Source organism: Agrobacterium sp. 22094 (assembly GCF_052046015.1).
Lineage (GTDB): Bacteria > Pseudomonadota > Alphaproteobacteria > Rhizobiales > Rhizobiaceae > Agrobacterium > Agrobacterium cavarae.
The window spans coordinates 1,824,640-2,050,571 of the sequence record NZ_JBQEPX010000001.1; the positions used below are offsets into that span (position 1 = coordinate 1,824,640).

Here is a 225,932-nt window from a genome sequence, read left to right on the forward strand (position 1 = left end):
CGCTGATGGCCTTGACTTCATCGCTGGAGAAGGTGTTGAGCGCATCAGACGACAGAGCGTTCAGCTGAGAGGTAGACATGACGGCAATCTGCGCCTTGTTCAGTGCTGCTGCGTTCGTGCTGCTCAAGTTGGTCAAAGCCGCTGCAGAAAGGCCGGAAATTGCCTTGGCGTTGATTGACGCAACCTCTCCGGTGGAGAAGAGAGCGAGTTCGGCGCTATCAAGCGTTGCCAGTTGGGCAGAGCTCAAGCTGGCGATCTGAGCCGAGTTCAGCGCTTCGACCTGGTTGGTCGTCATCGCTGCAAACTGCGTCGTGGTCAGGGCTGCTGCCTGTGTCGCGCTGAGGTTTGCGATGTTGCCCGTGGTCAACTTGCCGACCGTGATGCCTGCAAGCGCCTTGGCGCTGATAGCCTTGACTTCATCGCTGGAGAAGGTGTTGAGCGCGTCGGATGACAGAGCGTTCAGCTGTGTCGAAGACATGACTGCGATCTGTGCCTTGGTCAGTGCGGCTGCACTTGTGCTGCTCAGGTTGGTCAGAGCCGCGGCAGAAAGGCCGGCGATCGCCTGGGTGCTGATAGCAGCGATCTCATCGGTGCTGAAGAGAGCCAGCTCTGCGCTGTTGATTGTCGCGACCTGAGCCGAACTCATGCTGGCGATCTGGGTGGCGTTCAGCGCCTGGATCTGGCTGGTCGATAATCCTTCGATCTGGGTGGTGCTCAGTGCAACGACCTGTGCCGCGCTAAAGCCGGTGACTTGAGCGGTGCTCAGCGCTCCCAGCTGGCTCAGCGTGAGGCCCTTGACGGCGGGAGCCGAAATGGCGCGGACGTCATCGGAGCTCAGAAGGGCGACATTGGCAGTCGTGAGCGATCCGACTTGAGCGGAGCTCAGCGCCTTGATCTTGGTGGCGTCGAGCGCATTCACGTCTTCCGAGGTCAAGCTCGCGATCGTCGATGTGGAAAGCTTTGAGATCTGCGTAGCAGACAAGGATGAGATAATGGAGGTCATGAACGTGTCCCTTACCGAATGGCGACTGGTCGCGCCTATCTGCCGCCTGACACTGTCCCCACCGACAGCAATCCGACACGCGCAAATAAAGCGAAATTGTTGAGAACATGGCTCATGTGAACCTGCGTAGGAACCGCATCATGCAATTCGAGCTGGAGAAGCTCGGATTTTCCACGCTAGCTATTGCGAATGCCGCTAATAAACGATGCCGCTTGAATAACTGACTATGGCTATTTCGTAGCAGGCAAACCTTTAAAACCGGGTTAACGCCCGGCCTCCTCGCGGACACTTATTCTTCAATTTCATGTATTTTTGAGAGAAATTAGGAGGATATAATGTACCATTTTTTTTGAAGATTCGACTCAACTACAGGTTAAAAACATATATATGCGATTTATCTAAAAGGTATTGGTCGCCTTCACCCACTATATTTCACATCAAGAAGCGAAAAAATCCAGTAACATTTGCATCCCAATAAAAGAAAGGTAATTTTAATCTGATGTTTTTTGATCAGAGCAGCGTCGACGTCTTGGATGGATGGGATAGTGAATAGCGACAGAAACTGGTCGTTTTTTTCTTCTTCCTCGAAGATATCGAATGAATAGGTCCCGCTAGCGCCGCAAGTTATAAGTTTAACCATGTGACAAAGCGCAAATTACGGGCTATCTTTATAGCGCTACTCTGCGTTTTCGGCATGAGAGCATCATACAGCCCGTATTTCGAACATCGTGGAGAGTATCGTTTTTAACTCGCCGTCTAGTAATTGTTCGCGCACCGGCTCAATAGAGCAATTGCTCCACGACAACGATGATCCTCTTCACTCTGCAAGACAGTCCGGACACACGTAGCGACCACTCGCTGTCACTGAGTGCGCAATTCTCCGACGTGCAAGCACTGCCGAGCGCAAGACGACTGAAGGCTCGGACGCTATTTGCCTGAGAGGCGGCGGCACCCTTGCTCCGTCACAAAGACGCAAACAGGAGAGGCTTGGAAAGACATGCCGCAGAGACTGCGGATAGTATCGTCTTGAGCAGCATGGAAGACGGCTTTTGGGGGAACTGTTCTTTGAGACCTTGATCGGTCATTTCAGCAGGGCTTAGACGGACTTGTACCATCAAGCCTTGCGACAAGTGAGGGGGCGGAACCGTGTCCGCCCCTAGATAGACGATTTGGATAGCCGGTTTCGGGTGCAAGAACCACTCGCCCTCACATCCAAGTCAGCCTAAAGCGTAGGCCCGAAAATCGGAATCGATTTTCAGAAAGCACGATGCGTAGATCAGAGAAGACAGAGCGCCACTCGTTACTTAGGAGTAGCGCGCCCTATTCTTAAAACTCTTCCCAGTTCTGTTCGCTTGCCTTCAAGGCAGGTGTCTCAGCTGGCGCCCCAAATGCTTTTGCAAGCGTGTTACCAAGTGCGCGTGCAGGCGACGCGACCGGGCGGGCCGTTGGCTTGACTGCCGCTGGTGTAAAGCTTGGCTTCGTCGAATAGACGGGTTTTGCTGCAGCCGCGGGCGCTGCGCGTGGCGCAGTCGGAGCCGGACTTGATGTAAAGGACGCAACGCGTGTAGCCGCACCTGCGCCCAGATTGAACTGGCCGATCAGGCTTGTGAGGGCTTCGGCCTCGCGGGCGAGCGAGTGGCTTGCGGCCGTCTGCTGTTCGACCATGGCTGCGTTTTGCTGCGTCCCCTGATCCATGGTGTTGACGGCGGTGTTGATTTCCTGCAGGCCGGTCGACTGTTCGCGCGAGGCGGTGACGATCGCGCTCACATGGGTGTTGATCTCTTCCACCTCGGCGACGATCATCTGCAGCGCCTTGCCGGTTTCGCCGACGAGGCCCACGCCATTTTCAACATGCTTGCTGGAGTTGCTGATCAGCGACTTGATTTCCTTCGCTGCATTGGCGGAGCGCTGGGCCAATTCACGCACTTCCTGAGCGACGACGGCAAAGCCCTTGCCTGCCTCGCCCGCACGCGCTGCTTCCACACCCGCATTCAGTGCGAGCAGGTTCGTCTGGAAGGCGATGTCATCAATGACGCCGATGATGTTGGTGATTTCGCCGGAGGATTTTTCGATCTCCTGCATGGCGGCCACGGCGCGGCGCACGACTGCACCGGATTGTTCGGCACCGGCACGGGCGCGCTGCACGAGAGCGCCGGCCTCTTCGGCACCCTTGGCGCTGTCGCGAACCGTCGTGGTCACTTCTTCCAGCGCCGCAGCGGTCTCTTCAACGGAGGCAGCCTGCTGTTCGGTGCGGCGCGACAGGTCGTCGGCTGCAGACAGCATTTCAGCGGCACCGGCATGGATTGCGGCAGCATTCTCGCCGACCTTGCGCAATGTCTGCTGCAGGCTGTCGAGCGACGTGTTGAAGTTCAAACGAAGCGGCTCGATAAACGGTGTGAATGGCTTTTCTATACGATAGTCGAGATTACCGTCGGCCAGTGCCTGGAGACCCTTGGCAAGTTCTTCACGAGCAAAAACCTGTTCCGCTTCGGCGCGCTCTTTCTCAGCCTCGTTACGCAGACGATCGGCTTCAGTCGCGGAGCGCATGCGATCTGTTTCACCCGCCAGGCGCTGCTTTTCGATAGCGGCATCCTTGAAGACCAGAACAGCCTTTGCCATTTTCCCGACTTCGTCACCGCGATCCAGGGCGGGAACATCGACATTGTTATCGCCGTTTGCCAGACGGCCCATGGCATCCGTCATGCCGACGATGGGCGTGACGATGGCGCGTGATAGCGCCCAGATCAGCAGCACTGAAACGAGGCCCGCCCCAGCGCCACCGCCGAGCAGTGCATATTGCAGATTGGCCTGGGCGCTTTGCTGAGCCGCGATCTCCGACTTGGTCAGCGCGTTGAGCTGTTCCTTGATCTTTTCGGCTGCAGCGCGGAAGCCATCGACCTGACCCTTGGCCTGGTTGCGGCCGATTTCGATGATTTCGGAAACCGGTGCTTCCGTCGTCTTGCGGGCTGCCATCTGCGGCTCTGCCAGCTGCTTGTAAAAGACGGTGGCGGTCGCTTCCATCTCATCGATGGATTTCAGAATCTCGGGTTGGTCGGCAGCGTATCCGCGTGCCTCCTTCAATTTTGCGAGCATCACGTCGCGCTGGGCAAACACATCCTTGTAGGTGCTGTCGCTACGGAACAGAAGAAAGCCGCGCTGATTGACGACCTGCTCGAGCATGGCTGCCTTCGCCTCGTCCACCGTCTGCATGAGTTGCGCTGTACGGGTTTGCGTTTCGGACAGCTGCTGTGCGTCCAGAGTCTGAAAAAAGACAACTGCCGAGGCCACAAGGCACACACCCATCAAGGCGACGAAGGTCATGATCAGCTTGATATTGATAGGCAAATTTTTGAGAAACATCGACAACTCTTTTTCGACACGGGACCGCGCATCAATCATCAGAGCGCGAACCAGAAATTTTCCGGCCTAACCTTCATGTCAGCGACGGGATTTTCAGCTTCGCAAATTGCTGCAAAGCGGTTGATTTTTACTTAAATACGATGGTTCTAAAAAAACAAACCCAGGCAGTATTGCGTAGGGTAAACGAAGTCTTCCTCAGCAGCGGGCCACAAACCGCTTGCGCTGCGCCCGATTGGCCGTCATTGACACTCTCCATGACCAAAACATCCGAAAATCAACGCCTGGACCAGCTACTGGTCGCCAAGGGCCTGTTTGCCAGTCGCTCCCGCGCGCGCGATGCCGTATCGCGCGGCACCGTCAGCGTGAATGGCAAGATCGTCACCAAGCCGAGCCTCTGCTTTGCCGAGAGCGCGGTTATCGCGATCGACGATCCGGCGCAGGATTATGTATCACGCGCCGCCCTAAAGCTCGTCGCAGCACTCGATCACTTCACGTTGGATCCGAAGGGCCATGAATGCCTGGATGTGGGCGCCTCTACCGGCGGCTTTACGGAGGTGCTGCTGGAACGCGGTGCGGACCATGTGACTGCAATCGATGTGGGTCATGGACAGATCCATCCGCGGGTGGAGAACAATCCGCGCGTGACCAGCATCGAAGGGCTGAATGCGCGGTTTTTGACGCAAGACGATATTGACGGCCGCGAGATCAGCTTCATCGTCTCGGATGTCTCCTTCATTTCATTGAAACTTGCACTTGCGCCGGCGCTCGATCTGGCGACGAGCGGCGCGTTCGCCGTTCTTCTCGTCAAGCCGCAGTTCGAAGCCGGCCGGGATGCGATCAGCAAGGCAGGCCTGTTGAAAGAGCCGGACACTGCTCCGCAGGTTGCCGCAGAGCTCGAGCGCTGGCTCGCCGAAGACATTGGCTGGGAAAGCCTTGGCCTCATCCCCTCCCCCATCGCAGGTGGGGATGGCAATGTAGAATTCCTTCTCGGAGGCAGAAAGCCATGAGCACGCAGACCGTCAAGATCCAGAGCCTCGGCGCGCAGGGCGATGGCATCGCGCACTGTCCAGAGGGCACGGTCTATGTGCCTTTTACGCTTCCAGGAGAAACGGTCGCGATTGCCCGGGTGAAGGACCAGGGCACCATCATGTCGATTACGGAAGCATCGCCGGATCGGCGCGAGCCTGCCTGTCGCCATTTCGGACCGGATGGCAAGAACGGCACGTGCGGCGGCTGTTCGTTGCAACATGTGCAAGACGAGCCCTACCACGACTTCAAACGGAATCTCGTCGTTGCTGCCCTCCGATCGAAGGGTCTGGATGTGGAGGTCGATCCGCTGGTGATCTGCCGGCCAGGTGAGCGACGTCGCGTTGTCTTCACCGCGCGCAAAACCGAAAAGGGACTTCTTCTCGGCTTCAGCCAGGCCAACAGTCACCACATCGTTGCGATTGAGGAATGTCCCATCGCAGCCCCGGCCATCGTGTCGAGGCTCGACGCGATCCGTGCGATCGGCTTGCCACTGGCATCCAACGCTGAGCCATTCCGCATCACAGTGATGGAGACGCTTTCGGGGCTCGATATTGCGGTGGACGGCATCAAGTCCGTCAATGACAAACAGCGCCGTGCGCTAACGGAAACGGTTCTTTCCATGCGCGGCATCGCCCGCGTATCGCTCTCCGGCGAAATTCTCATCGAACCGCAAAAGCCGGTGATCGAATTCGGCAGCGTCAAGGTCGCCCCTCCCGCCGGCAGCTTTGTCCAGGCCACGAAGGTGGCGGAAGAGGCCATGGCCGATCGCGTCGTGGCGCATGTGGGCAAATCGAAGCGGATCGCCGATCTGTTCTGCGGCACCGGCACCTTCACGTTGAGACTGGCGCGTGTCGGCAAGGTGCATGGCGTGGAAGCGGAAGACAAGCCGTTGAAGTCGCTCGATTTTGCCGCGCGCAACACACCCGGCTTGAAGCCGGTCACCATCGAGCGGCGCGACCTGTTCCGTCATCCCCTGATCGCCAAGGAACTGAAGCTTTACGACGCCGTCGTCTTCGATCCGCCACGAGCGGGTGCGGAAGCGCAATGCAAGGAACTTGCCCGCAGCACGGTCAAGAAGATCGTTGCCGTCAGCTGCAATCCGCTGTCCTTCGCGCGCGACCTCTCCATCCTGGTCGAAGGCGGCTATCGCATCACAAGCGTGACGCCGATCGACCAGTTCCTCTGGTCGCCGCATGTCGAGGCGGTCGCGACGCTGGAAAAGTAACGCGCTTTACCACGCCGTATCGATACTGCCGCTGCCGACGACGCCGGAGCAGCGGCAACGGCCACCGACACGGCCCTGCTGAACCGGGCAGACATAGGGGCGTGAACGCTCGGCACTGTCCGGCGGCGTGATGACGCAGACGAAACGCGGCTGGCGGCGATCCCACCCGTTATTCTGATTCTGATTGCTGCGTGGCGAGCTGCTATTTAAATCCTGCACCTGCACGACATCACTGTCTCTTGGGGACGACATCATCGGCGAGGACAGCATCCCGGCATCCGCGACGCCGGACAGCGACAGTATAGCAATCATTGCAAGAGCGGTTTTGCGCATCATGGCGGCCTTCTCCCAAGTAAAGATGTCGATCGAGTAAGCGGAAACACTTCCCGTTCCGTAAAGACCGACACCTTCTTCTCAAGAGACTTAACGGCGCATGAATGCCTCAAAGGCAGCGCGTGCCTCACTACTCTGAAGCTGAGCGGCGAAGTGAACGATCTCCTCGTCGATCCGGGCTCGGATCGCATCGACATCGCCACGCACCAGATCACGCGCAATCTTCAGCGCCTGCGGTGGCTTCGACGCCAGGTTGGCGGCAATCTTCAAGGTTTCCGCCTCGACATCCGCCTCGGGAACGACCTTCCAGATCAGGCCCGCCGCCATAGCCTGCTCGGCCGAGACGCCTTCACCTGCCGCCAAAAGCGCGAATGCCCGCTGGTGGCCGGCAATGCGCGGCACGAGAAGGCTGGAGGCGGCCTCCGGCACAAGTGCCAGATCGACGAAGGGCGTCTTGAACAGGCTTCGGCTGGAGGCGACCGTCAGATCGCAATGCAGGTTCAGCGTCGTGCCGATACCGATGGCCAGGCCATCGACGCCAGAGACGATGGGCTTTTCCACGCTGACCAGCGTGTGCAGGAAATCGGCTGCGGCGAGCCGTCCCTTGCCACCAGACATGGCGAATCCAAGGAAATCAGCCATGTCATTGCCGGCGGAGAAGCATCCCGGCGTGCCGAGAAAGACGATTGCGCGGATGTCTTCATCCGCATCGGCGGCCTTCAACGCCTCGATCATGCTGCGATACATCGCATCGGTGATGGCGTTCTTCTTGTCCGGCCGATTGAAGCGGATGACCTGCACGCCAGCTGCGACCTGAGGCCGCTCGAGAAGGATATGATCTTCGGACATCGATACTTCCTTCACCCAAGAACGACGCGTGCGGCTTCGAGGCTCGCGGCACCCGAGACAACGCGATCCTTTAACGCAGCCGTTTCTGCCAAAAGATTTTCCGCAGCGAAACGGCAAAGCGAGGTACGCTTGGTACCCTGCCCGTCTTCAACGGCTGCAAGCGCGCCCTTGGCCAGATAGACGCCCGTCAATGCAAGACCGAACAGCCTTTGGTAGGGTGTCGCACCTGCCAGCACGGCGCCTGCCTCTCCCTTGGCCTGGGCGTCCAGCAGCCAGTCGGTGGCAGCCTCAAGATCGGCGATGCTCTGGTCGAGGTAGCGTGCGGTTTCGCCCAGTTCCGGCTTGTTCGATGCACGAACGTCTTCGGCAATGGCCTTCAACTCTTCGATAAAGCCGCGAACGTGGTGGCCTTCGGAGAGTGGAAGCTTGCGCATGACGAGGTCGATGGCCTGAATGCCGTTGGTGCCCTCATAAATCGGTGCAATGCGGGCGTCACGCAGATAGCGGGCCGCGCCCGTTTCCTCAATGAAGCCCATGCCGCCATGGACCTGGATGCCGAGCGAGGCAACGTCCACACCGGCATCGGTGGAGAAGGACTTTGCAATTGGCGTCAAAAGCGCCGCACGCTCCTGCCAGAACTTCTGAGTGCCTGCATCGCTTTCCGCATGGCTCATGTCGATCGCGTGGGCGCAGGCGAAGCTGATGGCGCGCGAGCCTTGCGTCAGTGCCTTCATGGTCAGCAGCGTTCTGGCAATATCCGGATGCTCGATAATCGGGCTCATGCCCGTTGCCGTCGTTCCGGGCGCCTTACCCTGGGTCCGCTCTTTGGCGTATTGGATCGCCTTCTGGGTTGCGGCTTCGCAAATCGCCACGCCCTGCATGCCGACGGCCAGGCGGGCATTATTCATCATGGTGAACATGCAGGCGAGACCCTTGTTCTCTTCGCCCACGAGCCAGCCGATCGCCCCTTTCTCCTGACCGTAGCGGCCATCGCCGAAGATCATCGTGCAGGTCGGCGAACCATGAATGCCAAGCTTGTGCTCCAGCGCATGGCAGAACAAATCGTTGCGCTCACCCGGATTGCCGGCAGCGTCGGGCAAGAACTTCGGCACGAGGAAGAGCGAAATGCCCCTCGTTCCAGCTGGCGCATCCGGCAGACGGGCCAACACAAGGTGGATGATGTTTTCGGCGGCGTCGTGTTCGCCCCAGGTGATGTAGATCTTCTGGCCGAAAATGCGGTAGGTACCGTCGTCGGCCCGTTCGGCCCTGGTCTTGAGTGCGGCGAGATCGGAGCCCGCCTGTGGCTCGGTCAGGTTCATGGTACCTGTCCATTTGCCGCTGACGAGATTTTCGAGGTAGACGGCCTTCAGCGCGTCGCTGCCATGGGCGGTGATGGCTTCGATCGCACCCATCGTCAGCGTCGGGCAGAGCGCAAACGCCATGGAGCCGGAGTTCCACATTTCGAGCGCCGCAACGTTGAGCATATGGGGCAGACCCTGCCCGCCAAATTCCTCTGGCGCCGTCAGGCCGTTCCAGCCGCCTTCGGCCCAGCGATGATAGAGACCGGCCCATCCATCGGGCGTACGAACCTCACCGTCCACCATGCGCGAGCCCTGGCGGTCGCCGATTTCGGCCAGCGGGGCAACCTCTTCAGTGGCGAAACGCCCTGCCTCATGGAGAATGGCATCGACGAGATCTTCATCGAGATCACCGAGCGCACCGCTCTGAAGAGCATCACCCAGCCCTGCAACGTGTTTCAACGTAAAAGCGATATCGTCTACCGGCGCGGTATACATCCTGCCTCCTCCCGAAGCGTCTGCCTACAATGCAATGTCCTTACGGGCTAATTGATTTTTACGTAAACGTCAATTTGAAATTTCGCGGGGATGACGTGTTCTTCAGAGCCTGCGAAGGACGTTCCATCTCTTCGACTCACGCCTAACGCGTGTCGCGATCTTTCAGAATCGCTCATACACTTCAGGTCCTTGTTGTCGCATCTCGTCACCGCAAAACCGGCGCGCACTTTTGCTTGAACCAAGCTGTAGGCCCGAGAAACGAGTCCGATTTTCAGGCCTATCGGTCGGCAAGATCACCCTTGTTATGAAACTGTCATAAAACTCTGATCTGCATGTCCGACCCTTCGAGCAGCATGGCCTCTGGCGTACTCAGGCCCGCCTTTCAGGAACGCGACATGGATATACAGTACCCAGCCATTCCCGGCCTCGTCTGGGCCTATCGCTTCGAGCCAGGGAGCCAGCTCTGTACACGCCTCGCACCAACCACCCAGTGGAGCGACATGGAAAGCAGCGAAGGCTTCTTCTGGCTGCATCTCAACCTGGCGGACACGCGGGTGGTTGCGTTTTTGGACTCTATTCCCGGTTTCGACGAGAACATTCGCGCGATCCTGACGACACATGAGACGCACCCCTCCATCACCGTCGATGAGGGCGCGCTCTACGGTACGCTGGTGGATTTTCAGCGCGAGTTCGATCAGGAAACCCGCGATCTGGGCTGGCTGCATTTTGCTCTGACGGATCGCTTCGTCATCACCACACGGCTTCAGCCGCTGCGGTCGGTGGATCGGCTGCGTGCTGCCATCGACAAGAACCCGAAGCGCTTCAGCACGCCGTCGCACATCTTCGAGGGACTGGTGGCCGAGTTTCAGCGCAGCCTGATCAACCTGGTGATGGAGACGACGGAAGAACTCAACGCCATCGAGGATTACGTCTACGCCGCTGCCCCGCGCGACGAGCGGAGAAGGCTGGCACCCGTCCGTCGCACCGTCGTGCGACTGCATCGTCATCTTCGAACCGTGCTGACATTGATGCGGCGCGCCTCAGCCGCGGATGAGGATGAAATGCCGGCTGGCTTCGAGGAGATTGCCGGACGGCTGACGAGCCGGCTGGAGTCTGTCGACTACGATGTCTATGCGCTTCAGGAGCGAGCCCGTCTGCTGCATGAAGAAATCGACTCCAAGCTTTCGTCGGAGACGAACCGGCATCTCTACATCCTGTCAATCATGACAGCATTTCTATTGCCGCCAACGCTCGTCACAGGCTTTTTCGGCATGAACACCAGCGCCCTACCTTTCATCGATGGCGGAAACGGAACGCTCTATGCAGCGGGTTTTATCGTCGCCTCCAGTCTTCTTGCCTGGTTCCTGCTGCGACGGGTCGGCATCATCTAAAGCAGGGCTCAAGCAAAACTGTGCAGGGGTTTTGCGATGACGACGCGCGATAGAACAAAGAGCTAAAGCGCAGGGAGCAAATCCGAGAAAATCACGATGCGCTTTCGGCGTGGGCGTCTTGTGTCTCTTCGCATATGTAAAGGGCCGCCTAGCAAGTGCGGGACGGCCCTTATAAATTATATATTTTCGTTCAATCAGCGGTACGGCGAATAGCAGGTCTGGCGTGGGCCGTGATAGGGCTGGAACGTGTTGCTGTAGGCGTCATAAGAGCGATAGCGGCCATAGCACCAGTTCACATGCGCCTGGCTCATGCCACCGCGGACGACCGGACGATATTCACGATAGACCGGGCGCGGACGATACTCCGGAACGGGGCGGTAGACTTCGCGCGGCTGAGATAGCGCACCGCCGATGATGGCGCCCGTGGCGAAGGCCGCAAGCGGGAACCAGTAGCCGTTGTGGCGACGATAGCCAGGACGGTAATCGCGGTAGCCGCGGTGGCCGCGATAGTAGCCCGGGCCGTAGTCGCGATAATAGCCGCGGTCGCGCCAATACTGAACGTTGACGATATTGTTGTCCGCCTGAGGTGCAACCGGCGCAGCAGGCACGATGGGCATAGCCTGAGCTGGAACAATAGATCCAACAGCAACAATAGCAGAGAGGCCAGCGGCCAAAGCAGCTTTCATGTAAGTCTTCATCTTACCTTCTCCATTCACATCCGGATACACAAACGGATGGGGTGAACTACGACGATTATTCTCCTGTTTATCCAGTTTTTAACGGCGTGGACTCGCCTTATATTCAAGTTAAGAAATTCAGCCTGAATGCAGCATTAACGAAACGATCACAGATACTTGAACGGGTTACTGCCCCAAGCGACGGAAGGCCCGGCTGAGCCGGGCCATCCAAATCATGCATCTTAGCTGTAGGGCGACACGCACTGCCTGCGCGGGCCGTTGTTCGGCTGATAGCTGTTGTCGTAGGCACGGTAGGACCGCCAGCGGTTGGCGCACCATTGCTGGTGGTTGCTACCGTAAGACGGACGGGCCTGATTGGTGGCACCACCGATGATCGCGCCAGCCGCGAAGGCTGCAAGCGGGAACCAGTAGCCATTGTGATAACGGTAGCCCGGACGACGGTCGCGATAGCCGCGGTGGCCGTTGTAAAATCCCTGGCGGCGGTATTCGCGATGGTTGCGCCAGTCACGACCGTGACGCTGACGCCATTCACGACGGTCGCGCCAGTCGCGATACTGGATGTCTACGACCTGATTCTGACCGGCAACGGGTGCCGGAATGGGTGTGGGAACTTGAAAGGCCTGCGATGGCGTAAAGCTCGTCAGGACCATGACTAGAGCGGTGGCGAGGCTCGTCTTCCGCAAATTCAGCATGAATTTCCTCCGTTTCTCTGCACATTGATGTTGTGCTGTTTTTATATCTTTCGGCAGAAATGCGGAAACGGCCCGCAGTGACACAGCCTCAGACATTTTAGAAACGGGAAAACTACAAACTCGTTCCATGGATCATGGCAATGACTGCCAACTGCAGGAACGAAAAGGTGGGAGGAGGAGGCTTTACGCCTCCACCTTGACGTCAGTCAGCGGCCTCGAGCAGCAGGCCAGAATATAGCCCTCCGCAATATCTTCATCGAGAATACCGCCATTGTGGTTCATCTCGACCTCGCCGGACAGCTTCAGCACGCGGCAGGTGCCGCAGATGCCGGATTCACAGGCCGCACCGATGCGAACGCCGGCCGCTCTTGCAGTCATCAGGACGGTCTGTCCCGGCTGGCATGGCACGTCCTTGCCGGACAGCGTGAAGCCGACCGTCGTCAGCGCCTCGCCATCCGCCTCGATCGCCGTTTCACCAACGGCAACTGGCGGCGCGGCCGGCGCGAAGCTTTCCTGATGATAGCGTGTCATGTCGAAACCGGAGGCTTCGAGCATGGAACTCACCGCCGCCATGAACGGCTCAGGGCCACAGCAAAATACCGTGCGGTCCATGAAGTCGTGAGACAAGAGCGCAATCTTGGCCTTGTCGACGAAGCCCTTCAGGCCCGACCACAGATCGGTGCGACCGCAGGACTCCACGATGAACCCGAGAGACAGGTTCGGCATATAGCGTGCGAGATATTCGAGTTCATGGCGGAACACGATATCGGCGGGTGTGCGCGAGCAGTTGATAAACGAGATATCGCTGTGCGGCGCGCGATCGCACATGTCGCGCACCATCGACATCATCGGCGTGACGCCAGAGCCTGCGGAGATGAACAGATACTTATCGCCCGGATGCTTCACATAAGAAAAGTCACCCAGGGGACCAAGCGCGCGGATCTTCATCCCCGGCTTGAGGTTATCGAACATCCAGCGGGTGCCGATCGAGTTCTTCTGAGCCTTGACCGTGACGGCCACCGCATAGGGACGAGACGGCGTGGAAGACAGCGTGTAGGTCCGAAACAGCGGCTCGGGGCCTACTGGCAGTTCCAGCGTCACGAACTGGCCCGGAATATAGCGAAACCAGTTGGTGTCAGTGGAGCGGAACAGGAACGTCATCACATCCGGCGTTTCGGGGGTAACCGAAATGCATTCCAGCATGTGAAGCTTGTCGCTCCAGGGCTTCATCTCATCGATATGCTTATAGGTCACGGCCATGGTCATCTGCATCAAGCCACTGCGGAAAGCTTCTTCTTGTCGCCGGACAGCCGGTCGATCATGAAGTCTGCATACCAGTTGACGAACTGCATGACGCCGCCTTCGTCCTCCATGGAGTAAGGACCTGGCTCATAGGCGGGCGAGCGAATGCCGAAGGCGTTTTCCTCGACGATCTGGCGATCCTGATCGTTGGTCTCGTTCCAGACATGCGTCAGGTCTTCGAGATTGTAGTCCACGCCTTCCACGGCATCCTTGTGAACAAGCCACTTGGTCGTGACCATGGTTTCCTGTGGGCCAAGCGGCAGCACGCGGAAGGAAATCATGTGGTCGCCGAGGAAGTGGTTCCAAGTCGTCGGGTAATGGAAGAGCAGCAGCGCGCCGATATGGCTGATGGTGACATCGTCAGACAGCGGGCGACGAACCGCAGGCTTGCCGGACATGGTGTAGCTTTCCGCTTCACCAATCAGCGGCATGCGCGCCACGCGGAACTGACCCTTGGGGTCGATCTTGAAACGGCTTGGCAGACCTGCCGCTTCGCAGCGCGCCCAGTGGCCGCCGATTTCAGGGTCGCTTGCGCCGCCATCGGTGCCCGTCACGCTCGGGTTTTCCGGATAGGTGCGGCAAAGCTCGGGGTGGTTGGCCGCGCAATGGTAGCATTCGCGGTTGTTTTCCCAGACGAGCTTCCAGTTACCCTTTTCGATGATGGTGCTTTCATGCGCCACCTTGGCTTCCCACACCCGGTGCGGCTTCATATAGGCTTCGACTTCCGCACGAACCGGCGCGAAATCCATAGGCTGCTCTGCAAGGCAGATGAAGACATAACCGGCAACCGTTTCGCAGGCGACCGGCTTCAGCCCAAAGTTTTCCTTGTTGAAGTCTTCGCCCATGTGGCGGGCAAAAAGGAGCTTGCCATCCAGATCGTAGGTCCACTGGTGGTAAGGACAGACGAGACGGGCCGACTGGCCTTTCTGGCTGGTGCAGACGCGTGAACCGCGGTGACGGCAGGAATTGTGGAATGCGCGGATCGTGCCATCCTTGCCGCGAACGATCACGACAGCATAATTGCCGACCTGAACGGTGAAATACATGCCGGACTTCGGCACTTCACAGTCGTGACCGACGAACAGCCAATCGCGATACCAGATGGTTTCCATGTCGAGCTGGAAGTAATCCTGATCGGTATAAAATGGCTGCTCAAGGCTGAAGCCTTCGCGGCGATTCTTCAATTGGCGCAATACGGTTTCACGCAGTTCCATGGCCATGTCCTCGAGTAATACTGCAGCCGCCCAACAATCCCGGCCGCATGGTGTGATTTGATCTAATCATTGACGCCTTTTTCCAGCACCACATTGCGCGACATTCTGTCCCGCATTGGCGACAAATTGCGACATCGTCCGCAAAAGTACTGCTTTATTTTTTTTGAATTTAAAACAGTGGCTTAGAGGGTAATTCAAACGATTGGTCGTCGCAATAAGACTTCGGCTTCCAGCGCGCTGCAACACACGCCACCGACAGACCGGAAACGCGATATTAACTCTAGTCGGCTAAAAAGCGTATATCTTTCAAAGAGGATATGGCTGTGGAGAAGGAAACTCGTATCCGCTACGTAGACACAAAGTCCGGCAAGGTCGCCCCCCCGACAAGGTCGAAAACCGCGCATTCCGATTTTTTGCGCACCGGGCGCATCGGTCGCTTTGAAGAGACGTTGCCGCAAGGCGGCAAGCGATATCTTAGCCACGAACAGGTCGCGGAGATCACCGCTCGCCGCTTGCAGGATGCCGGCTCCAAGACGCATTCACGACTGAACGGCTTCCACCCCAGCATCCGTTTCCCCAATATGGTCTCTCACAAGCTGATCGACAGCACTCCTCATCTCGGCTACTGCCATGTGACGGCCTCCACCACCCGTTTCGACAAAAGCAGACCGGTCCTATGGTCCTTTTACCTCGCCAATTTCTTTGCGGAACTGTGCGGCGACGAGCATTTCTTCGAAAAGATCGACCAGACCCGGTCGCGGATGTATTTCGCCGTCGCGATGCAGCCGCAAAGTGGCGGCAAGTCCGTGGCGATCGACACATCCATTCATCGCGGCGGCCTGCTGTTCCAGACACAGGACCCGAAAGAAGCCTTGAAGAACGTATTGATATTGGGCACGCGTTCGGAGGAGTTGCGCAAAATCATCCGTGCATTGTGAGGCCCTTGTCCGATCGTTCGAACTCGCCATTTGCGCTATAATCTTTATCGTTTTCGCCTGTCACTATCGCAAAACCGCTTCACACTTTCACGCGACATGCTTTAAGAGCCTTTCCCAAGGAAAGGGCCTTCAGAGATGGCGCGACAAATCCATATCGAGCAGCAGCCGGAAGAGGCATTGGATGAAGCGGTCCGTGTCATCGAGGCAGGTTTCCCTGTCGCCATACCGACGGAGACCGTCTACGGCCTTGCAGCAGACGCGACCAATCCCGCAGCCATCACCCGGATATACGAGACCAAGGGGCGTCCGCAGTTCAACCCGCTGATCTGCCATATGGCAAACATGGCGATGGCGGAGCAACACGCGATCTTCGATCCGATCTCACGCAAACTGGCGGATGCTTTCTGGCCGGGACCCCTCACGCTGATATTGCCCCTGAGACAAGAGAGCCCGATCCATTCCCTGGCGACAGCCGGTCTCGACACCGTCGGCATTCGTATTCCCAAAGGCTTTGCCAGTGCGCTGATCGAGAGGCTCGGTCGGCCGCTTGCAGCCCCCAGCGCCAACAGCTCCGGCAAGATCAGCTCGACAAGTGCGGCCCATGTCGAGGCGGACCTGGGTCAAAAGATAGAGCTTATTCTGGATGGCGGCTCAGCACCCGTCGGCGTCGAATCCACCATCATCAAGGTCGAGAGCGACGGCTGCGTCCGCCTCCTGCGGCCCGGCGGCTTGGTGGCGGATGAGATTGAACGCGTGGCGGGGGTCGAGATCGTCAGACCGGTAACCGCCTCTGCGGCGATAGAAGCGCCTGGCATGCTGGCCTCACATTATGCACCGGGTGCAGCGGTGCGTCTGAATGCGACTTCGGTTCAGGAAGGCGAAGCTCTGATCCGCTTCGGCGGCAAGCCGCTAACGGGAGAAGCCGATGCGGTTGCCGTGCTCGATCTCAGCCCAAGCGGTGATCTTGCAGAAGCTGCGGCCAATCTTTTCGACCATCTGAAACGTGCCGATGCGAGCGGTGCCACCACCATTGCGGTGGCGTCTATTCCCAATAGGGGCCTTGGCGAAGCCATCAATGACAGGTTGGAGCGCGCGGCTGCGCCGCGATCCTGACCTTGCCTGACACGATACTGGAGGAATTCTCATGACGCCAACAGCCCTGTCCGATGAACTGCTCTCGCGCTTTGCCGCCATCGTCGGCGAGAAAAACGCGCTGCGGGACGCTTCCGATCTTGCACCGCATCTCGTCGAGAACCGCGGTCTTTACCATGGGAATTCGCCGCTTCTGTTACGTCCATCGACGACGGAAGAGGTTGCCGCGATCATGAAACTCGCAAGCGAAACGGGCACAGCGATTGTGCCGCAGACCGGTAATACCGGCCTTGTTGGCGGGCAGACGCCACGCAATGGCGGAAGTGACGTGATCCTGTCGCTGGAACGGATGAACAAGGTTCGCGATATCGACCCCGTCGCCAATGTGATTGTCGTCGATGGAGGCTGCATTCTGGACGAGGTCCACAAGGCGGCGGAGAAGGTCGATCGGATGTTCCCGCTTTCACTCGGCTCGCAAGGTTCGTGCCGCATCGGCGGCAATCTCGCCACCAATGCCGGCGGTACGGCGGTGCTCGCCTATGGCAATATGCGCCAGCTTTGCCTTGGCCTGGAAGTCGTTCTGCCCACCGGCGATATATGGAACGGCCTGCGCCGGTTGAAGAAGGACAATACGGGTTACGATCTGCGTGATCTCTTCATCGGCTCAGAGGGAACGCTCGGCATCATCACCGGCGCGGTCCTGAAGCTCTTCCCAAAACCGCTTGGCCATCAGGTGGCGTTCGCCGGTCTCAATTCTCCGGCGGATGCGCTGAAACTCTTCGAGCGCGCATCCACTCTTTGTGGCTCGGCGCTGACCGGCTTCGAACTCATGCCGCGGATCGGCGTCGAATTTACTGCGAAACATATTCCCGGCGTGCGCGACCCTCTCGAAACGCCGCATGCGTGGTATGCGCTGATCGATATCTCCAGCTCCGACTCGGCTGACACTGCGCAGACCATGGTGGAAACGCTGCTGGAACAGGGTTTTGAAGCGGGGATTGTCCAGGATGCCGTGATCGCGTCCTCGGAGGCCCAGCGTCAGGCGCTGTGGCATATGCGCGAAAGCATGTCGGATGCGCAGAAACCGGAAGGAGGTTCCATCAAGCATGATGTGTCCGTTCCGGTTTCCCATGTTCCGGCCTTCATGGACGAAGCGGAAAGAGCCGTCATGACTGCCATCCCCGGCGCCCGCATCTGCGCCTTCGGGCACCTGGGCGATGGCAACATCCATTACAATATCTCCCAGCCGGTTGGTGCCGACAAGAACGCCTTTCTTGCCCAGTGGAAAGAGATCAACGAGATCGTCCACGGTATCGTGCTGTCCTTCGGTGGGTCCATCTCCGCGGAACACGGCATTGGGCAGTTGAAGCGGGACGAGCTGGCAGCCATCCGCCCGGCAATCGAGATGGACCTGATGCGTCGTATCAAGACAGCCTTCGATCCGGCAGGCATCATGAACCCCGGCAAGGTTGTTGCCTCTTAAATCACAAAGCGCCTCTCCGGGCGCACGAGCACTCTACCGCGTTCCATCTCAGCATCGTGTTTCGATGCTGTAGAGCGGTCGTCCACGCTCATTTTTGGCTCTCGCCGCATTGGCTATTGCCGCTCTCCCTCACACCTGTTGAAGTGCTTGTCAAGACATGCGCTCAGGCCGATCCCTGGCGTTTTTCTCAAGACTTCGTCGAGCCGTGCCACCTGTGGGCCGAACGACGCGCCACCGTCCCAATTCAGGAATCTGAAACCTTAAGCGGCTGGGTTTTGCTAACCATTTGGGAATGCAAAGTTTTCTTAACCTCGATTTTTAAGCTGTTTCGAAGATGCGCTGGCTATCTTCCACCTATCAGAGGACGAAAAGTCCCGGACGAGGCCATGAAACGGCTCTCAGGTAAAACAAGGATAGCATGATATGAACAACACCGTTCTGAAGCCCGAATGGGCAGGCGCAACTCTCCGGCTCGATCCGACGCGGTTCCCGCAGCAGCTGACCTATGGCAACAGCAATGGTTCGTCAGATGTCGATATCACGCTTGACGAGCGCGGTGCCGTTCTGCGCAAGGTTCTTCATTCCAGCGGTCTGCCGCTGTCCTTCGCCCTGCCTGCACGGGCATTCAAGGGTGTTGCAGCCCGCGCCATCGACCATGGCAATGGCGGCGTGACGGTGACGCTTGAACTTCATCACGACGATCCGGATCTCTGCATCCCGCTCTTGGTGGCGCATGACCTGTGCGACATCGCAGCCGATTGGCGCAGCTGGTCGGAAAAGTACAACATTCCCATGCTGATGGTGGAAGCCGACGGCGTCGCCCGCCCTCTCGAAGAGCATATCGGCCACGTCCGGACGAAATCGACGCGCCCGCGTCGCCGCCATTCCTACTTCGCCGATCGCCGTCCTCGCTTCCTCGTGCGCCGCAGCACCGGCTCGCTCGGTCTGACGATGCGGATCGAAGGCAAGGAAATCATCGCCCGCAACTGATCCTCTTGACGCCGTCGTTCAGCCGACGTTTCGAATGCGGACGAACTGAGCCCGGCACGCGCGCCCCGCGTCCGGGCTTTTCGTTATCCAAAAATGAGCCGCAACATCAAGCCTGCGAAAATCAACAGGCCGACGCGGTTGTTGGATTTGAAGAGTGCAAGGCACTTCTCAACATTGCCGATGTCCAGAGCCTTTATCTGATAAAAAAGCATCGCGGTGGCGACGATCAGACCTGCATATCCGAGCGGGTTAATATTCGCGATTGCGAATGCAAGGAAGAGAAACACCGCGGCTGTGCCATAAAGGGCCACCAGCCAGCCATGTGTCCTATCTCCGAACAGAAGGGCAGTCGAACCGATGCCGACGGCCACGTCGTCATCCTTGTCCATATGCGCGTAGATCGTGTCATATCCGACCGTCCAGACAATAGCCGCACCGTAAATCAGCATGGGAGCGACACTCAGTGATCCGAACTGAGCGGCCCAGCCCATCAGTGCGCCCCAGGAAAAGGCAAGCCCCAAGAAAAACTGCGGCCAGTTGGTGAAGCGCTTGGCGAAGGGATAGATCGCCACGAAAATCAGCGATGACAGGCCGAGCAGGATGGCGAAGCTGTTGAAGCACAGCAGCACCACCAAGCCCGCGAGCGCTTGCGCCACGATGAAGATTTTAGCCTGCATGCGTGTGACGCGGCCGGAGGGCAGCGGCCTCGACCGGGTGCGTGCCACCGCCATATCGATCTTGTGATCGACCAGATCATTGTAGGTGCAGCCCGCACCGCGCATGGCGACCGAGCCGGCGAAAAACAGGAAGAGGTGGAAGAGCAAGGTGGACCAGGAAAAGGTACCGAGTTGCTGCGCCGCATTGGCGGCAACCGCCGCCGACCAGAAGCACGGCCACATCAGAAGCTGCCAGCCGATGGGCCGATCCCACCGGGCAAGCTGCGCATAGGGCCAAAGGCCTCTCGGCAAGATCCGATAGACCCAATTGTTGGATGGCGCGTCCGAAACGCGGCCGGAAAGATCGCTGTTATGAACCATGCTGGACTTCTACCGCATTGGCTGGCGGGGCGGTAGCTGGATTCAGCTTTTGTTAGGGTCTGTCCTTATGTTCGTTGAGGCAGCAAAAGCGCCGCTCAAAGAACCACCTTTTCCAGGGGTTCCCGCGTCTTCTCGAACTCCATCAATCTTGCCTCGTTGCGGGCGATGTAATCACGATTATCGGGCACCACCCCACCGCGCTTGGCAAGCTGAATCTGGAAGATGTGGAAGTTCTCATGGGTGAAGGCCATTTCCGAGCCAGCCAGATAGAATTCCCACATGCGGAAGAAGCGATCATCGTAAAGCGCCACAGCTTCTGCCTTCCTTGCCACAAAACGCTCGCGCCAGTGGCGCAGCGTATGCGCGTAATGCATGGGCAGAATTTCGATGTCCTTTACAAGCAGCCCCGTCTTTTCGATGGCTGGCAGAACCTCGGCCAGTGAGGGAATATAGCCGCCCGGGAAAATATATTTTTCGATGAACGGGTTCGTGGCAAGTGCCGGATAGGGTTGGCCGATGGAGTGCAACAGCATGACGCCGTCATCCTCCAACACTTCCGCTGCCTTCTGGAAGTACTCCCTGTAATGCGTCGGTCCAACATGTTCGAACATGCCCACAGAGACGATACGATCATACTTCTTGTCCGGCGGAAGGTAGCGGTAATCCTGTAGCTCGAAGCGGATGATGTCCGTCAAACCCCTTTTTTGCGCCCGATCCCGCGAGACGCGGAGTTGCTCCTCGCTGAGCGTAACGCCGGTGACATCCACGCCGGAGCTTTCAGCCAGATACATGGCCATGCCGCCCCAGCCGGAGCCGATCTCAAGCACGCGTTGCCCCGGCTCGGGCATCAGCTTGGCGACGATGTGGCGCTTCTTCGCCACCTGCGCCTCATCCAGGGAAATGCCTGGAGGATTGAAATAGGCGCAGGAATATTGCCAGTCCTGATCGAGAAAAAGATCAAAGAGCTTGGCGCTTAAATCATAATGGTGCGCGACGTTCTGCTTGTTGTGATTGACGGGCAGATGCATCTTGATGCGCGAGGCGATGATGCGCGCCATGCCGCGCCAGACCATGCCGAAGGTCAAGGCTTCAGAGAGCGTATTGCTTTTGACCAAGGCCAGGAAGTCGTAGATGTCGCCTTCGACGACCGACATTCGGCCTTCCATGTACATTTCGGCAAGCTTCAGTGCCGGGTCGGCGGCGATTTCGTCCATCGCCTGCTCATCACTGAAGCTCAGTGCGACGCGCTTGCCGCGTCCGTCTCCGAAGGACTGAAGACCGCTTGGACCCGTGACGATCAGGTTTCCGGTCTTGACGATTTTATCAAGCAGGGCATGCAGAGACGAGGCCATATTACCCCCAATAAGCTAAGTCTCACTTATCAAGTCCCTGTTACCGTATCTCTTTCTTACAGAGTTGCAAGACGGGGTAGTTTCAAAAATACTGATTGATTTCGTGGAACAAAACGGCCCTTGCGCAGTAAGTAAGAGCCATTTTATGTAAATCAGCGGCGCTTCATGGCCTCCGCCAAAGCCGCTGCCAACGCGCCTCCGGATTGCGCAGGCTCCGCACGGTCTTTCGGCTTTGCGCTGGCGTGGCGCATGGCGTTGGCATTGCCCTTTTCGCGCATCGGCTGAGGCGCTGCCTCGCCACCGTCCTTTCGCATCGTGAGACCGATCCGCTTGCGCTTTACATCGACTTCAACCACGCGAACTTTGACGACGTCTCCGGCCTTCACCACCTCATGCGGATCCTTGATGAAACGATCCGCCAACTGGCTGACATGCACCAGGCCATCCTGGTGAACGCCGATATCGACGAAGGCGCCAAAGGCAGCCACGTTGGTGACAGTGCCTTCCAGCAGCATGCCGGGCTTAAGGTCGGTGATTTCATCCACACCGTCCGCAAAGGTCGCGGTCTTGAAGCTCGGGCGTGGATCGCGGCCAGGCTTTTCCAGCTCGGCGATGATGTCCTTGACGGTCGGCAGGCCGAAGCGATCATCGATGAAACGCTTGGGGTCGAGCGCCTTCAAAGTGGCGCTGTCACCCATGACGGTTCTGAGGTCGCGCCCACAGGCGGCGACGATCTTCTTTGCCACATCATAGGCTTCCGGGTGGACGGAGGATGAATCGAGCGGCTCCTTGCCATTTGGTATGCGCAGGAAGCCGGCGCATTGCTCGAAGGTGCGCTGGCCAAGACGCGGCACCTTCAACAACTCCTTGCGGCTGGCGAATGGCCCGACCTGATCCCGATGCAGCACGATGGCATCGGCAATCGAGGTTCCAAGACCAGAGACCCGCGCGAGCAGCGGTGCGGATGCCGTATTGAGATCGACACCGACGGCGTTCACCGCATCTTCCACCACCGCATCGAGAGAGCGGGACAGCTTGCCCTGATCGACATCGTGCTGATACTGCCCGACGCCGATGGACTTCGGCTCGATCTTCACGAGTTCGGCAAGTGGATCCTGCAGACGACGGGCAATCGAAACGGCACCGCGTAGCGAAACATCGAGATTGGGAAATTCAGCCGCAGCGCGCTCAGACGCGGAGTAAACCGAAGCTCCAGCTTCCGAGACGATGACCTTCGTGGGCTTTGGCCCATTGATGTGGGTCAGCATGTCGGTCACCAGCTTTTCGGTTTCGCGGCTACCGGTGCCGTTGCCGATGGCGATCAGTTCGACGCCGTGCTTGCGGATGAGCGAGGCCAGCTCGGCCTGCGTGCCGCGAATATCGTTCTTCGGCGGAAACGGATAGACCGTCGTGGTTTCCAGCAGCTTGCCGGTGCCATCCACGATGGCAACCTTGACGCCTGTGCGAATACCGGGGTCGAGACCCATTGTCGGGCGCGAGCCAGCGGGTGCTGCGAGCAGCAGGTCTTTCAGATTGCGCGCAAAGACATGGATCGCCTCTTCTTCCGCCCGCTCGCGCAACTCGCGCATCAGGTCGAGCGACAGCGACATGGAGAGCTTGACGCGCCAGGTCCAGCCCGCCACCTCTGTCAGCCACTGGTCGGCGGGACCGGTATTGCGGATGTCGAAAGCAGCGGCGATGGTGCGCTGTGCAGGCTTTACCGGCGACGGATCGTCAGCATCCACATCGATCGTCAGGGTCAGAACTTCCTCGTTCCAGCCGCGCAGCATGGCAAGCGCCCGGTGGCCAGGCACCGTCGCCCATTTTTCCGTGTGGTCGAAGTAATCCGAAAACTTTTCGCCTGCTGCCTGCTTGCCATCCACCACCTTGGCGCGGAGCATGGCGTTCTGGCGCATATAGTCGCGCAGACGCTTCAGGAGGTCTGCATTTTCTGTCATGGTTTCGGCGACGATATCGCGCGCACCCTCAAGTGCCGCCTTCACATCGAGGATTTCGCCCTTCACATAGGCTTCCGCAAGCTTTGCCGGATCGGCTGCACGGGTGTCCCAGATCGCTTCTGCCAGAGGACCGAGGCCACGTTCGCGAGCAATTTCCGCTCTCGTGCGGCGCTTCGGCTTGTAGGGGAGATAAAGATCTTCCAGTTCCGCCTTGGTCACCGCCTGCATGATCTTCAGCATCAACTCATCGGTCATCTTGCCTTGACCATTGATGGATTCGACGATCGATGTGCGGCGGGCATTCAGTTCCCGCAGATAGGACAGCCGCTCGGCGAGAGTTCGCAGTTGCGTATCGTCCAGACCGCCGGTCACCTCCTTACGATAGCGCGCAATGAACGGAACGGTTGCCCCCTCATCCAGAAGCTGGATCGCCGCCTTCACCTGCTCGGCGCGGGCGTTGATTTCGGAGGCAATAAGGGACGGAAGGCGGGCATTGTCTGCGGACATAAGGGTCTCTGACCTGTTCTTGAAAGCTGCCCGAACATAGAGGCTGATTGTGGCATGACAACACAGAGACAAGGCGATTCCACAGAAAAGCGGCGGCCTCGGACTGCCTTTTGCCTTGACCTTTCGCCCCCCTGCCCTTAACGCCGCAAGAAATTGGAAACAGGGGTGTCGAGCATGAAAGTTCTGTTGATCGGTTCCGGTGGACGCGAGCATGCGCTGGCATGGAAAATTGCCCAGTCCCCTCAACTGACCAAGCTCTTTGCCGCCCCCGGCAATCCCGGCATTGCCGAACATGCGGAACTTGTGTCGCTGAACGTCGAAGACCACGCTGCAGTGGTGGCCTTCTGCCGCAAACAGTCCATCGACTTCGTGGTCGTCGGCCCCGAAGCACCGCTGGTTGCCGGTCTGGCGGACGATCTTCGCGCGGCAGGCTTTGCCACCTTCGGTCCGTCGAAAGATGCGGCACAGTTGGAGGGCTCTAAAGGCTTCACCAAGGATCTCTGTGCGCGCTACGACATCCCCACCGGCGCCTATCAGCGCTTCAAATCCGCCGAGCCGGCAAAGGCCTATATTCGCGAGCAGGGCGCGCCGATCGTCATCAAGGCCGACGGGCTCGCTGCAGGCAAAGGCGTGACCGTCGCAATGACCGAAGCGGAAGCGCTCGCCGCCGTCGACGATTGCTTCGACGGCGCCTTCGGCGCTGCCGGTGCGGAAGTGGTGGTCGAAGCTTTTCTGGACGGCGAAGAGGCAAGCTTCTTCTGCCTGTCCGACGGCAAGACGGCGCTGGCACTGGCAACCGCACAGGACCACAAGCGCGTCGGCGACGGCGATACCGGACCCAACACGGGTGGAATGGGCGCTTACTCCCCTGCCCCGGTGATGACCGACGAGATGGTTCAGCGCACGATGCGCGAGATCATACAGCCGACGATCGAGGGCATGGCAAAGGACGGCAATCCGTTCTCAGGCGTTTTCTTCGCAGGCCTGATGATAACCAAGAAGGGCCCGGAACTCATCGAATACAATGTGCGCTTCGGCGATCCGGAATGCCAGGTGCTGATGATGCGCCTCAAGAGCGACCTTCTTCCAATCCTCTACGCAACCGCCACTGGTACACTTGATCAGGTCACGGCCGAATGGCGCGACGACCCCGCCTTGACCGTGGTTCTCGCCTCCAAAGGCTATCCTGCAGCATACGACAAGAACACGCCCATCGCCTTCATCCCGCAGGAGAGCGAGGACGCCAAGGTGTTTCATGCCGGCACCGCCCTCAAGGACGGACAACTCGTCGCCACCGGCGGGCGCGTGCTCAACGTCACGGCCTTCGGGAGCACGGTCAGCGAAGCGCAGGCACGCGCCTATGAGCTGGTCGATGCGGTCAAATGGGAAAACGGCTTCTGCCGCCGCGATATCGGTTGGCAGGCTGTGGCGCGTGAGGCGCGGTAGAAATCGGCCTTTCGTTCAATTTTTACCAAATATCCTGACCGGATGGAAAGGAAGACTTCGTAGGATCGCGGTTGTTTAAAGCGGCGATCAGACCGCGGGCTACGGGGTTGCGTATGTTTAGAATTGTTTTGACGGCGGGCATGATGTTCATCGGCGGCACGGCGATGGCATCCTCAATCGAGGTTCTGCATGGCGGCAAGACATCGAATGGAAGCGTGCTGATCATTACCTGCGACGCATGCTCTTCCGCCCCCGTGGCGAGCAAGGCGCTCACGAAGGCTGTTTTGGAGCGCGGAACGCAAAACATATCGACGCGTGACATTGATGGCCGCAAGGAGACGGTTCGGACCGAAGCGTGGCTCGGCGGCTCGCCCGTAACCTTCGTCAGCAGCAATCCTCTATGGCTGCCTCAAGACCATTCCCAAGCGGTAGTTGCCGAGCACTCGCCTACCCCGGTGGAACATCAGACCGCGCTCGAGGGCAGTCCCGTGCTCACCCAGCACGACCAGCCTGTCTTGGCAGGTGCCGATGGACTGGATAGCATCACTTTGATGTCGATACGTCCCTCTCATTAATCGCGACAGGGTCAACCATCGTGGTCGCGGCTCACGGTTGTGGCATCAACAGATATAGTTGACGTCTGAGCTCCCGAAAAACTGTTTTTCCAACGCATATATTTGAACATTTATCAATTCTAAAGCTGTTTGTGAGACTTCTTTTATATAAGAAGCCGCGAACTTGGATTGCGTGCTTCCATATGACGAAGATTAAGTCTTAGGGCGCCTTGAAGGGGCCGCCCTTCATTTCGAGAGCGTCGATGAAGAACCTCCCAATCTCACGCCAGTTGATCCTGCTTGTCATCGCACTGATGGCGGCGTTTACACTGGCGACCTATTTTCAGATCAAGTCATCGGTCAACGCCATCTATGAAGAGCGTTACAATATGCTGAGGACCCAGGTTCAGTCTTCGATTTCGATCCTGCAATCCTACTATGACAAGGAAAAAGCAGGGACGTTGAGCCGCGAAGAGGCACAACGCCAGGCTTTCGCCATCGTGACATCGATGAAGTTCGTGCCGGACGGCTACATGTTCGGCTATGACTACGATGTGAAGATGCTCTTCCATCCGGATGCGAAGCGTGTCGGTCAAAGCTTCAAGGGCAAGCCGGATTCTCAAGGCTTCAACTATCGCGACGAACTGGTGCGACTTGGCCGTGCAGGCGGCGGTGAGACAAGCTTCTACGGTCCAAAACCCGGCCAGGAAGGCGATACCTTTCTGAAGAGTTCCTATGCCATGGCCTTCGAACCCTGGCAGGTCGTTGTCGTCACCGGCGTTTACGTCGACGATCTTCAGGCGCAGGTTCGTTCGACGGTCATCAAAGCTGTTTCGCTTGGGCTCGTCGTGTTCCTGCTTGGTATTGCTCTCGCCTTCTACGTCATCAAAGGCATTACCGGTCCGCTCGCGAAAATCCATCGCGCCCTGGGAGACGTTGCCAATGAGAACGTGTCGATCGCCATTCCTCATACTGAAATGAAGAACGAAGTCGGCATGATGGCGAAGGCGATCGAGTCTCTTCAGCAGAAGATCCGCGAACGTCACGCGATGCAAAGGCGCCAGGAAGAGCAGCAGTCGCAGCTCGATGCCGAACGCCAGACCAATATCGACATGCAGCGCGACGAAGCAGAGCTTCAGGCCCGCGTGGTCTCCACCATCGGCGAGGCCCTGGAAAAGCTGGCTGCGGGTGACCTGACGGTTCGCTGTGGCGATCTCGGCGCACGCTATGCAGATCTGCGTGCCAACTTCAACGAGGCGATTTCACATCTCGATGCGGCGATGGCGAAGGTCAATGCCAAGAGCATCGATATTGGCGGCTCGAAGGAAGAAATTCGCAAGGCCTCCAACGAACTGTCGCAGCGCACCGAACGGCAGGCCGCAAATCTCGAGGAAACATCCGCGGCTCTGGACGAGTTGACGGTGGCCGTGCGTCAGACCTCCGATGGTGCCAGCGAGGCGGCAAAACGCGTCACCTCCATCAGCAGCGATGCAAACCATAGCGACACCATTGTCGAGCAGGCGATTGGCGCGATGAGCGGCATCGAACAGTCGGCCAACGAGATATCCAAAATCATCGGCGTCATCGACGATATCGCCTTCCAGACAAACCTGCTCGCACTGAACGCAGGGGTCGAAGCGGCGCGTGCTGGCGAGGCAGGCAAGGGCTTTGCTGTGGTTGCGCAGGAAGTGCGCGAGCTGGCACAGAAATCCGCCGCCGCCGCAAAGGAGATCAAGGATCAGATCGCCCGTTCTTCAAACCAGGTGAAAAACGGTGTTCATCTTGTCGGCGAAGCTGGCAACGCGTTGAAGCGGATCTCCGATCAGATCAAGTCGGCGAGCGACATCGTCAGCAAGATTGCGCATTCTGCTGCCGAACAGGACACGACGCTGCGCTCCATCTCTTCGTCGCTCAACCAGCTGGACGCTGCCACGCAGCACAACGCCGCCATGGCCGAAGAGACGACGGCGTCTGCCGAGGCATTGGCGCATGATACCGAGGAATTGCTGACGCTGATCCGTACTTTCCGCGTATCCCAGCATCAGTCCGGCTCGTTACACGGCATGGCGCGCCAGATGCGCATGGCAAGCTGATCGCGATAAATACAGTTGATTTGAAGGACGCCGGGGAGACTTCTCCGGCGTTTTTTATTGGGTGATGGTGTCGAGACGGTCGATGTCCGTATGCGAGAATACCTTGATCCCCGCTCGTGACAGCAGGGCCGCCGTCACGCCATGCCCCGCATGTTTGACGCCTGAAAACGTCCCGTCATAGATGGCGATCGAGCCGCAGGACGGGCTTCCATCAATCAGCAGGGCATAGGCGCAGCCGTGCTGTGTCGCGAAGGCGAGAGCCTTGTTTGCCCCAGCAATAAACTCGTCCGTTACATCCGCACCGGTGATCTCCAGCACGCGCGCCCTGCCCTCCAGGACATCCAATCCGGACGCGCCGTTTTCGATTTCCGCAGGAGGGCGTGGAACGGGCATGCCGCCAGCCATCTCCGGACAGATCGTCACGAGACGGCCCTCACCCTGCCATCGCTCGATGGCCGGGTGATGAAGCGGCTTGCCCTTGCCGTCATATCGGACGGCATGGCCGAGAAGACAGGCGCTGATGAGGATGTTGGACGTCATCAGCGCTGAACCTTCTTATCCCGTGATCTTGGAGAAATCCGCGACTGTACCGGTGGCTTCGCGGATCGCTTTCAGCAGTGCCAGACGGTTGGCACGGATGGCAGCGTCTTCGTCATTGACGAGAACGTCGTTGAAGAAAGTGTCGACGGGCGCACGCAGCGTAGACAACGCCTGCATGGCAGAGCGGAAGTCTTCCGCCGCAACAGCCTTGGCCGCATCGGCAGAAGCCGTCTTGATCGCGGCATGAAGGGCCTTCTCGGCATCGATTTTGAGGAGGTCGTCCGCTACGCCATCGGCAACAACGGTGCCCTTCTTTTCTTCGGCGGCCAGAAGTTGCGTCGCGCGCTTGGTACCGGCCAGCAGGTTCTTGCCATCCTCACCGGTGATGAAGGCGGTCAGAGCCTCCACACGGCGGGCCACCATCAACAGGTCATCGGAGTCCGGCGTCAGCACCGCTTCGATCAGATCGTAGCGGGCGCCAAGATCGCGCAGATATACCTTCAGACGATCATGGAAGAAGGAGAGAAGATCGGCGTCCTTGACGACCGTCAATAGCGGCAATCGAACGCTGCGCTCCAGTATAATGCGCACGACGCCGAGAGCGGCGCGACGTAGCGCAAACGGGTCCTTGGAGCCGGTTGGCTTTTCATCGATCGCCCAGAAGCCAGCAAGTGTATCCAGCTTGTCAGCCAGCGCCACGGTGATTGCCACCTTGTCGGACGGCACGCGATCGGACGGGCCTTGCGGCTTGTAATGATCCTCGATTGCCGCAGCGACGCTTTCGTTTTCGCCCTGCAAGAGCGCATATTTGCGTCCCATCAGACCCTGCAGTTCCGGGAACTCGCCAACGGCTTCGGTGCGCAGATCGGCCTTCGCCAAAACCACGGCGCGGTCGACAAGGGCGGCATCGGCGCCGATGACGGGCGCGAGTTGCTTTGCCAGTTCGCGGATACGCGTGACGCGCTCGCCCTGCGTGCCGATCTTGGCATGGAAAGTGACGTTCAGTGCGTCGAGCTTTGCCATGCGCTGGTCGAGCGGTTTGTTAAGATCGAGGTCGAATTTCTTCGCGGAGTCCGTCAAGGTTTCGAGGTCCGGCAGATCGCCCTGATCGCGCGTCCAGAAGTGCTTGGCGTCCGACAGGCGTGCACGCACGACCTTGCCGTTGCCGTGAACGATTTCCTTGCCGCCATCGCTCGCCTGGATGTTGGACACCAGAATGAAGCGGTTCGACAGGCCTTCTTCGGCGCCTTGCGGACGGGTGACGAAGCATTTCTGGTTGGTCTTGATCGTCAGACGGATGATCTCGGCCGGAATCTGCAGATAGTCTTCTTCGAAGGTGCCGATCAACACCTGCGGCCATTCGACCAGACCGGAGACCTCTTCCAGCAGGCCTTCGTCTTCCACGAGGTCGAGACCGTTGGCGAAAGCCAGGTCTTTTGCATCATGCAGGATGATATCCTTGCGGCGTTCCGCATCGAGAATGACCTTCGCCTTTTCGAGGCTCGCGACATAATCATCGAAGCGGCGCACGGTGATGGCGTCCGGCGCGTGGAAGCGATGGCCATAGGTAACATTACCGGCGACGATGCCATCGATCTCGAAGGCAATAATCTGCGTCTCATCATGTTCTGGTCCGAACAGGCAGACGATGGATTGCAGCGGGCGCACCCAGCGAAGGCTTTCCGAACCCTTGCCTTCGATGCCGCCATAGCGCGAACCCTTGGGCATGGACGCAGCACCGGAGCGCATGGATTTCGGCCAGGGGAAGGTGCGGATAATACCCGGCATCACATCGGCGATGATCTCTTCGGCGGCGCGACCCGGCTTGTTGATGATCGCGACATAGAAGTCGCCCTTCTTCGGATCGGAGACGACCTGCGCCTCAGAAATATCGCTCAGGCCCGCGCCACGCAGAAAGCCTTCGATCGCCTTTTCATTGGCGTCGGTGCGCGGTCCCTTCTTCTCCTCGCGCACATCGACAGAGCGTGCGGTCAGACCACGGATATCCAGCGTCAGGCGGCGCGGCGTCCAGTATTCGCGTGCACCCTCATAGGTCAGGCCCGCTTCCACCAGCGCATCGGTGACGAGCTTCTTCAGATCGCCAGCCGCTTTCCGCTGCATACGGGCAGGGATTTCCTCGGAGCGGAGTTCAAGCAGAAGATCGGGCATATTGGTTTTCCGGTGTCAGAGATATTCGGGTTCGGATTTTTCGGTTGGCCTCTGCTAGCAAAATTTGCGACAGATGCACAATGTAAATATCGGAACGAGCGTCGCGAGACGGTACTCTGCTCTACCGCTACAGCGTGACGGAAGTTCTTGACCCGCAACCCTTGCCATGGCACCTGTCCGCAATCGAAGTAAGTGCTTACTTATCCTCTCTTGACCCAAGATGACCGCAATGACCGACGTTCCAGACCATATGAACCCCAAGCGTTCCTTTCAGGCGCTGATCCTGACGCTGCATAACTACTGGGCGGACAAGGGCTGCGCCGTGTTGCAGCCTTACGATATGGAAGTGGGCGCGGGTACGTTTCATCCGGCAACGACACTGCGTGCGCTTGGTCCGAGGCCATGGAAAGCGGCTTATGTGCAGCCATCCCGCCGTCCGTCTGATGGACGCTATGGCGAGAACCCCAACCGCTTGCAGCATTACTATCAATATCAGGTCATTCTCAAGCCGAACCCTTCCAACCTCCAGGAGCTTTACCTCGGCTCGCTGAAGGCGATCGGTCTTGACCCGCTTCTGCATGACGTGCGCTTCGTCGAGGACGACTGGGAAAGCCCGACGCTGGGTGCCTGGGGTCTTGGCTGGGAATGCTGGTGCGACGGCATGGAAGTGTCGCAGTTCACTTACTTCCAGCAGGTCTGCGGCATTGAATGCTCGCCGGTTGCGGGTGAGTTGACCTATGGCCTCGAGCGCCTCGCCATGTATGTCCAGGGCGTCGACAATGTCTACGACCTGAACTTCAATGGCCGCGAAGGCGAGGAAAAGATTTCCTACGGCGACGTCTTCCTACAGGCTGAGCAGGAATATTCCCGCCACAATTTCGAATATGCCGACACGGCCATGCTGCATCGCCATTTCATCGATGCCGAGAAGGAGTGTCAGGCGCTTCTGGCTGCCGGTGCACCCGGCGACAACGCCAACCAGATGCTGCACAAATGTGTGTTTCCCGCCTATGATCAGTGCATCAAGGCATCGCACGTCTTCAACCTTTTGGATGCGCGCGGCGTAATCTCGGTGACAGAGCGTCAGAGCTATATTCTGAGGGTACGCACCTTGGCAAAGGCCTGCGGTGAAGCCTTCCTGATGACGGATGCCGGTGGTTTGAACTGGAACAAGGCGGCCTGACGCCTTTAAGCGCGACGCGTGATGAAGATCGATCTCGGTCTTCATCTTCTTGCGCTCAACAGTCAGGTGGTGAAGCGGGGCGCGTCTGATGGGTGCGGCTCGCCGGATTTCGTGAGGGGGAAGCTTGCATGTTCACCGCATTGGCCATCGTTGCGCTTGTCGCGCTCTATATCGTCTTTACCTATAACGGCCTCGTCAAAGCGCGGCAGATGAAGGAAGAGGCGTGGTCGGGCATCGACGTGCAGTTGAAGCGCCGCGCCGACCTTATCCCCAATCTCATCGAAACGGTGAAGGGCTATGCCGCCCACGAGAAAAGCACCTTTGAAGAGGTCGTCTCCCTGCGCAACCAGGCGCAGGCTGTGCCAGCGGGGGATGTCGAGGGGCGCGCCAAGGCGGAAGGCCTGCTCGGTCAGGCTCTCGGAAAGCTCTTCGCTCTGGCAGAAGCCTATCCCGACCTCAAGGCCAACCAGAATTTCGTCGAATTGCAGCGCTCGCTCGAAACGCTGGAAAGCGAAATCCAGATGTCTCGCCGCTATTACAACGGTGCTGCGCGTGACCTGAACGTCAAGGTGGAAAGCTTTCCCTCCAACCTGATCGCCGGCCAATTCGGATTTGCGAAAGCGCCCTATTTCGAAATCACCAACGAGGCGGATCGCGCCGTTCCCACCGTGAAATTCTGAGACTTGAAAGCCAGTCTGCTGGCGAGAAGACGATAAAGACATGATCGAACTGACCATCACCCCGCCCGGCCAACCGCTTTCCGGAAAGGTTGAGCCGCCCGGCTCCAAATCCATCACCAATCGTGTGCTGCTTCTGGCGGGCCTTGCCAAAGGTACGAGCAGACTGACAGGCGCGCTGAAAAGCGACGACACGCTGTACATGGCGGAAGCCTTGCGGGCGATGGGTGTGACTGTGACGGAGCCGGACGCGACGAGCTTCGTCGTTGAGAGCTCGGGCATTCTCACCGCACCGGAAAAGCCACTCTTCTTGGGCAATGCCGGCACGGCGACGCGCTTCCTGACAGCGGCGGTCGCATCGGTAAACGGCACGGTCGTCGTCGATGGCGACGAGCATATGCGCAAGCGTCCGATCAAGCCACTGGTGGACGCACTGACAGCCCTGGGGATCGAGGCGGCAGCAGAGACCGGTTGCCCGCCTGTCACGGTCAAGGGCAATGGCCGAGGCTTCACCAGGGACAGTGTCACGATCGACGGCAATCTTTCCAGCCAATATGTCTCGGCGCTTCTGATGGCCGCTCCGTGCAGCGCGCAGCCGCTCGACATCATTCTGGCGGGAGAAGATATCGGCGCGAAAGGATATATCGATCTGACGGTTGCCGCCATGGAAGCCTTCGGCGCCAAGGTTGAGCGCGTCAGCAATGCCATATGGCGCGTATACCCGACCGGCTACAAGGCGACGGATTTTCACATCGAGCCCGACGCATCCGCTGCGACCTATCTCTGGGGGGCGGAGTTGCTGACCGGCGGCAAGATCGATATCGGAACGCCAGCCGAAGCTTTCACCCAGCCGGATGCCAAGGCGCATGCGGTCATGGCGCAATTCCCCAACCTGCCCGCCGAAATCGACGGCAGCCAGATGCAGGACGCCATTCCCACCATCGCGGTGCTGGCCGCCTATAACAGAACACCAGTGCGCTTCGTCGGCATTGCCAATCTGCGCGTCAAGGAATGCGACCGTATCCGCGCGCTGTCTCTTGGTCTTAATCAGATCAGGAACGGTCTTGCGCATGAAGAGGGCGACGACTTGATCGTTCATGCCGATCCGGCGCTGGCGGGACAGGCGGTTCACGCTTCCATCGACACATTCCACGACCACCGCATCGCCATGAGCTTTGCGCTGGCGGGGTTGAAGACGGGCGGCATCGGCATCCAGAATCCCGCCTGCGTGGGCAAGACCTATCCGGGATATTGGAAGGCGCTGGCGTCGCTTGGCGTCACCTATCAGGAAGTGGAAAAGCCGGTTTAAAACGCGCTTGGCGCTACGGATCGGCTCGAGAAGCACACACCATCTGGAGAGATCGCACGTGAAGACCATGTTCGCCAGACTTCTCGGGCTTTGCCTCTTGCTCGCATGGGTGCTGCCCGCCTCCGCCGAAGAATTCATCAGCTCCTATCATTCCATCGTCGATGTCGCCAAAGACGGGACACTGACGGTGACAGAAGCCATCACGGCACGGGCTGAAGGTGACCGTATCAAGCGCGGCATTTTCCGCGACTTCCCGCTTTATGCGCTCGACAAGGGCGGCAACCGGACGAAGGTCGGCTTCAAGATTCTCTCGGTGGAGCGCGACGGCGCGCCGGAAGACTGGCACACGGAAAACATCGACGGCGGCATTCGCATCTTCACCGGAAATGCCGATCGCCTTCTTCCCACCGGCGAACACATCTTTCAGATCACCTACACCACCGATCGGCAGATCCGCTATTTCGATAGCTACGACGAGCTGACCTGGAACGTCACCGGCAATGGCTGGCAGTTTCCGATGCGTGAAATCTCCGCGACAATCTCTTTGCCGGAGGGCGTAAGACCCAGCGATACGGCGGTCTTCACCGGCAAGTTGGGTGCCACGGGCAAGGACGCGCGCATCCTGACCGAAGGCAACGATGTGTTTTTCGCCTCCACCCGCCCCTTCTATCCGGGCGAAGGCATGACGGTGGCCGTGAAGCTGCCGAAGGGTGTGCTGGATGCACCCTCCGCCTCGCAGCAGCGGGAATGGTGGCTGCGCGATCGCCTCGCCCTTATCATCGCCGGTCTCGGTCTGCTGATCGTTCTTGCCTATTACTATAGAGCATGGGTGGCCGTTGGTCGCGACCCGGCAGCGGGCGTGATCGTGCCGCGCTGGCATCCGCCAGAGGGCCTGTCGCCTGCGCTTGTCAATTACGTCGATGGCCGCGGCTTTGCAGACGGTGGCTGGACTGCGCTGTCTGCGACGGCACTCGATCTGGCGGTCAAAGGCTTCGTCACGATCGAAGATCTCAAGAACGGCCTGATCATTCGCCGCACGGAGAAGAAGATCGAGAACAGTTTGCCGGTCGGTCAACGGACACTGCTGTCCTCCATCGGTGCTCCCGGCAATAGCTTGACGATCGACAAGGCGAATGGCGAGACGGTACAGAAAGTCGGGTTGGATTTCCGCTCGTCCATCGAAAAAGAGCATCGCGGGAAATATTACAGGAGCAATAGCGGCTATATCGTCGGCGGACTTGTCCTCAGCTTTGGCGTCATCGTCGCCGCCTTGATCTTTGGCAGTTTCGATGAAGGCGATATCGGTACCATCATTTCGCTGTCGATGGCGGCGGTGTTCTTTGCCGTCAGCGCCACCATCTACGGCAAACAGCGCCGTCGCGGACGCGGCGTCCTCTCACGCCTTGGCGGCATCGTTTTTATGGCCATCTCGGGCTTTCTGATCTTTTCGCTGATCGCCGGCGTCGTTGGCCGCATCTTTTTCGATCACGTCCATGATGCCAACACGTTGGCGGTCGTTGCGCTGGCGCTCATCGTGCTTTTGAATGTGCTCTTCGTTCTCGTGATGGGCGCGCCGACACCGCTTGGCCGGCAGTTGATGGATGCGATCGAGGGCTTACGGCTTTACCTCACCGTGGCTGAGAAAGACCGCATGAACATGCAGGGCGCGCCGCAGATGTCGCCACAGCATTTCGAGACTTTGTTGCCCTATGCAGTGGCGCTTGGTGTGGAGAAGCCCTGGAGCAAAGCGTTCGAGACGTGGCTTGCCGCGGCGTCCGCCGGTGCTGCGGCCTATGCGCCGACCTGGTATAACGGCAACTACAACAGCTTTGGCGACCGGATCGGCGGATTTTCCTCCTCCATGGCCTCCACGATTGCCTCGACCATTCCGGCACCGCCCAGCTCCTCCTCATCGAGCTTTTCAGGCGGCGGCGGTTCTTCCGGCTCTGGCGGTGGCGGCGGTGGTGGTGGCGGCTGGTAAGACGCCCAGGCTTCGATATCTCGGACTTTGCTTCGCAGGGCGGACGTCATGTCAGCAATATCCCGACGGCACCAACCGCTCCCGCTGCTGAGAAAGCCTGGCGCCATCCACCATTTCTATACGACTTGACGACAGCCGGACATCTGGAGACGACTTTACGTGACGACCACTTTTGCCAGATTTCTTGCGCTGTTTTTCTTTCTCGCCATGGTGCTGCCGGCCTCCGCCGAAGAATTCATACTCTCCTACGATTCCACGATCACCATCGCCAAAAATGGCGAGCTGACTGTGACCGAAACCATTAAGGCCAGGGCAGAAGGGGATCGCATCAAGCACGGTATCTATCGGGATTTTCCGCTCTACACTTTGGATGCTGACGGCAAGCTCACCAAAGTCGGCTTCAATATCGTCTCGGTAAAGCGTGACGGTGCGGTGGAATACTGGGATACGAAATGGATTGATGGCGGTATTCGCATCTATGTCGGCGACGCCGATCGCCTACTGACGAAGGGCGATCATGTCTTTCAAATCACCTACACCACGGACAGACAGATCCGCCACTTCGACACCTATGACGAGTTGACCTGGAACGTGACAGGCACTGGCTGGGAATTTCCGATGCGGGATGTTTCTGCCACCATCTTGTTGCCGGAAGGAACAAGCCCGAGCGAGACCGCATTTTTCACCGGCCCACTCGGCGCGGTGGGCAAGGATGCGCACGCCTTCACCAAAGGCAACAGGATCTCGTTCGTATCGACCCGCCCCTTCAGCAAGGGCGAAGGGATGACAGTGGCGGTGAAGCTGCCGAAGGGTGTGCTTGATACACTGTCCACTGTACTACAGCGTGAATGGTGGATGCGCGATCATAAGACGATGATCATCGGATGCGTCGGTCTGCTGGTCGTACTGGCCTATTACTTCAAGGCGTGGCACGCGGTTGGCCGAGATCCTGCCGCGGGGATCGTCGTGCCGCGCTGGGACCCGCCTGAGGGTATCTCACCCGGGCTGATGAACTATATCGACCATCAGGGTTTTGAAGAAGATGGCTGGACGGCCGTTTCCGCCAGCGCGCTCGATCTTGCCGTCAAAGGCTATGTCGAGATCGAGAATCTGGACGACGCCATCATTATGCATCGCACTCACAAGCAAATGGACGACAGCCTGCCTGTCGGCCAGAAAACACTGCTCACGACCATCGGGCCACCCAGTCATAGCTTCACCATTAACGAGGATACCGGCAGGGCCGTTGAGAAAATGGGAAAGCGTTTTTTCGCTGCTGTCGAAAAGGAACATAAAGGCAGGTACTTCAAGAGTAACATCATCTACAGCGCGGTAGGCTTCCTTGTCAGCGCCGCCTTTGTAATTGGAACGGTGTATTTCTCTCAACACAAAGACAACATGTGGGAGTTCATGCTCGTCGCTTACGTATGTGTGCCAGTAATGATCGCGCTATTAACGATTTGGATCGGGGACCTCCTGCACCCTAAGGCATCACTCAAGGACAAGCTCGGCGGGATTGCGCTGTTATCGCTGCTGGCATACGGGATCGTCGCATTCGGTGGCTACATCATCGGCGCCGCCTGGTTCGAGATCACTCACGATCCAAACTCGATTGGCCTTGGCGCCGCCGGCCTTATCGTCCTGATCAACCTACTCTTCTTCTCATTGATGGGTGCTCCGACACCGCTCGGGCGCAAAATCATGGATGAGATTGAAGGCTTGCGTCTTTATCTGCGTGTCGCGGAAAAAGACCGGATGAACATGCAAGGGGCGCCGACAATGTCGCCGCAGCATTTTGAAACACTGCTGCCCTATGCAGTGGCGCTCAATGTCGAGGAACCTTGGACCGAGGCATTCGAGAGGTGGTTTTCAAAAGCGACAGAGGATTCCGAAAACTATGTGCCGGGCTGGTACTACGGTCTCGTGAAAGGCCCCAGCGACTGGATCGGTCCGTTCTCGTCCTCCGTGGCGTCAACCATCTCGGCGACGATTCCACAGTCGTCATCATCGAGTTTCTCAGGAGGCGGCTTTTCCGGATCTGGTGGCGGCGGCGGCGGTGGTGGCGGCTGGTAGCCGCGGTTGCGCCCTCACGCTTGTCGGTTCGTCGTGGAAGTTGTCACGATGAGCAAGTATGGCAATCATCGCGGCCAGCGAACGACGCCTCCTCTTATACCTCGTCTTCTCTCTTGACGCGATATTCGCCCGTCGTCGGGTCCTTGACCAAGGTGCCGGTCGCGCCCGTCTGGCGCTCCTTCTCCTGCCGCTTCGATTTGGCGGACAGCTTCTCGGCATCCGTCACAAATCGCCGGTAGAGGATGATCGCCCCGATCACGAGCAGGGCGAGCGTTATCAATTGGGCCATTTAAATCGCGTCCATCACAATCCGTATCTGGCCCACAATGCCTTTTCTTCGGCAACTTCTGCAAGTCCCGAAGCGGCGGAGGCAGCGATTGCCTGTGCGCAAAGATCGACACCCGGCACCTTTTTACCGAACAGGTTTCTTGCACCGCTGATCAGTTGCAGTTTAACCTTTTCACCATAGCGTCGGCGCAGCACGTCCTTCATGTCGCCGAGGCCATCGACGAGGCCGAGATCGACGCCACGCATGCCTGTCCAGAACAGGCCGGAGAACAGAGCCGGATCGTCTTTCAATTTCGCGCCACGGCGAAGCTTGACCATGTCGATGAAGACGTTGTGGATTTCAGACTGGAGCGACTTCAGGTACTCGATGTCGCCTTCCTTCTCCGGCTGGAAGGGATCGAGGATCGCCTTGTTTTCGCCGGACGTATAGACGCGGCGCTCCACACCGATCTTGCGCAGCATTTCGGGAAAGCCGAAGCCGCCGGAGACAACGCCGATGGAGCCGACGATGGATGTGGGATCGGCGATGATCTCATCACCGGCCAGTGCAATCATGTAGCCGCCGGAGGCTGCGACATCCTCGACGAAGATGAGAACCTTCTTGTCCTTCTCTTCGGCAAGCTGGCGAATGCGGTTGTAGATCATCCGCGACTGGACCGGCGAACCGCCAGGAGAATTCAGTGAGATGGCGACGACCGGCGCATCCTTCATGCCGAAGGCTTTGTCGAGCAGTAGCGCATAGCCTGCGAGGTTGAGAGCCGGGCGAAGCTGGCTGCCACCCGCCATGATCGCGCCATGCATGCGCACCACCGGCACGACCAATTCCTGCTTGCGAAATCGCTTCGGAACAATGCGCTTCAAAAACCCGGCCATCTTCATCCTCTTCGTCGTTTATCTCGAAAAGGGATGTATGTATCGCGCTCGCAAACGCAATGGTGGCCCTGGAAATTCGTTTTGCCGGATAGCGTTTTTCGCCAGCGGTTTCAGCCAGAAGAGCGCACAGTTTTGTGATTGCGGCGATAGGCGGCTCGTCCGTTGTTCAAATCATCGACAGCGGCTGAAAAGGCGTGGCTGTCCTCTTCATGCATGATCAACGGCGCGCGGAAGGTCAGACGCGCGCGGGAGCCCTTGATCGCCGTCACGAGCATTCGCACGGCGTTTTCTCCTTGTCTTGGATGGATAAGGGTAATCTCCATCCCACCAAAGCGGCGCCCGCATGCGGAGATGATATCGGCCACCGATTGGGGGCGGGCGATCAGGGAGAGCTGCCCACCCGGCGCCAAGATGGCACCTGCCGTTCTGATCCAATGCTCGAAGAGATCATCCGTCATGGCATGGGCCTGCGCCTTCAAGGCATCCGGTGTCTTGCGATCTCCCGCATCATTGTAAGGCGGGTTCATGATGACGTGATCGAAATGATCATCGATAAGGCCGGCTTCGGCACGGGCACTGGCGCGCAAGGTTACATCCGCTTGATGGACGGTTAGGCGATCCGTAAGGTGTGCGTTTTCCGGAAGCGCGATGCTGCGCCTGGCGAAATCGACCATCTCGGAGGCATATTCGAAAAGCGTGACTTCGGCATTCTCCAGACGCGCTGCAACGGCAAATCCGGCTGCACCGGCGCCAGCACCAAGGTCGGCCACGCGGCACGGCTGGTCATCTGCCACCAGCGAGGCAAGCAGCATGGCATCCATGCCTGCCCTGTGTCCCCTGCCCTTCGGCTGGACCAGATGAAACCGACCCCGGTGAAATGCGTCGACGGTCTCCGACGTCATCGTTGATCAGGCCTCGTCTCGCAGTTCGTCGGCAAGGCCCGCATCGATGAGGATGCGGCGCGCTTGCTCTGACCTGTAAGCCTCGACGAGGAAACGGCGGGGCAGAAGCCCAAGCGAACCTTCCAGAATGCTCATGCCCTGGTCGGCAATCATGCAATGAATGCCGGCATCCTTCATCAGGCTTTCTGCGAAAGAAAGCAGGACAGCATCGTTTGTTCGGATCAATTCACGCATCAATGAGTTTCCGCATTCCCATATTTTTGAAGGTCATGAGGCGATTCCACACTTGCCGCCACCATCGTCGCTTTCTATTGTCAAACCGAAATCGAATAGGAGTCCGTTCCGTTGGGCGTCGTCATACCGCTTGAAGAAAGCAAAAACAAACTCGCATCCGTCAAGCCGCTTGTCGATCTGACCCGTCCGGACATGGAACGCGTCAACCAACTGATCCTCTCCAAGGCCGGATCGGATGTGCAGATGATCCCGGAAGTGGCGAACCACCTGATCTCTTCCGGTGGCAAGCGGCTGCGCCCGATGCTGACTCTCGCCTCCGCCTCCATGTTCGGTTACGATGGCGACCACCATATCAAGCTCGCTACCAGCGTCGAGTTCATGCACACCGCAACGCTGCTGCATGACGACGTGGTGGACGAAAGCGATCTGCGCCGCGGCAAGTCGACCGCGCGCACCATCTGGGGCAACCAGGCGAGCGTCCTGGTCGGCGACTTTCTGCTCGGTCAGGCCTTCCGCATGATGGTGGATGTCGGCTCGCTGGACGCGCTGGATGTGCTCTCCACTGCCGCTTCCGTGATTGCCGAAGGCGAAGTGCTGCAGCTTTCCGTCGCCAAGAACATGGAAACGACGGAAGACGACTATCTCCAGGTTATCCGCGCCAAGACCGCCGCGCTTTTCGCGGCCGCTGCCGAAGTCGGACCGATCGTTGCCAAGACCGACAAGGCGACGCGCGGCGCGCTGAAATCCTACGGCATGAATCTCGGCCTTGCGTTTCAGCTTGTCGACGACGTTCTGGACTACGGTGGCAAATCGGCAGATCTCGGCAAGAACACGGGTGATGATTTCCGCGAGGGCAAGATCACCCTTCCGGTCATCCTGTCGTATCGTCGTGGCACCACCGACGAGCGGGCCTTCTGGAAACGCGCGATCGAAAATGGCGAGAGCACGGATGAAAATCTCGAGGTCGCGCTCGGTCTCATCAAGAAATATAACGGCCTGACGGACACGATCTCTCGCGCCAACCATTACGGCACGATCGCACGCGATGCGCTCGCACCAATGCCGAAGAGCCCGTGGAAGGATGCGTTGATGGAAGTGATCGACTTCTGCATCGAGCGCGTCAACTGACGGCGCGGCAGAGTTTTCCTCGAAAGAGGAGTGGTCGGCGAAATGGAGAGCGGCAGCAGAATTTGTTGCAGGCCTGCTTCAAAAAAGCCATTCTATCGTGACGTGATGCACCGCTTTCTGAACCGATTCCGGTTTCCGATGGCGTGTCTATCTCAACCTTAACAGTGATCAAAGGCAGATGTGGTGCCCGGCGCTGTCAAGTTTGAAGCTGATTTTTCAGTGCGGAAGCACACAAGCAAGGGTTCCTTCATGCGGCGCAATCCAGCATTTCGTCTTTTCTGCAGCGCGGCCTTCATTGCCGCACTCACGCTTGGCGCAGGCTCTGCCGCGCTGGCAGAGACGAAGCCCGCCGATAAGGCGGAAGAGGCCGTCAAGTTCGATCCTGGTCGGGTCACCACCTTTTCAGGCGCATTTCTGGCTGCCCGCACCGCGGATGTCGACCAGGATTACGCGACCGCCATCACCCTTTACCAGAAGGCTTTGGATTTTGATCCGGCCAACACCGAGATTCGCCAGCGCCTGATGATCGCGCAACTGTTGAGCGGCGACTTCGAGGCCGGCGCCAAGATTGCCGACAGCCTGAAGGACGACAGCTCGGTAGAGCGCGTGACGACGATCGTGCGTGCACTTGCCGCCATCAAGCACAAAGAATTCTCCTCCGCCGAGAAAATCCTGAAATATAGCGGCCCGAACGATCTGGACCGCATGGTCAATACGCTTCTTGCTGCCTGGGCGCGCGCTGGTGCCGGAAAGAGCAAAGAAGCGCTCGCCATGGTCAATGGCATGAAGGGGCCGGGCTGGTTCTCGATCTTCCAGAAATACAACGCGGGCGCCATTGCGCTCGTCACCGGCAACACGGACGCGGCTCGCAAGAGCCTGAGCGAAGCGGTGGCCGACCGTGAAGGCGGCGCGACCGCAACCGATACCTATATGCGCGCCGTCATGGCACTGGCGCGGCTGGAGGCGAAAGCTGGCAACAAGCAAAAGGCGCTGGACACGATTGCCGTCGGCGACGGTTTTGCTCCGAATTACGCGCCCTTGAAGGCGCTGCGCCAGAGCATCGAAAAGGGTGAAAAGCCGGACCAGCAGGTTCAGACCGCCGTTGAAGGCGCTGCCTCCGTGATGTTCTCGATTGCCGGTGCGCTGAACCGCGAAGGTGCGGAGGAGATCGTCACGCTCTATCTTCAGGCGTCGCGCGCACTCGACCCGAAGAGTGCCGATACGCTCATCCTTCTTGGCGGCTTGGCCGAGGCGCAGAAGCAGGCCGAGCGCGCCATCGAATTCTATCGCGAAGTGCCGGCCGACTCGCCGATGCATCGCATTTCCGAGCTGCAGCTTGGCCTGACACTGGCACAGACCGGCAAGGTCGATGAGGCGCGCCAGCATCTGAAGGCGCTGCTCGAATCCGATCCTGACGACATTCGCTCCTACCTCGCCTATGGCGCCGTCCTGTCGGACGCCAAAGACTATGCCGCCATGGCTGCCAATTACGACAAGGCTGTCGAGGTGATCGGCGCGGTCCCGAAGAAGTCCGACTGGACGATCTTCTTCCAGCGCGGCATTGCCTATGAGCGTCTGAAGCAGTGGGACAAGGCAGAGCCGAACTTCAAGCGGGCGCTAGAGCTCAACCCGGAACAGCCCCAGGTTCTGAACTATCTCGGCTATTCCTGGGTCGACAAGAACATGAACCTCGACCAAGGCATCGACATGATCCGCCGCGCGGTGGAGCTTCGCCCCAATGACGGCTATATCGTCGATTCGCTCGGTTGGGCGCATTATCGTCTTGGCGCTTTCGATGAAGCCGTAACCGAACTGGAACGTGCGATCGAGCTTCGCGCCGGGGACCCCACCATCAACGACCACCTTGGTGACGCCTATTGGCGTGTCGGTCGCAAGCTGGAAGCAGTCTACCAGTGGAACCGCGCGCTGATCGGCGATAGCGACGATGTAGACAAGGCGAAGGTGAAGGAAAAGATCGCCAACGGCCTGCCGCCGTTGGAAAAGGACGCGGAGAACACCGCGAAAAAGGATCAGGCTCCCCCGCCACCTGCACCGCCGGCCCCTGCCCCGGACAAAAAATCCTGACCTCGGATGGATCCGACTGATGGGAAGGGAGCGGTCGATACTGTTGATGCCGCTCCGGCAAAGATCAACCTTGCCCTGCATGTGACGGGGCAAAGGGAGGACGGCTACCACCTCCTCGACATGCTGGTGACCTTTACCGAAGCAGGCGATGTCGTCCGCATTCGCGGTGCCGCCGAAGACAGCTTTTCGATCTCCGGGCGATTTGCCTCGGAGCTTCTTCAGTCGGATGCGAGCAACAATCTTGTGCTGAAGGCGCGCGATCTCCTTCGCGGCCATGTGCAGAAAAGCGGGCTCACACCAGCGCCCGTTGCCATTCACCTGGAGAAAAACCTGCCGGTCGCCTCTGGGATTGGCGGCGGTTCGGCCGATGCCGCGGCAGCCTTGCGTGGATTGATCCGCCACTGGCAACTGCATATTGACGACAAGACCTTGAACGACATGGCGTTGATACTCGGTGCGGACGTACCGATGTGTCTTGCCAGCCAGCCACTGATCGCACAGGGGATTGGAGAAGAGATTACGCTTCTTCCGCAGTTTCCTCAATTGTCGCTGGTGCTGGTCAACCCGCTCAAGGGGGTTTCGACACCGCATGTCTTCCGGCTACTGAAGGAGAAGCAGAATGCACCCCTTCCCGCACCGCTTGAGGATCAAGGACACTCCTGGCTTTCGATGATGGACGCGCTCAGAAACGATCTGCAACCTCCAGCCGTGAAGCTTCTGCCGGAGATCGGTGATATGCTGGCAATGCTTCATTCACAGGGCGCGGATGTTGCGCGCATGTCCGGTTCGGGCGCCACATGCTTCGGCATTTTTTCCGACTGGGAGAAAGCGGAGGCCGCAGCAGCATCGCTTCGGGAACAGAAGCCCGGATGGTATGTTCAAGAGACCAGAACGATTGCAGGGAGAGCGTCATGAGTGAGAAGAACACGGGTGGAGAGCGGCAATTCATTCCGGTCGGTATCGCCGTTCTGACCGTCTCTGACACGCGCACTTTGGCGGACGACAAATCCGGCAACACGCTGGCGGCACGGATCGAGGAGGCAGGCCACCGTCTTGTGGATCGTGCGATCGTGCCCGATGACGTAGGCGCCATTCGCGAAAAGGTGCAAGGCTGGACGCTGTCGGATGAAATCGATGTGGTCATTACCACGGGTGGCACGGGCTTTACCGGGCGCGACGTGACGCCGGAAGCCCTGGAGCCCCTGTTCGACAAGCGCATGGACGGCTTCTCAGAGGTGTTCCACCGCATCTCCTATGACAAGATCGGCACATCCACCATCCAGTCACGCGCCACCGCCGGGCTTGTCAACACAACCTTCGTCTTCGTTCTGCCGGGTTCACCAGGCGCCTGCAAGGACGCGTGGGACGGCATTTTGAAAGCGCAGCTTGATTATCGCCACATGCCGTGCAACTTCGTGGAAATCATGCCACGGCTGGACGAGCATCTGCGCCGCACGAAGGGCTGATCCCTATCGCGTTGGACGCAGCGCCCATGCTGGCACCAACTCCGCGGTCAGTCTGCGCGGCTTCTGGGATTTTGAAAATTCCTTCGGCGGAAGGCCGGATTTCGCGAGTTGGAGCGCATCCTGCTTGCGCAGCAACAGGCCGAATTCCAGTGGCGGACCGCGGCGAAGCAGTCGCTTCAGAAAAGGCTTTTTATAATAGCGCGATGGAGAGAATTGCGCGGGCCGCTCGTTTAGCGCCATATATTCGAGAATATCTTCAATCCAGCCGCCCTGCGGACGGCTGCCCGGCTCGATCAGCAACACCCACTCGCCTCGGATCGATTGAATGACATCGCCGATCTCCCAGCGCTGATGGAAGCGGCAACCGGCAGCTTCGGCGACCCGCGCCGAGCCATCGTGTGAGGCGTGGTCGAGAATAATGACGTCGCTGATCAAACCCTTCACGGCGCCCGTCACCAGCGCCGAAAGCGTATGCGCAAGCTCGGGCTCTTGGTTTCGGCATTCCATGATGACTGTCAGCATGTTCTCGTCACTTGTGGTGCGTTCCAGACGATAAAGTTCCTACAGCATCGCCATGGAAACCCAAATGGATTTTCTGTCGTGGCACCCGGCAAAATGATGCAATGCAGCAGGACAGTTCCATTGTTTCTTGCTTTGCAGCGCTCCTCCTCGCGCAGCATACCGCGCGAGAAAGCGCTACCAAGTTCTTTTGTTCTTGTATTGTTCTCATATTTAGCGTAGGAATCGTTTCATCCAATTCGCTGGCGCAGGCCGGTCAGGAGCATCAGATGAGACACCAAGTGCTTTCGGGGCAGGCTGCCTATCAGCCGGGCCATACGCCGGATATTGCCAATGCTCTGGCAGATGACTCTGGCCTGAGGATCGAAATCGATCGTCGTCGCGGCAGAGGTGCGGGCATCAATCCTGGCGGTCGTTTCGAGACGTTGCAGCATGAAGCCTTTAACGATGGCTGGGACATCATCGAAGAACTGCCGGAGTTCAAGACGGATGTGCAGGTGGAAAAGCCGCGCACAATCATTACCCGCAACGAATCGCCTGACATCCCCTTCGACCGATCGATCAATCCCTATCGCGGCTGCGAGCATGGCTGCATCTATTGCTTCGCCCGTCCGACGCACAGCTATATGGGACTTTCGGCCGGCCTCGACTTCGAAGCGAAGCTTTTTGCCAAGCCGGACGCCGCCAAGCTTCTGGAACGCGAGCTTTCCAAGCCGGGCTACAAGGCGCGGGTGATTGCAATCGGCACCAATACCGATCCCTACCAGCCGATCGAAAAGGAATGGCGGATCATGCGCCAGATTCTCGAGGTGTTGGCCAAGGCGGAACATCCGGTCGCCATTGTCACGAAATCGGCGCTGATCACGCGCGACATCGATATTCTGGCGCCCATGGCAAAGAAGGGTCTCGTCAAGGTCGGCATTTCGGTGACAACGCTCGATCGCAAACTTGCCCGCAGCATGGAGCCCCGCGCCTCGACGCCATCGAAACGGTTGGAGGCAGTCAAGACGCTTACGGAGGCTGGCATACCAGTGGCCGTGATGATGGCCCCTGTCATCCCAGCATTGAACGATCATGAGATCGAGCTGGTGCTGGAGGCTGGTAAAGCCGCCGGTGCGACAGAGGCCTCGTATGTGCTGCTGCGTCTACCCCTTGAGGTCAGCCCGCTGTTTCGTGACTGGTTGCTGCGCAACTACCCGGATCGCTACCGCCATGTCATGTCGCTGGTGCGCTCCATGCGCGACGGCAAGGAATATGACTCGGAGTTTGGCAAGCGCATGAAGGGTGCTGGACCCTATGCGTGGCAGATCAGCCGCCGCTTCGAAATGGCGACTAAAAGGCTCGGTCTCATTCGCAGGGGCATCCAGCTGCGTGACGATCTCTTTGCCCCACCCAGCGGTGCCGGCGTGCAGCTCTCCTTGCTTTGAAGGAAGGAGACGCTCGGTCCAGCTACCGCTTACGACATGGGTTCTTGGCGCGTCTCCACAGAGCTGCGCCGAAACCACGGCTGTGAAGCCCCTCTTCGAAGAAATGTTCGGTGCGCGTCCCTGACGTACCGGCATTGCCCCCGGTTCCGCCGCCTCGCGTGCGATTTCTCGTTTTCCGCCGCCCTATAGGAAAACGACCCTGGCCTCTTGAGCCATGGATGACAACCACGCCCTACGGGTTGTCTATCGCCGCACCGGGGGCTTGCGGGAGATCGGGTGTCTGTGCAAGTTTCCGCCGCATGAAGCGACGCACAGCATCCGATTCTCCTGCCCTGTTCGATCTTGCTCCGGCGAGCCCCGACTTCAGCATGGAGCTAGAAGCACGCCAGCGCGGCCTGTGGCCCGTGGCCGGGACCGATGAGGCTGGCCGAGGCCCTTTGGCCGGTCCGGTCGTTGCCGCCGCCGTCATTCTTGATCCCGACAATATTCCTGACGGCCTTGATGATTCCAAGAAGCTCACCAAGGCAAAGCGGGAAGTGCTGTTTACGAAGATCGTGGAAACCTCGATCGTCTCCGTTGCGTCATCCGGTCCGGTGCTGATCGACCGGATCAATATACTGCGCGCAAGCCTCGATGCCATGCGCCGCGCCGTCCTTGGGCTTGAGCTTGCGCCTCGGCTGGTGTTGGCCGATGGGCGCGACAAACCGCCGGGCATGTCTTGCGAAGCAAAGGCCGTGACCAAGGGAGATGCGCGATCCCTGTCGATTGCTGCCGCGTCGATCATCGCCAAGGTTACAAGAGACCGGATGATGGAGCGGGCCGGGACTGTGCATACCGCCTACGGCTTCGAGCTTCATGCGGGTTACGGAACGCCCGTGCACCTTCGGGCCATCGAAGCCCATGGCGCCTGCTCACTTCATCGAATGAGCTTTCGGCCGCTTCGGCAGGATGCTGCCGAAGCCGACGTCGCCTGATAGGCTGGCACTCTCCCCGGTGGTTGAAGAGCGCCTTTCCGTCCATCAACCGGCCATACGCATATAGCCCTCTCGGTTGGCACCTTGCTGCGCGTGATCGGCCAGCTTGAACTGCTCGAGTAGCGCACGCAGCCTCTCGCTTTCTGTCGCCAGTGCAGAGGTTGCGGTGGTGGTTTCCTGCACGAGGGCGGCATTCTGTTGCGTCGTCTGGTCCATCTGGTTGACGGCTGTGTTCACTTCCGAAAGACCCGTCGCCTGTTCCTGGGATGAGGTGGCAATCGCGCCCATGTGCTCATTGACGGCTTCGACGTGGTGACTGATCGTCTTGAGCGCATCGCCGGTCTGCTGAACCAGCTTCACGCCGCTCTCCACCTCATGCGACGACTTGCCAATCAGCTCCTTGATTTCCTTGGCGGCCTGGGCAGAACGCTGCGCCAATTCGCGCACCTCCTGAGCAACGACTGCGAAGCCCTTGCCAGCTTCGCCAGCGCGTGCCGCCTCGACGCCGGCGTTCAGCGCCAGCAAATTGGTCTGGAAGGCGATCTCGTCGATGACCACGATGATATTGGAAATCTGGCCAGAGGAATGTTCAATACGCTGCATCGCGTCGACTGCCGCTGCAACGACATTGCCGGAGACCTTCGCGGCCTGGTTGGCTTCGCTTGCAGCGCCTGTCGCCTCCCGGGCGCGCTTGGTGGAGTTCGCCACGTTGACGGTGATCTCATCCAGTGCCGCAGCGGTTTGTTCGAGGGTCGCAGCCTGCTGCTCTGTACGCCGGGAGAGATCTGCCGAGCCCTCGGCAATCTCACGGGTTCCGCTGTTCATCGTTTCGATCGCGCGCGAAATTTCCGTCAGCGTATTACCGAGCTGCTGAATGGAGTGGTTGAAGTCGGTTCTGAGTGGCTCGAAATCAGGCGCAAAGGTCTCGTTCAGACGGAATGCCAGATCCCCGGAGGCAAGCCGGCGAAGCCCTGCCGCCAGACCCGATGTCGCCACGCGCAGTCGTTCCTCTGCGTCAGCTTCAGCCTTTCGCTGCGCCTCCACCCGTTCTGCTTCGGCGCGCTTGCGGTTTTGCTCCGACTCGGCCTCAAGCCGCTTGTTTTCGATAGCGCCCTGACGGAAGACCTCGACGGCCTCCGCCATGGAGCCGATTTCGTCCTTGCGGTGACGGCCCGGGATATCGATCCGCGTATCGCCGGAGGACAGCCTGCGCATGACTGCCGTCATCTGCACGAGCGGCCTTGCGATGTAACGATTGCCGAAGATCGCGGCACCCAGACCGATGGTCATCGCGACGGCAAGCGCGATGTAGTTGAGTGTGATCGCCGTACCGGCGGTGGCGACGGTCACATCGCCCTCAGCACGCACATCCATCTCGATGTCGTCAACCGCCTCCTGAAGGCTGGTCTTGGCTTGGTCGTAAGCATTCAACGCGCCACCGGAAAACAGCCATCTGGCCTCGTCCATCTTATTGGCCTCGACAAGGGCCAGTACCTGCGCCCACTTGCCCTGGGCCGCGGCCCAGCGCGCGTTGAAGCTTTCGAAGTGCTGCTTATCCGCATCATCGACGAGATATTCCTGGTATTCCTTCAGCTTTGCAGTGAGTGCACTATCTGCCTTGGATAATTCAGCCTGAAAATCGGCCCGCGCGTCCGGATCTGCAATAACGATGGCGCCCTGCGCGTTTCTAATGCTGCCGATATCGGCATTGATAGCGCCAATAACGATGAAACCTGGAACTCGTTGACGGACGATAACGTCGATCCCGTCCTCGATCTGCAACATGGATCTGATTGAGGAGACGCCCTGCACACCCGCCACAAGAATCATGATCCCGGACAGCGCCGCAAGAACCTTGCCAAGCGATAGTTTCATAGTGTCTTCCCCAAATAACTATATGGTCATGATCTTGGACGCGTGTCCGGCTTAAAGCCTCGCTACAAATCATTTGCAGTGAAGGGCGCGAGACTGGTCCAACTGGATTGCCCGCGACGCTTAAGACTAAATATTATCAAATAAGGTTTATATTTAATTAAGTTATATCTTATGTTATTTTTATCTTAAACGTTTCATAAAGTAAGCGACCCTGGCCTCCGAGACTGACGATCAAGAGCAACAATGCCTAGCGCTGAGGAATTTTCTATTATGCCACTCTGTTTCGCGTGACATAAGCAAAGACCAATACTTGGCGGTCGGGCAATATCCGGACGGTCCTGTTGGCGCCAATGCTTGTGCCTGAAGCATGCCGCGCGAAACCGCCGCACACTCTGTGCGGCGTTCTGTGAAAGGTGATGGTGCCTTCGGTTTCGGATCTTAGGAGCATAACAACAAAAAAACCCTTCGGGGGTGACCCGAAGGGGTTTTGAATATTCAATGCGTGCAGATCGCGCCTGGGCTTAGTTCAGCCGAGACTTCACTTCGCCGACGGCAGACTTGAACAGCTTGCCCTTGGCAGCAGCCGTCGTCTTTTCGGCGATCAGCTTTTCAGACGCTGCGATTGCAATGTCGACTGCGGCAGAGCGAACAGCGCCGATCGCATCTGTTTCGGCCTGCTTGATCTTCTGCTCGGAAAGCGCGGTACGGCGAGCGACAAACTCTTCCGTCTTCGCCTTGGCTTCGGCGGTCAGAGCGGCGGCTTCGCGTTCGGCCGCAGCAACGATGGCTGCTGCATCCGCTTCCGCTTCCTTGCGCTTGCGCTGATATTCCGCCAGCAGATGCTGAGCTTCTTCGCGCAGGCGTTTGGCTTCCGCCAGTTCCTCGGTGATGTTCTTGGCGCGCTCGTCGAGCGAGCTTGCCAGCATGCCTGGAACCTTGAGGTAGGCAATCAGCACGAAGAAGAGAATAAGGCCTACGAGTGCGTAGAATGATGCATCAAACGCCATCTTAAGCTCCCTTCACATCGGATACCGCGGCAACAGCTGCCTTGGCATCGGTGTCTTTGACCTTCGTGCCGATCAGTTGATCGACGACAGCGGTCGCGGTTTCTTCAGCAATTGTGCCGACATCGGCCAAGGCCTGCTGCTTGATGGACGCGATACGCGCTTCGGCAGCGGAAAGCTTCTCAGCCAGTTCCGCTTCGACTGCTGCGCGGTCCGCATCGGCTTTTGCCTTTGCAGCGTCGCGGGCAGCGGATGCGATGGATCCGGCCTTGGCGCGTGCTGCGGCAAGTTCTTTTTCATAGGTTTCGATCGCGGCATCAGCCTCGGACTTCAGCCGGGAGGCTTCATCGAGATCCTGTGCGATACGGCCATGACGATCCTCAAGGATGCCACCGACGCGCGGCACGATGAATTTCTTCATGAGCACGTAGAAAAGGCCGAACGAAATCGCCAGCCACAGAAGCTGGGATGCGTAGGTCGACGAATCGAATGGCGGAAATACGCCGGACCCGTGACCGGCGTCATGCGCCACTCCGGTTTCCGTATGCGTTGCTTCCGGGGCCGTCTGGCCGACAGCGGGTGTTTCCGTCGTCGTTCCGGTTGACGGCGCTGCTGACTGGGCAAGAGCCTCGGTCACGAACATGCTCACCTCCAGGGGTACTGCAAATGCGAAGGATCACGGCACGCCGTTTGCGAGCCGTGATCCAAACCTGATGCTGTTATTAGACAGCGAACAGGAGAAGGAGAGCAACGAGCAGCGAGAAGATGCCCAGAGCTTCCGTAACGGCGAAGCCGAATACCAGACGGCCGAACTGGCTGTCAGCGGCAGACGGGTTGCGCAGTGCGCCGGAGAGGAAATCGCCGAAGATACGGCCGAGAGCGAGGGACGTACCAGCCATGCCGAGGCATGCGAGACCTGCGCCGATGTACTTTGCTGCTTCCGCTTCCATATTAAGCTCCTTGAAATGGTTGTTGCGGCTGTTTTTTGACACCCGGTTCCGGGGCCAGCGACTTTACTTCTCAGTGACCACCATGCACGGCGTCGTTCAGGTACATGCACGTCAGTACCGCGAAGACATATGCCTGCAAGAAGGCGACGAGAAATTCGAGAGCGGTCATGGCGACCGTCATGAGGAGAGGCAGGATCGCTCCGCCGACACCGATCGCGCCAAGCGCGCTCATGGAAGCGACAAAACCTGCGAACACCTTCAGCGTGATGTGACCTGCCAGCATGTTCGCGAAAAGACGAACGGAAAGGCTGATCGGACGCGAGAGGAAGGAAATGACCTCGATGGAAGAAACCAGAGGCAGAAGGACTGCCGGAACACCCGACGGTGCGAAGATACCGAGGAAGTGCAGACCGTGCTTATAGAAACCGTAAACGACGACCGTTCCGATGACGAGGCAGGACAGCGCGAAGGTGACGATGATCTGGCTGGTGACCGTAAAGAAATACGGGAACATGCCAAGGAGATTGGCCGTCAGCACGAACATGAAGAGCGAGAAGACAAAGGGAAAGAAGACCATTCCCTTCTTGCCTGCACCTTCACGCAGCATCGAAGCGATGAACTCATAGGACATTTCAGCAACGGACTGCATGCGACCTGGGATCAGACCGCGGTTCGACGTTGCGAAATAAAGGAAGCCCGACGCCGCAGCGACCGTTGCGACCATGAAAAGCGACGCATTGGTGAACGAAAAATCGACGCCACCGATGTTGATCGGGATAATCGGCTGCACCAAGAACTGATGAGTCGGATCGTTTGCCACCGGCTGCCCTCTTTACCTGTTGCCGCAAAACCGCGGCACCTCGCATCTATATTCCATGGAAAGAGCGGCTTTAGCCGTTTTTCTCCCCACCCTGATCTTTCCCCAGCCCGTCCTTGAGAAGCGGCGACTTGGCCACTACCCCTGCGGACCGCAGGACATTCAATACGCCCGCACAGAAACCGAGAAGAAGAAGAACGATCATCCCCCACGGCGACGTGCCGGCAAAATAGTCCAGAAGATAACCCAGCATCGCGCCGACAATAATTGCGGAAATGAACTCCGAAGAGAGCTTGATCGCCATCGCAAAGCCTTTCCGGCTTTCCTCCGCGCTCTGCTCCGTCCGCCTCTCCGCTTCGTCCTCCGCATGAACCTTGGCCAATCCCTCGGCAAGGCGCCTGCGGCGCTCGTCCAGACTATCGTTACGGTTGCCGGTCATTTTCAAATCCTGCCCTTTATCTCCGTTCCAGCGATGCCAGAACCCTTTGGAGTTGTAAACGGCAGGGCTTTTAGCCTGTTCCAGCCCGCTCTGAAGTCGCGCGCAACATAGTTTTAGGGACTTCGCTAGTCAAGGCACCGTCGGCGCTTGTTTCAGCACAAATTTTCCAAGCAAAATCAGTCGCTTGAACGACAAGCACGGATTCTTGGCACGGTTTGCTGATGGAATCGGCATTTTTGACACGAGTTTTGCAGGCAAATCCGCGTGATCGCGACAGCGCGCGCTTGTGAAATGGAAACGTTCTAGCTCCAGCCACCGCCATAGGTACGGTAGAAGACATGCAATCCGATCCTGCCGACCTTCTTCATGGATTTGCCCCAGGCGGGTCGGACATAAATGGCGTGATAATGGGTTGCAGAGCCCACTTCGCTCAGCCAGATCTTGCCGGCTGTCGTCGCCATGGCAACTTCACGCGCCATCTTCCAGTGCCGCTCGGAATTGACGCGGTCTTTGATGTTGTCGCAGGCGAAGGAGAACTGGCAGCGGTTACGCCAGTCCTTGTTCTGATAGACCACGCCGCAGATGGTTTTCGGATAGGCGGGGTTGCGCACACGGTTGAGAATGACCTGGGCGACAGCCGCCTGACCTTTGATCGACTCGCCTCGGGCCTCGAAATAGATGCCGGAGGCCAGGCATTGCTGCTCTGCCGCGGAGAAGGCTTCCGCTGGCAGCGGTGTCGCAGCCCAGGCGTGATCGTCTGGCGTGATCGGCGGGATGAAGCGGCCGGTATCCGGTTTTTTCAGGATGGCGTCGAAGGGCGACTCGCGGGCGAAGTCTGGCTCCGGCGGCGCATAGGCTGTCGCCAATATATCCGGGGTGCGGTTGGTGACCAGATCCGCCAACATCGGTGAGACCGTCCTGTCGGCCTTCTTCTCATCGCGACGGAAATAGAAGGAGGCCAGCTCGATCTCCTTGCTCTTCTTCGGCTTGACGAAGGCGGTGCGATCCTTGCGCTTCAGCGGCTCGATGTCGATCATGCTGGTGCGTTGAAGAACGGAGCCGGCGGTAAAGGCTTTCGGCGGCTGCATGACTTCGGTGGCGATCACCCTGCCCTTCTTGGCGGCGCGATTGACGCGTTCGCTATCGGGCGTCGTCTCATGGCCACCCTTTTTGGTGACGAAAGCAACCTTGCGGCCATCGGGAAGCGTCATGCCTGCGCCGGTGATGGCGGCGGTATCGCTCGCATCATTGAAGGCCAGGGAAGCATTGTGGACGGAACCCGCTGGGGAGTTGGTCAGCACCATGCGCCACTGTTCGCCGCCAGCGTCAAGACCGGCAAGAAGCGAAGCCAGATCGGCACGCGCTGCAAGGGAGGGGAACGCAAGCCAGGCCACAAGGCCAAAGACAATAGGCGAGGTCCACTTCTCATAGGCAATGAGGGGCCCGCGACGCGATACTTTTCTTGAACGCAAAACCATGACTCCGGACACACGCAAACGACTTGCTACACAACCGGATAATCTCTCATTAACCTTGATGCTTGGTTAACGAGGCGCCTCTGAAAGCCACCTCACATTAATGTGTGGCCAGATACTAAAACGCGCCGCTCTCCATCGGAAAGCGACGCGTGCAACGGCTTTTACAACGAGGGCTCAGATGACCACGTGTGAGCCCAGTTCGACGACGCGGTTTGTCGGCAGGCGGAAGTAATCGGATGGGTCAGCAGCATTTTCAGCCAAAGCGATGAATAGCCTGTTCTGCCATCCAGGCATGGCGGACTTCGAATCCGGCACCAGTTTTCGACGTCCCAGATAGAAGGAGGTCGACATGATGTCGAACTTGTAGCCAGTGCGTCGCAGATAGCCGAGTGCCTGGGTGACGTTCTGGGTTTCCATGAAGCCGAAATGCAATTCCACCACGACGAAGCGCTCGCTGACCTTGGTCATGGTGTAGCGTTTGTCCGGGTGAACGCGCGGCGTATCTTCCGTGCGGATCGTCAGGATGACGTTCTTGTCGTGCAGAACGTGGTTGTGCTTGAGGTTGTGCAGCAAGGCGGCGGGTGCCGTCTCGGGATCGCCCGTCAGGAAGATTGCCGTGCCGGGGATGCGCACCGGCGCATGCGCGCTTTCCTTTTCTACGGAGGCGACGAAGGCCTTCAGCGGCACGTCGGTTCTGCGGGTCTTGGCAAAGAGAATTTTGGAGCCGCGCTGCCACGTCATCATGATGACGGTAAAGGCGATAGCCAGCAGGACCGGCACGTAGCCACCGTCGTGGATCTTCAAGAGGTTCGCACCGAGGAAGATCAATTCAAGCGTGATAAAGGGCAGAACCACCAGGAGGGTGAGCGGCAGCGACCATTTCCAGTGGCTGCGGGCAAACTGGAAGAACAACAGGCTGGTCACGACCATCGCGCCGGTAACGGAGATGCCGTAGGCGGTGGCGAGCGCATCGGAACTCTTGAAGGTGAGCACCAGGGCGACGACGCCAAAGAGCAGCACCGTGTTGACGGACGGCAGATAGATTTGCCCGGTGTTGGTCTCGGAGGTGAAGAGGATTTCCATGCGCGGCAGGTAGCCGAGGTTGATCGCCTGGCGCACCATCGAAAAGGCACCCGTGATGACCGCCTGGCTGGCGATGATCGTGGCAGCCGTCGCAAGGATAACCGCCGGCAGCAGCGCCCATTGCGGAAACATCAGATAGAAGGGGTTGGACATGGTCGACTGGTCCTTCAGAACCAGTGCGCCTTGGCCGAGATAATTCAGCGTGAGTGCGGGAAAGACCAGCGCGAACCAGGCCCATTGAATGGGCTTGCGTCCAAAATGACCCAGATCGGCATAAAGCGCTTCTGCACCCGTAATCGTCAGGAAGACTGCACCCAGCACGACGAGGCCGTAAAAGCCCTCATTCATCAAAAACTCGACGGCATGGACCGGATTGAACGAATAGAGGATCCTATAGTCATCGGAGATATGCAGGAGCCCGACAAGGCCCATCACGATGAACCAGACGGCTGTGATCGGGCCGAAGAACTTTGCGACGATTTCTGTGCCATGGGACTGGATGGCAAAGAGACCGACCAGAATGACAAGCGAAATGGGAATAATGAATTCATCCATCTGCGGCGTCACGAGCTTCAGGCCTTCCACGGCGGAAAGGACCGAAAGCGCGGGCGTGATCATCGCGTCGCCCAGGAAGAGGGCAGCACCAATCAGGCCGAGCATGATGAGAAAATTGCGCCGAGCGCCTGCTCTCTTCATCAGGAGAGCAAGAAGCGAGAGCGTGCCGCCTTCGCCATCATTGTCCGCGCGCAGCAGAAAACAGATGTATTTGATCGTGACGATGATCGTCAGAGACCAGATCATCAGTGAGATAAGGCCGATGACTTCAGCCTCCGTCAGCCCGTCCTGGGAGATCGGCTTCAGCGCTTCTCTGAACGCATAGAGAGGGCTCGTGCCGATATCGCCATACACGACGCCGATGGAACCGAGCATGGCCGCAAACAGGCCTTGCTGGTGGCGGTCCTCGACGTCAGGCTTATCGAGCATGTCTTTTTCAAACGCATTAGGCATATGAATCCTGGCCTTTAAAGCCAGCCCTTCCAGCGAAAAACGATAAACGGGATGATCGCCGATATCAGCATAACGAAGATTGCAAGCGGATAGCCATAGGCCCACTGCAATTCCGGCATGCGCGCGAAGTTCATTCCGTAAATGGAGGCCACCAGCGTCGGTGGCAGAAAGACCACCGAAGCGATGGAGAAAATCTTGATGATGGCGTTTTGCTCGACATTGATAATGCCAAGCGATGCATCCAGCAGAAAGGTCAGGTTGCCGGAAATGTAGGACACGTGCTCGGACAGCGAATGGATGTCGCGCGCGATCGACGCTCCCATTTCCTTGGCATCCTTGTCCTCCTGAACGAGGGTCGTCGCGTGCAGGAAAGACTGGACGCGCGCAAGTGACGTCAGACTGTCGCGCACTTTCGAGACCAGGCGATGGAAGGAAGCGATTTCAGCAATCTTGTCTTCCAGATAGCGAGGTTCCTTGCGCTTACTGCGCGCCTCGCCGCCGAAGATTCCCTTCGCAACATGGTCGATACCGACCACAGTGTTCTCGATAATTTCGGCCGTCCGGTCGACGATCGTTTCGAGCAGCTTCAAAAGCAGAACCGCACCGCTGCGGATTTCATGCGGCGTGCGGGTGATGGCGGCGATGAAGATATTGAACGACTTCGGCTCCGCATAGCGGATCGTCACCAGCCGGTTTCCGACGAGAATGAAAGCAACGTCGGTCAATTGGGGATCGGACGAATCTGCCTTCCAGACGAGCGACGCCGTCATGAAGACATTATTGTCTTCCGTATAGAGGCGGCTGGAAGGCTCGATATCCTTCAAATCCTCGCGCGTCGGAAGCTCGGCGCCAAGCAGGGCTTCGACGCGCTTCTCTTCGTCACGGTGAGGGTTGATGAGATCGATCCAGACGATGTCTTCGGATAAATGCGCAAGATCCCCGTCAGCAGACAGGCTGATCGCCTCGCAATTCGAGCGATAGGCTTTTATCAATCAGTTTCTCCGGTCCGCGGCGCCGATTGTCATCGGCTGGTCGATCTAACACATCATCCGTAGCGTCCGCAAACGCATGAGCAAGACTGCGGTTCAAACGGCGCCGGGCTATGCTCCCAACAGGGTAAAGAATCAAGCGGTATTTTCGTCTAAGGCTTTAGGCTGGGTTGCGTCTGCACTCACAACACTTAAGAAAAAATCATTAAATACAAGCTACTAATAGGCTTTTTACTCAGCCTAAATCTTGCGGGCCTGCTTGCCGTGCTCGATAGATATGCAGTCAGTGCATCGATATCGGCCCATTTTCCGTAAGATTTTCAAGGTGTTCTATTCAAATATGATCTTCGGCGCCGTGCGGGCGGTGCCTCTTCCAATCTCTGTCCACACCTTTTGTGCAATCTCCCTGTAGGATTGCGCCTGTGGGCCATCCGGTTCGGAGACGACGATCGGCGTCCCGGCATCAGACGTTTCGCGGATCGACATGGTCAGAGGCACAGCACCCAGGAATGGAACGCCGATACGCTCCGCCTCGGCTTGCGCACCGCCATGGCCAAAAATGTCGTATCGCTTGCCGGTATCCGGCGCGATGAAGTAGCTCATATTCTCGATCACGCCGAGAAGGGGCACCTCGACCTTGCGGAACATGGTGATGCCCTTGCGCGCATCGATGAGTGCCAGATCCTGAGGCGTGGAGACGATGACAGCACCTGCCAGAGGCACCTGCTGGGCGATCGTCAACTGCACGTCACCGGTTCCGGGCGGCATATCGAGAACCAAAACGTCCAGTTCTCCCCAGACGACTTCGCGCAGCATCTGCATCAGGGCCGATTGCACCATAGGCCCGCGCCAGATCATGGCAGCTTCCTCATCCACGAGGAAACCCATGGACATGACTTTCAGGCCGTAATTTTCCATTGGCATGATGGTGCGGCCTTCGCCCTGCTTTGGTCGGCCTGATATGCCGAGAAGCCTCGGGACGGAAGGGCCGTAAATATCGGCGTCGAGAACGCCAACGCGCAAACCCAGCGCCTGCAAACCCAAAGCGAGATTGACGGCGGTGGTGGATTTTCCAACCCCACCCTTGCCGGAGGCGACCGCGATGATCGAGCCGATGCCGGGAACGCCAGCCTTTGCCTGCTGTGGCGCAGGTCTCGGTGCTGCCGGTCGGGCCTTTGGCGCCGGGGTATTTGAGGCGTTGCTCGGCCTGCTATTGGCGGTCAAAGCCACCACGGCTGCCTTGACGCCTGGAACGCCAAGTGTCGCCTTTTCCGCCGCAAGCCGCAGAGGCTCCAGCTCCTTGGCGCGATCTGCGGGCACGGTAAGGGAGAAGTAGGCTTTCGAATCGCTCAGGAAGATTTCCGAGACCATGCCGAGTGCGACGATGCTTTTGTCGCTCCCTGGATAGATGACCTGCTCCAGAGCCTGTTCGATCTGTTTTTTATCCGCTTGTGCCATGCCCAACCCCATCCGCTTCAGCAAGGGTTAGATAAGGGAGCCCACGCTATTCGCCAATATCAGCGCATCGGGTTTAACAGAGAAACGCATCGCCGTGCAAATCGGCATGCGTCATGAGGCACCGGGGGCCGGTCGCTACCAAGACGATCTCGATCGAAAGCGCCATCAGCTTTCGTGATGGGTGGCAAAGCTCTCAGGATCGAAGATCTCGCCATCGAAGAAGGTATCCGGCCCGAGAAGAAGCGGTGCGCGATCGGCGCCAACATAGACCCGCGTGTTGAGCGTTCCTTCCAGCTTCATATTCGCCGCCGGCACCGGCGCGAAGATCGGTCGCACGGCCTTGCGGAATATGTCCGGCCGAAAGACTTCGGCAGCGGCGTCTCGAACGCTCTCGGCAGCGGCGGCCTGTGGCGGGCATTCGTTCCAGCGGATCATCTGGTTGAAGAACCAGAGAGCCTGGCTTTGCCATGGGAAGTTCGCAGCATTCCCACTCACGCAGAAGAAGTCGTGGCATTCCAGCAATCGGGCGGGCGAGTGCGGGATGAAACCGGATAGAGAGGCAAGAACGTGGTCGATCTCACAGTCAAGATAGGTGGGCGAGGCTAGAAGATCGGCCAGCTCCTCCCTGTTTGCGGCGGAGGCACACCATTCGCCTGCGCGATAGAAGGCGCGCAGGACCACGTGCAGCGTCTGCTCATTCGTTTCTGCCCACTGCCTCGAAACGGCGAGCCCCTTTTCGGGCCCATTTTGCCAGATATGCGATTTGGTGGTGACGATCCGCCCCTCCCCTTCCATCGTGACCGCGCTTCCATAGGGCTCACCCACATAGAAGCCGTCGATGCTGCCGTCTCGCAGCAGGCTTGGCATGTTGGCGGGTGCCGCTTCCACGGTCGTCACATCGTCTTTGCCGATCAGGCGGGTGCTGGCAATGAGATAGAGAAGCTCGTAGGTCGATGTCGACGAGGAGTGTTCCGTGGCGAAGATCAGGGGTGGCAGGTCGGCTTTTTGACGCGCCATGGCAACGCGAGAAAGCGCACGGGCAACCGATCCTGGATCCGGGATCTTCATACCCTGCTCGACCAGATCATCGTATAGTAGAGAGCTGACCACGAGCGTAGAGCCGCCGGTCGCGAGAATGAAGGGAACGATGAGATCGGCTTCAACGTCAGCCGATGGTAGAGCGAGAGCAACCGGCAACGAGACGGATAGATGTGCGCCATCGAGTTCGGCTGAAGACCACGCGCCCAGAATATCGCGCGGTCCGTTCATTCTGATCAGTTCAAGGGCGACGCCTTCGTCGGCGGCAAAACCTTTTTCAAACGCTGCGACGAGAATAGCGCAGTCTACGGTAGGAGAAAACGCTGCCCTGAAGCGCCGTGTTCCTGCCAAATCAGTCTCCTCTTTGCCGAGAGATGCAGGATCACCCACACCGCCCCGGATAACAACAGGAAAAAGAAAAAATCCCTATTTTATCAAGCCTACACGCAGTGCCTTGGCGACAGCCTGGGTCCGATTGACGGTATCGAGCTTTTTTGTCGCGCGATTGAGGTAATGATTAACGGTATGCTCGGAAAGCGTGAGAATATCGGCGATCTCGGCACTTGTTTTTCCCGCCGCAGTCCAGTTGAGGCAATCGATTTCGCGGTCGGTTAATGTGTCGCTGATTCGTGAGTCCAGGCTTCGGACATGGGCGAGATGGCCATACACGTGTGCCGCCAGATAGAAGATTTCCGCCACCTCTGAGCGAGAGAAGGATGACTTGGCTCCCGAGAGCGACACCGCACCGCGCATGCCTGTCATATCCTGAACGGGACACCAGACCGAATTCACCATATCGAAACGGGCAAACAGGTCTTTGAACTTGTCTGCGACAACCGGGCGCAGACCGTGACCCCTGAAATCCTGATTGACCACAAAAGGCGCGCTCGCCTTCTTCAGGGCACTGTAGACGTTACTGTCGACGAGAAGCCCGTCATTGTCATACTGCTGCAGCAGGTCCGCCGGCCAACTGGTGATAACTGTGCATTGCGACAGTGTCAGCGACATCTGCATGGGCAGGTTCATCACCATGAAGGCCTTCATGCCCCAGCTTTCCGTCACGCGCTTCATGAAACGGAACACATCGTACTGACTTTCCAGGCACGTCAGTTCGGAGACGCTGTCTGCCCCCATAGGAGAAAATTTTTCTGGTTCGGCGACCGGCATTCGCAAGTTCTTTATAATGGGCTACATTAAGAAAGGGCCAAGAAAAAAAGATGACTGCTATCGTTAGCAAAATACAAGTCTAACGCAAATGAAAGTTGGTACAGGTTCGTACACCGCCTTTGCCGGGTTGTAAGCCGTTATGAAGATGAGCAAAATTCTACCTCAGGGGCTGGGTGCAAGCCGAAGTGCCGCGTCAGCGGAAATACGTCTCGCAATCTCTTTGACGAGCGGAGCCCAGCTTTCCAGTCGTTCCCTCGTCAACCGGTACGCCGGGCCGGTCACGGAGATCGCGGCATAGAGCCCCGGCCTGTTCGTCTCGATTGGGACTGCGATGCACTGGATGCCTTGCTCATGCTCTTCAAGATCGAAGCCATAGCCGTGCTCGCGTATTGTCTCGATCTCCTCCAGCAGCGCCGGTACGCTGATGATCGTGTTTGGCGTGAAAGACCTCAGCGACAGGGCCTCGAAGGTTTTGAGCAACTCGTCCTGCGCAAAGAGTGACAGGGCCGCCTTGCCGACGCCGGTGCAATAGAGCGGCGAGGTGCGGCCGATCTGCGAATACATCCGTACCGCGTGCTTACCGTCGATCTTGTCGAGATAGATGATCTCAGAGCCGCGAATGACGCCAAGATGGACGGATTCGCCGGTCTCTTCATGCAAGGCACGCAAGTGAGGCGCTGCCACCGAGCGCAGATCGCTCCCGCTCCAGGCTTTGGCCGCGAATTTCAGCAGCCTGATACCGGCACTATAGGATTGATCGCCGTTTTGCTCGAGAAGCCCCTCCTCCACCAGATGGGATAATTGCCTGTGCAGTGTCCCACGGGGCTGGCCGGTTTTTTTCAGTATCTCGGTAAAACGGGGCGGCTCTGGCGCCATCACCACCATCTCGAGAACGGAAATGGCTTTGCCGAGCGTACCAGTCGAACTGTCTTTGTTTCCATCGTCACGAGAGGTGGGCACCAGATTTTCTCCGAAGACCGCACGCCTGCGCTTGACATAGCCAGCAACAGAAGGCGATTATTCCATTTAATAAAACTTAGTTCCAAATATTGGAACTTTCAACCTTTATGTTGATATCGTCATGAACAGCCATTTCAGCCCGCCACCAGAATTTTCCAACAGAGGTGTTCTGATCACCGGAGGCGGATCCGGTATTGGTGCGTCCCTGGTGGAGGCATTTGTCCGCATTGGCGCAAAGGTCGCTTTCATCGATATCGATGTGCGGGCAAGCGAAGCGCTTGTCGACAAGCTTTCGCCGGGAGCCAGCACTGCACCACTCTTCCTCAAGGCGGATTTGAGGAACCAGGCTGAACTTTCAGAGGCCGTGAAAGCGGCCGGGGACGCGCTCGGTGGGATCAGAGTTCTGATCAATAACGCCGCCTGGGACGACCGACACGATATTGACACCGTCACCAGCGACTATTGGGATGCGAACCAAGCTGTCAATCTGAAGCAGGTCTTCTTCGTCACGCAAGCCGCACTCCCCTATCTGAGAGAAGAACCGGGCGCCTCCATCATCAATTTCTCGTCGATTTCCTATCTGCTCAATATGGGCGAGCTACCTGCCTATACGGCGGCCAAGGCGGGCATTATCGGATTGACGAAGAGCCTTGCGGGCCGGCTTGGGCCTGAAAACATCCGCGTCAACGCCATCCTGCCCGGGATGATCGTGACCGAGCGGCAGAAGGACCTCTGGCTGACCGACGAGGCCATCACCCATACCGTCAACCGACAGTGCCTCAAGCGGACTTTGACCGGTGAGGACCTCGTTGGTCCCTGCCTCTTTCTGGCTTCGGATGCCTCCGCCGCCATGACCGCACAAACAATGATTATCGATGGAGGTCTTCTATAATGTCAGATGCTGCATTCATTGCCGTAGACTGGGGTACGACGAGCTTTCGCCTGTGGCTTTTGAGCCGATCGGGCGATGTTCTTGCCGAGCGCCGCAGTTCCGAAGGGATGACGACGGCGATGCACACGGGCTTTGCTGAGGTTCTGGCATCGCATCTTGCAGCCATCTCCGCACCAGAAGGCCTGCCCGTGATTGTTTGCGGCATGGCAGGGGCACGGCAGGGCTGGATCGAGGCGGGCTATGTGGACGTTCCCGCCAGTCTCTCCGAAGTCATGGATCGTGCGACCCGCGTTCCGGATCAGAAGAGCGATATCCGCATTCTTCCCGGTCTCGCGCAAAGGGCAGAAGGTATGCCAGATGTGATGCGCGGCGAGGAAACCCAACTTCTCGGAGCGCTATCGACCGATCATCGCACCGGCGCCCAGCTCGTCTGCATGCCCGGCACCCATTCGAAATGGGTTCGCGTCAGGGATCTCAACGTCACGCAATTTTCGACCTTTATGACCGGCGAGATTTTCGATGTCGTCTCGAAGCACACGATCCTGTCCCACGCCATGGCGGACGCAGAGCCCTTCAGCGGCGATCTTCCCGCGTTCAGCAATGCGGTGATCGACATTTACAACAATCCGCAAATGGCGACGAACCGCTTCTTCACCTTGCGTTCCGGGCAATTGCTGCATGGTCTTTCTGCGACGGATGCGAAAGCCAAACTCTCCGGAACGCTGATCGGCTTGGAAATTGCCGGTGCGCATGCCAGTGCACCGCGCGATTCCTCCGTCATCCTGATCGCCTCAGGCGGCCTGGGTGAACTTTACAAGGCCGCGTTCCACGCTCTTTCCATCGACTTTATCACCATTGACGCCGATGATGCGGTTCGCCGGGGGCTGATTGCCGCTGCGACATCCATCTGGCACTGAGGAGTTTCAAACCCGTGTACGTTCCCTTTCCCGAAATGAAATACCCGCTCGTTGCCATTTTGCGCGGCATTCGTCCTGAAGAGACCGAGGGCGTCGTTGTCGCCCTGCTGGAAAGCGGCCTTCGCGCCATCGAAATTCCGTTGAACTCGCCGGATGCTTTCCGCTCCATTGAAATCGCAGCCAAGCTTGCGCCCGCCGATGCACTGATCGGTGCCGGGACTGTTCTGACCGTCGATGACGTGGCACGGCTGGATAGAGCCGGTGGAAAACTGATGGTCAGCCCGAATGTCGATACCGCCGTGATTACGGCGGCGCGCGACAAAGGCATGGTGACGATGCCGGGTGTTCTCACGCCGACCGAGGCCTTGCTCGCATTGAAAGCCGGTGCGACCGGCCTCAAATTCTTCCCCGCAAGTGTGCTAGGGCCGTCGGGCATCAATGCCATTCGCGCTATTTTGCCGAAGGACACGCTGGTCGCAGCGGTCGGCGGCGTATCGGACAAGAACTTCTCCGATTATACGAGTGTCGGTATCAAGGCGTTTGGCCTGGGAACAAGTCTCTACAAGCCTGGTATGAGTGCAAGCGAGGCCCGCGAGCGGGCAGAGATCACCATCAAGGCCTATGACGTGGCAGTGGGAGGATAAGATATATGGCGACCAATCACCCGTTTCAGGGGAAGGTTCTCGACAGCACGCAATTGATGCTGGGCGAAGGGCCAAGCTTCGACCCGATCTCCAAGCGGATCGGCTGGCTGAACATTATCGGCAAGGAGTTGCATGAGCTCGACCCGGCATCGGGCGAGAAGAACGTTACGTCCCTGCCCTTCATGGCAAGCGTGGTCGCCGCCATCGATGCGGAGCGGCAGTTGCTGGGAACGGAAGATGGCCTTTTCATCCGCAACCGCTCCACGGGCGAACTGTCGCTGCATGTCGATTTCGAGCCCAACAAGCCCGGCAACCGGTCGAATGATGGCAGGGTGCATCAAAGCGGCGCGCTCTGGATCGGCACCATGGGCAAAAAGGCCGAGGATGGCGCAGGGGCGATCTACCACGTCGCAAAGGGCGTCGTAACGACGCTTTTCGACGCGATCAGCATTCCGAATGCCATCTGCTTTTCGTCGGATGGCGCGACGGCCTACTTTGTCGACACCAATGTGAACCGGTTGATGACAGTGGCGCTCGATCCCGCAACCGGACTTCCGACCGGCGTTCCAAGCATCTTCCTCGATCGATCCGAGGACGAAGGCGGCATTGACGGGGCGGTCTGCGATGCCGAGGGCAACATCTGGAACGCACGCTGGGGCGAAGGTGCTGTCGATTGCTATGATCCAACCGGCCGGCACACCGACCATTACGAGCTTCCGGCATCTAGAACGACCTGCCCGGCCTTCTTCGCCGCTTCGGCGGACCGCCTGCTGGTGACGTCCGCATGCGAAGGACTGGAAGACAACGAGATCAAGGACAACCCAATGCACGGCGCAACCTTCGATCTCGGCATTACCGTCAAGGGCAGGCTCGACGGGATCTACAAGCTGTAAGATTTGCGAGCTAAAGCATGTCGCGCAAAAGTGTGTAGCGGTTTTGCGGGTGCCGACATGTGACAAGACAGGAACCTAAAGCGTCCGGAGCGATCTGAAAGACCGCGACGCGCTTTAAGAGGGCGCCAGGTGCATTAATGGCGTCCTCAGATTATAAGAAAATGCTTTTAGAAATCGGCTTCGCGCGATACGGCAAAGACGAAGTGGGTGCGAAGGCGGTCGTCAAAGACCCCTCGCCCCTAGAACCATCAGATCAGTTCAGATCTGCGCTGGCTACGCGATAGCTGTCGTTCAGGTAGCGGCGAGTAGAGGCGGCATCTGCCGGGCGTCCGTAGAAATAGCCCTGCCCCATGGCGCAACCAAGCCCGCGCAACTTTTCGGCCTCGCTGCCATCTTCAATCCCCTCGGCGACGACCTCGAGGTCGAGACCATCGCACATGGCGACGATCGCCTTGATGATGTGCTCCGAGGGGCGGTCGGTACTGATGCGGGAAACGAAGGCGCGGTCGATCTTGACCTTGTCGAAGGTGAAGTCACGCAGGCGACCCAGGCTGGATTGTCCGGTTCCGAAATCATCCAGAGAGATGCGCACGCCCGCATGCTGAAGCTCCGAGATAATGCGCTGCGCAGTATCCGCCGAACTCATGACCGCGGTCTCTGTTATTTCGAGTTCCAGGCGGCGGGGGTCTAGGCCGACGCGACGCAGACTGGAAAGAATATTGGCCGCTGTCGATGGGTCCATCAATTGAGCGGAGGAGAGATTGAAGGAGAGAAAAAGTTCGCGCGGCCACGACAACGCGGTTTCCGCGGCCTTTCGCAGCAGGGTCTCAGACAGCGCGTCGATAAAGCCACGCTCCTCCGCCAAAGGCACGAATACATCCGGCGGCACGAAACCGAGATCCGGATCATGCCATCGCGCCAAAGCTTCGAAACCGATCACCGTGCTATCGGCCAGTCTGACGATAGGCTGGAAGTGCACGTCGATGGTGTCGCTGATGATCGCGTTTCGAAGTGCCTGCTCCAGTTGCGTGGCGCGCTTCATCTCCTGGGCGATCTCCCGGGAGTAGACGGTGATCTGGCCGCGTCCGCGACGCTTCGAGCGATAGAGCGCGGTTTCCGCGCTTTTCATCAAGTCCTCGAACTCCTCACCTGCGAAGGGATGGATGGCAAAGCCGAAAGAGGAGGACAGGCGCACGTTTCGATCGCCAAGATCGTAGGGTGCCGACAACACGTCCTTGATCATCTGCCCGATGCGCTCTGCACCGCTGCGCTCGAAAATAAGCGGCAAGATGAAGGCGAACTCATCGCCATCGTGGCGCGTGACGATCGAGCCATCCATCATGCAGGCCTTCAGGCGATGGGCTACCTGGCAGAGAATTTCGTCTCCGGCATGCGCGCCGAACAGGTCGTTGATGGGCTTGAATCCGTCAATATTGACGATGCCGACAGCAAACGGCGCGGGATCGGCGGCCCGTTCAGCCGCAAGCAGTTTTATCTTATCACGCAGGCGATACTTGTTGCCGAGCCCCGTGAGCGGATCGCTATACGCCATCGCCTGCAATTCATGCTGGCTGATGAGCGGAAGAGTCGGCGCGGGCGGGTTCATTCACATATCCTGTGGGCCTGTGGTTGGTCGCTATTATCGGTGGCCCGCAATTAACAAAGAATATCGCCGCGAATACGAGATCCCACCACCACGAACATGTGTGCGGTCATCCATGAAGGCTGTGAGAGAAACGCGGCAGAAAACGCTTCAGCAACATATCGATTATATCTGGACTAATTGGTTTGAGCAACATTTCATCCATGCCGGCATTGAGGCAGGCACGCTGATCTCCCTCGAAAGCCAAAGGAACGACGCCAATCAAAGGTGTTCTTTCGCCCGTCGAGGATTCCAGCCTGCGGATTTGTCGAGCAACCTCAAAGCCATCGATATCCGGTAGCGTGGTATCCAGGAGCACGACCGACGGCTTTTCCGACTGGAAGAGCGCCAGCGCTTCATTGCCGGACGGCGCCAGCCTGTATTCGATCTGCAGACCTTCCAGTATCTGCGAAAAAACGATCTGGTTGATCTTGTTGTCCTCGACGACGAGAACATCGAGCCTTGGTCGGTTGAGCGATTCGTCATCGCTGTTGATAACGACCCAATCGTCGTCCTTGCCCCTGCCCTGCTGCGTGTTTTCAAGCGAACGAAAATGATGCGTCAGCATATTGACCAGCGAACTGCCGATCTCGAACTCATCCGCCATCATCACGCCGATGCCGAATGTCGTCGGCAGGTCCAGACATTCGAGCGGCAATTGCACGTCAACCACAACTAGGTCGATCTTGACACCCATGGATGCGGAGAGGCTCAAAAAGGCTTCCTGCTCCTGGAGGCCGACGGCAACGGCGCAATCCACACCGATCGTCGACAATCGCTTGCAGGCCGCTTGGCCCGCCTCGGCATTCGGCATGACGAGAAGGACGCGACGGCCCTTCATCACCAGTGAAGCCTGATGGTTTTCGTCGTCCATATAGGAACTGCGCAGGAAGGAGAGATGCTCCAGCCCCGGGATAATACGCCTGCCATCCGGCTGGGTCATGGCAAAGGCTGTGACGTCATCCATCGTCGTCACGAGAAAATATTGACCGGGTTTGCCGACCCTGTGCTTTCTGGTGATGACGAGAATCTCGTCGCCCGTCAACAGCGTGACCATTTCCGGCAGGATGGCCGGCACGCCGGTCTCAAGCACTTGCCTGTCCATCGCGTCGATGCGTGTAGCAAGCTCATCCGAATGAATATCGAAGACATTGCGACCGAGGATCAGGTCCGGGGACGTTTCGATCAGAGAACAGCCAGCCTTGTTGACGGCCGAGTAGATGCGGTTTTTGTCCTTCACGAAGATGGACAGCGGCAGATTGTCGAGGATTTCCTCGGTGATCTGGACGCGTTCGATGTCGGCGCGCCAATGTTCCTCGCGTCTTTTCTGCTCGGTGATATCGGCGATGGCGCAAATGCAGAAACCGGAAGGAACGCGCCGCTTGGTGAAACGCAGCCATCTGTCGCCAGGGCGCTGCTCCACCGTTTCGGACCGTTCCGCCCAATGAGCCGCAAGGCTCTTGGCGATCCACTCTTCGCGATCAACACGGTTGCCACGCGAAGACACCTCGCCGAAGCCGGCGCGATCGTAGATTGCGCCTAAAACATCCTTCAGTCTTACGCCTGGTGCCACCTCTGCCTTCTCGAGCGGCAGGAGCGTGAAAAGACGGTGGCTGGCAAAAACAAGGTTGTCGTCACGATCATAGATGAGAATCGCTGCAGACATTGCATCGCTAATAGCGTCTAGCATCGCTGCTTGAATGGCCACGCCGTCTGGCGCTAAATCATTCATGACAATTCCCTACACACGTTTCGAGAACGCGCTCAATTCATCTTGAAAACCTGCAATAGCAATAGGCTTTGGATATAACGGGAACATGCGGGCAAAATGCTCGACAGTCCTTCGGGATCAAACAAGACGGCCCCAGCGCTTCCGTCCTGCCCTTATCAAGCATCCTGAAAAGACAAATAAATCACTCATTCAAGCAGGATCAGTGATATCGTTTCGGGATTAAAGACCTCTTAAATTTGAAAAAAGAACAATCCTGGATTGGCGAGACAGTGAGCGCGCTTTCGGTGGAGAGGTGCGATTTCTCTTTCGTTACGCCCACGAATCCGCGAGAATGGCAGCATGTCCATCAAGCAGCTTTCAGAAACCCTGATCAACCAGATCGCCGCGGGTGAAGTGATCGAGCGCCCATCGAGCGCCGCCAAGGAACTCATCGAAAACGCCATCGATGCCGGAGCGACCAGGATTGAGATCGCCACGGCGGGCGGTGGCAAAGGCCTGGTCCGCATCACGGACAATGGCTGTGGCATGTCCACGCCCGACCTCGAACTCGCGATCCGCAGGCATTGTACCTCGAAGATTTCCTCGACACTCGACGATATCCGCACGCTTGGTTTTCGAGGCGAAGCCCTCCCCTCGATCGGTTCTGTCGCTAAGTTGACCATCACCAGTCGCGCGCAAGGCGCGACCGAAGGCGCGATCATATCGGTTACCGGCGGCAAGGTCTCGACGGTGCGACCCGCGGCAGCCAATACCGGTACGATCGTCGAAGTGCGCGACCTGTTCTTCGCCACCCCGGCCCGGTTGAAATTTCTCAAGACGGAGAAGGCGGAGGCTGCCGCCATCACAGAAATCGTCAAGCGCATGGCGATTGCCTTCCCGCATATCCGTTTCGTGCTTTCAGGCACGGATCGCTCGACGCTGGAATTGCCATCGACCGGGGACGACCATCTCGCCCGCATGGCGCAGATCCTTGGGGCCGAGTTCAAGGATAATGCCATCGAGATCGATGCCGTGCGCGAAGATGTAGAGCTTACCGGCTTTGCCGGCGTTCCCACCTTCAACCGTGGTAACTCCGCGCATCAATATATGTTCGTCAACGGTCGCCCGGTGCAGGACAAGCTGCTGCTCTCGGCCATCAGGGGCGCCTATGCCGAGACGGTGCCGCATGGCCGATACCCGGTTGCGGTACTGTCGCTCCGGCTCGATCCGGCGCTGGTGGATGTCAATGTGCATCCGGCGAAATCAGATGTGCGCTTTCGCGACCCCGGCCTCGTCCGAGGATTGATCGTCGGCGCCATCCGCCAAGCCCTTTCCCGCGAGGGCGACCGCGCCGCGACCACGGGTGCTTCGCAGATGATGAGCGCATTTCGGCCTGGCTATAGCCCGTCGGCAGTCAGACCCTACGCGTCACAGGCCTGGACGCCTGCCAACTCCCCATCCCGGCCGCTGGAAATGTCGGATGGGCTGGCTCTGCGCGAACCGGCGCAGTCGCAATTTATCGACATCACAATGCCGACGGCCCGGTCAGACGTCTTTCACACGGATGAAAAGCCTGTCGCTACTCTCGAGCCGTCGCGCTATCCCTTGGGGGCAGCGCGCGCACAAGTCCATGCCAATTACATCGTTGCCCAAACCGAGGACGGGTTGGTGATCGTCGATCAGCATGCCGCGCATGAGCGGCTCGTCTTCGAGGAGATGCGCAAGGCGCTGCACGCCAAACGGCCCGCTTCGCAGGTGCTGCTTATCCCCGAGATCGTCGATCTTCCCGAAGAGGATTGCGACCGACTGATGGAGCATGCGGAAGGCTTCGACAAGATGGGGTTTGCCATCGAGCGTTTCGGACCAGGCGCGGTCGCGGTTCGCGAAACGCCAGCCATGCTGGGCGAAGTCAATGTTCAGGGGCTCGTTCGGCAACTGGCCGATGAGATCGCCGAATGGGATACGGCAAGCAGCCTGTCCGGCAAGCTGGAATATGTTGCTGCCACCATGGCCTGCCATGGCTCCGTCCGCTCCGGACGGCGGATGCGGCCGGAGGAAATGAATGCGCTTTTGCGGCAGATGGAAAACACGCCAGGCTCCGGCCAGTGTAACCATGGCCGTCCCACCTATATCGAACTGAAACTTGCCGACATCGAAAAGCTCTTCGGCAGAAGCTGAGGCTACTAGAATTACAGGCTGCGTAGGAATAGAGATCGCATCCCAAGATGAGAAGACCGAGGAGACGCACGCGCATGAACAGATTTGACGGTGGACAGAGGGAAGCGAAGATCGAATATCTCGATGGCGACCTGCGTATCGTCCAGACCGGCTCCTACGTGGTTTGCGCCATGACGGGCGTTCAAATTCCGGTTGATGAATTGCGCTATTGGAGCGTTGTACGCCAGGAGCCTTACGCGGATGCCGCGGCCTCCGTGGAGGCGGAAAAACGGGCGGGCGCTCTACCGAACCAGAAGCGCGCTTGAAGCAAAAAACACACAAGCCTTGATGTCCAACTCGTCATTGTGAGAGAGCCGATATGTTCGGATATGTTGCGGGGCTGCCTGCATTTCTTAGCTACTTCGCATTCGGACTGCTTGCCTATGCGGTGTTTGCCGGCATCTACACGCGGCTGACGCCGCATGACGAAATGAGGCTGATACGCTCCGGCAATCTCTCCGCCACGATCGCATTTCTGGGCGCGCTTGCAGGCTTTGGCCTGCCGATGGCATCGGCGGCTGCCAACTCCGTCAACATTATCGACTTCATCATCTGGTCGATCATCGGCATCGTCGTGCAGATCCTGGCCTTCTATGTGGCGCGCGCCAGCCTGCCCGGCATTCATGAGAAGATCGGCAGAGGCGAGGTGTCCGCGGGCGTGTGGGGCGGCGGCATCGCGCTTATCATCGGCATCCTCAACGCTGCCTGCATGACCTACTGAGGAGACTTCGCATGAAAAGACGGATGCGAAGTCACGCAAGGCCGGTTCTTGCACTCGGAACGATCACGGTATCGGGGCTGGCACTCGCAGGCTGCGGCGAACAGCCTCCTGATGCCTTCGTCTTCAAGTCGACGCAGCAATGCGTGATGAGCGGGATCGGTGCGGATGTCTGCGATGTGGCCTTTCGCGACGCGACGACCGACTACAAAGCGAACGCGCCGCGTTTTGCCGATCAGGCGAGTTGCGAAGACAGCTTCGGCAGCGGACTGTGTACTCGATCTCCACGGACAGGGCAGGATATCGCGCCCTTCATTCCGGCACTGACCGGATTTTACTTGGCGCGCAACGTTCGCTCGGTTTCAGATTACTATGCGGATCGCAAGCGGCAGGAAGAAGAAGAGGAAGCCGCAGCCAGCTCCGGCGGTGGCGGTGGCGGAGGCAGCGGCGGCGGCGGTGGCGGCGGTTCATTTCGCTCCGGCAGCGGCTCGGCCGTTTATAAGGATAGGCAAGGCACCGCCATGGTCGCGCGAAGCCAAGGCGACCAAGCTGGCAGCAACTCCTATCGCTTCCTGAAGAATGTCAGCTACGGCGTCCCGGAAACAACCGCACGGAGCGGTTTTGGCCATTGGAGCTCGTCCAGCCATTATGGCAGTTAAATGAAACGCATCGCCCTTCCTGAAAGACCCGACTGGCGCGCACAGGCAAAATCCGTCGGTTTCGGGTTTCATGAAATGTATGGAGAGCCCTACTGGGTCGACAATGCGGCTTACCTCTTCAATTACGAGCAGATCGAAGAGGACATCGAAGCGCCCTCGCAGGAACTCCATGAGATGTGCATGGACCTTGTGGCGGATGTCGTTACCAGCGAGGAGTCGCTTGAGAAGCTTAAAATTCCAGACGAGATGCGAGACGCGGTAAGGCAGTCCTGGCTTCGGGGCGACCGGCATCTCTATGGCCGGTTCGATCTCGCCTATATGGGCAAGGGTCCGGCAAAGCTTCTCGAATATAATGCCGACACGCCGACTTCGATCTTCGAGAGCGCCTATTTCCAATATGACTGGCTGACCGACCAGATTGCTGCAGGCACGCTCCCCGAGGACGCCGATCAGTTCAATTCTCTTCAGGAATGCCTCGTGGAGGCGTTTCGCCAGTTCCCGTCTGAGGGCGTTTTTCACTTTTCCACGCTCCTGGACAATGAAGAGGATCGCGGCACCACGACCTATCTGATGGACTGCGCCATACAGGCCGGTCATCAGGTGCAACTCATCGATATCCGCGATATCGGTGTGGATCGAACCGGACGCTTTACCGACCTTCAGGACCGTCTGATCGAACGCTGTTTCAAGCTCTATCCGTGGGAAGTGATGTTCAAGGAGCCTTTTTCGGCGCACCTTCCAACGGCAGGCGGCGTGTTCGTCGAACCTTTATGGAAGTCCATTCTCTCCAACAAAGGCATCCTTCCGCTTCTGTGGGAGCGCCATCCAGGACACCCCAATCTCTTGCCGAGCTATTTTGCCGACGATCCGCGGGCGCAAAACCTCGCCGATTACGTCAGCAAACCGCTTTTCTCGCGGGAGGGCGAGAGCGTCTCCCTGTTTGAAGACCAGCAGTTGGTTGTTGAAAACCCCGGCATCTACGGCGCTGAAGGTTACGTCGTGCAGGCGCTAGCGCCGCTTTTCGATGTCGACAATGTCCATGCCATTCTCGGAAGCTGGATCGTTGGGGACGTGGCATGCGGCCTCAGCATTCGCGAGGATGAAAGCCGTATCACCACCAACCTCTCGCGCTTCGTGCCTCACCTTGTCGTCGATTGACGCAGAAGGTGTCACTCACCTTTAACTTGCTATCTCCGGAACCATAAAGGTGCGCTGATGTTCGGTGTGCCGTGCGATCATCAGCACCAACACCTGGGAGATAAACATGGCAGAGAAACAGCTCGACGATCTTTTTTATGACACGCTGAAGGATATCTATTTTGCAGAACGCCAGATCTTGAAGGCGCTGCCCAAGATGGCGCGGGCGGCCAGCAGCGACAAGCTGAAGGCAGCATTCGAGAAGCATAAGGAAGAAACCCAGGGCCAGATCGAGCGCCTGCAGGAAATCTTCGAACTTCTCGGCAAGCGCGCTCAGGGAAAGACCTGCGAAGCAATCCAGGGCATTATCGCCGAAGGCGAAGAGATCATGGAAGACTTCAAGGGCAGCCCGGCTCTCGATGCCGGACTCATCTCCTCGGCACAGGCCGTCGAACATTATGAGATGGCCCGCTATGGCACGCTGAAGGCATGGGCAGAGCAGCTTGGTCACAAGCAGGCAGTCCAGTTGCTGGACGCGACGTTGAAGGAAGAGACCAAGACCGACGCAGACCTATCGTCGCTTGCAACAGCGTCTCTCAACGCATCTGGCAAGAAAGCCGCCTGACACCGGTGCAGCCAGGAAAAAAGCCGGGGCATTTGCTCCGGCTTTTTTGTTTGCTGAAGGATGTCCCTCAATCATTTACCGACCTCGACCCTCGTCAAGATTGGCGAGTTGCCTTACGGCGCCTGTGTCGAAGGGTTACGATCAACACCTTCCGTCGGCGGCGTTGCGCCGGATGGCGGGTTGTTATCGAAAGTCTGGCTGCCCTGCGCGCCCGGATTGACCGTCTGGCTCGACGTTGCAGGACCCGGAGGCGGTGGCGTCTCCGTTGTCGCAGGGGCAGTGCTTTCACCCCAGATTTCCGCGGCCAGCCATACTGCCATTGCTAGAAACAGGCTGACGACAAGAATAACCAGGACCGGCTTACCCTTAAAGCCCTGACGGGTTTCGCGCGGGGTGAATGTTTTCTTCTCCACATTCGTATGCTGCATAATCTCTCTCCTCCTCGGATCGGAGCCCAACTCGTGCTTCACTGAGGGGTAAAAGAGTTGCAACGGTCGATTGTTCCTTGCACTCGCTGATGCGCGTGACAGGGAAGCGCTTTATTTCTGCAAAAGACGCCGCGTCCTGCAGTTTTCGACAGCCGCATCGATCATTGTCGACGCTGCCATTGGATCGTCGAAGACCATATCGATCTCGACCACCTGGCCGCTCCAAAGAAGCTCTGCTGCTTGTCCGGGAAGGCCCGCAAGTCGCACGGCATCTTTCGCCGTCGTTACCGGCAGCAGATCAAGATCCTTCGCCTCCTTCACCATATCGGCAAGTTCGTCCTCGCTGAACTGATGATGATCGGGAAACGACCGTTCAATGACGATCTGGCCCCCCAAGGTTTCGACGGTCCGATAGAACTTGCTGGGATCGGCGATACCGGCGAAGGCCAAAACGCGTTTTCCGGCAAAACCTGGGAGCGGGCGAGGCTCGGTCGATGCGACGAAAACCGGCTTTGCCGCGCGGGCTGCCGTTCGGATAATCCCATCCGCGGCACTTCCATCCCCGACTTTCAAAATGGCGTTGGCCTGGCGCATCTGTTCGGCCAAAGGTGCCCGCACCGGACCACCCGGCACGAGATGGCCGTTACCGATTCCGCGCCGGGTATCGATGACAAGCAAGGCGTAGTCGAGCGTCAATCTCGCGCTCTGAAAGCCGTCATCCATGATGATTAGATCGACGCCTTCCTTGACCAGACGCTCGGCGCCCTCGACGCGTTTGCGCGAAATCACCGTCGTCGCCTCGCGCGCAAGCAGGAGTGGTTCATCCCCCACGGCAGCAGAGCGATGATGATCCGGATCGACCAGCGTCGTTACGTCCAGCGTGCCGCCATAACCTCTGCTGAGGAAGCCGGGCTTCAGTCCCTTGTCGAGTGCTGCGCGTGCAATAGCAATCGCCGTTGGCGTCTTGCCCGCACCGCCCACGGTGAAGTTGCCAATGCAGATGACCGGAACAGGAACCGAGGCTCGTCTTGCCGTCTTCATGCGATGGCCCGCCACCCGGCCATAGAGATAGGAAAAGGGGCTGAGAGCCCAGGCTTCCCAGCCAGCTTTTCTCCACCAGAAGGGCGGCGCTTCCGAAACCATTGGCCTATGAATCCCAGTTACATTTTATGGTAGCAAGAGCTAAAGCATGTCGCGCAAAAGTGTCCAGCCCTTTTGTGACAAAGACATGCGACAGGGTGAGGATACCGGCACAGCTGTCCGAAATCAGACGAAAGCGCGGTTTGGCAGCAGGGCTTCGAGCCCCGTAATATCATCGAAACAATAATCGCCATCGGCAGCCAGGCTCTCGCGCGATCCGGTGCCTGTCAGCACACCAATGCGCAACCCCGCCCCCGCATTGCGGCCCATATGCAGATCGTGATTATTGTCGCCGACGACCGCCACCTGCTCAGGCTTCAGGCCGGTCGCCTCGCAGAAGCCCAGCACCATGCCCGGCTGCGGCTTGACGCCATGGCCGCTATCATAGCCCGCAACGAAATCGAGATAGACATCGAAGCCGAAGCGTTTTGCCAGTTCTCGAATGGAGGCCTCATTGTCGCTGGAAGCGACACCGAGCTTGTAACCTCTGTCCTTTAGCCGTCCAAAGAAGGCTTGCAGATCCGTCACGGCAACGGACTTGCCCGCCGCCTCGGTAAACAGCCGATCCAGCCGCTCCGTCAGAGGTTGCAGGGCGCAGGGCGATCCGGCCGCAATCAGGCCGGCTGCAATTTCCGCCGTATTGCCTGCTGCCAGCAAGCTGTCCGGTTTGACATGGCCGGTGACCGGGTCCATGCCGCAGGCGAGAAGAAGACGGTCCGCAAGCTCTGCGTCGCCTTCAGCGGCGATTGCTGCCAACTCGCGATTGACCGGACCCCAACTGGCGTCGTAGCCGATCAGGGTGCCGTCCTTATCGAAAAGAACGGCGGCAATGTCGGCGGCGGACTTCATCGAATTGTTCTGGCCCAAGGCGTCAGCCCACCGCGCTGCGTGGCTGGAGCTTGGCAGACACCGTCAATGGGTTGATATAGGGCTCGAGCGCCTTCAGCGTCAGCGATAGCGCACCGCGCATGTCCTGGATGACCCGGCCTCCGGCATCGATCATCTTGTAGCGCTCGTTATCATTGGCCAGCAAGTAGTGTACCGCCTTTGCCAGCATCTCCACATCGCGGATGATGCGGCCAGCGCCGGAGCGCAGAAGCTTCTGATAGGCTTCGCGGAAGTTCTGCACATGGGCGCCGGACAGAACCGCACAGCCAAGCATGGCGGGCTCCAGCGGGTTCTGACCGCCTTCCGCCATCAGCGATCGTCCAACAAATGCCAACTCCGTCAAACGAAGATAGAGCCCCATTTCTCCGATGCTGTCGCCGAGGAAGATATCGGTTTCCGGCGTGATCACATCGTTGCGGCTTCTGCGGGCCACCTTGAGGTTCATGCCCTTGAGCATGGCCTCGATCTCATCCGCCCGTTCCGGATGGCGCGGAACGATGATCGTCAACTGACCATTGCGGGATTTGATCGCGGCATGAACGGTGGCTGCCGCTTTCTCCTCACCGTCGAAGGTAGAGATCGCTGCCCAGGTCTTCCGGTTGCCGATCTGGCGCTTGTAGATGTCCAACTGCGCCTGATCGCAAGGCGGCGGATCAGTGTCGCCCTTGAGATTGCCCGACGTGATCACCGGCCAGGAGCCGAGGTCTCTGAAACGTTCCGCATCCACATCCGACTGGACGACGACCAGCGCCAGTTTGCTGAACAACGCTTCGGCAAAATCGGAATAGCGCTTCCACCGGTCGAAGGACCGGTCGGAAATGCGGGCATTGACGCGGATTTGCGGAATGTGCCGACGCTCCAGTTCCATCATCGTGACCGGCCAAATCTCAGATTCAGCGGTGATGGCGGCGTCGGGAGCCCAATAGGTGAGAAAGCGATTGATGCAGATCTTGATGTCGAGCGGCACATATTGGTGGATGACATCGTTGCCAAGCCGTGTGCGGCTGATATCGGCCGAGGTTACCGTGCCGGTGGTCAACAGCACATGGATGTCACGCTTGCGGATTTCGCGAATGAGCGGGATCAGCGCCAGGGTTTCGCCGACACTTGCCGCATGAAACCAGACCAGCGGGCCACGTGGGCGTTCGGCACTCGAATAGCCGAACCGTTCAAGACGCCGCTGCTTATCCTCTTTGCCTTTCGCGGCCCGGTAGGACAGGTAGGGCCGGGCGAAAGGATAGGCGGCCATTCCCGCCATTCTGTAACCCGACAGGGCAAAACGTGCGATCCGGCTGTTCATACGATGCTGCCCTCGATCACTCTGCGCAATGCTTTTCCCCCGATTAACGTGGCCGGCTACTTCTGATGAAAATGCGTCTTTTTTGTTATGATCGGGTCTCGGCAAAAAAATTGTCGCTCAATACCCAATATATTGTGCACCCCCGACCGGGGGATGCACTACCAATATGCATGAAGGATTATAGTGGAGAACAAGTGGGTGGAAAGCCGTTATTTGCTCTCGGGGTCGAGAAGACGGTGCATATGCACTATAAAATAGCGCATGTGGGCGTTATCGACAGTCTGCTGTGCCTTTGACTTCCAGGCGCCGAGTGCCGTCGCGTAGTCCGGGAAAATGCCGACAATATCGAGTGCTTTCAGATCGCGAAACTGCACTTCCTGGAGATTGTCGAGTTCGCCGCCAAATACGAGGTGAAGGAGCTGTTTCTTGTTATTCGCTTCGGTCATGTCCTGTCGTCTCTTCTTTCTTCTCAAAGGCGTTCAAGGAAGCCTTCATCTGCTGGATTTTGACGTAAAAATCAACCTCTGGCCGATCGCCCAAGCTGCATCAACAGGGTCGGCAGGATGTGGTTCGCCGCGGCACAGAGAGCGCCGTGTTTGACCTGCGCGCGATTGTAGATCAACGGCTTGCCGTCAAGATCGACAAGCTGACCGCCCGCCTGCTGCAGGATCAAATCGGCGGCGGCAAGATCCCAGTCATGCGAATTCGGCAGGACAAGCGTCCCATCGATCCGCCCGTCGGCTACCATGGCGAGGCGATAAGCCAGCGAGGGTACGTGCGGGATGCGCCGAACCGATGGTTTGAAGTCTGACGGAAGGCGCGCGATCACTTCCTCGGGAGCGGCAAGCTGGATCGGTCCACTGGCGGCTTCAGTGGTCCGAAGCACCCCACCATTTTTTTCAGCACTCGCATCATGAAACGCCGTGAATTCCTCACCCAGCGCCGGCGCCACGAGGGCCGCGACCACGGGTCTGCCCCTATGAACCACGGCGACACTGACGCACCATGTGTCCTTGCCGTTGATGAAGGCGCGGGTGCCATCGATCGGATCGACCACGAAGAGCGTATCGCGCGACAGGCGCTTGTCATCATCGGTGTTTTCTTCCGACAGCCAGCCGTAATCCGGGCGAGCCGAGCGAAGCAGTCTCTCAAGGATCTCATTGGCGGCATAGTCGGCGGCACTCACCGGCGAGCGACCGCCATCTTTCCACCAGACCTCGGGGTCCTTACGGAAATGCCGTAGGGCCTCCTGTCCAGCCTCGCGGGAGGCGTTCAAAACAAGGTCCAGATCGGAGCGCCAATCGGCTCCAGAAGTCTCAACTATCATACCGTCGTTCTGCGCGTGTCGCACATTTCCATTTGTGCTTTCACATGCGCATGAGCAAGACGCGAAAGCAACCGCCGAATGGCGATGTCAGCGTCCCGCAATCGTCATGCCTTCGATGGCAAGCGTGGGTGCTGCCACACCATATTTGCGGTCCACGTCGTTAGCGGGTGTAACACGCATGAACATGTCCTTGAGGTTGGACGCGATCGTCACCTCGGAGACGGCGAAAGAGGTTTCCCCGTTCTCGATCCAGAAACCGCTTGCGCCACAGCTATATTCGCCGGTGATCATATTGGCGCCGTGGCCGATCAGTTCGGTGACATAAAAACCCGTGCCCACCTGACGGATCAGGTCATGCGGCGAGATGTCGCCAGGTTCCAAAGCCAGGTTGGTGGACGCAGGCGATACGGAGGTCCCGCCTCGCACGCCACGACCATTGGTTTCAAAGCCGATTTCCCGCGCGGTCGAGGTGGAGAGGAACCAGTGGTTCAAGACACCATCCTCGATCATCACCAGCTTTTCACCCCGCACGCCCTCGCCATCGAACGGACGCGAGGACGGGCCACGGATGATCTGCGGATCGTCAGTTATGGACAGGCCCTTTTTCAGGATCTGCTGGCCCATCTTGTCGCGCAGGAAACTGGTTTTACGCGCCACCGATGCGCCATTGATCGCGCCCGCAATCGAGCCGACAAAGCCACGCGCAATGCGGGGATCGAAGACGACCGTGATGTTGCTGCCGGTATCGACCTGTCTTGGATTAACACGCCTGACAACCCTTTCGCCCGCCCGGCGTCCGATGTCTTCCGGGGCATCGAGGTCGGCGAAATAAAGACGGCTGTCGTAATCGTAGTCGCGCTCCATCTTCGTACCTTCGCCAGCGATCACGCTGACAGAGCGGCCGAAACGGCTACCCATATAGCTGCCGGAAAAGCCATGAGAGGTGACGAGAACCAAGCCGCCCATGCCGCTCGAGGCACCGGCTCCGGAGGAGTTCGACACGCCCTTCACCGCAAGCGCTGCCTCTTCTGCTGCCAGCGCCGCATCGCGAAGCTGGTCGGTGGAGACCTCCGTGGGATCGAACAATTGAAGGTCGTCATAGGAGGTTGCAAGACGCTCCTTGTCGGCAAGACACGCAAAGGGATCTTCAGGCGAAACCTTGGCCATCGCAACGGCGCGCTCCGCAAGCGTCTTCAGGTCGAAGCCGGGATTGGCCGAAACGCTCGCAACCCGCTTTCCGACGAAGACACGCAAAGAGAAATCGTCGCTCTCGGAGGATTCTGTGCTTTCGACCTTTCCGAGCCTGACGCCCACCGACTGCGAACGGGAGCGCACGATGACGGCATCCGCCTCATCGGCACCGGCGCGCTTGGCCAGAGTGACGAGTTCGCTTGCACGGTCGAGAAGCTTGGAAGAATCGATTTCTGAGGACATGAGGCGGGCCTTTCGTTGACCTTCATTTATGGCCGAGCTTTTGCCGCATCAAGGTCAAAGCGCCATTTCACCTGCATTTGAGCAGAAGCGCTCAGATATCCAGGCCACGCCCCCGATGAAACAGCTCAATCTGCATGTCGATCTGCCGCTTCAGGTCGTCCTTGATGCCATCCGATTCGGCCAGCACCTCATGGGCCTTGAGGAAATCCAGCACACGAAAACGGTTGACCGGCGGGCGCAGGAAAATATGCGGCGGGCGCATGCGCAGCTTCAGGCCGATGGCCGATTGCATCATCAACTGGCTGGCGCCGAAAAGGCTTTCGATTCGGTTTGGCATGGTGGTGCCGTCCCCCTCCGGTCCGCCCACGACATCGACAGCAATAACGATATCGGCATCGTCGAGCAGATGCTCGTAGGGAACGGGGTTGAAGATCCCGCCATCGATCATGATGCGGTCATTCATGCGGATCGGCATGAAGAGGGCTGGAATGGCGGCGGAGGCCGCAAGCGCCTGGCGCAGATCGCCGTCCTGGCAGATGACTTCCATCTGTGCGTAGTAGTCGGTTGCGATCACCTTCAGCGGAACGCCGAGTTCGGCAAAATCGCGCGGCAGTGCAGAGGGTAAAAGCGCATCGAGAATGAGTTCAAGATTGAACTGGCCCAAACGAAAGCCGAAGGCGGCATGGCGCATGGAGGCAGGGCCAAGGCTCCAGAGTTTGTTCGCCACGCTGCCCTTTTTACCCATCAGCGCAAGCGTGTAATCGCGAATGTCCTTGCCGCTCATGCCGGCGGCCATACCGGCGCCCATGATGCCGCCGATGGAGGCTCCAGCAATGGCGCTTGGGCGAATGCCGAGTTCATCCATTGCTTCGATAACATTGATGTGGCAGATGCCACGTGCACCGCCGCCACCGAAAGCGACCGCAAAGGTGGGATCGCTTCTTTCCGTTGCCGTTTCTTTGCGCTTACGCTTTTTGTCGGAGAGTTTCTTTTTCTTCGCAGCCACGAGAACAGCCTCATTTCCTGTCATGCGGTCGCGTCTCAGCAGAGCATCTCGGCAAAGCGTCGCGACGGTCATCCTGAGACTGGCTCTATGACATAAAGACGACAGGACAGTGACGCGGAGGTCTCCTCTCGCGTCCACTGAGGTGCTTCAGGGCTCGTAGCGGTAGAAATGCATTTTGGTATCGCCGAAGGTGCGGCTTTCCAGCGGCTTGAAGACGGGATCGACCATCACGGCCACATCGCCTTGTTCTTCCAGAATTGCGAGCGCACCAGGCACGAGCCAACCGCCGAGATGGGCGGCTTGGAAGGCCTTCTCACCTAACGCCTGACCATAGGGCGGATCGGCGAAGAGAAGGTCGAAGGGCTCGATATTGTTGACCCCACCAAGCTTTGTCGCATCGCGGCGCAGGATCCGGGCGCGGCCGTGCAGACCGAGCGCATCGATGTTCTCCCACAAAAGCCCCCTGCCCTCGACGCCGTTTTCGACAAAAAGGGCAACACGGCAGCCGCGTGAGAGCGCTTCGAGACCAACGGCACCGGTGCCTGCGAAAACATCGAGAATGCGGGTGCCGTCCAGGCTTTCGGGGTAAGCATGGCTCAGAATGTTGAACAGGCTTTCCCGCGTCCGGTCGATCGTGGGTCTGATGGCATTCGACTTGGGCGCGGCCAGACTGCGGCCGCGAAACTCACCGCCAACGATCCGCATTACGCGCCGTTCCCTCGCGAGCCGCCTCTTGGACCGGACGATCTACCGCCCGATGGCTTGCCACCGGGACCACGACCGCCACCGCCTGATGGTTTGCCACCTTGACCCTTGCCGCCGGAACCCCTGCTGCCGCCCTTGCCGCCAAAGCCCTTCGGGCCGCTGCCGCCTTCGGAGCGTTCACCGCGTGGCTTGCCGAAGCCAGGCTTGCCGAAGCCAGGCTTGCCGCCAGAGGGTCTTCCACCGGAGGGCTTGCCGCCAAAAGGCTTTGCGCCGCGGGGCTTGTCTCCAAAGGGACGTTCACTGCGTGCTGGACGATCGCCGTCCTCACGCGGCTTGCGATCACCAAAGGAGCGGTCAGTACGGGCAGGACGATCGTCGAACGAACGGGCTGGCCGATCCGAACGCTCGGTTCTGTCGCCGGAGGACTTTTCGCCGAAGGATCTTTCGCCCCGGGGGCGGTCATTGCGTGGGCGCTCACTGCGCTCGCCATCTTCGCGCGGCTTGCGGTCACCGAAGGGACGATCACCGAACTTGCGCTCGCCACGAGGCTTATCCCCGAACGAACCACGCGCGGGACGATCGCCCGCTTCACGTGGCTTGCGATCGCCGAAGGAGCGATCACCACGGCCACGACCGCGACCTTCATCACGCCCTGCCTCGTTGCTCGAATCGGAACGAATCCATTCGCCCTCATCATCGGCGTGGCGCACGACTGCGCGGCGGGCCTCGGCCTGTGCCGATGGCTGCTTGAAAGCGCTTTCGGCTTCGGCACGCGCGGAGAGCTTGCGGGCCTTGCCATCACGGGTCGGCTTGGCGCCAGGCGCCATCCAGACATTGGCGGTGCGGTTGCTACCAAGCGGCGGACGCTTCGGACCGCGATCATCGGTCTCGGCTTCGTCCCTGCCCTTTCCGGCAAACTTGCCGCCGGGCTTTCCGCCTGCCTTGGGCGCGAACTTGCCAGCAGGCTTATCGGAGCGCTTTCCATCAAACCGACCGGAAGAGCGCTCGTCGCCATCGCGCGGGTTGCGGTCGCCGGCAGCCTGCTTGCCCCACTCGGCTTTGGCCGGCTTGGCGGGCGCCTCTTCCTCGTCCTCTTCGGATTTGTGATCATAGATCGGCGCATCGAAATTGGCGCCGGCAGCCTCGATCAGGCGCGGTCCGAGCTGGTCGCGCAGCATGCGACCGCGAACCTCAATGACATGACCTTCCGGCAGATCGCCCAGCTGGAACGGACCGTAGGACACGCGGATCAGGCGGTTGACCTCTAGACCAAGGGCGCCGAGCACGTTCTTGATTTCGCGGTTTTTGCCTTCACGAAGGCCCATGCTGATCCAGACATTGTGACCTTGCGTGCGGTCAAGCGTCGCGTCGATCGCGCCGTAGAGCACGCCGTCAACAGCGATGCCGTCCTTCAGCTTGTCGAGAGCTGCCTGATCGACCTCGCCATGGGCGCGCACGCGGTAGCGGCGCAGCCAGCCAGTGGTCGGCAGTTCAAGCACACGGGACAGGCCGCCATCATTGGTGAGCAACAGCAGGCCTTCGGTGTTGATGTCCAGACGACCGATCGAGAGAACGCGCGGCAGTTCCTTTGGCAGGTTGTCGAAGACGGTCGGACGGCCTTCCGGATCGGAGTTGGTGGTCACGAGGCCCGCAGGCTTGTGATAGAGCCACAGCCGCGTGCGCTCAGCGCCACGGATCGGGACGCCATCGACTTCGATCTTGTCATCCAGCGTCGCATTGACGACCGGGCTATCCAGCTTCACGCCGTTCAAAGACACGCGACCTTCCATGATCATGCGCTCGACATCGCGGCGCGAGGCCACGCCTGCGCGCGCCATGATCTTGGAAATGCGTTCCGGCTTGGAGGCGACCGTTTCTACCACGGCTGCTGCTTCCGGCTTTTCTTTGAAAGTCTTCTTGTCGCGTCCCGCCGACGCGTCAGATGACGGCTTTGCCGATGATTTCGGCTTCCTGTCACGGTCGAACGTCTTGCCACCGGCGCGCTTCGGCTTGTCTTTGAATGTCATTTGTTGTTTGCCTGTTGTTTGCCGTGTCCTATCAGGTCACGCGGCGACGGTTAAGAGGAAATTGCAAGAAGCATGGCGGAAACGACGCATTTCATGGACATTGCGCTGGAAGAAGCGCAGGCAGCGGGTGCGCGTGGCGAAGTGCCGATCGGTGCCGTCCTCGTTTATGAAGGCCGCGTGCTTGCCCGTTCCGGCAATCGCACGCGTGAATTGAACGACGTTACCGCCCATGCCGAAATCGCCGTGATGCGCATGGCCTGCGAAGAGCTTGGACAGGAGCGGCTGCCCGGTGCCGATCTTTACGTCACGCTGGAGCCCTGCACCATGTGCGCGGCGGCAATCTCGTTTGCCCGCATCCGCCGTCTCTATTATGGCGCAAACGACCCGAAAGGCGGCGGCGTGGAAAGCGGCGTTCGCTTCTACAACCAGTCGACCTGCCATCACGCACCGGAGGTTTATTCCGGCTTTGCCGAGGTGGAGAGCGCCGAAATCCTGCGGGCCTTCTTTCAAAACAAGCGCGACTGAAGGCGCTGACCATCAAGTGCCTGAGGCAAAAGCCTTGAGCGCGTCACCGGAAAGACGGTACCGCACCCATTCGTCCTACGCCTCGGCACCAATGGCCTGATAGACGCGGATCGCCGGCTCGTTCCAATTCAGAACGCTCCACTCGAAGCGACCGCAGCCTTTTTCCACTGCAATGGCAGCCAAACGCTTCAATAGCGCCTTCCCAGCGCCGGAGCCACGCGCATCGGGCGTGACGTAGAGGTCTTCTAGATAAAGGCCGTTCCGGGAAAGCCATGTGGAGTAGCTGAGGAACCAGACCGCGAAGCCGATCGGCTGGCCCTCGCGTTCGCAGATGAGAGCAGAGGTGACGGAGCCCTCACCAAAAATGGAGGCCGTAATGCTTTCGACAGTGGCCTTCACCTCGTGCTCGGCGTTCTCGTAGATGGCCAACCCACGAATGAAGCGCAAAATGGTGGGCGCATCGGCGGCAATCGCGTCCCTGATCAGCAGCGTCACGACAAACTCCGTAGACAAAGATACCGAAAACAAAAACGCGACGTCAGAAGCGTCGCGTTTGTAAGATGGACCTTGGGAGGATTACTGGAAGGGGTTCCACCAGCTTTTGCCGGTTCCGGCCAGAGCAGCGTTCTTCTTGCGCTCTTTTTCCTTCTTCAGCTCAGGCTCGCCGAGATCGGCCAGTTGATCCTGGGAAACATTGCGGTACTCGACCGGAGGATCGGTCAGATATTTGCGCGTGTTGGTGTTGACCACCGTACCGCCCTGCGCATCGGCCTTGGCCTTGCGGAAAGCTTCCCACTTCTGGGTTTCCGTCATCTGGCCGTTGGTGCCATTGCCAGCCAAGAGCGGCGAACGATAATTCGGGTTGTCCTTGTTGGCCTCGGCTTCCGCACGAAGACGCTCACGTGCCTCTTCCGGGGTTTCCGGCCACTGCGGATTGGTCTCGCGGTTGGCAAGGCTCTGTTGTGGCTGGGCCAATTGCTCGGCACGGGCCTGGGCCGGGACGACAAGACCCGGGCGCGGATTGTACTTCACATTCCGCTTGGTCTGATCACCGGTGATCGAGGTGGCGTTACCAAGATCGTCCAGGAGCTGTTCGCTTGCAGACTTGCCCGTACCATAGGTCGGGCTGGTGCACGCGCTCAGCGCCAGGCAGGCAAAGGAAATGCCTGCCACGGTGCGATACATGCGAAAACTCTGCGTCATGCTCATGAAACCCTTCCGCCCAAGAACGCCGCGCGGCACGAATGACGCAAAACAGACGCTCTACATATTAAAACCACGCGATATGCCTGAGGAAAATCACCCTGATCTTCTTATGCGCGCGCGGCTGTCCCGACGACCGGATGCACCCCTTGATGCGTAATTCCGACCATTTTCAGGCAGGTTTACCGGATGAAGCGCAAAAGCGCAATTCATCCGGCAATTTTCTTGAGCAAACGAGGTCTCAGACGCCGACGCCTAGTTCGCGCAGCGCTGCCGCGTCCCGGGCCGAAACGTCCGGGTATTGCGGGTCGGAACCAACATCGGTCGTGATCCGCCAGGAGCGAGCGCATTTCTGCCCTTCCGCCAGCTTCTGCTCAACCGCGACCTTCTGCACCTCGCCCAGACGGAATGCATTCGCCGGACCTTCGCCCGCAACCACGGAGATTGCCGAGGTGATGCAGATCTCTGCGAAGTCCTGACCCTCCAGTGCCGCCATCAGCTCCGGATCGGCAACATGAACCACCGGTGCCGCTTCCAGCGAGGAACCAATGCGCTTTTCCCGCCGCTCGACTTCCAGCGCGCCGGTGACCACCGTGCGAACCTTGCGGATTTTCTCCCACTTGGTATCGACTGCCGGGCTGTGCCATTCGGCCGGGATCGTCGGAAACTGTTCAAGATGAACAGACTCGGCACCCGGATGGCGCGAAAGCCAGGCTTCTTCGGTGGTAAATGGCACCATCGGTGCCAGCCATGACACGAGGCAATCGAAAAGCTTGGCGATCACGTAGAGGGCCGAGCGGCGCTTCAATGAAGACGGCGCATCGCAGTAGAGCGCATCCTTGCGGATATCGAAGTAGAAGGCCGAAAGCTCCACGTTGGAGAAATCCACCAGCGCACGGGCGATCTTCTTGAACTCGAAACTGTCGTAGCCTTCGCGTACCACATTATCGAGTTCGCTCAAGCGGTGCAGAACGAGCTTTTCCAGTTCCGGCAGATCGGCATAGGCGATCTCCTCGCCCTTGTCGTGCGCGAGCGTGCCAAGCATCCAGCGGATGGTGTTGCGCAGTTTGCGATAGGCATCGACATTGGTCTGGATGATCGCCTTGCCGAGACGCTGATCGTCCCAGTAATCGGTGGTCATGACCCAAAGTCGCAGGATATCGGCGCCTGCGTCCTTCATCACATCCTGGGGTGCCACGACGTTGCCCTTGGACTTCGACATCTTCTCGCCCTTCTCATCCATGGTGAAGCCATGGGTGACGACGGCGTTGTAGGGCGCGCGGCCACGCGTCGCGCAGCTTTCCAGCAGCGACGAATGGAACCAGCCGCGATGCTGATCTGAGCCTTCAAGATAGACGTCCGCTGGCCACTTCAGGTCCGGGCGGTCTTCCAGCGTGAAGGTGTGTGTGGAGCCCGAGTCGAACCAGACATCGAGAATGTCCATGACCTGGTGCCACTTGGCGTGGTCATGGTCGTTGCCCAGGAACCGCTCCTTGGCGCCTTCGGCGAACCAGGCATCGGCACCTTCGGCTTCGAAAGCATCGAGGATGCGGGCATTGACGGCTTCGTCCAAAAGCACCTCGCCCTTGTCATCGGCAAAGACGGCGATCGGAACGCCCCAGGCGCGCTGACGCGACAGGACCCAGTCCGGGCGGTTTTCGATCATGGCGCGCAGGCGGTTCTGGCCGCCGGCTGGAACGAAGCGCGTGTCGTCGATTGCAGACAAGGCTCTCGAGCGCAGCGTGGTGCCATCGCCCAGTTCCTTGTCCATATAGACGAACCATTGCGGCGTGTTGCGGAAGATGACGGGCTTCTTGGAGCGCCAGCTATGCGGATAGCTGTGCTTCAGGCGTCCACGGGCAAACAGGTTGTTGGCCGCAATCAGCGCCTTGATGACGCGCTCATTGGCATCGCCCTTCTTGCCGTTATCGTCCATCACCCGGGCAGCACCACCCTCTGCCGAGGGGCCGAAGCCAGGGGCATCTTCCGTGTAGAAGCCATCATCACCGACGGTGAAGGGGATCTTTGCCGAGATGCCGCGGACTTCCAGCTGACGCGCCTGCGCCATCCAGGCGTCAAAGTCTTCGCGACCGTGACCGGGAGCGGTGTGCACGAAGCCCGTACCGGCATCGTCGGTGACGTGATCGCCATCGAGCAGCGGCACCTTGAAATCGTAGCCCAGATGGGCCAGCGGATGGGCGGTGACGAGATTGCCTAGCTCGTCGGAAGAAACGTCCCGGACGCGCTTGAATTCCAGCTTCGCCTTAGCAAAGCATTCGGCTGCCAGCTTATCGGCAAAAACGAGCTTCTCGCCCGGCTGCGGACCAAAATCATTAGCAGCAGCCGTAACTTCATAAAGGCCATACTGGATGCGCGACGAGAAGGAGATCGCACGGTTGCCCGGGATCGTCCATGGCGTCGTGGTCCAGATGACGATCGAGGCGCCTTCAAGCTCAGCCGAACCCTCGACGACCGGGAATTTCACCCAGATCGTGTCGCTTTCGACATCGTGATACTCGACTTCCGCTTCTGCCAGCGCCGTGCGCTCGACGACCGACCACATGACAGGCTTGGACCCGCGATAGAGCTGGCCGCTCTTGGCGATCTTCAAAAGCTCGCCGGCGATGCGCGCTTCGGCGTGGAAGTTCATCGTCGTATAGGGATTGTCGAAATCGCCTTCGATACCGAGACGTTTGAATTCTTCCGACTGAACCTTGATCCAGCCAGCGGCAAAGTCACGGCATTCCTTACGGAATTCGTTGATCGGAACCTCGTCCTTGTTCTTGCCCTTGGCGCGGTAGGCTTCCTCGATCTTCCATTCGATCGGCAGGCCGTGGCAATCCCAACCGGGGACGTAGTTGGAGTCGTAACCACGCATCTGGAAGGAACGGGTGATGACGTCCTTCAGGATCTTGTTCAGCGCGTGGCCGATGTGGATGTTGCCGTTTGCGTAAGGAGGGCCATCATGCAGCACGAACTTCTCGCGGCCGGCGGCGGAGGCGCGCAGCTTCTTGTAGAGGTCCATCTGCTGCCAGCGCTTGACCAGCTCCGGCTCTTTTTGCGGCAGGCCGGCGCGCATCGGGAAGTCCGTCTGCGGCAGGTAAAGCGTTGCGGAGTAATCGATTTTTTCTGCGGTGTCGTTCATGATCGTACCATTATCGCGGCGCCGAATGAGGCTCGCGCCGTCTCACCAAAAAAAGAGGGCTTAGCGAAGGCGCCTGGATCGTCTGACGCATGTCCGGACGACATGCTTGAAACAAGCGCCAAAATCCCGGACCTTCCGGCTCTCAGAGCGGGCGGAAGGCCGGGCCAATAATTCGGGATATGAACGTCGACCGATATTGGTTCATGGCCGGTTGTTTAGGACGTTTCAGCCTGTTTGAAAAGGGAATTGATCACGGGGAGCGATCCGCTTCGTCAAAAAGCGATCTTGGCATCGACGTCGCTGAGCGGCGTGACGCCTGAAAGAAGCGCTCTTGCCTCCTCCTCGTCCCTCTTCATCTGAACGACAAGTGGCTCCAGCCCATCAAATTTCAGCTCATCGCGCAGGTGGCCGAAGAATGAAACCGAGCAAATCTGGCCGTAAAGATCGCCGCTGAAATCGAAGACGAAGGTTTCAAGAAGGGCTGCGCCATTCTCCGTGACCGTCGGGCGATAGCCGAAGCTTGCAACACCGTCATGCAGCGTTCCGTTGGCCTGTCTGAAGCGCACCGCATAGATTCCAGGCTTCAACTCCGTTTCGGGTGGCAGCGCCATATTGGCTGTCGGGTAACCGAGCGTGCGGCCAAGCTGCTGTCCGCGAATAACTTCTGCCTCCGCCGTGAAGCGATAGCCAAGCAAACCCGCGGCACCGACCACATCGCCCTTGGCCAGACAGTCCCGAATACGGCTTGATGAAATCACGTCCGAACCCTCATCACGAAACGAATCGACCAACGTCACATCGAAGCCATGGCGCTTGCCGGCCTGCATCAGAAAGGCCGGACCACCCTCGCGGCCCTTGCCAAAATGGAAGTCGACGCCGGTGACGACACCGCCAGCACCCAGCCAATCGACCAGAATGGACTTGACGAAATCTTCCGCCGAACGCTGCGAGAATGTCTTGTCGAAGGGATATTCAATGACGGATTGAAAGCCCTCAGCCTCTAGAAGGCGGGCTTTCAGCGGCGCCGGCGTCAGACGAAAGACCGGCGTCTCCGGCCGGAAAACGGTGCGCGGATGCGGCTCGAATGTCAGGACAAGGGCTGCAACGCCGCGCGATCTTGCAAGCTCCAGCGCCTGATCCAGCACGGCGCGATGGCCGCGATGCACACCATCGAAATTACCGATCGCGACAACGCCACCCTTCAATGCGTCCGGAAGCGGTTCTTTCTTCTCATTGCGATGGAACACGGTCATCGGAAACTTTCTAAAGCGTGTCGCGCAAAAGTGGCCATCGGTTTTGCGATAACGACATGCGACAAACAAGGACCTAAAGCGTAAAGCGCGGATCTGAAAGATCGCGACTCGCTTTAGGCCAGACGCGGCATCCACCAGCCGGGCGCCGCATTCTGGCTTTTCAGGTAGCTGTTGAGCAACGCTTCATCAATCTCGCCGTTCAACGTGTATTCAGCCGCGTGAATACCGCCGCTAATATAGAGGAGATCGAGACCGGCGGAGATGGCGCCCTTGACATCGGTCGGCATGCCGTCGCCGATTGCCAGAACGCGGTCCTTGCTGAACGCGCCGCGCACTTCCTTTGCCGCGGCAAAGCACGCCTCGTAGATCGGCGCATGCGGCTTGCCGGCAATACGCACTTCGCCGCCCAGCTGTTCGAAGTAGGCCGCCATGGCGCCTGCGCAGGGGATGATGCGCTCGCCACGCTCGACCACCAGATCAGGGTTGGCGCAGATCATCGGCGCGGAGCGGGCGACGAAACCCTTTAGCATCTCGGTGTAATCTTCAGGCGTTTCGGTTTCGTCGTCGAAGAAACCAGTGCAGACAACGGCTTCCGCCTCGCTCTCACCCACCACCGTAACGTCGAGACCATCGAACAGCGGCATATCGCGCTCGGGACCCAGCAGGAAGACCTTCTTCGGTCCCTCGGCAATCAACTCGCGGGTCACGTCGCCCGAGGTGACGATGCGGTCATAGGCCTCATCGGGCACGCCAAGCGCACGCAACTGCGGAATGACGCCGACCGCTGGACGCGGGGAATTGGTGATGAGGACGACAGTCTTGCCGTTCTTCCGCGCTTCGGCCAATGCAACACCGGCCGCGGGAAAAGCGGTCACGCCATTGTGCAGCACGCCCCACACATCGGAGAGGATGACATCGAATTGGGAGGTGATGTCGCCAAGGGTGGCAATGCGGTGGGCCATGAATCTTCCAACTCTTTCCATCATTTTCGAGCTCGTGACATCGCAAAGGCTGCTTGCGATGGCAAGCGAAAAAGACACAGGGTGCCTATGCGAAACTAAGACCTCAGCCGAGCCAAAGCCTGATGAAACCTGCTCCAATACACAGGCCAAGCACCGGCAGCATGCCGAATTTCAGGCGAAACAGCATGGTGGCCGAGACGACGAAGAGTGCAAGCGATGCAAGGTCGAGCGAATGCCAGTCTGGCAGGGACATGCCGAAATTGATCTGAGGCAGAAGCTCAACCCTGTCGACCTTGCCAAAAAGCACATGCAGGCCAAACCAGACCGAAAGATTGAGAATGACGCCCACCACCGCACCGGTAATGGCGGACAGGGCGCTGGATAAAGCCGCATTGTCTCTCAGCCTTTCCACGTAAGGCGCACCGAGAAATATGAAGATGAAACTTGGGACGAATGTTGCCCACGCGGCAACACCTGCCCCCAGAACACCCGCCAGCATGGGGTCAAGCATGCCCGGATGCCGAAATGCCGCGAGAAAGCCGATATAGGAGAGAACCAGAACGAGCGGTCCGGGTGTCGCTTCGGCAAGCGCCAGGCCGTCCAGCATCTCGCTTGCCGTCATCCAGTGATGCGTTTCCACCGCCACCTGCGCCACATAGGCAAGAACCGCATAGGCGCCGCCAAAGGTGACGACTGCCAGCCTTGAGAAGAACTCTTGCAGTTCGATGAGAGCGCTCGGCGCGGCCAGAAGCCAGAACAGCAGAAGCGGCATTTGCCAGATGAGGATGCCGACGAGAACCCCTCGGATCTGCCGCAACAGGTGTGGTACCTTGCTTTCGACATCAGGCTTTGTCGAGCGCCCTCCTCGGGCTTTCAGAAAACCCGAGATACCAGCAGCGAGAATGACGAGCGGAAAGGGAACGCCGAAAAAGAACAGAGCGATGAAGGCTGCGACCGCAACACCGATAAGAAAGCGGCTTTTCAGGGCGCGTTTTGCCACGCGCAGCAAGGCTTCGATGACGATGGCGAGCACGCCTGCCTTCAGACCGAAGAGAAGGGCGGGCAGCCAATGCGTATCCTGATAGAGCGCATAGGCCGCCGCAAGTGCGACGATGACGAGGAAGCCCGGCAGAACGAAGAGCGTGCCAGCGATGATGCCGCCGCGTCTGCCATGCAGGAGCCATCCGGCATAGGTCGCCAGTTGCTGGGCCTCCGGTCCTGGGAGAAGCATGCAGTAATTCAGCGCGTGCAGGAATCGCTCTTCGGAAAGCCAGCGTTTCTCATCGACGAGCACACGGTGCATCATGCCGATCTGACCCGCAGGACCGCCGAAGCTCAACAGGCCGACACGGCCGAAGACGAGAAAGAGGTCCGATAAAGCCGGAGGCGGAGGGGAAGTTTCGGAGCGCAAAAAATCTGTCATGCAATCGCAGTAACCATTTTACATGAAATTTTTCCGACAGGCCGTTCTTGACAGCACCCGACACCCTGCTTATCTCCGTCTCGCTAGCACTCGGCAAATGAGAGTGCTAACATCAATCCAGGCGGGTCGTTTCCGATCCGCGAATGTCATTTGATCGAGGGAATAGACAATGGCAAGCACCAATTTCCGCCCGCTGCACGACCGCGTTGTGGTTCGTCGCGTTGAGTCTGAAGCTAAGACCAAGGGTGGCATCATCATTCCTGATACCGCCAAGGAAAAGCCGCAGGAAGGCGAAATCGTCGCAGTTGGCTCCGGCGCACGCGATGAGTCCGGCAAGATCGTCGCTCTCGACGTCAAGGTCGGCGACCGCATCCTGTTCGGCAAGTGGTCCGGCACGGAAGTAAAGCTCGACGGCGAAGACCTTCTCATCATGAAGGAAGCCGACATCATGGGCATCATCGGCTAATTTAGCCGCCTTCCCCATTTCCGTAATCTGAAGCCGGACACTGTTCCGGCCATTCGAAACCAGGAGTTTTGAAACATGGCAGCCAAAGAAGTAAAATTCGGCCGCTCGGCGCGCGAAAAGATGCTCAAGGGCGTCGACATTCTCGCTGACGCAGTGAAGGTCACGCTCGGCCCGAAGGGTCGTAACGTTGTTATCGACAAGTCCTTCGGCGCACCGCGCATCACCAAGGACGGCGTTTCCGTCGCCAAGGAAATCGAACTGGAAGACAAGTTCGAGAACATGGGCGCACAGATGGTCCGCGAAGTTGCTTCGAAGACCAACGACATCGCCGGTGACGGCACCACGACTGCAACCGTTCTTGCCCAGGCGATCGTTCGCGAAGGCCAGAAGGCTGTTGCAGCCGGCATGAACCCGATGGACCTGAAGCGCGGTATCGACCTCGCTGTTTCAGAAGTCGTCAAGGACCTGCAGGCGAAGGCAAAGAAGATCAACACCTCTGAGGAAGTTGCTCAGGTCGGTACGATCTCCGCTAACGGCGACACGCAGGTTGGCCGCGACATCGCGGAAGCCATGCAGAAGGTTGGCAACGAAGGCGTTATCACCGTCGAAGAAGCCAAGACCGCTGAGACCGAGCTCGAAGTCGTCGAAGGCATGCAGTTCGACCGTGGCTACCTGTCGCCTTACTTCGTGACCAACCCTGAGAAGATGATTGCCGACCTGGAAGACGCTTACATTCTCCTTCACGAGAAGAAGCTCTCCAACCTTCAGGCCATGCTTCCAGTTCTCGAAGCCGTTGTTCAGACCGGCAAGCCGCTCGTCATCATCGCTGAAGACGTCGAAGGCGAAGCTCTTGCAACGCTCGTCGTCAACAAGCTGCGTGGCGGCCTCAAGATCGCTGCCGTCAAGGCTCCTGGCTTCGGCGACCGCCGCAAGGCCATGCTCGAAGACATCGCGATCCTGACCGGTGGTACGGTGATTTCCGAAGACCTCGGCATCAAGCTCGAAAATGTCACTCTCGACATGCTCGGCAAGGCCAAGAAGGTTTCCATCTCCAAGGAAAATACCACGATCGTTGACGGCTCTGGCCAGAAGACCGACATCGAAGGCCGCGTTGCCCAGATCAAGGCTCAGATCGAAGAAACCTCTTCCGATTACGACCGCGAAAAGCTGCAGGAACGCCTTGCTAAGCTCGCTGGTGGCGTTGCCGTCATCCGCGTCGGCGGTGCAACGGAAGTTGAAGTGAAGGAGCGCAAGGACCGTATCGACGACGCTCTGAACGCAACGCGCGCTGCTGTTCAGGAAGGCATCGTTGCCGGCGGTGGTACCGCTCTGCTTCGTTCCGCTCAGAAGATTACCGTCAAGGGTGTGAACGACGACCAGGAAGCTGGTATCAACATCGTTCGCCGCGCTCTGCAGTCTCTGGTTCGCCAGATCGCAGACAACGCCGGTGACGAAGCTTCGATCGTTGTTGGCAAGCTTCTCGACAAGGATGACGATAACTTCGGTTACAACGCTCAGACCGGCGAATATGGCGACATGATCGCCATGGGTATCGTCGACCCGGTCAAGGTTGTCCGTACGGCTCTGCAGAACGCAGCTTCGGTTGCTTCGCTGCTGATCACCACGGAAGCCATGATTGCCGAGCTGCCGAAGAAGGACTCCGCAATGCCTGCAATGCCGGGCGGCGGCATGGGCGGCATGGACTTCTAATCAGTCTATTCCCTCTGGAATACGAAAGGGCGGTCTTCGGATCGCCCTTTTTGTTTGTGCCGTTCCGCCGTCACGATCAAATTCCCCTCAGCTCAGTCCAGCATCGCGAGCCACCCATCAGCAGCAACACTCTAAGCATGCTTGATCTTGGAACGTGCTTACCGCTACACAAACGTCGAATGATGCATCGCCCCCGATGCAAGCATGTGGAACAGGTGTCCCTTGAACAGTGCCGTCGAACTTCCGGTCCAGAAACAGCTCGAGGCCTATAATGCCCTTGATATCGATGAATTCATGCGGTGGTGGGCTGACGACTGTCAGTACTTTGCATTTCCCTCGACGCTCTTGGCGCGCAACGCTCTCGAAATTCGCGAGCGCCACATCGAGCGCTTCAAAGAACCAGATCTTCATGGGCAACTGCTATCGCGCATAATTCTCGAAGACATGGTCATCGACCACGAGACCGTGACGCGCAATTTTCCCGAAGGACGTGGCGAAGTCGATGTTGTCTGTATCTACGAGGTCGCTGGTGGCAAGATCGCAAAGGCATGGTTCAAGATCGGAAAACCGAGAATCTTGGAGTCCTACTCATAAAGCCCAGCCATAAAGGGCCAAGATTGCTCGTTTAATTTTGGCTGCATCAGGCCTCAATATCCTTGCGGAAAAAGACGACGCTTTGTGTCTCCGCAAAATCGAGCGCAGCATGAAACTTTCGGCTCGCCTCATTCTCAAGCGAGGCGTCGGAGGCGAACTCCAGGCATCCTTGAGACTTACCCCAGTCCCCAACTGCATCGCAGAGCCGCCGCGCGATCCCTTGCTGGCGATGCGACGGCAGAACATAGATACCTTCCAGGAAGGCCACGGGTGACGTCTTGCAGCCGTTGACATAATCGTCGCGCAAATTGCCTTCGGCAAAACCGACGATCTCACCCTCCTCGCTTTCACTGAGAAAGGCGACGGCCCTGTCGGCTCTCTGTAAAAAGGTCTTGATGATATCCTCGCGGTGTTGCTCGACGGAGCCATCCGGCCAGAGCGCAGTGCGTAAACGCGTCCATGAATCGACATTGTCGATGGTGCCTCTAACGATTTTCATCCTCTCTCCCCCTCGTCATCTGCCTTCTCTTGCAGCGCCTCAACCATAAGCAGAGGTCTGTCACCATGTTCGAGCGGCACAACGCGACCAGTTGATTGTTCACTTTTTGAAGACGAAGAGTCTCCGTGCGTTTATCTTTCGTCAATTTAAAAAATCCGTCAGAACTGTCTCCAGAGTTCACGCAACGGCTTGAACAAAAGCCCATAACGGAGACACCTCGATGTCCAGCAGCCAGAACGCTCTCGTGCTCGTCGCACGCATTCTTCTTTCCTTCATTTTCGTCTATTCCGGTTTCGGTAAGCTGATGGACCCTGCCGGCACGGCCGGTATGATCACCGGCGCCGGCTTGCCTGCGGCAACCGCTCTTGCTTACCTTGCCGGTTTGTTTGAGCTCGTCACCGGCCTTGCCGTTCTCGTTGGCTTCCAGACCAAGATTGCCGCCTTCGCATTGGCTGCATTCTGCGTCTTCACCGGTCTTGTCTTCCACAGCGGCACCGTTGCCGTTCCGGGCTGGCCGGATGCGGCTCTCGGCTGGATCAACACGCTGAACGGCATCATGCTGATGAAAAACATCACGCTGGCTGGCGCCTATATCCTTCTCGGAGCTTTCGGTGCTGGTGCCTATTCGGTCGACGCGATGCGCGGCCCGAAGCTTGCCCACGCGTAAGTTAAAACTGATACAAAGAAGCCGCTGGAGCGATCCGGCGGCTTCTTCTTTATGTTCGTTCTTTGGGAAAAGCGGGGATCGCGTCGAGATGGTCGACCCACGCGGCCTTGGAGCGCGCCCAGATCTGCACACGCGGTTCCAACTCCGCCCGTTCATTGATCGAACCCCACCGTATGCCCCAAGTGCCGTTGTCCTGTTCGGCGCTGCTGAACAGCGGCGCGCCGCAGTCGCCACAGAAATGCATCAGACGGACATTGCCGTTCTCCGCCTTCTTCCTGTAGAGCTTCGGCTCCGCGCCGGTCAGGCTGATATCCTGGCGCTTCGCTCGCAAGGTCACGCGATAGGGGGAACCCGTCAGACGCTGGCAATCCGTGCAGTGACAGATGACCACGTGCTCCGGATCGGCTTCCGCTTCATATCGAACGCTGCCGCAGTGGCACTGGCCTGTGATGCGCATGACATTCTCCTTCATAAGAAGAACAGCATAGACAAAATATGTCGTCAGCCAAGCGCCGTCTTGACGCGCGAGACGATCTCCTGAACGACAGCATCGCCTTCGTGCTCCGCCTTACGGGCACGAACGAAGCAGGCTTCCGACCTCAAGATGATGCCGTCGGTCAGGATCTTCAGGTGGTTCGCCTTCAGCGTCGAACCGGTGGAGGTGATATCGACGATGATATCCGCCTGACCGGCTGCGGGCGCGCCTTCTGTGGCGCCTAAGCTTTCGACGATACGATAGAGTTGAATGCCATGCTGGCGAGAGAAGAACTGCTGCGTCAGGCGCCAATATTTGGTGGCGATCGCCAGACGGCGACCGTGGCGGGCGCGAAACTCGGAGGCGACGTCGCCGAGATCGGCCATGCTATCCACATCGAGCCAGATTTCCGGAACCGCAACCACCACATCGGCGTGGCCGAAACCGAGCCGGGCGCAGAACTCGACACGTGTGTCGACGTTGCTCAAGTCTTCGCGCACAAGATCTTCACCTGTCACGCCGAAATCGACAGTGCCGTTGCCGATCTCACGGGCGATCTCGGATGCCGAAAGATAGGCGATCTCGATATCGTCTCGTCCTTCGACACGGCCGCGATAGGAGCGGTCACTGCCGATTGCGGTGATCTTCAGCCCTGCGCGTTCGAGAATGGCCGAGGAGTCGTCCTTCATGCGTCCCTTGGAGGGCAGCGCTATGGTGATGGTCATGCGGAAGTCCTCGCAGCTTCGATGCGGTCCAGCCAGAGCGAGAAACCAACGGCGGGAATCGTGTCCTTGGCGCCAAGCAGCGTCATCAGCCGGTCGAAACGTCCGCCCCCTGCGAGCACGGCCGTTTGACCCTCTTGCGTGATTTCGAAGACGAGGCCGGTATAGTAATCCAGTGGACGACCGAAGGCTGCGCCATAGGTGACTGAACCAAGATCGACGCCGCCATTGGCAAGGGCCGCCACGCGGGCATCGAAATCGGCAAGGGCCGCCCCGAGCTTCAGTTTCGCCTTCTCAGCAAAGTCCGAGAGCGTTTTCGACGCCTCAGACAGAGGTGCCTGGAGGCTGAGGAACTGCTTCAGCAACTGGAAGCTGTCATCCGGCAGACGGGTGGCGGCAAGCGCCAGCTTCTCGCGAAGGCGTCTCGCAATCTCCTGCGGTGCGCGACTTGCATTGGTGGAGTAGCCAGTCTCCTGCATGACGCTGTCGATATACTCGACAAGAACCTTTTCCTCGCCAGTCGCGAGCAGCCCCGCCACGCGGGCATCGAGCCCGGTCATCGGCTTGGGGCTGACAAGGCTTTCGAGCAGCGCATCGAGTTGGGCGGTGTCGCCAAAGGCTTGCACCAGACGCTTCTGCCAGCCAAGCGGCAGACCGAGTGCGGCAATCACGGCTTCGAAGACCTTCTGATCCCCCAAACGAGCAGAAAGCGTCTGCCCTGGAAGAAGCCGGTTCAGAATGCCGAAAGCGTCGCCAATGGCGCGCGCATCGGCGGCGGCGACATCGCCATCGCCCAGATCTTCGATCCCGGCCTGATAGAACTCGTTTCCACCTTCGCGGCGCTGACGAAACACTTCGCCCAGATAGGCGTAACGCTTCGGCGTGCCGGTTGCCGTTTCGATATGGCGAAGGCAGACGGGGATCGTAAACTCCGGCCGCAGACACAGGCTTTCGCCGGTCTCGCTTTCGGTCAGGAAAATACGACGGCGCAAATCCTCGCCAGCCATATCTAGGAACGGCGCAGCAGGCTGAATCACGGGTGTATTGACCCGCATCGTCTTGCGCGCCGCAAACTCGTCCAGCAGCTCTCCGGAAAATTCCGGCATGTCGATCAGGGGCATGAAGCAGTACTTTTCGTCACGGTTCGAGCGGTTGCATCATTTCGATGCGGTTTCCGAAGGGATCATACACATAGAAGCGGTCATACCCTTCCAGTGGCTCATCCTCAACCACAGGGCAGCCTGCGGTTTCAAGTCTTTTTCGAAGCTCTGACAGATCATCGACGACAAAGGCAGGATGCGCTTTGCTAGCCGCGACGAAATCTCCGGCGACGCCAAGATGCACCCGAACATCGCCAGCCACAAACCAGCATCCTCCGCGCCCTGCCAGATTGGCAGGCTTCTCGACCTCTTCGAGACCGAGAAGGCCAGCATAAAAAGCCCGCCCCTTGTCTTCACCTCCTGCCGGGATCGCCAGTTGGATGTGATCCAGACGGAGAATGGTCACGGCTGATCAGCCTTCTGCCCGGCGGCGGTCTTCCGCCTGCGCTTCGAGGATTTCCTTCACCTTCGCGACGAGATCGGCTTCGGACACAACGTCCTGCGCCACACGCGCTTCGCGCCATGTCGCATTGTCCTCGATCTCTCCAGACAAGCGCTTGCCCTCGATCAGGTCCTTGATCTGCACCACGCCTTCAGCACGTTCGTCACCGCCCTGGATGATGGCAATCGGCGCGCCCATGCGATCGGCATATTTCAGCTGATTGCCAAACTTTTTCCAGTTGCCCTGATACATTTCGGCGCGGATACCCTCGGCGCGAAGCGCTTGGGTGAAGCGCTGGTAACGACCCATGCTTTCCACATCGCCATCCATGACGGTGATAAGAACAGGCGCAAGCGGCTTTGCCTGACCGAGCTTGCCAAGGTTCTTCAACGCCGTCATCAGGCGCGAGACACCGATCGAGAAACCGGTTGCGGGAACAGGCTGGCCCATGAAGCGCGACACGAGACCATCGTAACGGCCACCGCCACCGACCGAGCCGAAGACGACCTTCTCACCTTTTTCGTTGGTGACATCGAAACTCAATTCGGCCTCGTAAACGGGACCGGTGTAATATTCGAGGCCGCGTACAACCGATGGATCGATCTTGATGCGATCCGCCTCATAACCGGCACTCGCAACGAGCGCACCGATGACATTGAGTTCGTCGACGCCTTCCTCGCCCTTTGAGGTGCCGGCGACGAGCTTTGCAAGATCGGCAGCACTTGCGGCATAATCCTTGATGCCGACGAAGAAGAGGACCTTTTCGATCTGCGCCTCGTCAAGCCCTGCACCCTTGGTAAAGTCGCCGGATTCGTCCTTGCGACCGGGGCCGAGCAGAAGCTTCACGCCTTCGGGCCCGAACTTGTCGAGCTTGTCGATGGCGCGCAGAACGTTCAAACGACGGCCGGCATTGTCTTCGCCGCCGAGACCGATGGCTTCCATCACGCCATCCAGCACCTTGCGGTTGTTGACGCGAATGACATAGTCGCCGCGCTTGATGCCGAGCGCTTCCAGCGTGTCGGCCATCATCATGCACATTTCGGCATCCGCCTGGACGCCAGCGGCACCGACCGTATCGGCGTCGAACTGCATGAACTGGCGGAAGCGGCCGGGGCCGGGCTTCTCGTTGCGGAAGACATAGCCGGCGCGGTAGGTGCGGTACGGCAGCTGGATATCGTTGAAGTTCTCCGCAACGTGACGGGCAAGCGGCGCCGTGAGATCGTAGCGCAGGCTCATCCACTGTTCGTCATCGTCTTGAAGCGAAAAGACGCCCTCATTCGGCCGGTCGCTATCGGGCAGAAACTTGCCCAGCGCATCGGTATATTCGAACAGTGGCGTTTCGACGGGATCGAAACCGTAAAGCTCATAGACCTTACGGATCTTATCGATCATCTCATTGGTGGCATGGATATCGGCAGCCGAACGGTCCACGAAGCCGCGCGGCAGGCGGGCTTTCAGTTTCTGAGGCTTTTTTGCTTTTTCGCTCATGATGCCAGTCCAATTGTCTCTTGAAATCAAGTGGGTGTCTTAGTGTATGAGCCCCTATGCGGCAAGGGCGGGCGCTTGCGGATTTGCCACAACTCGCTGACCTGATGCGGCGACCAAGCCTGTGGAGTGCTTGCAAGGCAAGAGCGGCAATGTTAGCGTTGGATCGTCGTCGATTTCGACCGTAAGCGTCTAACGTCAAGCAACGCGCCTTAACCCCCTCGTTCTTTGGGGGCGCGAACAAGGTGCGCTTTTGAAGACGACGTTTAGAAAGACATGTTTCATGACATTCTCACGCTTACCCGCGCGCTACGGCGCCATTCTCATGCCTATGGTGCTCTCCATCCTGATGACGTTCGTCGTGTCTCTCATCGCGACGATCCGCGCCATCGGCCTTACCGAGGATTTCCTGGCGCGCTGGCTGCCGGCCTGGGGTCTTTCCTGGCTCGTGGCCTTCCCGACGCTGCTTCTGGTGCTGCCCTTGGTGCGCCGCATCGTCAACGCTCTGGTCGAACCGCAGCGCAGTTGATACTGCGATAGGCTGTGCAGGCGGATTGAGCCTGCACAGATACCATGCACTCCAGAGTGAAGCCTACATGATCCTCGAAGCCTTGAACTACGCCGGGACCTACTGGAAGACCGAGCCGGCATTTCGTCCGCATATTCGCTACTCGGTCAATCTATGGGCGCGCGCCAATCGATGCGCGACGGCTTGGGGAGAGCACGAAGAAAACAGCAAGCGCTTCATTCTTTCGACAGCTTCGAGATTGAGGCAGCGACGCACGGCAGTCATCCTTGGCTCCGGCCTTTTGCGGGATGTGCCCTGGCGGCAGCTTTCTGCAGCGTTCGACACACTCGTTCTCGTCGATCTGGTGCATCTTTCCAGCGTGCGAGCGAAGCTCTATCGGCGGAAGTATCGCAATGTCGTGCTGAATAGCCGCGATCTCTCCGGCTATGACATGTTGAAAGAGGGGATAGACATCGAGCCGTTGAGCTTTCTCCGCCAGGTGCCTTATCTGGACCTCGTCGTGTCGGCCAATCTGCTGTCCCAGATCGGCACCGGCGCGCGCCATCGGATGGAACAGGATGGGGCGAATGGCGTACCGGAAGACATGCTCCATCGGCTCATCCAGGCCCACGTCGATGGTCTTTCCGGTCTACCCTGCAAAGTCTGCCTCCTCACCGATACCGGCTTCGACATCATTGACAGAACCGGCAAGGTGCATCAACACGAGGACCTGCTGCATGGTGTGCAGGTGCCGAACATCGCGCAGCAATGGGATTGGCCGGTGGCCCCGTTCGGCGAAGAGAGCAAGGACTACCAGATCGTTCACAGAGTCGTTGCCAGCAACCTCAGATAACCCATTTCCTGGCGTGGCTTGATAGGCTAGAGTGTGAGCATGCGCCTTGTCGTTCGCACATTGATGTTTCTCGCTTGCCTGCTTTATGGCGCCATGCCCGGCACGGCTGCGATGGATATGTCCATGCCGGCGGCCAAGGCCCTTGCTTCCGGCCTCGCTTTGGACGAGCACGCCGGTCACGGCATAGTCAAAACCGCTGAGCATACGGAAAACCAAGGCCGCCCGTGTCCTCACGAAAAGATCATGACGCACGCGCCATTCTGCGCGGCCTGTCTTGTTCTACTTCCAGACCTCGTCTTTGCCGAAAAAGGGCGATCGCCGCACGCAGCACCCTTGCCAGCATTGCAGGCAAGCTTGCTCGGCAACATGCCCGCACCCCCTCTGCCGCCTCCCCGTTCCTGACCGGATTTCGACATTCACATGCAATCGAAATTTTCCGACAGAGCAAGGATATCCCATGTCTATCAAGACCATTTCCATCGCCGCTGCCATCAGCGTCCTTTTTGCCGTACCGACGCTGGCACAGGACGCTTCCGGCCATTCGGGGCACAACATGCCCAAACAGGCGGCCGCGGAGAACGCCTCGACGCAGGCCTTCATGGATGTTTCCAAGAAGATGCATGCTGCGATGGAGCAGGACTATACCGGCAACGCCGATGTCGATTTCGTCCGCGGCATGATCCCGCACCATGAGGGCGCGATCGATATGGCGAAGGTCCAATTGCAATATGGCAAGGATCCGGAAATCCGCAAACTGGCCGAAGAGGTGATCAAGGCTCAGGAAGCGGAAATCGCCATGATGAAAGAGTGGCTGAAGTCAAAGGGCTACTAAACAGACTATGGGGAAGTGCCTTCGGGTGTTTCCCCTTCAATCCAAGAAGCGATCAAAGCCCCGTCAGGCCCGCCTTGTAGCTACCGGCAAATTCTCGACTGAGGCGTTCCAGCTCCATCGATGCGCGGCTCGGATGCCGTTCCTTGTGCATCAGGAGCGCAAACTGGCGCGCAGGCAAATCGATGCCAACGCGGGTGAGCAGTCCTTGACGTAGCATCAAGGCTGCGACGGACGCCGACACCACTGCTGCGGCCCCTCCTGCGCGCGCGGCTGCAACGACGGCTTCGTTGGATGGCAATTCCAGCGTCACCTTCAAATCAGCCAGAGACATGCCCATGGCTTTCAGCGCTGCTTCAAAAGCCGACCGGGTGCCCGAGCCCTGTTCGCGCAAAACCCACGTCGTTGAGCGAATATCCTCGGCTTTGAGTTGCCGACCATCCGAGAATGGATGAAGCGGACCGACAACGACGAGCAACTTATCCGATACGACGGGACGAACCGAGAGCGCTGGCTCGTCGATATCGCCTTCGATGAAGCCGATTTCCGCCACGCCCTTGAGCACCGCTTCTGTCACGGTGCGTGTGTTGCCGACGTCGAGTGTCACCGTCACGCCGGGGTAAAGCTGCTTGAACTGCATGAGAATAGACGGGAGCCAGTAGCTGGCGATTGTCTGGCTGGCAAAGACACGGATCTCACCGCGGGTCAGGCCGCCCATCTCGGAGAGGATAAGTTCAGCGCTGCGCACCCGGTTCAAGGTCGAGCGTGCTTCGTCCAGAAACACCCGACCGCTTTCCGTCAGTTCGATACCCCGGCCGACGCGGTGAAACAGCTCGACATTGTAATAGGCCTCGAGCGTCTTGATCGACGAGCTGACGGCGGAAGGTGTCAGGCCGAGCGCTTCGGCTGCCCGCGTCAGGTGCTGCCGTTCCGCCACGGCGACGAAGATCTTCAATTGTTCAAAGGTCATCTTATATCATTCGTTTTTTCCGAATGAAACATGCCATATTATTTGATGGAATGAAATGGATGTCTGTAAGATGATGTCGGTCATGGCACATCACCGTTCACTCACCTCATCGCTTTCTTTCTTTCGCGTTCCCGCCTGGCGCTTCGTGCCGGGAATCGCGCTCTGTGGCGCCATCAGCCTTGCCGCCATTCTTGCAGAAAGTGCTCAGGTGCGACTGGCCGGCCATGCCTGGCTTGGTGATCTGGTGATCGCAATCGTGTTTGGCGTGATGCTCAGAAGCTTAACACGTCTGCCAGAGGCAACCGGAACTGGGATCAAGTTCAGTGCCAAGACGCTGCTGGAGGTTGCGGTCGTTCTTCTCGGCGCTTCGCTCAGCCTGTCGATTCTCAAAGGGGCCGGCGGATTGCTGATCCTTGGAATCGCCATCATCGTTGGCCTGTCGCTCATCGGCAGCTACGCGATCAGCCGGGCGATCGGTCTTGAGCCAAAGCTCGCCATTCTCGTTGCCTGCGGCAATTCGATCTGCGGCAATTCCGCCATTGCCGCGGCGGCACCCGCCATCGGCGCGAAGGCGCAGGATATCGCGTCTGCCATTGCCTTTACCGCCGTCCTCGGCGTTGCCGCCGTCATCATCATGCCGGCAATCCCGGGCGTTTTCTCCATGGACGCGGTGCATTACGGCCTGTTTGCCGGAATGACCGTTTATGCCGTGCCGCAGGTTCTTGCAGCGACCGCGCCCATGGGTGCCGTCGCGGTTCAGACCGGCACCGTCGTCAAACTCATCCGGGTCTTGATGCTGGGTCCCGTCGTCACCACGCTTTCGATCATCCACGGCCGCGGTACGAGCGGTCGGCTCGATCTTCAGCGGATGGTGCCCTGGTTCATCATCGGCTTCGTGCTGATGATCATGGCCCGCTCCTTCGGCCTTATCCCGAACATTGCACTGGCACCCATCAGCGGCCTTGCCAGTGTGCTCACCATCATGTCGATGGCAGCACTCGGTCTTTCGGTGGATATCCGCTCTCTGCGCCATGCAGGCGGCAAGGTCATTGTCGCCGCCACCGCGTCGCTTCTGCTTCTCTGCGCTCTTTCCGTCGGGCTGATCGCGATCGCCGGTTGATTGGCTTACGGTTGGCGCTCGACCGTGATCGTATAATTGGCCCCAAGTCCGCGGCGTGACGAACTCAGCACCAGGATCGGCCGGATCAGCCACTCGGTGTCTGCCGCAGGCGTCAGCACCGTGGTGTTGTTTCCGGTATCGCTGAAGAAGATCGCATCGTCGTCCGGCTTGCCGAAATCGAAAATCGCCATGACGACGAATTCGCTGCGGCTCGCGAGCGAAACTTTCAACGTTTCGCCAGCCTTCACCTTCAGACGATAAACCTCACCCCTGCCCTGGCGTGTCCAGCCATTCAGTGTGAGATTGCCAGAGGCCGGCATTTCTACAGCCTTCAACTGTTCCCCATCGTCGAGCCACATGCCATCCACATTGCGCTGTTCGGCAACGGCCGGCACGGAGACGGTGGCGATCAGCAAGCCGGCAAGAGCACATCTCAAAAACGTCTTCACGGCCGTACAAACTCCTGCCGCATCGCTTCTATCCGTGGGCGACAATGGCAGCCCTCGATATGGTCGTTGACCATGCCCATCGCCTGCATGAAAGCATAGACGGTCGTCGGCCCAACGAAACTCCAGCCGCGCTTCTTCAAATCTTTGGAAAGCCGCGTGGACGCAGGGGTCGTTGGGTTGGCACGCAAAGTCGCATAATCGAAGACCTCAGGTCGTTCGTCCTGTTTCGGCTCGAAGCTCCAGAAGTAGCGCGCCAGCGACCCGAACTCTTCCCGAAGGGCAACTGCACGCCTGGCATTGTTGATGGTGGAAACGATCTTGCCGCGATGACGCACGATGCCCTTGTCGGCCAGGCAGCGTTCTATATCGGCGTCGTCGAAGCTGGCTACCTTGTCGAAATCGAAGCCGGCAAAGGCGGCGCGAAAGCTCTCGCGCTTGCGCAGGATCGTCAGCCACGAAAGACCGGACTGAAAGCCTTCAAGACAGATCTTTTCGAACAGCCGCTTGTCGTCGGTCACCGGATAGCCCCACTCGTCATCGTGATAGCGGCGGTAATCCTCCAGCCCCTGCTGCCAGAAGCAGCGGACCTTGCCATCCTCACCCGTCAACAACCCGTCTTCACTCATGCGGCACCGTCTCTTTCCGCCCGGTTCTTACCATTGATTCACCCTGTTTTAAAACTGCCTGCTAACCTTATTGAAAAGTTTCAGCAAAATAGCGGAATTGACCGACGTCTCTTTACCATTCGCTGGTCGGCGCATGCGAACGTGACAATCATTTTCCGGTGTCATGTAAAAGAGTCCACCCGATGTCGATCAGAACCGTCTTTCTAGCGTTGAGCGCCGTGTGTGCCGCTCTCAATCCGGCAATGGCCAATGACCGTTATCGCGAACGTCCGCCGATCGTCGTCAGCCCCGATCTGACGGCGCCGTGGGTTACGCAGTTGGGTCGTGGCGATGTGCGACCTGTCGTCTATCCGCAGCCGCCACAGCGCCAGCCACTTTTCCAACGTCGTAACGTGCAGCAGCGTCCCCAGGTCGTGGCCGCCCGACCGAATGCGCCTCGGTTGAGGATCGATCCGCAATTCCTGCCGCAAATCGTCAATTACGACACCAGCGAAGCACCGGGCACGATCGTCATCGATACGCCGAACCGGCTGCTTTATCTTGTCCTCGACGGCGGCAAGGCGCGTCGTTACGGCGTTGGCGTCGGCAAGCCGGGCTTCGAATGGGCAGGCACCCATTCCATCACCCGCAAGACGGAATGGCCGACCTGGACGCCGCCAAAGGAAATGATCACACGCGAAGCCGCGAAGGGTCATTATCTTCCGGCCTTCATGGAAGGCGGACCGGAAAACCCCATGGGTGCGCGCGCCATGTACCTGGGTTCGACACTCTACCGCATCCACGGCACCAACCAGCCATGGACCATCGGCAGCAACAATTCCTCCGGCTGTATTCGCATGCGCAACGAGGACGTGACGGATCTTTATGAGCGCGTGAAAGTCGGAACGAGGGTTATTGTGATCTGATAGCAACGCCAAAGTATAAGTTTGAGATCGGGAACCCCTCGATTTTACACTTATACTTGCGGCCTCCAGCGGAAACGCTAGATTGCGTTCCACAAGCTTGGCGGGGGATGCCAGGGGGAACGGTAGCGCTTTTAGCAGCCACCGATGAGAAACGAGCGGCTCAACCGCTCGTTTTTTATTTCAGGCTACAGCATCGGCCCGAAAATCGGAATCGATTTTCGGAAAGCACGATGCGTTGATTCAAAAAGTTAGAGCGTCCTTTGTGCGTCCTTAAGGACGCACGGCACTCTAAGCTTTCGTGGCTTTTCGCCGCCATAGGCCCAATCCAGCAACTCGACGGTGTGCAGGATCGGCATCTGCGTGCCGGTGGCAATCTGCGTCATGCAGCCGATATTGCCGGTTGCGATGACGTCGGCCCTGGTCGATTCGATATTCTTGACTTTTCGCGCCTTCAGCTGGCCGGAGATCTCCGGCTGCAGGATGTTATAGGTTCCGGCCGAGCCACAACAGAGATGGCCTTCCGCCGGATCGCGCACCACAAAGCCCGCTGCCTTCAACAGCAGCTTCGGCGCCATGGTGATCTTCTGGCCGTGCTGCATGGAACAGGCAGAGTGATAGGCAACAGACAGCCCATTGCGTTCCAGAGCGGGTAGCTCCAGCGTGGCGAGATATTCGGTGATGTCTTTCGCCAGCGCCGAGACCCGTGCTGCCTTTCCCGCATAGGCCGGATCGAGCCGCAGCATGTGGCCGTAATCCTTGATCGTCGTTCCACAGCCGGAGGCGGTGATGATGATGGCATCCAGCCCGGCATCTTCCACCTCGCGCATCCACACATCGACGTTGCGGCGGGCAAAGGCGAGTGCCTGTTCTTCCCGGCCCATGTGATGGACCAGCGCTCCACAACAGCCCTCGCCCTTTGGCGCGACAACCTCGATACCGAGACGGGTGAGAAGCCGGACGGTCGCCTCGTTGATGGCGGGATCGAGAACCGGCTGCGCACAGCCGGTGAGGATCGCAACGCGGCCTCGCCTTTCTGCAACAGATGCGTGAACCGCAGGTCGGTCTGCCTGCGGTGGAACGGCGTTCGGCGCGAGATCGAGCATGGCCGCAAGCGGTTTTAAGGCAGAGACCTTGCGCAACAGCGGGGCAAATGGTTGGCCGATCTTTGCGAGTTGCAATGCGAGCCTGAACCTGCCGGGATATGGCAGGACGGCGGCGAGAAGGCTGCGGATAAACCGGTCCATCAAGGGACGGCGATAGGTCTTCTCGATATGCACCCGCGCATGATCCACCAGGTGCATGTAATCCACGCCCGAGGGGCAGGTCGTGGTGCAGGCCAGACAGGAGAGACAGCGATCGATATGGGTGACCACCTCGCGGTCGGCGGGACGGTCGTTTTCCAGCATATCCTTGATGAGATAGATGCGGCCACGCGGACTATCGAGCTCATTGCCGAGCGTCACATAGGTGGGACAGGTGGCGGTGCAGAAACCGCAATGGACGCATTTGCGCAGGATCTTTTCGGATTCGGCAATCTGCGGGTCGGCCAACTGCTCGGGCGTGAAGGAGGTTTGCATGGTCAGATCCCCATTCTACCCGGATTGAAAATCCCCGCCGGATCGAGCTTTTGCTTGATGCGCGATGAGAGCGCGACTTCGACGGCATTCAGCGGTTCGAAAGCCGGAATTGATCGGCGTACATCGTCACTTGCGCGCAGAAGTGTGGCGTGGCCGCCTCCGAGCGAACGGATGTAACCTCTTAGCAATTGCGCTTCCGGATCGGCTTCCATCTGCATCCAGACAAGGCCGCCCTGCCAGTCATAATAGGCATCGATGCCAGCTTCGAGCCGCAGCGTCGCGACAAGCTTGTGGCCTTGTGATGGCGCAATGGACAAGCGCCAAAGCGGTTTGGAGGGGTTTCCCGCATAGGGCGCGACGTCGCGGATCTCCCGCCAGAGTGAACGGCTCTCGTCACGCTCAAGAGAGACCACCGGACCGAAGGCAGCGAGAAGCGTCTTCAGCTTGTGCAGCCGGGCCTCGACCGAGGCCGCAAGACCTTCCAGGCGCAACACGGTGGCCGCACCGTCCGGCAGTGAACCTTGCAGAAATAGCGACTTCACACTTTCCGGCAGGTGCGCCGCGCCTGAGACTTCGAGGCTGGTGGCCATCGCCGCCGCCATGGCGTTGGTCGCGGCTTCATCCTCCAAGCCTGAGATGACCATTGTTGCTTCAGCAGGCGGAACCGGCAGCACGCGGAATGTGACTTCCGTCAAAAACCCCAGCGTGCCGTAGGAGCCCGCCAGAAGCTTGACGAGATCGAGCCCGGTGACGTTCTTCATCACCCGCCCGCCGGCCTTGATCGCCTCGCCCCGGCCGTTGATGAAGCGAATGCCGAGCAGGCTGTCTCGCGCAGCACCGGCCACGAAGCGGCGCGGACCCGATACGTTGGCGGCGAAAACCCCACCGATTGTGGGCTCTCCCACCGTTCCCATGATCGCGCGGTGATCCATCGGCTCGAAGGCCATCATCTGCCGGGCGTCGGACAAGGCGGCTTTCACCTCGTCCACTGGCGTTCCGGCCTGGACCGTCATCACCATCTCGGCAGGATTGTAGGACACAATGCCGCTCAAACCTCGCGAAGACACTGTCGCATCGGCCTCAAAGGCATTGCCAAAACCGGAGCGCGTGTTGCCGCCGATGATGGCGAGCGAGCGACCCGCTTCCGCGCGGTCGCGAATGAGGTCTGCCGCCTCCGTTTCCGATTGCGGCGTGAGGACGGGGAATGTGTCGTCCATCAACCTCTGCCCTCCAGCGGAAAGACCTTGGACGGATTCATGATCCAGCCTTCATCAAAGGCCGCGCGGACCGCCATTTGCTGCGCCAGATCGGTATCGGAATACTGATGACGCATCAGGTCGCGCTTTTCGATTCCCACACCGTGCTCGCCGGTCAGGCAGCCGCCCGCATCGACGCAGAGTTTCAATATCTGGTTGCCCGCCTCTTCGGCGCGAGCTGCATCGTCCGGATCATTGGCATTGAAGAGGATCAGAGGATGCATGTTGCCGTCGCCCGCGTGGAAGACGTTGGCGACGCGAAGCCCGAGCGCGTCGGTGATCTCGCTGGTTTTCTTCAGCACATAAGAAAGCTGGCTGAGCGGCACCGTGCCATCCATGCAGATGTAATCGGCGATCCGACCCGTCGCACCGAAGGCGGACTTGCGCCCTTTCCAGATCGCCGCCGCTTCCATCGCCGACTGGCACTCGCGCACCGTCTTTACCGCATGTTTGCGGGCGATCGCGACGATGTCCGCCAGCATGGCATCCATCTCGTCCTCCGAGCCTTCGACCTCGACGATCAGCAGTGCACCGACATTGAGCGGGTAACCCGCCTTGGCAAATGCCTCGCAAATCTCGATCGCCGGCTTGTCCATGAATTCGATGGCAACGGGAATGATGCCGGAGCCGATAATATCGGCCACACAGGAGCCCGCTTCCTCCGAGCTTTCGAAACCGAAGAGCACCGGGCGGGCGCCTTCGGGCTTGGCGATCAGCCGCACCGTCGCTTCCGTGACGATGCCGAGTTGGCCCTCCGAGCCGCAGACGAGACCGAGAAGATCATAGCCTGTCGCATCCAGATGCTTGCCACCAAGCTCCAGCACGGTGCCGTCGACCAGCACCATCTTCACACCGAGAAGATTGTTGGTAGTGACGCCATACTTCAGGCAGTGCGCGCCGCCCGAATTCATCCCGATATTGCCACCAATGGTGCAGGCAAGCTGCGAACTCGGATCGGGCGCATAGAAGAAGCCTTGGGGACCTGCTGCCTCGGAAATCGAGAGATTGGTAACACCCGCCTGCACAGTTGCAGTGCGGTTGAAGAAGTCCAGCTCGAGAATGGAGGACATTTTCGACAGGCCGATCACCACGGCATCTTCCTGCGGGATCGCGCCGCCGGACAGCGACGTGCCGGCCCCTCTCGGCACCACGGGGATGCCATAGCGATGACAGTATTTCAGGACTGCCGCAACTTGGGCCGTCGTCTTCGGCAACGCGACGGCCAGGGGCATGCGGCGATAGGAAACGAAAGCGTCGGTTTCAAAGGGCATGAGCTCTCGCGGCTCATGCACAAGACAGTCTGGCGGAAGCAGGTCTGCAAGATCGGAGACGATCCTGTCCCGAGCGGAAAGCACCGCGGCGCGCGGCTGCAAAAATTGAATGGATTGCGACATGGTCTGCAGATGCTCCCTCATCTACACAATCCTATGCGGCGTTTGCGCCTTGGTTGCAAGCCTCACAAATGCTAGAGATTGTTTCCAATCCGGAAAGAATGGTGTGGACCGATGACGAATCTCGGCGATCTTGAAGTCTTTGCCAGCGTCGCTGCTTCCGGCAGCATGTCGGTTGCTGCAAAGGCATTGGGCTATTCTCCAGCCGTCATCTCCAAGCGCATCAAGCGGCTGGAGGAAAAGCTTGGCGCGCGGCTTTTTCAGCGTACGACAAGGCAAATCTCCCTGACCGAAGCTGGCCAGGGATTTCATCAGAGAATTCTCGCCGTGCTGGAAGGGCTGGAAGAAGCGGAAGACTTCGTTTCCGGCCGATCCAATATGCTGACCGGCACATTGAAGGTCTCGGCCTCCACCTCTTTCGGACGCATGCATGTCGCACCGCATCTCAAAGGTTTCATGGACCAGCACCCGTCGCTTTCCATCAACCTGACGCTCAGCGACGACTTTATCGACATTGTTGCGGGTGGCTATGATCTCGCCATCCGCATTGCCGACCTGTCGGATTCCAGCCTTGTTGCGCGACGGCTGGCGCCAGTGCGTCGCGTGCTCTGCGCTTCTCGCTCGTATGTGGACGAGCACGGTGTTCCGCAAACAATAGAAGACCTGAAGAACCACCGCTGTTTGCCCGCACATAATAACGATCTCTGGCGGCTCGAGGGACCGGAGGGTGCGTTCAACCTTCGGCCTGAGGGCCTGCTGGTAACCAACTCGTCGGAAGTCATTCGCGAGGCGGTGATCTCTGGTCTCGGCATCGCGCTGCGCTCGACCTGGGATATCGGGCCCGAGCTGAAATCCGGCGCGCTGGTTCAGGTTTTGCCCGCCTATGAAGGATCGAAGAACGTCGCGCTTTCGGCGGTCTATTCCAGCCGCCGGTTTCTGCCCGCCAAGGTTCGACTGTTCATCGATTACCTGGCGGGACTTTACGGCCCTCTGCCCTATTGGGACAAGGACGCGCTGTAGAGGTCAATGCGCCCCGTCGGCATGGCGCTTGCGGATATTGCGCACGACCCACCAGACACCAAGGACGGCCACCGGAACGGAGGCACCCGTGACCACCGCCGGATCGACCGGCAGCAGATCATGGGTCACAGCCTTTATCAGGTACCCGATCAGGCCCACGACATAATAGGAGATGGCCGCGACCGAGAGGCCTTCGACTGTCTGCTGCAAGCGCAGTTGCATGGCAGCGCGCTTGTTCATGTTGTTTAGAAGCACCGTATTCTGGCGTTCCAGCTCGACATCGATCCAGCTGCGCACCAAAGCTGTGGCGCGATAGAGCTTGCGCGACAGGTTCGCCTGACGCTCTTCCACCGACTGGCAGGTGCGCATGGCGGGCGCCAGTCGCCGCTCCAGAAATGTTGCCATGGTCTCATGCCCCTGGATCGGCGTTTCGGCCAGCGTGCGAATGCGCTCTCGCACGATCACGTCATAGGCGCGGCTGGCGCCGAAGCGGTAGAGGCTGAGCGCCGCATTGGCTTCCAGTTCCGCGGCAAGACGCGTCATTTCGGCAAGAAGCGCATCGGCCTCCTCTCGCGCTCCGTTCTTCATCCGCTGGGTGATTGCGGTCAAACCGTCCTCGATCCGGCGGATTTCCGGCGAGAGCGTCTGCGCCAGCGGCAGGCCGAGCATGGCAAGGGTGCGATAGGTTTCGATGTCGAGCAGACGCTGCACGATACCGCCGCGTGCCGAATCGGTCAGCCCGCGGTCGAGCAGAAGAAACTGGGTCAGCCCGTCGCGATCCTGGCGGAAGTCGGTCAGAATGGAGGCCTGCCCTTCGCGGACGGTCGAGTGACAGAGGCTGATCGGATCGAAATGGCTCTCGGCGTCGACAGTCTCCGGACCCTCGGAGCGGATTTCCAATCTCACCGCGGAAATCAGCGAGCCGGGCGGCGAGAACCCATCACCGAATGGATCGCCGATGATATCGCCACCGATCTTGTCCGGTGCCGGACCATCCCAGAACCATGTGGAGAATTCGGTGTGCCGCTCCCATCGAAGCGTTCCCAGGCCGCAGGGCATGGCGTGGTGGCGCGCATCACGCTCCGGCGGCGCAACGCCACGGCTGCGCGACATTTCCGCGATCGCCGAGTGATGGACCGACGCACCGCCATCCATCATGAAGGCCAGCTGGATGATGATGCGTGAAGGACCGAGCAGCACGGTCGGTCTGGCATGAATTTCCCCTAGCGCCAGCGCCCTTTCCGGTGCGCTGGCAAATGCAAATCGTCCCCTGGCCATTCGGCATTCTCCGTCTCGATCAACCTGATTTATCAAATGAAAAGATGCATTGGCAGGTGCCGAGTTGACGCAGGGCAACTGCTAAAATACGGCGTGTTCAGAGGCGCCATCTTTCTGCTTCCGAAGAACGAATAATCCTGGTTCAGCAATTTTTCCGGGAACTTTATCAACTTCAAGACGTTCTTGACGGGTTATTGGAAATTTCTACCAAGATGGGACGCGATGACTACCACGAGCGAAACTGAACGCTATCCACGGATAGCACTCATATCGACGCATGGCTATGTAGCCGCACACCCGCCGCTTGGCGCAGCCGACACCGGAGGACAGGTTGTCTATGTCCTCGAACTTGCAAAGAAACTCGGCCAGCTCGGCTATACCGTCGATCTTTACACCCGCCGCTTTGAGAACCAACCGGAAATCGATGAGGTGGACGATCGCGTCCGCGTCGTTCGCATTCCCTGCGGCGGGAAAGAGTTTATTCCGAAGGAATATCTCCACCGCCATCTGCTGGAATGGTGCGAGAACGCGCTGCGCTTCATCAAAAAAAACGACCTCTCCTATTCCTTCATCAACAGCCACTACTGGGACGCCGGTGTCGCGGGACAGCGGCTTTCCGAAGCGCTGAAGATTCCCCACCTTCATACGCCCCATTCGCTCGGTATCTGGAAAAAACGCCAGATGGAAACCGACTATCCGGAAAAGGCCGACACGTTCGAACTGGAGTTCAATTTCAAGGAACGCATCCAGCACGAACTGATCATCTATCGCAGCTGCGACATGGTGATTGCGACGACGCCGGTGCAGCTCGATGTGCTGCTCGAAGATTATGGACTGAAGCGCAAGCAGGTCCATATGATCCCGCCGGGATATGACGACAATCGCTTTTTCCCCGTGTCGGAAGCCTCGCGGCAGATGCTGCGTCAGCGTTTCGGCTTCGAAGGCAAGACCGTTCTGGCGCTTGGTCGTTTGGCCACCAATAAGGGCTATGATCTTCTGATCGATGGCTTCTCCGTGCTGGCCGAGCGCGAGCCCGAAGCACGTCTGCATCTTGCCGTCGGCGGCGAGAATATGGACCAGCAGGAGACAACGATCCTCAACCAGCTGAAAGAGCGGGTGAGCGAGTTGGGTCTGGAAGACAAGGTGGTCTTCTCCGGTTATGTCTCGGATGAGGATTTGCCGGATATCTACCGCGCCGCCGATCTCTTTGTCCTGTCCAGCCGTTACGAGCCCTTCGGCATGACGGCGATCGAGGCGATGGCAAGCGGCACGCCGACCGTGGTGACCATCCATGGCGGTCTCTTCCGAGCCGTTAGCTATGGGCGCCATGCGTTGTTTGCCGATCCTTTCGACAAGGAAGATCTTGGCATCACCATGATGAAGCCGTTCAAGCACGAGCGTCTCTACGGCCGCCTGTCGCGTATGGGAGCCCACAAGGCCCGCAGCCTGTTTACCTGGACGGGTATTGCGCAGCAGCTTCTGTCCGTGGTCGAAGGCCGCACGATGATGCCCGTTCTGGAGGAATCCGATTGGGCCGAGCCATGGAATGACGGCGATTGAAACCTGTTCGCCTCTTTTCCACTGATCTGGATGGCACCGTCGTCGGCAATCATGAGGCGACGGCGCGCTTTCGCAATTTCTGGCACGGGCTACCGAAAGAGACACGCCCACTCTTGGTCTTCAACAGCGGACGACTGATCGATGATCAGCTCGAACTCCTGGACTCAGTGCCTCTGCCTCGGCCGGATTATATCATCGGCGGGGTGGGCACCATGTTGTCACGCCAGGACGAGCCGAGGCTTTCGCAAGCCTACACCTCGCAGCTTGGCGCGGCGTTCGACGCCGACAGGATCGCGTCGGTGATGAAAGATGTTCCGGGCATCAGTCTACAGCCTGACCGATACCAGCATGGGCTGAAATCCAGCTGGTATCTGCACGATGCCGATGACGACACGCTGGCAGACATCGAGCGGCGGCTCAACCACAATGGTGTTGCCGCGCGGATTGTCTATTCCAGTGCGCGCGATCTCGATGTCCTTCCCCGCGCGGCGGACAAGGGCGCGGCGATTCGCTGGCTCTCCGATCACCTTGGCATCGGGCTCGATGAAACCGTGGTAGCGGGCGATACCGGCAACGATCGGGCCATGTTTGAACTGCCAGGCGTGCGCGGCGTGGTCGTCGCCAATGCGCTTGAAGAGCTGAAATCTTTTGCCACCGGTAAACATAATATGATCATCACGCTCAAAGAAGAAGCAGACGGCGTTACAACGGGGCTGAAGCACTGGATTTCTTCGGTCGAGACCCAAAAATAGCCCAGAAATATTGGTGCAAGAGTGGGACATCTGCATTGACCCACTCTCTTCATAAGCAGACAATGAAATTCGCCGAACGCTTCGTGGTTCGGGCCTTTGCACACTTCTACCCTGAAAGGAATACCCCGCGTTGAACCTTCTGAGCCGTCTGGCCCAAGACGTCGGCCTGATGCTGCGCCGTCCCCCTCGACAGCAATATGGTGCCATATGCCACCGCCGTAACAAGAAGCACGGCGATGTTGAGGTATTGCTGCTTACCAGCCGGGACACCGGACGGTGGGTCATCCCCAAGGGGTGGCCAATGGAAGGCAAGAAGGCGTATGCGGTCGCAGAACGCGAGGCTTTCGAAGAGGCGGGTGTGCGGGGAACCGTACAGAAGGAGCCCTTCGGCTTCTTCCACTATGAGAAAAAGCTAAAGAACGGGGTGAAGGTTACCTGCCTGGTGCAGGTTCACCTTCTGGAGGTCGCAGACCTCACCAAGAATTTTCCCGAACGGGAAAGCCGTAAGCTGGAATGGGTTTCGCCGGAGGAAGCGGAAAAGCGCGTCAACGAAATCGAGTTGAAGCAGCTTTTCGTCGCTTTCGGCAAGCATATGGCGAGAACCGCACCACCACTGCCGCAAAAGGCCGCCAATTCTTAGATCGTTTCCTTGTTTAATGGAAACGCTCTAATGACGACTTCGTGTCGCGAATACGCAATCCAAACGCTTTCAATGTCGCTATAAAGCGTTTCCATGACGCAATTTCCCGAAAGCCGCAAAAAGCCGACACTCGACAAGGATCTCGACAAGATGACCCGCGTCGAGGAAGCAGTGAACCATCTCGGCCAGCGGTTCGTGGCGCCGGGTGCTGCACTCCTGTTCCTCGTGGTAACGGCCCTGGTCGCCAGTTCCTACGCCGGAGGGACGCCGGGCGCGGTGATCACGCTCGCCGCGGCCATCATCGGCGCCTATATGGCGATGAATATCGGTGCCAAGGACGTCGCCAATAATGTCGGACCGGCCGTGGGTTCGAAGGCTCTGCCGCTGACGGCAGCACTCATCATCGCCGCGATCTGTGAAGTGTTCGGCGCTCTCATTACCGGCGGTAATGTTGTCGAGACGATTGCAAGCGGCATCGTTGACGTCAGGACGGTACCTGATCCTCATGTCTTTGCCTGGGCCATGCTCGGCGCCATTCTGGCGGCGGCTCTTCTGGTCAATCTTTCCAATCTGCTCAAGGCGCCGATTTCCACCACGCACAGCATCGTCGGTGCGGTGGCAGGGGCAGGCACAGCCGCCTTCGGCGTCGGTGCGGTGGACTGGGCGTCACTCATGGGCATTGCGCTGACATGGGTACTAACACCGTTCATCAGCGCCTTCTTCGCGGTCGCCCTGCTCGCCTTCATCAACCAAGTCATCATCGACCGCGACGACAAGATCGACGCCGCCCGCAAGTGGGTGCCAGTGCTGCTCGGCGTGATGGCCGGTGTCATGACCGCCTATCTCATGCGTTTTGGCTTGCATCGGGCGATCGATGTGCCGAGCGGCGTTTCCCTGGCAACCGGCCTGGCCGTCGGCCTCATCGCCTGGCGGCTCTGTATTCCGCTGATCCGCAATCAGTCCGAGGGTCTGGAAAATCGCAACCAGTCGCTTCGCACGCTGTTCCAGTGGCCCCTGATTTTTGCAGCAGCACTCATGTCTTTCGGCCACGGCGCCAATGACGTGTCCAATGCGATCGGCCCGGTCGTTGCCATCGTCAGGGCCGATTACGGCAACCTCAACGATGTGTTCGCGCCGGCACCGCAATGGGTGATGCTGATCGGCGCGTTCGGCTTGTCTTGCGGCATCCTGCTGTTCGGGCCGCGCCTGATCCGGCTCGTCGGCGAACAGATCACCAAGCTCAACCCGATGCGCGGCTTTTGCGTTTCAACCTCAACGGCGCTCACCGTCCTCACCGCCTCGCATTTCGGCATGCCGGTCAGCACCACCCATACCGCGATCGGGGCTGTCTTCGGTGTCGGCTTCTTCCGCGAATGGTATACGGCACATGGCCGAAAGCAGCAGGAGGCTCTGCGTAAGAGCCTTGCGCCAGCCGATCCCTCAACTGACGAGCCGGACGAAAATGCGTCGGAAACGCGGCGGCGCTATCTCGTGCGCCGGTCGCACTTTATGACGATCATCGCGGCCTGGATCATCACGCTTCCGGCAAGTGCTGCACTTGCCGCCGCGCTTTACGCAATTATCCATCTTCTGTTTATATGAGCAGACAGATCATCAACGTATCGAAGTACTGACATGCGTGCCAATTTCAGAATGCAGCGGCTTTACGTCAGCCAGTCCTTGCGGGCGGGAGAGAGTATCGAGGCCGATAGCGACCAGTTCAACTATCTTGCAAATGTGCTACGCATGAGCGACGGCGCGGAAATCCTGCTCTTCAACGGGCGCGACGGCGAATGGAAGGCGAAGCTCTCTTTCCCAACGCGCAAGAAGATCATGCTTGTTCCGCTGGAGGAGACACGACCCCAACCGGAAAAGCCGGACCTGCACTATATATTCGCGCCGCTGAAGACCGGGCGCCTGGATTATCTGGTGCAGAAGGCGGTGGAAATGGGCGCGGGCGTTCTTCGCCCCGTTCTGACCCAGCATGTTCAGGGCAAGATCACCAATCTCGACAAGCTAAGGGCCAATGTCATCGAGGCTGCGGAACAATGCGGTATTCTCGCCGTTCCGCATGTCGAAGAACCCGTGCGGCTGAAGGATGTGATGGAAGACTGGTCGCCTGCACGCCGTATCATCTACTGCGACGAAGGCGATGCCGGGCAAAATCCCTTGCCTGCCCTTCAACAGATCAAGGAAAAGCAACTGGCCCTTCTCGTCGGACCAGAGGGCGGCTTTTCGGAGGAGGAACGACAGTTGCTGCGCAGCAAGGCCTTTGTGACGCCGATCCCCTTGGGACCGCGCATCTTGCGGGCCGATACGGCAGCGGTCGCAGCACTTGCGGTCATTCAGGCAAGTATCGGTGACTGGAAATAATTGAGCCGCTGATGTCGCGCTCGCGCAAATTCGCAGCATGAGTTCATGCTTAAAAGAAATTCATTTGCTTGCGCAGGCACGGCACCCTATCAGCGATGGCAATATCGCTGCGCAGGCAGCAAAGACAACAAGGTAATTTCATGGCCCGCGACACGACCGACCAGACGCCAATTTCCTCCGTGCAGGAACTGACAGATTATCTGGCCGGAGGCTGCAAGCCGAAAGACAAGTTCAGGATCGGAACGGAGCACGAGAAATTCGCCTTCTTCCGTGAGGGCAATAAACCGGTTCCCTATTTCGGTGATGCCAGCATTTCGGCGCTGCTCAAGGGCATGCAGGAAAAGCTCGGCTGGGAGCCGATCATGGACGGCGACAATATCATCGGCCTTGGCGAGCCGAGCGGGATGGGCGCGATTTCCATCGAGCCCGGCGGCCAGTTCGAGCTTTCCGGCGCGCCTTTGGAAAACCTGCATGAAACCTGCCGGGAATCCAACCAGCATCTGGCGACGCTGCGCGACATTGCCGAGCCGATGGGCATTCGTTTTCTCGGCATTGGCGGGAGCCCGCTCTGGACGCTTGAAGAAACGCCGCGAATGCCGAAGTCGCGCTATGCGATCATGAGCAACTACATGCCCAAGGTCGGTACCAAGGGCCTGGACATGATGTACCGGACCTGCACCATTCAGGTTAATCTGGACTTTTCTTCCGAAGAAGACATGCGACGCAAGATGCGCGTTTCCATGAAACTGCAGCCGCTTGCGACCGCTCTTTTTGCGTCCTCACCCTTTACCGAAGGCAAACCGAACGGGCTTCTCTCCTGGCGCGGCGATATCTGGCGCGATACCGACAATCAGCGCTCCGGCGTTCTTCCCTTTACTTTCGGGCCGGATTTCGGCTTCAAGGATTACGTCGAGTGGGCGCTCGACGTGCCGATGTATTTCATCGTGCGCGACGGCAAGTATCGCGACTGTACCAACATCACCTTCCGCCAGTTCATGGACGGCGCCTTGAAGGGCGAGATCGCCGAGTGGGAACCCAATCTCGGTGACTGGACCAACCACCTGTCGACGCTCTTCCCCGATGTGCGCCTCAAGCGTTTTCTGGAAATGCGCGGTGCCGACGGCGGCCCATGGCGGCGCATCTGTGCGCTGCCGGCCTTCTGGGTCGGTCTGCTCTATGACGACGAGGCGCTGGCCGCAGCCGACCAGTTCACCGCAGACTGGCAGGTGGACGATGTGATCGGACTTCGCAATGCCGTTCCGGTGGAAGGTCTCAAGGCGACGATTGCCGGGCGTGATCTCCTGGATGTTGCGCGCGATGTGGTGGCGATTTCGCGCAAGGGCCTGCAAAACCGGGCGCGTCTGAACCGTGAAGGACAGGATGAGAGCGTATTCCTCTCGCCCTTGGAAGAGGTTCTTGCCAAGAAGTCGACGCTCGCTGACGATCTTCTGGCGCTCTATCATGGCCGCTGGCAGCAATCGGTTCTGCCCGTATTCGAAGAGTATCAGTACTGACAGCGCTGCCCCCGCCGGTCAGAGGCAGCAGCCCGGCCTTATAGTCTGAACGCAAAAAAGCCCGGTGCGGCTTGAGCCTGACACCGGGCAAAGGCAGGGCTATTGGCAATCACCCTGCGGGGAAACTTGACGCTGGGTCTAAACCCGGCGTTTGGAAATCAGCGGCTGCGAATGCGCGTGAAGCGGGAGCTCGCACGCATCTTGGCGGCGCGCGCCAACTGCAGGGTTGGATCGTCGAGCAGGCCGATCTCAAGCGCTTTCGTCACATCGCTGCGCACCAGTCCGATATCGGCCAGCTGTTGATCGGTCATCTCCGTCAGCTTGTTCACGGCCAGACGGTTCATGATGGAACGCGCGAGTTTCGCCACACGATTGACAGCCATGGTCCAGCGCGTCTCGAGCGAGATGGCGGGGGCTATAATCTGCAATTCCATTTTCCGTTCTGCCGTGCGCATGACACTGTCCTTCCTTGGAGGCACGTGAAGATATCGCTTCGCGCTTTCGCACGAAGAGTGGTGAGGTTGAGGCCGCAGCGGGTTAGCGTCGGCGGGTTGATCGGATGTCTTGAGCGTCAAAATGTCGCAAGACTATTGATCAGTCCAACGAATGTTTCTAATGTCAGATATCAATTGCTCTTATGGATGATCCATCATGTCCGCTCCGCTCGATATCGATCAGCTTCACACTTTCATCGCCATCGTCGATACGGGCAGCTTTACCAAGGCGGCCGACCGGGTGTTCAAAACGCAGTCGGCGGTCTCCATGCAGATGCGCAGGCTGGAAGAGCGGCTCGGCAAGCAGCTTTTTGCCAAGGACGGACGAGGCAACAGGCTGACCGCTGAAGGCGAGAAGCTGATGCACTACGCCCGCCGGATCATTCGCCTCAACAACGAGGCGGTCGCAGCCTTCGACGACAACCGACTGGAAGGCACGCTTCGCATCGGCACGCCGGACGATTATGCCGACCGCTACATGCCAGAGATCATCGGGCGCTTTGCCAAGACCCATCCCAATGTCGAGCTCTATATCGTCTGCGAGCCGTCGATCAGCCTTGCCGAAAAGATGGCACGCGGCGAACTCGATATTGCGCTCGTGACGCACAACCCACGGACGCGCGTGTCGGATATCGTCCGCACCGAGCCACTCTGCTGGGTCACCTCGGCAAACCATCCACTGCGTGACGATGCGCCCGTGCCGCTTGCCGTCGGGCGACGCGACTGCCACTGGCGGCAGCTTGCCTGCTCCGCTCTCGATGCCGACGGGCGCGACTATCAGGTCCTTTTCACCAGCTGGTCTTCGACCGTGATCGCCGCTGCGGTTCTTGCCGGAATGGCCGTGTCGGTTCTCCCGGAATCGACGCTTCGGACCGGCATGCGGGTGCTCACCTCAGCCGATGGCTTTCCGCCTCTGCCGCCGGTACAGATCGGGCTGATGAAGCGTCCGGGCCTGTCGCCCTCGCTGGTCAATGCCATCACCGATCATATTACCGCCTGCCTCGATAACATCACACTGGGCCCTGTCCCGGAGGATATGGACTCGCGGGTGAAAATGCTGCCCGGCATGCAGAAGCTAAAAGCCAACTATATCGCGCCGGGCTGGTAATTTCGCTATGCCCGTCCTCGTTCAATAGTTTGATCTTTCCGTGAGAAGCGGCGGGTGATAGGAAAAACCTATCATGCTCACACTTCGACAGATGCGATATTTCGACGCCTTGGCGCGCACCCTGCACTTCGGCAAGGCTGCGGCCGAAGCACATATCAGCCAGCCGGCGCTTTCCGTGCAAATCATGGATATGGAAGAGCATCTCGGCGTCAAGCTGGTGGAACGCAGCCGCGGTGACATCACCATCACGCCGAAGGGCGAGGAGGTGCTGCAGCATGTGCGGGCCATTCTTCTGGAGGTGGAGCGGCTGGAAGACGCCGCGCGCAAGACCTCAGGCGCGCTGGAAGGGCTGGTGCGGATCGGGATCATTCCAACAATCGCGCCCTATCTCGTTCCGAAACTTGTGCCGCATCTGCGCGCCCATCACGCTCTTGTCGAGATCGAACTGAAGGAGACCGTCACCGACCGTCTTCTCTCGGATCTCGCGGCACGCAAGCTGGATGCGGTAATTGCTGCCATCCCAGTGGTCGGCGAAGGATTGGAGACGTGCCACCTTTTCACCGATCGCTTCTTCATGGCGACCGCAAAGAGCGACGACAAGGTGCTGGTCTCTCCCGTCAATGAAGGCCAGGTTGACATGGACCGGCTGCTCCTTCTTGAGGAAGGCCACTGCCTTCGCGATCAGGCCCTGGCGGTCTGCGATGCGGCGGGAAAGCGCAGCCTTGTCAATTACGGCGCAACCTCGATGGCGACGCTGCTGCAGATGGTGTCCCACGATATGGGAATGACGCTGATCCCGGAGATTGCCATTCCGACCGAGACGATGCGCAATAATCTTCGCATCGTTCCTTTTGCCGATCCGGCCCCTGCACGAGAGATCGGTCTCGTCTGGCGCATGGCCAGCGGCCGTAAAGGCGACATCGCCGCCCTTGCGGACGCCATCCGGCAGTGCATCCGTTAAGAACTGACGTCCTATTCCAGCGCGAGCCAGATGAAGAGCCAGCCCCACATCAAGACGAGAGCGACAAACCCGGCAATGAAGGCCGGACCGCGGTAGCGCAGACGGTTGCTGGTGACGTGAATGTAGGAATGGAAGACCCGCGACAGAACGAAAATCCAGCCGAGCACGACGGTGACGATATTGTCCGCATCGGTGATGTAGAGCAGCAGACATGCCGCGTGGAAGAGCATCGGCAGTTCGAACTGGTTAGCGATGTTCCTGTTGACCAGCTTGCTTTCGGGCGCTTCTTCGCCAGCATCGCGGAAGCGGCGTACCGCATCGCCATCGACAAAGGTGAATTTCTTACGGCGATACGCCAGCAGACCATAGAGCCAGAAGACGAGAAAGGCATGGGCAATCATTGGCCAGAACATTGCGCTCGTCGTGGACATGCGGCGTTTCTCCTTCTTACAAAAAGACGCTCCCCGAACCGGATTCGGGGAGCGTGAAATCATCTTTATCGTCTATTCGCAGGAAACGGAATATCAAACAGCGCCGGGATAGTTCGGGCTCTCGCGGGTAATCGTCACGTCGTGGGCGTGGCTTTCACGCAGGCCTGCACCTGAGATGCGCACGAACGTCGCGCGTTCCTGGAAGTCCTTGATCGTTCCACCGCCGACGTAACCCATGGCCGCCTTCAGACCGCCGGCAAGCTGATGCAACACGCCGGAGACCGGGCCCTTGTAAGGAACCTGTCCTTCGATGCCTTCCGGGACGAGCTTCAGCGTATCGCGCACTTCCGCCTGGAAGTAACGGTCTGCCGAGCCGCGGGCCATGGCGCCAACCGAGCCCATGCCACGATAGGCCTTGAAGGAGCGGCCCTGATAGAGGAACACTTCGCCTGGGCTTTCATCCGTACCGGCCAGCAGCGAGCCGATCATCACGGCGGATGCGCCAGCCGCAATTGCCTTTGCCAAGTCACCGGAGAACTTGATGCCGCCATCGGCAATGACGGGGATATCCGCCGCCTGCGCCGCTTCGACAGCGGACATGATGGCAGCAAGCTGCGGAACGCCGACGCCTGCGACGATGCGCGTGGTGCAGATCGAGCCCGGACCGATACCGACCTTGACGGCATCCGCACCCGCATCGATCAGTGCCTTGGTGCCTGCCGACGTCGCGACGTTACCGGCAATGACGCGAACCGAGTTCGACATCTTCTTGACGTGGCTCACCGCATCGAGAACGCGCTGCGAATGACCATGCGCGGTATCGACGACCAGAACGTCAACACCCACCGCAATCAGACGCTCGGCGCGCTCGATGGCATCGTCGCCCACGCTGATCGCGGCAGCGGCACGCAGGCGGCCCTGCGCATCCTTCGTGGCGTTCGGGTTCAGCTGCGACTTCTCAATGTCCTTCACGGTGATGAGGCCGACGCAGTTGCCCTTGCTATCAACGACCAGCAGCTTCTCGATGCGGTGCTTATGCAGAAGATGGCGGGCTTCCTGCTGATCGACGCTGCTTTCCTTGACGGTGACGAGGTTTTCACGCGTCATCAGCTCATAGATTTTCTGGCCCGGATCGGAGGCAAAACGCACGTCGCGGTTGGTCAGAATGCCGACGAGACGGCCAACCTTATGTCCGCCGCTGCCACCGTTTTCGACAACCGGAATACCGGAAATGCCATGGGCCTTCATCAACGACTGGGCTTCGGCCAGTGTCGCATCCGGGCCAATCGTGACCGGGTTGACGACCATGCCGCTTTCGAACTTCTTGACCTGGCGAACCTCTTCGGCCTGCTCGACCGGCGTCAGGTTGCGGTGAATGACGCCGATGCCGCCGGCCTGCGCCATGGCAATTGCCAGACGGCTTTCGGTCACGGTGTCCATTGCCGAAGAGAGAATGGGAAGGTTGAGCTCGATATCGTGCGCGATACGTGTCGCGATGTTCGTCTGGCCGGGCATGACTTCAGAATGCCCCGGTTGGAGGAGCACGTCGTCGAACGTCAGCGCGTCGAGACCAGTGGGAGTTTCAATGATGCGTGCCATGGCCAAATTCCTTCATTATGAAATGCATGGCCGATCCGGAACGAATGTTCACCCCGGCGGTCCTGCAAAGGATTGCTTGGAAGTTGGCGAGGGCTGGTAACACGGTTATGACGGGAAGGAAATAGAAAAAACCCTGAAAGCTGTGCAATGCACCATAGAGCGACAAGCCGCGATGGTGTCGCCGCGGCTCGAAATGCTTCCGACTATCGATTAAGCGTCAGATATCGAACTGGTAGGACTTCGGCACGAACCTGTATCCGGTATCGAGTTTTTCCGCGTAACCGACAGATGGGAAAGGCATGTGGTAGCCGAGGAAGGCGACACGATCTGTGGCCACCATGTCGAAAACCTTCTTGCGCGTCGCGGCAGCCGCCGCCTTGTCCATATCGAAGCGCACCTCCCACTCCGGGCGCTGCAGCGACAGCACGAAGTGGTTTGCGGTATCGGCCGTCAGGATCAGCCGCTTGCCGCTGGACTCTACATTGAAGATCATATGGCCCGGAGAGTGACCGAAGGCGGCAATCGCATTGATGCCAGGCACGACGTCAGCACCATCCCCGATGAAGGTCGCCTTTTCCGCCAATGGCTTCACATTGGCGAGCACCGCCTTATGACCATTTTCGGCAGGCGTGCCGACACGCTTTTCGTCGGTCCAGAAGTCGTATTCTTTCTGGCCGAAGACGTAGCGTGCCTTCGGGAAGGCTGGCTTGCCCTTCTCCATCAGGCCGCCAATATGGTCGCCGTGCATATGGGTCAGAACCACAACAGTCACGTCGTCCGGCGTATAACCGGCTGCGGCCAATCCTTCGAGAAGCCGCCCGTTGCCGGATTCACGGCCTTGTTCGCCAAAGCCGGTGTCGAACAACACGAGGTCGGAGCCTGTATTGATCAAGGCAGGCGAGAAGCTGTTGACGAATTGATCTGTCGGCAAAAAGTTCTTCTGCAGAAGCTCGCCGACGGCTTCCGGACTTTGGTTCGTTCCAAAGGTTTCACCGGGCTTGCCGGAAGGACGCGCACCGTCCTTCACCACAAGCACCTCAAAGTCTCCAAGCTTGAAACGATTGGTTTCGGGCGGCATTGCGTGGTTGATCTCCATGGACGTTTGGGGCTGGGTTGTCTGGGCACTTGCTACGCCGCTGAGCACGAAGGGGGCCACTGCTCCGGCGCCTGCGGTGCCGAGCAGCACGCGCCGGCTGATGTTCATCCTGTCCGTCATGACTATCTCCACTTGTTGGGGTACCAAGGGGCTTAACGAGCATCTGCGGCATTCGGTTCATTAGCAGTTCCTCACAGCGTCGTGAGGAGTAACCCCGCCCTTTTCTTGCCAAATGTTTAGTTGGCAAGTCATCGATGCGGGAGTAGTAAGTGGTCCGAACTTTGTCGATGCGGGGTGGGCCGCAGTCAAGCCATGAACAGAATCATTCCGCTTATCCTCGCCGTCGCCCTTTTCATGGAGCAGATGGACTCGACCGTAATCGCCACGGCTTTGCCGGCGATCGCCAGGGATCTGAATGTCGGCCCGATTACGCTGAAGCTCGCGCTGACCGCCTATATGGTGTCGCTTGCCATCTTCATTCCGATCAGCGGCTGGATGGCGGACAAGTTCGGCGCGAAGAAGATTTTCCGCTTTGCCATCGCGGTCTTCGTCATCGGCTCCATCTGCTGTGCGGTGTCCGGCTCTGTTGTGGAATTCGTCGTCTCGCGCTTCCTGCAGGGTGTGGGCGGCGCGATGATGACGCCTGTCGGGCGCCTCGTCCTGTTGCGCACCACCAAGCGTACCGATCTCGTTTCAGCCATGGCGTTGCTGACCATTCCGGCGCTTGTCGGACCGCTGACCGGTCCCCCCATCGGCGGCTTTATCACCACCTATTTTTCCTGGCACTGGATCTTCCTGATCAACGTCCCGATCGGCGTGATCGGCATCTGGCTTTCGACGATCTATCTTCCGGAGATCGAAACCACCAATCCACCGCCGATGGACTTTCTCGGCTTCATCCTGTCCGGCCTTGCCGCATCCGGCGTGGTCTTCGGCTTTTCGGTGGTCAGCCTGCCCGCTCTACCCCCCTTCGTCGGCATTGCAGCGATTGTCATCGGCTTCATCTGCGGCGCGCTTTACGTCCGCCACGCCAAAATCCACCCGGCGCCGATCCTGGATTTCAAGATTTTCCGCAATGCCACATTCCGCACCGCCTCTATCAGCGGAACGGTCTTTCGCATCTCGACAGGCGCCATTCCCTTCCTGATGCCATTGATGTTGCAGATCGGCTTTGGCCTCAACCCGTTTCAGTCGGGCATGATTACCTTTGCGGGGGCGATCGGCGCCATCACCACCAAGTTCATGGCGCGCCGTGTCTTTGCCGCGACCGGCTTCAAAGCGACTTTGATCAGTGCTGGCGTGGTCGGTGCCTGCACGACGGTCGTGAATAGTTTCTTCACGCCGCAGACGCCCTATTCGCTGATCATGATCTGCCTGGTGGTCGCCGGCTTTGCCCGCTCGTTCTTCTTCACCGGCACGAATGCGCTCAGCTACTCCGACATCGATGACCATCAGGCGAGCCAGGCCACATCCATGGCCTCCGTGCTGCAGCAGATCAGCCTGGCGCTTGGCGTCGCCTTCGCAGCGACAATTCTGGAAGTCAGCAGCTACTTTTCCGGCGGCCATCTCCAGCTTGCCGATTTCCATCTCGCCTTCGTGGTGGTGGCGCTGGTCTCGCTGTTTGCCACACTGCCGCTGATTGCGATGGACAGGAGCGCTGGCGCTGAGGTTTCCGGCCATAGAGGCAAGGCCACACAGCCGGCTGAGTAATCCTATTCGGGGGTTCTATTCGTCGGGCGCTTCAGCCGGGGCTGCCTTGCGGCCCTTGAAGTGCTTGGCGAGCAGGAACATTTCCACCGATTCAGAGCGCGACGAGGCGGGCTTGATATGAAGGACCTGCTTGAAGTTCTGCTTCAGCATGTCGAGCAACTGCTTCTCCGTGCCGCCCTGGAAGGTCTTGGCAAGGAAATGCCCGCCTTCTGCCAGAACCTGAACGGCGAAATCGGCCGCGACTTCGCACAGATGCATCGTGCGAATGTGGTCGGTCTTCTGGTGGCCGGTTGTGGGTGCCGCCATGTCGGACAGAACAAGATCGGGCGTACCGCCAACAGCTTCCATCAGAAGATCAGGCGCGTTTGGATCGAGGAAGTCGAGCTGCAGGATTTTTACACCGGGAATCGGATCGAGTTCGAGGAAGTCGATCGCCGCGACGCGGATATCGTCTTCGGTCGAATCCGTCACCTTCGCGGCAATCTGCGACCAGCTGCCGGGAGCGGCACCCAGGTCGATGATGCGGTGCGCGTCTTTGAGGATCTGATGCTTGTCGTTGATTTCCAGAAGCTTGAAGGCCGCACGGGCGCGGTAGCCTTCCAGCTTGGCGCGCTGCACATAGGGGTCGTTGATATGCCGCTCCAGCCAACGGCGGGACGATGCCTTCAGCTTCGTCTTCTTCACCTTCTGGCCGATCTTGCGTCCGGTGCGGTTGGTGCTCGTGGGCGCCTTGCTCATATCAACCCTTCCGCTCTGTTTTGCCCTGCGTCTGGGCACGGCGTATCTTGTTGCGGCGCCATGCGCCATCATCTGCCATCATATCGGTCAACAGGCCTTCACGCAGCCCACGATCTGCCACGCGCATGCGCCGTGCAGGCCAGCGCCTGCGGATCGCTTCCAGAATGGCGCAACCGGCAAGAACCAGGTCCGCACGATCCGGCCCGATGCAGGCATTGGCGGCGCGTCCGGCAAAATCCCAGGCGAGCAACTTGGTCTGCATGGCCGTGACCTCGGCATCCGACAGCCATAGCCCATCGACCTTGCGGCGATCATAGCGCGGCAGATCGAGGTGGACACCGGCAAGCGTCGTCACCGTGCCGGAGGTGCCGATCAGATGAAAATCATCGAGTGTGGACTGGTCAGACAGTGGCGGACAGTGGAACGCATCGAGCAGGCCTTCGACTTCCGTCACCATGGCCTCGAAAATCGCTGGCGTCACATCGCGACCGCCGTGGCGCTCCGAGAGCGTCACCACGCCGACAGGAAGCGAGGTCCAATGGGTGATGTGGTTGGCAAGCCGGTTTGAGCGGTTTTCATTCAGCCGAATGACCGCGATTTCCGATGAGCCGCCGCCGATATCGAAGAGGACGACGGAGCGAGCTTCGCGTCCGACAAGCGATGAACAACCGGAGACAGCAAGGCGCGCTTCCGTCTCACGGCTGATGATTTCAAGATCAAGGCCGGTCTCACGCGTCACACGGGCAAGAAATTCTTCGCCGTTGGCAGCCGCGCGGCAGGCCTCGGTCGCGATCAGCCGCATGCGGCGAATGGGCCGTCCCGCAAGCTTTGCCGCGCAGACCTTCAGCGCTTCGACAGCACGATCCATCGCATCATCCGATAGTCGCCCGGTCGACACAAGGCCCTCGCCAAGGCGCACGATCCGAGAGAAGGCATCCACCACGCGGAATTGGCCCGGTCGCGTCGGCTGCGCTATCAGAAGGCGGCAATTATTTGTACCAAGGTCGAGCGCCGCATACATATCGGAACTGGGCTCGAAGGCCTCCCGACCGGCGCCGTGCCGCGAATGTGCAAAGCCTGCGGGCTCCACGACAACCGCTGCACCATTGGCTCCTTGGCCATTTTGCTTGGCCGCAGGCCGCGGCGCATGGCTTGGGACCAGTGGCCTGCCCTGCGGGTCGCGGTGCGGACGCTTGCGATTGCGCGTTTTTCTTTTACTGGATGGTTGCTGCTCAGGGCGCGCCGATTGGTCCGGCTTCTGACCTTCAGCCACAATGCCTGGAGGCGTTTTCTGAGCGCCCTGCCCGCCGGAACGCCTGCGGCGTTTGCGCTTGCGCGGCTCTGCTCCAGGCTCGATACCGCCTGGGGGTGGAGGCTCCTGACGGGAGTCGGCAACAAGCAGTTGCGGCAAAGCAGAAGCGGAACGGTTTTTGCCGCCTCGCTTGCCCTTGCCACGACGGGAACGCTTCGCCTTCCCTTTTTCTGCCACCGACGCCCCTGGTTCCGACGGCTTTACGCCGTTGCCGGGGTCAATCACTGTTTTTTCCATTCCGCCGCGCAAAGGCCTAAAGGCATGCCGCTGGCGTCTATAAGGTTACGTTGGCGTGACCTTACCAGTATGTGACATTCTAGCCAACCGATTTTTGGCCGCGCGAAAAATCGCGCCCGTCGTTTCGCGTTACGGATAAACAGTTCGCAGGTGTAAGGTCAATAGACATGGACATGCCATTATTTTTCGTTGGTGTGCCGGAGGACTGATCTCAGATCGGCACCATATTGCTTCCGCAGCCATGCAACCGTCCTCCGCTCCCAATCCCTTACTTACGCCGCCTTTTTTGGATCGGCGCGGACCTCCTCGACCGTAAATAGATCCGAGGCGACGACCGTGTGCAGGGTCTTTTGTTTGGAATCGAGTTTCCGAAGCTTGCCACGCGCACCAGGCGTCATTGCCGACGCTGCGGCAGCATCGTGCATCTGACAGACCTCGTCGATGCCGAGGCCGTAGATCACTGTGGGGGGCTTGGGATCGGCGACGTGGACGGACGCCATGGGTTTGCGGGACGCCTCGTCGAAGATAAACTCCGTGGACCTGCCCTTAGCGTCAGGCTTACGCGACCACGATTCTAGGTGGATAAACTGATAGGCCATGACTGTACCTCATCGCTTCAAAGGCTCGATCATGCAGTGAGAGATTTCGCCGTCGCACTCCATGAGCCCGAAGCGCGGGTCATGGGCCTTCTCCTCCATCGCGGCGAGCCAGTCGGCGCGGCTCACGCCGTCGGGAACGATATAGCTGAATGACCCATCGCGGGAGACGCTGAAAATGCCCGCAACGATGTCCAGAAACGCGCCCGTTGACATATCCGCCAGTGCAGGAGATGACGCGCCCGAGTGTTCCGTGAAGCCATATGAGCGCAATTGAGCAAAGAACTGCGTCGGCTTGCGGATGATCGTCAACGACGCGGGAGCGCCGTCATCAAGGCGGACAAGCATGAAGTAAATTGGAGGCCGTGGCACACTGAGCACTCAAATTAATGACTCAGCATGGACCTAGATATCACCGGCGGAAAGAGAAAGTTTGAGTGTAGTGACCGACTACAGTCATTCGCGGGGCTCATGACATCGGCTTGCCAAGAAGAGCTTTTCGATTGCAGAAATGTCGCTGGTTACCCAAGGGGCAAGGCACATCACCGCCCCGGTTCACCTCTTTAGCTGATAAGATTTTCACTCCAGCCAAGCATTAAACACATCCGTGTCGAACACCTTTGTGTCCTTCTTCGCCACTATACCAACACCACGATCAGCCAAGAAGATTGCCAGCTGCCACCCTGAGAATGCGATAAGACCTGCTCGTTCGGCCAAGTGCCGAGCTCCTTTGGTGAAAGACCCCGTAGAAAATAATAACGCTAGGACAGGGGAAAAAGGTCGAAGTTTTACGTTGTTCAGAAGATCAAGGTTGTCTTTAGAAAATGTATAAGTGCGTGATAATGATAGTGCGCCGACTAACTCACGGACGGTCGCTGGCCCTATGGTAGTGGCGGGATAGTGCTTGGCTTGTCCGACAAGAATAACTCGTGTTTCATGCATGAGTTTCAAAATAGCGGGGTTTGCGCCAGCGATAGCGCCCACGCTGATGTCCCCATAGAAATCGATCCCCTGATCACCAGCATGGGGCGTAACCGTTGCGTTCGAGGCACCCATTTCACGGAGGATGTTTCTCCCAAACCGTTCGAACTGTGCGAAAGTCAGCGCCTTTATCGCACGATAGATTTCGTCAGCAAACACTCGATTAAACTTGGATTCCCTAATGTCGTCGGGATCATCTCCGAAGATAAACGATGAGCCAAAAACGATCTCGTCATCTAGCCCCCGTAAATGCAGTATCGATATCTCTCCAAGCTCATCACGCGAATCTCTTCTGGACTTAATCTCGGCCACCACCTTACGCCGGACAGTGTAGACGGTCTCGGCGGCGGCGGCGGCACTGATCCCGCTATCAAGTAGTTCCCGTTCAATCGCATCCCGAAGCTGCATTGGTGAACCCAGAAGACCGAAGCGAGCTTCCATCGCGGCGACGATTGCCTTTGGAGTCATTGCGGGAAAATCTTTTTGATCTTGTCCACCTGCGACATAAGCTCAGCCCATAGCTGCTTAGCGCGGTCATTCGCATCCATGTAGCCCAAGCCAGGCTTCTTCAACATTGACACTGCTGTCGCGAGAGAACGCTCAACGACTCCCTCATCGTCCTCTACGACATCAGCCTGTGCCGCCAATACCGCGTCATCGAAAGTCTTATCTGGATCGGCCAATACCTCCAGCGCGTAAGGCTTTGACACGATATCCTTAAGTTGGCGCACCTGCTGGTTCGCACTGGTTAGCTTTGGAGGGTGTCGCTCGCCATCTACCTCACGTGGGCTAAGCAACTCAAAAAACAGTTGTCGCGCGTCTTCATTCTCAGCTTTGTACGTATCGTTATCAAATTCGAGCCAGTCCCGAACTTTGGGCTGAGAGACCGCCTCGTGAAAGAAAACATAAAGCCGCGGCTCTGCAAACTCGGAAAACTCCTCGTCATCTTCCATTTGCTTCAGCGCTTTAGAGGCTCTGTAGCGTCGGGCAACTTCACGAGACGAGATACCGATCTTCTGCGCCACAGAACCCAACGTCGCACCTGGCTCTTCAAACATCTCTACAACAAGTTTAGCTTGTTGATAGGGCCCCCATTCTCTAATCCCCGCCACATGCCGGATCGCCATTAAGGTCCGCTGATAGGACCCGATTTCCTCCTCCGTGCCTTTGAGCAGAACAACTGAGATTTTCTCAATCGACTCTTTTACATTTTCAGCAAGGTCGGCGGCACCAGAACCGCTTTCCTCTATTAAAGATTTGAGCGCGGCAGTTCTACGATTACCTTCGATTACCAAGAATCGCTCTGTACCGTCGTCCCGGGTGTCATACGGGACAACCACTATCTGCTCGATTGGAATGAACCCGTTTGTTCTGATAGAGTCTTTTAAGGCACCCAAATCGAATGCTGTCGTCTCACGCAACAGCTTCATGGCTTGCGCCTGCACTCCGTCCTCTTGATACCGCGCCCGCTTTTTTACCTCATTGTAACCAACGAGGTCGTGGAACCGGTAGTTGTTCGGGTCAAGCAGCAACTGGGAGGGCTTGAGGTCTACCTTTTTATATTCCATACTGAATCAATCTCCAGAGCTCGCGGCATACGTGCACACAGATAAGAGCTGATTCGGCTTTAAGTCGAGCCCGAATGTGGGGTAGCCAGAATATTTGCTCTTGGAGTCCGCAATTTCCAGTCTGGCAAACGGACATTAAGGCAAACTCCCCTCGGAAACCGTCATGTACTATGTGGAGGAGACTGGACAGCTGATGTTCCAGGCATGTTCTCTAAAGGGGGGGGAACAGGTTCATCAAATATCGAAATTGCAAACAGGAAAAATCCCCTCTCCCGGTAAGTATGCGAATTCGCTGGACTTTCTGGGAGAAGGGAATGGTACGGTTGAGTGGGGTCGAACCACCGACCTCAGGTGCCACAAGACTGCCGTCTCACCGAGGCACCAAAATCGGGCCTCGCAAAACGAGTTGACAAGCTGAGATATCCCTAGGCATCATTTTCTTAACCTGCTGAATTTCCTAACCATTGTCAACAATTACGGGTGGTTCATTTCAGGGAGAGCTAATTTTAACCCTCGCCTCATCTACGTTTGTCCACCAAATTTGAACGGTATGGTTACGGTATGGCGGGCGCAGGGCGGTATGGAGACGGTATGACCACGGAACGCGTACTCATCGGCGAAAGCCACATCAAAGCGGCGGTAAAGATCGCCCAATCCGGGGAGGAACCGCCCGGCAAGATTCATATCTATTCCGACACTCGCACCCAAGGCCTGCGTTTGGTGGTGCAAAAGAACAAGGCGTCATGGGTCGTGAAGTACCGCGAGTGGTCGAAGGTCGTCGGGTACGCGTGGCCTGAGGACGAGCGGCCGCTGAAAGCTGCGTCAGCCGCCCGCGAACTGGTTCCCATCGTGAAAGGCCTTCTGGACGAAGACCCAGTCCAGCTCGAGCCATTTCTCGTCGCCCGCCACGCTGGGCGAGACAACAAGTCGGCCATTGCCGAGATGCGTCCCGTACTGACGACGTGGACGATCCGCGAATGCTTCGCCCATTTCATTGAAGCTCGGACGGCGGCGGGTGCAAAGAAGCCTATCGGGGGGAAGTATATCGAGGAACTGAATCGTACCCTCCATCGACCAGAACTTGCCAAGATCGTGGATGAACCGGCTACGCTGCTCAAGCGCGGCCAGCTCGAGAAGATCCGCGACGACGTCGAGAAGAGCAAGGGCGTGTCGCCGAGCCTAAAAGCATTGTCGAACGTGAAGAACGTCCTGACATACTGCTGCACTCACCAAAGCGGCAAGTCTGGCCTCGACCACCGAGATATGTGGTGGAACCTGGTGTCGTCCGATAAGCAAGTTAAAGCGCGCGACCGAAAACCGGAAATACTAGACATTGCCAAGACGCTCGTTCTCGCGGCCGAATATCTGCACAAGCCCCTCCCCGGCCGGCTAGACGGAAAGCGCGGCGTCCGGCCAAACGTGTTCGCAGCCTTCTTCTGGCTCGTTCTGACGTGTCAGCGAGCCGACGCAGGTCTATCCCTCCTTCGGGCGGACTTCTATCCCGACGAACGCGAAGAAGGCTGGTATCTGGCGGCTTGGGACGAAGGCGTTATGAAAGCGGGGAAGACACATGTACTCCCTATACCGCCCCGCGCGGCGCTTCACCTTCTCCCGCTTCTTGAGGCCGCCAAGAACTCGCAGTCGAAATGGGCGTTCGCATCGGAACGCGGGACGAAGGACAAAGACATTCATGTAAACAGGTCGGCACCTCTTGCTCTTATCGGTCGGCTGTCCGCGAAGAACACGAAGACCAAGGGTGGCAAAGAGGTTGCCGTAGATCTGTTTGCGGAAAACAACATCGCTTACTGGACACCGCATGATCTCCGGCGCGCGTTGACTGACGTGATGGATGCAGCAGGCATCCCCGGCGGTTCGAGCGCGATCTTGGCACACGAGATCAAACTGTCGGAGCGGCTCGGGCTGGACGCCATGTCGGACGCGCAGCGGACAGAATGGCAAGCACAGCGCGTTGCGAAGATCACACGCCTCGCCTACGGCAACCCGCAGCACCTGGGCTTGAAGAAGCGATCGATGAAAGCTTGGAGTGACGCGGTCCTCGACGCGCTGGAGGCCCTGCAGCCGCCTGAGGCGGTTGAACTGGAAGCCACAGCCTAATGGGCGGCCTATCCAGTACGAAAGGATTCGATCTTCTCGCTCACCGGTGTCACTCTCACTTGGACCGCAACTCGCCGATCAAAGCGCCGTCAGACGTTGGGTCGGCGATCTCCCCATCGCCCGGCAAACTCGGCTCGGCCGAGCGCGCATGCCTATTGCAAAGGGTCAGACTCCTTCGTGGGCTGTAAAGAAACTTTTGTGACGCCCGCACTCCTCGCGGACGCCATCTACACCTCCTCGCAGACACCGGATACGGTCGCGAATAGAGCGGAAACAATGTGCAGCGAGATGGAATCGGTCATCATGGTCGAGGTCGGGTGTGCCGTGTCGAACGCCTTCGAGAACCCATTTCCATACGACGTCCGGCGTTTCGGCTAGAGATGCGTCGAGGCCGTACTCGAGAGAAAAGCCTCGGACGACGTCGTGCACAAGATCGCCGTAGATGGCGATGTACGGGTCCTCAGCCTCTTCGCTAACACTCACGCTGCATCCTCCGGCCGAGCTGGAGCCAGCAGATGGTCGTCCGTGCCCACTCGGCAGCCGCGTCGACGTGAAGCAGCGGATACCATCTCCAATCGCGATCCACGCCGTGAAGCCAGAGCCTGCCCCCAACCTCCCATCGCGGCCCACCATCGCGCCAGACCAACTCGACGAAGTAAGGATGCAGAACGGCCTCGAGATCCTTCGCCCGCTTGTCGGGCCCCGTCCACCACCTACGATGCGGAGGCGGGAAGATTCGCCCGTTCGCTGCCCGCTCCAGCATGCGGCGCCCCGTCTCGAAAGACGCGCGATCGCCGGACTGGATGAGACGATATCCCAGCTTTCGGAGGACGACATCGTCCTCGTCGAGGAGGTCGTCGACCCGGATATCGTGGAGGACATCTCCGTGATCGCAGAGAACTGACGAAATGAGTTCGGCGGAAGTTGGTCGGGTTATTGTCATCGCGGCGGCTCCTCAGGCACCCAACCATCAAGCTCTGGGTCGTAGCGCTCCCATTCCTGCTTGCCGCCGGGGTTCGCCGAACGCCCGCGGTAGAGCGTGTCGTCTTCGACGGGAGCGGCGTAACCACGCGCACTGTCGGCATGCTCCTCGCACGCAGTGAGATACCAGCCATGCGGACGCTTGCGCAGCCTGCCGGGTCGGCCGCAGGTCTCGCAGACGTAACGGCTGCGGGCCTCTGCGGTGTCAACGATGTCGCGCCATCGCTGCTGTTCGTCCGCCGACAGGTCGTCCGGAGGCCAGATATAGAGCCGCAGGTCGCCCATCTTCTCTTTGATCTGGCGGACTTCATAACTGGTCCCGAAGGCGTCGAGTTCGGTGAGCGCGCGGTCGATCAACGCAAGCCAGCCGACCTCGCACGCGGCACCCGGCCGTTCTCCCTGCGGCGTCCGCGCGAGAGGGTGACGCTCGAACATCTCGCGGTACATTGATGAATGTTGATCGCGGTCGCTCATAACACGTCCTCCTGCGGCTGCCAGACCACGACGAGATCGTCAGCGGAGGCATCGTACTGCACGAAACCTCCGCGCGTGCTGCGCGTCATAGGCCCCGGCTGGATGACCCGCTCTCCGACGCCGTGCTCTTCGCACGCGCTCATCAGCTTGCTGCCGGACTTCCAGCCGAATGCCGGGCGACGGCCGCAGACGGAACAGGTGTGATAGCTCCGGAGGTCGAGGAGGATATCCTGCCGATCGAGGACGGCATGCCTCTCGGCAGTCATCGCACCGAGGCGCGACGTCCACATCCAATCAAGACCGCCGGCATGATCACCTGCGGTCACGACCTCGAAGCCGGTATCCGCCATCAACGGCGCGACGACCTGAAAGTACTGGTCAACGATGTCGAGCCAACCGACAGGGACGTCACGGAAATCTCCGTGATAGAGGACTTCCGGATAGCGGTCGTAAAGGTCTTCAGCGGTCGTCATGCGTTCCCCTGTTCGTCGACGCGAAGACGGTCGAGTAGGTGGTCGTATTTCCAGTGAACTCCGGCGATCTCATATCGACGCTCGCGCCGGACGAGTGGCCAGTCACGGCGTTCTGGCGGTAGGTGCCGGCGACAGAGGCAGTAAAGCCATGCGCCGCTGGGTTCCGGCGAATGGCGGATGTCGCCCGGCTCACCGCAGACTTCGCATGCGTAGCGCGAGCGCTCGACAGCGAGGACCTGCGCGTGACGGACGAAGGTTTCCTGCTCGTTGGTAAGTCCCTTCGCTTCGAGCCATACGCGAAGCGAGGCGTGTTTCTGCGACATCTCCGTGATCGAGACCGATCCGGCCGGCAGCTTTGCGAACAAGCCGCACATCTGCCCGACGACCCCGCGCCAACCCTTGCCGAAGTCGAAATAGCGGCAGCTCCCGAGGACAACCGGGAACACTTCTTTCAGGGTGTCGGAATCGATCTTCGGGATATTGATCATTCCATATCCTTCGTCAGGTCTTCGAATGTCATCGGCCCGAAACCCATGTCTGGCACATCAATCCCGACGTCACGGCTTCTGCCCTGATGGGCGATGGCACCATGGGAATGACCGTAGAAGTGGTAGCTGCCATAGTGCTGCGCGGGCCACGCACGGTGCGCGTAGTGCGAGAGCCAAACACGCGAGCCGTTGGGACCGTCCTTCGTCTCCATCGCCATGACGGGCGGGATATCCCACGGCAGCCGCGCGATGCCTTTCTTGACGGCCCCGCGGTTGTCGACATCATGGTTCCCGAGAACGAGGACCTTCCGGCCGCGCAGCGAATGGAAGACATGCCGCAGGTACTCGTCGTCTTTCGAAAACGCGAAGTCGCCGAGGATGAATAGAAGGTCGCCGGTCTCGACGCGCTCGTTCACCTTCTCGATGATCGCGGCGTCCATTTCTTCCGTGGTCGAGAACGGTCGCGTGACAGGCTGGGATCGGAGGATGGCGGCGTGACCGAAATGCGGGTCGGCCATGTAATGCTTGCGGACGAAAGGCATCGAAGGACTCCTTGAACAGACATGCGGATGCGGTGCCCGGCTGGGCGTCGTCGTCACGCTATGGCTATTCGGAGTACCTTCATCGTCGTCGTGTCCTCGTTGTTGTCGTCTTCGTAGCAGGTCCCCAATCCTTTGGGAGCCCGTTACTTTCGGTTGCCGAGCCGATAGATGCGGCTCGCGCAGAGCGCCCAGCGGGGCGGCTCCGCTCCGTCTAGCTGGATGACGTCGGACGAATGCCCGCGCTCTCCGTCGGCGATCTCCGGGTGGCCGCGGAAGGTGCCGTGTAGCTGCTGCCTGTCTCTCGACAGGACTGCTCGCCGTAGCTCCCAGTCGTCAATCACAGGGGCGGTCGCAAGCTCTTCAGCGGTGGGTGTCGTCTTATCCATGTAGGCGATCCTAGCCGGCAAGATCTAAGGAAATGCGATCGATAACCTGCTCGACTTCAAGCGCGCGCTGCAGATCGCGAGCGCGGTCTTCCGCATCCCATTGCGCGTGGAACGCGGTGAGGATGTCCTTGAGAAGTGCGTCGAAGCCCTGCGGATTCTCGGGAAAGCGGTCGCCGAAGGTTGGGGAGGTTGTTCTGCTGCATGTGCCAGTCCTCGTGCAAAAATTCGGGGACCGACAATAAGACGCCATTCTTATCCGGCGTCAACAATCCCTCCCGCCCCAGCCCCAGAGGTCATGTCTCCAAAGTGTCTGGCCGACACGCTCCGGAAAGCGAGCGAAATACGCGTCCTTCAGGACGGCGCGCAGCTCTTCAATCGAGCGATGCCCCGCTTTGAACTCGCGGCCGGACAGCGTGGAGATGCGCTCCTCGTAGCGCATGCGCTCAGACATCTCCATCGTGACTCGTTCGCATTCGGCATAGCGCGCAAGTTTCGCTTTGTCTGCTGCGGATTCAATCGTTGGTTTGAAGCCTTTTGAGAGATCTCGCTTTTTACGACGGCTCTCGAATTCACCGGTCACGATGGTCCCATCGAGCTGCGAGTTGAGCTCGTCGTCTGCGGACATACGCGATCCGCGATAGGAGATGACGGCCGCCGCCCGATTCCGGAGCGTAACCTCGTTCGGACGACCGAGTTCAAGTTCATGAATCCAGCTCGACGATCCGTAGATCATCCAAGCCGGGACGCCCCTTCCTTCGGCCAGCGACAGCAGCGAAGCGGAGAGGATGCCATCGAGCGCGACGTCGGCGGCATGGATGATCGGGAACCGCTCCGGCCAGCCGCCGACGAGAGTGTTCATCCAGGACCGCAATGCTCCGGGGAGATAGTCTTCCATGTATCTGCTGAGGATCCTCGCAAGTCGCTGGATTTCAGCTTTGCCATCATCGGAAAGCAGCGGCCTCAGGTACGGGACGACATGGACACGCGCCAGCGGCCGGTTGCTCTCCGCGATCGCCGCACGAACCTCTGCGGCAGTAGGATGTGGGTTGAAAGCGGTCATGCTACGTACTCCAGATTGCCGACAAGATGCGGTCCAATCGACGACATCAGCGATACGACGTCGTCCTCACTCATCGTCTTTGTGAGTTCCCACTCTTCGAGCTGCCCATCGTCGAGGTAACGTACGCGCAAAATTTTACTTGCGCCGCCGTTTCCGACGCCGCTCCACTCGTGGTTTTTGATCGGTCGGAAGACGAGTTCGGTCTGCTCTCGGATAGTCAGGCTGGGATCGACGTCGACGATAATCTCACTTGCTGCATCAAAGCTGATCCGACCGTCCATCGCCACGGACTTCTCCGTGTCAGGTTCCGCGACAGGAGCGATGCGGTCATGGCGGGCCGCGCGACCTGCGGCACCCAGCTCACGGATGTCGGAGCGAAGAGAAAGATCAGGCTCCGCAAACTCCTCGGCGACGAAGCCCCACGCGGCCTCGTTCGCGCCGATGCTATCGATCTTCGAGCGCAAGCCTTCGCCGCGGAAGACGCGCTCGTCGCACTCGCGAGACAGCGGCACCCCGGTCTGCATCTCTTGGACAGCGGCCAGCCAGAGGTCATACCAAGCGCGGTGCGAAAGCGACGTCTCTGCCGACTGGAACTGACGGGCGGCCTTGATCCACAGGGAGGATTCGACGCTCAGGTCGGCGACGTCCTGGCCGCCGATGTAACGCATGTCCTCCGGCGTGTAGGTGATCCGAGTCCTGAACCTGGACGGCGCGGCCAGTTCCAACCTAAAGGAGACCCGCTCGAGCGGGCGTCCGCGGCCGGAACCCGCGTGCGTCGTCATGGAAAATCCGAAGGCGGTAACCGCAGCGAAGTCTTTCTGAAGACCTGCGAGAACGCGCTCTCGCAGCTTGCCGACGTGCAGCCCGCCGTCGCGGCTCCGGGGGTAGCCGACCCAGTCTGCAACTTGCTGCGGCGTGACATCGATCGTCAGCACGTTGTCGCCGTCGGCAGTCCATTTGCGGCCGCTCTCCGCGATTGCCGCGACCAGACGACGGTAGACCCTCGAAGAATACGTCGACGACATCATCGGCAGCGCGGCGAGTTCGACATAAGCATAGCGCGCGCGGTCGCTCATGACCGCACGGATCGGTTCCGGAAGCGAGTAGAAGACCGCATCCTCGGTATCGCTCCGGCGGATCCACGACTGAAGCAGCGCGACGTCCTCGTAGCTCGTGCCGCCGACGGTGAAGGACACGAAGGTGCTCTTCAGCCGGTTGAGCGACGCCTTGACATGTTCCCGGCGAGTGTCCGCTCCCAGATATCGGATGACTGACTTCATCGGGATCGACATCGTTTCGGTGTTCATGCCTCGGTCAGACTCGTATGCCATGGCGATCAGCAGCTCACTGAGCGCGGCGTCTTTCGCGGTCAGGTCGGAGCCGCCGACGACCGTCAGGCTGCCGAGAAGTTCGACCGGGCGAGGCGATGCGGGTGCGATCTTCCGGAGCTGGCCAGGTGCCGCGAGCGCGGTCTGAATGCTTCCCTGTGGTGCTGGCGAGAATACTGCTGCGGTCATGTTTGTCGTCCTCCTGCAATGATGGTCATCGCCGGCGGAGCGTGACGCAAGTCTTTGTCCAGATATTTCTGAACCACGGACGAAGAAGGTTAATCGGTCTTCGTCCCATGTCGCGACGATGTCGGACGAAAGCATATGCCGCAGGTTTTCGTCCCACATTTCCCAGTCGTGGGCAGGCCTTTGTGTCCCGCGATCTCGCCATTTCGGGCGGAGAAACCGGGAATCTTGGGACGAAGACATCCGTGAGCAGTCGCTAATATCTGGAATCTTGGGACGATAAGATTGTGGACGAAACCCTTGCACCGCAGGCGCTTTGAGACCTCCCTCGCGTGCGCGCGCGTAAATACCAAGTAGATAGGCGTTGGAGCGCCCTCGGTGGCCTTCAGATTTGGGTTCTTGGATTGGGCCTTTTATCGCCTGCGGCTCGTGGCTCTTCGAGCATGACTGCCGTGCTCCCGCAGGTACCGCTCGGTCCCATTCGGCGGAGGTGGTCTCGACGCCGGGAGCGAGCAGACCATGCAGCCGCCGGCGGATATGGGCAACCCCACGCGGGGATCTCGTAGTGACGAAGGGCAACGCGAAAGGCCGGAACCGCCGGCGGTTTGACGCCTGCGCAGCGAGACCCCATCATTCCCGTAGTGAGAAGAGACGGAAGCGGAAGCTCCCGTAGTGAGGACGAGGGCGGCATGGCGAGACCAGCGACGGCGGCTAGAGAGGTGCATCGGCTCCAGACGGAGCAATGGCGTGCGAAGCTGCGGAAGGCCCGGCGGCCGGAGGCATGTCACGTCGACGTAGCCCTTGCGGCGGCGCTGTCCGTGGTCATGGACGCCGAAGCCGAGGCTAAGGCTGTCTCGCCGGTTACTCGAGCCGTGTTCGCCGCGGCTGTCGCGTTCTTGGAAGATCGCGGCTACGACAAGGTCGAGTGCAAGCAGAAGATCTTTGATCGCATCCGGAAGCGGAAAGACCTCCCGAGGCTGCGGAAGGTGACCGGGTCCACAGTCCCCAGGGGACCTGCAAATGAGTGATTGCTCCAGCCGTTACTCCCAGGATGAGAATCGGAAATCTCGGGCCGCCGGTCAGTCCCATAGTGACGATCTCGACCGGCGGCGGCGCAAGCTTGTCGGGAACGCTCTCCGCGTTCTGCGGCTCGTCGCTGGGGCTGATCTCGACCAGGCGAAACAGCTCAACGGCGTGGGATTCAGCAAGGGCGACACAATGATCGGCCATCGCCTTTCGGAGCTGACCGTCGACCAAGCCATGGCGGATGAAGCCTCGGTCCGTAAGATCATTACCCTCGCCCTGAGGTACATCCGCCAAGCCTTTGAGATCCAACTCCGCGGGCTGTTCTAGCCGGCGGCTTGAATCTTTCACCACCGACACTGCATCATTCTGTAACGGATGGAGGGTGAGATGGCAGGTGATCTTTTCGCGATAGCTTTGATGATCTGCGTTCATGCCGGTTCCCCCGCCGAGGTCTGCGCCCCGACGGTCATCAAAGGTCTCGCCAGCGAGGCCGCGTGCATGCAGGCGGCAGGGAAGCTCGGCGACATCGTTTACATCGCATCCGCGCCCGACGCTCAGATCGCAATTAAGGCAACGTGCGGCAGCTACGACCCAGCAGACCCGAGAGTTCCATGACGACGTCGACGACCCCAGTTCCACTTCCGATCTCCCCGCTCGCCGTTCGCAAGCAGGATCGCCGCGCTCGTCCAGGGAGCCGCCGCTGATGGTCGAGACGTCCGCAACACCCGCTAGCATCGCAGCCCGGCATTCCGCGACGGAGCAAGCCGTACAGTGGCTCCTCGACAACCGTGGGGGCGGAGAAGGTGATGGCGAGACCGCCGAGCTGTTGAAAAAGCTCTACAAAGCCATGGTACTCAACGCGTCGGATCATTCGAGGGACGAACCGTGGGAGGATACGCTCGTCTACACCGGTGATTTCTCCTTGCACGTGACCCTCTTCGGCCTCGACACGGCACACGCGAAGACTTGCCAGGATGGCAAGGGCTTCTACTCCCGTGTCTTCTCGGACAGCGAAACCCGCTGGGCTGGCACCGGCAGCTACTATGCGTCCTCCCTCGCGACCGACACCTTCGGCGAGACCAGCAGTGGCTACCTTGATCGTATCCGGTCGCAGAACCTTCGCAGTCTCGCGCAGGCTATCTTCAAGACGTCGGCCAACATCAGCTCTGGCCGCACGGTTATCGACCGGATTGCCGAGGTTCAAAGCGACGTCGACGACCTCGCCGACAACTCGGAGACAGCGATCAACGGTCTGACGACCAACTTGAACAACTACAAGACCAGCAACAACAATGCTGTCAACGAGCTTGCGGGACGTATCTCCGCGCTCGAGCAGCGCATGACGGCTGCAGGTCTCTGATGCGCGCCATCCTCCTTCGCCACCGCGTGCACCTCCTAGTCCTCACCACCGCGGCCGCCCTAACCTTCGCCTACGGCTTCCTCGCCGGGCTGTCGCTGGTCGCCGTCGCCCTCGCGATCCATGAGCACCACCTCGGCCTCCGGCACCGCGCTGCCTTTCGCAACTGCCGCCGCATACTTGCCGTCGAATCCCAGCGGAACGATTACCTCGAGACCTATCTCGACGGCGTCCTCGCTGCCGCTCGTGGCGATGCCGCCGAAGATCCGGAAAGGATTCTTCATTGATCGGGCCGGCACCCCTTGCGGCCGTCGGTCGCGGCGACAATCATGGATTCAACGGCGTCGACGAGGCGTTCGTTTTCTTTCCAGAACTCGACCCCGGCCTGCGTCCCCTACGCGGCTGGGGTTCTTTTTTTAGGAGCCACCGATGGCCGATGACCTCAAGCTGACGTACGGCGTCGATCTCAAGTCCTTCGAACGACAGCTCACGGCTATCGAGCGGCAAGCGCTCCCGGCGGCGCAGGCAGGCTATCTCAATTCGCTGGCCTTCGGCGCCCGGAAGAACCTCCTGACCGCGTTCGACAAGGAAATCGAAGGTGGTCCGACGCCGTTCACGAAGCGGGCTCCAGTCGTCGACAAAGCCGCCGCATCGTCCGGAAAGCCCGAGGCGGTCGTCCGTCTGCTCCCCGACCAGGCTCGATACCTCCAGTATTCGATCTTCGGCGGCGTCCGTCGTGTCGGCGATCCCGGAGCCAGTCGGTGGGATGTTCTCACCGGCGCGGCCGAGACGAACTCGTACGGCAACATCAAAAAAGGCTACATCAAGCGGATCGGGAAGAAAGCGAAGACTGAGCGCGAGCGCCGGGCGGCTCTCCGTCAAAAGCGTGACGAACTCCGTGCGAGAGGCAAGTCGACAGCGAATGCCAAGTGGATGACGTCGGCTAGGCCGCCGGGGGTATTCTTTGCCGAGATCAGGCATGCGAAGGGATATTGGCAGCGGCCGACTACTCCAAGAGACAAGTTGACGCTACTCGCGCAGTTTTCGGACAACGCCAAGTACAAGCCGTCCGTTAACTGGGATGCCGCCATTCAGCGGGCTGTTTTCATCGAGAGCCCTAAGGTGGTCTTCGTCTCGGAGCTGCGCCGAGCGTTGTCGCAGCTCCCGAAGTAAGATTCCGGAAAGCATCAAGGCATTTCCCGCCGGCGTCTTTACCACTGCGAAACCGGCGTCGATCATTCCTGTCACGGACTTATACGTGACGGAGGTAAGTGATGCGGGTTGTTGAACTTTTTGCCGGAGCTGGCGGCATGAGCCTCGGCCTGTCGCAAGCAGGGATGCACGTTGCGATGGCGTTCGAATTCCAAGCGGCGATGCTGCGCGTTTATCGAAAGAATCTACAGTCGCCGATCCGCCGGTTTGGTGGCCAGAACCACGCTCATCAGTACGATCTCACTCAGTACCCAGATCTCATCCCGACCATCACCTCGCTCTCTCCTGACGTGTTGGTTGGGGGGCCACCGTGCCAGGATTTCTCACCGGCCGGCAATCGCATTGAAGGTGTCAACGCAAAGCTCACTCCGTATTATGCTCAGATCATCTGCATCACACGTCCGGAATGGTTCATTCTTGAAAATGTATCCAGAGCACGGAAGGCAAAGGCGTATGCGGCTGCCAAAAAGCTGCTTGAGCATGCTGGTTACGGTCTCTCGGAGAACGTGCTGACATGCTCGTTCTATGGCGTCCCTCAGCGTCGCAAGCGCCTCTTCCTGATCGGGCGCCTCGGCGAGCAGCACGGCTTCCTGGAATCCTCGATCGCCCAGAAGGCTGCGAAGGAGGAAATGTCGATTCGTGACGCATTCGGAGACCGTTTCGGCGACAACATGTACTTCCACGCTCGGGCACGCGACCAAAAGTCAGTCAGGCCGACGACGGAGCCCGCACCGACAATTCGCTCCGGCTCTGGCCGTAGCGGTAAGAAGCACCCTGGCGATTTTTACGATCCTCAAATGGAGGAGCTGGCGCTCTTCCAAGGGTTTCCGCCAACATGGGACTGGTCTGGGGAGACGAAAGATAGCGTCAGCAAGATGATCGCGAACGCCGTGCCGGTCACGGTCGCGCGGGCCGTGGGTGAAGTGATCGTCGAACGCCACTTCGGCCGCTCAATTCCGGCGATCCCGGATGAGGTCAACAAGTGGCTCGCGGCCAAGGGATACTCTGATCCCTCAATCCGCAACGTCCGCAGCCGCATCAACGCTGGGCGTCGTCTCCTGCTCGGCCGCACCTATTCAGACCCGACACATGAGATCGGGGCGCTAGAAACCGTGTTCGACACGGTCGATCTATCCGTCAAAGCCAAATCGGACATCAGGATCTCGATGCGCTTGTTGCGAGAGTTCATAGAGTCGACGGCAGCCGCGCTTGAGGTGCCGATCGCAGCCAGCCGCGAGTTCGCCGAAACGCGCGTACGGAATCGACAGCGGCGGGTCCTTCACCCTAACTACCGCCGTGAGGAGCCCGAACCCTACGAGGACTACCCGGACTTAGAGACGGCCTAACCGCCGGCGATTGCTTCCTGCCTTCGTCAGCCGCACGATATCTCCAGCAGTTCGAGGAGGACATCGTGCAGAAGACATTCAGACGGATCACGCCTAGCCGGCAGACATGGCATCATATCGGCGACGCGGCAGGTGTTCGTCGAATCCTTCGGCTTTGGGATGCCTTGCTTATGAGAAGGCACCTTGCCGAGCTCCCGGATGACGGGAATCCTTACTGGAGCTTGCAGGAAATCTTGAATGGTGGCCAGGATTACCGCGCTAGGATGCTGCGGCAGCCCGGCGCAGCCTATGACGTCGTCGCGATCGATGTCTGCCGGCTTCGGGAGATGTGCGATTCGCTTGAGTGGCTGCATGATGCCATCAGCGACGACCACGAAGGCAAATACACGCTGGTCGACGGTCGCTGGACCGTGCTCGAGGATGTCGACGATCCGCCGTGTACCGATTTCCGAGAGGCGAAGGCGGCTTGCGAATCCATTGCGACCATCCTGGAGGCCGCATACGAGCAGCTCGGGCGGGAGGATAAGTGATGGCGAGGAAGCCCTCTACCTCGGCTCCGGCCGTCGTACCTGTCGTCGAGATGATGCCCGTGCTGTCGTATGAGATGGCACCCATCAGTCTCTTGCAGCGGTCGCCGACGAGCAGGGATGAGGTCGCGCTGCGGGATGAGGTGCGCAGGCAACTCCGTGCGGTCGAGGACGCAGTCGTGGACTTCGCCGCGACGAAGCGGGCAGAAGGATTCGACCTCGACGAGGCGTTCCAACTTTTCTCGCTCGAGCTACCGCTGTTCTTCGCATACGAACGCGACGGCTCAAGGATTCGAGCGCGATACGGCTTTCGGATTATCGAACGGGCGGAGTAGACGTAAACAAGATAAAGGCCCCAATCGGGGCCTTCTTCATGCTCGGAAGGTAAAGACTTCGTCGAAGTCCAGATTGTCGGTCGGCACCAGCGCAGACATGTATGCCTTCTCAAGCGCATAGGTTACGTCCTGCAGGTTGACAGGGAGCCCTTCGCGCTGCCGGGGCGAAAGCTTTCCGAGATAGGCGTCCCAGTCCTGCTGGCGGTACTGGGCAAAGATGAAGTCTAGTCCTTCGGGGATCGCCGTCGGCAGCGCCATATCACGTTCGTCGAAAACCTCACGGATTGCTTGGCCCAGATCGGCATGCGTGCCGTATCCCTTGCGGGCAAGCATGTAGAGGTCGCGGTAGTCCTTCATCCGCGTGTTGTCGAGGCCGAACTTGCAGCAGGTTTGAAGTTTCTCGGCGATGCTGTAGACCCATTGCTGAGCGCGGATAGGCACGACGGTTTGACCCTTCACGACTGGCTTTAGGGTCAGCATGCGCGATCCCATTGCCGGAACGGAGCCGATGGAGAAGTCGAGGTGTCCGACCGAGCGCATAGTTCCGATCTTGACGACGACGTGGACGCGCAGTCCCTGCTGGTCAAGGTCTTCATGCTTAAGAGCGTCGGATCTCCCGACCTCTATCTCGACGCTGTCACCCATGTCGATAGCAGCAGCCTTCTGGACGAGCGCCTCTATCGCATCGTGGCTCATCGCGACGAACGACTTGATGTCGATATCGGATGTCGAGCGGTTCAGATCGAACATTTCTGGTGACCAGTGGTACATGGTCCCGCCTGTGATCATCAGATTGGCGGCTTCCGAAAGCGAGAACAGGCGGACGGCAATCCGCTCTTGTGCGAATTTCTGGACGAACTGAGGCGTATCCATACCTGCGTTGCGGGCATAGTCTTTCAGCTTGCTGGATATTCGATTACCCGTCGTTACGGCTTGTGCGGTCATGTCGTGTCCTCCCCAGAACACGACAACAATGTGCTGCCGGCGGGCAGATCTCAAATCCGCCGGCAGTAATCCTACTGATACTTCTTGAGGTAGTGCAGCACCCGCTCGGCGGTCTCCGGCCCCCGCTTCGTGGCCTGCTGCCGAACCTTAAAGACGTCCGGCCGCTCCTCTGACATGGAGAAAGCGCCGGCGTACGCTTCCACCACTTCGGCCTCTCCCAGCACACCTTCGTGGCCAGCCAGCTCGAGTAGCGTCCGCTCCGCCGAAGCCACACGGTACGGTCGCCCCTCCGCGTCGAGCCTGCATTCTACACCCCAAGGCAGGTCGGCAGCAGGCCACCATTCAAGTTCGAATCCTTCCCACTCGGCGGGCTGGTACATCCGGATCGGCTGCGAGAGTTGCCGGTGCATATTCGAATTCGCCGACGTCCATCCGCGAGCGATCGCCGACGACAACCCCGTGAGGTGAGCGTGCGGAAACGCAGCGCAGATCGACGCGAAATCCGCTTGGTCAGCATAGCTATCGAGCAGTTCCGCATCCCGGCCGGATGTCGTTCTGCTCTTGCCTAGGAATTGCTCCGCGCGCGCAGCGACGATGTCCTTGATCCCTACGTCGTCGGCAAGCATCCGTTTCACCGTTCGTTCGCCGACCCCGAGGATGTCAGCCGCCATGGGCGCGGACAGGCCGCAGGATGTCATCCAGCTCCGAAAGCGGTCGTTGTCCCAAATTCTGCGTGGCATCATGCACCCGATATTCGTTTTGATATCTACTGGGTGACAGAAAGTTGACACCCAGTCAAATGGTGGGCGCCGGCATGGTTAAGGGAGTGCGATCGGCGACTTGGGAAGGCTGCCAAATTCCGGCTTTAGTTGAACGTCTGGCCAGTCAGTAAAATGCATGGTTGCGTATTTTTCGGCGCGACGCCCTTCCGGCCATGGAAGTGGTTCTATGACTAGGTGATTCGGTAAGTTGATGATCCATTGCTGATTGCCCGCACAGAAACGATCAGCTTCGCGCTTCGCCATTGACATCGCATCCTCGAGCTTATCGAACATGGTCGACGCGATCCCAACCCGCTTTCCATCACATAGGCCGTGCATGTCCAGCTTCCATGTCTGATATGCCTGATCTGTCGAATGACGACCATAGATCCTAACATCGATCCAATCGGGATAACGGTGGCCTAGAAACTTCGAGAAGATGTTCGGCGTACCGGAGCGACGTTCGACGGAGAATTCTCGCAGCCGAACCTCATAAGTACCGAACTTCCTCCATATTTGCTCGGGGGAGTTCTCAAAAGCGATGACGGCTTCCTCATCACGCTTCGCCTGTTCTCGCCGAGCGTTCGCGTCGGCCAACAGTCTCCGACGATCTGCAGCAGCAAGCTCAGACGCTGTCAGAGAGCCCTCCAATTCGGCTGCGGCCTCTGGATACAATTCGAGATAGCAACGTCGTGCTACGCTCTGGGCCTCGTCGATCGACACTTTGAAGAATTCCTTGCCGTGCTTCTTCTTCACAAGGACCGCATGAATCCTCTGCTCAATTGCGCGGGCGCTTCCAAGGATGGGCAACGACCACTCGACACGGAAAGGCGTCGGCACGCCAGTTACACCAGACAACTCACCGGCCCGCTTCGCGGGATCCCCGTTGGTGAACCCGATCTTAAGAACGCCTGGCATTGATTTGTTGGAAAGGACGTAGACGTGCCCTTTGACCTTGTCCGACAGATCGGAAGGTACGGTCAGGCATAGGCTATCCGGAACCATAGCGTTGTATGGCATGCGACTACCGCGACGGAGCCTCTTTTCCTCATAATCGAAAGATATCCGGTCCCCATCGGAGAAGGGACAAAATTCTTCTGGCGAGAACAGAGTGAACCTGTCGCCCCTGACCATGCAGCTATGCGCCCAGCCGCCGCTTTTTGCGATACGGCTGGATACCACGGTAGCGACGCCGTCCTTCTGCTTGTAGCTCCGGTTTCGGCGGGCTTTTGAGAAATCCCATGCTGGAGTGGTTTCAGTCATTATGCCTGTGCTGCCGCTGATCGAATTCTAAGGACGAGATTGGCTATCGCTGCCAAGCATGCCGCGGCCACTCCGAACGCAACAACGGTGGTCGCTGGGTAGGCCACGAAGTAAGCTCCAGGAAATTGCCCCATCCCAGAATAACTGAAATAGCCAGAGACCGCGACGATCGCACCGAAGGCTAGCCACCCAGCGAGCAGATAGCGTGTAAACACGGAGCGGTCGAATGTTGAGGCGACAGCGCCTAAAAGAACTGTTCCCGCAGCCCCCCACGCCAACATCGCCAACCACGGTTCTGGATACACGATGACTGCCGACACATCTTGGCAGGTCGACGGATCGAAGGGTACAAACTTCGCGACGGGGGCGCATCTGGTTCCCGGTGGTGTGTAGTATGCATTACCGTAAGCATAGGCAATCAGCATCGCCACAGTAGCCAATCCAGTCGACTGAAGGGCGATCTGTCTCTCAGCGCTTCTGCTCGTAAATCTCCGAATGCGTTGTAGAAGTTGATTTGTTTGCATCATCCCATCCCGATAAAATTCCGACTTAACGTATCTATGAGACGAGTTCTCGACAAGTCGATGTCGGCGATACTGACAATTGAGACGGCCATCTTCTCCGTGTGATCACAGGTGTCTACTGAGTTACCAAATCCGACACTATATCCATCTCCTCCACCCAAGACCGCCACAGATAGTCTTTGGTAGCAGGGTCGATCCATTTCATCACATCTGAGGGATGCTTGAAGTCTGTGTCTTGGTACCGCACGCGAGCAGCCCTTACCATCGCGAAGGTATCGCTGCAAACGTGGGCGCTTGCATTCCTACAAGTCTGCAGGTCTTTCAGTGAAATCACACCGCCGAAGCCACTAAGCATCGTTCCCGAATTTGTGGGAGCAAGGCCTGAAACAATTAGATTCACCTTGCCGACATCTCCCCACGTTGGCTCTTGATGACGTCCCTTTACTGACTTGATCTTAGTGACCATTTTCGATTGGGAGAGCAATTGAGCGACGTAAGCGATCTCAAGTTCAGAATTCCCGTTGTACGTAGGGGAGTTTACGGCCACGCCAGATGTTGTATTAGCCCCCCTTGTCGCCCCCATTATTGCGCCGCGACAGAACTCGCACCAAGCCTGCCAAAGTGCGGAGACCAGACCTTCCTGAAGAGCAAAACGATCGACGGCTTTTGTAGCCGAAGGAGACAGAACGTGCCGCTCAAACGCCTTGTCCAAGGTCGTTACGCGCGTCAGGAGCTTTTTGCGGAGATGTTCAAAAGAGATTGGCATAATCCGGGTCTTGGACGTCAACGCCTATGGCGCGGAGAATGGACATGGTGCGAGCGTACCGTCTGGGCAGCCTGTTGACCGCCGCTTCGCAGCCCCAGACATATCGACCATATGGACCCTCCGATTCCTTCGCTTCATGAGCCTGGGCGAGCGCCAAAAGATTATTGACCGCTTGGTTCCTGTCAGCAACGAAACGGCCAGGACTCTGTATATTGTATTCTCCTGTGATACGAGCGATGCCGAAACGTGAGTGGAAGAGAGCAGTGACCAACGAGAGGAGAGCATACGACTTCATCATATGGGTCTCTCTCAGTTCGCTCAATTCACCACCGATGAAGTCAAAAACACTTCGCAAGTCAGAGTAGTAGTTTGCACCGCTTGGGAAGCTGTCATCGTAGCGTTTGTAGAGCCTAGTCAAGTCTGACGCGCTTGTGCTGATAATTCCTCGTTCTATTGCAAGTACGCATTCGGATATCAGTTCGGCGTCGCCCATACGGAGTATCTGACGATCCGTGAAGACGCCGAACTGGACGAAGAACTCGTTCAGACCGTCTGACATTTCGTTGACGAACCACTTGAACTGACCCTGATACGTCGAATGTCGCTTTTCCGGTTCGTTGAGCGGAAGCGTATAAGCGTTCATGCGTCGGAACATCTGCAGAATTTCCGCCCGCGTCGCATTTCGTATAACGTCCACGCTTACAGCGTACGCCATGAATCGATCCTGGTCCTCGTCCGGTAGCTGGGCAAACGTCATTCCCCTAAACTTGGACTCTCCCTTTATCTCGAACTCGTTGTTGTAAAACCGCCGAATTGTTGTGATGCGCTGTTGCCCGTCTACTATCTCCTTGCGCATACGGCGATCAGGGCGGTTGAGAAACTCGTAAAGGTAGATTTTTGGGAACGGATAGCCCTCAAGGATCGTGTCTATAAAGTAGCTCGATGGGCCGTGCGGCCAAAGCCCAGTGCCGCGCTGGTATTCGCGGTTCACGATGAGCTCCTTGCGGTCGAGCATGTCGATGATCTCGGCGACCGAGTAATTGTTCGTATTTATCTGCATTGTAGATCCTTGGGTATGCGTCAAGCCTAGTTTGACTTCCACCCCTTGAGAAACTGCGAAAAGAAAATTTTGATACTGTCGTTTACATGCGGCGTCATGTCTCGCGCAACTTGATGATCGCCAAATCCGGCTCCGATCGTAGACATTTCCCAGAACACGAGATCTCCACCGCGCGGTAGGGCTTCAGGTTCACCCGGCTTAGCGTCTTGCTCGATGGCCGTGCTGTAAAATTTCTTGGCGGCCAGATGGACATGTACCGCTAGGGGTCCGCTACCACTCGATGTCGCACTGGTGTCCAAATCAAGAATCAGAGGTGTACCTAGGCTCCGAGAGCTAAGTGTCATTCGAAACATGTCTTCGCCGTCAGATACACGATGAGGAATGCCAGAGTTCTCAGCGAGGTAATTGAACTCTGCTGACGCCGACTTACAGATCGCGTCTCTCACTGCCGCGTTCGCAGTATTGGGTGCGCAACGCAGAACGATGCCAGTCCAGCTTTTGAACTGGGCGATGATAAATTGCCGCTCCTCGTCGTCTTCCTGCGCGTAAGCGCTCAACGAACTAAACGCAAAAATTATAGTGGTTAACAGCAGCCTTCTCATAAACCCCTCAACCCTACGTTATGGAACTCGTATCACGCGACTCTAGCAATGTCAGTAGTCTCCCGCCGGCGGTTTGCGCCCAGCATGGATTTCGCCAACATCATGTCAGGCAACAGCACTAGGAGGACGAGATGCCAATCCTACAACTGACCGATAACCAGGCGGAGATCGTGGTCGAAGCATTGACGAACTATCGAGGCAGCCTGATGTGCGAGTAAGCTAAAGTGTGGTCGGGCGAGACCGAAGATGACGGCCGCTGGGAGGATCCTGAGCAGATTTGTGATCGTCTAGATGCCCGGATCGTTGAGGTGGCCACTGTTCGCCGACAGTTGCAGGATGCCGCCTTGGTCCATCGGACCGAAGTTGCTACCATCGACGGGCAGAAGAGCGTTAGCTTCAACATTGACATTGACGGGAAGCACCGCTCGTTCGCAGTCGCCAAGGAAGTCGACGCACAGTTTGAGAAGATTACTCGTCGAATTTGAAGAGCGTGCATACCTATCCCACCCCCCGCCGGCAGCTCCCACTGCCGGCGGTTTGCGTTGCGCGCCGCCGGCGACAACCATGATGGGAGACACCAACCTTAGGAGGACGCGATGTCGAGCAGTGATGAAAAGGAAACCGGCCGTTGCATGGGCGACGACCGGGACTTCTTTGAGGAAGATTTCGTCAACATGTTGCCGGGATCGTGGATGACGTTGCCTCCGGGGTTCGACGTGACCGTGTCGCGGGTCTCGAACGCAAACGCTTTAGCGATCAAGGCCGAGGACATCTCCTCGTCTTATTTCGGATTCGTTCCGCGGCAGCAGATCGACAGCGACGCGACCAAGGGTACGATTGCCGCGCTGCAAGAGCGTGGGATTGCCGTCACTATCGTAGACGGGAAGACTGACATCCAGATGGATGCAATCGCATATCGGCGTGCTTCTCGGAAGATCGATTGGGGTTCGCGCTACCCCTACGACGGCCCGGAAGACGCCGCGCCTGCTGCGGACTGGGCACATGCCGCCGCGAGAGGAATCCTCGACGAGCTGCGCGACGTGCCGGGCATCAAGCATTACCTGGATGATATCGAAGTCGCAACGCGGGTGGAAATCGTCCAAGGATTGGCGGATGTCGTGCGGGCGGCTTTCATTCGGAGGTCGTCATGAGCGTTGCCGACAGATTGGCTATGTTCCGCAAGATGCCCAATGAGGCGTGTGCGGTACGCCGCCAATCCTATGGGGTAGACGTCTCAACACAATAAACGTATAAGTCAGTGTGCTGCCGCAAGACATATCAGCCCTGCGACAGCTATTTTTGCGCCCGATCACTGGCGATCTGGCGGCGTTCAGGCTCTTCTAGTACTGGATTGCCAGTCCATGAACTCTCCTTTCGTTAGAGCGCATCTAGGGAACGACGACATCTGATTTGCAGTCGCGAGGTCGTCTTCCCATTTCTTCAGGGGCTTCCATACGGAGGCCCCTTATTCTTTGTGTCCTTCGTCGTCATCGACCCGCGGAGTGGCGGCGAGACGGATAATGTTTGCAGCTCGGCTTTCGCCGCGCACTGTCTTCCCCGTCCTCGGGACTTGTCGCAGAGCGTCGGCGTACACGAACTCTTCGCTGTCCTGGAACTTGATCCAGACATCATGCCAAGCATTTCGTGCCGTTCCTCGAGCGACTTGGCGCACCCATTGGCTGACCGAGTGGCATAGCGAATCCTCGTCATACTGAATGGCGTCGAACCTCACTTTCGCGAGATAAGTCTTCTGCCGATACCGCATCCTTAACTCGGTTCCGTTCGGAAGCCAGAGTGGTGGCCACTCAAGCCCTCCGTTGGGATCACCATTGTCGTACTCCTTGCTCGTAACCTGCCGAAACAACTCCGTGTCGATTATCACTTCATCGAGTTTCGCTAAGTGTTTCCGGATAAGAAACTCAATTTCCTCGCTAGGGTCTCCCTTAACGCGCGCAGCAAATTCAATGAACAAGTCTGCTGGGAGTTGAATTGAAATTGGCCTCACTGCGATCACCTATTGCTTCGTTGCCACCGTAGTAACAGAGTGCGATATAGCGCGCAATAGTAAATTTAGCACTATTTAGCCCTGTGCTGTTTTGTGGACAAGATTAGACCCGACGGGGCCCCTGAGGATCTGGCCCCCATGCGGGTAATTCGCGACCCCATGCCCTCTCTCGGTGCGAAATTTTCTTTCAGGCTTCAACATCAGCACCCTCGACGCCCACACCGTTGAATCTTGCAGACGCAGCCCCCCAAACTTTCAGGAAACACTGGGAGTTTCTGTGAATATGTCACGCAAGCGCGTCACTTCTACAACGCCTCGGGGTGCGGATTTAGAGATGGAAAATCCGGATTCTATCAGCATCCCCTCGGACGACGCCCCCCCTCTCGTCGAAAGCCGAAGCTGTCAAGCTGCGCACCGTGTCCGTGAAGCAATGTGCCACTCTTCTCAATCGTGATCGCAACACCGTGCAGAAATGGATCGAACAGGGATGTCCGTTTGTGACGCAAGCGAACCGCGATCGCGGGATCCCATGGGAGTTGGACATCGCCGACGTCGTGAAGTGGCTCGAAGAACGTGCTGCACGCAGCGTTGCCGACAAGTTCGGTGACCCCAATGACAAGACCTCTAAGGAGGAAGGCGATAGGCGAAAGTCGGTGGCCGCGGCCGTCCTTGTTGAGATGGACATGCTCGAACGCCTTCGGTCGGTCGTTCCGGTGTCATCCGTACTTGAGCTCTGGGCGAAGGACTACAACGAGGTTCGCTCGAAGGTCATGAGCCTTCCAGACATTCTTGCGGTCAACGTTGATCCCGCAATTGCAACCGCCGTGCGAATCCTTGCCGACACCCACTGCCGCGACGTCCTCGACAAGTTGAAGACGAAGGAAACAATCCTGAAGTGGAAGTGAGGACATGCTGTATCTCGACCACTCTCAAATCGCGGATGACGTCCTGGTAGATTTCGATATCGGTATCTCTGCCCTTTACGAGGGCGTCACCGAGCTCCGTCAAACCGTCCTGCAGCCCCCCGCAGCCACGGACCCTGTCTCGTGGATCAAAAAGAACATCGAACTCCCTAAATCGAAGACGGAAAAGCAGGGAGACTTGGTTCTCACAGGCTATCAGCGTGAATTCGTAAGGCTGTACTTCGACGAAAACACCACTGAGATCGTCGTCACCAAGGGAACGCGCGTCGGCATGTCCCTGCTGCTTTCCGCCATGGCGGCCTACATCCTCTGCTATCTGGGTGAGTCAGTCACGATCGCGCAGCCGACGGAGGGCGACGCCGAGGAATACTATAAGGAGCGCATCGAGCCGCTCTTCGAGATGTGCCCAGCTCTGGGTGCGCTTCGAAGGAAGCCCCGCCGTGGCGAAAGGCAGGACACTTGGAACCTGATCGAGCTGAGCAACGGCGCCGTTCTGCGTCTCGTCGGCGCAGCCTCAGACGACAACTTCCGTAGATACGGGTCGAAGCACAACTGGGGGGACGAATACTCGGCCGATGGGTGGTCACCCACCAGCAAGACCCAAGGGGAGAAGGCCGATCTCTTCATGGAGCGCGGAGGTGAATTCACCAATCCCAAGCTCGTTCTGATCTCGTCGCCGTTGGGCAAGGACAACTGCCGGACCACGGCTCGCCATGCGGATTCCGATCAACAGGAACCGCACGCCTGTTGTCCTCACTGCGAGCATCCTCAGATTTTCGAGTGGGGCGACCGGGATACCCCATATGGCTTCAAGCTGATCCGGGACGCCGAAGGCTTCGTTGAGAAGGTTTTCTACGAGTGCATCGCCTGCCACGAGCCGATCTACGAGCACACCCAGTTTCCGGAGCCAAAGACCGTCAACGGCAAGGTCTGCCTTTCTCACAAGGACTATCTGGACGCCACCCTCCACTACAAACCGTCCGTGGCTTGGAAGAAGAAGGGGCGGCGCGGGATGTATATTCCGCAATGGTTCTCCCCGAACGGTCGAGCCACGTGGAAGGTAATCGGCGACCAGTTTCTTGCCAAGCGAGGCAATCCGGAAGAGATGAAGACGTGGGTGAACAACGCCAAGGGCGTTGCCTACGACGACTTCACGACATCGTCCATGGAAGCCTCGTTCGTCCAGGACATGCTCAAATCCTATCCGGCTGCGGTGCCTGACGACGTCGTCCTTCTGACTCTGTCCGGAGACACCCAGACAAACAAGGAGGGCGGCCATCTGGAACGGATCGCCTCTCGCGAATGTACCGTTTTGGGGTGGAACCGCTTCTCGCAGTTCCGCGTCATCGGACACTGGGTGATCGAAGGTGAGCCAGGTGATGCGGCTGCCGACGCCGCCGTGCGGGCGTTGATCGACCGGAAGTTCAAGAAGCGCGACGGTACCGAACTCGGCATCATCGCTTCCGTCTTCGAAATGGGTGGCGACTTTCCAGACGAGGTTCGCGCGTTCTGCGCCACGTTTCCGCTCCGTCGGAACGTATGGGCAATCAAGGGCAACAACAACAGCAAGGGCAGCCGCAGGGCGACCGTCTGGCCGAAGAAGGTATCCCGCAACACGAAATCCGGGGCGCTGCACTACACCATCGACTCCCAGCTTGCTCGCGATGCTGTGTTCCGGCTCCTGCAGATGCGCGGTGATCAGTCTCCGACAATCCCGCTTTCCATGCCGGCCGACTATCTCGAAAAGCTGCTATGCGAGGAAAGGAAGAAGATCAACGGAGGCTATTACTGGAAACCAAAGCAGGGCCACCGCACTGAAGAGGAATGGATCAACCTTGCTTATGGATATGCGGCTTTGAAAGGACTTCAGGCCTCGTACAAGTCTTGGCGCGACTTGAATCTTGCAGCCCGTACCCTCGGAATCCCAGAGACGTCGCACGACCCCGTGACTGGCGAGATCGACTACTACGGTCCTGATCTCTCCGCCCACGCGATCGAGAGGATCGGTTCCGGCATGGAGATTGCGGTGGTCGCAGCGACCGTTCCTCTCCCCAGGACGAACCGGAAGGTGTCTGCGCAAGCCGAGGAGCGGAAGGCCGCTCCTACCCCGGCTCCGGTCGCGCAGCCGCCGAAACAGCAAACGGTCAAGGTCAAGAAGACCTTGAAGCAATTTAAGTCCAACTGGGGACGGCAATGGTGAGTAGAAAGTTTAGGTTCTGGCCTCAAGCCAATCTCAAGGAGGGCATCATCGCCCTTGAGGAGGCGATCGTAACCGGAGCAGCATCCGTGTCCTTCCAAGGCCCAGGCGGTGGAACCGTGACGTATACGGATTACGACAACTTCCAGCGCATCCTTGCGGATCTGAACGACGCGTACGACCGTGCCGACGGCATCACCAACAAGCCGGCTCTGCAGCAGATTCGCATCTACGGTCGGAGTCCTTGGTAATGCGCAAGACACCCACTCGCAGTTCCGCCCCCAAGAAGCGCAACTCCGCTCCCCCGGCAGCTCCGTTTCGCTCGCCAAAGCTTGCAGTGTCAGTGCGCTCCAGCCACTTCGACGACCTCGTGTTCAACCGCGGCCGCACGTACTTCGAGGCAGCATCCCAGACCAACCGTGTTGCGTCTGCGCCTGACGCTGGCCCGAATTCATACAACAGCGAGATAGAGACCGTCCGCAAGGATTCGCGGTGGGCTTACGCGAACAACAGCTACTTCCGGCAGGCCGTCAGGCAGGTCGCGAACAACATCACGTCTTACGGCATCAAGCCCCGGATCAAGGACAAGGTGCTGCGGAAGCTCTGGAACAAGTGGGTCAAGGAGTGTGACGCCCGCGGCCGTCTGGACTTCTACGGAGCCCAGTGGGCGCTGGTAGCGGGCGTCGCTCGTGACGGCGAGGCTCTGGTCAGGATTCGGCAGCGTCGACCTGGCGATATGAAGTCTGGCATCAATTTTCAGCTACAACTGCTGGAACCGGACTACCTGCCCCTAGACAAGAACGAGGTGACCGAGAGCGGCAACCTGATCACCTCCGGTGTCGAGCGCGATCTTATCGAGCGCGTCGTCGCGTACTGGCTCTATGACTACCACCCGAAGGACGTCTGGCGATCCGTCGGCGCGAACTCCGTCTTGCCGAAGCGGGTCTCCGCGTCGGATGTCCTTCACCTCTACTTGCCCGATCGCCTCAGCGACACCCGTGGTTATCCTCATGGCGCATCCGCACTTCGCAAGGCGCAGTCGGTCAAGACGGTCGACGACGCTTATGTTGAGACGCGCAAGGGGCAGGCCATGCACGGCGGCTTCATTGTCAAGCCGCCTGGTGAGGAAGCTCCGGTTCTATCCGCCGATGGTGTCGATTCCGACGGTATCGAATTCGCAGGTATGGAGCCAGGCACTTGGACTGTACTTCCCGACGGGCATGACGTGCGTTTCGCGACGCCGCCGCAGACCGACCCCAACTACCGGGACTTCAAACGCAGCGGCATCTCTGAACTAGCCGTCGCGTTCGGCTTGGCGCCCGAGCACATCGACCTCGACTTCAAGGATCTGAACGACCGCCAGTACCGGGCTTTGATGCTCGAGAACGAGCGATACTTCAGTGTTCTGCAGCACCACATGCTGGTACCGCAGGGTCTGCAGCCGGTATGGGAGCGCTTCGTGTCCGAGGCCTACATCAACGAACTCTGGAAGCCTGCTGACGGCAAGACGGTCGACGACTACTTCGAGATCGAATGGATCACCCCAGCGCGCGGGTACATCAATCCGGTGCAGGAAGTCGCGGCGCACTCGGAGGCCGTACGGAACGGTTTCACGTCCCGCAAGCGAGTTTCCAACTCTTACGGCGAAGACGTCGAGGATATCGACGAGGACAACTTCACTGATCAGGAGCGTGCTCGCACATATGGCCTGCAGTATCCCGTCTATCCGGCGCTCGAATTCGACCAGGTGCTTGCGCAGTCGATGGCCGAATCCGACGCCGACGACGATCCGGAGCAGGACGATGCCGCCACGGATGGGGCCGTTACCCCCCCGATGAGGACATCACGTCCAAGCTGAATTCGTACGGTATCGCGGTTCGTGCCGGCGCGGTCACCCCGCAGGTCGACGACGAGGATTCTTTCCGTCATGCGCTGGGGCTTCCCGGCATGTCGACGTCCGTTCGCGGACTCTGGGAGCAGCAGTCGGGCTACCGTCTGCCAGTTACCCTTGCGGGTGCGGGTGCGGCGGTGGGTGGAGAGGACACTCCTACGTTGCCGGTTTCCGATACCGACTTCACGCCGCATAGCACGTAGTAGCGCATGGGAGACACGCTAAGGAGCAGGCCTTTACGCTCGACTTCGTAATCGGGCCGCTCCTTCACGGTGTACCCGGCATCTTCCAGAATGGCCGCGATTTTCTGCTTAGAGTGTGCTCGCCATGGCAGCGTCCACCAGAACAGCTTGGCAACCCATTTCATTGCTGTCTCCAGCCATACGACCGGCTGTGCCCCGTCTGGATCCGCGACCAAAATGGAGCCGCCGGGCTTGGTCAAACGGCGCGCCTTCTCGAACGTGTAGCGGATTTCCTTCTTGCTCATATACATGAGAGTGCCGAAGCACATGACCAGATCGTACCGGTCATCTTCAGGGACGTCTCTCACCCGGCGCCTGTAAATGCCCTTCTTCCCACTGACGTTGACCAGCTTGATCCGCTGCTCGAGGTCGCCGAATTCGCCGGGAAGTTCGCGCACGAAGCCGAGCTTGGTGCCGCCGATATCTAGCGCGGTGGCGTCCTTATTCTTCAAGAACTCCCGAACGATCCTCTTGACCGTCTCTGGGTCTGACGACGGCGAGTTCGCGTTCCAAATCTGCCACGAGGCCCAGTCCGACAACTTGTTTTTCATGCTACCACCCCTGCTTTTCGAGGTGGTCTCTAGCTCGATCGATTGAAGTTGCAGTTAAGCCAATCGTTAGAGTCTGCCGCACCAGTGTCGTAGCCTTTCTTTTTTCTGCGACATCGCTCTCGAATCTTGCAGAACCCCAGGTGACCCTCGTCTCGATAACCACGCCGAGACGAGCGAGAATGCCTGCAGCCATCCGAAAGCCGACCACCGAGAAGCGCCACGAGCGCGGATACTCCGTGCGCGCTTTTGCCGGTGCCCCCACGTCTATCGATCCGGAAACCCGATCGTTCGACATCGTGATCACGACCGAGACCCCGGTGAGAACTTGGATCGAGGATCCGAGGATCACGAACCCGGAGACGCAGAACTGCTCGTCGATTGAAGTTGACGAAGTCCTCCTCACTGAAGGACTCGACTACTCCCGCACTCCGCGCATGCCGCTGATCGACAGCCACGACACCTACTCGTCAATCGACAAGATCGCCGGGAAGATCACGGACGTCCGAGCCGAGGGCCAGAGTATCGTTGGTCGGGCTTTCCTCACCAGCAAGCGCGCGGACATCTTGCCGGACATCGCCGACGGTTTCTACGGCAACATCTCGGCAGGCTACTGCGTGCTCGAGTGGGACATCACCGACCGCGAGAACAACGTCCCCCTCGCAGTCGCGAAGAGGTGGATGCTGACCGAGGCCAGCTTCGTAGCCGTCGGCGCCGATCCCAACGCATTCGTCCGCAGCGCCGGAGCAGCCCCTGCTCCAAAGGTCACCTACCGCGCGCTGCCGAAATACCGAACCCAGGAGAAGACCATGAAGAACCTGAAGCGCGGCCTCGGTCGCAAGCGCGCCGACGAAGGCACGGCTCCCGACGCCCCGGCACTCGACGACGTCGTTGCGCAGGCAGAGGACGCGGTCGCCGCTGCTGAAGCTGCTATCGACGCGCTCGACGAAGCCGTTTCCGCCGCGGGCGATGATGCTGGCGACGAACTGATGGAACGCGCAGCCGCTCTCCGTAGCCGCTTCCGCGCTGCTGAAGACGAGGCCGACCCGGACGCCGACAAGAAACCCGACGACGAGGACGGCACCCGCGCCGACGGCGACGACGAAGACATGACCGAGAAGGAAAAGGACGAGGTCGACGCAGTCCGCTCGATCGCCCGCTCTTACGGTCTGACCAAGCTCGTTGACGACATGGTCAAACTCGGCAGCCGGGCATCGCAGATCAAGTCCGCCGTCCGGTCGAAGATCGCTGGCGGCGCCAATCAGGCGGCCACCCCAGCCGCCGTGGTGAAGCCCGCCCAGCGCGCTGCGGCTCCCACTCTCAACACCGCCGCGATCTACGCGGCCAGAAACAAGCGCTGAACGGCGCACGATAGGAGACCATTCCCATGGCAACTGTTCTTACCCAGCGCCCGGCCGATGAAGGCTTCCTGATCGGGGAAGCGAAAGCCGGCATCTCGCGCGATGTTATCACGCTTGCGGCTGGCGACTATGACGCCGGTTCCGTCGTCATCTCCGATGGCGGGAACTACGCACTCGCGACCCAAGCTCTCGTTGATGCCGACGTAGATCAGAACGCGAAATACGCGATCGTGCTGCGCCGCACTTACTCGACCGTGGCCGTCAAGGCGGCAGCTATCGCCCGGCATGCCCGCGTCAAGGACTCGGAGCTGATCACCGGCGCGGGTCTCACGGTCGCCGAGGCCGCGCCTCTTCTCGCCAAGACCGACATCATCATCTCCGCCGCCAACTGAGCGCTGCGAGAACCACACAGGAGTTCCCCATGAATCTCGCAAACGTTTTCCGCGGCGATGCCTTCAGCTTCCTGACGCTGACGACCGCCCTCAACCTCCTGCCCGTAGAAGCGAGCTCTGCCGACGACGTCGCAAACTTCACGCAGTCCGGCATCAACACGCTGACCGTTATGGTCGAAGAGAAGGAAGGCAAGATCGGCATCGTGCCGACCGCGCCGCGCGGCTCCGTGGGCCGTGCTCAGTCTTCGAAGCGCAGAAAGGTCCGCACCTTCGCGGTCCCGCACTACCCGACTTACGACGCGATCCTCGCATCGGAAGTTCAGGGCGTCCGCCAGTTCGGCTCGACCGATGTAATGGAGACGGTCGAGTCCAAGCTCGCTGAAAAGCAGACGGACATGCAGGCCTACCTCAACCGCACCCAAAACTTCGGCAAGTGGGGCGCTATTCAGGGCGTTCTGTACGACGAAGACGGTTCGGTGATCTACGATTGGTTCGACGAATTCGGCGTCCCGCGCAACGAATACACGATCGATCTGGAAGACCAGAACCTGAACCTCGTCGCCGAGGTCATCAAGCTTAAGCGCCAGGCCGAAAAGGAACTGGGCGGCTACACTTACTCGAAGTTCGTGCTGCCGCTGCCCGCTGCGGTCTTCGACAGGTTCGTTGCTCACGTCAGCGTCCGTGATGCCTACAACCGCTGGCAGGACGGCGCCTTCCTCCGTGCCGACAACCGCAAGGGCTTCATTCTCGCGGATAACGTGGAGATCCGTTCGGTCGACGTCATCGACATCGGCAACGGTCTCACCATCATCCCCGAGGATGCTGGCTTCCTGGTTCCGGACGCGGCCGCGCTGTTCAAGATGAACTTCTCGCCGGCCGACACGCTCGAAGCCGCAAACACCATCGGCCTGCCATACTACATGGGTTCTGAACCCATGCCGTTCGGCCGCGGTGTAGAGCTGGCCGCGGAGTCCAACTTCGTCGCTTACAACGAGAAGCCCCGCGCAGTCGTCCGAGTCAACTTCGTCTAAGGGCGAAGTTACAGCCCGGCCGGGCGTCCTCCTCCTCCATCCGGCCGGGCACCTGCTATTTCCATCTGAGAGACCGCCCCCATGGCACACACGATTCCAACCGCCGTCTCTGCGCTGGGCGATGCCTTCCAGGCGATGCTGCTCGATAGCGAGCGCGTCACGAAGATCTCCGTGACATCGACCACAGAAGACGTCGTCCATGAACTCAAGGTGGGCACCACGCTTGTCGTCCTGAACGTCGACAGCGGTTCTGCGGGCGTTCTCGTCTGCCGGCTGGACGACGCTTTCGACGACGAGCGTGCCTGGCTTCTCCAGCCCGGTCAGCATCCCCTCAACGTCCCCGGCGGCATCCGCACGCTGCGCTTCAGGGCGCTCGCGGATGAGACGGAATCGACCGTCAGAATTCAGGAGAACTGACCCGATGATGGTTCCCAATCTTACATCGACAGGCAACGCATCGACGGTGCCGGTGCCCGGCCCGCGCGGGTATTCGGCGTATCAGATCGCGCAGCAGGAAGGATTCGAGGGCACCGCTGCCGAGTGGCTGGCATCCTTGCACGGGGTCAGCGGGAAATCTGCTGAGCTTCGCAAGACCGCGACCGCGATCGAGTGGCGTTACGCGCCGGACGGCGAATGGTCTGTACTGGTGCTACTCTCGGAGATCTCCGGTGAAGATGGCAAATCTGTGTCGCTTCGCGTCGCCGGGTCCTCGATCCAGTGGCAGCAGGACGGTGGTCGGTGGGCCGACCTTGTCCCGTATTCGGCTTTGACTGGTGTGCCAGGAGAGAATGGCCTGAGCGTTGAGCTGCAGAAGACTGCCACGCATGTGCAGTGGCGTCAGACGGACGGGGTCAATCCCGGAGTATGGGTGAACCTCATCGCCCTTGCCGACCTTGCTGGAGGAGGATCATCGTACGACGACTCGGCGCTGGTCGAGAGGATCTCAGACGTCGAGACCGACCTCGCCAACAACTACCCTCGCTACAATTTCGAGAAGAGCATCTCGGCGCACTACGTCTACGCCGGTCGCATGTCCGATGACGGTCAGGGAAACTACATTCAGAATGGCGGTGGGGTGGTTATCGGCGGCGTGACCGGCGTCCGCTACAGACACGAGGGGTTCTACGAGCACTTCGACGAGGGCTCGATTGCCAGCTACCCTAATGTGGCGAACCGAGCAAACAGACTTGCTCTCTGCCCATCAGGCGCGCCTGCCGACGTGATCGGCGAAGACACTGCCAGCTTCGCGCTTCAACGTTTAAACGGCGCGTACGAAGAGCGCTTCGTAATGGTCAGCAAGAAATCAGGTGAATACCGTCTGGCTTCAGTTGCGACTGGCGTCGGGCTTAACTACCCCATCACCATCGCGCCCGGTAACGTGCGCGTCGCAAGGTTCGAGACCAACGGTACCGTCACCTTTACAGCAGAGCAGCTTGCAGGCGGTGCGAACACCAACACCGTCGTTACGATCAAAAATCCCGCGGTCATGCAGTTCATGCGGCTTTTCGGGAGAACCAACGGCGAATTTGGTATTGAATACAACAGCTCGGCGGGGCTGCTCGAATACAGGATGAACCAACTCGGTCTCGGTATCGGCGGCGTGAACGCGACTCGTCGCGTTCATGTTCAAGTTGCCGATCAAGCCGTTGGATCGTTTTTCACGTCTTGCACCCACGCGTCCTTTACTGGTCAAGCACTCCAGATCGATGTGAACAGAGCCGCCTCCGCGTCGTACTCGTATTTCTTCGCGCGGAGCAACGCTGACGTTACGCCCGACATCGAATTCAATCTCAGGGGCGACGGCCAGGCATTTGCCGATTTGACATGGAATGCAAACGGCGCCGATTACGCTGAGCTCTTCGAATGGACCGACGGCAATTCCCTCGCTGAAGATCGTGTCGGCCAGAGCGTTATCCTGGTGGGCGACAAAATTCGTGCTGCAGTCCCCGGAGAAGAGCCCATTGGTGTCGTCTCCGCACTACCTTCTGTCCTCGGCAATGCCGCGTGGAACTCGTGGGCAGGGAAATATCTGACCGATGACTTCGGCCGCGTCCGGAAAGACGCCGAAGGTAACCCGATCCTCAACCCAGATTTCGATCCGGAGCTGACGTACACGCCTCGCGAAGATCGTCCGGAATGGTCGCCTGTCGGTCTGACTGGCCGTCTCCGTCTTTACAAAGGACAGCCGACCGGCTCTCGGTGGATCAAGCTCGCCGACGTGAGCGATGCGGTCGAGGAGTGGTTGGTACGATGACCGCCCGCGTCTTCCGCTCCGCCGCCCGCATCTTCAACCGCACCTTCTCCGAGGACTCGCCCGCGCGCTGGTACCGTCATGACGGCCCAGCGGCCGGCGACCCGCTTTCGATCACTTTCAACTCCGCCTACGTCGAGCGCGCCGTCGACGGGCTGGAGGTCACCGCCCCGCAGCCGAGGGCAACCTGTCTCGTCATGGACGCGATCGCCATCGCCCCGGAGCGTGCGCAGAACCTCAACATGCTGTTTTCCAACCGGGATTTCTTGCTGATCGAAGGCATTCGGCACGACGTCGAATCTTGCAGCGTGGACGGTTACGGTTCTTCCACGATCAAGTTAATCCGAAAGTCCGCAGACACATGAGCCATATCCGCCAGCAGATTCGAGAGGCCGTAATCGAGCGGCTCCGCGCGTCCGGAGAATTCGGGCTAGTCGACGAGGAACTGCGTGCCGGCCGCGATCTGCAGCGCGACGAGTTCCCGCTTGCGTTGGTTGGTGTCACGGATAAGACCGTGAGCCTCGGAAAGGGACCGGCAGGAACCCGCCGACAGACTCGGCAGGTGACGGTCGTCGTCCGCGTCGGCCACCAGCTTGACGACCTCTCAACAATCCACGCGCGGCTCGACGACCTGACCGTCGTCGCCGAGGAACTGCTCGCCGACCCCAGCCAGCTCGGCGTCGGAGCTTTCGTCGACTGGGGTTACGTGGAGACTGGCGTGCCAGACCACGCGGCCTATGAGGCCGGCTATGGCGTCCTTCCCATCGTCTTTTCCGGCACGCTGACAACCCTCGAAGGCCGCCCGCAGGCCAACCTTCATTCCTAACAGGAGACCACCATGGCCAACATCTGGCAGCCCATCGTTGACAACTACGCGAAGTACAGCATGCAGGTGGCCTTCCAGCCACAGGGCGACGACGGCGCCTACAAGCTGGGCGACCTCGAGACCGCGACGATGTCCTATGACATCACCGAGATCGAGCGCTGGTCTCGCGAAGATGCGATGCCGTTCCTCGCCCGAACGGACGTCACCCGCAAGGGCGGCACGCTCAACATGACGATCTTCTCGATCACCGAGTTCGCGAAGGCGCTCATGGCGATGGACGATCCCGGTCAGTACTTGACGCAGGCTGCCGTACCGTCCGTCACGAAGATCTTCCCTGCTTTCCGCCGCGGCCGCATCTACTCGACCGGCGTGAAGTCGTCCTCGATCACGGAGTTCAAGGACACCGACGACGAAGAATACATCCTGGACACCGACTACCGCTTCTTCGGCGACACCGGCGACTTTGAATGGATCGGCCCGACGACGACCACTGGTGGCTCGATCACTGTGTCTGGATCTGCAATCACCGCGACCGCGGGTCGTCAGGAACTCGGCATTCTCGCCGGCTCTGGTCAGCGCGGCCGCCTTGTCATGTGGGGCACGAACGAGATCGGCAAGCCGGTTCATGTCGAGCTGTGGTCGGTGAAGCTCACTCCGACGGGCGAGATCAATCTGCACGGCGGCGACGACTACACGTCGCTGCAGGTGCAGGCGAAGCTCTACGGCGACGCTACCAAGGAGCCGCGCTTCCGCTACGGCCGGATGATCGACTTGGCCGCTGCGTAATCAATCCCGGTGGCCGCCGGCTGCGGCCACCCATCCATGTCTTGAGGAGGAACAATGGCTCAGATCGTAAACTTCCGTGCAGTCGACGCGCTGCTGGCCCGCTCGGGGCATTGCTATAAGACCCGCAAGATCCTTGGCGAGGACATCCCGATGCGGGAGCTGACGATCCTAGAGTGGTTGCAGATTGCCCAGCGGTTTCCGCAGGTCGCTCGGCTCTTCGAGGGGCTGATGCCGACAGAAGACGGCCCGCCGGTCGGGAATCCTACTAACCTCTTCGCTGGTCTCGGCCCGGACCCCATTGCGGCCATCGTCGCAATCGCGATCGGACATCCCGATCCGGAGGCATTCGAGCGGACATTCCTGACGTCCTCGTCCGAGACGGTGAATGCGCTGGGTGTGGAAGCGCTCGACGCCGCGTTCGGCGACGGAGGATTCGAGGATTTTTTTATGAGGTTCCTCGAGTTCCTTCAGAAGCATCTGCCGATGACGGAAGGGATGCTCGAGGGCGTAAGCGAGGAAAAGGCAGCGCTGCAGCCGGCAAGCCCGCGGAAGAAGTCTGGTCGAAAGACGGCCTCCAGAAGCAAGGCGAGCTAGTTCGGCTCGTCAAGCTCGCGGTCGAGTATCGTAATCGGACGGGCATCGACGGTATGGAAATGACACCCAGTCAGCTCCAGTTCGCGATGTCTCTGATCCGTGAACAGGACCGGCTCCAAAGATTGGACATGGCGCACGCGGTGTCTGCCGCGATCTCTGCGGCATTCGGAAACAAGAAGGCCTTCGAAAGCCTGTGAGATAGCAAATGGCAGGAACGACGCCGGAGATCAAAACGAAGTTCACACTCGAGGGCGTGGAGAACGCACTCGCGAAATTTCGTCAGTTCCAGAAGATCGCGTCGGAGGCGTTCGGCAAGACACGGCAGGTGGCTGGCAAGACGTTTGGGCCTGCATACCGCGGGCTGTCCGACCTCGAGACGAAGGCCCGTCAGGTTTCCAAAGTTCTGGCGTCGGTCGGCGGCCGCACCGCGTTCACTGGCGTAAAGATTGGAGCCGCCTCGGCGGGCGTTGCCGTCGGAGGTCTCGCCGCGAAACTGTCGCTGGTCTCGAAAGCGGCCACCGCAGCCAGCAAAGAGACGGCCGCTGCTCTCCAGAAAATCGGTCAGGACTCCCGTCGCCTCGGCGAGAAGCCCGGCGACCTTGCCGTGCTCGGTTTCGCCGGTCGTCGTGAGGGTATTGATCAGGACGAGATCTCGGTCAACCTGGCGCATATCGCGGGAACGTTCAAAAACGTGCGGGACGAAATCGGTCGGACTCGGAAGGAGTACCTCAACTGGTACACGCAGGTTACCGACGCTCAGAAGCTGATGCGTCGCAATCCGGCCTTCCGAAGCGAGGGCAGCCAAGCTCAATACGAGCAGGATTTCGGCAACTATTCGTCCGCTGCGCAGGCGTCGATTGACTACATCGAAGGCGCGCTGGCGCAGAACTTCAACCGCTTCCATACCATCCGGGCGGACAACGGCCGTCGCGGTGCGGATGACGATGTTGCTGACCGGCTGTCCTATATGTCCGCCCAGCAGGAGCTCGTCCAGCAACGGAAGGCCATCATCGACTCCTTTGGGCCGGAAGGCCAGGCGCTATACGCGCTGAAGCCCTTCGGTCTCGACGTAGAGAAAGCATCCAAAGGTGGGACGGAAGGCCTGATCGCGCTCTCCGACGCAATGGCGCGTGTGCCGGACGCGGCCGAGAAAGTGCGCCTGTCCATGCTGCTTTTTGGCGAGGACGCTGGTCCAAAGATGTTGACGCTCATGAACAAGGGCCGGAAGGGGATTGAAGAATACCGCGCCGAGCTGGAGCGTCTGGGCGGTGTCGTCTCGCAGTCGGACGTCGATCTCGGCGAGAAATACGAGGCCTCGGCCGAGAACCTCCGGACGGCCGTCGGCGGGGTCAAGCTTGAGATCGCCCGCAATCTGCTGCCTTACCTTGAGCAGACGAACAAAGAGATGACCGAGTGGCTTGTGAAGAGCCGGCAGGTCATTGCTAAGGAGGCGACACAGGCCTTCTTGGCCACGAAAGGATTTGCGACGGACGTCGTGCATCTCTTCCAGGGGAACGGTGACGTCCTCCAGACGCGCTTGCTCGACGTCGTCGTCAAGAAGACTCAGGTCGCACGCGCGGCGGTCGGCGAGCTCTGGAAGCAGGTCACCCTCGTTTGGGGCGGCAAGGGTTCAGACTGGCCGTGGCTGAACAAGATCGTCGACGTCCTCGGTACCGTGAAGAGCTTCGCAGTGGAGGTCTTCGGCCTCTTTCAAGGCAAGTCCGCCAAGGAATTCGGCTGGCTCAACGACGTGAAGGAAAACGTCATCTGGTTCCGCGACCGGATTTCGGAAGCCTTCGCCATGTTCAAAGGCACCCTCAAGGTCATCAAGGACGACTTCATCAAGCCGATTGCGGACTGGATGGGGCAAGATGTCACCTCGACGCTACTCTACGTCGGCATGTTGCGCTTTACTGGCGTCCTCGGTCTGGTTGCCAAAGGATTCGGCCTGCTGAAGGGCGGTATCGGCGGAGTGATTGCCACCGGTGCCGGGTTGGCTGGGATCGTTACAGCGCTCTATAAAGTGGGGAAATTCGTCCGGGGCATCTTGGGTGCCGGCAAAGCTGCAGGCGCGGCTGGTGCCGTCGCCGAAGCCGCATCCACTGCGGGCGGAGCCGCAGCAACGGTCGAGGCCGCAGCCGGAGCGGCCGCCGTCGCCTCCTCCATGGCAGGTGTCAGCAAGTCGGCAACCGCAGCCTCCGAGAAGGTTGCTTCCGTTGGCAAGGCGGCGGCCGACGTCGCACGCGGTAGTCGTCTTCCGGAACTAATCGGGGACATCGCGAACATTTCCGCGGGAGCTGCCGTTGTTTCCGACAAAGCTCTGCCCGGCGTAGGCAAGGCCGCAGGGAAAGCCGGCGAAGCCATGGGCTCGATGTCGAAGACGGCGACGACCGGCCTCGGCTCGATCCTGCAACGGATCCCCGTCGTCGGCGGGGCGTTCGGCTCCTTCGGTAGCAAGGTCGCGGCACTGTTCGAGGGGTTGACCGGAAAGGTCGGCGCGTACGTCACCGCTCTCGGCGGCATCCAGCCTGCGCTGGCACGGCTGGGCGTCCAGTTCGGTGTCCTCGCGGTTGCCGCCGGCGGAGCTTTCGCAGCGGGCCAGTATGCGATGTCGAAGTGGCAGGACATGCTCGGCACCCAGGATTCGTATGACGGCATCCATAAAGCTCAAGCCGATCTCATGAAGGCGCAGGGCGATGCCTATCTGAATCGGCGGCTCGGCAGCCGGGACGAGAACGACGTCCTGACGAAGCGCGCGTTCTACAACCGCGGTGGTAACAATGCTTACACCGGTCAGACGGCCAGCGAGCGCTTCCTGACACAAGCGAAGGGTCTCGACAGCCTTGTCTTCGGCAGCGACCGCTACACTGGCCCGCTAGCTGAGTACCAGTATCGGCAGGAAAACGGCTGGTCGCTGGACCCGGACACGGGCATGTACGTCAAGGATGGCGAGAAGCCGCAGCGGCCGACGCAGACTTTGCCGGGCTGGGAGGGCAGCAAGCAGCAGTCGGCTCCGCCGCCGGTCAAGGAGCGGATTCAGCTCGACTTCAATATCAACGACCGGAAGTTCAGCGGCGTGTTCGACGAGTCGGCCGGAACCGATCTCGCGTCGCAGCTCGGCGAGCTTCTAAGGAAAATGTGATGGCAGGATCTCCGACCGCTCTCATGTGCACCGATCTCGCGTTGGGCTGGCAGTCCGGCATGGACTTGTCGTGCAGCATCGAGCCGATCTCCGCTTCGGGTGATATCACCCGCACGTGGAATGGGCGCGCCGTCAATCTCGCCATGCCGGAATTCCGCCTCTTCTCTGTCCGGATTTCTTCCGGACAGAGCGAGGTCCGTTCTCCAGCGCTGTCGCAGCTCTGGCCTGGAACAGTCTTCCAGCTCGTTCCGCTCAATGAGTTGGGTGACGCTCTCGCCGTCGGCACACAGTCCCGCACGCTCGTCCGCGACCCGCATCCAGGCAGCGTGCGCTGCGTCGATGCCGCCTTCGAGCCGATCGAGTTCTCGGTCGTTGGCCGCGTGGTCACGCTCGCGGCCCCGGCGACATCGCCCATTCGCATCTACTATCGGCCAATCCTCACGCTGATGGTCACCGCGCCTTGGCAGGAAACCTTCCGCGAGGCGGCCGCCGAGGTGTCTTGGTCTCTCGAGGGCGAAGAACTCGGAGGAGAAGCCTGATGCGATACCTTATCCCACTACCCACTTTCGACGCCGCCGTTCCTTCGCAGCCGTGGTCGAACGAATGGGAGGTGCTGTCCGCGACCATTTCAGAAGCGGAAGATTCCGACATCATCGTGCCGGTCTTCAAGTGCACCACCAAGAACCCCGGCATCTCGGGGATCGTGACAGGCTCCAGCCGCTACTACGCCCTCGTCGACGACGGCGAGGAACTCTGCCGCGGCAAGATGCTCTCCATCCCAGCCTCGCTCGGCGGCGCTCGCGTGGAGATGGAATTTCACTGCAAGCCGCCCTCCAGCGACGACGTCCTGCAGGCTGCGGCTGATGCCCTGCGTACTGGCGAGATCGACTACGATCCCGACGCGCCGGCTGCCGACAGAGATGCCGCAGAGGCATACGATCCCCTTTTCCAGTCACGTGATCCGTCTGATGATCCAGCGTCGGCGCTCGTCGGCCGGCCGGAAGTATGGCGGTGGGACCGGAAGACGTTGACCATCGAACGGACGCACCTGACCGACGGCGCGGTGCTGCACGACATTGGCCGAAACGGCCTGGCGAAACAGGGCAGCGACGGCCCGAACATCAAGATCGGCCAACCGCCGAAGGCCGTCACCAAGATCCGCCTCGTCGCATCCTGGACGCAGGAGGCCAAGGGAAAGCAGACCGTATCGTATCCGGCCAGCGTGACGACGTTCTCGTGGCAGGACTTCAAAGATGCGTTCCCGAAGCCTGGCGACAGCATTGGATCATCGACCGGCTGGACTTTCGCCGAGGCGTCCGTCGACGGCGTCGCCGATGGAGTGCTCTCGACGTTCCTGCTGAACGGCGACAGGTGGGGCTGGGCGGCGAACGGGCACGTAAAATGCAGACCGAAGGTCGTGTCATATACATGGCGCGCGGCTTACGATTACCGCCAGCAGCGGCAGGAGTTCGTCGATCTCAGTCTGCTCGCCGGGGTTCAGGACGTGCTCTACGACGACGAGAGCAAGGAGACCGTGGAGACGAAGGACCTCGCTCAGCTCAACATCGACAACATCACCCAGGATTGGGTCTACGAAGACCCGGACACGCTGGAGCGGAAACACTACTCCGTCGGTGAAGAGGTCTTGGCTTCGGACAAGGCGTGGACCTGTGCCAAGGATCATGACGCAACGGATGACTTCACCGTTCGCGACCCAGTTACCAACGAGGTCCTGTGGACAATACGCTCGAAACGCGCGCCTCTCAAGGATCCCGACAGTCCGAAATTCATCGACCTGCCGCGAGGTATCCGGTCGATCCGACATGGTCTCCGGCGGCTTCACCGCGTCGTGCTTAAGCGCTCGCGCTGCGTGGAGGTTTCTTTCGACGTCGAATGGAGCCTCGGAAGGGACATCTCCTGTGCGGATTCGTGCCGTGTCGAGCATCGTCTTATCCCTGGTGGAGAGGCGACCGGCAAGGTGATTTCGTGGTCTGCGCAGATCCCTGAGGGCGGAAACCGGTCGGTGTCGATCACTATTGCCTGCGCCGTTGGCAACGGAGCGGCGGCGCCCGTGGCCGGAGACGGTCAGGAGGAGACGGCTGGGATCGTCTACACACGGACGAAGCCTGGCGTGAAAGAGCCTGTGAAAGCCTCGGCTCTCCCCGCCAAGTCGCCGCGCGTCAACGAAATCAGCAACGATTGGACGGTTCAGGAAGCCGCTGGCAACTCTGCAGCCCTCGGCGGTCAGGACCCTGTCATTGCTATCGGCCAGAACCCGACCCAGCTCCGTATCGGATTCGACGCCCTGGCCGAACAGGATGTCATCACTCGGCGGTTGAGTGCGACGACCCTGCCGATCTACGTGCCCCGCGGCATCAATCTCACACCCGAGGTATAGTCATGGCCAAGGCCCCCAGCCTTCTCCCGTTGACCGCGTTCGTCCAGCGACACGTCCGTAGCGCGCTCGATGGGCGGCCGCAAACCATCACTTACGATTTCAAAGGACGTTGGGACGTGGATGGAGAGTTCGGTATCGTCATCGGCAGCACGACGCCCGTCGACGTAGCCTACTGCCTCGAATCGACCGATGTCACGTGGACCCCACCGACGACCTGATCGGAAGGTGCATCTGCGCATTTAAATATTGCGGTTAGTTTAGTCGGTTTGGTATATTGGGACATCTTAAAGAAAGGAGGTAATTAATATGAATTTTCAATGTATAGAAATTAATGACATTAGAGATAAGCTATTTTGTAAGCGCTGCAAAAGCGATCCTTGCATCTGCAAACCGAAACCGATCTTCGGATAAACTTAAGGGGCCAAACGGCCCCTTAGGCATGCCGCCGATCAGGGGTCGATAGCAGCGTTCTTAATCGCGGAGTTCACCGCGCTGACTAAGAAGTCCGCAGCGCTCAAGACCTTGGTTGCTCCACGCAGATTTCCGTAAGTCGCCAAGCCGTGCATTTCCGCGTGCCGATTGGGATCGGTCAACGCCGTAGCGTCGGCCTCGGTAAAGCACGTCGCGAACAAGCTTTCGGTCAACATGCTGAAGGCACCGAGCGACTCGACCGGCGGGTAGAAGCCGACAGGAAGGTTGGAGATGTAGTCTTGGATCGCTTTGACGGCGTCCTTCTGCTTGCCTGTCTTGCCTTCAGACTGAAGGACAAGACGGCCGAACCGTTCAAACTCGGGCATCAGCGTGCGGACGACGGACAAGTAGCTTCCTGCCCGATAGGAGATAATCGCTTCCTTCAGAGCCTGCCTGGCCAAATCGTCGAACTTGTAGGTCGACAGTCGGCTCTCGAACTCCGCGGCGATCTTCTCCTTGTTTTCCGTCACCCACGTCTCGATGACAGCCGCTACATCCCCACCGGCATCCTTCGTGTCCATAACCTTGTAGAGGAATGAGGAGGGCATCACGTCCAAGCCGATCCAACCTACGTCGGTGAAACGAGACGTCGCGTCGAACGCTAGAGCGACCGGATCGAACACCGTTGCAGTCTGAGTATTCGGGCCACGGGTGCCGTCCTTTCGACCTAGCCACGACGGGATGTGGTTTAGCAGCCAGACACCAGTGTGACGCGTTTCATCGACTTCCATGTGATCCTCCCCTTTGAGCTCGCCAAATGTGGGGGCGGCATCGAATCTTGCAAGGTCTCGTGATCGACTGAAGGACGATTGCACCCCTCCCGCGAGCACAATTTTATGGCAGCAGAACTCCCGTCGTCCGAGATCCTTGAGTTGATCCGCGGGCAAGCCCGTCTCGAGACAAAGATCGATACCTTTTTCAGCGCCCAGACGGCCCTCAAGGACGAGGTCAACACCGTCAAGTCGGACGTCGCTGCGGTGAAGGCCGACGTCGCCGAGATCAAGACCCAGCGCAGGGTAACCATGGCGAACCTGGCGCTCCTGACGATTCCCGCCGGCGGAATTGCATGGCTCGCCGGCCAGATTGCAGAACCGCTCCTGAAGAAATTCCTCGGCGTTTAACCCATGCCGGTCGCCGTATTGTCAACAACGTTGCCGATACGGCTACAAAATCAACGTGTTGACGACTTGCGGCGCGCCCAGTCGACGACAACCATCTCCGAAGAACCCCACCGAAAAGAAATGGGGTCAACTGGGAGAAGAGCATGAAGACCACATATGAAATTCACGCGGATTCCGTCCGCGCGCTGAGGCTGGGAGGCCTCTCTTACTCGCAGATAGCCGCCAAGATCGGCATCTCGAAAACGCAGGCCAGAAGGATAGCCGCCCGTCTCGAGGAGACGGAAGCCGGGCAGTCCGAAAAAGGGATCGATCAGTCCGAAATACGGATCGCCGCCAAGACCCCGAAGAAATCCTCCAGACCGACCGAAGCCGACATCCGGGAGAAGGTTGCTACTGATGAGTTGACGGTCCCTTTTAGCAACTGGCTGGGGAACGGCTGGATCAGGGAGGCTGGCGAGCCGCTGGAAGTGTATGAAACCGACGAGAACGGCGAGCAGCAGCTCGTCGGGATGAATGTCGATCCTGGCGTGCTCTGGCCGGACGACTGGGATGGCCCGAAGACTGTCGATGAAATTTATGTCCACCCGAACGTTCCCGCGCCCCGCCGAAGCCGAAAGCGCGGCTTCATCCTCACGATGGCACAAGCACTCACACCTGCCCACGGCCCTTTCGTCCTAAACCTCCACGCGCTCGCCGCTGCCCTCGGCGGATACGAGGTCATCATCGGCGGTGCGACGTACGGAAAGAACTTATTCACTCAGAAACGACGCCGCGATCTGCTCGAGGTCGCCCCTTGGTCGGCGATGATCGGCGAGCTTGTGACCCGTAGTCGCCGCCACCTCGCCGCCAGCGTCCAGGCGTGTTTCGAGATGAACATGCGGCCAACGAAATCGAATCCGCTCACCGGTCTCAACGGCTACATTCGCGGCGTCACCAGCATATTCGCACATCCCCGCAGAGCAATCGTTTCTGTACCGCGGCCTCAGTTCAACGAGTCGGTCACGATGTGGACCACGGGAGCATGCACGGTGCCCAACTACGTCACTCAGGAAGCCGGGCTAAAGGGCCTCGAGCGCCACACCATGGGCGCGGTCATTGTCGAGATCGACAGCGAAGACCGCGTTTTCGTTCGGAACGTCGATGCCGACGCCCAGACAGGGAACTTCCATGACCTCGATCTGGTGGTTTCTTCCGGCTGTGTCTACACGCTCGACGACGCCATCAGGATTTCGGATGGCGATGTCGACCGGCCTTTCATGGGAATCCCGTGCACTCATCGCGCAGACATCCACCTCCCGTATGCACGCGCGCTCTGGGGCTATGGAGGGAACCCGGAGGGGGATATCCCACTTATCGACCTCGTCCGCGCCAGGGGCCAATCGTTCAACGACTTGTTCGACGGCCGGGCTATCAATCATCATGAAGATCGCAATCCCATATCGGTCTATAAAAGGCACGCTAGGCACAACCAGCACCTAGAGCCGGAAATCCAACAGGCGGCTCAGTTCCTGTCCGAGACGTCGAGACCGTGGTGCAAGACCTACGTCACGTACAGTAACCACGACGACTTCTTCCTGCGCTGGCTCCAGCGGCCTTCGACCGAGATCGCGGTCGAGAACCAGAAGCTCTGGTACGAGGCGAACTACGAGGTGCGGTCAGCCATCGACAAAAACGAGCCCTTTGACGTCTACGATTGGGTTCTCAGGAAGGCCAACCGCCACGTCGACTTCGAACTTGTTAACGCGGACACACCCCTCATCGTCTACGGTGTCCTTTACAGCATGCATGGTGACATCGGGCCGAACGGCGCCCGCGGCTCGACGGTGGGCCTCTCCAAGCTTGGCATCAAGATCACGAAAGCCCACGACCACACTGCCAGTGCAGTCGATGACTGTTGGTCGATCGGCAACCTCTTGAAGAACGCCGACTACGCCAAAGGCCCAACGAGCTGGGTCGGCGTTTTCAATCTCGGGCATGCTGACGGAAACCGCCAGATGGGCCTCCTGATCGAGGACAAGTACCGGGCGTGATCGTCTCGTAAGCAAACGAGACCGCCCGCATTTGTCCAAGGCGGTCTCGTAACTCCAGCCAGATGTGCAAAACCGTCTCATAAGAGCGGCAGCAACCGGCGTTGGAATCTTGCAGACGGACGCCACACTATGGAGGTCTCAACCGGAGACGTCGATGGGCCTGCCCTGCATCCCTGAGCCTTACAAAGCGGTTACCGCCGTGCAGATCGAGGACGCTCTGGCCTCCGCGATCGTGCAGCACTGCGATGCCCGCGGAATCGGCGCTGCCGACATCGCCCAACGATATCCCTCAGTCCGCGCAGGACACCTCAACCGCCTTCGCAGAGGCGAGCCATTGGGATTCCGGATGCTCTCCTCCATCGCCGAGGCCCTCGGCGTCGAAATCCTTCTCAAGGTCAAGGTCTGATGCGCTTCAACTTCCTCCCGTCCCTGAAGCTCACCCTCAAGTCCGAGGGCGGCAACGTCGACGACAAGCGTGACCCCGGCGGACGCACGTCCCGCGGCATCATCCAGACCGTGTACGACACCTACCGCCGTACGAGGAAGCTGCCACTGCGCGACGTGTGGACGGCAACCGAAGACGAGGTCGCCGACATCTACCGCACGCAGTACGCCGACAAGCTCCGCTTCGACGATCTGCCCGTCGGAGTCGACTTCGTTGTCTTCGACGCGGGCGTGAACAGCGGTGTCTCGCGCGGTGCGAAATGGCTTCAGTCCGCACTGGGCGTCAGTTCTGACGGCGTTGTCGGCGCGAAGACCATCGCGGCCGCCTCCGCAGTCGACCCAGTCAAGCTCATCAAGTCCGTCTGCGCGAACCGTCTTTCGTTCGTCCGCAGCCTTACGACCTTGTTCAAGACTTTCGGCAAGGGCTGGACGTCGAGGATCTCATTCACCGAAGCGAACGGCATCGCGATGAGCATGAAGGCAAGCGGCTCCACGGCCTCACAGGTCGCCGACTTCGCCCAGCTCGAATCCGCGTCCGCAAAGAAGTCGGCGAAGGCGTCGTCCGGAGCGGCTGCCGGCAAGGGTGTCGGAAGCGGCACCGCAGCAACTCAGTTGGACTGGCCGCACCTGACGACCTTCGAGATCGGATTTCTTGCCGCCGGAGCCATCGGCATCATCGTCCTTGTCGTCTTCCTCATCCATCGTTCTCGAATCCAATCATCCCGAGCCGACGCATACGCCGCTGTCGCCGCGGAAGGAGCAGCCGCATGAACATGTCATTGATCGCCCCGCTTGTCCCGCTACTAGCCGCTCTGCTGCGCGCGCTGCTTCTTGCCGGTCCCGGAGCAGCCGCATACCTCGACCCTGAACAGATGAACGACGTCACGATGCAAACGGCCGGTCTTCTAATCACGGTCGCTGGGATCGTCTGGCAGGTCTACTCCGGGCACCGTGAGGGTAAGCGCCGCTTGCCGCGGGGAGACCGTCCATGCTGACGGCCATCCTCACCTGGTTCACGACGACCGTCGGCAAGACCGTGGCCAAGTGGGGTGTCATCTTGTCGACGGCAGCCGCGATCTACTGGCGTATCTATGAATCCGGCCGGAGCGCAGAGAAAGACGCCGAGGCCCAGCGCGACGCCGAAACCGTGACGAGAAGGAAATCGATCGATGAAGCAGTTGACCGCATGCCTGATTCTGATGTTCGCGATCAGCTCGCTCGCTGGGTGCGCCACGACGGCTAACTGGTGCGCCGCCAACCGGCCTATCCGGCCGATGTCCGAGGACGTGCAGACGATGTCGTCAGGAACCGCGCGGGCGATCCTGCAACACAATGAAACGGGTGTCGCATCCTGTGGGTGGAAGCCCTAAAAAAGAAGGCCGTGGAACCTCCCGGCCTTGCTCGAAAGTGCTTGCCGTTTTTTAGGCCGCTAGTTCCTTTACGGACGCTTCGAGGTCTGAAAGTGCTCCTGGCTTTACTGGACACCGCCAACGCTCATATTCAGCGCCGATTTGACCGATCGAGTGCTCTCCATAGCCATGACGAAGTGCGATTGCTTTGATGACATCGTCGCGGCCTGCCGAATTTAGGCTGTAAGCCGCCCGACGCCAGCGAGAACGTTCGCTGAAGCGTACCGAACCGACCAATGCGACTGCCTCGTCCAAATCGAAACGTTCGTTGTTGCCTCGCGTGAGAAATCCACCGTGGTTTTCCGCCACCTCAATCGCGCGAGGCAGAAAAGTGTGGGGCCCTTTGGAAAACGTGCGTCTATCGAATGACACATATCTAGCAGGTCGGATTGCTTTCGCAACGCCGTAGCCTTCGCCCCCGAACCACCTAGCAATTGGATCGTCGACAAGCGCCCAGTGAAGCCTCGATGCTTCGTCGCGGAGGAGTTGGAGATCATCGGCCGGGATCAGGCGGTGCTGCGCAGACGTATGGCTCGTGCCGTACTGCTTCAAAGTCTGAGCGGACTTGTGTGTCAGCGCCGCTCTTGTTCGCGGACCGCAGCCGAGGTTTGTCAGCGCCGACGCTACCTCACGATAATGCGTGACGATCTGCTCTGGAATAAGATTGAACTGTAGCATGAATTTCTCCTTCAGGCAGCCAAGCGCGAACCGGGACGGGGGACAACTTGGATCCAAGTTGCCAGCTCAGCACGGCTCTGGAAGTCTCGGTCATCTATCGCAGCCAAGTCCGTGACCCAAATCTCGAAGACGCCGTCCTCACCGAATTCGCGGTCGGTCGTCTCGATGAACGTCATGTCGACGTGCTCTTTGATTGCCGTCTTCACAGCGACCTTAAAAACGGCGCGTGCAACGGAAGGCGCCTCGGCCTCCGCGACGACGTCGCCTTGCATGTCTAACGCGTATGCGTACATTGATTCTCCTTGGGTGGGGGGTTGGGCCACCGCGACCCCCGGAGGGGTTTCGGCCGCTGCCCAAGGCGGCCATCGTCAGGCGGCTGGACGAGACAGATCGAACGTTGCCACCGACGTCGACTCTGGATGTGACACAAGCTTCATCGGCTTCGGCAACTTGAAACCGATGTCCTCTATCGCGTCAAAAAGCGCCGGGCTGTTGTTGCTCACGACCCAATACTTGCACCGCTCCAGCGGCAAAACTTCGCCCAGCTCATTTACGAGATACATCGTCATGTTCGTCCTCCTCTTCGAGCATCCCCTGACGCCCGCCCACTGATCATTGTTGTCTACCTCAACGTAGACAAGATGCCGGAGAGCAGTCTGCTCGGCTCTAAAAAAATGCTCAGAGGAATGGCTCGCGGCGTCAACTAACTTTTTTCGAATCCTTCCGACCGGGGCGTGGATTCCGCCGGCGGCGTGGATTCGTTGTCGTTCTCGCCGCCGGCGAGGATGCTCGAATCCTTCAACAAGGGAGGACGACATGAAGAAGAATTGGTGGAACCCGCTAACGTGGTTGGCGGGCATATGGGGAGTGTTCTCGTCGATAGTCGGAGGTTTCCTCCGGCTGTTCGGGTTGAGGCCGCCGACACCGCGCATGCAGCACGAGAACCTACAGGTCGAAGACGTCGACCGCGCCTACAATGACGCCGCTGCTGCCGAAAACATTGACGACTTCGCGCCGGAGATCGATCAGCGCGCGCATGGATTTCTCCGTTACATCGAGAGCAGCCCGGCGGAGAGAGCGGCGTTCGACCTTTCCGTATTCGACGAGCGCCTGCAGGACTTCATTCTCGGACTGTCGGAAGACGACATCGAGGAGCTTCGTCGCCGAGGCCCCGTCGGCCAGCTTCAGGCCGCTCTTATCGGGCGCATCCCCGCCGGCATGGAAATGAAAGCGGCCCCGGATGTTCGTCCGGAGCCGTCGAAGGCGGACCTGGTGCGCAAGCGTTTTCTAGCCGCTGTTCGCGGGCTGCCGCAGGACGACGCCGACGGCTACTCGCTGGACTACGCTCCGAGCCCGTAGAGACATCCGAAAGCCGAAAAGGATTCGAGGCCGCTCTCCAACCGGGGCGGCCTTCTTCTTTTCCTGCTCGTGCGCATAGAGTGCCTCCGCGAGGCCATCATACTCGTCGAGCACGTGACCGTACCGGGCATGGAGGTCGTCGAGGGCGTCGGCGGGGATCATCATGCGCCGGCCTTCTGACGCGCGTTCATGCGGTCGATGTACGACTGACGCTGCTCGAGCGCGGCACGGAGACGAGCGACTTCGGCTTCGAGGCTTGCGACATGGCGGACGGCACGAATAGCTACGCGTCCCAACTCGTCCGCACGACCGCGCGCTTCATTGAGCTCGTCCGCGTACTGGGCGGCAGCGCGACGCTCGCGGCCGCGGCGGACTCCTTCCATGCCGCTCTCGTGGCAGTCAGCGAGCACGTTCGCGATGATGGCGGTGCCGAGGAAAAGCTGACCTGCTGCCATGCCGGCTGGATCGCGTGTTGTGAAGAGATTGGACATACGCTGCACTCCTTTTGTCAACAATTAGCGGCAATCGATCGCACTTGGAGTCGCCTGTCAACATTATTTTTCAAGCACTTAGGATCTTATGGATGCCGGACGCCTAACGTTAACCAGTAGATAGAGAGCAACCGCAAAATATCGGTCGACGCCGTCGTCCGGGCGCCATATAGCGACGTATGTTCGTTTTAGGAGACGCTCATGAAGTTTAAGCAAATCGTCGCGGAAGCGCGTCGGTGGTCTGCCGTCGACTGGTCGCCGCGAGAGCCGGACTATACGTCGCGAAGGGGATGGCGTCGCGTTCTGTGGAAGCTCGTGCATAGCATGGAGCACTGGTATCGCCCCTTCTAGCGACGCAGCCGAGCTATGGTGAGCTTGTTTCCGATGCGATTCTGACACCCAGTACATACGAGCTTGGATTCGAGGGTGGTCAGATATACCCGCTTGCCAAGGCGCCTGGCCTGTTCCCATCGGTCGAACAGCCCCTTGTGCCGACAGCGCGCGCAGCGGCCTCCGAGGACATACCACTCCTCAAGCTGTCCCAACGTGATGTCGATTTCCTTCGGCGCGGCCGCCGTCGTATTCGAGACGGCCGTCGTCACTCCGGGAGCGGCGTGTCCGGGGCTCTTTCGCAAGACATGCGATGCCTGCCATTGAGGTGTACGACGATCTTTCCCGGCCGCGCTAGGATCGATGCCATCAAGGCCGCGCAGCTCACGGAGAAATCCGTGCATGTCGAGATCGTCTCCAGCAGCTCGCCGCCGGCTTCCGGCTCCTCGCTCCAGACTTGGACGCGATACTCGGTTTCAGTCGACGGCGGCGGCGTCCGTGCGGAGCCTTCGCCGACCGTGTAGCCGACTTCAGGCGCGCCAAGTCGATGCCTTTTCGGTGCTTCATCAGACGCGACCGATCCCCTTACTCAGCAGACAGCTTGCAATATGTAGCTGGTCACGCAGGAAATCAGCGTCCGCAAGGAGCTCTCGCACCGCTGCGCGAGGATCGCCGCCGCACGCGTTGATGACGGATTCGACGAGATCGACTTCCTGCGCCGTCTCAGGCGGGCATCCCTCAACTGAGATATTGAGTGCGAGCTGTTCGGGCATGACGGACATCTCCGTGAGACGTGGTAGGAAGGCTTTCCGGTGTCAACGGAATTTGTTCCTATTTTGTTCTAATTCATCCAGGAGTCAAGATCCTTCTCAGTTGTCACGACGCTGTTGCGCCCGCCTATGTAATCCGTATGGTCCGCGTAGCCGGCGTCCATTCTCGGGCAAGCCCGATCATGCACAACAACGACGTCTGGACGAAAGGAATAACATGCCGAGCTTGATGACGATTGGATACGAGGGGTCGACTATCGACGACTTTGTAAAGACACTCGAGGTCGCCGGCGTAAAGGTCCTTGTCGATGTCAGGGCGGTGACCGTTTCCCGGAAGAAAGGTTTTTCCAAGAACGGTTTGGCCGCACGTCTGCGCGAGCACGGGATACAGTACATCCACGCAAAGCACCTGGGCGATCCGAAGCCCGGCCGTGAAGCCGCGCGCGCTGGTGACTTTAAGTCGTTCCGCCGGATCTTCGGGGAGCACCTCGCAACTGATGATGCTCAAGCGGCGGTCCGCGAAGTTGCGTCTATTGCAGCAGAATCGATGACCTGCCTGATGTGCTACGAAAGAGACCCGTCGACTTGTCACCGTCAGATTGTAGCGACTCAACTCAAGGATTATGACTTTACTTGTTTCGACTTATTCGTGGACAAGAAAGACAGGTATGAGCGCCAGCCGGACAAGCTCCCAAGTCACAATCCTAGTAAAAGCGCTCCCGCGCCCGAGCAGCGGACATTCTGAAACCGTATGCTGTGCAGGAATCACCTCTGACGGTCAGTGGAAGCGCCTTTACCCCATCCGTTACCGACACGGCGGTGAAAACTTCAACCGCTGGGACAGGGTCGCCTTCGACTATGTGGCGAACTCCCAGGACAAGCGTGTCGAGAGCTGCAAAGTCCTGCAGGGAACGATCAAGAATCTTGGTAAGTGCGCGGACGCAGATAAGCGGCCGTTACTCGAGCCATTGATTACTCCGTCAATGGAAGCTGCAGCGGCCCTCGGACGTTCGCTGACGGCGATCCGTCCTGATCAGGTCCGCTTCGTATTTCGACCGAAGCCAGCAACCGCGATACAGCAGGAAGCCGACGCCTACACGAGGTCGGCAAGGCAAGCGAACATGCTTGACCAAGAAGTGGAGCCATTCGAGCCGACGCCATACATGCTGGCCTTCACGTACGTCGACGAGGCAGGCGTGCGGCACACACACCAGTGCGGCGATTGGGAAACGCACACCGCCTTCTGGAAGTGGCGTCAATCGTACGGCGAGGAGCGCACCCTTCAGATGCTAAAAGAGAAGTACGAGGGTGAGTACGTGAAGAAGGGCGTCGCGTTCATTCTGGGGACGCTTGCGAAGCGGCCTAAGCAGTGGACCCTCCTCGGTGTCGTCCGGCTCGACAAGGGCTCCTATCAGACGGGCTTCTCCTTCTAGCGCTCGCGAATCTTGCAGAGGCCCGCGTCACGGTAAAGGCTGTGACGTAGCTCATGGAGAGCGCCGGTCGTCGAGTGGACGTCCGGGACATAGCCGCGGCCGCCTCCCCTGGCGTCCTCCCTTTGCCCGCGGCAAGGCGTCGGATGCGTGTCATCTTCGCGTGCGTCGGTTCGATTCCGACCGTCACCTCTCCCCGCTAGATCCAATTCTGTGGACAAGTCGAGACAGGGCAAGAGGCTTAGCGTTTGGTATGGTGACGGTATGGGGAGTAAAACAGACGTGAAGCTAGGGGCTGTTGGCTTCCCTAGCTTCACGTAAGTGTCTGTTTTCACAAAAGAAAAATGGTACGGTTGAGTGGGGTCGAACCACCGACCTCAGGTGCCACAAACCTGCGCTCTAACCAACTGAGCTACAACCGCACAAGAGACGCTTGCGCGTCACGGGGCTCACATACGGGGAGTTTTTCCCTTTTGCAAGTCCTTCTCTAATTTTTGCGAAAAAACATATAGAAAGCAAGCGCGTTTTCCCATGCTCATCCAGCACCCGGATCGGCGGCGTTCCGGTCCACGTGATATTAACTCTATTTCCCAATTCCCTCAGGCGATTATGGACCCGGCGGCCCTGTGAAGTTATTTAAGATTCTGTTAACGTCACGCCGATGCAGGCTGTGTGGTGCCTCATGAGGAGGCCGTGCGGCAGCGAAGGTCACGTAGTGCCAAAGTAGGTTCCGACATGCCCGCCGTTCAATACCCGTTTATCGACATAGCCGTGCATGAGCGCGTTCGGGAGAAATTCGCCAAGGGTGAAGCGCTTGCGCTGTTCTCGATGGACCTCAAAAGCGCGCTCTGGGCGAACGGACGCGGTGCTGCTCTTTTCGGCACGCCGATGATCTATGATTTCATCGAGCATGGGCCGAAAGCGCAGGATGTGACCTTCCGTCAGGTGACGGGTGCTGCGAGCCGGCTGCATAATATCGGTGACCGCCAGCAATTCATGATCCGCGTTCCGTCGGGCTTTCGCAGCGTTGCCGTCTCTGCCGCCCTCGAAGTGATCGAAGTCGAGCGGCAGCAGCCGGTGCTTCTCTTCTCCGCTATGTTGGATCAATCCGGCCTGTCATTGGAAGAACGCGCCTGGAGGATGATCGAAGGATTCGATGATCCCGATATTCATATGGCGGTGATGGATGAGAGCGGCGCGATTATTGCCGCCTCTGGAAAATTTGCCGATCTTGAAATCGCACCGCAGACCGCCAAGACTTTGATATCGATGGCGGCGCGCCATGCCAGTAAGCTGGTGAAGCGCCCCGTGCCAACGGGCAAAGGCTATCTGCCCGCTGCGACTGCGCAACTGACGCAGGAGCCCGTTCTCAATCTCGTTTTCGTGGTCGAGACCGCGCTCGGCAGACTCGATCCCTCCTCCGAGTTCATCGAGGAGCGGCCTGAACCAAAGGCTGTCCCGGTCGAGGAACAGGCTGAGTTGGCGCCCAAGCCCTCGCAGCAACTGGCGTTCGAAAGCGTTCTCGACGCGGTCGCACAGATCGAAGAGACGGATGACGAGCAGCAAGAGGCGGACGAGCACGGCGTTGCAGAGGCTATCTCGAACGAGGACCAGTCTGTTTTCCTAGCGTATAAGCAGGATACGGACGAGGAGCTCGAAACAGTTGAGGCGCTTTCGCCTGCAGACGATTTTCTTTTGGCAGAAGAAAAAGCTCCAGCAGCGGTTTCGATACCAGACGAAGAGCCCAGCTATAGCGCCACGGCCGATAACACCGACGACGCACAAAGCCTGGAAGACGGTACGTCCGAGGCACAGGAAGCGCATTTCCCGGAGGCCGCCGAGCCCCAAGCGCTGACGATTGACACGCACGAGCCGACCGACGAACCGGCCCCCCCCTCGCCTTTCGTGTTCAATCAGAATGGCAGGGCAAGCCGTTTCGTCTGGAAGATCGATGCTGCGGGTTGCTTCAGCTCCATTTCGCATGAGTTTGCCGAAGCTGTGGGGCCGAAGGCTGCGGCGGTCGAAGGCATGAGCTTTTCCGACCTTGCTGCCCTCTTCAACCTCGATCCGGAAGGCAAGATCGCCGAACTCTTGAAGCGCCGCGACACATGGTCGGGCAAGACGATCTACTGGCCTGTGGAGGGCACGTCCCTCGCCGTGCCGATCGATCTTGCCGCCCTTCCAACCTATACCCGGGCGCGTGAATTCGACGGTTTCCGTGGTTTTGGCATCGTGCGGATCGCCGATGCGGTGGAAGACCCACATGCGGCAGGCCTCGTGCTGGCGGGAGAGAGCCATCCCGACGACGAGCTAACGATTGCCGAGGACCAGCAGGATGACGCGGCGGCGGTAGAGCCCGATGTCTCCGCTGACGTCACCCCAACCCACGTCGAAGAACCCGTTCCGTTCTCCTTCGTGGATGAAGACGAGGCAGAGGCAGAGGCCGACGCGGTTGAGACGGACGTGCTCGAAACGGATTCCGTGCCGGAAGATGCGCAGCCGCAGCGGTTCCACCAGCCGCCGGAACATGAGGTTCCGGTGTTGAAGATTGCCGAGAAGCCGGTTCAATCCTATTCCGACAAGGTCGTGCATATCGATGAACACCGCAATCGTCGCGACGGCCTGACGGCCAGCGAACAGGCGGCGTTTCGCGAAATCGGCCGGACACTGAAGCCCGTCGAAGACGAGGAAGCGACGCTGGTTGTTTCTGAACACGCGCCGTCGGACGATGGAGCCGAAGAGATTTCTGTCGAGGCAGAAGCCGAAGACGCTGTTGCGGCTGCCGTGGAGACAGAAGACGCCAAGGCTGAGGCCGACGAACCGGTTGTGGCCGCCGATGCCGTCGACGCCGATCAGCCAGCCGCACCAACCGATGACGATGCATTCCACGCCTATACGCGTGGTGACGAGCCTGTGGCCTTTACCCATCCGCCCATCAGCACCCGCATGGAAGGCGGCCATGATGAGGATGAGGATGAGGATGAGCACGACACCGCTGCTGCCGAGGAACCGGCCACGCAGGATGAGGACGTCGATCCCGCCATCGACGATGAGGCGGTCGCGCTCGCGCCTTCCACCCGTGTTTCAACTGGACTGACGCCGGAGACTGTCGACCAGATGCCGGTGGCGCTTCTTATCCACAGCGGCGACCGTCTGATCCATGCCAACCCCGAGTTCCTGCGCCTGACCGGCTATACGGATCTCGACGAATTGACAGCGCTCGGCGGTCTGGATGCGCTGCTGCAGCGGGAAGAATTGGACAATGTTTCCGAGCGCAGCGGCGGCATGGTCGCGGTGAGCGCCGAAAACGAACTCATTCCTGTGCGGGCAAAGCTGCAGTCGGTTCGTTGGGAGGAGGCAAGCGCTTTGATGCTGTCGCTTATCCCGACCGAAACGGCACGAGATGCTGCGCCCGTTCATGCGGCTGATGTAACGGGCGAAGAGCCGACAACTGACAACGCAGAAGACTCCGACCGGATGAAGGGCGAGATCGAGGAGTTGCACTCCATTCTGGAGACGGCGACCGATGGCGTGGTCCTGTTGGACGAGGATGGCAGTATCCGTTCGCTCAACCGCTCGGCCAGCGCCCTCTTCAATTACGACAGTGCCGAAATCGCCAACAAGCCTTTCGTGACGCTGTTTGCGCATGAGAGCCAGCGGGCCGTTCTGGATTATCTTTCGGGTCTTGCCAATAATGGTGTGGCGAGCGTGCTGAACGACGGTCGCGAAGTGATCGGTCGTGAAGCCTCCGGCGGTTTCCTGCCGCTCTTCATGACGATCGGCCGGTTGAAATCCACCAATGGTTATTGCGCGGTGATCCGCGACATCACCCAGTGGAAGCGGACCGAGGAAGATTTGCGCAACGCCAAGCGCGCGGCAGAGACCGCGAATGCGCACAAGACCGACTTCCTGGCGCGTGTCAGCCATGAAATCCGCACGCCGCTCAACGCGATCATCGGCTTTGCCGACATGATGGCGACGGAGCGTTTCGGGCCGATCGGTCATCCGCGTTACATCGAATATTCCAACGACATCGTCCGCTCCGGGCGCCATGTCCTCGACATCGTCAACGATCTTCTGGATATCTCCAAGATCGAAGCCGGCCAGATGGATGTGGATTTCAAGGCGGTGGCGCTGAACGAAACAATCGCGGAAGCCGTCTCGCTGGTGCAGCCGCAGGCGAACAACCAGCGCGTCATTATCCGAACTGCCTTGTCGCAATCGGTCCCGCCGGTCGTCGCGGATCTGCGCTCGATCAAGCAGATCCTGCTCAACATCCTGTCGAATGCCATCAAGTTCACGCCGTCTGGGGGCCAGATCGTCGTGTCGACGGCCTATGAGGCGAATGGCAGCGTCGTGCTGCGGGTGCGCGATACCGGCATCGGCATGACACGCTCGGAACTGGAGCAGGCAATGAAGCCGTTCCGCCAGGTCTCGGCTTCCAGCAGCCGTGTTCGTGGCGATGGAACAGGTCTCGGTCTTCCATTGACGAAGGCAATGGTGGATGCCAACCGTGCCAACTTCTCCATCACCTCCACACCGAATGAAGGAACGCTGGTGGAAATCAGCTTTCCATCGCAGCGGGTTCTTGCGAACTGATCGGCACAGCTGTTAGCAACATCCGTGGCCGACACATACCGGTCACGGAAGGATAAACGCCTTGCATCCAGCCGAACATCCAACCGCCGCGTCGATGCGGGCAGGATCGCGCGTCAGCCCGCTGACGATCGCGGCGATGCTGCTTTCCGCGCTGGTCGCGATGCCGCTGATTGCCATATTCGTCATCGCTCTGACGGGTGGCACCAACGGCTGGCAGCATCTTCTCGTGAATGTCCTGCCGCGATCCGGCGCGCAGACGCTGCTTCTGCTTGTCATGACGGGCGCCTTCACCGCGATCACCGGTGTCACGACGGCTTGGCTCGTGACGATGTTTGACTTCCCATTCCGCCGGCTCCTCTCCTTTGCTCTGGTGCTGCCGCTGGCGATCCCGTCCTATCTCGCAGCCTATGCATTTGGTGAGTTTCTGGATTTTGCTGGCCCGGTGCAGAGCGGGCTACGCGCTCTCTTCGGCTACCAGACCATTCGCGATTACTGGTTTCCCGATATTCGCTCGCTTGGCGGCGCCGTGCTGATCCTGGGTTCGGTTCTTTATCCTTACATCTATCTCTCCACCCGCGCGGCTTTCGGGTTGCAGGGGCGGTTTGCGGCCGATGCGGCGAGGACGCTCGGCGTCGGCCCTTTGCGCCTTTTTCTCTCCGTCCAACTGCCGATGGCGCGTCCTGCAATCATCATCGGCCTCGCGTTGGTGATGATGGAGACGCTGAACGATATCGGCGCGGTGGAGTATCTCGGCGTGCATACGCTGACCTTCACCATTTACGAGACATGGCTCAACCGCGGCAATCTCGCCGGCGCGACACAGATCGCCGCGTGCCTGGTCCTCATCGTCGGAGCGCTTATCGTCATCGAGCGGAGAGCCCGCAGGCGACAGCGTTTTGCAGCCGGTAAAGCGACGGCGATGCATCAGCGCTCCGCACGAGTAAGACTGTCGCCAGTCCGTGGGTGGCTCGCGACACTTCTCTGCGCGCTGCCCTTCTTGTCCGGCTTTGCGATCCCCGTCCTCGTGCTCGGCAGCTACGCTCTCAAAAGGCTGAACGGGCTGGCCGATCCCAAGCTCCTCAAGGCGCTGCTTCACAGTCTGGAAGTCTCGCTACCAGTGGCGGTTATCACTTTATTCGGCGGTTTTCTTCTGGCCTATGCGCAACGGGAACGCCCCTCATGGCCGACGCGCTTTGCCGTTCGCGTGGGCTCGCTCGGTTACGGCATACCTGGCACAGTGCTTGCCATCGGGGTTTTGCTTCCACTTGCCGGTCTCGACAATGCGGTGGATGGGATAATGCGGGGCCATCTTGGCATCTCGACCGGGCTTCTTTTGTCCGGCACAGCCTTTGCGATCATCTATGCGCATAGCGTGCGCTTCATGACGCTTGCGGAAGGCACGGTCGACGCCGGGTTCCAGAAGCTGTCGCCCCATCTCGACATGGCATCACGCACACTTGGCCGAACCCGGCTTCAGACGCTGGTCGGCGTGTTGCTGCCCAATATCCGGCCCGCCGCGATTACGGCATCGCTGCTGGTGTTCATCGAGTCGCTGAAGGAACTTCCGGCTACGATCATGCTGCGGCCATTCAACTTCAATACGCTGTCGACGATGGTCTATGAAAGTGCGTCACGCTCCCGCGTGCAGGATGCAGCGCTTCCCGCGCTCGTCATCATTGTGGCCGGGCTGGTGCCTGTCATCCTCGTCTCACATTCGCTGGACGGTGACGCTTAAAGTGTTCTTGTTTTCCGCATCGTGTTTTCAGAAAAATCGCGCTCGATTTTCGGGCTGATGCTCAAAAAAAAGAGGCAGCTGACGCTGCCACTAAATTTGTGCTTTCAACGAGAGTAGGATCGAAAATACATCATGTCTTTTTGGAGCCACCGGCTCTCCATCCCGTCATCGAATGGACCCGCGTTGGATTCATTTTTGGACAATTCACTTTAAGAGAAGGTTAAAACCGCATCCCACCTTTGACGGGCGACAATTCCTATCGGTCGTCAAGCGATGGCTAAATCCGGCGGCGATTTCCCGGCATCATCCGCCCCAACACTCAGTTCTGAAGCGCCTCGATACCTTCGAAAAGGGCAAGCGCCTCTGGATTGGCAAGCGCTTCCTTGTTCTTGACTGGCCGTCCATGGACCACATCGCGCACCGCCAGTTCTACGATCTTTCCGGATTTCGTTCGCGGGATATCGGCCACCGCGATGATCTTCGCCGGAACGTGACGAGGCGATGCTCCCGTTCTGATGCGGTTCTTAATGCGTGAGATCAGCGCATCATCCAGGCTTGCACCCTCCTTGAGGCGAACGAACAGCACGACGCGCACATCGCCATCCCACTCCTGCCCAATGCAGAGCGCTTCCAGCACCTCGTCGATCGTCTCCACCTGATTGTAGATCTCCGCCGTACCGATGCGCACGCCGCCGGGGTTCAGCGTGGCATCCGAGCGCCCGTGAATGATCAGCCCGCCATGCACCGTCCATTCAGCGAAGTCGCCGTGGCACCAGACATTGTCGAAGCGGCCGAAATAGGCCGCACGATACTTTTCACCATCCGGATCGTTCCAGAACATGATGGGCTGGCAGGGAAAGGGTGCGGTGCAGACGAGCTCGCCCTTCTCGCCACGAACCGGCTTGCCCTCATCATCCCAGACATCCACCGCAAGACCGAGGCCCGGCCCCTGGATCTCGCCTTTCCAGACCGGCTTCACCGGATTGCCGAGCACGAAGCAGGAGACAATATCGGTTCCGCCCGAAATTGACGCAAGCTGGACGTCGCTCTTGATGCCGTCATAGACGAAGGAGAAGCCTTCCGGCGATAGCGGCGATCCTGTGGACGTGACAAGCCTCAGCGCCGAAAGATCATGGGTCTTGTCCGGTTCCAGGCCGGCCTTGCGGACCGCATCGATATATTTGGCCGATGTGCCGAAAACGGCAAAGCCCTCATGTTCTGCATAGTCGAAGAGCACAGTGCCATCCGGCGCGAATGGCGAACCGTCGTAGAGGCAAAGCGTTGCGCCCGAAGCAAGGCCCGTCACCAGCCAGTTCCACATCATCCAGCCGCAGGTGGTGAAATAGAAGAAGCGCTCGCCCTCTATCAGCTCACAGTGAAAGCGATGCTCTTTCAGATGCTGGAGCAGCGTTCCGCCAGCCGAATGGACGATGCATTTGGGAACGCCGGTGGTGCCGGAGGAGAAGAGGATGTAGAGCGGATGGCTGAACGGCTGGCGGACGTAATGTAGCGCTTTGGGCTGAAAAGGCCGAATGACATCATCATAGTGAAGAATGCCGGCTTCATTCTCCTGGTCGGTCTGCGTGGTTCCCGCATAGGGCACCAGCAGTAGCGGAACGCCGAGTTTTTCGGCAACCGCCTTGGCCTTGTCCGCCACCTCCTGCCGCTTGCCATTATACCAATAGCCATCGCAGGCGATGAAGAGTTTCGGTCCGATCTGCCCAAAACGATCCAAGACGCCCTGTTCGCCAAAATCGGGCGAGCAGGAGGACCAGACGGCACCGAGCGATGTGGCGGCCAGCATCAGCGCCACGGTCTGCGGCATGTTCGGCATCATTGCGGCAATGCGGTCGCCAGCCTCTATGCCTCTCTCGGCGAAGGCCTGCTGCAAGCGTGAGACCTCTTCGCGAAGTCGATCCCATGACCAGCGCGCCTCGCCCTTGTCTTCACCGCGGAAGATAATTGCATCCTCCGATCCGCTATGGCTTAGCAGATTTTCAGCAAAATTCAGCTCCGCATCCGGGAAGAACCGCGCGTGGAGCATGTCATCACGGTCGATGAGAACGCGTTCCCCCGCCTCTCCGATCACGCCGCAATAGGTCCACACCGCACTCCAGAAATCTTCGCGCGCCTCCACAGACCAGCGGTGGAAGGCGTCATAATCGGCAAAGTGTACGCCATAGCGGTTGGCGCACCAGTCGATGAAGTGCGTCATGGGCGAGTGCGCGATACGCTCAGCCGACGGTGTCCAAAGTGGGTTGGTGTCAGTCACGGTGGCCTCCTCCTGCCCCCAATCTACTCAGCCTTTTGCAGCGGCGTGCTCATCCCTCATGCGCTGGAGTTCGCTCCGCTTGGAGGTGATGGACGCGCAGATCACCCCGATCGTGACGAGGCCAATCAGGATCGTGCAGACAGCGTTGATCTCCGGCGTCACGCCAAGACGGACCTGAGAGTAAATCTTGATCGGCAATGTGGTGGCGCCCGGTCCGGTGGTGAAACTTGCGATGACCAGATCGTCGAGCGACAGGGTAAAAGCCAGCATCCAGCCGGCGACGACAGCCGGCATGATCAAGGGCAGAGTGATGCGGAAAAAGGTCTTGACCGGGGGGCAGCCGAGATCGAGCGCCGCTTCCTCCAGGCTGCGATCGAAGGTCAGAAGCCTGGACTGCACGACGATCGCGACATAGCACATGGTGAAGGTCGTGTGGGCGATGACGACCGTCCAGAAGCCGCGATCCACCCCGATGGAAACGAAGAGCAGCAGCAGCGACAGGCCGGTAATCACCTCCGGCATGACGAGCGGCGCATAGATCATGCCGGAGAAGAGGACCCGTCCCGGGAAGCGGGCAAAGCGTGTCAGCGAAAGTGCCGCCAACGTTCCAAGAATCGTGCCGATGGTGGCGCTCAGCACGCCGACGCGCAGCGTAATCCATGCCGCATCCATCAGTCCCTCATTCGACCACATGGACTGATACCAGTGCAGCGAAAATCCGCCCCAGACCGTCACCAGTTTGGAGGCATTGAAGGAATAGATCACCAGAATGAGGATCGGAATATAGAGGAAGGCAAAGCAGATGGTGAGGATCGTGGTGTCGAACTTGCCGCGTTTCATGGCTCAACCCACCTTTTTCTGCTGGTTCTGGAAGATGGCGATCGGCACCACCAGCAGGAGGAGCAGGATGACGGCCACCGCCGAGGCGAGCGGCCAGTCGCGGTTGCCGAAAAACTCGGTCCACAGTGTCTTGCCGATCATGAGTGTCTGAGCGCCGCCGAGAAGATCGGGAATGACAAACTCGCCGGTGATGGGAATAAAGCAGATCATCGAACCTGCCACGACACCCGGCAGCGACAGGGGGAAGGTGATCTTCCAGAAGGCCTTCCACGGCGGGCAGCCAAGATCGGCAGCGGCTTCCAACAATGTGTTGTCGAGCTTTTCCAACGCCGAATAGAGCGGCAGCACCATGAAGGGAAGATAGGAATAGACGATACCGATGAAGACGGAGGTCTCGGTGCGGAAAATGTTGACCTGTTCGTCCGGCCCGAGAAGGCCGAGCGACTGGAACAGTACAGTCAGCAGCCCCTCCGGCTTCAAAATGCCGATCCAGGCGTAGACGCGGATCAGGAACGATGTCCAGAACGGAAGGATGACGAGCATCACCAATGTCGGGCGGACGTGGCTCGGGGCGCGCGCCATAGCAAGCGCCATCGGATATCCGACAAGAAGGAGCAGCACCGTTGAAATGACGGCGATCCGCAGCGACGACAGATAGGCTTCGATGTAGAGGGGGTCTTCAGTCAGGAAGATGTAGTTGTCGAAATCGAGCTGCGAGAAGAACTCACCGATCCGGCTGAAGCCTTCGAAGACCGGCACGTATGGGGGCATGGCGATCGCGGTATCGGAGAGCGAGATCTTCACAATGATGAAGAAGGGCGCTGCGAAGAACAGGAACAGCCAAAAATAAGGAACGGCCACCACCAGCCATTGCAGTGGGTTTCGGCGGCTTTCAGGAGAAGGGATCGCCATTTGTCGCTCTCCTATCGCGTCAGAACCAGGCCGGAATCGGATTTCCAGGTGAGCCAGACCTTGTCATCGAAGGTGATGGGGCGATCGACCAGACGCGAGACATTGGCCTGGGCGGCACGCATGATGCGGCCATCATCGAGCTTGACGATGAAGATGGAGAAATCTCCCAAATAGCCGATATCCCAAACCTCGCCATGTGCGACATTCATCGCTTCATCGGCCGGCGCGTCAAGCGAGATGCGGACCTTCTCCGGTCGAACGGCAAAGGCCACCTGGCTGCCGACGGCGGCCTGACATTCCTGCTCCACCGTCACCTTCAGACCTTCGCAATCCAGCACGACCTGAGCGGGCTTGCCTTCTGCGGGCGCCTTGCTCTCGACCTTCGCTTCGAAAATATTGATGTCGCCGATGAAGTCGGCCACGTAGCGACTGTTCGGCGCCTCGTAGATTTCGGCAGGCGTTGCAACCTGTACGACGATGCCCTTGTCCATCACCGCAATACGGTCCGAGACGGTCATCGCCTCCTCCTGGTCGTGGGTAACGATCAGGAAGGTGAGGCCGAGCGTCTGCTGCAGATCCATGATTTCGAACTGGGTTTCTTCGCGCAGCTTCTTGTCGAGAGCGCCGAGCGGCTCATCGAGGAGCAATACTTTGGGGCGCTTGGCGAGCGAACGGGCAAGCGCCACGCGCTGGCGCTGGCCACCGGAAAGCTGGCTTGGTTTGCGCTTAGCAAACTCGGTGAGCTTGACGAGGCGCAGCATCTCCGCGACGCGGTTGGCAATATCGGCCTTGGGCAGGCCGTCCTGCTCCAGACCGAAGGCGATGTTCTTTTCCACCGACATGTGGGGGAACAGCGCATAGGACTGAAACATCATATTGGTCGGGCGCTTATAGGGGGGCACGCCTGAAATGTCTTTTCCCTGCAACAAGATGCGCCCTGAGGTCGGCTCCTCGAAGCCCGCCAGCATGCGCATCAGCGTGGTCTTGCCGCAACCGGATGGCCCGAGCAGGGAAAAGAATTCGCGCTCGTAAATATCCAGCGTCAGATTGTCGACGGCGGTGAAATCACCAAATCGCTTGGTCACGTTTTCGAACCGGATGAAGGGGACCGAGGATGGATCTGTCCAGGGAGAGAATTTGCGTTTTACCGGGCCGAGTGATTTCGCCATGACCTGCTCTGTTTGATTGCGAGAGTGCCGAACGTGAAAGGGGCAGACTGTCACCGCCTGCCCCTTTGTCAAATCCGATCAGGTGCCGGTCTTTATCTGTGTCCAGACTCGGTTCAAAACGCGCTGTTCACGCGGCCCATAGGGCGAGATGGTGAAGAGCTTCTTCATCGTCGCCTCGTCTGGATAAACGGAAGGATTCTTCGCAACCGCCGGGTTCATCAGGGCCTGGGACGCAAGATTACCGTTGGCGTATTGAACAAAGTCAGAAGCCTTCGCAGCCACTTCCGGCTTCATCATATAGTTGATGAAGGCATGTGCCTCTTCGACATTCTTGGCATCGGCCGGAATGGCGAAGGAGTCCATCCAGATATAGGTGCCTTCCTTCGGAATGACGTAGTTAACCTCGACGCCGTTCTTGGCTTCCTCGGCGCGGGTCTTGGCCTGCAGCACGTCACCGGACCAACCGATGGTGATGCAGCTATCGCCATTGGCAAGCTCATCGATATAGGCGGAGGAATTGAACGTCTTCACATAGGGACGGATCGCCTTGTAAACATCGCCGCCAGCTTCCAGATCGGCTGTCTCCTTGCTGTCCGGGTTCTTGCCCAAATAGTTCATGGCAATTGCAAAGGTCTCGTCCGATGCGTCGAGAATATTGATGCCGCAGGACTGCAGCTTCTTTGCGTTTTCCGGCTTGAACAGAATGTCCCAGCTATCCACCTTCACGTCACCGAGAGCCGCCTTCACCTTGGCGACATTGTAGCCGATGCCGGTCGTGCCCCACATGTAGTTGACGGCGTACTCGTTGCCGGGGTCGTACTGCGCCAGACGCGTGGTAATTTCCGGCCACATGTTCTTCAGGTTCGGAAGCTTGGACTTGTCGAGCTTCTGATACACGCCCGCCTTGATCTGGCGTGCGAGGAAGGGCGATGTGGGGGCCACGACATCATAGCCGGAATTCCCCGCCAAGAGCTTCGTTTCCAGAACTTCGTTGCCGTCATAAACGTCATAGACGACCTTGATGCCCGTCTCCTTGGTAAAGTCCTCAAGGATCGAAGGGTCGATATAATCGGACCAGTTATAGACGTGGACGACCTTTTCCTGGGCAAAGGCAGCGCCGGCAGAGAGAACGGCCGTGGCAAAAGCCAGGGTGAAACGAAGCGATCGATAACTCATGATTTCTCCTGATGTGGCGCATGACGAGAAACTGCGCAAACCCCTTTGTTTTGGCAGAGACTAAGAAGGAAAATCAGCCTCCGCAAGCAGAAATGTGCAGTGCGAAAATTTCAGGCAGATGACGTCTCGACGCGGCGGTCGTAGGCCTGCGCAAAAGCCCCGCATCGCGCGTCTTTCGTGCCAAGTTATTGAAAATCGAAGACGCTGAGGCCCGTCACCATTTCATCGAGACCGAGCGGACGTGTCAGCGGTGCCTCCGCTCGCGACAGGCAGCCCTGTCTTTCACACAATCGGCAAGACGGTCCGATGGCGACTGCGCTGGTCGACGCAGAGAGCGCTTCGCCATAGACGATATCCTTCGCGTGCGCCGTTTCTGTCACGATCATCAAAGCCGTACGGCGCACCCGTTCCCCGAAACCGGCCTGAGGTCCTTCGAGCGTGCGTGAGATGGTGATGTAGGAAGCGCCGTCCGGCATTTCCGTACTCTCAACCAGTATCTGCCCGGGCTGGGCGAAGGCCGCATGAATATTGAGCCTAGGACAGAGACCACCGAATTTCGCCTGCGGAAAGCCCTGCGCGCCTGCCTTGCGAAAGCGGTTTCCGGCACTGTCGGTTTCCATCATGAAGAAGGGAACTGCCGACGATCCAGGCTTTGCCAATGAGACAAGACGATTGGCTGCCTGTTCGAAGGAGACGTTGAAGCGTGCGCGCAGCACGTCGATATCGTAGCGCGCCCGCTGGGCCGCAGCCAGGTAGGCGGCATAGGGCATCATCAAAGCGTGGGCGGCATAGCGCGCGAGTTCAAAACGAGCGATGCGCTTTGCTTCTTCATTTGAAAGCGCAAGCGCCTCCAGCTCCTGCGAGATTTCATCCGTCAGCGCGAGCAAAGACACTTCCATCGCCAGTTCCCGAAGCTGGTCATGCATCGAAAGCCGCTCGGACAGAAACAGACGCATGGAGTGCCGGTCATACCGGCGACGCAGATTCGGCATGACATGGACCGGCAGGCTGCGCACGATGATGCCGTGGTTCTTCTGCAACCAGGATTTCAAAGCCGATGTCAAATCGTCGCTCGCTCCGAGTGCCGCATGGAAGCTCTCCGCCGCGCCATCCAGAAGAGCGAAATGGGCAGGCCTGCTTTCGAATATCTGCCGGACCTCGTCGATCGGCAGGCGTGTGGCCGAGAGCGTCGTCTGATGACCCTCGCGCGCCAGAAGGTCGGAGAGATCGCTAAGGCGCTTGGCCTGTTCGCTATAGGCCCGGTAAAGCTTGACCACGCCCATGGCGGCGTTGGGTGCGGCTTCGGCCACTTCGACAAGTTCCTGTGGCGAGGGAATTTCCCCTGCCAGCAGCGGATCGGCGAAGATCTCCCGCAACTGGCTGGCGGTGCCGCCGCTTTCGCCTTGCAGGTCGTCGAGATCGACCTTGTAGACTGAAGCGAGCTTCAGCAGCAGTTGCACCGTCAAGGGACGCTGGTTGCGCTCGATCAGATTGAGATAGGAAGGTGAGATTGACAGCGCTTCCGCCATGGCGGTCTGCGTCAGGCCCAAGCCGTTTCTCACCCGGCGCACACGCGGCCCTGCAAAGATCTTGGTTTCCGCCATCATCCCTCCCCTTTGACAAAAGCTCACAAAAGACGAGCGTTCTTCTCTTTTACAAAATTTACATTTTTACAAAGACATCTGTCAAAGACGATACAGCATAACCCGTTTCAAGTCACTGTTTTTCCTTTTCATCTAGCCATAGAAAACCGATAAATGTAAATTCAGTCACATCGGATCGCTGCTATCGATCCAAAGCAGAAGCAGCGGGAAGTGACAGCACATAGATACGGGAGAGAGATGTGACTGATTTTTACAAGCTTGTTCCAAATGCTCCGAAGGGACGCTTCGACGGCATTGAGCGCACCTACACGGCGGACGATGTTTTGAAGCTGCGCGGCTCGGTCGATATCCGCTATTCGCTGGCCGAAATGGGCGCCGACCGCCTTTGGAAGTTGATCAACGAAGAAAGCTTCGTCAATGCACTCGGTGCGCTTTCCGGCAACCAGGCCATGCAGATGGTTCGCGCCGGTCTGAAGGCCATCTATCTTTCGGGTTGGCAGGTTGCGGCAGACGCAAACACCGCATCCGCCATGTATCCTGACCAGTCGCTCTATCCGGCGAATGCCGCACCCGAACTTGCCAAGCGCATCAACCGCACGCTTCAGCGCGCCGATCAGATCGAAACTGCCGAAGGCAAAGGTCTTTCTGTCGATACATGGTTCGCGCCGATCGTTGCCGATGCCGAAGCCGGCTTCGGCGGTCCGCTCAACGCCTTCGAAATCATGAAGGCCTTCATCGAGGCGGGCGCGGCGGGCGTTCACTATGAGGATCAGCTGGCATCGGAAAAGAAGTGCGGCCATCTGGGCGGCAAGGTTCTGATCCCGACGGCGGCGCATATTCGCAACCTGACGGCAGCGCGCCTTGCGGCAGACGTCATGGGGGTTGGGACCCTCGTCATTGCCAGAACCGACGCGGAAGCGGCAAAGCTTCTGACATCCGATATCGACGAGCGGGACCGCCCCTTTGTCGATTACGATGCCGGTCGCACGGTTGAAGGTTTCTATCAGGTGAAGAACGGGCTGGAGCCCTGCATCGCCCGCGCCAATGCTTACGCGCCCTATTGCGATCTGATCTGGTGCGAAACATCCAAGCCGGATCTGGAGCAGGCCCGCAAGTTTGCCGAAGGTGTTCACAAGGTTCATCCGGGCAAGAAGCTTGCATACAATTGCTCGCCGTCCTTCAACTGGAAGAAGCACCTGGACGATGCGACCATTGCGAAGTTCCAGCGCGAGTTGGGAGCGATGGGCTACAAGTTCCAGTTCATCACACTTGCCGGTTTCCACCAGTTGAATTACGGCATGTTCGAACTGGCACGCGGCTACAAGGATCGCCAGATGGCAGCCTATTCGGAGCTTCAGGAAGCGGAATTTGCCGCCGAAATCAACGGCTACACCGCAACCAAGCACCAGCGCGAAGTCGGCACCGGCTATTTCGACGCGGTCTCCGTCGCGATTTCCGGCGGCACCTCATCCACCACCGCCATGAAGGAATCGACCGAGCACGACCAGTTCCGCCCGGCCGCAGAATAACATCCGAAGTATAAGACGCTTCAGGTACTTGTTTTAACGCATGTCGTGATCCGCAAACCGCTCAAAAGCTTTGCGCGGCATGCTCTTTGAGGAGGAAAGACAATGGCTTCGATTTCGAGAGTTAGAGAACGGGCAGAAGAACAGTCCTCTGCCATGACGCAGGACCAACAGGCTGCCATCCGTATGCTGGCAAACGACCTGCACCGTCTCAACCAAGCGGTCATGAATGCGGTCGAGGCGGGAATCTCCGTCGAACTCGTCCGCTCCGCCCGCCACCATGGCGGCGACGGAAACTGGGGCGATCTGCTGATTCCGGTCATCGTCGCGCAGAGCAAGGCTGCGGCCTAATCCGGTACGCCGCGTCCGGCATAAAGGTCGGAATGCTGCTTGATGAGCCTCACCATTCGGTCCGCCACCGTCCGTATATCGCGGCGGTGGCGGTCTTCATTGTTCATGACCAGCCACTGTGGATGGCGGAGCTCTTCGATCTCTCCTCCCTCTCCCACCAGCCGCGTATCCGCATCGCCGATGAAGCAGGGTAGCACTGCTGTACCGGCACCGGACAGAACCAGTTCGCGCAGACCTGAAGGCCTGTTCACGGTGACGACGACGTGCTCCGCCCGCGCCTCATACGGCCAGCGCAAATAGGCGGAAATCGCATTTTCTTTGTCCACGACAATCCAGCGATCCGCCAAAGATTGCGGCGCATTGCGCAGTCTGTAGGCGGCGTAGGCGACATTGCCAGTCTTGATCGCAGCGAGATTGCGCTCCTCCGGCTCGAAAGCGCGGATACCGATATCGTTCTCGCGATGGGTCAGCGCTGCTCTCTGTTCGGCGATGAAGAGATCGATGCGAAAGCGATCTCGCTCGCTGCAAATGGCGGAGAAATTGCTCATGATCAGTTGAGCATTCCATGTGCCGAGCGCAACGCGCACCAGCGAAGAGGTCGCGCTGGATTTTCGCCAGCCTTCGATCGAACCCGCGGCGTCTTCCATGACATGAAGATTGTCGAGAAGCATGCGCCCATCTGCCGTCAGGGCGTAGCCCGTCTGGCTTCTGACGAAGAGAATCTTGCCGATCCGTTGCTCAAGTTCCAGCATTCTGCGACCGATCGTTGCCGGGCTGAGGCCCGATGTGGCCGCCGCACCCGTCAGGCCGCCGCCACGCGCAACGTCGAGGAAAAGCTGATAGGAATCCCACCCGATGTTTTTCATGAATGAAAAACGTAAGCCAATGCTGGCGGCAGATAAAGCAGAAATTTGAGTGCAGAGTCAGATCGACCGATCAACGGAGATAACCATGCACGGACTCTACCTCGCCTATGGCATGATCAAGACACCTGAACCTCAAGGTCCAAAGGCGCGCCGCGAAGCGGAGGAAAAATTCTATGCTGAATTTCGCGTACCGGGCATCTTAACCCGTATGGTTTCAGCCTTTAAAAACGTCAGGCGCAGATCAGAACGCGATTGCGATCAAGGCGGCCAGAGCGCCAGCCGCGATCAGGCTGAGGCGAAAGGTAATGAGGAGGTTGTCATTGCGCGTGCTGGCAATAGCGACGGCGCGGGCGCGATTTCTGGACATCATCATGAGCGGCTTCCAACGAAAAACTTGACCGATCAATGCCGGGTTCCGGCGTCCAGCGAGACCTCATGTTCCAACTCGCGTTGTGCTGGCATAGAGGTCAGCATGACTCGCGCCTCTTAACAAGATGTTAAAGCATCGCCGCGTTGCAGCATTTCTGGCAAGAGTGGTTTCCGCTTTGCACTCAGAATGCGTCAGAGGAAGCCGTTTGCGCAAATTCGGCGGACGCAGGCTGACGGGATTTGCCCTAAACGGACTCTCCTGCAGCGTAACCGGATGCCCAGGCCCACTGGAAATTATAGCCGCCGAGCCACCCCGTAACATCCACGGCCTCACCGATGAAATAGAGGCCCGGAACAGCTTTGGCCTGCATGGTTCTGGAATCGAGATAACCAGTGTCAACGCCGCCAAGCGTGACTTCGGCGGTGCGGTATCCTTCCGAGCCAGATGGCCTGATCTGCCAGTCCTGCGCGCTGGCTGCGAGCGCCATCAGCGCCTTGTCGGAAAGGTCTGCGAGATGACTGGTAAGGCCCGATTGCTCCACCAGATATTGCGCAAGCCGCTTCGGCAGAATCTCGCCAAGCGCCGTCTGGGCGGATTGACGGCCATTGGCTTTCTTGGCGGCCTTGAGTTTCTCGGTGATATCGATATCAGGCTCGAGCTTCAGGCGAATGGCATCGCCTTCCCGCCAATAGGATGAGATCTGCAATATGGAAGGACCGCTCAAGCCGCGATGGGTGAAGAGCAGCGCTTCGCGAAACGTCGTTTTCCCGTGTGAGATATCGGCTGGGACCGCAACGCCGGAGAGAGGCGACAGCCGCTCCAACTGCGACGGATCGAGTGTTAGCGGCACCAGACCGGGACGCGGCTCGACCAAAGGGAGCCCGAATTGCTCGGCAAGCTTGTAAGCAAAGCCAGTGGAGCCCATCTTGGGAATGGATTTGCCGCCAGTGGCAACGACCAGGCTCTTTGCCTCGATCACTCCTTGCGAGGTCGCCACGCGAAGGCCACCTGTTGCCATGCCCTCGACCGATGTGATCTCAGTCTGTAGCCGCAGCTTGACACCACCGGCCTGCATCTCCGTCAACAGCATGCGAATGATGTCTTTGGCGCTGTCGTCACAGAAGAGTTGGCCGAGTGTTTTCTCGTGCCAGGCGATCTTGTGCTTCTCCACCAGATCGAGAAAATCGCGCGGCGTGTAGCGGGCGAGCGCCGATTTGGCGAAATGCGGGTTTTGCGACAGGTAGTTCTTCGGCCCGGCGTGGATGTTGGTAAAGTTGCAGCGCCCGCCGCCGGAGATGCGGATTTTCTCTCCCGGCGCCTTGGCATGATCGAGGATGATGACGGAGCGGCCGCGCTGACCGGCACGGATGGCGCACATCATGCCTGCGGCGCCCGCGCCCAAAATCAGCACATCACATTTTTCCGTCATGGATTTTCCTTATCCTTGTTGCACTCCCTCTTTTCGAAGTCAGGCTTCTTGTCAATGCGCATTCCCCTCTCGCCAATTGTCAAAGTCTGACTATTATGCCCCCAGTCGAAACAGACACCGGTGATTTATGCCCCCCAAGAAAACCATGCTCCGCCCGAAGAAACCGGCAACCATGGCGAAGAAACCACCCGTTGAACTCTCCTCTACCCGCGGCGTCTCCACATGGCGCGAAGCGGCGCAATGGTTGAAGGTACGCGGGATCGAAGACATTGAATGCATCACCCCCGATCTGGCAGGCGTTGCACGCGGCAAGATGATGCCGACGGCAAAGTTCACCGGCGACACCTCGCTGGCGCTGCCCTCTGCGCTCTATCGTCATACCATTTCCGGCGATTATCCGGACGAGACCGCAAATTTCCGCTATGAGCCGCGCGACAGCGACCTGAAGCTGGTGCCCGATCTTTCCACGCTCTCCGTCGTACCGTGGGAAAGCGATCCGACCGCACAGGTCATCTGTGATGTCGTGGACCAGGAAGGCAAACCCGTTTCCTACACGCCACGCAACGTCTTGAAGAATGTGCTGTCTCTTTATCAGGACAAGGGCTGGAAGCCGGTGGTCGCGCCGGAAATCGAGTTCTATCTCGTGGCGATGAATGACGACCCGGATTATCCGCTGCATCCGCCAAAGGGCCGTTCCGGTCGCTCCATCGTCGGCGGCCAAAGCTATTCGATTGCCGGCATCAACGAATTCGACGAATTGATCGACGATATTTACCACTTCTCGGAAAAGCAGGGTCTGGAAATCGACACCCTCATCCATGAAGAGGGTCCGGCGCAGCTGGAAATCAACCTGCGCCATGGCGATCCGGTGGAGCTTGCCGATCAGGTGTTTCTCTTCAAGCGGACCATTCGCGAAGCCGCGCTGAAACATGGCATCTATGCTACCTTCATGGCGAAGCCCATGCAGGCTCAGCCCGGTTCTGCGATGCACATTCACCAGTCCGTCATCGATATCGAGACCGGCCAGAACGTGTTTTCCAACAAGGATGGCACCCCGTCGAAGGAGTTCTTCTCCTTCGTCGGCGGCATGCAGCGCTATGTGCCGAACGCGTTGGTGATGCTGGCGCCTTACGTGAACTCTTATCGTCGCCTGACGCCGGATATGGCCTGCCCGGTGAACAATGCCTGGGGTTACGACAACCGCACCACGGCGTTTCGCGTGCCGATTTCCGGACCGCAGGCACGGCGCGTGGAAAATCGGCTGCCGAGCTCCGATGCCAATCCGTATCTCGCGCTTGCCGCGTCGCTCGGCTGCGGCTGGCTTGGGATCATGAACAATATCGAACCGACGGAGCCGACCTACGAGACCGCCAATGAAGGCTCCATCGAGCTTCCACGCGGTCTGCTCGAAGCCGTCGCACTTCTGGAACAGGAGCAGCAGTTCGAACGCATCTTCGGCAACGAGTTCGTCGGTCTTTATGCGGGCCTGAAACGCGGCGAGTTCGAAACCTTCATGCAGGTGATCAGCCCATGGGAGCGCGAGTTCCTGCTGCTGAACGTGTGAGGTGAACGATATGGCATGGCAGAGCCCGATAGCGCCAGGCGTTTCATGGTATCAGGAGACTGTTGCGGAGCGTCCGGACTATCCGACGATGGATGGCTCGCGCACGGTCGATGTCGCAATTATTGGCGGCGGCTTCACCGGCCTTCAGGCGGCCTATAATCTGGCGCGCGCCGGCATTGCCGTCACCCTGATCGAGGCCCATCGCTTTGGCGATGGCGCGTCGGGGCGTAATGGCGGACAGTTCGGCACCGGTCAGCGCGCCTGGCCGGACGAGCTTGAAGAAAAGATCGGTTTTGAGCGCTCCAAGGCGCTGTTCGATCTCGCGGAAAATGCCAAGCACTATGTGCTCGACTTTGCCCGCGACAACCAGATCGACATGGAGTTCCAGCCGGGGCAGTTGAACGTCTCGCATAAGCGTGCCTATGAAAAGAGCTATCGTGATAGCGTCGAGGCCATGGTGGGCCGCTATGGCTATGAGGAAATTGCCTTCATGGAGAAGGCAGAAACCGCAGATCGACTAGGATCGTCGCATTATCATTGCGGCGCGCGCGACACCGGCACCGGTCATATTCACCCGCTGAAACTGCTGGTGGGACTGGCAAAGGCTACGAAAGCGGCGGGTGCCGATATCTTCGAAATGACACCGGCCAAGTCTATCCGTCAGTCCGGCGGCAAGACGCTGATCGAAACGCCGTCTGGAACGATCACCGCAACTCGAGTGCTGATTGCGACCAATGCCTATATCGGCAATCTGGAGCCCGTCACCGCAGCGCATGTGATGCCGATCCGCTCCTTCATTGGGGCGACAGCACCGCTCGATCAGTTTCCATCCATCATTCCGGACAAGGAAGCGGTGGCGGATTCACGCTTCGTGGTACGCTACTTTCGCAAGACGCCGGACAACCGCCTGCTATTCGGCGGGCGCGAAGCCTACACCGCAGACTCGCCGCGTGACATTTCCAAGCATATCCGCAAGCAGATTTCGGAAATCTACCCCGCGCTCGCGAATATCGAGATGACCCATGCCTGGGGCGGGTCCGTCGGCATTACGCTGACACGCCAGCCCTTCGTGCGCGAGGTCATGCCGGGTGTGCTTTCCATCGGCGGCTATTCCGGACATGGTGTGATGCTCTCCAACTATTGCGGCAAGCTTTACGCCGACATGGTGATCAATAAGGACAGGGCACTCGATCAGTTCGCGGCGCTGGATGTTCCATCCTTTCCAGGTGGTGCATCGCTGCGGGCGCCACTCCTGTTCCTGGCGCTGACGTGGTATGCATTACGGGACAGGTTTTGAACGCGTCTGCCTTCGCATTGTGCAAAAGCAACGATTGGACACCTGCCGGCATGACGGGCCAGCAGCAAAATTCATTATTTTCGTACATCAACTCTGGCATTTTTAAATCGATTAGATTATGGATGCCCCTAACGTGTAGAGATCGAGAGAATCGACATGAGCAGTCAAATTATTCCCGTTGACCCCTTTGATTGCGTCGTCTTTGGCGGCACCGGCGATCTGGCAGAACGCAAGCTTCTGCCCGCCCTTTACCACCGCCAGGTGGAAGGCCAGCTGACCGAACCGACCCGCATCATCGGCGCTTCCCGCTCTGTCATGACGCATGAGGAATACCGGAAGTTTGCGCAGGATGCCCTGAAGGAGCATTTGAAGTCCGGCGAATATGACGAGGAGCAGGTCGCCAAGTTTTGCGCGCGCCTCTTCTACATTCCCGTCGATGCCAAGTCCGACGATGGCTGGGACAAGCTGAAGAAGCTTCTCGACGAAGGCAAGGATCGCATCCGTGCTTTCTATCTTGCCGTCGCACCGGGAATTTTCGGCGACATCGCCTCGAAGATCCGCGATCACAAGCTGATCACCAAATCCACCCGCATCGTGGTGGAAAAGCCGATCGGACGTGACCTCGCCTCCGCGTTGGAGCTGAACGACACGCTCGGTAATGTCTTCAAGGAAGAGCAGATCTTCCGTATCGACCATTATCTCGGCAAGGAAACCGTTCAGAACCTCATGGTTCTGCGCTTTGCCAACGCGCTCTTTGAACCGCTGTGGAATTCCACCCATATCGACCACGTGCAGATCACCGTGGCGGAATCCGTCGGGCTCGAAGGTCGTGCAGGTTACTATGACAAGGCGGGCGCGCTTCGCGATATGGTGCAGAACCATATTCTTCAGCTGCTTTGCCTCGTTGCAATGGAGCCCCCCTCCTCGATGAACGCCGAAGCGGTGCGTGACGAGAAGCTGAAGGTTCTGCGCTCGCTGAAACCCATCACGCAAACCAATGTCGAGAAGAACACCGTGCGTGGACAATACCGCGCTGGCGCTTCGGCAGGCGGAGCGGTCAAGGGTTATCTGGAAGAGCTGGAAGGCGGCGTTTCCAACACGGAAACCTTCGTCGCCCTCAAGGCGGAAATCGGCAACTGGCGCTGGGCGGGCGTGCCCTTCTACATCCGCACCGGCAAGCGCCTTGCAACCCGCGTTTCGGAAATCGTCGTCACCTTCAAGCAGATCCCGCATTCGATCTTCGACGATACGGCCGGCAAGATCGAGGCCAACAAGCTGGTGATCCGACTGCAGCCGGACGAAGGCGTCAAGCAGTCGCTGCTTATCAAGGATCCGGGTCCAGGCGGCATGCGCCTGCGTCAGGTGTCGCTTGATATGAGCTTTGCCCAAGCCTTCAACGTGCGCAACCCGGATGCCTATGAGCGTCTGTTGATGGATACGATCCGCTCGAACCAGACGCTCTTCATGCGTCGCGACGAAGTGGAAGCCGCATGGAACTGGGTCGATCCGATCCTGAAAAGCTGGGAAGCCGTCGGCCAGGGCGTGCAGGGTTACACCTCCGGCACCTGGGGACCGAGCGGCGCAATCGCGCTGATCGAGCGTGACGGTCGTACCTGGCATGAAGCCGACTAAAGGAAGATGCGGATGGAACCCAACATGCACATCTTCAATGACGGCCCGGAACTCGCCGAAAAGCTCGCAGGCGATGTTGCTGCGTATCTGAAAGCGGCCATCGAAGAACGCGGGGCAGCCAGCATGGCCGTCTCCGGTGGCTCTACGCCAAAACTGTTCTTCCAGACGCTTTCCAAGCATCAGCTGGAATGGCCGCGCGTCAGCATCACGCTGGTGGATGAACGTTTTGTGCCGCCGGATAATGACCGCTCCAACCACAAGCTGGTCGCCGAGAACCTTTTGCAGAACGAAGCAAAGGCGGCCTATTTCGTGCCGCTTTATCAGTCTGCCGCCTCACCTGAAGATGCGGCAACGCTGGCAACGGCGAGGACCGCCGATATCTGCGACCCGTTCGATATCGTCATTCTGGGCATGGGGACCGACGGACATACCGCCTCCTTCTTCCCCGGCGGCGACAATCTCGAGGAAGCGCTCGATCTCGATGAGCCGCGCACCGTGCTGACCATGGCTGCGGAAAATGCAGGTGAGGAAAGGCTGACCTTCAACCTTGCGGCGCTTCACGACGCCCATTTCCTGGTGCTGCACATTGAAGGTGCGGCGAAGAAGGAGACGTTGGAGAAGGCGCAGTCCGATCTCGATGAGGACGAAATGCCGATCCGCTCCGTGCTGAACCGTGCGGATTCGACGGTCAATATCTACTGGGCGCCATAACGTCCCGCATTCATGCGGCGGCGGTGCCCGGCATTTGAATGAAACATGATCGTCGGCCCGGTCTCCCAAGCCTGTGGCCGACGCTCAACAGAAGGACAGGATGAAGCCCATGGCTGCCGACTCACGCGTTCAGGACATTACCGCCCGCATCGTTGAACGTTCGAAACCCTATCGCGAAATCTATCTCGAGCGGCTGCGGCTGCAGATCTCCAAGGGCGTTCACCGCTCCACCCTGTCCTGTGGCAACCTCGCGCACGGCTTTGCCGTCTGTTCCCCCGCCGACAAGGAGATCCTTGCCGGCGATCGAATTCCCAATCTCGGCGTCATCACCGCCTATAACGACATGCTTTCCGCCCACCAGCCTTACGAGGTCTTTCCGCAGATCATTCGCGATGCGGCAAAAGAGGCAGGCGGCATTGCGCAGGTGGCAGGTGCAGTGCCTGCCATGTGCGACGGCGTCACGCAGGGCCAGCCCGGGATGGAGCTTTCGCTGTTTTCCCGCGATGCGATCGCCATGGCGGCCGGCATCGGCCTGTCACACAACATGTTCGATGCTGCCGTCTACCTCGGTGTCTGCGACAAGATCGTCCCCGGTCTGGTGATCGCAGCACTCACCTTCGGCCATCTGCCGGCCGTCTTCATTCCGGCCGGACCGATGACGACCGGCCTTCCGAATGACGAAAAGTCGCGCATTCGCCAGCTTTATGCGGAAGGCAAGGTAGGCCGTGCGGAACTGCTGGAGGCCGAGTCCAAGTCCTATCACGGTCCTGGCACCTGCACCTTCTACGGCACCGCCAATTCCAACCAGATGCTGATGGAGATCATGGGCTTCCATATGCCTGGCTCCTCCTTCATCAATCCGAACACGCCGCTGCGCGATGCGCTGACCAAGGAAGCTGTGAGGCGGGCGCTGGCGATCACCGCACAGGGCAACGAATTTACCCCTGCCGGGGAGATGATCGACGAGCGCTCCGTGGTCAACGGCGTGGTCGGTCTGCATGCGACAGGCGGTTCCACCAACCACACCATGCACCTGATTGCCATGGCACGCGCCGCCGGGATCATTCTGACCTGGCAGGATATCTCCGACCTCTCCGACATCGTGCCGCTTCTCGCACGCGTCTATCCGAACGGTCTTGCGGATGTGAACCATTTCCATGCGGCCGGCGGCATGGGCTTCCTCATCAAGCAGCTCCTGAAACAGGGCTTCGTGCATGATGACGTGCGCACCGTCTTCGGCCACGGGCTTGAGGCCTATACGATCGATGCCAAGCTTGGCGAAAACGGCGCCATCCAGCGTGAAGCAGCACCCGAAGAGAGCCACGATCCGAAGGTTCTCTCCCGCATCGAAACACCGTTCCAGCCAACCGGCGGGCTGAAGATGCTGACCGGCAATCTCGGCAAGTCGGTCATCAAGATTTCCGCGGTGAAGCCAGAGCGTCACATCATCGAAGCCCCTGCCATCGTCTTCCACGACCAGCAGGAACTGCAAGATGCCTTCAAGGATGGCAAGCTGAACCGCGACTTCATCGCCGTCGTCCGCTTCCAGGGACCGAAGGCCAATGGCATGCCGGAACTGCACCGGCTCACCCCGCCGCTCGGCGTGCTGCAGGACCGCGGTTTCAAGGTGGCGCTTGTCACCGATGGCCGTATGTCCGGCGCTTCGGGCAAGGTGCCCGCCGCTATTCACGTCACGCCGGAAGCCTCCGATTGCGGGCCGATCTCGCTCATTCGAGATGGTGACATCATCCGTCTCGATGCCGTATCGGGCACGCTCGAGGTTCTGGTCTCGGCAGCGGAGTTGTCCAAGCGCGAACCTGCGCGCGCCGATCTTTCCGGCAATGAGTGGGGCATGGGCCGCGAGCTCTTCGCGCCGTTCCGTCGCAATGCCGGAACCGCAGACCAGGGCGCCAGCGTCTTCCATTGATCTGCCCAATGGCGGTCCGGTTGGGGCATCCGCCATGCCCGACAAAAGCGGCGCGAAACTCGAGACCGAGTTTCGCAAAAGCACCCTGCGTGGCTTGAAAGAGAAAGCGTCCTTCTGGCGTCCAAAAGGACGAAGGGCGCTCCAGCACCCTGTCTTGACATCCCCTTTCCATTTCTCCCCTATTGACGTGAAGGCTAGCGCCTCTGCTGTCATGTGGCTGTGATGATCGCCCTATAGGGCCTGTGCAGCCAGCCGCGGGGGCGGTGGCGCAGTCTGAACTGACGGGGCCAAGTATGACGATTTTCTCACGCACACGCCGTAACTTGCTGAAGCTCATGGCCGGAACTGCCATGCTGCCGCTGCTGCGTTTTCCGGCAGTTGCCGACCAGCAGTCTCCGCTGCGCGCCATCGTCATTTCCGACCTGCACTCCGCCTATGAGCGCATGGGCCAGCTTCTGGCAGCCATCGAGACGCGCATTTCCGCAGAGAAAAGCCCTCACATCATTCTCCTGAATGGCGATCTGTTCGAAAGCGGTAATACGGTCGCGATGCGGTCGCAAGGCGAGATCGAGTGGAGCTTCCTTGCAGCCCTCGCGAAACTCGCACGCACCGTCGTGAATATCGGCAACCACGAGCCGGATATCGAGACCGACCTTGCCCATTTCGTCAGCCGCGCTGAAGGGCTGGGAGTCACCGTCCTTTCCAACATCATCGACAAGCGGAGCGGTGCTCCTTACGCGCCGGCAAGCAGCACATTCGAGATTGGCGGACAAAATGTCGTCGTTGCCGGGCTCGCCACCAACGCCATCAACACCTATCCGAAGGCGACGCGCGAGGCGCTGACCATTCCCCAGCCCGTGGAGTGGGCAAAGGTCAATCTTCCCGAGATCGTCAAGCCCGATGCGATCAACATCGTGATGAGCCATGCCGGTGTGGTGGCGGACCGCGACATCCTTCCTCTGCTGCCGGACGGAACGCTGGTCGTGGGTGGTCACGACCACCTGTACTTCGTGCATGAAGCCGGTGCCACGCGCTATGTCCACACTGGATCGTGGTCCACGTCGATGGCGGTTGCAAGCATTCCAGGCCCTGGCCAGGCCGCAACCATAGAAACGGCGGCGATCGATCGCAGTGCGAAGCCCTCCCCGGCGCTGGGCGCGCTGATCGAAAAGACGCTCGCTCAGCATCTGACACCAGAGGAACGGGAAACCGTCGCCAAAACGGCGAGGGCCATGACGGTCGATGAGGCGGGTCGTCAGGTGGCCGAGCTTATTGCCGCAAAAACCGGTGCGGATGTCGGCTTCATCGGCCATACCTCTTTCGGTGCCGGGTTGCCGAAGGGTGATATCCGCCGCTACGATTTCAACGCATGCCTGCGTTTTGAGGGCAAGTTGATGGTCACGGAGGTCGATGGCGAGGTGCTGAAACAGATTCTCAGCCGCTGCAATCAGGATGGCGATATTCCACTGGCCAAACGCACCGGCGACTATCTCTATGCGATGCCGGACAATCCTGTGGCGAAAGACCGTTATAAGCTCGTCTGTAACGACTGGTCGGCCACCAACCAGAAATCCTATTTCGGCCGTGACGATCTCGCCTTCAGCGAAGTGCCAGATGCGAAGTTGAAACAGACGGTTCTTACGGGGCTCAGCTGATCACGGGCGAGCGTTACAAGATCGGCCCGAAAGTTGGATCGATTTTCGGAAAGCACGATGCGTCTATCAAAGAAGATAGAGCGTTTTTTGTGCGTCCAAAGGACGCTCTAAGAGACACGTAGAGAGTGAGCGCAATTCAAGCGGCATCGCGGCAACTGGATTGCTCTCACTCTTTTTTTCCATGTCCTGACGGTCTGAGCTGCGACCACGCCAGCTGAGTTAGCGGCGATAGGTTTTTCCCAGCGCATCGAACAGATGAAGCTTTTCCGGTGGCGCGGAGAAGCGCAGCGTCTGACCCTTCTTCACCGGCGCAATGCCTGGGATCTTGACGATGACCGGCTCCTCACCCGCGGGTGCCTCAAGATAGAGCAGTGTCACTTCACCCAGCGCCTCGACGATCGACACCTTGCCCTCGAACAGATAATCGTCGCCATTGGCGATGAACAAATCTTCCGGACGCACGCCAAAGGATGCCGCCTTGCCTTCTTCGCCCGATGGCGTCGGAATATGCACGGCGAGTGTCTTGCCGCCCGCAAGATCGAGCGTGGTTATTTCGCCGGACGCCTTCACTGTGCCTGCGATGATGTTCATGGCCGGGGAGCCGATGAAGCGGGCAACGAAGAGGTTGGCGGGGTTTTCGTAAAGCTCCAGCGGTTCTCCCACCTGCTCGACGCGGCCACCATTCAATACCACGATCCGGTCAGCCAATGTCATAGCCTCCACCTGATCGTGCGTCACGTAGATCATGGTGGTATCGGCCATCTTCTCGCTGAGCTTGGCGATCTCGATACGGGTCGCGACGCGCAAGGCCGCATCGAGGTTCGAGAGTGGCTCGTCGAAGAGGAAGACCTTGGGGTTGCGGCAGATGGCGCGGCCAATCGCGACGCGCTGGCGCTGACCGCCGGAGAGCGCCTTCGGCAGGCGCTCCAGATATTGGGTGAGCTGCAGGATTTCGGCGGCTGCGCGAACGCGGCGGTCGATTTCCTGCTTGCTTTCCTTGGCGATCTTCATGCCAAAGGCCATGTTGTCGTAGACCGTCATATGCGGGTAGAGCGCGTAGGACTGGAAGACCATGGCGATGCCGCGCCGTGATGGCGGTATTTCGTTCACCAACTGGCCGTCGATATACATTTCACCGCCGGTGATCTCTTCCAGACCGGCAATCATACGCAGCAGTGTGGACTTGCCGCAGCCGGACGGGCCGACGAAGACGATAAACTCGCCCTGTTTGATATCGAGGTCGATCCCGTGCAGGACCTTCACCTCGCCGTAGGATTTACGGATGCCCTTGAGAATAAGGCCAGTCATGCGGTGCTCCTCCCTATGGTGTTACGCGTGGCGGGCGAAAAACGCGCCCCATGCCGGAAGTTCTACGGTTGTGCCATTCCGTTCGGCCGAAAAGCCATGGCCTTCCAGCTCGTTCCACTCGCCATCCGGCAGCTTTGCCGGTGCTGGCACGGCCGAGAGATTGAAGAGGCAAAGCACTTTTTCGTTGCCAAGTGTGCGGGTGTAGCTCAAGACGGTCGCATCCGCGTCCTGGAACTCGATCTTGCCCTTGGCGAAAGCCGGGTGCTGCTTGCGGAACGCCAGGAAGCGACGGTAGTGCTCCAGAACGGACGCTTCATTGCCCTGCTGGGCGCTGACCGCGCGCTTCTTATGTTCGGCAGGAATGGGAAGCCAGGTCTTATCCGAGGTGGAAAAGCCCGCCTGCGCGTGGCCGGCATCCCAAACCATCGGCGTGCGGCAGCCATCACGGCCCTTGAATTCCGGCCAGAACTGAATGCCATAGGGGTCCTGCAAATCTTCAAAGGCGATGTCGGCTTCCGTCAAGCCAAGCTCTTCGCCCTCATAGATGCAGACAGAGCCACGCTGCGTCATCAACAGAGCCGAAAGCACCTTGGCAAAGGCATCCTTGTCCTCGACCGTCTCACCCCAGCGCGTCACGTGGCGCACGACATCGTGGTTGGAGAAAGCCCAGCAGGCCCAGCCTTCAGGTGCGGCTTGAGCGAAGGCCGCCTGAACTTCTGCAACACGGGCGGGGGTCAGCGCATCGGGTGCCAGGAACTCGAAGGCGTAGCACATCTGCATCTTGTCATCGCCGGATGTATATTCGCCGACGATCTCAAGACCGCGCTGGCTGTCACCGACTTCGCCGACGGCGGCGATATCGGGGAACTCATCCAGTACGGCACGGAAGCGCTTGAGGAATTCCAGGTTCTCCGGACGGTTCTTGTCGTAGATATGTTCCTGGAAGTTGTAGGGGTTTACGGCAGGCGCGGTGGAGGCGTTGCGGCGTTCCGGCGCAAGTGCCGGGTTGTCGCGCAGTTCCTTGTCATGAAAGTAGAAGTTGATCGTATCAAGACGGAAGCCATCGACGCCGCGCTTCAGCCAGAAGCGGGTGATGTTCAGCAACTCTTCCTGGACCTCTGGATTATGCAGATTGAGATCTGGCTGCGAGGTCAGGAAGTTGTGCATGTAATATTGCATCCGGGTCGGGTCCCACTGCCAACCGGAGCCGCCGAAGATCGACAACCAGTTGTTGGGCGGCGTGCCATCCGGCTTGCCATCGCTCCACACATACCAATCGGCACGCGGGTTGCTGCGGCTGGAGCGGCTTTCAACGAACCACGGGTGCTGGTCGGATGTGTGCGACAGAACCAGATCGATCATCACCCGGATGCCCAGGCGATGGGCCTCTGTAATCAGACCATCGAAATCGGCGAGCGTTCCGAACATGGGATCGACATCGACGTAGTTCGACACGTCGTAGCCGAAGTCCCTCATGGGCGAGGTGAAGAAGGGCGAAATCCAGATCGCATCCGCGCCGAGATTGGCAATGTGCTCAAGCCTGGAAGTGATACCCTTCAGATCGCCGATGCCATCGCCGTTGGAGTCCTGATAGGAGCGCGGATAGATCTGATAGATCACGGCACCGCGCCACCAATCCTTGTCCGGAGTAAGGGCGGAAGAAACGGTCGCGGTCATGGTAGTGTCCTGTTGATTGAAAGCATTCATGGGTTCGATCAGCCTCCCTTGACGGAGCCGGCCAAGAGGCCGCGCACAAGGTAGCGTTGGAGCGCGAAGAAGACGCAGAGCGGCACGATAATGGTGACAAAGGCCGACGCGGTGAGAATTTCCCAGTTGCCGCCGCGCGAACCGAGCAGCGCGTTCAATGCACCCGTCAACACCAGTTCATCCTTCTGTGTGCCGAGGAAGACCATGGCGACGAGAAGGTCGTTCCATGTCCAGAGGAACTGGAAGATGGCGAAGGAGGCAAGCGCCGGGAAGGAGAGCGGCAGCACAATCTTGACGAAAATCTCGAAATCGCTGGCGCCATCGACACGGGCACTCTCGATGATTTCTTTCGGCAGGCCGGAAATATAGTTGCGCAGCAGATAGATGGCGAGCGGCAGACCGAAGGCCGTGTGCGCCAGCCAGATCCCGGCATAGGTCTTGGACGGTATGCCGAAGATATTGCCGATGGAGTTATAGAGCTGCAGCAACGGAATGAGCGACATCTGCAACGGCACGACGATCAGACCGACGACCAATGCAATCATCAAGGATCGACCGCTGAAGCGCATCCATGACAGCGCATAGGCAGCGAAAGCGGCAATCAGGATCGGGATGATCGTTGCAGGAATGGCGACCGTCAGCGAATTGACGAAGGATTGCCCGATGCCTTCGGAGAGGAGAACGGTGCGGTAATTGTCGAGCGTGAAGATCGGCGGCGTGGAAACCACGACATAGACGCGTTTTGCGCGCGATCCTTCGAAGCTGGCATTCTTGCTATATTGATAGCTGCCGTCCTCGTTGAGCTGAAGCGTTTCGCCATCACCGAGATCGGCGGACGTACCGGCCTTGAAGGCTGCCGGTTCCTGAACGCGCACGCCATAGGCCGAAACGTGGCCGCTCTTGCCTTCACCGAAGACGTTGCCGGCAATGACGAAGCGATCGCCCTGCTGGGTCTGTGTCGATGGATCGCCAAGGCGCAGCGCCTGCGTCTGGTTGGAGCTGGAGAAGGCCGTCCACCAGCCGGAAACGACGATCTGGTCCTTGTCTCGCAGCGAGCTGACGAGAATGCCGAGCGTCGGCAGAAGCCAGAGCAGAACGATGAAGAGGACGCTGGCGTGAACGATGAGGCGGGGCAGGCCAATACGGCGCAGACGGGTTGCGATGTTCATATCAACGGCCCTCCATCTCGCGGTTCGCCTGGCGGATGTTCCAGATCATGATCGGTGTGACGGCCGCCATGATGACGAGCGCAATGACCGCACTTCGCCCGCTATCGCCACCGCCGCGGAACATCCAGTCGAACATGAGGTTGGCAAGAACCATGGTGTTCCACTGACCATTGGTCATGGTCAGCACGATATCGAAGACCTTGAGGACGAGAATGGTGATGGTGGTCCAGACCACTGCGATGGTTCCCCAGATCTGCGGCACCATAATCTTCCAGAAAATCTGCCAGCCATTGGCGCCATCGATGACCGCCGCCTCGATGGTTTCTTCCGGAATGCCGCGAAGAGCCGCCGACAGAATGACCATGGCAAAGCCGGTCTGGATCCAGATCAGGATGACCATCAGGAAGAAGTTGTTCCAGAAGGGCATGGAAATCCACACCTGCGGATTACCGCCGAAGAACTCCACCAGCGCATTGAGAAGGCCGATCTGCGTCTGGCCCTCGCCGCGATACTCATAGATGAATTTCCAGATGACGGAGGCGCCGACGAAGGAGATCGCCATCGGCATGAAGACGATGGACTTGGCGATATTGCCCCACCAGATGCGGTCGGTCATGACCGCGATGACAAGGCCGAGAAAGGTGCAAGCGGCGGGGACCACGGCAAGCCAGAGAATGTTGTTGAAGATCGACTGGCGGAAACCGGCGTCGTATAAGGCCCAGACGTAATTGGCGAGACCGACGTAATTGGCTCCTGTCCGATCGTAGAAAGACAGGATGAAGGTCGCAACGACCGGGTAGACAAGATAGACGGCAAGCAGCAGCAGGGCCGGCCCGACAAAGAGCCAGGGACGAACGGCCGCGCGCCGGTTGAGATTGCGCGACGCGTGAATGACATCGCCGTCCCGCACCGGAAAGATAAATTGCAACGCCTTGTCCGACAGCCAGTAATAGGCGGCGCAGGCAAAGACGCCGACGATAACGACACCCAGCGCGGATACGATTTGCGTGATCATCATTCCCTCCCCGATCTTACTTATATTCGGCGCGTTTCCCGCGCCGTTCTATCGATGACAGCCCGGCAGCGATGACTGCCGGGCTGGATCTGAGGATTACTTCAAGCCGTCCCAGGCCTTCTGGATATCGTTGGCGACCTGCTCGGCAGACTTGCCGCCGACGAAATCGACCATACCGGTCCAGAACGCGCCAGCGCCGATCTTGCCGGGCATGAGGTCGGAACCGTCGAAGCCGAAGGTGGTGGCCGTCGTCAGAATCTCGCCCTGACGCTTCACCTGATCATTGGCATAGGCGTCCTTGTTGACGCCCTTGAAAGGTGTCAGGAAGCCGGACTGCGCCATCCACACTTCGTGGGCGATCGGCGTCTTCAGGAATTCGACGAGCGCGCGCGCAGCCTTGGAATCCTTGGTGATGGTGAAGAGCGTTCCAGCACCCAGAACCGGCTTGCCGAGATCTGCCTTGGAGGCGAAAGTCGGCATGTAGAAGAAGTCGACATCCGTTCCGACCTTCGTTCCCTCAGGGAAGAAGGATGGAATGAAGGAGGCCTGACGGTGCAGGTAGCACTTTGGCGGAATGTCGAAGAGACCCTTCGGGCTGTCGCGGAAGTCTGTCGAGGCGACAGCGGCAACACCGCCCGAAACATATTTGTCGTTCTTGGCAAACTTGCCGAATTCCTCGATGGCGGCGACGACGCGCGGATCGTTGAACTTCACCTCATTCGTCGTCCACTTCTGGTAGACATCGAGCGGCTGCGTGCGCAGCATGAAGTCTTCCACCCAATCGGTTGCCGGCCAGCCGGTCGCGCCACCAGAGCCGAGACCGATGCACCATGGCGTGCCGCCATCGGCTACGATCTGGTCGCTGAGCTTGACGAGATCTTCCATGGTTTCCGGCACCTTGTAACCGGCTTCCTCGAAGTTCTCAGGAACGTACCAGACCAGCGACTTCACGTCGGCCTTGAACGGGAAGGCGAAATAGGCCTTGTTGCCGTCTTTGTTCTTGTACATGCCAAGATCGACCCAGGACTGGCCCGCGCCGTAATTTTCCTTCACCCAATTTGCCGTCTCGTCACCGAGCGGAGTGAGAAGTCCCTTGGCGGCAAGGTCAGCGAGAAGTCCAGGCTGCGGCAGGATCGCGACGTTTGGCGGCGAGCCGGCCTGCGTGTCGATGACGATCTGCTGCTCGTAATTTTCCGAAGACGAGTAACGGACATTGACGCCGGTCGCATCGGCGAAATAGGCCAGCACGGACTGGAACAGCGCTTCGTCTTCGCCGCGCCACGGTCCGAAGATGGTCAGCGTTTCGCCCTTCAGGCTGGAATTAGCGGTCTTGAAGTCTTCGTAGCTCTTCCAGTTGAACTTGCTGTCTTCACCCGGCTTGAATTTGAGTTCGGCGGCAAAGGATGCGCCCGACAGAAGCGTGGCTACGGCAACGGTCGTTAAAAATAATTTTTTCATGTGATCTACCTCCCATCACATTAATCGGCTTCGGCGTGTCTTTTCAAAGCGCTTTGGCTGCCTATTCATCTCATTGAGAATTGCTCAGAGTCAAGAGGGTTGATGATCATCCCAAATTTGGTCTTCTTTTGCTGTGCGAGAGACTGTATTTGCGCTGCAGCAGAGTTTTTTGAATTGTCTAGCGCTCCAACACTTGCTAGCCTTCAAAGCGGTTTGGAGACGGTGGAGGAGCCGTCCCTTTCCAGAGTCCGCGGGCTTGAGCAGCAGAGGGAGGCTGGGCATGAATCTGAAACAACTATCGCAGTTGCTTGGCATCTCTCAGACGACGATCAGCCGCGCCTTGAACGGCTATCCCGAAGTCAATGCCGAGACGCGCCGGAAGATCATCGAGGCGGCGCGCCAGAACGGTTATCGACCCAACGCGGCAGCGCAGCGGCTGGCGACCGGCAAGGTCGGCTCCATCGGCCTTGTGATGCCCACGGGTGCAGAACATCAATCCGACGTGCACTTCGGGGAGTTCCTCAACGGACTTGGGGAGGTCTCGGCAAGAAACGGGTTTCACCTCGTCATCATGCCGACCGATCCGCGTGACGAAGACGAAGCGTTGCAGGATCTTGCCGCCAATGGCACGGTCGATGGCATCTATCTTGCCTATATGAAAAAGAACGATCGTCGCATCGCGATGATGAAGAGCCTATCGATCCCCTTCTTGGTGCATGGCCGCTCCTGGGGGATCGAGCCGGACTATCCCTTTCTCGATGTCGACAATGAGGGCGCCTTTCATGACGCCGCATCGCTGCTGCTCCAACTCGGCCATGAAAATATCGCGCTGATCAATGGGCCGGAGGGTTATGACTTTACCTTCCGTCGATACCGCGGTGTGGAAGCGGCATTGGCGGCTCAGGGCCATTCGCTCGATCCTGACAAGGTCAGCCACAGCGTGATGACCGACGAGGCCGGGTTCTTGATGATGGAGCGGCTGCTCGACCAGCAACAGCAGCCGACCGCCGTTCTCTGTGCCTCCACAGCACTTGCGCTCGGCGCCATCCGCTCGCTCAACCAGCGGGGCCTGCGCCCCGGACGGGATATTTCCCTGATCGCCCATGACGACGTGCTGCCACTCTTGAAGCCGGTGAACTTTTCCGTGCCGCTGACAACGACACGGTCTTCGCTTCGAGCAGCAGGCATGCGCGTTGCCGAACGGCTGATTGCCCAGATCAAGACCGGGCAAAACGAGCCGTTTCACGAGCTTTGGAAAGCAGAGTTGGTGGTGCGCGCCTCGACCGGGCCCGCTCCTCGTTAGATCTACCCCCCGGCTGTCTTGGTGGCCTCAGTAAAATTTGATGCAAACTGCAGCTGACCGCCTCAGTTAAAACCCAAGCCCCTATGGCCGGCGATGCCCAACTTTACGTCGCAGCCTCGAGTGTCGGCATCACTGGCAAACCCTCCGCGCGCATATATTCCCGCGTTAGCACAACGGATACGTAAGTGACGCTTACGGCCTCCAACGTGCTTAGGCAGATAGCAATTAGCAAAGAGGGGAAATTAATCTCTCCAGCGACGAAGATGCTCCCGGAATCACCGCGAGCGAACATCAATGCGGTGACGATAAAAGAGATTGCGGCCGGAATCGCCATCGCGATGAAAATTCTGGCGAAGGTCTTTGCGAAAGTGCGAGATCCACGTCTAAGCGCGTCACCAAAGCGAGTTGCAGATCCGTAAAGCCCAGCAGGTAGCCACGTGCCGATCAAAGCGTAGAGAACAGAAGACACGATCAACGAAAACAGAATACCGTAGATCAACACCAAACCGGTAAAATTGCCCTGATTGCTTCCGAAGTAGACAGCCGTCGCGATGGCTGAGACGGTGGCCGATAGAATAATGAGAATATTTTTACCGAAGAAACCAAGATCTTTTGACAGTGAATAATATTGTCGACCCTGATCTTTAAATCTTCGATTGTATAGCATGGATACATGCGTCCATCGTGAAAGCAAAATCCAGATAAAACCCGTGGTCTGACTCGATGTGTGAGAAAAATGATCATCCAGGATAAGTGCAGCAATGATGAGAGAAACTGTAACGACGTAAAATAGGAAATTCTTTCGGATGATTGCGAAGGTTTCTGAAATCATTGCGGCGTCCTTATAGAAACGGCATGCGTGGCCGATCTTCAAGTTACGCCGCGTCGGTGACAAACACAAACGACTGATGGAGCATGGCAAGCAAAATCTGCTGCCGCTCTTCGGAGCTAAAACCATTCTTGCAGAACAGCATCCAGCACAAACCTATCCGGTCTTGTGTCCGAATGTTTTTATATTTTCGGTTTTGAACTCAGAACGTCGGCGCGTCTTTGCCGAGCGCTCTGTGCGCAGCAATCACCGTGTTGGCCATCAGCATGGCAATCGTCATCGGACCAACGCCGCCGGGGACAGGCGTGATGGCCGCGGCGACCGCACTTGCCTCTTCGAACGCCACATCGCCGACGAGCCTCGACTTGCCCTCGCCCTTTTCGGGTGCGGGAATGCGGTTGATGCCGACATCGATGACGGTCGCACCGGGCTTGACCCAGTCGGCCTTCACCATTTGCGCGCGACCGACGGCGGCAACCAGAATGTCGGCGGACTTGCAGACGGAGGCCAGATCCCTGGTGCGCGAATGCGCCATCGTCACCGTCGCGTTAGCGTTGAGCAGCAATTGACCCATCGGCTTGCCGAACAGGTTGGAACGACCGATTACCACGGCGTTCAGGCCGGACAGATCATCCCCATGGATGCTGCGAACCAGAAGCATGGCACCGGCCGGGGTGCAGGAGAGCAGGCCTGTCTTCAGATCACCAACCGCGAGCTTTCCGGCATTCAAGACGCTCAGACCATCGACATCCTTTTCCGGCAGAATCGACTGGATGATCGGATCGGAATCGAGGTGCTTTGGAAGCGGTAACTGAACGAGAATGCCGTGGATCGATGCGTCCACATTCAGCGTTGCGACCAAGGCAGCAAGCTCCTGCTGTGTCGTTTCTTCCGGCAGCGTATGCTGGACCGAGTTGAAACCGCATTGCTTGGCCATCTTGCTCTTGGAGTTCACATAGGCATGGCTTGCAGGATCATCGCCGACGATGACGACAGCGAGACCGGGCTTCTGGCCGGTCTCATTCTCCAGACGCTCAGCCGCGTCTCGCACAGCATCCGTCACGGATGCCGCCTTGGCCTTGCCGTCGATCACAACCACCATATGCCTGCCTCCTGAGAACCCGCAAACCAGCCTTGAGGGGTAAGACCCCTAATGCTGCGCGAAGCTACAGATTGCAAGGGAAAATCAGTGGATCAACCGCGACGCCGCATGTCGTCTTCGACAAAGCCGTTCAATCTTTGCTTGAGCGAAGCGAGTTCCTGTCGAAGCGTTCGTAGCTCGTCCGTTTCGGCCTGCGCATGATCTGCCTTGCCTTCCAGTGCGGCGGCCAGCAAAGGCGGCAGACGGAAGCCATCCTCCCTTTGTGCCGTCTCCGCATACCGGACGCGGTTGGCGAGCAGGACCTGACGGACACGTTCATCAAGCGGGATATCATTGGCAGGCTCATCGTGGAGATCGTACTCCCACGTATCGTCTTCAGTCACATCGTAGCGCTCTCTGGCGTAGACGGGCTCGACATCGTCCTCGACCAGATCATGGAAGATATCCGGCTCGATCTCGAACCGTTCATCATGCGCTTCAGCCTTTGCAGGGGCGGCCTCAAAAGCCGTCTCCGCCTCTATTGCCATTTGAATGGCGGCCCCGACCCGGTCTTCCGTCTCCGTGCGGCGGAAGCTGATGAGGAAGAGAGCGAGCAGCATGCCCACCAGAGCGCCGGCGGCTGCCATCGCGCCAGGTATCATCTGCGGCAGAATACCCTCTTCCTGCAGAACCGCGGGTGATGCGGGCTTGGCGATCGCGGCCGTCACGGTCGGTGCTGCGAAGGGACCGGCCTTTTCGCTTGCCGCAAGATATTCGCGCCGGGCTTTTTCGAGAGCCGTTTCCAGCTTGGCAAGCTCTTCCGGTGCGTTACCCATAGCGCGCAATTGTTCTTCAACGGCGGCTTTCGCGCGGGTCTCAGCGTCAAGCGTGGCGGCAGCGTCCTTCAACTCCGCCTTGGCACCGTCCAGCGCACGGCGCAGAGCCGGCATGGCGGCAGATCTTGCGGCATCGACAGCGCCTTGGGCCGCAATGGTGCGCGGGTGTTTCGGTCCGTGATCGACATTGACGTCGTCAAGCGCAAGCTTTGCCGTGGTGTAGTTGTCTCTGACGGGTGCGAGAGCTTCGAAAACGGGAAGCGGCGGCAATGCTTTCGTCAGCACGTCGTCCGTCTTCATCGCCGAGACTTTGGTCACAGCCTGGGCGAGGTCGTGCTCCTTCTCGCCCAAAGCCGCAATCGTTGCGTCCGCCTCATGAAGCGATTGCTGCAGGCCCTGGATACGCGAGACAATATCGTTGCCGTGGCGCATCTGAAATCCTGTCAGAGCGCCTTCCGCCGCGTCGAGCGCGGTGCGTGCTTTTTCGACCGCCTGCAAGGCGGGTTCGGCATGATCGCCGCCTACGCCCTTGACGACCTGGCGAGCGAGATAATCGACGATCCGCTCAGCGGCCTTCGGCGTTGCGGCGGTAACACCGACATCGATGTCCGTCTTCGATGCCGAGGTGATCTTGACGGACTGACGAAGCGCGTCTTCGATGGCGTTGACGGGGGTCGCTGGCTGCACGTCGCCCGAAAGCAGGTTCGCCAGCATGGCGAGGCGTCCCTCTTCAACAATGCCCGTAACATCGCCAGCCTTGAGCTTCAGCTCTGAAATGGCAAGCGTGAGGGACACCGGGGACAGTAGGCTCTGCTGCATGGACGCAGCTACCCGGCCGGTATCGACTGGGCTCCCGCCTGGGGCTGAAACTCTGACGACGGCACGCGAGACATATCCTGCAGACGGCGATGGAAGGAATGCGGACGGCAGGATCGCACCGGCAGCACCGAACGCGAGGACGAGAGCCGCGGGAACGATGCTACGCCGCAATCTGCCTGTCGCAGCCTGCTCCGTAACCGAACCGACATATGTTTCTGTATGAAGAGCCATTGCGAACCCGCAGGGATGTAAGAGCCGTCCGTCTGGCGGAAATATCAATGAAATCTAAAGCGCCATGGCAAACAAATGGTTAATGCCACGGCGAATTGTGGAAGTGACGCCCACCAAATGAGTGCCCGACCCACGGGTAAGTCCCGCGCAAGATTGTGGGTCTAGACCGGAGGCAGATTAAACACGGAGAATTGTCATGCAGCCCATTCAGCTGTTTGCGCTGGCCTCCCGGCAGGCCGAGTGGCTTTCAATCCGTCAGGAAGTTGTCGCCACGAACATCGCCAATGCGAGCACGCCGCAGTATCGCGCCAAGGAAGTCGTTCCGTTCGAAACCGAACTGAAGACGGCTGGCATGCAGATGGCGCGCACGAACCCGGCGCATATGGAAATGAGCGTGACCGGCGCTGGCAAGATCGGCCTGAGGGACGCTCCACTGAACAATGAAATCGGTGTTCAGGCATCCGGCAACACCGTTTCGCTTTCAACGGAAATGGCGAAGACCGGCGAAATCAAGCGTCAGTTCGAGCTGAACACGCAGCTCGTTCGCACCTTCCACTCCATGATGATGACCGCGGTGGGCAAGTAAGATGGACTCATTATCAACCTCGCTGAAGATCGCCGGCAGCGGAATGGAAGCACAGGCAACGCGCCTGCGCATCGTTTCGGAAAACATTGCCAACTCCCGCACCACGGGCGACGGACCGGGCGCCGACCCCTATCGCCGCAAGACGATTACATTTGCCAATGAGCTGGATCGCGCGACGGGAACCAACCTCGTCGAGGTGAAGAAGCTTGGCTACGACCGCTCCAACTTCATCGAGGAATACGATCCGGATAGCCCGGCGGCCGATGAAAAAGGCGTGGTGAAGCTGCCGAACGTCAACATGCTGATCGAGATGGCCGACCTTCGCGAAGCCAACCGCAGTTACGAAGCCAATCTCCAGGTCATCAAGCAGACGCGTGATCTGATTTCCTCAACCATCGACCTATTGAAGGCTCAGTGATGATCGAATCTATCAGCAACATCAAATCGCTGACCAACAACTCCGCGACAGACAGCATCAAGGGCATTGCCAGTGGCCTGACCTCGCTTGCGGGTGCCGCCGTCACCACGGCTACAACCGCGACGGTTGGCCCGACATTCGCCAGCGTTCTCGGCGGCGTTGCGCAGGATGCGGTCGATTCGCTCAAGAACAGCGAAGCCATGTCCTTCGCCGGCATGCAGGGCAAGGCCAATACCCGCGAAGTGGTCGATGCCGTCATGCAGGCCGACCAGACCCTGAGGACCGCTGTTGCGCTGAGAGACAGGCTCGTTTCGGCCTATCTCGATGTCGTTAAAATGCAGATTTGACCCGTGAGGACCTAAGAAATGAGAGCTCTAGCAATCGCAGCAACGGGCATGGATGCCCAGCAGACAAACCTTGAGGTCATCGCGAACAACATCGCGAACATCAATACCACCGGCTTCAAGCGTGGCCGCGCCGAATTTACCGACTTGCTCTACCAGACCGAGCGTGCGCAGGGCGTGATGAACCGCGCCAACCAGGCCATGGTGCCGGAAGGCGCCAATATCGGTCTCGGCGTGCAGACGTCTGCCGTGCGCAAGCTGCACATCCAGGGACCTGTGTCCCAGACGGGCAACACGCTCGATCTTGCCATCGTCGGCAAGGGCTGGTTCCGCGTGCAAGGTCCGGACGGCGCGCCGCTCTACACCCGCGCAGGCGCGTTCAACATGGATTCGACCGGCCGTCTGGTGACGACGGATGGCTACCCGGTTCTGCCGGCCATCACCATC

219 protein-coding genes, 1 tRNA gene and 1 pseudogene (1 of these 221 running past the window's edge) are annotated in these 225,932 nt (G+C 58.9%); 108 read left to right on the forward strand and 113 right to left on the reverse strand.

Features of this window, described 5'->3' with window-relative positions:
* Window positions 1–1,003: pseudogene (locus ACTJK5_RS08870) on the reverse strand (ice nucleation-like protein); the annotation flags it as partial.
* Window positions 1,004–2,329: 1,326 nt separating this feature from the next.
* Window positions 2,330–4,363, reverse strand: a complete 2,034-nt coding sequence (locus ACTJK5_RS08875) for a methyl-accepting chemotaxis protein (RefSeq protein ID WP_440612192.1) — start codon at window positions 4,361–4,363, stop codon at window positions 2,330–2,332.
* A 254-nt stretch (window positions 4,364–4,617) separates the two neighbouring features.
* Between ACTJK5_RS08875 and ACTJK5_RS08880 the strand changes: the two genes are divergently transcribed.
* The gene (locus ACTJK5_RS08880) at window positions 4,618–5,370 is read left to right on the forward strand and encodes a TlyA family RNA methyltransferase (RefSeq protein WP_113178372.1); all 753 of its coding nucleotides are present in this window, start codon (window positions 4,618–4,620) and stop codon (window positions 5,368–5,370) included.
* On the forward strand, window positions 5,367–6,617 hold the full coding sequence (locus ACTJK5_RS08885) for a class I SAM-dependent RNA methyltransferase (protein ID WP_113178374.1): 1,251 nt from the start codon (window positions 5,367–5,369) through the stop codon (window positions 6,615–6,617). Before ACTJK5_RS08880 ends, ACTJK5_RS08885 begins: the two co-directional genes overlap by 4 nt.
* Window positions 6,618–6,623: 6 nt before the next feature.
* Here ACTJK5_RS08885 and ACTJK5_RS08890 read toward each other — a convergent pair whose 3' ends face one another.
* The 3 genes from ACTJK5_RS08890 to ACTJK5_RS08900 form a co-directional block, all read right to left on the reverse strand.
* Window positions 6,624–6,953 (reverse strand): hypothetical protein, encoded by a 330-nt coding sequence (locus ACTJK5_RS08890; protein WP_440612193.1) that lies wholly within the window; start codon window positions 6,951–6,953, stop codon window positions 6,624–6,626.
* Between the two features lie 87 nt (window positions 6,954–7,040).
* Entirely contained in the window at window positions 7,041–7,799 is a 759-nt protein-coding gene (locus ACTJK5_RS08895; RefSeq protein WP_440612194.1) for a crotonase/enoyl-CoA hydratase family protein, read from the reverse strand.
* An 11-nt stretch (window positions 7,800–7,810) separates the two neighbouring features.
* Window positions 7,811–9,595 (reverse strand): acyl-CoA dehydrogenase, encoded by a 1,785-nt coding sequence (locus ACTJK5_RS08900; RefSeq protein WP_440612195.1) that lies wholly within the window; start codon window positions 9,593–9,595, stop codon window positions 7,811–7,813.
* 395 nt (window positions 9,596–9,990) lie between these two features.
* Between ACTJK5_RS08900 and ACTJK5_RS08905 the strand changes: the two genes are divergently transcribed.
* Window positions 9,991–10,986, forward strand: a complete 996-nt coding sequence (locus ACTJK5_RS08905) for a transporter (RefSeq protein ID WP_440612196.1) — start codon at window positions 9,991–9,993, stop codon at window positions 10,984–10,986.
* A 194-nt stretch (window positions 10,987–11,180) separates the two neighbouring features.
* Here the strand turns inward: ACTJK5_RS08905 and ACTJK5_RS08910 are convergent, their stop codons facing one another.
* From ACTJK5_RS08910 to ACTJK5_RS08925, 4 genes are all read right to left on the reverse strand, one after another.
* Window positions 11,181–11,684 carry a BA14K family protein gene (locus ACTJK5_RS08910; protein WP_062425922.1) on the reverse strand — a complete coding sequence of 168 codons (504 nt, stop codon included), beginning with the start codon at window positions 11,682–11,684 and terminating at the stop codon, window positions 11,181–11,183.
* Window positions 11,685–11,905: 221 nt separating this feature from the next.
* Entirely contained in the window at window positions 11,906–12,376 is a 471-nt protein-coding gene (locus ACTJK5_RS08915) for a BA14K family protein (RefSeq protein WP_440612197.1), read from the reverse strand.
* A 183-nt stretch (window positions 12,377–12,559) separates the two neighbouring features.
* Window positions 12,560–13,636 (reverse strand): hybrid-cluster NAD(P)-dependent oxidoreductase, encoded by a 1,077-nt coding sequence (locus tag ACTJK5_RS08920; protein ID WP_082479198.1) that lies wholly within the window; start codon window positions 13,634–13,636, stop codon window positions 12,560–12,562.
* Between the two features lie 11 nt (window positions 13,637–13,647).
* On the reverse strand, window positions 13,648–14,892 hold the full coding sequence (locus ACTJK5_RS08925; protein WP_062425925.1) for an aromatic ring-hydroxylating oxygenase subunit alpha: 1,245 nt from the start codon (window positions 14,890–14,892) through the stop codon (window positions 13,648–13,650).
* Between the two features lie 323 nt (window positions 14,893–15,215).
* Between ACTJK5_RS08925 and ACTJK5_RS08930 the strand changes: the two genes are divergently transcribed.
* The 4 genes from ACTJK5_RS08930 to ACTJK5_RS08945 all read left to right on the forward strand — a co-directional run bounded on the left by ACTJK5_RS08930 (window position 15,216) and on the right by ACTJK5_RS08945 (window position 19,395).
* Complete coding sequence (locus ACTJK5_RS08930; RefSeq protein ID WP_440612198.1) at window positions 15,216–15,830, forward strand: DUF6656 family protein; 615 nt, start codon at window positions 15,216–15,218, stop codon at window positions 15,828–15,830.
* A gap of 135 nt (window positions 15,831–15,965) precedes the next feature.
* A complete protein-coding gene (locus tag ACTJK5_RS08935) occupies window positions 15,966–16,943 on the forward strand; it encodes an L-threonylcarbamoyladenylate synthase (protein ID WP_440612199.1) in 978 nt (325 codons plus the stop codon).
* 31 nt (window positions 16,944–16,974) lie between these two features.
* A complete protein-coding gene (locus ACTJK5_RS08940; protein ID WP_440612200.1) occupies window positions 16,975–18,405 on the forward strand; it encodes an FAD-binding oxidoreductase in 1,431 nt (476 codons plus the stop codon).
* A 423-nt stretch (window positions 18,406–18,828) separates the two neighbouring features.
* A complete protein-coding gene (locus ACTJK5_RS08945) occupies window positions 18,829–19,395 on the forward strand; it encodes a DUF6101 family protein (RefSeq protein ID WP_440612201.1) in 567 nt (188 codons plus the stop codon).
* Between the two features lie 83 nt (window positions 19,396–19,478).
* Here the strand turns inward: ACTJK5_RS08945 and ubiA are convergent, their stop codons facing one another.
* The 3 genes from ubiA to ACTJK5_RS08960 form a co-directional block, all read right to left on the reverse strand.
* The gene (gene ubiA, locus ACTJK5_RS08950; RefSeq protein ID WP_440612202.1) at window positions 19,479–20,432 is read right to left on the reverse strand and encodes a 4-hydroxybenzoate octaprenyltransferase; all 954 of its coding nucleotides are present in this window, start codon (window positions 20,430–20,432) and stop codon (window positions 19,479–19,481) included.
* A gap of 95 nt (window positions 20,433–20,527) precedes the next feature.
* Window positions 20,528–21,784: a class I SAM-dependent methyltransferase gene (locus tag ACTJK5_RS08955; protein WP_440612203.1), complete on the reverse strand. Its 1,257-nt coding sequence runs from the start codon at window positions 21,782–21,784 to the stop codon at window positions 20,528–20,530.
* A gap of 152 nt (window positions 21,785–21,936) precedes the next feature.
* The gene (locus tag ACTJK5_RS08960) at window positions 21,937–24,249 is read right to left on the reverse strand and encodes a Tex family protein (RefSeq protein ID WP_113259998.1); all 2,313 of its coding nucleotides are present in this window, start codon (window positions 24,247–24,249) and stop codon (window positions 21,937–21,939) included.
* A gap of 174 nt (window positions 24,250–24,423) precedes the next feature.
* On the opposite strand from ACTJK5_RS08960, the gene purD reads away from it, so the two are divergent.
* The 3 genes from purD (at window position 24,424) to ACTJK5_RS08975 (ending at window position 28,342) form a co-directional block, all read left to right on the forward strand.
* Window positions 24,424–25,695: a phosphoribosylamine--glycine ligase gene (purD, locus tag ACTJK5_RS08965; protein WP_440612204.1), complete on the forward strand. Its 1,272-nt coding sequence runs from the start codon at window positions 24,424–24,426 to the stop codon at window positions 25,693–25,695.
* Between the two features lie 113 nt (window positions 25,696–25,808).
* Complete coding sequence (locus ACTJK5_RS08970) at window positions 25,809–26,270, forward strand: plant virulence effector HPE1-like domain-containing protein (RefSeq protein ID WP_153312287.1); 462 nt, start codon at window positions 25,809–25,811, stop codon at window positions 26,268–26,270.
* 242 nt (window positions 26,271–26,512) lie between these two features.
* Window positions 26,513–28,342: a methyl-accepting chemotaxis protein gene (locus ACTJK5_RS08975; protein ID WP_112957121.1), complete on the forward strand. Its 1,830-nt coding sequence runs from the start codon at window positions 26,513–26,515 to the stop codon at window positions 28,340–28,342.
* Between the two features lie 54 nt (window positions 28,343–28,396).
* Here ACTJK5_RS08975 and ACTJK5_RS08980 read toward each other — a convergent pair whose 3' ends face one another.
* Together ACTJK5_RS08980 and glyS are read right to left on the reverse strand one after the other, a co-directional pair.
* Complete coding sequence (locus tag ACTJK5_RS08980) at window positions 28,397–28,882, reverse strand: DUF523 domain-containing protein (protein ID WP_440612205.1); 486 nt, start codon at window positions 28,880–28,882, stop codon at window positions 28,397–28,399.
* Between the two features lie 15 nt (window positions 28,883–28,897).
* Window positions 28,898–31,051 (reverse strand): glycine--tRNA ligase subunit beta, encoded by a 2,154-nt coding sequence (gene glyS / locus ACTJK5_RS08985; protein WP_440612206.1) that lies wholly within the window; start codon window positions 31,049–31,051, stop codon window positions 28,898–28,900.
* Window positions 31,052–31,271: 220 nt separating this feature from the next.
* Here glyS and ACTJK5_RS08990 point away from each other — a divergent pair, with 220 nt between their 5' ends.
* The 5 genes from ACTJK5_RS08990 to ACTJK5_RS09010 all read left to right on the forward strand — a co-directional run bounded on the left by ACTJK5_RS08990 (window position 31,272) and on the right by ACTJK5_RS09010 (window position 38,274).
* On the forward strand, window positions 31,272–32,234 hold the full coding sequence (locus ACTJK5_RS08990) for a glycine--tRNA ligase subunit alpha (protein WP_162741795.1): 963 nt from the start codon (window positions 31,272–31,274) through the stop codon (window positions 32,232–32,234).
* A 128-nt stretch (window positions 32,235–32,362) separates the two neighbouring features.
* On the forward strand, window positions 32,363–32,914 hold the full coding sequence (locus tag ACTJK5_RS08995; RefSeq protein WP_312807264.1) for a LemA family protein: 552 nt from the start codon (window positions 32,363–32,365) through the stop codon (window positions 32,912–32,914).
* Window positions 32,915–32,954: 40 nt separating this feature from the next.
* Window positions 32,955–34,220, forward strand: a complete 1,266-nt coding sequence (locus tag ACTJK5_RS09000; RefSeq protein ID WP_440612207.1) for a 3-phosphoshikimate 1-carboxyvinyltransferase — start codon at window positions 32,955–32,957, stop codon at window positions 34,218–34,220.
* A 58-nt stretch (window positions 34,221–34,278) separates the two neighbouring features.
* Window positions 34,279–36,201 (forward strand): DUF2207 domain-containing protein, encoded by a 1,923-nt coding sequence (locus tag ACTJK5_RS09005; RefSeq protein ID WP_440612208.1) that lies wholly within the window; start codon window positions 34,279–34,281, stop codon window positions 36,199–36,201.
* A 159-nt stretch (window positions 36,202–36,360) separates the two neighbouring features.
* Complete coding sequence (locus ACTJK5_RS09010; protein ID WP_440612209.1) at window positions 36,361–38,274, forward strand: DUF2207 domain-containing protein; 1,914 nt, start codon at window positions 36,361–36,363, stop codon at window positions 38,272–38,274.
* A gap of 94 nt (window positions 38,275–38,368) precedes the next feature.
* On the opposite strand, the gene ACTJK5_RS09015 is transcribed toward ACTJK5_RS09010, so the two are convergent.
* The 4 genes from ACTJK5_RS09015 to ACTJK5_RS09030 form a co-directional block, all read right to left on the reverse strand.
* Window positions 38,369–38,563 (reverse strand): NfeD family protein, encoded by a 195-nt coding sequence (locus ACTJK5_RS09015; protein WP_062425942.1) that lies wholly within the window; start codon window positions 38,561–38,563, stop codon window positions 38,369–38,371.
* Between the two features lie 14 nt (window positions 38,564–38,577).
* Window positions 38,578–39,435 carry a S49 family peptidase gene (locus tag ACTJK5_RS09020; RefSeq protein ID WP_440612210.1) on the reverse strand — a complete coding sequence of 286 codons (858 nt, stop codon included), beginning with the start codon at window positions 39,433–39,435 and terminating at the stop codon, window positions 38,578–38,580.
* 110 nt (window positions 39,436–39,545) lie between these two features.
* Window positions 39,546–40,337: a tRNA1(Val) (adenine(37)-N6)-methyltransferase gene (locus ACTJK5_RS09025; RefSeq protein WP_440612211.1), complete on the reverse strand. Its 792-nt coding sequence runs from the start codon at window positions 40,335–40,337 to the stop codon at window positions 39,546–39,548.
* A 6-nt stretch (window positions 40,338–40,343) separates the two neighbouring features.
* Window positions 40,344–40,571 carry a putative signal transducing protein gene (locus tag ACTJK5_RS09030; RefSeq protein WP_440612212.1) on the reverse strand — a complete coding sequence of 76 codons (228 nt, stop codon included), beginning with the start codon at window positions 40,569–40,571 and terminating at the stop codon, window positions 40,344–40,346.
* A gap of 111 nt (window positions 40,572–40,682) precedes the next feature.
* Between ACTJK5_RS09030 and ACTJK5_RS09035 the strand changes: the two genes are divergently transcribed.
* The 4 genes from ACTJK5_RS09035 (at window position 40,683) to moaB (ending at window position 45,250) form a co-directional block, all read left to right on the forward strand.
* Window positions 40,683–41,699, forward strand: coding sequence for a polyprenyl synthetase family protein (locus ACTJK5_RS09035; protein WP_440612213.1), 1,017 nt, complete (start codon window positions 40,683–40,685; stop codon window positions 41,697–41,699).
* 249 nt (window positions 41,700–41,948) lie between these two features.
* Window positions 41,949–43,784 (forward strand): tetratricopeptide repeat protein, encoded by a 1,836-nt coding sequence (locus tag ACTJK5_RS09040; RefSeq protein ID WP_440612214.1) that lies wholly within the window; start codon window positions 41,949–41,951, stop codon window positions 43,782–43,784.
* Window positions 43,785–43,790: 6 nt separating this feature from the next.
* Entirely contained in the window at window positions 43,791–44,699 is a 909-nt protein-coding gene (locus tag ACTJK5_RS09045) for a 4-(cytidine 5'-diphospho)-2-C-methyl-D-erythritol kinase (protein WP_440612215.1), read from the forward strand.
* Complete coding sequence (gene moaB / locus ACTJK5_RS09050) at window positions 44,696–45,250, forward strand: molybdenum cofactor biosynthesis protein B (protein ID WP_062425947.1); 555 nt, start codon at window positions 44,696–44,698, stop codon at window positions 45,248–45,250. The genes ACTJK5_RS09045 and moaB overlap by 4 nt, the downstream gene beginning before the upstream one ends.
* Window positions 45,251–45,253: 3 nt before the next feature.
* Here the strand turns inward: moaB and ACTJK5_RS09055 are convergent, their stop codons facing one another.
* Complete coding sequence (locus ACTJK5_RS09055) at window positions 45,254–45,772, reverse strand: glycosyltransferase family A protein (protein ID WP_062425948.1); 519 nt, start codon at window positions 45,770–45,772, stop codon at window positions 45,254–45,256.
* A 266-nt stretch (window positions 45,773–46,038) separates the two neighbouring features.
* Between ACTJK5_RS09055 and ACTJK5_RS09060 the strand changes: the two genes are divergently transcribed.
* Together ACTJK5_RS09060 and ACTJK5_RS09065 are read left to right on the forward strand one after the other, a co-directional pair.
* Window positions 46,039–47,196, forward strand: a complete 1,158-nt coding sequence (locus ACTJK5_RS09060) for a PA0069 family radical SAM protein (protein ID WP_440612216.1) — start codon at window positions 46,039–46,041, stop codon at window positions 47,194–47,196.
* A 299-nt stretch (window positions 47,197–47,495) separates the two neighbouring features.
* A complete protein-coding gene (locus ACTJK5_RS09065) occupies window positions 47,496–48,170 on the forward strand; it encodes a ribonuclease HII (RefSeq protein WP_440612217.1) in 675 nt (224 codons plus the stop codon).
* Between the two features lie 45 nt (window positions 48,171–48,215).
* Here ACTJK5_RS09065 and ACTJK5_RS09070 read toward each other — a convergent pair whose 3' ends face one another.
* From ACTJK5_RS09070 to ACTJK5_RS09130, 13 genes are all read right to left on the reverse strand, one after another.
* A complete protein-coding gene (locus ACTJK5_RS09070; RefSeq protein WP_440612218.1) occupies window positions 48,216–50,045 on the reverse strand; it encodes a methyl-accepting chemotaxis protein in 1,830 nt (609 codons plus the stop codon).
* A 521-nt stretch (window positions 50,046–50,566) separates the two neighbouring features.
* On the reverse strand, window positions 50,567–51,052 hold the full coding sequence (locus tag ACTJK5_RS09075) for a F0F1 ATP synthase subunit B (RefSeq protein ID WP_062425952.1): 486 nt from the start codon (window positions 51,050–51,052) through the stop codon (window positions 50,567–50,569).
* A 1-nt stretch (window position 51,053) separates the two neighbouring features.
* The gene (locus ACTJK5_RS09080) at window positions 51,054–51,692 is read right to left on the reverse strand and encodes a F0F1 ATP synthase subunit B (RefSeq protein ID WP_112358859.1); all 639 of its coding nucleotides are present in this window, start codon (window positions 51,690–51,692) and stop codon (window positions 51,054–51,056) included.
* Between the two features lie 79 nt (window positions 51,693–51,771).
* Window positions 51,772–51,999 (reverse strand): F0F1 ATP synthase subunit C, encoded by a 228-nt coding sequence (locus ACTJK5_RS09085; RefSeq protein WP_027673924.1) that lies wholly within the window; start codon window positions 51,997–51,999, stop codon window positions 51,772–51,774.
* Window positions 52,000–52,069: 70 nt separating this feature from the next.
* Window positions 52,070–52,819: a F0F1 ATP synthase subunit A gene (locus ACTJK5_RS09090; RefSeq protein WP_062438540.1), complete on the reverse strand. Its 750-nt coding sequence runs from the start codon at window positions 52,817–52,819 to the stop codon at window positions 52,070–52,072.
* Between the two features lie 70 nt (window positions 52,820–52,889).
* Complete coding sequence (locus ACTJK5_RS09095; RefSeq protein ID WP_440612219.1) at window positions 52,890–53,255, reverse strand: AtpZ/AtpI family protein; 366 nt, start codon at window positions 53,253–53,255, stop codon at window positions 52,890–52,892.
* 302 nt (window positions 53,256–53,557) lie between these two features.
* Window positions 53,558–54,733, reverse strand: a complete 1,176-nt coding sequence (locus tag ACTJK5_RS09100; RefSeq protein WP_440612220.1) for a cell wall hydrolase — start codon at window positions 54,731–54,733, stop codon at window positions 53,558–53,560.
* Between the two features lie 174 nt (window positions 54,734–54,907).
* Window positions 54,908–56,800: a potassium transporter Kup gene (locus ACTJK5_RS09105; RefSeq protein WP_165807420.1), complete on the reverse strand. Its 1,893-nt coding sequence runs from the start codon at window positions 56,798–56,800 to the stop codon at window positions 54,908–54,910.
* Window positions 56,801–56,838: 38 nt separating this feature from the next.
* Window positions 56,839–57,816 carry a magnesium/cobalt transporter CorA gene (corA, locus tag ACTJK5_RS09110; protein ID WP_440612221.1) on the reverse strand — a complete coding sequence of 326 codons (978 nt, stop codon included), beginning with the start codon at window positions 57,814–57,816 and terminating at the stop codon, window positions 56,839–56,841.
* Between the two features lie 327 nt (window positions 57,817–58,143).
* Complete coding sequence (gene apbC / locus ACTJK5_RS09115) at window positions 58,144–59,271, reverse strand: iron-sulfur cluster carrier protein ApbC (RefSeq protein WP_440612222.1); 1,128 nt, start codon at window positions 59,269–59,271, stop codon at window positions 58,144–58,146.
* Between the two features lie 165 nt (window positions 59,272–59,436).
* Window positions 59,437–60,660, reverse strand: a complete 1,224-nt coding sequence (locus ACTJK5_RS09120) for an ABC transporter substrate-binding protein (RefSeq protein ID WP_335322831.1) — start codon at window positions 60,658–60,660, stop codon at window positions 59,437–59,439.
* 75 nt (window positions 60,661–60,735) lie between these two features.
* Complete coding sequence (locus ACTJK5_RS09125; RefSeq protein WP_062425960.1) at window positions 60,736–61,476, reverse strand: helix-turn-helix transcriptional regulator; 741 nt, start codon at window positions 61,474–61,476, stop codon at window positions 60,736–60,738.
* Between the two features lie 162 nt (window positions 61,477–61,638).
* Window positions 61,639–62,436 (reverse strand): IclR family transcriptional regulator, encoded by a 798-nt coding sequence (locus ACTJK5_RS09130; protein WP_440612223.1) that lies wholly within the window; start codon window positions 62,434–62,436, stop codon window positions 61,639–61,641.
* 121 nt (window positions 62,437–62,557) lie between these two features.
* On the opposite strand from ACTJK5_RS09130, the gene ACTJK5_RS09135 reads away from it, so the two are divergent.
* The 4 genes from ACTJK5_RS09135 to ACTJK5_RS09150 are packed head-to-tail and all read left to right on the forward strand — an operon-like array spanning window position 62,558 to window position 65,782.
* Complete coding sequence (locus tag ACTJK5_RS09135; protein ID WP_335322833.1) at window positions 62,558–63,328, forward strand: SDR family NAD(P)-dependent oxidoreductase; 771 nt, start codon at window positions 62,558–62,560, stop codon at window positions 63,326–63,328.
* Window positions 63,328–64,245 carry a 2-dehydro-3-deoxygalactonokinase gene (locus ACTJK5_RS09140; RefSeq protein WP_335322834.1) on the forward strand — a complete coding sequence of 306 codons (918 nt, stop codon included), beginning with the start codon at window positions 63,328–63,330 and terminating at the stop codon, window positions 64,243–64,245. The genes ACTJK5_RS09135 and ACTJK5_RS09140 overlap by 1 nt, the downstream gene beginning before the upstream one ends.
* A gap of 35 nt (window positions 64,246–64,280) precedes the next feature.
* Window positions 64,281–64,889 (forward strand): 2-dehydro-3-deoxy-6-phosphogalactonate aldolase, encoded by a 609-nt coding sequence (locus ACTJK5_RS09145; protein ID WP_062425964.1) that lies wholly within the window; start codon window positions 64,281–64,283, stop codon window positions 64,887–64,889.
* A gap of 5 nt (window positions 64,890–64,894) precedes the next feature.
* The gene (locus tag ACTJK5_RS09150) at window positions 64,895–65,782 is read left to right on the forward strand and encodes an SMP-30/gluconolactonase/LRE family protein (RefSeq protein WP_440612224.1); all 888 of its coding nucleotides are present in this window, start codon (window positions 64,895–64,897) and stop codon (window positions 65,780–65,782) included.
* 253 nt (window positions 65,783–66,035) lie between these two features.
* Here the strand turns inward: ACTJK5_RS09150 and ACTJK5_RS09155 are convergent, their stop codons facing one another.
* Entirely contained in the window at window positions 66,036–67,388 is a 1,353-nt protein-coding gene (locus ACTJK5_RS09155; protein WP_062425966.1) for a putative bifunctional diguanylate cyclase/phosphodiesterase, read from the reverse strand.
* Window positions 67,389–67,494: 106 nt separating this feature from the next.
* A complete protein-coding gene (locus ACTJK5_RS09160) occupies window positions 67,495–69,156 on the reverse strand; it encodes a response regulator (protein WP_440612225.1) in 1,662 nt (553 codons plus the stop codon).
* A gap of 339 nt (window positions 69,157–69,495) precedes the next feature.
* Between ACTJK5_RS09160 and mutL the strand changes: the two genes are divergently transcribed.
* From mutL to ACTJK5_RS09190, 6 genes are all read left to right on the forward strand, one after another.
* Entirely contained in the window at window positions 69,496–71,313 is a 1,818-nt protein-coding gene (mutL, locus tag ACTJK5_RS09165; protein WP_440612226.1) for a DNA mismatch repair endonuclease MutL, read from the forward strand.
* A gap of 74 nt (window positions 71,314–71,387) precedes the next feature.
* Window positions 71,388–71,618, forward strand: coding sequence for a DUF2093 domain-containing protein (locus ACTJK5_RS09170; RefSeq protein WP_062425969.1), 231 nt, complete (start codon window positions 71,388–71,390; stop codon window positions 71,616–71,618).
* Between the two features lie 53 nt (window positions 71,619–71,671).
* Window positions 71,672–72,073, forward strand: coding sequence for a DUF350 domain-containing protein (locus tag ACTJK5_RS09175; protein ID WP_062438573.1), 402 nt, complete (start codon window positions 71,672–71,674; stop codon window positions 72,071–72,073).
* Window positions 72,074–72,084: 11 nt separating this feature from the next.
* Window positions 72,085–72,729 (forward strand): DUF1190 domain-containing protein, encoded by a 645-nt coding sequence (locus tag ACTJK5_RS09180; RefSeq protein WP_113259971.1) that lies wholly within the window; start codon window positions 72,085–72,087, stop codon window positions 72,727–72,729.
* The gene (locus tag ACTJK5_RS09185; protein ID WP_440612227.1) at window positions 72,730–73,887 is read left to right on the forward strand and encodes a glutathionylspermidine synthase family protein; all 1,158 of its coding nucleotides are present in this window, start codon (window positions 72,730–72,732) and stop codon (window positions 73,885–73,887) included.
* Between the two features lie 106 nt (window positions 73,888–73,993).
* Window positions 73,994–74,491 carry a YciE/YciF ferroxidase family protein gene (locus ACTJK5_RS09190; RefSeq protein WP_062425973.1) on the forward strand — a complete coding sequence of 166 codons (498 nt, stop codon included), beginning with the start codon at window positions 73,994–73,996 and terminating at the stop codon, window positions 74,489–74,491.
* A 113-nt stretch (window positions 74,492–74,604) separates the two neighbouring features.
* On the opposite strand, the gene ACTJK5_RS09195 is transcribed toward ACTJK5_RS09190, so the two are convergent.
* The 10 genes from ACTJK5_RS09195 to ACTJK5_RS09240 all read right to left on the reverse strand — a co-directional run bounded on the left by ACTJK5_RS09195 (window position 74,605) and on the right by ACTJK5_RS09240 (window position 84,746).
* Entirely contained in the window at window positions 74,605–74,919 is a 315-nt protein-coding gene (locus ACTJK5_RS09195) for a hypothetical protein (RefSeq protein ID WP_062438581.1), read from the reverse strand.
* Between the two features lie 111 nt (window positions 74,920–75,030).
* The gene (lpxK, locus tag ACTJK5_RS09200; protein WP_062599389.1) at window positions 75,031–76,062 is read right to left on the reverse strand and encodes a tetraacyldisaccharide 4'-kinase; all 1,032 of its coding nucleotides are present in this window, start codon (window positions 76,060–76,062) and stop codon (window positions 75,031–75,033) included.
* A gap of 123 nt (window positions 76,063–76,185) precedes the next feature.
* A complete protein-coding gene (locus ACTJK5_RS09205; RefSeq protein ID WP_062425976.1) occupies window positions 76,186–76,908 on the reverse strand; it encodes an HAD family hydrolase in 723 nt (240 codons plus the stop codon).
* A 22-nt stretch (window positions 76,909–76,930) separates the two neighbouring features.
* Window positions 76,931–78,247 carry a lipid IV(A) 3-deoxy-D-manno-octulosonic acid transferase gene (gene waaA / locus ACTJK5_RS09210; protein ID WP_062425977.1) on the reverse strand — a complete coding sequence of 439 codons (1,317 nt, stop codon included), beginning with the start codon at window positions 78,245–78,247 and terminating at the stop codon, window positions 76,931–76,933.
* 209 nt (window positions 78,248–78,456) lie between these two features.
* The gene (locus ACTJK5_RS09215; protein ID WP_062425978.1) at window positions 78,457–78,693 is read right to left on the reverse strand and encodes a DUF4170 domain-containing protein; all 237 of its coding nucleotides are present in this window, start codon (window positions 78,691–78,693) and stop codon (window positions 78,457–78,459) included.
* A 71-nt stretch (window positions 78,694–78,764) separates the two neighbouring features.
* Window positions 78,765–79,571 (reverse strand): 3'(2'),5'-bisphosphate nucleotidase CysQ, encoded by an 807-nt coding sequence (locus ACTJK5_RS09220; RefSeq protein ID WP_440612590.1) that lies wholly within the window; start codon window positions 79,569–79,571, stop codon window positions 78,765–78,767.
* Between the two features lie 90 nt (window positions 79,572–79,661).
* Window positions 79,662–81,008 (reverse strand): TldD/PmbA family protein, encoded by a 1,347-nt coding sequence (locus ACTJK5_RS09225; RefSeq protein WP_113225491.1) that lies wholly within the window; start codon window positions 81,006–81,008, stop codon window positions 79,662–79,664.
* A 91-nt stretch (window positions 81,009–81,099) separates the two neighbouring features.
* On the reverse strand, window positions 81,100–82,014 hold the full coding sequence (locus tag ACTJK5_RS09230) for a patatin-like phospholipase family protein (RefSeq protein WP_062439059.1): 915 nt from the start codon (window positions 82,012–82,014) through the stop codon (window positions 81,100–81,102).
* A 147-nt stretch (window positions 82,015–82,161) separates the two neighbouring features.
* Entirely contained in the window at window positions 82,162–82,719 is a 558-nt protein-coding gene (rsmD, locus tag ACTJK5_RS09235) for a 16S rRNA (guanine(966)-N(2))-methyltransferase RsmD (RefSeq protein ID WP_062438589.1), read from the reverse strand.
* Complete coding sequence (locus ACTJK5_RS09240) at window positions 82,719–84,746, reverse strand: pseudouridine synthase (protein ID WP_440612228.1); 2,028 nt, start codon at window positions 84,744–84,746, stop codon at window positions 82,719–82,721. The genes rsmD and ACTJK5_RS09240 overlap by 1 nt, the downstream gene beginning before the upstream one ends.
* 72 nt (window positions 84,747–84,818) lie before the next feature.
* On the opposite strand from ACTJK5_RS09240, the gene ACTJK5_RS09245 reads away from it, so the two are divergent.
* Window positions 84,819–85,271, forward strand: a complete 453-nt coding sequence (locus ACTJK5_RS09245) for a nucleoside deaminase (RefSeq protein WP_062425982.1) — start codon at window positions 84,819–84,821, stop codon at window positions 85,269–85,271.
* 75 nt (window positions 85,272–85,346) lie between these two features.
* Here the strand turns inward: ACTJK5_RS09245 and ACTJK5_RS09250 are convergent, their stop codons facing one another.
* The 6 genes from ACTJK5_RS09250 to chrA form a co-directional block, all read right to left on the reverse strand.
* Entirely contained in the window at window positions 85,347–85,766 is a 420-nt protein-coding gene (locus ACTJK5_RS09250) for an N-acetyltransferase family protein (RefSeq protein WP_440612229.1), read from the reverse strand.
* An 81-nt stretch (window positions 85,767–85,847) separates the two neighbouring features.
* Window positions 85,848–86,480 carry a hypothetical protein gene (locus ACTJK5_RS09255; RefSeq protein ID WP_062425984.1) on the reverse strand — a complete coding sequence of 211 codons (633 nt, stop codon included), beginning with the start codon at window positions 86,478–86,480 and terminating at the stop codon, window positions 85,848–85,850.
* A 235-nt stretch (window positions 86,481–86,715) separates the two neighbouring features.
* Window positions 86,716–89,619 carry an isoleucine--tRNA ligase gene (gene ileS / locus ACTJK5_RS09260; RefSeq protein ID WP_440612230.1) on the reverse strand — a complete coding sequence of 968 codons (2,904 nt, stop codon included), beginning with the start codon at window positions 89,617–89,619 and terminating at the stop codon, window positions 86,716–86,718.
* Window positions 89,620–89,891: 272 nt separating this feature from the next.
* Window positions 89,892–90,872, reverse strand: a complete 981-nt coding sequence (locus tag ACTJK5_RS09265) for a bifunctional riboflavin kinase/FAD synthetase (protein WP_440612231.1) — start codon at window positions 90,870–90,872, stop codon at window positions 89,892–89,894.
* A 113-nt stretch (window positions 90,873–90,985) separates the two neighbouring features.
* Window positions 90,986–91,834, reverse strand: a complete 849-nt coding sequence (locus ACTJK5_RS09270; RefSeq protein WP_440612232.1) for a TIGR01459 family HAD-type hydrolase — start codon at window positions 91,832–91,834, stop codon at window positions 90,986–90,988.
* A gap of 103 nt (window positions 91,835–91,937) precedes the next feature.
* On the reverse strand, window positions 91,938–93,257 hold the full coding sequence (gene chrA / locus ACTJK5_RS09275; RefSeq protein WP_440612233.1) for a chromate efflux transporter: 1,320 nt from the start codon (window positions 93,255–93,257) through the stop codon (window positions 91,938–91,940).
* A gap of 169 nt (window positions 93,258–93,426) precedes the next feature.
* On the opposite strand from chrA, the gene groES reads away from it, so the two are divergent.
* From groES to ACTJK5_RS09290, 3 genes are all read left to right on the forward strand, one after another.
* Window positions 93,427–93,723, forward strand: coding sequence for a co-chaperone GroES (gene groES, locus ACTJK5_RS09280; protein WP_062425989.1), 297 nt, complete (start codon window positions 93,427–93,429; stop codon window positions 93,721–93,723).
* Between the two features lie 75 nt (window positions 93,724–93,798).
* Window positions 93,799–95,433: a chaperonin GroEL gene (groL, locus tag ACTJK5_RS09285; protein ID WP_062425990.1), complete on the forward strand. Its 1,635-nt coding sequence runs from the start codon at window positions 93,799–93,801 to the stop codon at window positions 95,431–95,433.
* A 222-nt stretch (window positions 95,434–95,655) separates the two neighbouring features.
* Window positions 95,656–96,027, forward strand: a complete 372-nt coding sequence (locus ACTJK5_RS09290) for a nuclear transport factor 2 family protein (protein WP_440612234.1) — start codon at window positions 95,656–95,658, stop codon at window positions 96,025–96,027.
* 46 nt (window positions 96,028–96,073) lie between these two features.
* On the opposite strand, the gene aac(6') is transcribed toward ACTJK5_RS09290, so the two are convergent.
* Window positions 96,074–96,526 carry an aminoglycoside 6'-N-acetyltransferase gene (gene aac(6'), locus ACTJK5_RS09295; RefSeq protein ID WP_440612235.1) on the reverse strand — a complete coding sequence of 151 codons (453 nt, stop codon included), beginning with the start codon at window positions 96,524–96,526 and terminating at the stop codon, window positions 96,074–96,076.
* A 220-nt stretch (window positions 96,527–96,746) separates the two neighbouring features.
* On the opposite strand from aac(6'), the gene ACTJK5_RS09300 reads away from it, so the two are divergent.
* On the forward strand, window positions 96,747–97,193 hold the full coding sequence (locus ACTJK5_RS09300; protein WP_111848183.1) for a DoxX family protein: 447 nt from the start codon (window positions 96,747–96,749) through the stop codon (window positions 97,191–97,193).
* Window positions 97,194–97,242: 49 nt separating this feature from the next.
* Here ACTJK5_RS09300 and ACTJK5_RS09305 read toward each other — a convergent pair whose 3' ends face one another.
* From ACTJK5_RS09305 to hisS, 5 genes are read right to left on the reverse strand one after another with little or no spacing between them, the layout of a single operon-like run.
* The gene (locus ACTJK5_RS09305; RefSeq protein WP_062425994.1) at window positions 97,243–97,650 is read right to left on the reverse strand and encodes a GFA family protein; all 408 of its coding nucleotides are present in this window, start codon (window positions 97,648–97,650) and stop codon (window positions 97,243–97,245) included.
* Window positions 97,651–97,694: 44 nt separating this feature from the next.
* Window positions 97,695–98,393, reverse strand: coding sequence for an ATP phosphoribosyltransferase (hisG, locus tag ACTJK5_RS09310; protein WP_062425995.1), 699 nt, complete (start codon window positions 98,391–98,393; stop codon window positions 97,695–97,697).
* Window positions 98,390–99,511, reverse strand: a complete 1,122-nt coding sequence (locus ACTJK5_RS09315) for an ATP phosphoribosyltransferase regulatory subunit (RefSeq protein ID WP_440612236.1) — start codon at window positions 99,509–99,511, stop codon at window positions 98,390–98,392. The genes hisG and ACTJK5_RS09315 overlap by 4 nt, the downstream gene beginning before the upstream one ends.
* A 16-nt stretch (window positions 99,512–99,527) precedes the next feature.
* Window positions 99,528–99,896: a VOC family protein gene (locus ACTJK5_RS09320; RefSeq protein ID WP_116493207.1), complete on the reverse strand. Its 369-nt coding sequence runs from the start codon at window positions 99,894–99,896 to the stop codon at window positions 99,528–99,530.
* A gap of 6 nt (window positions 99,897–99,902) precedes the next feature.
* On the reverse strand, window positions 99,903–101,420 hold the full coding sequence (gene hisS, locus ACTJK5_RS09325) for a histidine--tRNA ligase (RefSeq protein ID WP_440612237.1): 1,518 nt from the start codon (window positions 101,418–101,420) through the stop codon (window positions 99,903–99,905).
* Window positions 101,421–101,700: 280 nt separating this feature from the next.
* Here hisS and ACTJK5_RS09330 point away from each other — a divergent pair, with 280 nt between their 5' ends.
* From ACTJK5_RS09330 to copM, 4 genes are all read left to right on the forward strand, one after another.
* Window positions 101,701–101,946 (forward strand): DUF2798 domain-containing protein, encoded by a 246-nt coding sequence (locus ACTJK5_RS09330; protein WP_062438634.1) that lies wholly within the window; start codon window positions 101,701–101,703, stop codon window positions 101,944–101,946.
* Between the two features lie 67 nt (window positions 101,947–102,013).
* Complete coding sequence (locus tag ACTJK5_RS09335; RefSeq protein WP_440612238.1) at window positions 102,014–102,778, forward strand: hypothetical protein; 765 nt, start codon at window positions 102,014–102,016, stop codon at window positions 102,776–102,778.
* 39 nt (window positions 102,779–102,817) lie between these two features.
* Window positions 102,818–103,180, forward strand: coding sequence for a hypothetical protein (locus tag ACTJK5_RS09340; RefSeq protein ID WP_440612239.1), 363 nt, complete (start codon window positions 102,818–102,820; stop codon window positions 103,178–103,180).
* A gap of 55 nt (window positions 103,181–103,235) precedes the next feature.
* Window positions 103,236–103,610, forward strand: coding sequence for a CopM family metallochaperone (copM, locus tag ACTJK5_RS09345; RefSeq protein WP_440612240.1), 375 nt, complete (start codon window positions 103,236–103,238; stop codon window positions 103,608–103,610).
* Between the two features lie 52 nt (window positions 103,611–103,662).
* On the opposite strand, the gene ACTJK5_RS09350 is transcribed toward copM, so the two are convergent.
* Entirely contained in the window at window positions 103,663–104,577 is a 915-nt protein-coding gene (locus ACTJK5_RS09350) for a LysR family transcriptional regulator (protein WP_062426003.1), read from the reverse strand.
* Window positions 104,578–104,659: 82 nt separating this feature from the next.
* Here ACTJK5_RS09350 and ACTJK5_RS09355 point away from each other — a divergent pair, with 82 nt between their 5' ends.
* The gene (locus tag ACTJK5_RS09355) at window positions 104,660–105,697 is read left to right on the forward strand and encodes a YeiH family protein (protein ID WP_440612241.1); all 1,038 of its coding nucleotides are present in this window, start codon (window positions 104,660–104,662) and stop codon (window positions 105,695–105,697) included.
* 5 nt (window positions 105,698–105,702) lie between these two features.
* Here ACTJK5_RS09355 and ACTJK5_RS09360 read toward each other — a convergent pair whose 3' ends face one another.
* Entirely contained in the window at window positions 105,703–106,146 is a 444-nt protein-coding gene (locus ACTJK5_RS09360) for a hypothetical protein (protein WP_440612242.1), read from the reverse strand.
* Window positions 106,143–106,772, reverse strand: a complete 630-nt coding sequence (locus ACTJK5_RS09365; RefSeq protein ID WP_440612243.1) for a DNA-3-methyladenine glycosylase I — start codon at window positions 106,770–106,772, stop codon at window positions 106,143–106,145. The genes ACTJK5_RS09360 and ACTJK5_RS09365 overlap by 4 nt, the downstream gene beginning before the upstream one ends.
* Before the next feature lie 182 nt (window positions 106,773–106,954).
* On the opposite strand from ACTJK5_RS09365, the gene ACTJK5_RS09370 reads away from it, so the two are divergent.
* Window positions 106,955–107,677 (forward strand): L,D-transpeptidase, encoded by a 723-nt coding sequence (locus ACTJK5_RS09370; RefSeq protein WP_440612244.1) that lies wholly within the window; start codon window positions 106,955–106,957, stop codon window positions 107,675–107,677.
* 248 nt (window positions 107,678–107,925) lie between these two features.
* Here the strand turns inward: ACTJK5_RS09370 and glcF are convergent, their stop codons facing one another.
* From glcF to ACTJK5_RS09385, 3 genes are read right to left on the reverse strand one after another with little or no spacing between them, the layout of a single operon-like run.
* Window positions 107,926–109,254 (reverse strand): glycolate oxidase subunit GlcF, encoded by a 1,329-nt coding sequence (gene glcF / locus ACTJK5_RS09375; RefSeq protein ID WP_440612245.1) that lies wholly within the window; start codon window positions 109,252–109,254, stop codon window positions 107,926–107,928.
* Between the two features lie 2 nt (window positions 109,255–109,256).
* Window positions 109,257–110,471, reverse strand: coding sequence for a glycolate oxidase subunit GlcE (gene glcE, locus ACTJK5_RS09380; RefSeq protein WP_144621679.1), 1,215 nt, complete (start codon window positions 110,469–110,471; stop codon window positions 109,257–109,259).
* Window positions 110,471–111,904 carry an FAD-linked oxidase C-terminal domain-containing protein gene (locus ACTJK5_RS09385; protein ID WP_144621978.1) on the reverse strand — a complete coding sequence of 478 codons (1,434 nt, stop codon included), beginning with the start codon at window positions 111,902–111,904 and terminating at the stop codon, window positions 110,471–110,473. Before ACTJK5_RS09385 ends, glcE begins: the two co-directional genes overlap by 1 nt.
* Before the next feature lie 111 nt (window positions 111,905–112,015).
* Here ACTJK5_RS09385 and ACTJK5_RS09390 point away from each other — a divergent pair, with 111 nt between their 5' ends.
* Entirely contained in the window at window positions 112,016–112,921 is a 906-nt protein-coding gene (locus ACTJK5_RS09390) for a LysR family transcriptional regulator (RefSeq protein ID WP_144621680.1), read from the forward strand.
* A gap of 3 nt (window positions 112,922–112,924) precedes the next feature.
* Here the strand turns inward: ACTJK5_RS09390 and ACTJK5_RS09395 are convergent, their stop codons facing one another.
* Entirely contained in the window at window positions 112,925–114,199 is a 1,275-nt protein-coding gene (locus ACTJK5_RS09395; RefSeq protein ID WP_144621681.1) for a DUF3422 family protein, read from the reverse strand.
* 222 nt (window positions 114,200–114,421) lie between these two features.
* On the opposite strand from ACTJK5_RS09395, the gene ACTJK5_RS09400 reads away from it, so the two are divergent.
* The 6 genes from ACTJK5_RS09400 to ACTJK5_RS09425 all read left to right on the forward strand — a co-directional run bounded on the left by ACTJK5_RS09400 (window position 114,422) and on the right by ACTJK5_RS09425 (window position 121,038).
* Complete coding sequence (locus ACTJK5_RS09400; protein WP_274100849.1) at window positions 114,422–115,759, forward strand: glycosyltransferase family 4 protein; 1,338 nt, start codon at window positions 114,422–114,424, stop codon at window positions 115,757–115,759.
* A complete protein-coding gene (locus ACTJK5_RS09405) occupies window positions 115,756–116,511 on the forward strand; it encodes an HAD-IIB family hydrolase (protein ID WP_440612246.1) in 756 nt (251 codons plus the stop codon). The genes ACTJK5_RS09400 and ACTJK5_RS09405 overlap by 4 nt, the downstream gene beginning before the upstream one ends.
* Window positions 116,512–116,680: 169 nt before the next feature.
* On the forward strand, window positions 116,681–117,151 hold the full coding sequence (locus ACTJK5_RS09410) for an NUDIX hydrolase (protein WP_112358907.1): 471 nt from the start codon (window positions 116,681–116,683) through the stop codon (window positions 117,149–117,151).
* Between the two features lie 93 nt (window positions 117,152–117,244).
* Entirely contained in the window at window positions 117,245–118,753 is a 1,509-nt protein-coding gene (locus ACTJK5_RS09415; RefSeq protein ID WP_440612247.1) for an inorganic phosphate transporter, read from the forward strand.
* Window positions 118,754–118,786: 33 nt separating this feature from the next.
* Entirely contained in the window at window positions 118,787–119,524 is a 738-nt protein-coding gene (locus ACTJK5_RS09420) for a 16S rRNA (uracil(1498)-N(3))-methyltransferase (protein ID WP_440612248.1), read from the forward strand.
* A gap of 140 nt (window positions 119,525–119,664) precedes the next feature.
* Entirely contained in the window at window positions 119,665–121,038 is a 1,374-nt protein-coding gene (locus ACTJK5_RS09425) for a glutamate--cysteine ligase (RefSeq protein ID WP_440612249.1), read from the forward strand.
* A 158-nt stretch (window positions 121,039–121,196) separates the two neighbouring features.
* Here ACTJK5_RS09425 and ACTJK5_RS09430 read toward each other — a convergent pair whose 3' ends face one another.
* Window positions 121,197–121,493, reverse strand: a complete 297-nt coding sequence (locus tag ACTJK5_RS09430) for a DUF1127 domain-containing protein (protein WP_113178500.1) — start codon at window positions 121,491–121,493, stop codon at window positions 121,197–121,199.
* A gap of 196 nt (window positions 121,494–121,689) precedes the next feature.
* Between ACTJK5_RS09430 and ACTJK5_RS09435 the strand changes: the two genes are divergently transcribed.
* Complete coding sequence (locus ACTJK5_RS09435; protein WP_062426017.1) at window positions 121,690–122,640, forward strand: LysR substrate-binding domain-containing protein; 951 nt, start codon at window positions 121,690–121,692, stop codon at window positions 122,638–122,640.
* Between the two features lie 73 nt (window positions 122,641–122,713).
* Window positions 122,714–123,601, forward strand: a complete 888-nt coding sequence (locus ACTJK5_RS09440) for a hydrogen peroxide-inducible genes activator (protein WP_113178504.1) — start codon at window positions 122,714–122,716, stop codon at window positions 123,599–123,601.
* Between the two features lie 11 nt (window positions 123,602–123,612).
* Here the strand turns inward: ACTJK5_RS09440 and ACTJK5_RS09445 are convergent, their stop codons facing one another.
* The 3 genes from ACTJK5_RS09445 to ACTJK5_RS09455 all read right to left on the reverse strand — a co-directional run bounded on the left by ACTJK5_RS09445 (window position 123,613) and on the right by ACTJK5_RS09455 (window position 126,847).
* Window positions 123,613–124,014 (reverse strand): MAPEG family protein, encoded by a 402-nt coding sequence (locus ACTJK5_RS09445; RefSeq protein ID WP_113178865.1) that lies wholly within the window; start codon window positions 124,012–124,014, stop codon window positions 123,613–123,615.
* Window positions 124,015–124,125: 111 nt separating this feature from the next.
* On the reverse strand, window positions 124,126–125,631 hold the full coding sequence (guaB, locus tag ACTJK5_RS09450; RefSeq protein ID WP_113178506.1) for an IMP dehydrogenase: 1,506 nt from the start codon (window positions 125,629–125,631) through the stop codon (window positions 124,126–124,128).
* Between the two features lie 217 nt (window positions 125,632–125,848).
* The gene (locus tag ACTJK5_RS09455) at window positions 125,849–126,847 is read right to left on the reverse strand and encodes an MBL fold metallo-hydrolase (protein ID WP_440612250.1); all 999 of its coding nucleotides are present in this window, start codon (window positions 126,845–126,847) and stop codon (window positions 125,849–125,851) included.
* A 192-nt stretch (window positions 126,848–127,039) separates the two neighbouring features.
* On the opposite strand from ACTJK5_RS09455, the gene ACTJK5_RS09460 reads away from it, so the two are divergent.
* A complete protein-coding gene (locus ACTJK5_RS09460) occupies window positions 127,040–128,437 on the forward strand; it encodes an MDR family MFS transporter (RefSeq protein WP_440612251.1) in 1,398 nt (465 codons plus the stop codon).
* 15 nt (window positions 128,438–128,452) lie between these two features.
* Here the strand turns inward: ACTJK5_RS09460 and ACTJK5_RS09465 are convergent, their stop codons facing one another.
* The 6 genes from ACTJK5_RS09465 to ACTJK5_RS09490 form a co-directional block, all read right to left on the reverse strand.
* A complete protein-coding gene (locus tag ACTJK5_RS09465; protein WP_111848237.1) occupies window positions 128,453–129,175 on the reverse strand; it encodes an RlmE family RNA methyltransferase in 723 nt (240 codons plus the stop codon).
* A 1-nt stretch (window position 129,176) separates the two neighbouring features.
* Window positions 129,177–130,724: a Ppx/GppA phosphatase family protein gene (locus ACTJK5_RS09470; protein ID WP_440612252.1), complete on the reverse strand. Its 1,548-nt coding sequence runs from the start codon at window positions 130,722–130,724 to the stop codon at window positions 129,177–129,179.
* A gap of 272 nt (window positions 130,725–130,996) precedes the next feature.
* The gene (locus ACTJK5_RS09475) at window positions 130,997–131,323 is read right to left on the reverse strand and encodes a hypothetical protein (protein WP_440612253.1); all 327 of its coding nucleotides are present in this window, start codon (window positions 131,321–131,323) and stop codon (window positions 130,997–130,999) included.
* 9 nt (window positions 131,324–131,332) lie between these two features.
* Complete coding sequence (locus ACTJK5_RS09480) at window positions 131,333–131,668, reverse strand: hypothetical protein (RefSeq protein WP_440612254.1); 336 nt, start codon at window positions 131,666–131,668, stop codon at window positions 131,333–131,335.
* A 231-nt stretch (window positions 131,669–131,899) separates the two neighbouring features.
* The gene (locus ACTJK5_RS09485) at window positions 131,900–132,769 is read right to left on the reverse strand and encodes a restriction endonuclease (RefSeq protein WP_440612255.1); all 870 of its coding nucleotides are present in this window, start codon (window positions 132,767–132,769) and stop codon (window positions 131,900–131,902) included.
* Window positions 132,766–133,869 (reverse strand): hypothetical protein, encoded by a 1,104-nt coding sequence (locus ACTJK5_RS09490; protein ID WP_440612256.1) that lies wholly within the window; start codon window positions 133,867–133,869, stop codon window positions 132,766–132,768. The genes ACTJK5_RS09485 and ACTJK5_RS09490 overlap by 4 nt, the downstream gene beginning before the upstream one ends.
* 591 nt (window positions 133,870–134,460) lie before the next feature.
* On the opposite strand from ACTJK5_RS09490, the gene ACTJK5_RS09495 reads away from it, so the two are divergent.
* From ACTJK5_RS09495 to ACTJK5_RS09505, 3 genes are all read left to right on the forward strand, one after another.
* Complete coding sequence (locus ACTJK5_RS09495; RefSeq protein ID WP_440612257.1) at window positions 134,461–135,984, forward strand: hypothetical protein; 1,524 nt, start codon at window positions 134,461–134,463, stop codon at window positions 135,982–135,984.
* 198 nt (window positions 135,985–136,182) lie between these two features.
* Window positions 136,183–136,362, forward strand: coding sequence for a hypothetical protein (locus ACTJK5_RS09500; protein ID WP_440612258.1), 180 nt, complete (start codon window positions 136,183–136,185; stop codon window positions 136,360–136,362).
* 70 nt (window positions 136,363–136,432) lie between these two features.
* Window positions 136,433–136,888, forward strand: coding sequence for a hypothetical protein (locus tag ACTJK5_RS09505; protein ID WP_440612259.1), 456 nt, complete (start codon window positions 136,433–136,435; stop codon window positions 136,886–136,888).
* Window positions 136,889–136,923: 35 nt separating this feature from the next.
* Here the strand turns inward: ACTJK5_RS09505 and ACTJK5_RS09510 are convergent, their stop codons facing one another.
* The 7 genes from ACTJK5_RS09510 to ACTJK5_RS09540 all read right to left on the reverse strand — a co-directional run bounded on the left by ACTJK5_RS09510 (window position 136,924) and on the right by ACTJK5_RS09540 (window position 141,905).
* Window positions 136,924–137,439: a hypothetical protein gene (locus ACTJK5_RS09510; RefSeq protein ID WP_440612260.1), complete on the reverse strand. Its 516-nt coding sequence runs from the start codon at window positions 137,437–137,439 to the stop codon at window positions 136,924–136,926.
* A complete protein-coding gene (locus ACTJK5_RS09515) occupies window positions 137,436–137,912 on the reverse strand; it encodes a hypothetical protein (protein WP_440612261.1) in 477 nt (158 codons plus the stop codon). Before ACTJK5_RS09515 ends, ACTJK5_RS09510 begins: the two co-directional genes overlap by 4 nt.
* Window positions 137,909–138,400 (reverse strand): hypothetical protein, encoded by a 492-nt coding sequence (locus ACTJK5_RS09520; protein ID WP_440612262.1) that lies wholly within the window; start codon window positions 138,398–138,400, stop codon window positions 137,909–137,911. The genes ACTJK5_RS09515 and ACTJK5_RS09520 overlap by 4 nt, the downstream gene beginning before the upstream one ends.
* Window positions 138,397–138,942 carry a hypothetical protein gene (locus ACTJK5_RS09525; protein ID WP_440612263.1) on the reverse strand — a complete coding sequence of 182 codons (546 nt, stop codon included), beginning with the start codon at window positions 138,940–138,942 and terminating at the stop codon, window positions 138,397–138,399. Before ACTJK5_RS09525 ends, ACTJK5_RS09520 begins: the two co-directional genes overlap by 4 nt.
* Before the next feature lie 143 nt (window positions 138,943–139,085).
* On the reverse strand, window positions 139,086–139,328 hold the full coding sequence (locus ACTJK5_RS09530; protein WP_440612264.1) for a DUF6634 family protein: 243 nt from the start codon (window positions 139,326–139,328) through the stop codon (window positions 139,086–139,088).
* Between the two features lie 262 nt (window positions 139,329–139,590).
* Window positions 139,591–140,388 (reverse strand): hypothetical protein, encoded by a 798-nt coding sequence (locus ACTJK5_RS09535; protein WP_440612265.1) that lies wholly within the window; start codon window positions 140,386–140,388, stop codon window positions 139,591–139,593.
* A complete protein-coding gene (locus ACTJK5_RS09540; RefSeq protein WP_440612266.1) occupies window positions 140,385–141,905 on the reverse strand; it encodes a RepB family plasmid replication initiator protein in 1,521 nt (506 codons plus the stop codon). Before ACTJK5_RS09540 ends, ACTJK5_RS09535 begins: the two co-directional genes overlap by 4 nt.
* A 686-nt stretch (window positions 141,906–142,591) precedes the next feature.
* Between ACTJK5_RS09540 and ACTJK5_RS09545 the strand changes: the two genes are divergently transcribed.
* The 9 genes from ACTJK5_RS09545 to ACTJK5_RS09585 all read left to right on the forward strand — a co-directional run bounded on the left by ACTJK5_RS09545 (window position 142,592) and on the right by ACTJK5_RS09585 (window position 147,705).
* The gene (locus ACTJK5_RS09545; RefSeq protein WP_440612267.1) at window positions 142,592–142,930 is read left to right on the forward strand and encodes a hypothetical protein; all 339 of its coding nucleotides are present in this window, start codon (window positions 142,592–142,594) and stop codon (window positions 142,928–142,930) included.
* Window positions 142,923–143,255 carry a hypothetical protein gene (locus tag ACTJK5_RS09550; protein ID WP_440612268.1) on the forward strand — a complete coding sequence of 111 codons (333 nt, stop codon included), beginning with the start codon at window positions 142,923–142,925 and terminating at the stop codon, window positions 143,253–143,255. Before ACTJK5_RS09545 ends, ACTJK5_RS09550 begins: the two co-directional genes overlap by 8 nt.
* A 60-nt stretch (window positions 143,256–143,315) precedes the next feature.
* A complete protein-coding gene (locus ACTJK5_RS09555; protein WP_440612269.1) occupies window positions 143,316–143,543 on the forward strand; it encodes a hypothetical protein in 228 nt (75 codons plus the stop codon).
* Window positions 143,544–143,631: 88 nt separating this feature from the next.
* On the forward strand, window positions 143,632–144,288 hold the full coding sequence (locus ACTJK5_RS09560; RefSeq protein ID WP_440612270.1) for a hypothetical protein: 657 nt from the start codon (window positions 143,632–143,634) through the stop codon (window positions 144,286–144,288).
* The gene (locus ACTJK5_RS09565; RefSeq protein ID WP_440612271.1) at window positions 144,288–144,572 is read left to right on the forward strand and encodes a hypothetical protein; all 285 of its coding nucleotides are present in this window, start codon (window positions 144,288–144,290) and stop codon (window positions 144,570–144,572) included. Before ACTJK5_RS09560 ends, ACTJK5_RS09565 begins: the two co-directional genes overlap by 1 nt.
* 142 nt (window positions 144,573–144,714) lie before the next feature.
* The gene (locus ACTJK5_RS09570) at window positions 144,715–145,458 is read left to right on the forward strand and encodes a hypothetical protein (protein WP_440612272.1); all 744 of its coding nucleotides are present in this window, start codon (window positions 144,715–144,717) and stop codon (window positions 145,456–145,458) included.
* Between the two features lie 101 nt (window positions 145,459–145,559).
* Complete coding sequence (locus ACTJK5_RS09575; protein WP_440612273.1) at window positions 145,560–146,843, forward strand: DNA cytosine methyltransferase; 1,284 nt, start codon at window positions 145,560–145,562, stop codon at window positions 146,841–146,843.
* 170 nt (window positions 146,844–147,013) lie between these two features.
* Complete coding sequence (locus tag ACTJK5_RS09580) at window positions 147,014–147,373, forward strand: hypothetical protein (protein WP_440612274.1); 360 nt, start codon at window positions 147,014–147,016, stop codon at window positions 147,371–147,373.
* Window positions 147,373–147,705 carry a hypothetical protein gene (locus ACTJK5_RS09585; RefSeq protein WP_440612275.1) on the forward strand — a complete coding sequence of 111 codons (333 nt, stop codon included), beginning with the start codon at window positions 147,373–147,375 and terminating at the stop codon, window positions 147,703–147,705. Before ACTJK5_RS09580 ends, ACTJK5_RS09585 begins: the two co-directional genes overlap by 1 nt.
* A gap of 36 nt (window positions 147,706–147,741) precedes the next feature.
* Here ACTJK5_RS09585 and ACTJK5_RS09590 read toward each other — a convergent pair whose 3' ends face one another.
* The 7 genes from ACTJK5_RS09590 to ACTJK5_RS09620 form a co-directional block, all read right to left on the reverse strand.
* Window positions 147,742–148,650, reverse strand: coding sequence for a nucleotidyl transferase AbiEii/AbiGii toxin family protein (locus ACTJK5_RS09590; protein WP_440612276.1), 909 nt, complete (start codon window positions 148,648–148,650; stop codon window positions 147,742–147,744).
* Window positions 148,651–148,721: 71 nt separating this feature from the next.
* Window positions 148,722–149,393, reverse strand: coding sequence for a hypothetical protein (locus tag ACTJK5_RS09595; protein ID WP_440612277.1), 672 nt, complete (start codon window positions 149,391–149,393; stop codon window positions 148,722–148,724).
* 75 nt (window positions 149,394–149,468) lie between these two features.
* Window positions 149,469–150,674 carry a GIY-YIG nuclease family protein gene (locus ACTJK5_RS09600; protein ID WP_440612278.1) on the reverse strand — a complete coding sequence of 402 codons (1,206 nt, stop codon included), beginning with the start codon at window positions 150,672–150,674 and terminating at the stop codon, window positions 149,469–149,471.
* A 639-nt stretch (window positions 150,675–151,313) separates the two neighbouring features.
* Window positions 151,314–151,964, reverse strand: coding sequence for a hypothetical protein (locus ACTJK5_RS09605; protein WP_440612279.1), 651 nt, complete (start codon window positions 151,962–151,964; stop codon window positions 151,314–151,316).
* A complete protein-coding gene (locus tag ACTJK5_RS09610) occupies window positions 151,948–153,024 on the reverse strand; it encodes a DUF262 domain-containing protein (protein WP_440612280.1) in 1,077 nt (358 codons plus the stop codon). Before ACTJK5_RS09610 ends, ACTJK5_RS09605 begins: the two co-directional genes overlap by 17 nt.
* A 26-nt stretch (window positions 153,025–153,050) precedes the next feature.
* Entirely contained in the window at window positions 153,051–153,626 is a 576-nt protein-coding gene (locus ACTJK5_RS09615; RefSeq protein WP_440612281.1) for a hypothetical protein, read from the reverse strand.
* Between the two features lie 287 nt (window positions 153,627–153,913).
* Window positions 153,914–154,192, reverse strand: coding sequence for a hypothetical protein (locus ACTJK5_RS09620; RefSeq protein ID WP_440612282.1), 279 nt, complete (start codon window positions 154,190–154,192; stop codon window positions 153,914–153,916).
* A gap of 66 nt (window positions 154,193–154,258) precedes the next feature.
* Here ACTJK5_RS09620 and ACTJK5_RS09625 point away from each other — a divergent pair, with 66 nt between their 5' ends.
* Window positions 154,259–154,777, forward strand: a complete 519-nt coding sequence (locus ACTJK5_RS09625; RefSeq protein ID WP_440612283.1) for a hypothetical protein — start codon at window positions 154,259–154,261, stop codon at window positions 154,775–154,777.
* A 314-nt stretch (window positions 154,778–155,091) separates the two neighbouring features.
* On the opposite strand, the gene ACTJK5_RS09630 is transcribed toward ACTJK5_RS09625, so the two are convergent.
* The gene (locus tag ACTJK5_RS09630) at window positions 155,092–155,598 is read right to left on the reverse strand and encodes a hypothetical protein (protein WP_440612284.1); all 507 of its coding nucleotides are present in this window, start codon (window positions 155,596–155,598) and stop codon (window positions 155,092–155,094) included.
* Window positions 155,599–156,128: 530 nt separating this feature from the next.
* On the opposite strand from ACTJK5_RS09630, the gene ACTJK5_RS09635 reads away from it, so the two are divergent.
* Genes ACTJK5_RS09635 through ACTJK5_RS09650 form a run of 4 tightly spaced genes read left to right on the forward strand, consistent with a single transcriptional unit; the run spans window position 156,129 to window position 160,609 of the window.
* Complete coding sequence (locus ACTJK5_RS09635) at window positions 156,129–156,536, forward strand: hypothetical protein (RefSeq protein WP_440612285.1); 408 nt, start codon at window positions 156,129–156,131, stop codon at window positions 156,534–156,536.
* A 4-nt stretch (window positions 156,537–156,540) separates the two neighbouring features.
* Window positions 156,541–158,754: a terminase gpA endonuclease subunit gene (locus tag ACTJK5_RS09640; RefSeq protein ID WP_440612286.1), complete on the forward strand. Its 2,214-nt coding sequence runs from the start codon at window positions 156,541–156,543 to the stop codon at window positions 158,752–158,754.
* Complete coding sequence (locus tag ACTJK5_RS09645; protein ID WP_440612287.1) at window positions 158,748–159,002, forward strand: hypothetical protein; 255 nt, start codon at window positions 158,748–158,750, stop codon at window positions 159,000–159,002. The genes ACTJK5_RS09640 and ACTJK5_RS09645 overlap by 7 nt, the downstream gene beginning before the upstream one ends.
* Complete coding sequence (locus ACTJK5_RS09650; protein WP_440612288.1) at window positions 159,002–160,609, forward strand: phage portal protein; 1,608 nt, start codon at window positions 159,002–159,004, stop codon at window positions 160,607–160,609. The genes ACTJK5_RS09645 and ACTJK5_RS09650 overlap by 1 nt, the downstream gene beginning before the upstream one ends.
* 130 nt (window positions 160,610–160,739) lie before the next feature.
* Here ACTJK5_RS09650 and ACTJK5_RS09655 read toward each other — a convergent pair whose 3' ends face one another.
* The gene (locus ACTJK5_RS09655; protein WP_440612289.1) at window positions 160,740–161,435 is read right to left on the reverse strand and encodes an SAM-dependent methyltransferase; all 696 of its coding nucleotides are present in this window, start codon (window positions 161,433–161,435) and stop codon (window positions 160,740–160,742) included.
* Between the two features lie 179 nt (window positions 161,436–161,614).
* On the opposite strand from ACTJK5_RS09655, the gene ACTJK5_RS09660 reads away from it, so the two are divergent.
* The 13 genes from ACTJK5_RS09660 (at window position 161,615) to ACTJK5_RS09720 (ending at window position 174,431) form a co-directional block, all read left to right on the forward strand.
* Entirely contained in the window at window positions 161,615–162,793 is a 1,179-nt protein-coding gene (locus ACTJK5_RS09660; RefSeq protein ID WP_440612290.1) for a hypothetical protein, read from the forward strand.
* Between the two features lie 26 nt (window positions 162,794–162,819).
* The gene (locus ACTJK5_RS09665) at window positions 162,820–163,185 is read left to right on the forward strand and encodes a head decoration protein (protein ID WP_440612291.1); all 366 of its coding nucleotides are present in this window, start codon (window positions 162,820–162,822) and stop codon (window positions 163,183–163,185) included.
* A gap of 29 nt (window positions 163,186–163,214) precedes the next feature.
* Window positions 163,215–164,216 carry a major capsid protein gene (locus ACTJK5_RS09670; RefSeq protein WP_440612292.1) on the forward strand — a complete coding sequence of 334 codons (1,002 nt, stop codon included), beginning with the start codon at window positions 163,215–163,217 and terminating at the stop codon, window positions 164,214–164,216.
* 81 nt (window positions 164,217–164,297) lie between these two features.
* Window positions 164,298–164,633 (forward strand): hypothetical protein, encoded by a 336-nt coding sequence (locus tag ACTJK5_RS09675; protein WP_440612293.1) that lies wholly within the window; start codon window positions 164,298–164,300, stop codon window positions 164,631–164,633.
* 4 nt (window positions 164,634–164,637) lie between these two features.
* Window positions 164,638–166,470, forward strand: a complete 1,833-nt coding sequence (locus tag ACTJK5_RS09680; RefSeq protein WP_440612294.1) for a peptidase G2 autoproteolytic cleavage domain-containing protein — start codon at window positions 164,638–164,640, stop codon at window positions 166,468–166,470.
* The gene (locus tag ACTJK5_RS09685) at window positions 166,467–166,832 is read left to right on the forward strand and encodes a hypothetical protein (RefSeq protein ID WP_440612295.1); all 366 of its coding nucleotides are present in this window, start codon (window positions 166,467–166,469) and stop codon (window positions 166,830–166,832) included. The genes ACTJK5_RS09680 and ACTJK5_RS09685 overlap by 4 nt, the downstream gene beginning before the upstream one ends.
* Window positions 166,829–167,293, forward strand: a complete 465-nt coding sequence (locus ACTJK5_RS09690; RefSeq protein ID WP_440612296.1) for a hypothetical protein — start codon at window positions 166,829–166,831, stop codon at window positions 167,291–167,293. The genes ACTJK5_RS09685 and ACTJK5_RS09690 overlap by 4 nt, the downstream gene beginning before the upstream one ends.
* A gap of 12 nt (window positions 167,294–167,305) precedes the next feature.
* Window positions 167,306–168,079 carry a hypothetical protein gene (locus ACTJK5_RS09695; protein WP_440612297.1) on the forward strand — a complete coding sequence of 258 codons (774 nt, stop codon included), beginning with the start codon at window positions 167,306–167,308 and terminating at the stop codon, window positions 168,077–168,079.
* Between the two features lie 54 nt (window positions 168,080–168,133).
* Window positions 168,134–168,673, forward strand: coding sequence for a hypothetical protein (locus ACTJK5_RS09700; protein WP_440612298.1), 540 nt, complete (start codon window positions 168,134–168,136; stop codon window positions 168,671–168,673).
* Window positions 168,674–168,878: 205 nt separating this feature from the next.
* On the forward strand, window positions 168,879–171,815 hold the full coding sequence (locus ACTJK5_RS09705; RefSeq protein WP_440612299.1) for a hypothetical protein: 2,937 nt from the start codon (window positions 168,879–168,881) through the stop codon (window positions 171,813–171,815).
* Window positions 171,815–172,354 carry a hypothetical protein gene (locus ACTJK5_RS09710; RefSeq protein WP_440612300.1) on the forward strand — a complete coding sequence of 180 codons (540 nt, stop codon included), beginning with the start codon at window positions 171,815–171,817 and terminating at the stop codon, window positions 172,352–172,354. The genes ACTJK5_RS09705 and ACTJK5_RS09710 overlap by 1 nt, the downstream gene beginning before the upstream one ends.
* Window positions 172,354–174,213 (forward strand): hypothetical protein, encoded by a 1,860-nt coding sequence (locus ACTJK5_RS09715; RefSeq protein ID WP_440612301.1) that lies wholly within the window; start codon window positions 172,354–172,356, stop codon window positions 174,211–174,213. Before ACTJK5_RS09710 ends, ACTJK5_RS09715 begins: the two co-directional genes overlap by 1 nt.
* Before the next feature lie 2 nt (window positions 174,214–174,215).
* Complete coding sequence (locus ACTJK5_RS09720; RefSeq protein ID WP_440612302.1) at window positions 174,216–174,431, forward strand: hypothetical protein; 216 nt, start codon at window positions 174,216–174,218, stop codon at window positions 174,429–174,431.
* Between the two features lie 231 nt (window positions 174,432–174,662).
* Here ACTJK5_RS09720 and ACTJK5_RS09725 read toward each other — a convergent pair whose 3' ends face one another.
* Window positions 174,663–175,415, reverse strand: coding sequence for a hypothetical protein (locus tag ACTJK5_RS09725; RefSeq protein WP_440612303.1), 753 nt, complete (start codon window positions 175,413–175,415; stop codon window positions 174,663–174,665).
* A 105-nt stretch (window positions 175,416–175,520) separates the two neighbouring features.
* On the opposite strand from ACTJK5_RS09725, the gene ACTJK5_RS09730 reads away from it, so the two are divergent.
* The 6 genes from ACTJK5_RS09730 to ACTJK5_RS09755 all read left to right on the forward strand — a co-directional run bounded on the left by ACTJK5_RS09730 (window position 175,521) and on the right by ACTJK5_RS09755 (window position 179,522).
* Complete coding sequence (locus tag ACTJK5_RS09730) at window positions 175,521–175,805, forward strand: hypothetical protein (RefSeq protein ID WP_440612304.1); 285 nt, start codon at window positions 175,521–175,523, stop codon at window positions 175,803–175,805.
* Window positions 175,806–175,948: 143 nt separating this feature from the next.
* Entirely contained in the window at window positions 175,949–177,835 is a 1,887-nt protein-coding gene (locus ACTJK5_RS09735) for a hypothetical protein (RefSeq protein WP_440612305.1), read from the forward strand.
* 154 nt (window positions 177,836–177,989) lie between these two features.
* Window positions 177,990–178,241: a hypothetical protein gene (locus ACTJK5_RS09740; RefSeq protein WP_440612306.1), complete on the forward strand. Its 252-nt coding sequence runs from the start codon at window positions 177,990–177,992 to the stop codon at window positions 178,239–178,241.
* On the forward strand, window positions 178,241–179,050 hold the full coding sequence (locus ACTJK5_RS09745; protein WP_440612307.1) for a glycoside hydrolase family 108 protein: 810 nt from the start codon (window positions 178,241–178,243) through the stop codon (window positions 179,048–179,050). Before ACTJK5_RS09740 ends, ACTJK5_RS09745 begins: the two co-directional genes overlap by 1 nt.
* On the forward strand, window positions 179,047–179,274 hold the full coding sequence (locus ACTJK5_RS09750; protein ID WP_440612308.1) for a hypothetical protein: 228 nt from the start codon (window positions 179,047–179,049) through the stop codon (window positions 179,272–179,274). Before ACTJK5_RS09745 ends, ACTJK5_RS09750 begins: the two co-directional genes overlap by 4 nt.
* Window positions 179,268–179,522 (forward strand): hypothetical protein, encoded by a 255-nt coding sequence (locus tag ACTJK5_RS09755; RefSeq protein WP_440612309.1) that lies wholly within the window; start codon window positions 179,268–179,270, stop codon window positions 179,520–179,522. Before ACTJK5_RS09750 ends, ACTJK5_RS09755 begins: the two co-directional genes overlap by 7 nt.
* A 178-nt stretch (window positions 179,523–179,700) precedes the next feature.
* Here the strand turns inward: ACTJK5_RS09755 and ACTJK5_RS09760 are convergent, their stop codons facing one another.
* The 3 genes from ACTJK5_RS09760 to ACTJK5_RS09770 form a co-directional block, all read right to left on the reverse strand.
* Complete coding sequence (locus tag ACTJK5_RS09760) at window positions 179,701–180,366, reverse strand: hypothetical protein (protein ID WP_440612310.1); 666 nt, start codon at window positions 180,364–180,366, stop codon at window positions 179,701–179,703.
* A gap of 11 nt (window positions 180,367–180,377) precedes the next feature.
* A complete protein-coding gene (locus ACTJK5_RS09765; protein ID WP_440612311.1) occupies window positions 180,378–180,659 on the reverse strand; it encodes a hypothetical protein in 282 nt (93 codons plus the stop codon).
* A 75-nt stretch (window positions 180,660–180,734) separates the two neighbouring features.
* The gene (locus tag ACTJK5_RS09770) at window positions 180,735–180,935 is read right to left on the reverse strand and encodes a hypothetical protein (protein WP_440612312.1); all 201 of its coding nucleotides are present in this window, start codon (window positions 180,933–180,935) and stop codon (window positions 180,735–180,737) included.
* Between the two features lie 247 nt (window positions 180,936–181,182).
* Here ACTJK5_RS09770 and ACTJK5_RS09775 point away from each other — a divergent pair, with 247 nt between their 5' ends.
* Entirely contained in the window at window positions 181,183–181,725 is a 543-nt protein-coding gene (locus tag ACTJK5_RS09775) for a hypothetical protein (protein WP_440612313.1), read from the forward strand.
* A 161-nt stretch (window positions 181,726–181,886) separates the two neighbouring features.
* Here ACTJK5_RS09775 and ACTJK5_RS09780 read toward each other — a convergent pair whose 3' ends face one another.
* A complete protein-coding gene (locus ACTJK5_RS09780; protein ID WP_440612314.1) occupies window positions 181,887–182,216 on the reverse strand; it encodes a hypothetical protein in 330 nt (109 codons plus the stop codon).
* A 201-nt stretch (window positions 182,217–182,417) separates the two neighbouring features.
* Here ACTJK5_RS09780 and ACTJK5_RS09785 point away from each other — a divergent pair, with 201 nt between their 5' ends.
* On the forward strand, window positions 182,418–182,567 hold the full coding sequence (locus ACTJK5_RS09785; RefSeq protein WP_440612315.1) for a hypothetical protein: 150 nt from the start codon (window positions 182,418–182,420) through the stop codon (window positions 182,565–182,567).
* Here the strand turns inward: ACTJK5_RS09785 and ACTJK5_RS09790 are convergent.
* Together ACTJK5_RS09790 and ACTJK5_RS09795 are read right to left on the reverse strand one after the other, a co-directional pair.
* Window positions 182,564–182,950, reverse strand: coding sequence for a hypothetical protein (locus ACTJK5_RS09790; RefSeq protein ID WP_440612316.1), 387 nt, complete (start codon window positions 182,948–182,950; stop codon window positions 182,564–182,566). The two genes, ACTJK5_RS09785 and ACTJK5_RS09790, sit on opposite strands and share 4 nt — an antisense overlap.
* Before the next feature lie 162 nt (window positions 182,951–183,112).
* Window positions 183,113–183,319: a hypothetical protein gene (locus ACTJK5_RS09795; protein WP_440612317.1), complete on the reverse strand. Its 207-nt coding sequence runs from the start codon at window positions 183,317–183,319 to the stop codon at window positions 183,113–183,115.
* 214 nt (window positions 183,320–183,533) lie between these two features.
* Between ACTJK5_RS09795 and ACTJK5_RS09800 the strand changes: the two genes are divergently transcribed.
* Together ACTJK5_RS09800 and ACTJK5_RS09805 are read left to right on the forward strand one after the other, a co-directional pair.
* Window positions 183,534–184,061 (forward strand): DUF488 domain-containing protein, encoded by a 528-nt coding sequence (locus ACTJK5_RS09800; RefSeq protein ID WP_440612318.1) that lies wholly within the window; start codon window positions 183,534–183,536, stop codon window positions 184,059–184,061.
* Window positions 184,062–184,299: 238 nt separating this feature from the next.
* The gene (locus ACTJK5_RS09805; protein WP_440612319.1) at window positions 184,300–184,749 is read left to right on the forward strand and encodes a hypothetical protein; all 450 of its coding nucleotides are present in this window, start codon (window positions 184,300–184,302) and stop codon (window positions 184,747–184,749) included.
* Window positions 184,750–185,091: 342 nt separating this feature from the next.
* Here ACTJK5_RS09805 and ACTJK5_RS09810 read toward each other — a convergent pair.
* Window positions 185,092–185,168 (reverse strand) — tRNA-His (locus ACTJK5_RS09810).
* A 313-nt stretch (window positions 185,169–185,481) separates the two neighbouring features.
* Between ACTJK5_RS09810 and ACTJK5_RS09815 the strand changes: the two genes are divergently transcribed.
* Window positions 185,482–189,345 (forward strand): ATP-binding protein, encoded by a 3,864-nt coding sequence (locus ACTJK5_RS09815; protein WP_440612320.1) that lies wholly within the window; start codon window positions 185,482–185,484, stop codon window positions 189,343–189,345.
* A 94-nt stretch (window positions 189,346–189,439) separates the two neighbouring features.
* Complete coding sequence (locus ACTJK5_RS09820) at window positions 189,440–191,080, forward strand: ABC transporter permease (protein ID WP_440612591.1); 1,641 nt, start codon at window positions 189,440–189,442, stop codon at window positions 191,078–191,080.
* Window positions 191,081–191,399: 319 nt separating this feature from the next.
* Here ACTJK5_RS09820 and ACTJK5_RS09825 read toward each other — a convergent pair whose 3' ends face one another.
* From ACTJK5_RS09825 to ACTJK5_RS09850, 6 genes are all read right to left on the reverse strand, one after another.
* The gene (locus ACTJK5_RS09825) at window positions 191,400–193,295 is read right to left on the reverse strand and encodes an acetoacetate--CoA ligase (protein ID WP_440612592.1); all 1,896 of its coding nucleotides are present in this window, start codon (window positions 193,293–193,295) and stop codon (window positions 191,400–191,402) included.
* Between the two features lie 84 nt (window positions 193,296–193,379).
* On the reverse strand, window positions 193,380–194,192 hold the full coding sequence (locus ACTJK5_RS09830; RefSeq protein WP_062426026.1) for an ABC transporter permease: 813 nt from the start codon (window positions 194,190–194,192) through the stop codon (window positions 193,380–193,382).
* Between the two features lie 3 nt (window positions 194,193–194,195).
* A complete protein-coding gene (locus tag ACTJK5_RS09835; protein ID WP_062426027.1) occupies window positions 194,196–195,104 on the reverse strand; it encodes an ABC transporter permease in 909 nt (302 codons plus the stop codon).
* Window positions 195,105–195,115: 11 nt separating this feature from the next.
* Complete coding sequence (locus tag ACTJK5_RS09840; protein ID WP_113259939.1) at window positions 195,116–196,273, reverse strand: ABC transporter ATP-binding protein; 1,158 nt, start codon at window positions 196,271–196,273, stop codon at window positions 195,116–195,118.
* Window positions 196,274–196,351: 78 nt separating this feature from the next.
* Window positions 196,352–197,449, reverse strand: a complete 1,098-nt coding sequence (locus ACTJK5_RS09845; protein WP_113259938.1) for a polyamine ABC transporter substrate-binding protein — start codon at window positions 197,447–197,449, stop codon at window positions 196,352–196,354.
* Window positions 197,450–197,634: 185 nt separating this feature from the next.
* Window positions 197,635–199,053 (reverse strand): helix-turn-helix domain-containing protein, encoded by a 1,419-nt coding sequence (locus ACTJK5_RS09850; RefSeq protein ID WP_440612321.1) that lies wholly within the window; start codon window positions 199,051–199,053, stop codon window positions 197,635–197,637.
* Between the two features lie 239 nt (window positions 199,054–199,292).
* On the opposite strand from ACTJK5_RS09850, the gene aceA reads away from it, so the two are divergent.
* Both aceA and ACTJK5_RS09860 read left to right on the forward strand, forming a co-directional pair.
* Window positions 199,293–200,582, forward strand: a complete 1,290-nt coding sequence (gene aceA / locus ACTJK5_RS09855; RefSeq protein ID WP_440612322.1) for an isocitrate lyase — start codon at window positions 199,293–199,295, stop codon at window positions 200,580–200,582.
* A gap of 102 nt (window positions 200,583–200,684) precedes the next feature.
* A complete protein-coding gene (locus ACTJK5_RS09860; protein WP_062426031.1) occupies window positions 200,685–200,930 on the forward strand; it encodes an SMc00767 family acetate metabolism repressor in 246 nt (81 codons plus the stop codon).
* Here the strand turns inward: ACTJK5_RS09860 and ACTJK5_RS09865 are convergent.
* Window positions 200,927–201,796 carry a LysR family transcriptional regulator gene (locus tag ACTJK5_RS09865; protein WP_440612323.1) on the reverse strand — a complete coding sequence of 290 codons (870 nt, stop codon included), beginning with the start codon at window positions 201,794–201,796 and terminating at the stop codon, window positions 200,927–200,929. The genes ACTJK5_RS09860 and ACTJK5_RS09865 overlap by 4 nt on opposite strands.
* A gap of 85 nt (window positions 201,797–201,881) precedes the next feature.
* On the opposite strand from ACTJK5_RS09865, the gene ACTJK5_RS09870 reads away from it, so the two are divergent.
* A complete protein-coding gene (locus ACTJK5_RS09870; protein WP_440612324.1) occupies window positions 201,882–202,286 on the forward strand; it encodes a hypothetical protein in 405 nt (134 codons plus the stop codon).
* Between the two features lie 124 nt (window positions 202,287–202,410).
* Here the strand turns inward: ACTJK5_RS09870 and ACTJK5_RS09875 are convergent, their stop codons facing one another.
* Complete coding sequence (locus ACTJK5_RS09875) at window positions 202,411–203,595, reverse strand: NAD(P)/FAD-dependent oxidoreductase (protein WP_440612325.1); 1,185 nt, start codon at window positions 203,593–203,595, stop codon at window positions 202,411–202,413.
* A gap of 127 nt (window positions 203,596–203,722) precedes the next feature.
* Here ACTJK5_RS09875 and ACTJK5_RS09880 point away from each other — a divergent pair, with 127 nt between their 5' ends.
* From ACTJK5_RS09880 to ACTJK5_RS09905, 6 genes are all read left to right on the forward strand, one after another.
* A complete protein-coding gene (locus ACTJK5_RS09880) occupies window positions 203,723–205,159 on the forward strand; it encodes a glutamine synthetase family protein (protein ID WP_062426035.1) in 1,437 nt (478 codons plus the stop codon).
* 10 nt (window positions 205,160–205,169) lie between these two features.
* Window positions 205,170–206,456, forward strand: a complete 1,287-nt coding sequence (locus tag ACTJK5_RS09885) for an NAD(P)/FAD-dependent oxidoreductase (RefSeq protein WP_440612326.1) — start codon at window positions 205,170–205,172, stop codon at window positions 206,454–206,456.
* Window positions 206,457–206,612: 156 nt separating this feature from the next.
* Window positions 206,613–208,088 carry a glucose-6-phosphate dehydrogenase gene (gene zwf / locus ACTJK5_RS09890; protein ID WP_062426036.1) on the forward strand — a complete coding sequence of 492 codons (1,476 nt, stop codon included), beginning with the start codon at window positions 206,613–206,615 and terminating at the stop codon, window positions 208,086–208,088.
* Between the two features lie 12 nt (window positions 208,089–208,100).
* Window positions 208,101–208,799, forward strand: a complete 699-nt coding sequence (pgl, locus tag ACTJK5_RS09895) for a 6-phosphogluconolactonase (protein WP_440612327.1) — start codon at window positions 208,101–208,103, stop codon at window positions 208,797–208,799.
* Between the two features lie 109 nt (window positions 208,800–208,908).
* Window positions 208,909–210,726, forward strand: coding sequence for a phosphogluconate dehydratase (gene edd / locus ACTJK5_RS09900; protein WP_440612328.1), 1,818 nt, complete (start codon window positions 208,909–208,911; stop codon window positions 210,724–210,726).
* 293 nt (window positions 210,727–211,019) lie between these two features.
* The gene (locus tag ACTJK5_RS09905) at window positions 211,020–212,381 is read left to right on the forward strand and encodes a metallophosphoesterase (RefSeq protein ID WP_440612329.1); all 1,362 of its coding nucleotides are present in this window, start codon (window positions 211,020–211,022) and stop codon (window positions 212,379–212,381) included.
* Window positions 212,382–212,600: 219 nt separating this feature from the next.
* Here ACTJK5_RS09905 and ACTJK5_RS09910 read toward each other — a convergent pair whose 3' ends face one another.
* The 5 genes from ACTJK5_RS09910 to ACTJK5_RS09930 form a co-directional block, all read right to left on the reverse strand.
* Window positions 212,601–213,689, reverse strand: a complete 1,089-nt coding sequence (locus tag ACTJK5_RS09910; RefSeq protein ID WP_440612330.1) for an ABC transporter ATP-binding protein — start codon at window positions 213,687–213,689, stop codon at window positions 212,601–212,603.
* A gap of 21 nt (window positions 213,690–213,710) precedes the next feature.
* Entirely contained in the window at window positions 213,711–215,366 is a 1,656-nt protein-coding gene (gene bglA, locus ACTJK5_RS09915) for a beta-galactosidase BglA (RefSeq protein ID WP_440612331.1), read from the reverse strand.
* Between the two features lie 38 nt (window positions 215,367–215,404).
* The gene (locus ACTJK5_RS09920; protein WP_111848263.1) at window positions 215,405–216,565 is read right to left on the reverse strand and encodes a carbohydrate ABC transporter permease; all 1,161 of its coding nucleotides are present in this window, start codon (window positions 216,563–216,565) and stop codon (window positions 215,405–215,407) included.
* Window position 216,566: 1 nt separating this feature from the next.
* Window positions 216,567–217,580, reverse strand: a complete 1,014-nt coding sequence (locus ACTJK5_RS09925; RefSeq protein WP_440612332.1) for a carbohydrate ABC transporter permease — start codon at window positions 217,578–217,580, stop codon at window positions 216,567–216,569.
* A gap of 96 nt (window positions 217,581–217,676) precedes the next feature.
* Window positions 217,677–219,038, reverse strand: coding sequence for an ABC transporter substrate-binding protein (locus tag ACTJK5_RS09930; protein ID WP_113259933.1), 1,362 nt, complete (start codon window positions 219,036–219,038; stop codon window positions 217,677–217,679).
* A gap of 154 nt (window positions 219,039–219,192) precedes the next feature.
* Between ACTJK5_RS09930 and ACTJK5_RS09935 the strand changes: the two genes are divergently transcribed.
* Window positions 219,193–220,341: a LacI family DNA-binding transcriptional regulator gene (locus ACTJK5_RS09935; protein WP_376781994.1), complete on the forward strand. Its 1,149-nt coding sequence runs from the start codon at window positions 219,193–219,195 to the stop codon at window positions 220,339–220,341.
* A 103-nt stretch (window positions 220,342–220,444) separates the two neighbouring features.
* Here the strand turns inward: ACTJK5_RS09935 and ACTJK5_RS09940 are convergent, their stop codons facing one another.
* The 3 genes from ACTJK5_RS09940 to ACTJK5_RS09950 form a co-directional block, all read right to left on the reverse strand.
* Window positions 220,445–221,173: a hypothetical protein gene (locus tag ACTJK5_RS09940; protein WP_440612333.1), complete on the reverse strand. Its 729-nt coding sequence runs from the start codon at window positions 221,171–221,173 to the stop codon at window positions 220,445–220,447.
* 199 nt (window positions 221,174–221,372) lie between these two features.
* Window positions 221,373–222,272: a bifunctional methylenetetrahydrofolate dehydrogenase/methenyltetrahydrofolate cyclohydrolase FolD gene (folD, locus tag ACTJK5_RS09945; protein WP_113259930.1), complete on the reverse strand. Its 900-nt coding sequence runs from the start codon at window positions 222,270–222,272 to the stop codon at window positions 221,373–221,375.
* Between the two features lie 92 nt (window positions 222,273–222,364).
* Complete coding sequence (locus tag ACTJK5_RS09950; protein ID WP_113259929.1) at window positions 222,365–224,137, reverse strand: hypothetical protein; 1,773 nt, start codon at window positions 224,135–224,137, stop codon at window positions 222,365–222,367.
* Between the two features lie 196 nt (window positions 224,138–224,333).
* On the opposite strand from ACTJK5_RS09950, the gene flgB reads away from it, so the two are divergent.
* The 4 genes in view from flgB to flgG are tightly spaced (at most 18 nt apart) and all read left to right on the forward strand, a layout consistent with a single transcriptional unit that may run on beyond the window.
* Window positions 224,334–224,723, forward strand: a complete 390-nt coding sequence (gene flgB / locus ACTJK5_RS09955) for a flagellar basal body rod protein FlgB (RefSeq protein WP_062426046.1) — start codon at window positions 224,334–224,336, stop codon at window positions 224,721–224,723.
* 1 nt (window position 224,724) lies between these two features.
* Window positions 224,725–225,141, forward strand: a complete 417-nt coding sequence (gene flgC, locus ACTJK5_RS09960; RefSeq protein ID WP_112358808.1) for a flagellar basal body rod protein FlgC — start codon at window positions 224,725–224,727, stop codon at window positions 225,139–225,141.
* Window positions 225,141–225,488, forward strand: coding sequence for a flagellar hook-basal body complex protein FliE (locus ACTJK5_RS09965; RefSeq protein WP_062426048.1), 348 nt, complete (start codon window positions 225,141–225,143; stop codon window positions 225,486–225,488). The genes flgC and ACTJK5_RS09965 overlap by 1 nt, the downstream gene beginning before the upstream one ends.
* Before the next feature lie 18 nt (window positions 225,489–225,506).
* Window positions 225,507–225,932, forward strand: the 5' portion of a protein-coding gene (flgG, locus tag ACTJK5_RS09970; protein WP_062426049.1) for a flagellar basal-body rod protein FlgG. 363 nt of this gene lie beyond the right edge of the window; the window shows 426 of its 789 coding nt (coding positions 1–426); the start codon lies at window positions 225,507–225,509; its stop codon lies beyond the right edge, outside the window.

Excerpts from the sequence above, each read along its gene's own strand:
- ACTJK5_RS08875 (WP_440612192.1), bottom strand. The coding sequence starts at position 4,363 with ATGTTTCTCAAAAATTTGCCTATCAATATCAAGCTGATCATGACCTTC.
- ACTJK5_RS08880 (WP_113178372.1), top strand. The coding sequence starts at position 4,618 with ATGACCAAAACATCCGAAAATCAACGCCTGGACCAGCTACTGGTCGCC.
- ACTJK5_RS08885 (WP_113178374.1), top strand. The coding sequence starts at position 5,367 with ATGAGCACGCAGACCGTCAAGATCCAGAGCCTCGGCGCGCAGGGCGAT.
- ACTJK5_RS08890 (WP_440612193.1), bottom strand. The coding sequence starts at position 6,953 with ATGATGCGCAAAACCGCTCTTGCAATGATTGCTATACTGTCGCTGTCC.
- ACTJK5_RS08895 (WP_440612194.1), bottom strand. The coding sequence starts at position 7,799 with ATGTCCGAAGATCATATCCTTCTCGAGCGGCCTCAGGTCGCAGCTGGC.
- ACTJK5_RS08900 (WP_440612195.1), bottom strand. The coding sequence starts at position 9,595 with ATGTATACCGCGCCGGTAGACGATATCGCTTTTACGTTGAAACACGTT.
- ACTJK5_RS08905 (WP_440612196.1), top strand. The coding sequence starts at position 9,991 with ATGGATATACAGTACCCAGCCATTCCCGGCCTCGTCTGGGCCTATCGC.
- ACTJK5_RS08910 (WP_062425922.1), bottom strand. The coding sequence starts at position 11,684 with ATGAAGACTTACATGAAAGCTGCTTTGGCCGCTGGCCTCTCTGCTATT.
- ACTJK5_RS08915 (WP_440612197.1), bottom strand. The coding sequence starts at position 12,376 with ATGCTGAATTTGCGGAAGACGAGCCTCGCCACCGCTCTAGTCATGGTC.
- ACTJK5_RS08920 (WP_082479198.1), bottom strand. The coding sequence starts at position 13,636 with ATGGCCGTGACCTATAAGCATATCGATGAGATGAAGCCCTGGAGCGAC.
- ACTJK5_RS08925 (WP_062425925.1), bottom strand. The coding sequence starts at position 14,892 with ATGGAACTGCGTGAAACCGTATTGCGCCAATTGAAGAATCGCCGCGAA.
- ACTJK5_RS08935 (WP_440612199.1), top strand. The coding sequence starts at position 15,966 with ATGGCGCGACAAATCCATATCGAGCAGCAGCCGGAAGAGGCATTGGAT.
- ACTJK5_RS08940 (WP_440612200.1), top strand. The coding sequence starts at position 16,975 with ATGACGCCAACAGCCCTGTCCGATGAACTGCTCTCGCGCTTTGCCGCC.
- ACTJK5_RS08945 (WP_440612201.1), top strand. The coding sequence starts at position 18,829 with ATGAACAACACCGTTCTGAAGCCCGAATGGGCAGGCGCAACTCTCCGG.
- ubiA (WP_440612202.1), bottom strand. The coding sequence starts at position 20,432 with ATGGTTCATAACAGCGATCTTTCCGGCCGCGTTTCGGACGCGCCATCC.
- ACTJK5_RS08955 (WP_440612203.1), bottom strand. The coding sequence starts at position 21,784 with ATGGCCTCGTCTCTGCATGCCCTGCTTGATAAAATCGTCAAGACCGGA.
- ACTJK5_RS08960 (WP_113259998.1), bottom strand. The coding sequence starts at position 24,249 with ATGTCCGCAGACAATGCCCGCCTTCCGTCCCTTATTGCCTCCGAAATC.
- purD (WP_440612204.1), top strand. The coding sequence starts at position 24,424 with ATGAAAGTTCTGTTGATCGGTTCCGGTGGACGCGAGCATGCGCTGGCA.
- ACTJK5_RS08970 (WP_153312287.1), top strand. The coding sequence starts at position 25,809 with ATGTTTAGAATTGTTTTGACGGCGGGCATGATGTTCATCGGCGGCACG.
- ACTJK5_RS08975 (WP_112957121.1), top strand. The coding sequence starts at position 26,513 with ATGAAGAACCTCCCAATCTCACGCCAGTTGATCCTGCTTGTCATCGCA.
- ACTJK5_RS08980 (WP_440612205.1), bottom strand. The coding sequence starts at position 28,882 with ATGACGTCCAACATCCTCATCAGCGCCTGTCTTCTCGGCCATGCCGTC.
- glyS (WP_440612206.1), bottom strand. The coding sequence starts at position 31,051 with ATGCCCGATCTTCTGCTTGAACTCCGCTCCGAGGAAATCCCTGCCCGT.
- ACTJK5_RS08990 (WP_162741795.1), top strand. The coding sequence starts at position 31,272 with ATGACCGCAATGACCGACGTTCCAGACCATATGAACCCCAAGCGTTCC.
- ACTJK5_RS08995 (WP_312807264.1), top strand. The coding sequence starts at position 32,363 with ATGTTCACCGCATTGGCCATCGTTGCGCTTGTCGCGCTCTATATCGTC.
- ACTJK5_RS09000 (WP_440612207.1), top strand. The coding sequence starts at position 32,955 with ATGATCGAACTGACCATCACCCCGCCCGGCCAACCGCTTTCCGGAAAG.
- ACTJK5_RS09015 (WP_062425942.1), bottom strand. The coding sequence starts at position 38,563 with ATGGCCCAATTGATAACGCTCGCCCTGCTCGTGATCGGGGCGATCATC.
- ACTJK5_RS09020 (WP_440612210.1), bottom strand. The coding sequence starts at position 39,435 with ATGGCCGGGTTTTTGAAGCGCATTGTTCCGAAGCGATTTCGCAAGCAG.
- ACTJK5_RS09025 (WP_440612211.1), bottom strand. The coding sequence starts at position 40,337 with ATGACGTCGGAGACCGTCGACGCATTTCACCGGGGTCGGTTTCATCTG.
- ACTJK5_RS09030 (WP_440612212.1), bottom strand. The coding sequence starts at position 40,571 with ATGCGTGAATTGATCCGAACAAACGATGCTGTCCTGCTTTCTTTCGCA.
- ACTJK5_RS09040 (WP_440612214.1), top strand. The coding sequence starts at position 41,949 with ATGCGGCGCAATCCAGCATTTCGTCTTTTCTGCAGCGCGGCCTTCATT.
- ACTJK5_RS09045 (WP_440612215.1), top strand. The coding sequence starts at position 43,791 with ATGGATCCGACTGATGGGAAGGGAGCGGTCGATACTGTTGATGCCGCT.
- moaB (WP_062425947.1), top strand. The coding sequence starts at position 44,696 with ATGAGTGAGAAGAACACGGGTGGAGAGCGGCAATTCATTCCGGTCGGT.
- ACTJK5_RS09055 (WP_062425948.1), bottom strand. The coding sequence starts at position 45,772 with ATGCTGACAGTCATCATGGAATGCCGAAACCAAGAGCCCGAGCTTGCG.
- ACTJK5_RS09060 (WP_440612216.1), top strand. The coding sequence starts at position 46,039 with ATGAGACACCAAGTGCTTTCGGGGCAGGCTGCCTATCAGCCGGGCCAT.
- ACTJK5_RS09065 (WP_440612217.1), top strand. The coding sequence starts at position 47,496 with ATGAAGCGACGCACAGCATCCGATTCTCCTGCCCTGTTCGATCTTGCT.
- ACTJK5_RS09070 (WP_440612218.1), bottom strand. The coding sequence starts at position 50,045 with ATGAAACTATCGCTTGGCAAGGTTCTTGCGGCGCTGTCCGGGATCATG.
- ACTJK5_RS09075 (WP_062425952.1), bottom strand. The coding sequence starts at position 51,052 with ATGGCGTTTGATGCATCATTCTACGCACTCGTAGGCCTTATTCTCTTC.
- ACTJK5_RS09080 (WP_112358859.1), bottom strand. The coding sequence starts at position 51,692 with ATGTTCGTGACCGAGGCTCTTGCCCAGTCAGCAGCGCCGTCAACCGGA.
- ACTJK5_RS09085 (WP_027673924.1), bottom strand. The coding sequence starts at position 51,999 with ATGGAAGCGGAAGCAGCAAAGTACATCGGCGCAGGTCTCGCATGCCTC.
- ACTJK5_RS09095 (WP_440612219.1), bottom strand. The coding sequence starts at position 53,255 with ATGACCGGCAACCGTAACGATAGTCTGGACGAGCGCCGCAGGCGCCTT.
- ACTJK5_RS09100 (WP_440612220.1), bottom strand. The coding sequence starts at position 54,733 with ATGGTTTTGCGTTCAAGAAAAGTATCGCGTCGCGGGCCCCTCATTGCC.
- ACTJK5_RS09105 (WP_165807420.1), bottom strand. The coding sequence starts at position 56,800 with ATGCTCGATAAGCCTGACGTCGAGGACCGCCACCAGCAAGGCCTGTTT.
- apbC (WP_440612222.1), bottom strand. The coding sequence starts at position 59,271 with ATGGCACAAGCGGATAAAAAACAGATCGAACAGGCTCTGGAGCAGGTC.
- ACTJK5_RS09125 (WP_062425960.1), bottom strand. The coding sequence starts at position 61,476 with ATGCCGGTCGCCGAACCAGAAAAATTTTCTCCTATGGGGGCAGACAGC.
- ACTJK5_RS09135 (WP_335322833.1), top strand. The coding sequence starts at position 62,558 with ATGAACAGCCATTTCAGCCCGCCACCAGAATTTTCCAACAGAGGTGTT.
- ACTJK5_RS09140 (WP_335322834.1), top strand. The coding sequence starts at position 63,328 with ATGTCAGATGCTGCATTCATTGCCGTAGACTGGGGTACGACGAGCTTT.
- ACTJK5_RS09145 (WP_062425964.1), top strand. The coding sequence starts at position 64,281 with ATGAAATACCCGCTCGTTGCCATTTTGCGCGGCATTCGTCCTGAAGAG.
- ACTJK5_RS09150 (WP_440612224.1), top strand. The coding sequence starts at position 64,895 with ATGGCGACCAATCACCCGTTTCAGGGGAAGGTTCTCGACAGCACGCAA.
- ACTJK5_RS09155 (WP_062425966.1), bottom strand. The coding sequence starts at position 67,388 with ATGAACCCGCCCGCGCCGACTCTTCCGCTCATCAGCCAGCATGAATTG.
- ACTJK5_RS09160 (WP_440612225.1), bottom strand. The coding sequence starts at position 69,156 with ATGAATGATTTAGCGCCAGACGGCGTGGCCATTCAAGCAGCGATGCTA.
- mutL (WP_440612226.1), top strand. The coding sequence starts at position 69,496 with ATGTCCATCAAGCAGCTTTCAGAAACCCTGATCAACCAGATCGCCGCG.
- ACTJK5_RS09170 (WP_062425969.1), top strand. The coding sequence starts at position 71,388 with ATGAACAGATTTGACGGTGGACAGAGGGAAGCGAAGATCGAATATCTC.
- ACTJK5_RS09175 (WP_062438573.1), top strand. The coding sequence starts at position 71,672 with ATGTTCGGATATGTTGCGGGGCTGCCTGCATTTCTTAGCTACTTCGCA.
- ACTJK5_RS09180 (WP_113259971.1), top strand. The coding sequence starts at position 72,085 with ATGAAAAGACGGATGCGAAGTCACGCAAGGCCGGTTCTTGCACTCGGA.
- ACTJK5_RS09185 (WP_440612227.1), top strand. The coding sequence starts at position 72,730 with ATGAAACGCATCGCCCTTCCTGAAAGACCCGACTGGCGCGCACAGGCA.
- ACTJK5_RS09190 (WP_062425973.1), top strand. The coding sequence starts at position 73,994 with ATGGCAGAGAAACAGCTCGACGATCTTTTTTATGACACGCTGAAGGAT.
- ACTJK5_RS09195 (WP_062438581.1), bottom strand. The coding sequence starts at position 74,919 with ATGCAGCATACGAATGTGGAGAAGAAAACATTCACCCCGCGCGAAACC.
- lpxK (WP_062599389.1), bottom strand. The coding sequence starts at position 76,062 with ATGGTTTCGGAAGCGCCGCCCTTCTGGTGGAGAAAAGCTGGCTGGGAA.
- ACTJK5_RS09205 (WP_062425976.1), bottom strand. The coding sequence starts at position 76,908 with ATGAAGTCCGCCGCCGACATTGCCGCCGTTCTTTTCGATAAGGACGGC.
- waaA (WP_062425977.1), bottom strand. The coding sequence starts at position 78,247 with ATGAACAGCCGGATCGCACGTTTTGCCCTGTCGGGTTACAGAATGGCG.
- ACTJK5_RS09215 (WP_062425978.1), bottom strand. The coding sequence starts at position 78,693 with ATGACCGAAGCGAATAACAAGAAACAGCTCCTTCACCTCGTATTTGGC.
- ACTJK5_RS09225 (WP_113225491.1), bottom strand. The coding sequence starts at position 81,008 with ATGTCCTCAGAAATCGATTCTTCCAAGCTTCTCGACCGTGCAAGCGAA.
- rsmD (WP_062438589.1), bottom strand. The coding sequence starts at position 82,719 with ATGCGGATCGTTGGCGGTGAGTTTCGCGGCCGCAGTCTGGCCGCGCCC.
- ACTJK5_RS09240 (WP_440612228.1), bottom strand. The coding sequence starts at position 84,746 with ATGACATTCAAAGACAAGCCGAAGCGCGCCGGTGGCAAGACGTTCGAC.
- ACTJK5_RS09245 (WP_062425982.1), top strand. The coding sequence starts at position 84,819 with ATGGCGGAAACGACGCATTTCATGGACATTGCGCTGGAAGAAGCGCAG.
- ACTJK5_RS09255 (WP_062425984.1), bottom strand. The coding sequence starts at position 86,480 with ATGAGCATGACGCAGAGTTTTCGCATGTATCGCACCGTGGCAGGCATT.
- ileS (WP_440612230.1), bottom strand. The coding sequence starts at position 89,619 with ATGAACGACACCGCAGAAAAAATCGATTACTCCGCAACGCTTTACCTG.
- ACTJK5_RS09265 (WP_440612231.1), bottom strand. The coding sequence starts at position 90,872 with ATGACCGTGTTCCATCGCAATGAGAAGAAAGAACCGCTTCCGGACGCA.
- ACTJK5_RS09270 (WP_440612232.1), bottom strand. The coding sequence starts at position 91,834 with ATGGCCCACCGCATTGCCACCCTTGGCGACATCACCTCCCAATTCGAT.
- chrA (WP_440612233.1), bottom strand. The coding sequence starts at position 93,257 with ATGACAGATTTTTTGCGCTCCGAAACTTCCCCTCCGCCTCCGGCTTTA.
- groES (WP_062425989.1), top strand. The coding sequence starts at position 93,427 with ATGGCAAGCACCAATTTCCGCCCGCTGCACGACCGCGTTGTGGTTCGT.
- groL (WP_062425990.1), top strand. The coding sequence starts at position 93,799 with ATGGCAGCCAAAGAAGTAAAATTCGGCCGCTCGGCGCGCGAAAAGATG.
- ACTJK5_RS09300 (WP_111848183.1), top strand. The coding sequence starts at position 96,747 with ATGTCCAGCAGCCAGAACGCTCTCGTGCTCGTCGCACGCATTCTTCTT.
- ACTJK5_RS09305 (WP_062425994.1), bottom strand. The coding sequence starts at position 97,650 with ATGCGCATCACAGGCCAGTGCCACTGCGGCAGCGTTCGATATGAAGCG.
- hisG (WP_062425995.1), bottom strand. The coding sequence starts at position 98,393 with ATGACCATCACCATAGCGCTGCCCTCCAAGGGACGCATGAAGGACGAC.
- ACTJK5_RS09315 (WP_440612236.1), bottom strand. The coding sequence starts at position 99,511 with ATGCCCCTGATCGACATGCCGGAATTTTCCGGAGAGCTGCTGGACGAG.
- hisS (WP_440612237.1), bottom strand. The coding sequence starts at position 101,420 with ATGAGCGAAAAAGCAAAAAAGCCTCAGAAACTGAAAGCCCGCCTGCCG.
- ACTJK5_RS09330 (WP_062438634.1), top strand. The coding sequence starts at position 101,701 with ATGACATTCTCACGCTTACCCGCGCGCTACGGCGCCATTCTCATGCCT.
- ACTJK5_RS09335 (WP_440612238.1), top strand. The coding sequence starts at position 102,014 with ATGATCCTCGAAGCCTTGAACTACGCCGGGACCTACTGGAAGACCGAG.
- ACTJK5_RS09340 (WP_440612239.1), top strand. The coding sequence starts at position 102,818 with ATGCGCCTTGTCGTTCGCACATTGATGTTTCTCGCTTGCCTGCTTTAT.
- copM (WP_440612240.1), top strand. The coding sequence starts at position 103,236 with ATGTCTATCAAGACCATTTCCATCGCCGCTGCCATCAGCGTCCTTTTT.
- ACTJK5_RS09350 (WP_062426003.1), bottom strand. The coding sequence starts at position 104,577 with ATGACCTTTGAACAATTGAAGATCTTCGTCGCCGTGGCGGAACGGCAG.
- ACTJK5_RS09355 (WP_440612241.1), top strand. The coding sequence starts at position 104,660 with ATGGCACATCACCGTTCACTCACCTCATCGCTTTCTTTCTTTCGCGTT.
- ACTJK5_RS09365 (WP_440612243.1), bottom strand. The coding sequence starts at position 106,772 with ATGAGTGAAGACGGGTTGTTGACGGGTGAGGATGGCAAGGTCCGCTGC.
- ACTJK5_RS09370 (WP_440612244.1), top strand. The coding sequence starts at position 106,955 with ATGTCGATCAGAACCGTCTTTCTAGCGTTGAGCGCCGTGTGTGCCGCT.
- glcF (WP_440612245.1), bottom strand. The coding sequence starts at position 109,254 with ATGCAAACCTCCTTCACGCCCGAGCAGTTGGCCGACCCGCAGATTGCC.
- glcE (WP_144621679.1), bottom strand. The coding sequence starts at position 110,471 with ATGGACGACACATTCCCCGTCCTCACGCCGCAATCGGAAACGGAGGCG.
- ACTJK5_RS09385 (WP_144621978.1), bottom strand. The coding sequence starts at position 111,904 with ATGTCGCAATCCATTCAATTTTTGCAGCCGCGCGCCGCGGTGCTTTCC.
- ACTJK5_RS09390 (WP_144621680.1), top strand. The coding sequence starts at position 112,016 with ATGACGAATCTCGGCGATCTTGAAGTCTTTGCCAGCGTCGCTGCTTCC.
- ACTJK5_RS09395 (WP_144621681.1), bottom strand. The coding sequence starts at position 114,199 with ATGGCCAGGGGACGATTTGCATTTGCCAGCGCACCGGAAAGGGCGCTG.
- ACTJK5_RS09400 (WP_274100849.1), top strand. The coding sequence starts at position 114,422 with ATGACTACCACGAGCGAAACTGAACGCTATCCACGGATAGCACTCATA.
- ACTJK5_RS09410 (WP_112358907.1), top strand. The coding sequence starts at position 116,681 with ATGCTGCGCCGTCCCCCTCGACAGCAATATGGTGCCATATGCCACCGC.
- ACTJK5_RS09415 (WP_440612247.1), top strand. The coding sequence starts at position 117,245 with ATGACGCAATTTCCCGAAAGCCGCAAAAAGCCGACACTCGACAAGGAT.
- ACTJK5_RS09420 (WP_440612248.1), top strand. The coding sequence starts at position 118,787 with ATGCGTGCCAATTTCAGAATGCAGCGGCTTTACGTCAGCCAGTCCTTG.
- ACTJK5_RS09425 (WP_440612249.1), top strand. The coding sequence starts at position 119,665 with ATGGCCCGCGACACGACCGACCAGACGCCAATTTCCTCCGTGCAGGAA.
- ACTJK5_RS09430 (WP_113178500.1), bottom strand. The coding sequence starts at position 121,493 with ATGCGCACGGCAGAACGGAAAATGGAATTGCAGATTATAGCCCCCGCC.
- ACTJK5_RS09435 (WP_062426017.1), top strand. The coding sequence starts at position 121,690 with ATGTCCGCTCCGCTCGATATCGATCAGCTTCACACTTTCATCGCCATC.
- ACTJK5_RS09440 (WP_113178504.1), top strand. The coding sequence starts at position 122,714 with ATGCTCACACTTCGACAGATGCGATATTTCGACGCCTTGGCGCGCACC.
- ACTJK5_RS09445 (WP_113178865.1), bottom strand. The coding sequence starts at position 124,014 with ATGTTCTGGCCAATGATTGCCCATGCCTTTCTCGTCTTCTGGCTCTAT.
- guaB (WP_113178506.1), bottom strand. The coding sequence starts at position 125,631 with ATGGCACGCATCATTGAAACTCCCACTGGTCTCGACGCGCTGACGTTC.
- ACTJK5_RS09455 (WP_440612250.1), bottom strand. The coding sequence starts at position 126,847 with ATGACGGACAGGATGAACATCAGCCGGCGCGTGCTGCTCGGCACCGCA.
- ACTJK5_RS09460 (WP_440612251.1), top strand. The coding sequence starts at position 127,040 with ATGAACAGAATCATTCCGCTTATCCTCGCCGTCGCCCTTTTCATGGAG.
- ACTJK5_RS09465 (WP_111848237.1), bottom strand. The coding sequence starts at position 129,175 with ATGAGCAAGGCGCCCACGAGCACCAACCGCACCGGACGCAAGATCGGC.
- ACTJK5_RS09470 (WP_440612252.1), bottom strand. The coding sequence starts at position 130,724 with ATGGAAAAAACAGTGATTGACCCCGGCAACGGCGTAAAGCCGTCGGAA.
- ACTJK5_RS09475 (WP_440612253.1), bottom strand. The coding sequence starts at position 131,323 with ATGGCCTATCAGTTTATCCACCTAGAATCGTGGTCGCGTAAGCCTGAC.
- ACTJK5_RS09480 (WP_440612254.1), bottom strand. The coding sequence starts at position 131,668 with ATGCTTGTCCGCCTTGATGACGGCGCTCCCGCGTCGTTGACGATCATC.
- ACTJK5_RS09485 (WP_440612255.1), bottom strand. The coding sequence starts at position 132,769 with ATGACTCCAAAGGCAATCGTCGCCGCGATGGAAGCTCGCTTCGGTCTT.
- ACTJK5_RS09490 (WP_440612256.1), bottom strand. The coding sequence starts at position 133,869 with ATGGAATATAAAAAGGTAGACCTCAAGCCCTCCCAGTTGCTGCTTGAC.
- ACTJK5_RS09495 (WP_440612257.1), top strand. The coding sequence starts at position 134,461 with ATGACCACGGAACGCGTACTCATCGGCGAAAGCCACATCAAAGCGGCG.
- ACTJK5_RS09505 (WP_440612259.1), top strand. The coding sequence starts at position 136,433 with ATGTACGGGTCCTCAGCCTCTTCGCTAACACTCACGCTGCATCCTCCG.
- ACTJK5_RS09510 (WP_440612260.1), bottom strand. The coding sequence starts at position 137,439 with ATGAGCGACCGCGATCAACATTCATCAATGTACCGCGAGATGTTCGAG.
- ACTJK5_RS09515 (WP_440612261.1), bottom strand. The coding sequence starts at position 137,912 with ATGACGACCGCTGAAGACCTTTACGACCGCTATCCGGAAGTCCTCTAT.
- ACTJK5_RS09520 (WP_440612262.1), bottom strand. The coding sequence starts at position 138,400 with ATGATCAATATCCCGAAGATCGATTCCGACACCCTGAAAGAAGTGTTC.
- ACTJK5_RS09525 (WP_440612263.1), bottom strand. The coding sequence starts at position 138,942 with ATGCCTTTCGTCCGCAAGCATTACATGGCCGACCCGCATTTCGGTCAC.
- ACTJK5_RS09530 (WP_440612264.1), bottom strand. The coding sequence starts at position 139,328 with ATGGATAAGACGACACCCACCGCTGAAGAGCTTGCGACCGCCCCTGTG.
- ACTJK5_RS09535 (WP_440612265.1), bottom strand. The coding sequence starts at position 140,388 with ATGACCGCTTTCAACCCACATCCTACTGCCGCAGAGGTTCGTGCGGCG.
- ACTJK5_RS09540 (WP_440612266.1), bottom strand. The coding sequence starts at position 141,905 with ATGACCGCAGCAGTATTCTCGCCAGCACCACAGGGAAGCATTCAGACC.
- ACTJK5_RS09545 (WP_440612267.1), top strand. The coding sequence starts at position 142,592 with ATGGCGAGACCAGCGACGGCGGCTAGAGAGGTGCATCGGCTCCAGACG.
- ACTJK5_RS09550 (WP_440612268.1), top strand. The coding sequence starts at position 142,923 with ATGAGTGATTGCTCCAGCCGTTACTCCCAGGATGAGAATCGGAAATCT.
- ACTJK5_RS09555 (WP_440612269.1), top strand. The coding sequence starts at position 143,316 with ATGGCAGGTGATCTTTTCGCGATAGCTTTGATGATCTGCGTTCATGCC.
- ACTJK5_RS09560 (WP_440612270.1), top strand. The coding sequence starts at position 143,632 with ATGGTCGAGACGTCCGCAACACCCGCTAGCATCGCAGCCCGGCATTCC.
- ACTJK5_RS09565 (WP_440612271.1), top strand. The coding sequence starts at position 144,288 with ATGCGCGCCATCCTCCTTCGCCACCGCGTGCACCTCCTAGTCCTCACC.
- ACTJK5_RS09570 (WP_440612272.1), top strand. The coding sequence starts at position 144,715 with ATGGCCGATGACCTCAAGCTGACGTACGGCGTCGATCTCAAGTCCTTC.
- ACTJK5_RS09575 (WP_440612273.1), top strand. The coding sequence starts at position 145,560 with ATGCGGGTTGTTGAACTTTTTGCCGGAGCTGGCGGCATGAGCCTCGGC.
- ACTJK5_RS09580 (WP_440612274.1), top strand. The coding sequence starts at position 147,014 with ATGAGAAGGCACCTTGCCGAGCTCCCGGATGACGGGAATCCTTACTGG.
- ACTJK5_RS09585 (WP_440612275.1), top strand. The coding sequence starts at position 147,373 with ATGGCGAGGAAGCCCTCTACCTCGGCTCCGGCCGTCGTACCTGTCGTC.
- ACTJK5_RS09590 (WP_440612276.1), bottom strand. The coding sequence starts at position 148,650 with ATGACCGCACAAGCCGTAACGACGGGTAATCGAATATCCAGCAAGCTG.
- ACTJK5_RS09595 (WP_440612277.1), bottom strand. The coding sequence starts at position 149,393 with ATGATGCCACGCAGAATTTGGGACAACGACCGCTTTCGGAGCTGGATG.
- ACTJK5_RS09600 (WP_440612278.1), bottom strand. The coding sequence starts at position 150,674 with ATGACTGAAACCACTCCAGCATGGGATTTCTCAAAAGCCCGCCGAAAC.
- ACTJK5_RS09605 (WP_440612279.1), bottom strand. The coding sequence starts at position 151,964 with ATGCCAATCTCTTTTGAACATCTCCGCAAAAAGCTCCTGACGCGCGTA.
- ACTJK5_RS09610 (WP_440612280.1), bottom strand. The coding sequence starts at position 153,024 with ATGCAGATAAATACGAACAATTACTCGGTCGCCGAGATCATCGACATG.
- ACTJK5_RS09615 (WP_440612281.1), bottom strand. The coding sequence starts at position 153,626 with ATGAGAAGGCTGCTGTTAACCACTATAATTTTTGCGTTTAGTTCGTTG.
- ACTJK5_RS09620 (WP_440612282.1), bottom strand. The coding sequence starts at position 154,192 with ATGGTTGTCGCCGGCGGCGCGCAACGCAAACCGCCGGCAGTGGGAGCT.
- ACTJK5_RS09625 (WP_440612283.1), top strand. The coding sequence starts at position 154,259 with ATGGGCGACGACCGGGACTTCTTTGAGGAAGATTTCGTCAACATGTTG.
- ACTJK5_RS09640 (WP_440612286.1), top strand. The coding sequence starts at position 156,541 with ATGCTGTATCTCGACCACTCTCAAATCGCGGATGACGTCCTGGTAGAT.
- ACTJK5_RS09645 (WP_440612287.1), top strand. The coding sequence starts at position 158,748 with ATGGTGAGTAGAAAGTTTAGGTTCTGGCCTCAAGCCAATCTCAAGGAG.
- ACTJK5_RS09650 (WP_440612288.1), top strand. The coding sequence starts at position 159,002 with ATGCGCAAGACACCCACTCGCAGTTCCGCCCCCAAGAAGCGCAACTCC.
- ACTJK5_RS09655 (WP_440612289.1), bottom strand. The coding sequence starts at position 161,435 with ATGAAAAACAAGTTGTCGGACTGGGCCTCGTGGCAGATTTGGAACGCG.
- ACTJK5_RS09660 (WP_440612290.1), top strand. The coding sequence starts at position 161,615 with ATGCCTGCAGCCATCCGAAAGCCGACCACCGAGAAGCGCCACGAGCGC.
- ACTJK5_RS09665 (WP_440612291.1), top strand. The coding sequence starts at position 162,820 with ATGGCAACTGTTCTTACCCAGCGCCCGGCCGATGAAGGCTTCCTGATC.
- ACTJK5_RS09670 (WP_440612292.1), top strand. The coding sequence starts at position 163,215 with ATGAATCTCGCAAACGTTTTCCGCGGCGATGCCTTCAGCTTCCTGACG.
- ACTJK5_RS09675 (WP_440612293.1), top strand. The coding sequence starts at position 164,298 with ATGGCACACACGATTCCAACCGCCGTCTCTGCGCTGGGCGATGCCTTC.
- ACTJK5_RS09680 (WP_440612294.1), top strand. The coding sequence starts at position 164,638 with ATGATGGTTCCCAATCTTACATCGACAGGCAACGCATCGACGGTGCCG.
- ACTJK5_RS09685 (WP_440612295.1), top strand. The coding sequence starts at position 166,467 with ATGACCGCCCGCGTCTTCCGCTCCGCCGCCCGCATCTTCAACCGCACC.
- ACTJK5_RS09690 (WP_440612296.1), top strand. The coding sequence starts at position 166,829 with ATGAGCCATATCCGCCAGCAGATTCGAGAGGCCGTAATCGAGCGGCTC.
- ACTJK5_RS09695 (WP_440612297.1), top strand. The coding sequence starts at position 167,306 with ATGGCCAACATCTGGCAGCCCATCGTTGACAACTACGCGAAGTACAGC.
- ACTJK5_RS09700 (WP_440612298.1), top strand. The coding sequence starts at position 168,134 with ATGGCTCAGATCGTAAACTTCCGTGCAGTCGACGCGCTGCTGGCCCGC.
- ACTJK5_RS09705 (WP_440612299.1), top strand. The coding sequence starts at position 168,879 with ATGGCAGGAACGACGCCGGAGATCAAAACGAAGTTCACACTCGAGGGC.
- ACTJK5_RS09710 (WP_440612300.1), top strand. The coding sequence starts at position 171,815 with ATGGCAGGATCTCCGACCGCTCTCATGTGCACCGATCTCGCGTTGGGC.
- ACTJK5_RS09715 (WP_440612301.1), top strand. The coding sequence starts at position 172,354 with ATGCGATACCTTATCCCACTACCCACTTTCGACGCCGCCGTTCCTTCG.
- ACTJK5_RS09720 (WP_440612302.1), top strand. The coding sequence starts at position 174,216 with ATGGCCAAGGCCCCCAGCCTTCTCCCGTTGACCGCGTTCGTCCAGCGA.
- ACTJK5_RS09725 (WP_440612303.1), bottom strand. The coding sequence starts at position 175,415 with ATGGAAGTCGATGAAACGCGTCACACTGGTGTCTGGCTGCTAAACCAC.
- ACTJK5_RS09730 (WP_440612304.1), top strand. The coding sequence starts at position 175,521 with ATGGCAGCAGAACTCCCGTCGTCCGAGATCCTTGAGTTGATCCGCGGG.
- ACTJK5_RS09735 (WP_440612305.1), top strand. The coding sequence starts at position 175,949 with ATGAAGACCACATATGAAATTCACGCGGATTCCGTCCGCGCGCTGAGG.
- ACTJK5_RS09740 (WP_440612306.1), top strand. The coding sequence starts at position 177,990 with ATGGGCCTGCCCTGCATCCCTGAGCCTTACAAAGCGGTTACCGCCGTG.
- ACTJK5_RS09745 (WP_440612307.1), top strand. The coding sequence starts at position 178,241 with ATGCGCTTCAACTTCCTCCCGTCCCTGAAGCTCACCCTCAAGTCCGAG.
- ACTJK5_RS09750 (WP_440612308.1), top strand. The coding sequence starts at position 179,047 with ATGAACATGTCATTGATCGCCCCGCTTGTCCCGCTACTAGCCGCTCTG.
- ACTJK5_RS09755 (WP_440612309.1), top strand. The coding sequence starts at position 179,268 with ATGCTGACGGCCATCCTCACCTGGTTCACGACGACCGTCGGCAAGACC.
- ACTJK5_RS09760 (WP_440612310.1), bottom strand. The coding sequence starts at position 180,366 with ATGCTACAGTTCAATCTTATTCCAGAGCAGATCGTCACGCATTATCGT.
- ACTJK5_RS09765 (WP_440612311.1), bottom strand. The coding sequence starts at position 180,659 with ATGTACGCATACGCGTTAGACATGCAAGGCGACGTCGTCGCGGAGGCC.
- ACTJK5_RS09770 (WP_440612312.1), bottom strand. The coding sequence starts at position 180,935 with ATGACGATGTATCTCGTAAATGAGCTGGGCGAAGTTTTGCCGCTGGAG.
- ACTJK5_RS09775 (WP_440612313.1), top strand. The coding sequence starts at position 181,183 with ATGAAGAAGAATTGGTGGAACCCGCTAACGTGGTTGGCGGGCATATGG.
- ACTJK5_RS09780 (WP_440612314.1), bottom strand. The coding sequence starts at position 182,216 with ATGTCCAATCTCTTCACAACACGCGATCCAGCCGGCATGGCAGCAGGT.
- ACTJK5_RS09785 (WP_440612315.1), top strand. The coding sequence starts at position 182,418 with ATGAAGTTTAAGCAAATCGTCGCGGAAGCGCGTCGGTGGTCTGCCGTC.
- ACTJK5_RS09790 (WP_440612316.1), bottom strand. The coding sequence starts at position 182,950 with ATGCACGGATTTCTCCGTGAGCTGCGCGGCCTTGATGGCATCGATCCT.
- ACTJK5_RS09795 (WP_440612317.1), bottom strand. The coding sequence starts at position 183,319 with ATGCCCGAACAGCTCGCACTCAATATCTCAGTTGAGGGATGCCCGCCT.
- ACTJK5_RS09800 (WP_440612318.1), top strand. The coding sequence starts at position 183,534 with ATGCCGAGCTTGATGACGATTGGATACGAGGGGTCGACTATCGACGAC.
- ACTJK5_RS09805 (WP_440612319.1), top strand. The coding sequence starts at position 184,300 with ATGGAAGCTGCAGCGGCCCTCGGACGTTCGCTGACGGCGATCCGTCCT.
- ACTJK5_RS09815 (WP_440612320.1), top strand. The coding sequence starts at position 185,482 with ATGCCCGCCGTTCAATACCCGTTTATCGACATAGCCGTGCATGAGCGC.
- ACTJK5_RS09820 (WP_440612591.1), top strand. The coding sequence starts at position 189,440 with ATGCGGGCAGGATCGCGCGTCAGCCCGCTGACGATCGCGGCGATGCTG.
- ACTJK5_RS09825 (WP_440612592.1), bottom strand. The coding sequence starts at position 193,295 with ATGACGCACTTCATCGACTGGTGCGCCAACCGCTATGGCGTACACTTT.
- ACTJK5_RS09830 (WP_062426026.1), bottom strand. The coding sequence starts at position 194,192 with ATGAAACGCGGCAAGTTCGACACCACGATCCTCACCATCTGCTTTGCC.
- ACTJK5_RS09835 (WP_062426027.1), bottom strand. The coding sequence starts at position 195,104 with ATGGCGATCCCTTCTCCTGAAAGCCGCCGAAACCCACTGCAATGGCTG.
- ACTJK5_RS09840 (WP_113259939.1), bottom strand. The coding sequence starts at position 196,273 with ATGGCGAAATCACTCGGCCCGGTAAAACGCAAATTCTCTCCCTGGACA.
- ACTJK5_RS09845 (WP_113259938.1), bottom strand. The coding sequence starts at position 197,449 with ATGAGTTATCGATCGCTTCGTTTCACCCTGGCTTTTGCCACGGCCGTT.
- ACTJK5_RS09850 (WP_440612321.1), bottom strand. The coding sequence starts at position 199,053 with ATGGCGGAAACCAAGATCTTTGCAGGGCCGCGTGTGCGCCGGGTGAGA.
- ACTJK5_RS09860 (WP_062426031.1), top strand. The coding sequence starts at position 200,685 with ATGGCTTCGATTTCGAGAGTTAGAGAACGGGCAGAAGAACAGTCCTCT.
- ACTJK5_RS09865 (WP_440612323.1), bottom strand. The coding sequence starts at position 201,796 with ATGAAAAACATCGGGTGGGATTCCTATCAGCTTTTCCTCGACGTTGCG.
- ACTJK5_RS09870 (WP_440612324.1), top strand. The coding sequence starts at position 201,882 with ATGCACGGACTCTACCTCGCCTATGGCATGATCAAGACACCTGAACCT.
- ACTJK5_RS09875 (WP_440612325.1), bottom strand. The coding sequence starts at position 203,595 with ATGACGGAAAAATGTGATGTGCTGATTTTGGGCGCGGGCGCCGCAGGC.
- ACTJK5_RS09880 (WP_062426035.1), top strand. The coding sequence starts at position 203,723 with ATGCCCCCCAAGAAAACCATGCTCCGCCCGAAGAAACCGGCAACCATG.
- ACTJK5_RS09885 (WP_440612326.1), top strand. The coding sequence starts at position 205,170 with ATGGCATGGCAGAGCCCGATAGCGCCAGGCGTTTCATGGTATCAGGAG.
- zwf (WP_062426036.1), top strand. The coding sequence starts at position 206,613 with ATGAGCAGTCAAATTATTCCCGTTGACCCCTTTGATTGCGTCGTCTTT.
- pgl (WP_440612327.1), top strand. The coding sequence starts at position 208,101 with ATGGAACCCAACATGCACATCTTCAATGACGGCCCGGAACTCGCCGAA.
- edd (WP_440612328.1), top strand. The coding sequence starts at position 208,909 with ATGGCTGCCGACTCACGCGTTCAGGACATTACCGCCCGCATCGTTGAA.
- ACTJK5_RS09905 (WP_440612329.1), top strand. The coding sequence starts at position 211,020 with ATGACGATTTTCTCACGCACACGCCGTAACTTGCTGAAGCTCATGGCC.
- ACTJK5_RS09910 (WP_440612330.1), bottom strand. The coding sequence starts at position 213,689 with ATGACTGGCCTTATTCTCAAGGGCATCCGTAAATCCTACGGCGAGGTG.
- bglA (WP_440612331.1), bottom strand. The coding sequence starts at position 215,366 with ATGACCGCGACCGTTTCTTCCGCCCTTACTCCGGACAAGGATTGGTGG.
- ACTJK5_RS09920 (WP_111848263.1), bottom strand. The coding sequence starts at position 216,565 with ATGAACATCGCAACCCGTCTGCGCCGTATTGGCCTGCCCCGCCTCATC.
- ACTJK5_RS09925 (WP_440612332.1), bottom strand. The coding sequence starts at position 217,580 with ATGATCACGCAAATCGTATCCGCGCTGGGTGTCGTTATCGTCGGCGTC.
- ACTJK5_RS09930 (WP_113259933.1), bottom strand. The coding sequence starts at position 219,038 with ATGAAAAAATTATTTTTAACGACCGTTGCCGTAGCCACGCTTCTGTCG.
- ACTJK5_RS09940 (WP_440612333.1), bottom strand. The coding sequence starts at position 221,173 with ATGATTTCAGAAACCTTCGCAATCATCCGAAAGAATTTCCTATTTTAC.
- folD (WP_113259930.1), bottom strand. The coding sequence starts at position 222,272 with ATGGTGGTTGTGATCGACGGCAAGGCCAAGGCGGCATCCGTGACGGAT.
- ACTJK5_RS09950 (WP_113259929.1), bottom strand. The coding sequence starts at position 224,137 with ATGGCTCTTCATACAGAAACATATGTCGGTTCGGTTACGGAGCAGGCT.
- flgB (WP_062426046.1), top strand. The coding sequence starts at position 224,334 with ATGCAGCCCATTCAGCTGTTTGCGCTGGCCTCCCGGCAGGCCGAGTGG.
- flgC (WP_112358808.1), top strand. The coding sequence starts at position 224,725 with ATGGACTCATTATCAACCTCGCTGAAGATCGCCGGCAGCGGAATGGAA.
- ACTJK5_RS09965 (WP_062426048.1), top strand. The coding sequence starts at position 225,141 with ATGATCGAATCTATCAGCAACATCAAATCGCTGACCAACAACTCCGCG.